Source organism: Parabacteroides massiliensis (genome assembly GCF_900155425.1).
Lineage (GTDB): Bacteria > Bacteroidota > Bacteroidia > Bacteroidales > Tannerellaceae > Parabacteroides > Parabacteroides massiliensis.
The window spans coordinates 115,343-346,028 of sequence record NZ_LT700190.1 but is presented as its reverse complement, the minus strand read 5'-3'; the positions used below and the strand labels follow the sequence as shown (position 1 = coordinate 346,028).

The following is a 230,686-nucleotide window of genomic DNA, read 5'->3' as shown; positions in this document are numbered from 1 at the left end:
TCGCAATCAAAATCTATTAACTTTTTAAACTATGAAATTATGAACAAGTGGTATTTAATTTTTAAAGCCAAAGACACAAACGGTAAGTTTTCCCGTTTCGGAGTCGAATGCGAGTCCAAAGATAAGGCACTATCCTTAGTAGATGTTGTTCAGTCCAAATATAACGTCATGTATAGCCGGGTATGCTGTCATCCGGTTATGTCCAATCTGAATATGGTTGATTTGAACTCTAAGTGTTTGTTACCGTTAAGATAATATTTATGTTCTCTGAGGAGCTGGTGTGTGAACATAGGCTTCTTTTTAATATGAATGATTATGGATAATGTTTTAGTATGCTTTTTGGTCGTTCTGGGTGCAACCTACCTGCTTCGTTTGGGGTTTACCTTATTCAGGAACATTCTTTCCTTGCTTGCAAAGATTGTTCTGTTTCTCAATCGGTATTTACTTAGGCGTTGATTGAAAAGCTTTTATTATAGATTATTGGTGTTCTATATGTGCAGAATTATAGGTAATTAAAACTCTACATTTCTATTATTGTATTATTCTGTATTACTACAATTCTCAATGGTATTTTTGGATATACTATAGTTCTAGGTTTACAGTTGATTGTAGTATTGAGGTTTTAGGTAATTGAAACACCTGTCGTTTGTTTACTCTGTAGTTTTAAGGAATCGGAGAACTGGGCAATCAAAACCCAGTTAACCTATAATACCCTCCCCTATCTTTCTTTCTGTTGTTACGTTGTTTTATAATTCTGTAATTGTAGATGCCTAGAGTTATAGGTAACTATAATATACATTATTCTGTGGTTATGGGGTAATGTAGTTTTAGGTAACTGAAAGCCTAGATGTGCAAGATGCTATTAGTTATATAATCTGGGAGTATTGTTGTTTTAGTGTCCTGGACGTCTTGGTTTCTGAGGTTCTATATATATGAAGTAATATAGTTGTAGGTATATTGTGTTCTGGGTAACTATAACTCTATAATATTGAAATTGCTTTTATTTTGTGTTGTAGGGTTCTGAAATCCTAAGGTTTTAGATGACTGTTGTTCTGAGGTTGTGGTTTTCTGTTTTTATATTTATAAAGATTTAGGTATTTGTAGTATTAAGAATTTGGTGTATTGTTTGCATAGCCTATTGGGATTATAGCGTTATAATGCCATGATGTTATAGGTAATCAGTGATATAGGTGAATAGTATTCTGTATGTCTGTATGTTTAAGGTTGTAATCATTCAGTGATTTATACTTCTAAAACTCTATTGATATAAGGCAATAGGTTCTAGGTGACTGGAGTACTATGGTTTTATTAACCCAATATTCTGAATGTTTAATATGCGGTTGTTTTGTTTGTCTAGGTTTCTGATATTATAGGATAATGGGTGAAGGGAACAATGGTAATATAGGGAACTGAAACGCTATATCATCAGCAATCTAGTGATATAGATTTTCGAGTGTTTGTTTTGCTGTTTTGGTGGTGTGGCTTTCTATATGATTGGTGATATGGTGTTGTGGTGGCTCAGGTAAACAGGGTTATAGATAATCAAAACTTAATGGTATTGTTTGTTCATAATTTTGGATCGTTGGATTCTTGTCGGGGTGGGGGCTTTTTTAGTGGATTGGAGTGGTTGTTGAAGTTGTATTTGGATTCTGATGTTGCAAGTGATTAAGAAATTGTGTTGTTTTGGATATGTGTTTAGATATTTAGATACTTCGTTTTATATTTAACATGTGGCGCTTATTGCTAAATGGCAATGATTGATTTGTGGTTTTTGTATTATGGAGTTATGGGTAATCAAAACTCTGGTGGTATAGATATCCAAGGATATAGAGTGTTGATGTTGTAGAAATATAAAGTTTTAGAATATTATAGTATTAAAAATATGGATAATTATTTGTCTGTTTGCCTAAAACTTTGTATCTTTGATACGTTGAATTTCTAACGTTTTTTTATCAATGACAAAAGTAATATCTGTATTAAATTACAAGGGTGGGGTAGGGAAGTCTACCACAGCCTATAATTTGGGGGTGGCACTGTGGATCTTGGGCAAGAAGGTGTTGCTGATTGACACTGACGCACAGTGTAACTTATCTGCCCTCTTAGGGTTTGACCAGACCGAAGGCGACAGTACCTTTTATGAATGGATGGACAAAGATGACGCTCAGATACCCCTATATTGTTTGTATGACGGACTGTCATATATCCCGGCCTCCAAGTCTCTAAGTGCCTTAGAAGGGACTTTGTATAGCAAAAGAAGTCGCGAACGGATTTTGGCCAAGAAACTTGCTCCGTATTTACAAGCGAACGAAAATGGGGAGTGTCTGTTCGATTATGTTTTGATTGATTGCGCTCCCAAGGAAGGAGTCGTTAATGACAACGTGATGACAGTGAGTGATAGCGTGCTAATACCCATCGAATGTAGTGGTTTCTCTTTGCAAGGTATGCAAAATCTGCTGCTTTCCATTAGAGACATTTCTGAGAACACCAACGAAAAGCTGGACATCCTTGGTTTCTTAATGGTAAAATACGACAAGCAGACCCGCATTACCCGACAAGTTTTGCAATATTTCGAATCCAATTACCCGAACAAAGTGCTTAAAACAAAAATCCGCAAAAATATCAAATTTGACGAAAGCCCCTTGGCACATCAAGGTATCTTTGAATATGCTCCAGATTCAAATGGTGCACAGGACTACATGTCTCTGGCTGAAGAGTTGACCGGACAGGAGCGTCCAGCAGATTGGCAGTCTAAGGCAGTTAACGCATGGAATAACAATAATGAGTCATATAACTAAAACCAGGAGGAAAACATATGGCGAAAAAGAATAAACCTTTAAATGTGGGTGGATTCATGCAGGAAGTAAAGAATAATCAGCCCACCAAGAATGAAGAATTTCCTGAAAAGAATAAGGAAGTTACAGTTCCGGAATCTACACAGTCTTCTGTTGTAGATGACGGCGGGCGCAAGCTAGATCCGGTTGTACAGCCCGTAGAAGAGATGTCGGCTCAGGAAACCAAACCCGAAAGCAAGAAAGTATCTCGTGATTCGCAAGCTGATGTTGCCAAAGAACGTAAATCAACGCAAATCAAAAAACAGCTTGGAGGCAGACCTACGAAAGTCACTCAAAGAAATATTAAGCAGGTCTTTAAAGTAGATGCACAATCATCTACTGATTTGATGATGATAAAAGCCATCAACAGGATTGACGTTCAGGATGTAGTTTTCACTGCTGTCCAAGAATTCCTGGCGAAGTATTATACAAGAGGGCTTGGTCTCAGTAATGATGCGATAGAAAGAATTACCGAGATTACAGAAAAGTACGATGTTTAGTCCAAAGGAAAGAAGGGTAGGAGAGAGTCATTTATCTTCTACCTTTTTCTTTTTCTTTTCGCATACTTTGAATCGTTGATGTGTAAATGCCAAGGAAACGGTGTCTGGAGTCATTTATGTCCCGCCTGAGGTGTTTTCTTGCCCTGGGCAATCTTTGCCTCGCTAAAGTCTTTTTTCGTGTCCTGAGGCTTCTATTTGCGTTGATCTTATTTCTGCTCAATCCTATACATACCTGTTCGCGGAATCCGACCCCGAATTCCTGTTGTTTTCCCTTCTGGGTAGATTTGCTTTAAAACCCGGCAAAGCCTTGTATGTGAGATTGGCTACGATGAAATGGTTGCCAAAATTAAAGATGTACAGAAGCCCGCTCTTTGATACTCCATCTAAAATGCTCCGGATGGAGCAGCGAATCAAAAGCCTTCGATAGAAAGTCAAAAAGTCAATCCGGTTTTCAGTGGGCAACATAGCCGTCCCTGGGAATCGGATCTTTCTTTTATCAAAATGTCGTTTCGGAGCCTTACCACCAGGCTTCCGTTATATTTACCTTATAGTTTTGCCATCTGAAACAATTTCGCTGAAATGGACAGTCCTCATGTATAAATGTAGGTTTATAATTTTAGATTTTTGTTTCTGGAATTATTTGATAAACACAACCCATTCTACGATATTCACCTGTATACTTGTTCGGTCGCACGCCTGTGCACTTGTTTGGTCGCACACCTGTGCACTTGTTCAGTTGCACACCTGATCTATTTTTGTACTTTTTTAAGTTGATTCTTATGTTAATATTCAAATAATCAATGAAATAAATTATTGTTTTAGTTTTTGGTAATTAACACGGATTATGGAATGGCGGTCGTATTTAATTCGTGTTAACATAATAGTGATTCTCTTTATTCCTTTTTCATTTGTTGGCGTTTTGCTTAAATAATCAGAGCGAATTAAAAATCGGTCATATGATTTGTAATAATAAAAAGCAGGTTTTTATGGGAGGGAGTCCTAAAGCAAAGAGCACGGATTTTACCCCTGCATTTTTCCTATTGCAAGATGTGTATCTGTATATACCGAAATCAAACCTACCGCTTTGAATTCTGTATATACAGAAACTCTTGGTGCCTTCAGCACTTGAAAAGGCTCCAGAGTCGCCTTTTATTTTGATATTCGTAAATAGTTCGTAACTTTGCATAAACCAATCAATTTGACTATGGATTTTAAAAAAGCGGGCCGTCCTAAGGCTTCAAAAGAAGAAAAGAGAGACAAAAAGATTCTCTTAAAATTAACCGTCGCTGAATACGATGCCTTACAAAATAAAGCGCAAGGCTTTATCTCTGTTAGTGATTTTATTCGGACTAGAATTTTCTACAACTCAACTTTTCAGCAGGTTCAACCAGAGGAATTCATAAAGATTTTGAAGCAGTATCTTGATATTTTAGCCGAAACAAAAGCGGCTATGTCTGAAAGTTTATCGGAAATAAAGAGGCATATAAACGATGGTGATGACTCCTTGAAAGATACTTTTTCTGCTATGATGGAACAGTTTAAATGGCAGGTCAAAGTAGAAAAGGAAATTGCCACTTATATGCAACGGATGCTGAAAGCCGGTCGTAAATCTAAGAATATAAGCTAGGGTAGGGGAGTGCCCTAGCTTATATTCAGCAGCTTTTATCGTTCAACCAACCGGGCATGGAAGTCGTTTATGATCTTCTTCATTTCATCAGATAAATAGCCTAACGCTTCAATTTTCATCCATTCAGGAATGTCCTAAATGGTTTCGGCCATACTGCCTACAATGGTCCCTAATGTATCTGCATCGACTCCTAAACTAACAACTGTCTGATTGCATCTTCAAAATTGTGGCTATGCATGATTATCCAGAGAGCTACAGGTACAGTCCCTTGGCATGTTTCATCAAATAGGTTTCTGTATTCTGATAGATTCAACTGAAACTCTTTGGGGTTTTCGTAATACAGGCTGATAGCTTGATGTAATACATTGTCCCGAAGAATTTCCGGCGTTATGTTTTTTCTGGATTCTGATGTCCAGTATCGAGCATCCCTGGATATGCCGATTGCATTGGTAAAGGGTTGTTATAATCTTCCTCAAAAATGGAAGAACTTTTCTGTTCTTGACAAAAAAGATATTGATGGAGTAATGATAGGAGATTTTAGAAACGGAGTGGTTAAGATATATTTCTTTGATTAATCACCCATAACTCAATAATAAAAGAACTGAGCCTTGGGCGGCTTTGTAAAACCCATATTCATATGAGCGATTTTAAATCATGCCTGATTGAAGAACATGCACAACTTGAAGAAAAGCTGAACAAGCTGAATGATTTCAATCAAAGCGAAAAGGTCAATGCGATTGATCCGGCACAGAAGTATCTTTTGCTTGTACAGGCCGGAGCGATGTACACCTATAACGAGTGCTTGAAAGCCAGATTGGAACGGTTGTAATTGTGCTGCGGGATAGTCTGAGAGCTATCCCGCACTAATAACTAAATATAAATGAGTCGAAATAGCTCATTTCACGAAATAATTGGCTAACACCACTATTAGTAAGGATGTCGTGGATCACGACGCCCTATGGCTTACTATTGCATCCCCAGGATTGACATAACGAAAGAATAAGAAGATCTGAGCCTAAATAGCTCAAATCAATTATATTTTTATGTTTTCTAACATGTGAAATAATTAGATAAACGCTTGCGCATATCACAAATATGTGATATATTTGCAGTGTCAATAATTAATCAAGAGTGGCGGCAACACTATAAATGCGGCAGAGAATTATGAAAGCAATAGCAGTACCAACATTAGAACAAGCCATTGAGCTTGTTCATACAGGCAAAATTCACGATTTCAACTTTGAGATAAACGGCTGGAATGCCAAATTGAATGGGTTTGAATATGTCGTTAACGGGACGACATACAATGTCCCTGAATTAAGAAAGATATCTCCGGATACCAATCGAGAAGCCGATAGGCTGGAAGCACATATTGCCAAACAATATGTGGCTTATATGGAGAGACAAAAGGCAGCTCCTTACGTGAAAGCAGTAGAAAACCTTATAAATAGAAAATACAGAAAATATGGAAAATAAAACAAGCGTACTGTCCAACTTCGGACGGTATATGGCAATTGCCGAATACCTTATTTACAGTCGCGATTGTGAATGTTACTGGTTAGATTTTACAGCTCTGGCACTTACGCAACCAACTATTTTCTTTGTCAAAACGATAAAGAAAATACATGAAAATCGTACCCCAAGAAGGAAGTATTTTAATACTTCGGAAGGTGTTGTGCATAAATATCGAGACGTAAATGATATATTGGCAGAAATAGTAGGCTCCTTCCCAGCGGAAGGATTACCGACTCGGTTTACATTGGATGAGCAATCAACAATCATGATTAACTACCATAAGCAAAAAAGCGAATTGTATGAAACTGTTAACAAATAAAATAGAAGGCGATTACGAGTTGGGCGAACACGTGACATCGCTTTACGCTGCATATCTCGATATAGACGAAGATAAGGTGATTTACATCTTTGATGAGTCCAACAAACCGGAAGAACATTTTGACTTTTTAGCGAAAATGGATATCACCCACCCCTATATTATGTCCGGCAATACAGAGGAGTGGAAAAGTGACTTTATCATCATGTTTAAAAAAGAATTATTAAAAAAAGGGCTTTGTAAAGAGAATGCCTCTGGATCTTTATTTGCCCTGTCCGATTCGGACTCCCAACGCATGCGTATTGGGCAACGTATAGCACAATTGCGAAAAGAAGCAGGGATGTCTCAGGCTGAATTGGCTGAAAAAATAGGGACAAAGCAACATGCTATCACTCGAATAGAGAAGGGGGCTTTTAATATCGGATTTGACACATTGCAGTCTATCGCCGAAGTTTTCGGCTTAAGGATTGATTTTATAAAATAAACTTTATATATTTGCCAAGTATACTACCATATGTAGTATGGTTAACAAATTATAAAATGCCTGGGTAGTGATTATTCGGGCATTTTTTCGGCCTTGTTTTTACTATGTTTTGCCACATATTATACATACAGCATAATATAGCTCTGATTATCAAAGTAAAAGCCCACCTATTACTAATAGTGGGTAACAAAATAGTAACAAAAAAAACGAAGAAATCGCTTTGCGGTGGGCTTCATGTGCAAAGGTAACAAAAGCTCTCTAACCATAAAAGCAAAACTGGCGAAAAGAAGAATACTGTTTTTCTTTTCGCCAGCATATATAATTTGCTGTCAATAGAAATTAGTTTAGTCCGTTTTGGATATATAGACAAAAACACAAACTAAACTTGTGTTTATAATAACTTTTTCAACTTATCTATGACATATCTTCCAATGCAGAGAACTTTGAATGATTTAGGCAACAGATATTTGGATGTTTTAATTAGAATGTCCCTTTTTTACACCTAATATCTATCTAAGAAATCTTACTTTTGTTTGATAATTAAAACAGAATGGAGAAAATTCAAGTAATACAACCTACCAAATTGCTCGCTCCTTATATAAAGCAATATTGGCTTTTAAGGATAGATGATGTAAAGCAAGGCTTTCAACGTTCTATCCCGGCAGGTTGTGTAGCACTTGTTTTTCATAAAGGGAACAAAATTATTTCTTCTTTTCATAAGGGAACGCAGCCACATTACAAATAGGGTAAATTTCAATAATGGATTGTTTTGATGAAAAAAACTCTTCAATATTTAGACTTACTGACATAGAGCTGTCATAGAAGACGCTATCTTTGTATCAAAAAGTATTCAACTTAATATTATAGAATATGAAAAGATTATTTTTATGCTCATCATTTGCTGATGTTGCTAATCTATTTGTCGATTGTGCCAAAGAAGATTTGCAAGGGAAAATTATAGCTTTTATACCAACTGCAAGCCTTACAGAACCAATACGATTCTATGTAAAAAAGGGGAAAAAGGCTTTAGAAGAAGCAGGAATGATTGTTGAAGAAGTCGAGATTACCCAACTGCCCAAAGAGGAAATATCTTCTATATTACATAAATGCGATTATATCTACATAACAGGTGGAAATACATTTTTCCTTTTGCAAGAGTTAAAAAGAAAAGGTGTTGATAAAATTATATCTAAACAAGTGAAATTGGGTAAACTGTATATTGGGGAATCTGCCGGAGCAATAATAGCCTCTCCCGATGCAGAATATATGAGAAGTGTGAATTTTGATCCAATAGAAAAGGCTCCTGAATTGAAAGACTGTACTTCTTTAGATTTGGTCGATTTTTATACGATTCCCCATTATGGAAATTTTCCATTCAAGAAAAAAGGTGAAAAGATAGTTCAACTATATAATGAGAAGTTGCAGCTTATTCCTATAAGTAATAAACAAGCTGTTATTATTGAAGATTCAAATATTCAAATTAAAGATGCAAAATGAATAGAATAGACCGTATTTCTGCTATATTGATTCAGTTACAATCGCACTCGTTAGTGAAAGCACAGCAAATTTCAGAACGTTTTAATATAAGCATTCGCACTGTATATCGAGATATAAGAACATTGGAAGAGGCAGGCATTCCTATCATAGGAAATCCCGGTATTGGTTATTCACTTGCAGAAGGATTCAAATTATCTCCTCTAATGTTTACTCAAAAAGAGGCTTTGTCCTTTTTGATTGCAGAGAAATTAGTACATGAACTAACTGATTCAAATAGCAACGAACATTATAAGTCTGGAATAGAAAAGATTAGGTCTGTCATGCGTTTTGCAGACAAAAATATGTTAGAAACAATGGAAAAGTGCATGTCTGTATTGGATACTTATAAATCATCGACCTATAAACCTGATATTCTTTTACTTATTTTACAAAGTATATACCAAAAAAGAATTATTGAAATATCTTATTTGGGAAGTAATGCGTTAAGTGTTTCAGAACGAAAGATTGAAGCTGTTGGAATTTTCTTTTCGAGAACTAACTGGTATCTAATAGGCTTTTATCTTCCCAAAGAAATCTATCTTACATTTCGGATAGATAGAATTCAAAAAATGCACATTCTTAATGAATTACAATCACGGGAGCATCCTCCTTTGGAAAAATTCATACGCGAGTTTTACGATAAAGAAAAATTACATGAAATCGTTATAAGAATAGAAAAGAATAAAACCTCCATAATGAATGATGATAAATATTATTACGGATTAACATCTGAGAAAGAGATAGGGGATATGTTTGAACTTCATTTTCTAACATTTTCAATCAGTAAGTTTGCACATTGGTATCTGTCTTTTGCAGATAGTGCAACTATAATAAGACCAGATTCTTTAAAATATGAAGTTAAAAATATTATCAATAACATTTCTATTTGATTGCTGTCAAATAGTATTTTTAATCGACTCAATGAAAAAAATATTCGACCAAAGATTTTTCCGCTTATTGTCGGAATGCTCACAACGTAAAGTGTCTGCATCTGAATTTGCAGAAGCTATCGAAGAATTGGCGACCCATGTAGCCAATTTTAGTATCAATGAGCAGGATTACAACGTTTTACTACGTTATTTTTCCTTTGGTTTGCACCGTCTTAAATCGTATCGTGTACGGTTTGAGCAAGAAAAAAATGCCCCATCTGCATCTAATTGATGAAGCGATAGGACTTTTGAACACTGAAATACGCCTTATCGAGTGGCGCATCAAATACCCGGAACAGCTACAGCAACGTATCAACAAACAGCCCCTTTCCCCTCTCTATCTCGCAGACAAGACAACCCTTATCAACATCATGGAAATGGTAAGCGGTCTGTTCCTCTCCAAAAACATCGTGTATCAGAACGGCAAGCCCGCCTACTTGGTGGACTTGGCGAAAGCCTTTGAATGGCTGTTCAACATCAAGATAGGCGACTGTTACCAAAAACATGAGGACGTGATAAAACGAAAGCCGGGCAAACTGACCGGGTTTCTTAATGGATTGGTAGAACTTATCAAAAAGGAACATGACAAGAAAGGATATAGATAATCAGTGACTTATGATTTATTTATAGGGGATTCCATTAGTTCCCCCGTAATTTCTTTGCGCCTATTTTCTGAACTTTGCTTCATCAATTGATTGACAGACAAGAATGTATAATCAGAAAAATGAAGCAATCATGTATATAGACAATGACGATTTCAGCGTATGGATGCAGAAGCTGTACGCCAAGCTGGAAGAACTCTGCAAGGATGTACGGGTACTACGCAATGCGGACAAGGTACTACCCGAAGATGACAACCTATTGGATAATCAAGACTTGTGTTTATTATTCAAAGTAAGTATCAAAACTCTGCAACGCTACCGGGCTATCGGTGCGCTGCCTTACTTCACTATCAGCGGAAAAGTGTATTACAAGGCTTCCGATGTCCGGGAGTTTATTAAAGAACGGTTCAGCGTCACCACGCTACGCCAGTTCGAGAAAGAACACTGTACGAAGAAAAAGAAGTGAATCTGAAAAGCCGGAACGGTGAATGTACTTCATCTGTTCCGACTTTCCCTGCTTATGGCTTACCCAACTTATCGGCTTCTTTCTTTAGCTGTTCGGCTTGCTCATTCAACAGCCTTGCACGTTCCAGTGCTTCTGCCTGCTTTTGGATGCGATATTCAAAATCCATCACTGAATCGGTCAAACTTCGGATAAAACCGTTATCCCGTTGCCACTTGAACTTGTTTTCCAGCATATCAAAAGTTTCCCCGTCTGCCTGTCCTTGCATCAGCAAATAGCGGTATTTCATATCGTTGTCCTGCAACTGCTGCATACGTTCAGCCAAACGGACATTCAAGAATATGGAAACGGAACAGACGACCAGCACTGCCGAAAAAACAAACAATCCCGGACGAATCCAAGAAGCGACCTTGTTGTAAATCCGTTGATAGAACGGTAAGGGCGTAGCTTCCTCTTTATCCGTCTTGCAAGAGCCCAAAGTATCAATCATTACCTTGAAACAACGGTAGGTTTCCAATGTTATTTTCTTGGTGTCCTCTATGTTCTTCTGCTGACCTTGCATCCTGCTCCTTATGTCGTCAAGTTGGCTTTGAATAACCCGCAACTTTTCTTCGGGAACAGCCGAATTACTGTGCAGTTCCGACAACGCTTGTTCGATTGCTCCCAGCCGTTCGAGAGTTTCCTCCCGACTGGCTGGCGTTGCCTGTGCTTCCTGCTTCTCTTTCAGTTCCGTAACCATAGAGAGAAGCCCCTCTAAAATCAAATTATCTTCCATGTCTTTACAGTTTAAGTTGTTTTTTCTTTTTCTTCTTCTTTCTCAAATTAAAATTAGGTTCTTCATCCACTGGGGGAGAAGAAGCGGAAAACAGACCGAGCGAACCAGTTATCAACGGACTGTCAGCCTTGCCCGGTGCAAGTGCTTGCTCCCGAACGGGCGCGAAAGTTGTTTGCCGTTGGCTTCCGGCAACATTCATTCCTGCATACCCGAAACATTTGTCCAGTTTGGAAAAACTGAAACTCCGGTCTATCTCCGAACCCTTGAACGTGTATTCACCTTTGGAAAAGGATATGCCCTGTATCTCGTCGGTCTGTCCCTTTCGTTTGAACCGGACGGTAATACCCTTTTCTGCTAACCGCTCCTGTAACTGCTGCCAGTTACGGGATTTGCCGATTTCGTTCTTCACAGCCGTGTAAATCTCGTATTTCGACTTGTCCGGCTCTTTCAGTCGGTGCTGCTTTACCTGTTCTTTTCCACCAGCGAAATAAAGCCCGTGTTTGGCTTTCAGCTTCTTGCATACCTGTTCGTTACGGTACATATCGTTCCTGTCCGAAATGGTCTTGCCGTTATTGTCTATGCGGTTGAACACGATATGCACGTGCGGATGTTCCCGGTCTTGATGACGCACGATGATATACTGCGTATCGGTGATTTTCATTTCACGCATATACTCCTGCGCAAGTTGTACCATCTTCCCGTCTGTCAATTTGGGCGCATCCACTGTCGAATAACTTAACGCAATATGTCCGACAGGCTTCTTCAAATCGGGATTCATCCCGGTCTGCATACAGAAGCTGCGGATTATATCACCCCGGCTTTCAGTCAGAACCCCGTCCGCATGAAGCAAAACCGCCTGCTCCTTGCCAAGCACATAGTTCACACAGCCCTTAAAACCGCTTCCCTTTTTTATTTTTCCAATCATCCGACAAATGGTTTATGATTCCAATAATCCTGTTTTTGAGCTTCACCAGTTCCACCGCTACCAGTGCGAAACCTCCGGCATTCGCCCGGTGCGCCAACTGGTTGATGTTGTTGGCTTCCCCTGCCAGTTTGCGGATGGTGTCCGCATCCTGCCTGTTCAGCCGGGGTATGACCTCTGCCGAAACAACCGCCTGCCTTACATACTCACTGACACGCAACCCGGCTTCCCCGGCTCGCTTCCTGATGGCGTAATACTGCAACTCGGTCAGTTTCGTACTGACAACCCGTTGCTGCTTCTCTATCCGTTTCTTTGCCGGACGTCCCCCCGGCTTGTCCTTTATACTCGTCATGGTTTTTTACGTTTGAATGGTGTCTTAAAAATTGCGACCAACGGGAGAAATTTTCTTTGCGGTGAGCAAAGCAAGGTAGTTTCGGTTTACCGAAACATAACCTTGCTCTCCAAATAAACCGCCAGCCGTTGATAGTCCTGCCGGATTAAATGCCCCTGCCTCTCTTTTGTCTTGAGGCGGCACGTTGTCCGGTTTCCTGCTTCGTTTCCTGCACTTGGCTGGCTTCGTTTTTCTGTTCCTGCTTCCTGCCGCACAGATAATCGTTCAAGTCCGAATATCCCCTATAATTGTGCGAGAAGTCACGCACACGGTAGGAGTATTCCAATTCGATAGCCCGTGTCGCTTCATATCCAGCCTTGTCATTGTCAAGCATACAGTGGATGCGTTCATACGGGTACAGCACGTCAATGGCTTTCGGCACGTTGACAGTCGAATTAAGAATGACATAGTCCTGTCTGTCAAGGTCGGGCATGGTCGGGCAGTTCTTCATCCGGAGCGTGAGGAAAGAAAGATAGTCCATAAACCCCTCGAATACCAAACACTTCTCTCTCGGCTCTCCCTGCTGCCGTATATGGGTGATGTCTTTCGGGGCAATGCAGCCTTTGAAAAAGGAATTGCGAACCTCGTAACCTCCTGCCATGTTCGGGAAACCGATAGCAAAGAACGGTCTGCCGTTATTGGTAAAATGGAGTTCCTTACATTCTCTTTTTGCCAGTTCGACATTGATACCCCGTCCCTGCAAATAACGGAGCAATGCCGGATGGATAAGGTCACGGACTTCCAAATGCTGGAAGCTCGGTTCTGTCCTACGCTGGGGAAAAGAAAAACTGACCGGACGGACGTGCGGTGTCTGTTCCGCTATCCGGTTTAAAAGGTATGGCAAGCTGTCTGAACAATAGAGTTCCTTTGCCAGTGCGATGATGTTGCCGCCCTTGCCTGCGCCAAAGTCATACCAAAGGTTGCGGTCAGTGTTCACCTTGAAAGACGGTTCGTGTTCCTCCCTTAACGGTGATTTGTACCATAAACCGTTACCCTGCTGCTTGACAGGAGAGTAACCTAAACTGTGCAGATAGTCTGCGATGGGTATTTGTTTCACATCTTCGATGTTCATAACATTTTCTTTTTGGGGATTAAAAAATAGTTGAAAAGTGCACCAGTCCTGTTTAGTCCGTTATATATACACCCGTACCATACTAAACCTGCCTGTTCCGATACTGGGAAATAGTAAGTCCGTTCCTCTTGTATATACACCCGGACTAAACCAAACTGACTTTTAATAATGGAAATCGGGATTATAGCGGTAGCCCTTGCCCTCTTTCACAATCATGCGCTTGTTCACAAGAAACTTGTTAAGCGACACAAGAACATTGCGTCCACGCTCGTAACCGATACTCGCATAACCCTGTTTCAATGCCGCTATGACATTGGAATAGCCTTGTACCACCTGCTTGCCGAAACCGTTCTCCAACGCTTCCCGGTGTTGCTGTTCAGTCAGTTCCGTAAGCGAAAAGTTCCTGTCCTGCTTAGGTTGTTGGAATACATAATCATCCACGATTTCGGGTAAAGCGTTGTCATTGATACGGAATGCGAACGGGTCAAATTCCCGGTCACGTATGTGCATCGCCTTTACCTCGCTTATGTTGCCGTCCTGCTGGCTTTTCGTGATTTGCAGGACGGTTTCAGCCTTGTTGTTCAGTTCCGTACCGATATGCCCCCTTGTGTTGTCATCCCCCTTATTCAAATGCAGAACAGTGTGGATATGCAGGTTATATCCGCTTGACCAGCGCATCAAGAGGTTGATTAGGTCGGTTGATTCGCTGGGGCTGTTGATGTCATACATCAAGTCACGGATTCCGTCAATGATGAGCAACCCCACATCGGGCATATTTTCAAGCATATAGCCGATAATCTGTTTCCGCTTGTCGGGGGTCTGCTCCCTTAGCACGATGAAAACAAAATCGTCCCTGTCCTTGTCGGTAGGCAGTCCGGCAAGTCGCAAAATACGCTCCATGACCTTATGGCAATGGTATTTGCTCTGCTCGGTATCTACATAGAGGATTTTCCGCTTGTTCGGTGGCAGATATGCCGAATACTTCAGTACCTCGTCATTCTTCAACGCCGCCGCAACGATGGCGGAAATGTTGAATGTCTTTTTGCTCTTGGCTTTTCCTGTGGATGCGCTGAAATTACCCAGCGTGCCAATGGTAGAGCCGTTCACCCAGAGTATTTCGGGCGGCACTTCGTAAGTGTCCGTCACCTTTAGATGGATGGTTTTCCAAAGGGCTGCAAAATCCTCTTTCTGCATGGTGACATCCTGCCCGGCTTCTGTCGCTTTTCTATTTTCCATAGCCGCTATATCTTTAAGGGACGGTTAAGGATATATTTCTGCGCTTCCTGCTCTATCTGCGCCTGCGTCTTCACCGGGTTCTGACGCAACCACGCTTCTAATTCCGCTTTCTCAAAATAAAGCATTTTGCCCTGCGGCTTGTAATGGGGTATCAAGTTACCCGAAGTCAGCTTGTACAGGTAACTTTTTGAAAGGTTCAAGAACTTGCTCGCTTCATCAAAACTAAGCACATTCTTTGAAAGGAATACTAAATTTTCGAGTTCTGCAACTCGCTTCTCAATACTTGTTTCCATATAACAAAAGTATTTGCGTTAGACAATATGGAGTGCATGCCCTCCAGTTTCTTGTAATCGATTACGGGGGCAAAAGTATTGAGGAATAGCTTGATAGTGGATTAAGCTATGTTTGAGGTATTAACCTATTCTTAAAGTTTTTTCAGTTGTTTGATATAATTGCTGATGGTTACATAATCTTTTTCATGTTCCACCCCTTTTACATAATTGGCGGCTGTGGCTAAATCACCTTGATTCAGATATTTATCTTTCTTTATATTCTTCGTAACAAACAACTTATTCTTTGCTATAACAGATTGCCAGTTAGGTGTTATCAAACCACGATTGCTTAATTCCGAAAAAAGAAAAGCTACCTGCCTGTTGTTATTAGACCTAAATATAACTTTTGGCTTACAGGAAAGTATTGCTTTCAAATCTTCAAAAGTCATAGGAGCATTGAAAATTTCCACTTCATTGATACAATCCACCAACAATGCTATTTGTCTGTCGTTTAAAATAGACTTAAACGGATTTTCTGTTTCAGCAATATGGGAGATAATTTTAGGCTCTTGGCATTTATCTTGAATTGGTTGCGGCTCTTTCTGTTGTGGCTGCATTTCCGCTTGCACCTTACTTTCTTTCTTTTTTCGCAAGTACGCAGAATATTTTTCCAATACAACAGTTTTAACTATTACGGAAAAATAAGGCAGTTCTTCATCATAAACCGTATTGTCTTGCTCATACCGGGAATAATCAAATGAAAGAGGATTAAACGACATGTATTTTCTTTTCTCATCGGATTTCAAGGATTCATAAAAACCGCTTTCCCAAAAGAAATCAGATACAGAATAAAAATATTGAATATCATTCAACACAGAATAACGAATATATAACTGCACCAACTCATCAGCGGTACGAACATATTCTTGCTGTTCCAGTTTATCTGCCTGTTCTTCGTCGAAATATAAGGACTTAGAGGCAATATTATCTATCATAACTTGGCTGGCATGATTGATACAGCGATTGAATATACCTTGTATATGGTCGAATTTTATTTTCAGTTCTTCTTCTGTCATAATAATCTATGTTTCAGTTAGTAGAAACAAAGATATATTTTTCCGGCTAAACAAAGACAAAAAAAGAAAGAAAGTACGGTAACTGTGATATAACCATACTTTCTTTTTAAATCAGTCCGTCAAATTCGGTATCAAACTTATAGCTTCTTCTTTTTTCTTATCGACAATCTTCGCATAAATTTGAGTTGTGGCAATATTTTTATGTCCTAACAATTTGCTAACTGTGTACAAGTCAGCCCCCAATGTAAGCATCATGGTAGCATGGGTATGCCGGGCAACATGAAACGAGATATGCTTAATAATCCCTGCGTCTTTCGCCCATTTTTGAAGTATTTTATTTATAGTTCCCTCATGCGTCAAAGGAAAAATCAAATCATCGCCTTTTGCTTCATTTTGTTGCGGCAACCACTTTAACGCTTCATCGGATATAGGCAGATAAAGCGGTTCTTTTGTTTTCTGCATCTTTATTTCAATTCTTATTCTTTCACCGCTTTTCTGCAAATCGTTCCACTTCAATTTTCTTATATCGCTTACACGCAGCCCACACAAACAACTGAAAAGAAAGGCTTGTTTCATTATCTCATACTTGCACTCTGTCCCGATAAGCCGCTTCAATTCCTCTATTGTCAAATACTCCCTGCGGCTGACTTCCGCTTTTACCTTACTGGCAAAATCAAACTCTTTCGTTGGATTGACCGTAATAATCCCCTCTTTATAGGCTCTATTTATAGCGGTACGCAGCACCCCATAGTAAGCAATAACGGAATTATTACTTAATACACCCCCAGCCTTTAACAAACCAAACTTGCTTGCTTTCTTCGCTTGTTTCAAGAAATCCACAAAGCTATTCAAGAAGTCCTTATCTATATCACGAAAAGCGATATAATCCCCTCTGAACAATTTTAGTTCACGAATGGTATTACCAACGGTCTTTTCATAGTTCAAGCTGCCACGTTCTTTAGATTGGCTTCTCATGTTCATTAAATAATCAATCACATTCGCTTTTGACTTGTTGGTGTTCTGAAAGCCGTGTGCATCATTTTGCAACTCTACTATCCGCTTGCTTTGAATAGCTTTTGCAAGAGCCAACGTAGCTTCGTTCTTTGCCTTATCCTCTCTTGTCTTTTCGGGTATAAGGTATAATTTCAAAAATTCATATTGCCGTTTACCGCCAACATAATTTTCTTTTCTAATAACATCACCTGTATAGTAGTCCAAATAAATAGACTGGTTGCCATTGGCAAGCTGCTTGAATCTAATCCTTACAGGTTCTTTCAATTTAACTTCTTGTTTTTTCTTCGCCATAATTATGTTCTTATTTTGTTACCGATACAAATATAGCGATTTGTTTTGTTACTTCAATGAATACAGGTAACAAAATAGTAACAAAATAAAGGTATTTATTAGACTAAACAAGAAAATAAGGAAAATAAAGGAAATTACATTCAACAAATATAAAACACTAAATATCAATATCTTATGTTCAATATTTTATCTCATTTTTTCTCTTTTTCCACAACTGACAGCTGTTGATGATGTTCTGCCACATTATGTATGTTTCTGAATATCAACTATAAATTTCAGCGGCGCAGGCTGACTTTTTCGATTATCTTTTTGGCATTCTTGATTCCGTTCTGTCTGGCAAATTGCAGTAGGTCATCTTCCGTGATGTCGCTATTTTTCCCTGCAATGCTCATAGAGTGTACGTTTTCGTATGCCGCACCGTCTAAATTGGTGGTGAACATCATGTCGTATGCTGGGGTGATGTGCCATGTGCCGTTTCTTTCCATCAGGAAAGAGAAATTCTTGATGTGGTCATCCACGTTGCCGCCCATGACATTGAATACCATCCGGCGGTACAGTTCGGACTGTTCGCTGGCCGGGATGCTCAGCTTTCGGCAGACTTCAAACAACTCCTCATAGCTTGTTGCGTCCGGATTCATGGCAGCAAGGGTCTGTGTATGTATCTTTTCTCCGTTTATCCTGTCGTAACGTTCCGTTAGGAAGTGATGTTTTCCCTCAATTAGAATGAGTCGGGAAGGCATCATCGTAATCCCGGCTTCTTTTGCAATCTCATAATATGCCATTTCCGTTTGCGTGAACGGGAAGTCATCACCCTCTGCAAACTTCAATATGTAGTAGGTATATCCCTCTGGCAAAGGAACTTGTCCGGAACGTATATCATGTGTCGTTTTATTGATGGCGATGATCGCTTTCGGGTGCTGTCCTCCGGCTGATGTTCCTACTTCATAGATACTTTGCAGTTGCAGAGCTTCATCATCTTGTACGGAAATTTCTTCCCGTTCTTCAAAAATACGGCGTGCCAGTTGGTATAAACTCTCTATCTGGAGGGTAGAAGAGGATTCCAATCCCGGAGTGGCCGGAATGAACTCAAAGGCTCCCATTCCCCGTTTCCCGATGAAAGACAGTTTATCTACTGGCGTGAGTTTACGCTTGGGGATATGGTTTTGTGACACCCATTGGTCGAATACCATGTTACCCCATCGGTCAGGCAATGAATCTGCCAAAAACGGTGGGAGACCTTGATAAATCTTTTCTTTGTTTCCGAGTATGGGCATACCCTTTGCTGCCGATCCTTTGACAGAAGCGGTTAGTGGGGCGATTTCCAGCCCTTTCTTGATGAAGTCCGGATGATAGTTGAAGACGGCTCTTTGACTCCTTTCGTCCCAATAGAGCTTTCCGACTTCTTCCCCCCCCCATAACATCACACTCACAATATTATTTTCCATGTCTTATCCTTTTCGGCTTTTTATTCATGATTTTTTCCATTGTATAGGCTGAAACAGGTATTTGCGGCAGCAGGTCGTCCATCTGTTCCAGACAGTCCACTACTCGCAGCAGGGCAAGAAAGTTGCCCATATTGATGTTGTAGGCCTTTCCGTTCTCAAACTGGCGCAAGGTGACAAGGCAGACACCGGCTTTCTCGGCAACTTCTTTCTGGGTGAGCCTATAGGTTAGCCTGTATTCCTTAAATCGTCTGCCTAATTCCGCTATGATTTCCGGATTGGCCATGGTTTGGGTGATATGGTCCGTTGTCATATTACAAAGGTAAATATATTAACTGTTATATCAAAATAATATGGATAACAATTAATATATTTACTATTATATTGGATTGTGTGAGTGTCGTTTGTGTGCTAATTTCTCAATTCCATGCTCCGCGTATTCGAGGGTGTGTCAAAACTCAATTATTAAAAAGATGAACTTATAATTTGAAATTTGAGCATCCTAAAAGATCCCCAAAAGGGTCGTATCATTACTCCATACAGAGCTTGATACGACCCTTTTAAGTGTTATACGTTACAATCTGTAACTTTTAGAAGTTGTCATTTCTGTTTTGACACACCCTCATCATAAACCGATCCTGTTTTTAGCCCAAACGCGCCTCCCGCTGTCTTTATTTGCTTGAAAAGAAAGGAATTGACTGACGGCGGATTTTTGTGAAAAGGGGAAACTAGAGAGAAAAGAGGATCAAAGAATTAGTAATAGCTTGTATAGTAATATATTATGGAAAATATTTTTCGAATTTGGAAGCTGGCTGTACTTTGCCCCGAAATAATCGATTTTCCGATGGTTGAGATGTCAAAGTGTTAGAATGACAATTCGTTAAAAGGGGGAGGGAGAGCATGTATTTCCACACGTAAGCCTTTTTGTTATTTCTTGTTTTCTTGTTTCTTGTTTCTTGTTTTTTCTGCTATATTTCCTCTATAAATAAACAAACGTGAGTCTATTTTTATTAGACGCGTTTATAAAATCCCAATATTTCAGTAAGTTTGCGGGATAGAATAAAAAAACGAATATGACGAGTAACCCCTTACATTATCTCATAATGCGCTCTTTTGGGGCGAAGGCGAGCAAACCCGGCGAAAAGTTTGTTAAATTGCGTATTCCGTTTATTCGTATAAATACAGAATTCTTTCATAATCTAATCCTTTTTAGGAACGGATTGGGGCGATGTACTGGAACATCATACCTCTGCAGGGGTACTATGCCTTGCCGTTTCATGAGTGTTACCTTTTAAATTATTAATAATGCGAATCAGCAGTTGAAAACATCTTCAGATTCTTGATTTAAAAGTTTGTAATTCAGTTAATTATCTCATTATTTTATTTTGTAATCTCCTTGAAAATCAGTAAATTAGAAGAATAAAACCACTCATTTTTCTAATTATGATTCCCAAGGAGAAAAAGTTAATACTAATAGGTTTGTATATGTATATCTGTGATGTCCATAAGTCTTCTCTGCGTTTCCACTGCCAGAGATTCAGTAACAATTCCAATCCTGAGTTTACGGATGAGGAGGTTCTTACCATCTATCTGTTCTGCGGGTACTGCCAGAGATACTTCAACATCAAGGAGATACATACCTTCGCTAAGGAGTATCTGTCATCATGGTTTCCAAAATTGCCGTCTTATCAAACGTTTTGCGTACGCCTAAATATGCTTTCAGAAACATTTAAGGTGCTGGTGGAAACCATGATACAATCATTCAAGCCCAAGGATTGCGACTCCATTATATCCATTGTCGATTCTATGCCGATAGTGACCTGTAAAGGGAAAAACCGAGAGGGGAAAGTAGCTACGGAGATAACATCAAAAGGGTATTGCTCCACTAAGAACATGTACTACTATGGCATGAAACTGCATATGGTAGGACAGCGTAGGGAGGGAACCTTACCTTTTCCGGAAATGATAACTCTGACACCGGCTTCGGACAACGACCTGACCGTATTCAAAAGCGAATGCGTGCCATACCTATCCGGAAAGACGGTGCTTGCAGACAAGATTTACAGCGATTTCTCTTTCTTTAATGAGAACAATCCGGTTAAAGTGCTTACTCCGCATAAAGAGATTAAAGGGGAACCGGAAGTTCTCAAACAGAGGGAGAAAGCTGCAAGAGACCTTTTCTCGCAAGCCGTTTCTAAAGTCAGACAACCTATCGAATCCTTTTTCAACTGGCTGAATGAAAAAACAGAAATTCAAAGAGCATCTAAAGTAAGAGCTACCAAAGGGCTGTTGGTACATACCTTTGGAAAGTTGGCTATTGCTCTACTTACATTTGTTAATTTTTAATTTTTGAATCAGAAAGCCAACTGCTGATTCGCATTAATAATAAAAACAAACAGACAAATGAAAAACAAATCGAAAGAAAATCCGACCTGTACAGGTCGTAGCGTCAAGCAGACGCTACGGTTTCTCTTATGTATAGCCCTCTTGCTGGCCGTGCCGAAGGCCGGGGCGCAAGATGTATGGGATGGCAAGCCGGATAAGTCGTGGTATACGGATGATTCTCAGGAAGATGATGGAGTCTACCATATCAAGACTGCCGCCGAATTGGCGGGGATGGCAGAGCTGGTGAATGGAGGGTATGACTTCTGCGATAAGACCGTGATGCTGGATGCGGATATTGTCTTGAATGAGACGGATGGCTGGGAGAACTGGGGATATAAAGCACCGGATGGTTTGAAAGAGTGGACGCCGATAGGTACTTATGACTCTCCTTTTTCCGGCATTTTCGATGGCCAGGGGCATACGGTGAAAGGGGTTTATATTATGAGAAAGAACTATGCTGGCCTATTCGGTTATCTTGATGGAGGAACGATCCAGAACGTCGGTGTTGTGGAGAGCAATATTAGCGGGTCTCGCATTGGCGGTATCGTAGGCCATAATAGGGGTGATATCAATTCTTGTTATTACACAGGAGAAGTTGTGGGGCCTATTAGTGGCGGTATCATAGGTATGAGAGAAGAAGGTGATATCTCGAATTGTTACTATTCAGATAATATCGGCCAAGGGGTTGTAGTGAATCTGATGGTAATCCCCTGAGAGTAGCGAAAAAGGAAAAATCCGCATTCCACAACGGTGAGGTAGCTGCCTTGCTAAATGAATATGATGGAATAGATCCTCCTGTTTGGGGTCAAGACCTCAGCGGCATGAATGGCGCTACCTATCCCACGATAGGTGGGCCGGAGGTAATAGAGGTAGTTTCGGGTATCTACTCGAATGAGTGGAAGCCTAATGACGAAGGTATCTATGAAATCTACACGGTCGGACATCTGTATCAGTTCGCTAAGAAGGTGAATGATGATGGCATGAGCTTTCAGAACATGGAGGTACGACTAAAGAACAATATCGGGCTGAATAATACGGAAAATTGGGAGAGCTGGAATATGAATAATGCGCCCAAGAATAAGTGGACACCGATAGGTAATCCTAGCTCTCCTTTTAAAGGTACTTTCGATGGCCAGGGGCATATCGTGAAAGGGGTTAAGGTTGATAGCGAGGACTATGCTGGCCTTTTCGGTATACTTTATGATGCTGGCACGATCCGGAACGTCGGTGTTGTGGAGAGCGATATCAGCGGGGCGAATGCTGGCGGTATCGTAGGTGGGAGTTCTGGTACGATCCAATCCTGTTATTACACGGGAACGGTTGAGAGAAGTTTGGTTGCTGGTGGTATTGTGGGCAATTATAAAAACGGCACAGTCACTAACTGTTACTATTTGGATGGTTGCGTAAAAGGGAATGAAAATAAAGTCCTCGGAACGACACCTAAGCCCGCCGCTGCCTTCCACAACGGCGAGGTAGCTTACTTGCTGAATGCGTGGCAAGGGCAAGATAGGATGGATTGGGGGCAAAAACTCAGCGACACGGATGCCTACCCCACGAAACAGGACGGCAATAATGCGGTATATGGCATCACTTTTAACTATACGAACAAGGATGGTGATGAGACAGAAACGCTTATCTGCGGTAACGCAGGGCAGCTGATACAGGAACCTGATGATATACCAATGAATGATAACTTCGTTTGGATTCCGAAACTGCCCGATAATTTCCCGAGCAAGAATATGGAGACATATGGTTATATATTACCTGATGAAACGGATATAGACTGGTATAATCCAGATGCCAATCCGAAAGAATTCACTATTACCACCGCCGCCCAGTTGCGTGGGGTATCTTGGTTGACTAACAACGTGAGTAATCTTGATTTCAAAGACTGGACATTGAGGTTGGGGGCAAATATCGAGCTGAATAACACGGAGAAATGGCAGCAGTGGAACGAGACTACAGAAGGACTGAATATGTGGGAGCCGATAGGGAGTTACCCGAATCGTTTTAATGGTACATTCGATGGTAAGGGATATACTGTGGGAGGTATTTATGTGAGGGATGGTAATGGCGCTGTCGGCCTTTTCGGTTATCTTGGTTCTGATGGCACGATCTGGAACGTCGGTGTTGTAAAGAGTTATATTCACGGGGATGAAGAAGCCCATAATGGTGGTATTGCAGGGAGCAATGACGGCAAAATTTACTCTTGTTATAATACAGGAATTGTTGATTATGGAGGTGTTGTTGGAGGAATCGTAGGTTACAATAAAGGTGATATCCATTCTTGTTATAATGGAGGAACAGCTAAGAATGGAGATTATGTAGGTGGTATTGTAGGGATCAATAACGGCAAAATTTACTCCTGTTATAATACGGGAGATGTTATGGATAGAGGGAATACCACTATTGGCGGTATCGTAGGCGAGTTATTCGAGGAAGGTTCGAACACGAACTGTTTCTATTTGAAGAAGGACGATCTCAAAGGAGTAGGTGCCGGTCTTTCTGATGGAACGACCGACAAAACCGAAGCCCAGTTCCACAGCGGCGAGGTAGCGTGGGAACTCAAGCAGAAGCCTGCGCCGGAGGGGGCTTTTCCTTGGGGACAGAAGTTGGGTGCTGATGGTAACTTGTTCCCCGTGTTGGGTGGCGAGGCAGTGTACAAAGTCACCTTCGAGTACCCCTCTGCCGCAAATCAACCCGCAACCAAGTCCATCTTTAAATATGGGAATACCAATCAACTGGTGAACTTGACCGAGAGTGAGTTGAACCAGATTCAGATTCCTGGTTATCAGTTGGTGTGGAGTGAGGAATTGCCATATAACGTCAAAATTAGCGACGTGACCATCACAGCCGATTACAAACAGCTGTATACCATTACGATACCAACTATGACGGGCGGGTCAGTAACGGCAAATATGGACAAAGCCCCCGCTGGCGAAGAGATCACCCTAACGATCTTCCCTGCTGAAGGTTACGAGTATGTGGAAGGGACATTGACCGTAACCAACGCCACTCCGACTGAGGTAACGGACAACCAATACACCTTCAAGATGCCCGCTGAGGACGTAACGGTAACGGCCACCTTTAAACAGATCGAATATGTTATCACGATCCCAACTATGCCGGGCGGTTCAGTAACGGCAAACATGGACAAGGCCCCCGCTGGCGAAGAGATCACCCTAACGATCTTCCCAGCTGAGGGCTACGAGTATGTGGAAGGAACATTGACTGTAACCAACGCTACTCCGACAGAGGTAGTGAACAACGGATGCACCTTCGTAATGCCTGCCTCAGACGTAACGGTAACGGCCACCTTCCAGCAGAAGGAAACCCCGAATCCTGATCCTGAGCCCGAACCGGAGCCTTCCTACGTCACCCTTCACTTCGAGCCGAACGACAGCGTCTGCCTCGAGGCCGAGAGCGACTACATCGAGGCGGGCGGCACTTTCGTCTTCACCGCCACCGTAGCCGAGGGCTACGACCCCGCCACGCTACTGGTAGAGTACCGCAAGAGCCCTTACTTATCCTGGAGCCCGCTCAAACCCGCTGCCGACGGCAGCTATCGTCTATCCTGGGTCTATAGCGATGCTTACGTCCGTGCCTCAGTCCGTCCGATGGCCCCAACCGGCATCGACGTGATCACCGGTACGCAAGTCTATACCGAATCCGGCACGGTGGTTGTCCGCACCGCTGCCCGGGCACGAGTGACGATCGTCAGTCTCTTCGGCACGACGCTCTACACCCGCGAGCAAGAGGGCACGGAGCGCTACACCGATCTGACGAGCGGCGTCTACATCGTTCGTGTTGGTGACCATACATATAAGGTGAGGGTGCGCTAGTCGCGAGATATACCATCGCTTTTGTTCTTGCCGATACTGCCGTGTCCTCACGATGGTATCGGCATTTTTTTATACGCTCCACCTCTGGGGTGATTTGCCGGAATGTTTTCCTGGCTTCTGTTTTTTCTTTTATTTGCCATTCCTAAAATCAGATGGATGAAAGGTGATAAAATATAAGCAGGCATTGGAACAGAACGACAAGCGATTACAAAGCACTAAATAAATATTTTTAGCAGTTAAATATCTTCTGCACCCACAATCGGATATTTCATTTTCCTATAATGGGGCAGGAGAGGCCGGTTGGTTTAAGCTTTGTATAGTCTATCCCTGCTATAGGGTGGCTTCAATCGCTTTTGTGATGTCAATATACTTGTGCTTCGCCTCTATGGGGTCGGTCAGGTAAGGGAATGACCAAATTCCTTTTTCTTGAATGAATCCTTGTTCTTTCAGTATAGTTGTATCCAGCGACTTTTTGGCCGGTTCCCTATCCAAATGGGCTATTATCCTGTATCCGTTCCAATCGATTCTCATATCCAGTGTAAGATTGTACTTGATGCTTTGGGTGTAGAAATAAGTAACATTCCCATCACGATCGGGCCAAACATTTAGTCCAGTCCAATTATCTGAGTTAATTGTATTCTTTCTAAACACTTCGCATTTATGGAAGATAATGTAGTTTCCGCTTCCTGTTTTTTTCTCCATCAGCTCTATAACTTCTTGGGGAAGTATTCTGATATTTTGCTTTTGAGCAAAATTCAGATACGAAATATCATTAATCAAAGGAAAATAAGGGGATGTTGGGTCCTTGTACTTCTCAATAATCGTATCTAGGTTTCCTTCATCGAGCAACTTGACGATGTGCTCTCCTTGCCGCTCGAAAAGTTGGCTCCATTCTTCGTCTGTACACAAGGTACGGTTGGAATTGGTTCTGGCTGCCGGGTAGCCAGACGTTTTATTTGCAAGAAGAGCCTGACGTACTCTGTTTTGGTTGTCACAGTCAATCCACCATTCTTTTATCTTTCCATATAGGTATCGTAACCTGTCAAGAGAATCTTCGCTCCAGCTGACAAGTGTGGCTATTCGCCCCTTATAGATTGGAAAACTTTCGGCTTTGGCAAACAGTTCTTCTATTTCCATACGTAATTCTGGGGTGGGGGAGTTGCGCTGTATGAATATCATTTTTTGCCGTTCTTCTTCCACATTGAAGTCCTGATTTCCCAACAGCGATAGGACATCCCTACACTCTGTTTCCCTTATGAGCCGGTAAGCCCTGAACGCCGGAACTCTTAAAGACTCTTTCTGAGATGAACGGTTGGTATCTCTGTATCTGCTCATATTACTGAACAGATGATATATTCGCTGGATCTCCTGTTCGGTAGCATCGGGATATTTCCTGCAATACTCCATGGATGGGAGTAAGGCATACAGATCTTTTTGAGTATAGTGTTTTCTTGATTCCGGATATCGTATATTAGGAGTGGTAAGCCTTTTGTAGTTGAGTTCATAGAGCCGTTTATAGGAATAGAACCATTCCCAAATTCTTTCCATTGGTATGGTCAACGGGAAATCATCGTTTTCTGTTTCCATATGTTTATGCCACCCTTCTTCAGTATCGTTCTCAAGGATGCGGACGCAATGGAAGAAGGCAAGCATGCCTTCGGTGGATGTGTCAGAGTCGTTTCTGTGACGCTTCTGCCAGAACCAGGTTTCCATCGTTTCCCAATCTTCAGCGGTGGTATGAATGATTGCTTGACCGTTCTCTGTCTGTTCTTCTCTTGTATAGCTCTCATTCTCCTTGATGATCAGCGGTTTTAGATTCTGGTTCGCTGTCAGCGGCTCGCCGGTAGTGTTTATGACCACAAATGTCTCTTCTCCGTTTAGTCTGTTGTTCATGTCGTAGAACAAGAACTTCAAACGCTCAATCAAGAAATCTCCAAAACTGTAGATGTCCGGTTTTTCATTGTCATCATTGGAAGCTAACTTTGCCTCGATGGTCTCAATGGCGCATTTAATGCTTATAATGGTGGGGTCGTTGTTGTATGAGTTCAGGAACCAGGGCTGTTTGTCCAGGTCTGATAAAGACAGGTTGCTGTTTAGGAAATAATATATCGTCAGGTCGCTTAGGAAATAGAGCGAGCTTTCCCGGATGCCGTATAGCAAATGGGGCTCTTTGTCATCTTCCTCCAACTCAAAATTGGAAATAAGGATATCTTTGTACCGGTCATCACCGGCTTTTCTGTTCAAAACACCGAGGATCAAGAACAGGGTGGTGAGTCTTTGCTGTCCATCACATAACTGGAGATGGTTGGGTGTCAGTTCCTTGTCATAATAACCGTATATGAGTCCCATGGTAATGTCCCTGGACCGGTCTAATTTCAACAAACTGTCCATAAATGAACTTACCAGTGTTTCGGTTGAATTGGAAGGAATATGATCACCCCAACAATAGTCGCGCTGCAAATCCGGGACTATAATCTTATCATTTTCGCCACAGAATATTTCCTTTAATGAATGCGGCTTTCCACTCTCTAATTGTGCCATACTACTATCTTAGTTTTTTAATTCCGGATATTCTTTTTTGAACTCTTCTATTTCTTTTTTCTTTCTCATAGGAATCTGCTCTTTGTTCCATGATGAATCACCATCTTTCCATTTGGTGTCGGAGAATGCCATTGTCGTATGGATAAGATGCCTGCTTTTGAATGCGTCATCGTCTTGATCCGTGAAGAAATACTTATTCTTTGTATCAAAATCTGCGTCATTGAACTTGGAGTTGTCCCGCCTGTATAACAATAGAAGGTTCCCGATGCAATGTTCTGATCCGGAGTATTCCTGTCCTTCTGACTTCCATTTCATCTCTTCGCGCCATAATTTGATCTCTTTTTCTTTTTGTGTGTCAAGTCTGTTGTCTCCCCAGTCAAGAGCGATTCCTTCTTCACTCCTATGTCCTATTTTGGATTTTGGATAGACGTGTTCCAGCGAACGGTCACGCTCTATCTCAAAATTGAATTTCCGGCTGTTGTGAAGATTGTCCTGACGGATGTTCTGACGAATAAGCCACCTGTATGCCGTTTCATAAAAATTCCGGAACAACAGATCATCACTCAGCTCATTCAGAAACCGGTCTCTGGCTTCTGTGTACTTGGATATATCATTTGAAACGATGTCCTCATGGTTCACGCCAATGATAGACCAGTCATAGTAGCGTTTCAACTCAGACCGGGTGTGACTGTGGTTCTCCCGGCTGTTTAGATTGAAATACCAGCGTAAGAATGCAAATCGTTCTTCCGAACTGTTTCGAATATACATAATGACACCTATATAATTGTAGGATATCGAGTCGTTATAGGTATCTTCTATGCTTTTCTGCAGCAAGCGCATTTTCTTGAACACGGCTTTAGCCTGTTTCATGGATTGCTCGGTGAGAATCTTTTCCCGGAACTCCCGGAAACCGACTTTGTTGTTCCCGCGTATAAGGGGTAGGAGCCATCCCAACTGTCTGCCTCCGGTCCGGAAGAATGTCTTCACACGATCGTCGTTCCACCAATACAGCCAACTGTCCCATTCACGGGCAAGCCGGCTGCGTAATGCCGAATGCTCTGCCTCATTGATGTACTCATGCTTTAAGGATGCACAGCGGAGCAACTCTGCCTTGATAAGCTCTTCATTCGTCATCTTGGCCTTGTTGCCGTTCATCATGGTGAATACAATCTTGGCCTGTTCTTCGGGTATGACAACATAGAGGAACTTGACATTCTTCAGTATATAATCTAAGAAGGACTTCTTGCCTGTATCTTTCAGCTCGCGCCCAAAGATTCTTAATGTCCTCTTAAAGAAGAATATATCTTGATAGGGTTCGTCATCATCTCTGGCAATATCGTCCAGTGACAGATTCTTCAGGTAGTCATTGGACTGACGCCGGATTTCATACCTGATTTGCAAGTATCCGTCGTATCCCAGATACTTGAGAAGCAGATAGAAGAACGTGGTCCGCTGTTGACCGTCCACGAGTACGATCTCTTTTGTATATTCAACTTCATGGACGGTAATACCTTGGAGAAATATTTCTTTGTTTTCCTGATAGGATTGGGCCAGGGTACTTATAAGGTATGTGACAGAGTCCTCCTTTTCGTTTTTCTTCCGTTGACCCCACACATAGCCTCTCTGATAATCCGGTATAACGAACTGCCCTTTATTGTCTAGGCGGTTAAGATAGTCCTGCAGCGAGATCGTGGTCTTGCTTGAACTATCCTCTGAGTGGGTATTTGGTTCTGTACTTGCCATATTATTGCTTGGTCTCAAACCTTTGGCTTGAAATATGGTGCAAGTTATGAAAATATCGGGCTTAATCCAATCTTATGGCTGGATTTATAGAGGGTTATGGTATTTTTTAGTGCCCTTCCCGTGTTTTACACGTTTGCTATACCTTATATATATAGGAATTGTATGTTTTTCTATGTTAATCAGTTATTTTTTCGTTGACAATTTTTTCTATTAACTGAAATGTTGTATTTTTGCGTCATAATCAAAACATTAACTTATGAATATGAAGTATTACTTGGCATCCGCTTTCTTCGCTTTCTCCCTTTCGGCCTTTGCTCAAAGCGGTGTCTCAGTGAAGACTGTTTCAAAGGCTGGAATATTGCATAACCAATTTCAAGGAGAATCGCTTGAGCGGATAAAGTTCCTCAAATTAAAGGGTGCGTTGAACAAGCAGGACATTAAGTTCATCAATAATGAGCTTCATGTTGCCGAACTTGATTTGTCAGAGGCTGTGTTTGACAACTCAATCGCCAAGGAAGGGCATTTCCCGAGTTATTTGTTTGAAAAGCTTCAAGGCTGCCTGGAACGAATAGTGCTTCCAGGTAATATCTCATATATTGATGACAATGCGTTTACAGACATGTTCAAACTGGAACGAATCGTCATGCGTAATAAAATATATACGGTAGGGAAGTCAGCCTTCAAGGGTTGTGGCCGTCTGGTTATAAACGGAGACGAATTTAACGAAGCTTCGTTGCTTGATGACTATGCTTTCTATGAATGTGCATCTATCCCATCTATCCAGTTAAGTGCTGCACTGAATAAATTGGGATTGAAAGTGTTCTGGGGATGTAAGTCCTTACAGAGAATAGAGATTGATCCCAAAAATGAGGAACTGTTGTTTATCCCTGAAGGGGCTTTCTTCAATTGTGAATCATTGCAGAAGATAGATATCCCGACATTGGTGAAGTCTATCGACAAGTCCGCATTTGTCGGTTGCCGGTCTTTGAATACCATCAATATGCGGACCATTATACCGCCCATGCTGGCAGATAAGGCGTTTGACGATTTCATTCATCCGCTGTCTGTTGTAGTACATGAGCGCTCACTCAAACTTTACACCCGTTCTTCTAACTGGAAGAAATTCCGTGGTTACTTGATGACAGACGCTTCCCAGAAATTGTATGAGAGAGGGAAGGAGGAAGAACGTATCCGACCTACTGTAACGCAAAAGGTGGAAGAAGAAAATCCCGGAACTGAGGCAAAACCGGATTCAACACTGCTCCTTGCACAGGACAACTTTAAAGAGGCGAAAACGGATACTGTTAAGTCCCCGACTGTGAAAGAAACACCTGTAGCAGAGCCAAAGTCAGAAAAGAAGAAAGAAGGAAAGAAAAAGGATAAAGAACCGGTGAAGGAAGCTCCTGCTCAAAAGGCAAAACCGGCGGTGGTCACCAATGAAGGTAGCCGGACTCCGGTATTGTCTGTACCTGAAAAGAAAGAAGAAAAAAAGGAAGTGACAGAGGATGCTTTTGCCAAGTTGGTTCGTGAGAATACCCGCATCGTAGAAACAAAACCGACCACCTATTATGGTTCTCCGATTATAAACTCTGCAGTCTCCGAGTTGAGTCTGTATATGAAGGACGGCATGATCCATATCGAAGCTCCTGTAAAGATAAAGCAGTTGACTATCATAGACCGTACAGGACGTACTATCTATGCGAACAGACTGTCCGAGACTCTTTACAGCACGATCGTGGAACAGTCTTCTATCAAACTGCTTCGTGCGGTTTACGAGAATGGTATTGAAACTAAACGTTATTGATAAATCAAATGGGTAATATTATGAAAGGAATTTTAGCGTGGGGCTTTTTTATAGAACTTCGCATTTGAAAACTCCTAAATCTTCAGTTTATGGGATGAAAAATGCGGGATAGCGCAGCTATCCTTGGTTTTCAATATACTTCTTGATAGTTTCCTGACTGACATTTTGGACTGATGACACAAAGTAACCATCTGCCCAAAATGTGTTTTCCCTGTAAAATATATGTCTAAGGTAATTTTCATGCTTCTTCCAAGTGGCGGTTGTTGACATTTGCTTGAGTCTTCTTACAATTTGCAGCGGAGATAGTTTTGGTTCACTGCATATCATCATGTGTATATGGTCTTTGTCCGTTTCAATGACCTCAATATCAAAATAGGACAAGTTTGATATGTTCTGCATGATTTGCTTCATGTCATATTCCACTGCTCCAATTAGTAACTTCTTTCTGTATTAGCATACCGGTATCATGTGGTACTTGATGAGAAATTTCGAGTGGTTCTTTGAAATGTATTCTTTCTGTATCATTGTTTCGTTTGAAATCGTTAGATTTGCAGTATGTTACGAGCCTACAAATATAGAATCTATCCGACAGATGAGCAAAAGGTTTTGTTTGCAAAGACTTTTGGCTGTTGTCGTTTTGTCTATAATTGGGCGTTGAATCTGAAAATCACGGCATACAAGGAGCGTAAGGAAACGCTTGGCAACGTATATCTGACCAATCTGATGAAGAGTGAGCTGAAAGCGGAGCATGAATGGCTTTCGGAAGTAAACTCACAATCCTTGCAGAGCGCTTTGCGCAATCTCGATACCGCCTACACCAACTTTTTCCGTAATACCAAGGCGGTCGGCTTTCCACGCTTCAAATCCCGCAAGGATAGGCAGAGCTTCCTTTGTCCACAGCATTGCCGTGTGGATTTTGAGAAAGAAACAATCACAATCCCAAAGGCGAAAGATATTCCTGCCGTACTGCATCGTAACTTCAATGGGACGATAAAGACCGTTACCGTCAGTATGACACCTTCAGGCAAATACTTTGCGTCAGTATTGGTTGATACGGCCATTCAGGAACTCCCGGCAATCCCCGTACAGGTTGATACGGCTTTGGGTATTGACCTGGGTATCAAATCGCTCGCCGTATGTTCTGACGGACGCACGTTTGACAACCCGAAGAACCTGCAGAAAAGCCTTGGCCGCCTGAAACTGTTGCAAAAGCGGTTGAGCCGCAAACAGAAAGGTTCTTCAAACCGCAACAAGGCTCGCATTAGAGTGGCCAGATTGCAGGAATACATAGCCAACAGCCGTAAGGATAACCTTCACAAAATTACCCATGCGCTTACGCACGACAGCCAAGTGCGTACCATCTGCATGGAGGATTTGAATGTGAAAGGAATGCAGCGTAACCACCACTTGGCACAAGCCGTAGGTGATGCGTCTTTCGGGATGTTCCTCACGCTGCTTGAATACAAATGCAGCTGGTATGGGGTAAACCTCATTAAGACAGGACGCTTTGCCCCAAGCTCAAAGACCTGTGGCAAATGCGGCCATGTGTATAAAGGATTGAAATTAAACGAGCGCAGTTGGATTTGCCCCAAATGTGGTACGCACCACGACCGGGACTTCAATGCAGCTTGCAACATAAAGGAATTTGGCTTGAAAGCCCTACCCACGGAGCGTGGGAAAGTCAAGCCTGTGGACTGTCCTCTTGTGGATGACCGACCTCGTGTCCTAAAAAGCAATGGCAGGAAGAAGCAGGAAAAGAGAGGAGGTATTGGTATCTCTGAAGCCGCTAAATCTTTAGTTTAGCGGTAGTTCACCTGTTTCTTATTCTTTATATCGAAGCTTTCGGATCATGGCATGCTGAAAGAAAAGGACAACTCGGTCAGAACCGCATGGATCAATATGGACAGGCAGTACCAATACCGTAACGATATGATCTTAAATTTGGTCGATATGGTGGGAAGCGAGATTCCACAAGAAAAGGATGTTTTGCAGACTGCTTTGGCAGTTCATGACAGGGCTTCCAAGGTGCAAGCATCAATGGATAATCCTACGCCCGAAATGTTGGAGGCTTACCTGAATGTTCAGGATTCGGTACGCTACGCTTTAGGATATCTACTGTTCGAAGCAGCGAAAATTCCGGCTTTAAAAGAGGACTATGGTCTTTTCGTTTTTCAGGAGCAACTGAAAGGGTTGGAGAAACGCATTGAAGACAAGCGGAACTATTTTAATTATAGTGTGCGCAAGTATAATGATTACATATGTAGTAAGATGGTGGCATCTTGGCTAGGATGCAAAAAACGTTCGTGTTTTGACGATGATATAGAGACTCTTACCGAAGAGTAACAGAATTTTTCATGTGAATTTCTATATTCAGTTTGTGATACTGGCTATTTAGTTTTTGGTTTGATTGGTACGGATCGGTTTGATAATCGGTCCGTTTTTTTTGCTTTTGTAAAGCGATTGTTTTCATGGTTCTTAAATGATTTTAATAATTTAAGCGAATTTGTGGTTTTCTCGCCATTTTATTTTAAATTTTTGTCAGATTAACTGATTTATATGAAAGATAAACACTTATGGAAGTTTAGAAAAATTTCAGGTAACGATTTGGAGATTGTGCTAAATTCAGTATTTTACAATCTCAGACTCAAGAGACAACTCTTCAATAAACAAAGATACTAATATTCTTATATTAGGAAAAAGTTTCAAAGATATTTGAACTATTGATAGTCGCTACAGGGTTAATTCTTAAACTCGGTAATATCGGCATTTTTGTATGAATTATAAGAACGGGACTTTATCCATCCCGTTCTATATGTTTATACTCTATTTACTGCTTTCTGTATTTATAGGCTCGATACAGGAAGCCATTATATCCATCAGTTTTGACAGACCTTCGGTCTGTGGTTGCTGGCTGGCCGAAACATGTATCTGGTATTTTGCCGTTTGGTTGGTCATGCGGGTGTTCTCACGGGCGGTCGTTACTTTGCCGCTGATTTCTGCGCTTATTAACCAACTCTTCCCGGAAACTTTTGTTTCTACTTTGGCATTAATAGTGCTTTTTACATTTGAGGTATCAGTAACCTCCATCTGGAAATCTACATCCACGCGGTCTATAAGCAGAGAAGGAATAGGCACCAATCCTATAAACGGAGCCTTGACACTTTGTGGCATTGTTGTCATTACTCCATCCTGCTGTATCGGTCTTTTAATATCGAATTCCAATACACGAGCTGTTTTACCGTCGTCATCAAAAGCAATTTGCTTGTAGAAATTCCATGCTGTCGCTGCCAATTCCTGTTGTGCTTCGGCTGCTGCAATAAGTGGAGCTGCAATAAGTTCCCGCATGGGAAGCCCCTTGAATTTGTCAGTCACGTTTGAATCTGCTTTAAGAACTGGAGAAGTTTCTCTGTTTTGAGTCTCTTCCAATGCAGCGGAGATAATTTCTTTCGCCTGTCCGCTTACATTTTCATTCAAGTTTTCCGCATTTTCTTGTTGCCCTTGGTTTAATATTTCTTCTGCTATAACATTTGAATTTTAAAGTTATTAGATGTTTTTTACAAAATCGTCAATGATTCGGGAAATACTCTCCGGAGTCTCCTGAACCTTAAAATTGACGCAAACCTCCATGACATCATCCGCATCCGGTTTTATGTTGCTCATCTGCATCTGGAGATTGGCTCTGTGCGGACTGGATAACAGCAAGTTGTTTTCCGGGATCTGTGATTCCACGCTTCCGACCTTCGCCTTGAACTTTATCTGCACATTATCCATTGCAAGATAATGATGGGATATCAAGGCTATAAGTGGAATATCAATAGTCTTGTCTCCAACCATGATTTTTTTTCGATTGGAACGTATTTGCGTTATTTGCATTTGTTCCTTCAAAAAGTCTGGTCAGATTTTGTATCTGATGATTCTGCAATGTATCTTGTGCACAGTTTACGGCGTATTGCAAACCATTCATAATATCAGAGAATGAATTGGTTTGAACACTGTCCGGCTCATCGTCATTATTTTTCTTGCCTCTGTGAAAAAGTCCCATGTTTTTAATTTAATTACTTGATTTGTTGTCTTTAATGAGCACCAATCTTGACAATGTCCGGCTTACAGCTTCCATATTTACACTGGAGTCTATATTATTATTGACAATGCCTTGATGTCAAAACCTATATGGTGGATTCTCCGTGTGTTCCATCACGTCCTCCTTTCTTTATTGGGGTTATACTTCGGTTCTTTCCGTTGCGGGCGGAACTTTTTCCGCCCGACGTTTACTGCTTCCTCAAGGTGGGCAATGCTCCGGTGAGTTCGTAACGCCACTCTGAACCTGCGTTCTGCAAGGCGGTGTTCATGGCATCGACGGCTTTCTGCCAGGTAACGTCAGTGCCGTCTACCTTCGTGACTTCGGTGTCGGTGCCTACCTTATTGTAGCCGATGCCTTGTTCCTTATTATTCTTCCAGTAGCAGGCGGTCACGGTGGTGGAGTTATATCCACAAAAGCCGCCGATATACACATTGACGGTGCTACTACCTGTACTGGTTACGTTGCCCGTGGCATAGCAGGCAAGGATGCGGCTTCCTCCGTTGAATCCCACCGCACCGCCGACATCGATATTATTTATGGGGGCTATTTCTAAGGTCACGTTGCCCGTGGCATAGCAAGCGGTCATGGTGGCATTCGAATTCGTCTGACCTGCCACGCCGCCGACATCGACCGTTCCCTTCACTGTGGCCGAGGAACTGCATCCGGTGATGGAACCGCCCCATTGAGCCCCCACCACACCGCCGACGTACACCGTGCCGCTGACGCTGCCCGACACCGAGCAGTTTTCAATAGTGCCCCGACTAAATCCTACCACGCCACCGGCCTGGCTCGACCCGTGATTGCTTGTTATCTGTATGCCTTCCATCACCACGTTCTTCACCGTACCAGCTCTATTGAGATAGCCGAACAGATCCACAAATTGGTCATTTGTCGTAACGGCCAGCCCCGTGATGGTATGGCCGCCGCCGTCGAAAGTGCCTTTGTATGAGTTATCGAAGCTTGTGCCTATCGGCGTCCAGCCTTTGCCCGTCAAGTCAATGTTTTTGTCGAGGGTAATGTTAATGTCGGTCTTACCTCCGTTCACTAAATCGGCTACATGCATCAGGCCATCGGCGGATGTCACGGTGTAGCTGCCGTTGCCCTCTATGGTATATCCCGGGTCTTTTGCCGCAGTGAGGGAGACTGTGTAGGTATATTCACCGCCCGCCTGCCAGTCGGTAGCATTCTTCATCTTATAGACGAAGGTCTTGCCGTTAGTGAAGGTGCAGGTAATGAAGGCCGTGCCAGCTACCACACTTTGTGGGGCTACGAGGGCGGTGTAGGTGTTGCTACCCTTGTCATACGGGGTGATTTCGGCCGGGTTGCCGCCTTCGGTGGAGAGACCCGTCAGCCGCACAGATGCCAGCCCCTCGGTGTAGTCCGTCAGAACGATGGTTACCCGCGCCGTGCGGTGGGTGAAGCGGAGCGTGGGGCTACCATAGGTCACCGTCTGTCCGTCGGCTACGATGAGGTCGCTGCCCTCGAAGTCTTTCCGGGCACTTTGGTTGGCTTTTACCTTCACAGCAGAAGGGGTTGTCTCGCCAGCGGTGTAGGGCCACCACGCTGTGACGGTGATGTCTTTGCGGTTGGTCCAGTAGTGCGGGTCGGTGGAGGTCAGCGTGGCGCTGGCGGGGTCGGCGGTGGTGAGCGTCACGTCGTATGCCTTCACCGTGCCGTCCATCAGGACTGCCACGCTCTGCACACCCTCCCAGTCGCCGTCCACGGTGGAACGGGTATTGGCGATGGCTGTCGCAGCGGGGTTCAGCCCCGTGGCGGTAAAGACGATGGGTGTGCCTTCCGCCCCTTCCTGCAGGAAGCCCGCTTCGTCCTGCGTGCAGGCGGCAATGCCGAGCAGCAGGGCTATGGCTGCAGATGTATGGATGATTGTTCGTTTCATGATGCGTGTTGTTTAGGGTTCGTTATTGTTTCTTTTGCAATACGGGCAGACCGTCGGTGCCGAGTACCCACTGGTAGTCGCCAGCGGTGAGGGCGGTGTTCATGCCGTCGACGGCTGTCTGCCATTTCACTGTCGCGCCGTCCACCTTCGTGGCATCTACCTTTTCTCCATGATCACGGAATACTCCTTGCCCGACATTGCCTCCCCAATAACAGGAAGTTATAATTTTGTAGTTATAACGCACTATAGCTCCGGATTCATACTCTTTCAATGTGCCGTCGAACCAGCAAGCGGTGATTCTGCCATAATTTAAATCGGCTATACCACAAGTTCTACCATATGCAGAAATTTTTCCCGTCACAGAGCAGGCAATGATTTGGCCATTATTTTGCTCCACTATTCCAGCTGCTGATCCACTATTGCCATACAGATTCACATCTATGAGTTGTAAGTTCTTTATCACTCCACGTTCATTTAATAACCCAAAAAGTTCAGTAGTCGCTGCTGAAAAGTTTAATCCCGTAATGCGGTGTCCCTGCCCATTAAAGATGCCGGAGTAACCTGGCCATGTGCCTATCCGTGTCCATTCCCTACCCGTCAGGTCGATGTCGGCGGTGAGGGTGCAATTTATTGATTCATCTTTTTGTACGGCTTTGTTCCATGCCAGCAAGCCGTCGGCGTTATAGACCGTGTAACTGCCGTCGTTCTGTATAGAATAACCCAAATCCTCAGCCTCACCGCTCTCGCTGCCACCGTCAGCCCAGTCACCGATAGTGCAGCCATCTAATGTCAGGCCAGTGGCGTTCACCTTAACGGTATATTTATAGCGACTGCCTGCTGCCAACACGACGTTGTTCTGCGGCCGGAAGTAGAAAGTGCCGCTGCCGAGTTCCACCCTGATGAACGGCTTGCCTGCCACAACGGTCTGCGGAGCGGTCAGTGCCTCGTAGGTGTTGCCGCTTGCGTTGTAGGTCTTGATGGCGGTCGGGTTGCCGTTATCGGCAGACAGGCTTACGAGGCTCACCGTGGCACCGGCGACGCTCGTGAATCCCGTGCCGGGCTTCAGATCGATTGCCACGCGTGCCGTGCGGTGGGTAAATTCAAGTGTCGGGTCGTCAAATTTCACCGTCTGGTTTTCGGCAGAGATGAAGTCGCTGTTCTGAAAGTCAGCCAATTTGCTCTGGTCTTCGGCCACCTTCACGGCAGGCATCTGTGTGATGTCGGCATTATCGAAGGGCCACCATGCCGATACGGTAATCGGGTCGCGGCTGGTCCAGTAGTGCGGGTCGTTCTCGCGTGAGAGTGTGGCACTCTTGAAATCGGTAGAAGCCGTTACGGTGTATTCCTTTACCGCATCGCCCGTCTTGAGTGCCACGGAAGTGACGCCCTGCCAGTCGCCGTCCACGGTGGCACGGGTTGATGGGGCTGCCTGCGGCGTTGCCTCTACGGACAGTCCGGTGGCACGGATGACTACGGGGTATTCTCCTTCGGGCAGACGGTTATCGTCGGCAAGTTCGTCCTGCGTGCAGGCGGCAAGGCCGAGCAGCAGGGCGATGGCTGCGGATGTATGGATGGTTGCTCGTTTCATGATGCGTGTCGTTTAGGGTTCGTTATTGTCTCTTTTGTAATACGGGCAGACCGTCGGTGCCGAGTATCCACTGGTAGTCGCCAGCGGTGAGGGCGGTGTTCATGCCGTCGACGGCTGTCTGCCATTTCACGGTCGCGCCGTCCACCTTCGTGGCATCTACCGTTCCTCCTTCAATACGGAATACTCCTTGCCCGGCATTGCCTCCCCAATAACAGGAAGTTATATCAGCGTAGTTATAACGCACTATAGCTCCATTGTTAGACTCTTTCAATGTGCCGTCGAACCAGCAAGCGATGATATCGCCATAATTTGATTCGGCTATACCACAAGTTCCACCATATGATGCAGAAATTTTTCCCGTCACAGAGCAGGCAATGATTTGGCCATGATTTCGGCCCACTATTCCAGCAGTATTTCCACTACTGCCATACAGATTCACATCTATGAGTTGTAGGTTCTTTATCACTCCACGTTCACTTAAGAGTGAACCCAAAAATCCAGTATTATTCATTGCTGAAGAGTTAAATCCTGTAATGCGGTGTCCCTGCCCATTAAAGACGCCGGAGTAGAATGCAAATATGCCTGACCGTGTCCATTCCTTACCCGTCAGGTCGATGTCAGCGGCGAGGGTGCAATTTATCGATTCATCTTTTTGTGAGGCTTCGTTCCATGCCAGCAGGCCGTCGGCGTTATAGACCGTGTAGGTCTTGGTGTTGCTGTCGTAGATGTAGCCCAAATCCTCGGCTGTGCCGCTCTCGCCGCCGCCGTCAGCCCAGCTGCCGATGGTGCAACCCTCCAGCGTCAGGCCAGTGGCGTTCACCTTAACGGTATATTTATAGCGGTTGCCCGCTTCTAATACGACGTTGTTCTGTGGACGGAAGTAGAAGGTGCCGCCGCCGAGTTCCACCTTGACGAACTGCTTGCCTGCCGCAACGGTCTGCGGGGCGGTCAGTGCCTCGTAGGTGTTGCCGCTTGCGTTGTAAGTCTTGATGGCGGTCGGGTTGCCGTTATCGGCAGACAGGCTCACGAGGCTCACCGTGGCACCAGCGACGCTCGTGAATCCCGTGCCGGGCTTCAGTTCGATTGTCACGCGTGCCGTGCGGTGGGTAAATTCAAGAGTCGGGTTGTTAAATTCCACCTTCCGGTTCTCAGCAGAGATGAAATCGCTGTTTTGGAAGTCAGCCAGTTTGCTTTGGTCTTCTGCCACCTTCACGGCAGGCATCTGTGTGATGTCAGCCTTGTCGAAGGGGCACCATGCCGATACGGTAATCGGGTCGCGGCTGGTCCAGTAGTACGGGTCGTTCTCGCGTGAAAGCGTGGCACTCTTGAAATCGGTAGAAGCCGTTACGGTGTATTCCTTTACCGCATCGCCCATCTTGAGTGCCACGGAAGTGACGCCCTGCCAGTCGCCGTCCACAGAGGCACGGGTGGAAGGGGCTGCCAGCGGCGTTGCTTCTACGGACAATCCGGTGGCACGGATGACGACGGGGTATTCACCTTCGGGCAGACGGTTATCGCCAGCAAGTTCGTCCTGCGTGCAGGCGGTGAGGGCGAACAGCAGTGCGGTGGCTGCGGGGATAAATAATCTATGTCTCATAATTCTTCATTCTAATCGATTAATTATTAACATACTACAGGTCAGCACCCACATCTCCACCGTCTATATCGTTCCACTTTGCAATGGTGGCTTCGCTGACTTCAAGGACTTTGTTGCGTACCTTGACGGTATAGGTATAGTTGTTGCCCGCCAGCAGTGCGCCATCGGGCATGGTGAGTGTGGCATGATATTCCTGACCTTTGTAATTCACAACCAACGGCAGGGATGCAACTGTCTGCGGGAAGAGGATGATCGATGACGTGAGATTGCCGTCTGCCAGATTCATGGTCAGTTCTCCGGTCTGTACTCCGTTGTCTGCGGTGGCAATACCGTCGGCCGTGTTGAACGTACCGGTGAGTAACAATCCGTCCAGCGTGTAACGTTCAGGCTTGACCACGCTGAAATTCACGCCGTCGCCCGCCTCGAAGGTAAGGGTTATCTGGCTCATGCGGTGGTGGAAGGAGTTGTCTTCACCGCCTTTGGCGGTTTTGTCGGTGAAGCTTACTACCGGGTTGTTTTTGTCTCCCGTGGCTCCTGAAGCAAAGAGGAAGTCGATGGCAGGCTGGTTTTGCTGCGCCGTGGCATCGGTCGTGGCTGTGAGGATGCCTCCCGCCGCGTTGTACGGATAGTAGGCGCGGAAAGTATGGGTCTTTGCATCTTCGATATAGATAACCTTTCCTTCTGCCTCAAATTTCCCGTTTTTCAGGATGAAAGGCACGTTGCCGTACTGGGAATCGTTGCCGATGTCGGTGATGCCGATACGGTCGCCGCCAGTCCAGGTGGTTCCGCTGGCGCGGGTGGCGAGGGCGATGTCGGCGGTAAACTGGGCGGCCACTGGGTCACCGTTCAGGTTCTCGTTGTCGTTGTTGCAGGCTGCCAGTGCGAGGACGAGCGTCGCAAGTGCAAAAAATCTTGTCTTCATTATATCTGTCATTATATTAGTTACAAATCGGCATTTACATCATCACCTTTCACTTCTTCCCAGCCGTTGATTTCGGCTCCGTCCACTTCCATGCCTTCGGGAGTCTCAACCAGCGTTCCGCCGAGGGTCAGCGATGCGCCCTTTCTGGTATTGAACTCCTTGAGGACTTCCGTGAGGTCGCTTTTCAGCATCGTGGGGGTCGGGTTGCCGTCCGCATAGCGGATTTCACCCGTCAGCAGTTGTTCCGTGCCTGTCACACCCAGTAGCCGCACCGTGGCTTTCCACTTGCCAGCATCGTCACCTTCGGTTATCTTGGTGAAGGGCAGCACGACGTTCGAAGCGGCTCCGTAGGTATCAGTAGCGAAATTGAGTGTTCGGGCTGCACCCGTCAGATGGGCAACAATCTCCGTGATGCGTCCAGCGGCATCACCCGTCGGTTCGACGACAAGCGTCAGCTCGCGCACCTGCTGCTTCATTGTAGCGGTCAGCGGATAGTTCTTGTCTTTCTCGATGGTCACCTGTTCCGTATAGGTGAAGAACCATCCCGGGGCATTGTTCACAAAGGCATCCGTGCCTGCCCGGGTTCCCGTGGCTGCGGCAATGGTGGCTGTGGTGCCGTTCACCGTGATTCCTTCAGCCGGGTTCCACACCGCAAGGGTGTAGCTGCCCGGAGCAAACAGATGGTCGGGGGCATGGGTGGCGGAAGTCTCCGTACCCGTATAGTCGCCCATGGTGACCGTCCATGTGGCAGGTATGTCGATACCCTCACCGCGGGCCGACCAGTCGGCTGTTACCGCAATCTTCCCGTAGTCGGGGTGCGGCGTGTCATAAAGCGTGTCCTTCACGCAGGAAGAGAGCAGCACGGCGGCTGCCATTCCCATCATATTTATATATTGTTTTGCTTTCATATTCTATTCCTCCGTGTTAGAATAACTTCCATACCAATGTCACACCGGCATTGATGGGGCCCCACCAATCTTTTGTCTCGTTGCCGTGGCGTACACGCACGCCGTCGATGACCTCATATTTCTCATAGTCGGCATTCAGGTAGCCCAGACCGAGGTTGAAATCAAGAGCCAGTGCCTTGTTCAGCCGCAGCTGGTGGCCGGCGGTGATGCCGCCACCCATCAGGTCGCCCTGTTTGCCTGTTTCGGAGAGCTTGTAGTTGAACTGTCCGGCCTTGAACAGCGCGCCCAGATACCAGGCTTTCTTCTCACCCATATAGTAACGCACTTCCGGAGCCACTTCCCAGAGTGCATAGCGGCGGTCCTTGTCATTCCAACTCCAAGAAGTCCACGAGCCGTTTACGGCAATGCCCCACGATGGGCAGATGCGCCATTCCACGCCAAGGTCGGGTGTCAGGGTAGCCCAGCGCAGCAGGTTGGCACGCAGGGAGAGATGATAATCAGTTGTGATTTTGGTTTCCGACGGCGTGTCGGCAAGTGTATTTTGTTGAGCGGCTTTCTCGGCTTCTGCCTTTTCAGCGGCAAGTCGGGCTTCTTCCGCCTTGCGCTGCTCTTCGGTAAGTCGTTCCTGTTCGGCACGCTTCTCGGCTTCCAGTCGTTCGGCTTCCGCCTTGCGTCGTGCTTCCGCTTCCGCATCCGTCACGGCTGTTTCCTTGACCGGTACCGTCAGGCGCACAGTGACAAAGTCTCCCTCTGTCGCATGGTTGCGGGTGATAAAGTTTTCTTCCTTGATTTCCGCACGGATAATCAGTTCGGATTTCACACGGTTGGCACGGATCTTCGCCGTGGCAAGGTTCTCGGTTTCACTGCCCAGCGAGTTGCAGTAGCCGTCAACCAGCAGCGGCAGCCTGCCGTCAAGAATGTCCGTTCTGTTGCGCTCGATGCATTCCAGCAGACGGGCAAGTTCCGTGTCATTGCCATTCCAAGGCACGTAGAACATGTCCTTCTGCGGAACGAACCGGAAGGTGTAGGTCGTGTCTGCTTTCTGCTGCGCAATGACAGGAAAAGTTACCGTCATCAGCCACAGAAACAGGGTGAGAAAAGTGATTTTTCTGCTCATATAAACTTGAATTTATTATCTTTGTCGATGCAGCATATTTACATCACTGATTATCAGTGACCATTCATTTTAATCGGTACAACCTCTGTTTTGACAAATACACAGAATGTAGGGACAAATGCAAACCGTTGTATTTCATTGCTTTGCATATACGTGTTGTACCGCTTCTTTTCAGCTCTTTTATGGAATGTCCACTATCAGATACAAGGTGTTGAATGATAGGGCATTTCCGCAGGTATGTTACAGAACGCTTGTTGAATACAAAGGTAGTGGTTTTCTTGGAATTTCTGTGGTTTGCGGTGGAATTTTTATTAGTCTGGTGCAATGAAATATTTGATTCGTTGGAAAAAGTGTAGCGAAACTGAATTATTCGCTTGAAAAAGTGTAGAGTAGTGCTTGTGTACTTTAATTTGTAGTTTTGAATCTTACTATATTATACCTTATCTGATATAATAATGCTGACAATGAAATAAATTATACCCCTTGTGGTATAATGTGAGATATTTATATTAACTTTGTACCCGAAAAGGTATAAAATTAAATGCTTATGAATAATCTCTCTACTACGGTCAAGCTGTTGCGAAAGCAGTATAACCTGACGCAAGAAGAACTTTCGTTGAAGTCGGGGGTAGGATTGCGCTTTGTGCGAGACCTCGAACAGGGAAAGGAAACGCTGCGTCTTGATAAAGTGAATCAGCTCCTTGACTTTTTCAATTATGAAATGGTAGCAACTTCTAAAATTGATAATCAATGAGACAAGCCCATATATTTTACAAAGACCAATTGGCGGGGATTCTGACAGAAAACGATGCAGGATATGAGTTCTGCTATTTGCCGGAATATCTTTCTCTTGAAAAGGCAAAGGCGGTTAGCATGACATTGCCTTTGCAGGAGGAAGCATATACAAGTCCTGTGCTATTCCCATTTTTCGACGGTCTGATTCCTGAAGGATGGTTGTTGGATGTTGCATTGCGGAATACAGACATCAGTATTCTTGACCGGATGGCGTTGTTGCTGACATGCTGCAAAGATTGTATCGGAGCAGTAAGTGTTATTCCTTTGGAAGAAAAGGAGGGAAGCCATGTGTAATTGCTTATATTGTTATCGTCCGCTCTTAAAAGGGGAAAAGGATATGCATACGGCTTGCATAAAGAAGTTCTTCGGAACAACAACATTACCAGTTCTTGATTATACGACAGAGCAACTTGATCAGCTTGCTCTGCAAATCATCCAAGACCAAACATCTTTGACTGGTGTTCAGCCGAAATTATCCTTGCATTTGAATGAGCATGAGGGAAGCAAACGATTGACTATTGTCGGGCTATGGGGCGGTTATATCTGTAAGCCTCAGACCTCGCAATATGAAATGATGCCTGAGGTCGAGGACTTAACCATGCACCTTGCAGAGGTGGCTCGTATTGAGGTAGTTCCTCATACGCTGATGCGGATGGCAGATGATACGCTATGCTATCTTACCCGTCGAATTGACAGGACTTCTGCCGGAGAGAAGATTGCGATGGAAGATATGTGTCAACTGACCGAAAGGCAAACAGAGCATAAATACAAGAGTAGCTATGAACGTATCGGCAAGGCTGTTTTAAAATACTCGTCTTTACCTAAAATGGATGTTACCAATTTCTTTGAGTTGGTGCTTTTCTCTTGGTTGACAGGAAATAACGACATGCACTTGAAAAACTTCTCTTTGTATGAGGTGGCAGATATGATACGTTTGACCCCTGCTTACGATTTGTTAAATGCGGCTATCATCAATCCTAAAGATGACGAAGAGTTGGCATTAACCTTGAATGGTCGGAAGAAAAAGCTTCAAAGAGAAGATTTTATCAGGTCAGCAGCTACGTTGGGTATAGAGAATGTGATTGTAGAACGGCTGATAAATAAGTATATCAAACTATTGCCCAAGTTTGAGACTGTCATTCAAAGCTCTTTCCTAAGTGATGAATTAAAAGAAAAGTATGGCGAATTGTTGAAGGAACGGCTTGCGAGGCTTTCACAAAAGCTATAAAATGGTAAAAATACACAATGCTATGGATATATTAAATCTCACCCCAATAACATCATTGTTCATCCTAATTTTAATAGAAAAAGACGATGGACAAAAGAAACAAATTGTGGAGATGCCAACAAATGGCTCGTGTGTTTAAGGCTCGTATGATTCTATATGCCGCTTATGGGCATTGTGTTATCCGTGAGGATGGAAACTATTATGAACATCCTCATTGGTTTGAGTTGGCAAAAGACAAATGAAAACTACAGGTACTCCCTGTAGTTGTTGGATGTGTAGAGGATTTGAATATGACCGCAAGGAGTATAAGAAAGAAACTTTGCGTATTATTCGGGAATCAATGGAGTAGACTAAAAATTAGATAACGGAATCTATTATACATAGGTTCAGTTATCTAATTCTATAATGAGTAGAAGTTTTTGTTTGTATCTCCAAAAGTTAAATCGTGTTATTGAACAGTTGATATTAGTATATAAATCGAATATGTAATTAAAAGATTTTTTAAGCTCTATTTATTATTATTTTGAGTTTGAAAAACTCGTCTTGAATTGTTTGTAAATTCTCTTGAATTTCAACGATTCTTTCTGGACTATATGTGATTTTACCTCTTTTAACTTCAATGTCAGGAGGTGATTTAGACATAACAGATGTGTCAGTAAGTAAAGGTTTTAATCGTTTGTAGTTTGTATCTAAAACTTCTTTAATGTCATCCACTTTAAATTCAGATTTTTTGAAAGAATCTATTTTCTTAAATAACTTATGGCGTGTTATATTGGATTTTGAATATAAGCTTATCACCTCTGTATAGGTTGTACTATTCAATTTATTTCCAAGTTCGACTAGTGGAGATTCGGTGTTTTCTACCTGAGAAATAAACATCTCTTTTTCTATTCGAACATCTTGTACTTCTTTCTCTAGAACTTTTGATATATAAATTGCACAACCTATGGTTAAAAATAGCGATATTGCATCTATTATAGATATTTCCTTGTTTAAAACAAAATATCCCCAATCAATCAGTTTACCACAACAACATCCAATACTGAATATTATAATATAGATAATTATGTTAATGATTTTGTTCTTTTTCATAGGCATCTTCAATATAATTATCTACTTCTTCTTTATAATCAGGATCTTCGTCTGAAATTATAATAAGTGTTTGTTTGAGAATATTGTAATTTATATGGTCTCTCCTAATTAGACCTCCGAAAGATTCTTCCAAAAAAGATGTACCTAAACCAGCAGTGCCGTCTAAGTCAACAATTAGCTTTACATTCATTTCTATTGCTTTTTTCAGTGCAGGATGTAGAACATTTTGTCTAAATTCTTGACCGGAATAATCTCCTTCTTCAGGATAACGAGCACCCGGAATACGACTGAAATCTGTCGCGATTTTTATTATAATATCTTTATTCATAATTTATGTTTACATTGTTAAAATTCAATTCCCAATGGATAAATGTTCCAGCAAACGAATTGTTTAATTTGACATTTGTACCTGCTGTGTATTCAACTTTAGCATCGTTTGCTATAACAACAACGTTTGCAATCTTGTTGTCTTCACACGCTTTAAATAAGCATGGAAGACCCTTACCTCTATAATACTTACCTGTTGATGTCTTATGAATTTCTCCCTTAAGTAGCAGAGAGAGCATTTCTGCATTATTTTGCGGATTGAATAATTCACGGATCTTTGGTATAATATTATAAAACTTACCATGTTCATCATTACGTAAGCTATTAATTATGCCAACGCCATAATCTATAAATGAAAAGTATGCTTTCTTTAACTTTTCATCATATTGTACAGTTGTCCACCAATGATGTAAGCCCTTTGAATCAAAAGAAGCATGATTATTTGTGTTTTGCATGAGTTCAAGAAAAACTCTTTGAACCCCCAAACATCTTCTTTGCTTACCCCATATTAAATTGGATATTTCTGAAATAATTTGATCTGCTAGACTAGAGTCTACTACTTTTCCTGCATGAGTTAGGACTTTGTTCCTGCAAAACGCATAATTAGGTTCATTGCTTATATTTCTTTTATACAACTGATCAAAAAAACCAGAATCAACCAATGCTTTATTTGCATTCTTATTTTTAGGGAAATTTCCATTAAAATCAATATGATTGTATTTGAATTTAGTCATTATTGATAAGAGGACGACAATAGCCCCATGAGCTATTGTTTCTACATCTGTTAAATTGACAAATACCTTACTTCGATTCTTTAAGCATTTTTCGATTTTTGCTATGAATTTTAGTGATTCTTCTGTGTTTTCGATTAGTGAAAAGTTCGAAGGAGCCTTTATTTTAGAATAATCTTTAAATCGATTTTCTAAAATATATTTCTGACGTTCTTCTTTTGATTTCCCTTGAAGGTAACGCCTTTTGTTTTTCTTTTTTTTCTTTGATATAATCCGTCTTAATTCTTGCTTTTTGGCATGATTAATAAGGATTTTCTTTTCTCTTTCTGTTAATATTTTCATATATCAGTTATACACATTTTTATGTGTGTTGTCTATTGGGATGACAAAAGTACAAAAATAATCCCAGTTGTCGAATATAATTCACTATATTTGCACTATAAAATCGTATCAAAGAATGAAACTGAATAGAATAAAAGCAGTCCTTTCGGAAAAAGGCATTTCTCAAACGTGGTTAGCCAAACAGTTGGATAAGAGTTTTAGCATGGTCAATGCCTATGCGTGCAATAGGATTCAACCTAATTTGGAAACGCTTCAGCGGATTGCCGAGATTCTACAGGTTGATTTAAAGGATTTGATAACCGATAAAAAGGAAAGACTACAATAGAATTTAAAGCGATTTCGGTGGTCTTAGATGTATTTAATCTATATAAGATTGAAAATACACTGAATGTTAGAATACTAAATAGTAAGATAAAAATGTTGTAACTACTCATAATAAGGCAAGGATATGTCAACACAAAGTGAAGCGGCATTGGAAGCCGGACTGATAGCCACTCTTCTACAAATGGACTATGAATATGTCCAAATCGTAGAAGAGGATAATATGTATGCCAATTTTAAACGACAGTTGGAGGTTCATAACCGCAAACGACTGGAGGAACATGGGCGTAGCGAGTTTACAACAGAAGAATTTGAAAAGATTCTTATATACCTTGAAGGTGGTACTCGCTTTGAAAAGGCAAAGAAACTCCGTGACTTATATCCGCTTGATACGGCTGATGGACAGCGTATATGGGTGGAATTTCTAAATAGGCAGCAGTGGTGTCAGAATGAATTTCAGGTTTCCAACCAAATCACGGTGGAAGGACGTAAAAAATGCCGTTATGATGTGACGATTCTAATTAATGGTTTGCCACTTGTGCAGATTGAATTGAAACGTCGTGGCGTGGAACTTAAACAGGCATACAATCAAATACAGCGTTATCACAAGACTTCGTTTCACGGATTGTTTGATTATATCCAGTTGTTTGTTATATCCAATGGTGTTAACACTCGCTATTTTGCCAATAATCCAAATAGTGGGTATAAGTTCACATTCAACTGGACAGATGCCGCCAATCATCCATTCAATGAATTGGATAAGTTTGCTGTATTCTTTTTGGAAAAATGTACACTTGGCAAAATCATAGGAAAGTATATCGTGCTGCATGAGGGTGACAAGTGTTTGATGGTACTTCGTCCTTACCAATTCTATGCGGTAGAGAAGATTTTGGATCGTGTACAAAACTCCAATGATAATGGTTATATCTGGCATACAACAGGTGCTGGAAAAACATTGACCTCATTCAAGGCCGCACAACTTGTATCAGAATTGGATGATGTGGATAAGGTGATGTTTGTTGTTGACCGTCATGACCTCGATACTCAGACGCAATCGGAATACGAGGCGTTTGAACCGGGTGCAGTGGATAGTACCGACAATACGGATGAACTCGTGAAGCGACTTCAAAGCAATTCCAAAATCATCATAACCACCATTCAAAAACTTAATGCGGCAGTTAGTAAGACTTGGTATAGCAGTAAGATTGATGCTATCCGTCATTCACGCATCGTGATGATTTTTGATGAGTGTCACCGTAGTCATTTCGGGGATAGCCATAAAAAGATTATGAAGTTCTTTGATAATGCCCAGATTTTTGGCTTTACGGGAACACCTATCTTTACTGAAAATGCAGTGGATGGACATACGACAAAAGAAATTTTCGGCAATTGTCTTCATAAATATCTCATCAAAGATGCTATTGCTGATGAAAATGTGCTCGGCTTCCTCGTGGAGTATTATCACGGTAACGAGATTGTAGATAACGATAACCAAGCTCGTATGGAGGAGATAGCAAGATTTATCCTTAACAACTTTAATAAATCTACATTTGATGGAGAGTTTGACGCATTGTTTGCTGTGCAGTCTGTTCCTATGCTTATCCGCTATTACAAGATTTTCAAATCATTGAATCCTAAAATCCGTATAGGTGCAGTATTTACATACGCAGCCAATAATAGTCAAGATGATGAACAGACCGGTATGGGAACGGGAAAATATGTCAGCGAAAATGTGGGCGAAGCAGATGAACTGCAATCCATTATGGATGATTATAATGAAAACTTTGGTACATCTTTTACCACAGAGAATTTCCGTGCTTATTATGATGATATCAACCTGCGCATGAAAAAGAAGAAAGCGGAAATGAAACCGCTTGACCTTTGTCTTGTCGTGGGAATGTTCCTTACAGGCTTTGACAGTAAAAAGCTGAACACGCTTTATGTGGATAAGAACATGGAATATCACGGGTTGTTGCAAGCGTTCAGTCGTACCAACCGAGTGTTGAACGAGAAGAAACGATTCGGTAAAATCGTATGCTTCCGTGACCTGAAAAACAATGTTGATACGTCTATAAAACTGTTTAGCAATTCCGACAATCCTGAAGATATAGTACGTCCTCCGTTTGAAAAAGTAAAGCAGGAGTACAAGAGTTTGGCAACAGATTTTCTGCAAAAATATCCAACGCCAAGTAGTATAGACCTTCTGCAAAGTGAAAATGACAAGAAGAATTTTGTACTTGCGTTCCGTGACATTATTCGTAAACATGCAGAAGTTCAGATATACGAAGATTACAGCGAGGATGCTGAAGACCTCGGTATGACCGAACAGCAGTTTAACGATTATAAGAGTAAATACCTTGATATTACAGTTGGGTTTATTGATCCACCTGCTACACCGTCAACTGTTGCGGAAGATCCTGCCCCATACGGGAATAATCAAGGGCTGGAAGACATTGATTTCTGTCTTGAACTTCTGCATAGTGACATTATCAATGTGGCGTATATTCTTGAACTCATTGCGGAACTTGACCCATATAGCGATGATTATTCAGAAAAGCGCAAGCATATCCTTGATACAATGATTAAGGATGCTGGAATGCGAGGCAAAGCAAAACTCATCGACGGCTTTATTCAAAAGAATGTAGATGAAGACAAGGAAAACTTCATGAATGGGCGCAATAGAGCAGATGGAACAAATGAATTAGAGGAACGTTTGAACCAATATATTGTGTCAGAACGCAATAAGGCTGTAAGTGATTTGGCTAATGATGAACAAATTTCTGCCGAAGTGCTTAATCTTTACATAAAAGAGTATGACTATTTGCAAAAAGAACAGCCTGAGATTATACAAAAGGCATTGAAAGAAAAGCATCTCGGTCTTATCAAAACTCGCAAGGCTTTGACGAGAATTATGGAAAGATTGCGTAGTATTATAAAAACGTTTAATTGGGAATAATTAAAAGTTATTCAATCATGAAATTAGGTAAACTGGAGCAGATAACAGACCTTCGTTCTGTCTGGAAACATGAAGCCAAAGATTTTACTCCTTGGCTTGCAAAAGAAGAGAATTTGGAAATTCTCAGCGAGGCTGTAGGTATTGATATAGTCGTTGAAGAACAGGAATCCAATGTAGGCGATTTCAGTGTTGATTTATTTGCGACAGAGGAGGGGACGGGACGACGGATAATCATTGAGAATCAGCTAGAGGAAACAAATCATGACCATCTTGGCAAAATCATAACGTATGCTTCAGGTAAAGAAGCTGAAGTAATAATTTGGATTGTCAGAAAAGCACGTGACGAGCATAAACAAGCAATAGAATGGTTAAATCAGCATACGGATGACAAGTTCGAGTTTTTCTTAATAGAAATAGAATTGTGGAAAATCAATGATTCAGAACCTGCACCTAAGTTCAATATTGTAGAACGACCTAATACTTGGGCAAAGGCAATGAAAAAGACAGCAGCACTTTCAGAAACAGAAAACTTGAAATTAGCATTTTGGGAAAAGTTCAACAACGAAGCTCCAAAACACTCTGCCTTTATAAGGGAATTTAAGCTGCGTAAACCACAAGCTCAGCATTGGTATGACCTAGGTTTAGGATCATCAGCATATCATCTTTGTATGACATTAAATACTAAAAATAATTGTTTGTCAGCTGGATTGTATGTTAATGAGGACAAGGATATCATTACCCGATTTAAGTCAAATGAAGAATTGGTATCTAAAATATTAGGGATTATAAATCCTAATGAAATAGAATGGCGACTAGATGAAAATAAAAAGGCAAGTCGTTTCCTTATTCTTCATCCTATGGGGGATATGAATGATAAAGATAATTGGGATAATGGATGTGCATGGCTTTGTGATATGTGTGTAAAAATCAAACAAGTAGTAAAAGAAATACTAAAATAATATGAGCGAAGAATTACAGCAGAAACTCCGTGACCAACTTTGGGAGGTTGCAAATCGTTTGCGTGGTAATATGTCGGCAAGCGACTTTATGTATTTTACATTAGGTTTCATCTTCTATAAGTACTTGTCGGAGAAAATAGAGAAGTATGCCAACAATGCCTTGGTGGATGATGAAATAACCTTTAAGGAATTGTGGGAAATGGATGATACAGATGCGGTTGAACTACAAGAAGAAGCGAAAAATCAATGCTTGGAGAATATTGGTTATTTCATAGAACCAAAATTTTTGTTTTCGTCAGTAATTGAGGCTATCAAGCGTAAAGAAAATATCTTGCCTATGCTCGAACGTTCATTGAAGCGTATTGAAGACAGTACGTTGGGACAGGATAGTGAAGAGGATTTTGGCGGATTGTTTTCGGATATAGACTTGGCATCGCCTAAATTGGGCAAGACAGCTGACGATAAAAACACGCTCGTTAGTAACGTTCTTCTTGCATTAGATGATATAGACTTCGGAGTAGAGGCATCGCAGGAGATTGATATTTTGGGTGATGCTTACGAATATATGATTTCGCAATTTGCCGCAGGAGCCGGGAAAAAGGCTGGAGAGTTCTATACTCCGCAGGAGGTCAGCCGTATCTTAGCAGAAATTGTTTCCATCGGACACCAGCGTTTGCGCAATGTATATGACCCTACTTGCGGTAGTGGCTCGTTGCTTCTTCGTGCTGCCAATATCGGAAATGCAGTTGATATTTATGGACAGGAAAAGAATCCTACAACTTATAACCTTGCCCGAATGAATATGTTGCTTCATGGCATCAGATTCAGCAACTTCAAGATTGAGAATGGTGATACACTTGAATGGGATGCGTTTGGTGATACTCAGTTTGATGCTGTAGTTGCAAATCCTCCGTTCTCTGCAGAATGGAGTGCTGCCGACAAATTCAATACTGATGATCGTTTCAGCAAAGCAGGAAGGCTTGCACCACGTAAGACTGCCGATTATGCTTTTATCCTGCACATGATTTATCACTTGAACGAGGGCGGTACAATGGCTTGTGTTGCTCCGCATGGTGTACTATTCCGAGGAAATGCGGAGGGCGTTATCCGGCGTTTCCTTATAGAAAAGAAAAACTATGTGGATGCTATTATAGGATTACCTGCAAATATTTTCTATGGCACAAGTATTCCGACTTGTATTCTTGTTTTTAAGAAGTGCCGTAAAGAAGATGACAATATTCTGTTTATTGATGCAAGCAAGGAATTTGAAAAGGTAAAGACTCAGAACAAGCTCCGCGAGCAGCATATCCAAAAGATTGTCGAGACTTATCGTGACCGCAAGGAAATAGAAAAGTATAGTCACCTTGCCTCTCTTCAAGAAATAGCCGAGAATGATTACAATCTGAATATTCCCCGTTACGTTGATACCTTTGAAGAGGAAGAACCTATCGACATAAAGGCTGTAATGGCAGAGATAAAGGAGTTGGAAGCCAAACGTGCTGAACTCGACAAAGAGATTGAAGTGTATCTGAAAGAATTGGGACTGGTAGAATAGTTCAGAAAAGTAATAGCAATGGGTGAAAATGACAACATACCTCAGATGACACCTTCATTTGAGAATATATGCCGCAAGGATGAAAACGGGAATGAATACTGGAGTTCTCGTGACCTTTGTGGTGCGATGGGTTATTCTGCTTATTGGAAATTTCAACGAGTCATAGATAAAGCCATTAAAGTAGCCGGAGAAAAAGGAATGAATGTGGACGAGCATTTCAACCAAGCGGTTGATATGGTCAAGATAGGAAACGGCTCATTTCGCAAGGTAAATATATTCCGACTCTCTCGTATGGCATGTATGATTATTGCGGAAAATGCAGATGGCAAAAAGTTGCTCGTCCAACAGGCACGAGGCTTTTTCTCACAATCTGTCTCAATGGCTGAACTTATGCATAATTCGCTAAGTTCTAATATATTGTTGTATAAAACAGCACAAGGAGAGGCACGTGTAGAAGTCATTTTCAATAGCGAAACATTCTGGATGTCACAAAAAAGGATGGCGGACTTGTTTGGGGTTGATGTCAGAACCATAAATTATCATCTCGGACAAATTTACGAAACAGGAGAACTTTCCAAAGAGGCAACTATCCGAAAAATTGGGATAGTTCAAACAGAAGGAGACCGGGAAGTGGAACGTATGCCGCTATTTTACAACCTCGATGCTATTGTTGCAGTGGGGTATAGGGTAAACAGCTATCAAGCTACTCAATTCCGCATTTGGGCTACTTCAGTGTTGAAAGAGTTTATCATTAAAGGATATGCCCTTGATGATGAGAGACTAAAACAGGGCAAACATTTCGGGAAAGACTATTTTGACGATTTGCTTGAGCGTATTCGTGAAATACGCACCTCAGAGCGCAGATATTACCAAAAGATAACTGACATTTATGCAGAATGTAGTGCGGATTACGACCCGAAATCAGAAGACACAAAGTTGTTCTTCAAGATGGTACAAAATATGATGCACCTTGCCGTTACTCATCATACGGCTGCGGAAATTATCTATCAACGGGCTGATTCCGAGCAACCTTACATGGGACTTACCACGTGGAAGAAAGCTCCTGACGGAAGAGTGCAAAAGTCTGATACCATCGTCGCAAAAAATTACCTGTCAGATTCTGAATTGTCCCAGTTGAATCTTATCACAACTGCTTTTCTTGATATGGCAGAATCACGTGCTGCACGTCATATTGTTTCAACTATGGATGATTGGAAGAAGTTTCTTCAACAATATCTTGCAACGATGGATTACGAGCCGTGCGATACAGCCGGAAAAGTGACACAAGAGGAAGCAAGAGATAAGGCTTATAGCGAATATGAAAAATATAAACTGATTCAAGACAAATCATACATATCGGATTTTGACCGTTTTAATGATGGAAATGATGAAACTCCGTTACTTCCATTTGACTTGAATCCTACAAAATAATAACAACTATGGCAATAGATAATAAAGATAAAAAAATCCTCAATGTTCCCCCTTTGAGATTTCCAGAGTTTACGGAGGAGTGGAAAGCAGAGCAATTAGATAATATTGCTACTTTGTCAAAAGGAATTGGAATATCCAAAGAACAACTTTCTGAGGATGGCGAGCCATGTATCCTATATGGTGAATTATATACTAAGTACAAATCCGAAATCATCAAGCAAGTTGAAAGTAAGACTGATATTAACGGTTCTAAACTTAAAAGGAGTAAAGCTAATGATGTAATCATTCCTTGCTCTGGTGAAACTGCCGTTGATATTGCCACTGCACGATGTGTCCCATTTGATAATATTCTATTTGGAGGTGATTTGAATGTCATTAGCTTGCATCAATACGATGGTGCATTTATGAGTTATCAGTTGAATGGTAAGCGTAAATATGATATTGCAAGAGTAGCGCAGGGTGTATCTATTGTTCATCTATACGGAGAACATTTAAAAGCAATTAAAACCTACAATCCAACTTTACCCGAACAACAAAAAATAGCCAAATTATTATCACTTCTTGATGATCGTATTGACACCCAAAACAAAATCATTGAGAAACTGCAGTCCTTAATCAAAGGAATTGCACAGCATTGCATTAAAGAATCAACAAGTGGAAACACATATGTAAAACTTGGTGATATTTGTCAAATTACAACAGGGAAACTTGATGCAAATGCACAGGTAGATAATGGGATTTATCCATTTTTTACTTGTGCAGAACAACCATTCAAAATTGATAGCTTCGCTTTTGATACAGAAGCTTTACTAATCTCTGGAAATGGTGCTAATTTGGGATATATCAATTATTATAAGGGAAAGTTTAATGCTTATCAAAGGACTTATGTATTAGACTTGTTCTCCGAAAATATCCAATACATTAAATGGGCGTTAAAAGTACTGCTACCCAAAAGAATTGCAATAGAAAAGAGTTCAAGCAACACTCCTTATATAGTGCTATCAACTCTCACGGATTTAAGGTTGCCTATACCTTGTAAAAGTAAGCAAAGTTTCATCGCAAACCTAATGCAATCTTTGGAAAGAAAACTATCAAATCAAATCGCACAGTATGATTCCTATAATTATTTGAAGCAATACTTGCTCCGCCAGATGTTTATATGAACATTTGACGGAGTAGATACTGCTTTTGACCTATATAAAGATTTAATACTTTATGATTAATATCTATTTTGTCTTGAATTTTATCAAAAATAATTGCCTTCTGTTTTTGTTCAGAAATAGTGGGCAATGTTATTTTTAACTTTTCCAATGGAGTACGTACTATTTGCGGCTGTCCAGAGCCAGAAATAATACTATTGAAGTTATACGCAGAAAGATAATGATATAAATATCTCTTACACACCTTATCTTGATACTTATCTGTATTTATCACCATTGCATTTCCAGTTATCCAAGACATTGGTTTTGTATAATTTACCATACCACAAGTATTTCCACGGCAAGTTATACAAATTTGTTCCGTTTCATGATTGTAATCCTTATATTTGCCAATAATCCCATTTGCCCCATATACAAGAAAACCATCTTCTGTTAATTCTGTTGAAGATATTGTTTGCGGCTGATATATTTGTGCAATTTCGCTTAAATACACGTTATTGCCATAAACTCTTTGCATACAACATACTCTTAGTCCTTTGATTAAGGATTGTAAAGTTTGTAGGTCTGCGATTTCAGAAAGACTTTTCAAAAGCGTAAAAGGTTTTACTGTTCTACTGTCTGATCTATGTGACATTGTTAAGGGTAAACAAATCAATGGGGAAAATCTCTCTGATAGTGGTAATTATTATGTAATGAATGGTGGTACAGAGCCATCTGGCTATTATGACAATTACAATGTAGAAGCCAGTACTATTTCAATAAGTGAGGGCGGAAACTCTTGTGGGTATGTACAATTCAACACCTCACCATTTTGGAGCGGTGGTCATTGTTATTCCATTCAAAACATTGCAGACAAGGTGGATAATATGTACTTGTACCATTATCTTAAATCGAATGAGGATGCCATAATGAAACTGCGTATAGGTTCTGGCTTACCCAATATTCAGAAGAAAGACTTGGCAATGTTCAAAATAATAGTACCAAAAATTGAGTGGCAAATAAAAATCTCAACTTTTCTGTCATCGCTTGAAAGAAAAGCCGAGATTGAAGAAAGAATACAGAATGTCATGCAGAAACAAAAGCTATATCTATTGCAACAGATGTTCATATAAACATCTGGGCAAGGAAATATTGCTTCTGCATGGTTAGCAATGTTAGTTTCCGCTGCTCATTAATGATGTACTCATCGTATGAGTGTAATATTTTTGCGACCAAAAGAATGTTATTGACATTCGAGGAATATGGTAATACATAGCTTTCTACATCCCCTTTGCCAATATTCATTTGGGCAGCACCTTGACCACAAGCAATCATACTATTTTCAAATCTTTGAGAAGATAAAATTTGATATAGAAACTCTTGATTTACATTTTTCGCAAGTTGTAACAAACCAACTCGTTGGTTGAGCAAATAGTCTCCATCCTTACAAAGAGAAACACGCCCAACATTACCCGTAAGAGAGATTAAAATATCTCCTTCTTTTAAAACTTGGTGGTCTTGTATATCGTTCGGCAAGTTGATTATGCAATTGTAATCTTCATCGTTTATATATCGCTCGCCAGACACATTTGTTATTGTGAGGATTTTCCATTTGCCCAGTGCATTATACTTGCCACTCTGGAATGCGTAACCATTTTTCAATGTCGCAATATTCGACAAGCATATAGTAGTTTCTAACAAATCTTTGCGTGCGAACAAATGTTTACTAATCGCAGACTTTAGTTTCTTCAAGTCCTCAATGATTTTGTTTTGAGTTATTATGCGTTCATCTAGTAGTCTGAGGAAATGGGCAACTTTCTTTTGTTCAAAAAGATCCTTTGGAAGTTGTATTGTTGTCGATGAAAGTATCGGTGTATTTATTGAGGGCATAGTTTGCCCCACAGCACGGTTACGAATATCTCGCTTGACAGCTTCAGTAGATAACGCATAATGTAGAAACAGAGAATCAATATCATACTTCGGGCGGACTCTCAAAACTCTACCCGAGAATAACCATCCATTTTGCTCAATACCAACATGGGCATTTATATCAACTGACCCGACACGAGAAAACACAATGTCGTTAGTTTCAAGTCTGTATCCTTTTAAGCGTATATAATCCTCGTTAGACACTTGTGGTATTCCGAATTTGTCAGAGGGCATTAAACCCGTTTTGAAATGCTCGGTTGTTACTATTGGTATTCCATTTTCGACATAATCTTCAGCATGTAGTACGCTTCCAAAAGGTCCATTTTTTATATCTCCGATATTTCCGATAGTCGTACATTTCCACTCCCCACTAAACTCTGGAAATCTCAAAGGGGGAACATCTGGGATTTATTATTCTCTAATTATATGTACAACATATTAATATACGATTATGGGACAGAAAACAATTAGAGAAATCTCGGTTGCATGGAAAGAGTACAAGCAACCTTATGTGAAGCAGTCCACAATGGCTGCTTATGTGCTTATCTTGGAAAATCATATTCTTCCAAATTTTGGAGAAAGCGATACACTCCATGAACAGGCTGTGCAAGAATTTGTTTTGCAGAAAATAGAGAATGGACTGAATGTGAAATCCGTAAAAGACATTTTGATTGTACTGAAAATGGTTATGAAATTCGGCGTAAAAAATGAATGGATGGATTATCAAGAGTGGGACATCAAATATCCGTCTTCTTCAACAACCAAAGAATTGGAAGTACTATCGGTTGCTAATCACAAGAAAATACTCAATCATATTCAAAGTCATTTTTCCTTTGCTGGACTGGGTATCTACATCAGTCTTTGTACCGGACTTCGTATAGGGGAAGTCTGCGCTTTGAAGTGGAGTGACATCAATGTTTCAGAGGGAACGATAACAGTCAATCGTACAATTGAACGGATTTACATTATTAATGGGACGGAGAAATATACCGAGCTGGTTATCAACACTCCCAAGACACAAAACTCATGTCGGAAAATTCCTATGACAAAGGACCTTCTTGCAATGGTAAAACCACTGAAGAAGGTCGTTAATGAAGATTTCTATGTTTTGACTAATGATGAATATCCAACCGAGCCTCGTACTTACCGTAATTATTACGGCAAATTAATGGCGAAATTAGGTATTCCCAAATTGAAATATCATGGCCTGCGCCATAGCTTTGCCACTCGTTGTATAGAAGCTGGCTGTGATTACAAGACCGTTAGTGTATTGTTAGGACATTCCAATATTTCGACCACTTTAGACTTATATGTTCATCCCAATATGGAACAGAAAAAGCGTTGTATTGCGAAGGTCTTTAAGTCGTTGGGGAAATGATGTAATATGTAGAGCGAAATAACCTGATACAGTAATTTCTTCGCTCTCAATCATTGCATATATTATGAGAAATGTAGTAATAACACTTTTATTGCCAACATTCATAATAGAGGAATCAGCTCATTAGGGCACATCGAAAAAGAAAAGGAGAGGAAAAATCCCCTCCTTAACTCTAAAACCATGTCTCAGACATTCAAATCCTTTAGTGCTAATGCATAATTGGGACAAAAACCGTCCATGATACACTTTAAGCCAAGTGTCTGATAATACTTGTAGTCATCATCTTCGGTGCAGAGGTATTTGTAACCGTAGCGTGGCATGTACTCCTTGAAGAACCGAGCCAAGTCTTTCAGGTTTTCTTCTTGGTTCTCCTTGAAGTTACTACGCACAATGATGATAGACCAGTCGGGGAAGTTGCCTCTTCCACAGCTATACTCCCAGAAGCGGATATAGCAGTCTAAGTCACGTTCCCGAATGTCCATACAAAAGCCGTTGGCATGTGGCATCACGCTACAGCTTTCTCTGTAGCCAAATTTCTCACACAAGTAGAGATTGAAATCAAGAATTAAATCTTTTTGTACCATAAATAATTGAATTTAAGATGTTAATAATAATGGATTATAAATGAAAGCCTCGCTTGCGCTTAGTCTTTTTCTTTTTCATCAGGCGATTGAACTCTGCTTCTTCTGCGGCAGTGGCATCGTAGGACGAGTTCCCGTTTAGCAAACCGAGACTGATGCCAAAGCCATCATCGGAATGGGAAACGCTTGGCTGTACCTCTTCTTTCTGTTCTCTGAGTTTCTGTTTGGCTGACTCCAACAAGGATGCACAAGCATTCTCTTCCAGTCGGTTGTCGATATTCAAGTAGCTGAACTCTCGACCTACTTTTGAACCGGAAAAAGAAAAGCCGTTATGTTCAAATTTGACACCTTGTATTTCTCGTGTAGTCCGGCTGACCTTGAATTTCATATCAATGTCACGGTCGGCAAGCGCATCTTTCAAGTCTTCCCAACTATAAGCTTTGGGCAGTTCTTCTTTCAATGCCTTGTATATCTCGTGCTTTGCCTTGTCGTAGGGGCGCAAGCGTTCCTCTTTGATATGGTCTTTACCATTGGCAAAGTGCAAGCGATATTTGGCGGTCAGCATTTTGCAGACTTTCTCATTCCTACGGAAATCGTTCTTGTCGCTAATCGTCTTGCCGTTATTATCCACTCGGTTGAAAACGATATGACAATGCGGATGCTCACGGTCGATATGCCGGGCAATGATGTATTGCGTGTTTTCAATACCCATCAGTTTCATATAGTCGTGTGCTATGCTCAGCATCAAAGCATCATCGGACTTTAATCTTGCACTGTCTTCCGGTGAGAAGTTGAGCGAAGTGTGTCCGACAATATTCTTTACCTTGTCGTTGAGTAAGGCTTGTAGCTCAAATTGCTCTGCCATCTGTTCGGGTGTCCCTTCTATTCCGACCGCTTCCAATAGTTTGGATTTTTCCTCTTTGAGGACATAGCGGACGCATCCACCGAACGATGTCCCTTTAGTCTGTTTACCTATCATCTTTCAGCTGTTTTATAAGTTGATTAATGTGCTGAGCCATTTCTTCGCATCTGTCCGCAACAGCAAAGAAACCGTAGGTGTTCGCTTGTCTTGCCAACTGATTGAGATTGGTACTTTCACCAATCAGTTGCCGGATGATGTGAATATGCTCTTGCGTGATTCGTTCACGAACTGAACCGTTCTCGATGAGCGAACGGATGACTTCGCTTTGGGTTTGCTTACTCCGTCTGCAAAGCGCACCAAGCCATGCGTGTTGCTGATATGACAGCCGGAGTGTTATTGTATATTTCTTTTCCATGTGAATTGTTTTTAGTGAATAATTTGTGACCATCGGGAGCTGCCTCCTCTGACTTTTTGAGGAGCAAGTGGTCGGGAAATGTAATACACCGACATTAACTTGCTACAGTAAAAAAGTCTCGATTTCTCTCCCTAAGTCCAAAGTCTGAATCCTCGTTTCTTAGGTGGTGAAACCTTCGGTCGTGGAGTGCCTTGTTGTACGCTGACGAGCTTCAAACCGAATGTCTCTATCAGTGTTTTTAAGACAGGATTTCTCTTAATCATCTGCTGAAGGATGGCTTCGTCGGGCTTCACTTTGAGCAGATAATCGGCTATGTCGTATCCCTCTTTTCGCTCTTTTTCGTTGGCATGGGCTTCCAGATAATCGAACATCTGCACTTCAATTCCATATCTTTTCATCAAACCGATTTTGCTCTGCCAATAGTCTGTCGCTCCCAAATCGGGAAATAATACAACGGTTCTTCCAGCCAGAACGGATAGGCTGTTGGCATTGAAGCAACCGTTCTTTCCACCGGATGCTATCCATAGGAATTGCGGTAGATAGTAGGAGGCAACGAGTGCCGTTTTCTCGCTTTCGACCAGTGCAACAGGACGGCTTTTGTCTTCAGAAAGCAGATGCTCTCCGAAGAAACATTGCTTCAGATTATAATCGCCTTTGTGCAGTACGGAGTGTACCCATGTGACATGATTGTATGGCTCTTTTATCCGCTTGCCAGTTTCGGAATTGTAAAGCATTATCTTACCCGTGCGGACTTTATTCTGATTGTCCGTCTGCCAGAATACGGTTGCACCGTCCCAATATTTGGATGTACCAACCTTGTATTTCTTCATGAGTTTTAATGTTTCTGTTTCTCCGAACTGAGCCGATAGAAATTGAAACAACTTGTTCGTAGGATAGCCACGCAATGATTGGTTGACTATATCCAAATCTATGTAGGATGTGGCTATTGGTTGTATCTCTTTTATAGGTGCATAGTTTCTGAAACTATTCTCTGCGAGCTTATCTTTTTCTGACGGATTCTGCTCAAAGTAATCACGAGGCGTGAAGTGATAACCGCATTTCTGCTCATGGTCACAACGTCCTACATACTTTGGGAATTGGATTTGCTTCTCTGTATCAATGTACTTGGAAAAGCATCTTTGACGGTGACAGTTCGGGCAAGTATGCCGAGTGCTGATACCTTTGTAGGGTTCTAATATGAATCTATGTGTACTCATTGTATGTTTCTTTTTAGGTGTGTCACTTTTGTCGTTATTGTCATTTCTCGTTAGGAAAGTGTCAAAACCGACAAAAATGTCACGGGTTAATCTTTGAATATTCTCCATGTTTCTTCTATGGAACACATGCATTGCCAATTTCTATATGTGTGCCTGTAATTCGTTCTAATTCACGTTTGTATCTTGTAATCCGTTTTTCGAGTAATACTTTCTCGTCTATACCTACTCTTTCCGGATTATAAGTTGTTTGGTTTGCAACCATGGCAAAGAATATCTCGGCTACCTTGTGGGCAGTGGCAATGACTGCGGCTTTACCTCCGGCCCGTGAACGTATTCTGCGGTAGAAGTTCCCCAATTGGTTCTTCGCATTGGCGAGCGAAGAAGCGATACTTCTAAAAATCAACCCGACATTGTTCCGACGGTGTGGCACGTGGCTTGATATTCTTTTTCCTCCTGATATCTTGGTGTTCGGTGAGATGTTGCACCAACAGCAGAACTGTTTGGAAGACGGGAACTTCCGGGTAAAGTCGTGCCCCAGTTCACTCATCAGTTCAAGTGCGGTCAGGTGGCTTATGCCCGGTATCTCAAAAACGTTCACTCCCCACATTTCGTATGCTTTCCTTTCCACGTCGAAGCTCACGGTATGCCTGGTCTTTTTATAATCGCGGCGTTTTTTTGCCGGGCTATATGAAGTATCTTCCACTTTGGCAACCTCCGCACGGTAGTTTTCCATGAGTTTCTCCAGTTCTGCATCGCACTCGCCAAGTTGGGTACAATAATGTTTGAAAGTATCATAGTTTTGTCTGAGGACAAACATGAGGTCTTCTTCCCAGTTGCCCTCAAGTGCCTTGGCTATTTCCTCTTTCGGGGTTTTGCACTGGATGTCAGCCAATTCCGCAAGTTTCTTGGGGTCACGTTCACCTGCAAGAATGGCCTCGATGATACGTATGCCGGATTTTCCCGTGATGTCAGACAGGACAAGCGTAAGTTTTATATTCATCTGCTGCATGGCTTTCTGCATACGCAGGACCATGCTTGAGGCTTCACGGGAGAGGGTGTCACGATGACGGGTAAGTGTCCTCATCCGTTTGGCGTCGTTGTGCGGTTGGAAACTTGCCTTGAGCAACCCGTACTGGTGCAGCAACATCAGCCATTCGGCATCCGACTCGTCGGTTTTCCTCTCCGTTATGTTCTTCACATCCCTTGCGTTGGTCAATACGACATCCAGCCCGTCCTCCTGAAGACGACAGAACAGCGGTATCCAGTACACCCCGGTGGATTCCATTGCGACTGTCTTTATGCCACATTCCCTAAGCCATGCCGAGATGGCATGCAGGTCGGATGTATATGCTCCGAACGCACGGTTGTTGTCCTTGGAGCGGTCAGCAGGGATGCAGACCTGCATGATACCGTCCGCGATGTCTATCCCAGCCGCATCGGGATTGACTATCCGAAGTTCCGCACCTTTGGCGCTCTTGACTTTTTTTGCTTTCTTTGCCATGGTAATATCGTTACTCTTGTTGATGGATAAATGGCATAAGCCATGTCCTGTCGATGAGCATTCTTCTATACGGCCTCTGACGACCAATCTTCGATTCGCAGGACAAGGAGCCATACTCTTTTGTGGGATTGAAAACCCAAGAAAAAAACGGCTTGCTTCTTATGCCTACAGCAAAGGTAACTAAAAACGTTTCTGCCGCCATAGGCGGCGGAAACGTTCTGTGTTCCACTCTGATTTCAATCAAGACAAAGGCTTGGCTTTACTCTTTTCGGAACAATATCCCGATATTGTCATTGAGAAAGCGTTGAAACGTGCGCTCCTTCATTCCGTTCTGCTCGGCTATCTGTATAGCTTGGGCAGTTGTAAAGGCTGGAGGAAGCAGATTGACTATCGCCTGTTGTTGGCTGTTGAGTGCATTTTCATTGAGTATGTTTTGAACGCTCAATGCGGATTCCTTGAAATACTCCGTCAGTTTAATGGCTCGTTCCACCGTCAACAGGTCGATATAGGTTTTATCACACTCTCCGCAAGTCCATCGGGCTAATTGGATAATCAAGCAGAAGCGGATGATGTATATTTCCAACTTACAATAGATACTCACAATGGTGTCGTTTGTCTCTCGGTCACACAACTCTGAGAAGTGGTGCTGCCATTCATAAAGCCGTTTTTTGGCTTCCTCCGTGAAAAAAAGAATATGCGGTTCTATCTCTCCAAATTCATTGAGAGCGTACTCTTGTTGTATCAGCTTATCAATAATGGCATTCCATTCTTGTTCGATATTCTCCGGCAGTTCCTTGTCATTCCAACGTGCTTTCTGTTGCAGATTGGGCATTACAAACAGAATGCGGTCGATGAATCCATTACTGGAGCGTTCGCCTTTAGCCAGTTCACTGAGAATCTTTTTTTGGATAGTACCGATGACAGAGATATACGGTCGCTTGATGAAGATGGAACTCTTGGCATTCTTGCGGTCGGATATAGTGGTCTTGGCACTGAACACCGACAACCAGAACTGTTCTTCTGAACCGTTGTTGTAACGGTTGAAGTTCTTGAACCAAGCGGACAATTCATCAGCCCATAAGCACAAACCACGTTTATTTTGTGCATGAATCAGACTTAATCCCTCAGGTGTTACATCCGAAATCAAGAAGCGTTTACGGACAGGTTCCTGTGGAAATTGCTCTTCACCGCTTTCTGTGCGTTCTTTGCGGCTCATACTCATCAGTTCATCATACTTTGCAAGTGCTTTTTCAAAGACTTGATTCTGTTGATAGTCGTAATCAAGAAACGGTTTCATTGCAAAACTGAGCGGATGGCTTTTATTCGCTCCCGGTCTTCCAATCAATGCCATATACAGGATAGGACTCTCTATCCAGCCTTGCTTGATTTGAGCAAGATGAGTGTTGCCAATGCCGACTGCTATTGCCGTAAGGATAGCTGCGGCAATGTAGTCAGTCGGGTAGTTATGGCATTCGTGAACCTCATTGATGATGCGTTGGATTTTTGACGGGAATATGCTGACAGGAAAATCAGTACCCGTCAGTCGCATACTTAAATCAACCGCTTCATCAATGATGGATGCCGGATTAATAGAAGATGTATCCATAGTCACAATCATTAAAGTTTCACGGATGATTTGGGCTTATGACGGACACCGCTTTGCATATTTGCCAGCATCTCCTCGTATGTTTGCTCGGAAGTCTTTCTACGCCCGTTCTCAATCCAAGCCAGAAGTTCGTCCTCGTAGAAGTAGAGCTTCTTACCTTTCTTATAGGCAGGAAGTAGCCCTTTGCGTACCAAGGTATAAATGGTAGGCTTGGCTTTTCTGATGATACGGCAAGCATCCTCAATTTCAATCAACACATGTTTGTCTGATGCTGGTGGTTGAAGTTCCGACACCATCCTTTTTAACTCAATGACCTGTTCGGTTAGATAACCTACCGCTTCGGGCAGCTTATCAAATGTTACTGTTTCTTTTTGCATACGTCGCTCGTTTTTAATTGTTCGACGGCAAAGGAAACAGGTGTTTCAATGGTGGAATCATTCACCAAAATATAACTGATGAATAACTTTTTGATGGTGATTGGTAGTGATAATTTATTGATAATAAACAGATAATCAGTGATTACTGGTGTCAATTATGATAGTTGTAGCTTAGAAAGAAGAGTTTTTAGATGAAAAATGTGGAATACAATGATAAATATTAGGATGTAACATTCTAATTGGTAGTTTTTCTGTATTTTTGCAAATAAACAAAGTTTGCCATTATGGATAATATCATTTATAAAATAGGGAATATTAAATATTTATTGGTATTTTCACTCTTACTCTTTTTAACATCGTGTAGTGCAGAAATAGAATCGGCTTCTGCAAATTCGACATCAGCTATTTTAGCAGTATGTGGTGAATATATACTAGCGATATTCTCTTTAATAGTCCTTTTGCTTATTCATTGCATAAGGATTACTGGAGTTGCTATATCTACGTTGGCAATATATATGATTTATAATAATATAAGGATATGGCAATTTGATTCTACCTTGTTCCTATTTATAGGCATTCTATTGATTGTTTTTTCTCTTTGGACTCCTGTTAGATTCTATATTCCGAAAGTCGTGATAGCTAAAAATATAGCAAAAATTGCAAAGCAAGAATCTTCCTCTGATGATTCTCGAAAATGCTTGATATCAGAGATTGTAGTAGGAATTTTAATAGGCATTATTCTGATGATAATAGAACAAAATATAGACTTTACTTTTATCAAATAGTATTTATATAGGGTTATATTCATGCAATCTTTCTATCCAGTTTAATCTTGCACTCAGATTCCGTGTGCGACATTTTGCGCTCAATGGTGGATATTTCCGAATCACGGAGGATATGAGCAAATACTCTTTTTATAAATGTGGCAGTCTGTAGGCGTGGTTTACCGAATGCCTTGCCGATGTTCCAGCCAAAGTGCATGATGTCAATGGTTTTTAATTGAGCATCAACCTTTATCTGTTCAACTTTGGGTAGAGAATCAGAGAAATAGTATTCCGTAATATATCCACATAGGCGATTGAGGTCAGTTTCGCTAAGATAGAGAACCAAGTTCTGTTTCGTATATGTGAGAACCTTATCTAACTTTTCTTGTGATGCTCGCTCTTTCTCTGCCATAGCGTTGGCTCGGAACACCTCATATTCTGTTGGCTGATTGGATTCGATAGATATATTATTGATGCTAGAAGGTGTGGCGTCTTCTTTTGGAAGTTCAGCCACGTCTTCGTTAAGTTCAGGACATGAAAGAATAGAAACTTCTTCTGTGTCAGATGTAGTTTCGATTTCAATTTCGGGATCCGGTTTAGAAATGACGGGGTCTGAATTTATAGTACTTTCGGCAAGTTCCGAGTGTACTATTGAAGTTTCAACCACCACAGCCTTATTGCGGTAACACTCAAATCTCATAAAGCACTTCTCTATTGTTGGTGAAAGGAGTTGTCTGAATACCATTTGCAGATTGAGATAGATTGCACCCATGACAATGGAGCATACCACAAAAATGAGGTAGCTGCTGAACTCATCCCAACCATAGTGTAGTACGGTCTGACGGGCTAAAACACCAATGATAGCGATTGTCCCGAAAACAATCAGATTCAAAGTAATATGTTCTATTTTTTTCTGCTTCATAATAATATATGCTAATCGTTTGTGTGCAAATATATCTCATTAGCAAGATGTATAAATACATTTCCCTGAAAGTGGCAGCATTTGTCACCAAAAGGTAGCATTATTCTAGGTCAACTGTGCCAAAATAGAAAAGAAAAGTCCAACGTAGAATAAAACCAAGTTGGACTTTTAGCAAAGGTATTAGCAATTATATATGTTAGCTGCGCTTATAGGAATAAAGAGAGATATGCCCTTTTGTTTGGAAGCAACTTTACTGATAAGCCATTTTCTGAATGAAGCAGAATGTCCAGTGTCTATTTGATAGGATAGGGCTATAATCATGTTGAGATTATACACATCGGCACTATTCCCATTTTCCAACTTTATACATTGGCAGATGTCATACTTTTTTAAGACATTGGCTTTCAATATTGCTTTTAAACGGGAATTGATTGATCCAACTGTTGTATAGAACAAGTCGGCAATCTCCCAAACGGTCATCCATACTTCTCCATCAGAAATATGGATGCCATGTCCGTTGTTTGTTATGATTCCTCGTTTCATAGCCGTAATTTATTTCAGTGAAATCTTATTGGCTGTCTCTCGTTTCTTTACATTGACCAAATCTGCGTAGATTTGAGTAGTGGAAACGTTCTTGTGGGTTAGCATCTTTGAGACAGTGTAAATATCTGTGCCTAAGGATATTTGGATAACTGCGTAGGAGTGACGAAATCCGTGGAAGGTTATCGGCTTCGTTATTCCTGCCTTTTTGAGCCAGTTCTTCAGCGGATAGTTAATCATGCTCCGTTTCAAGCCCTTGAATACTTTGCCTGTGCCGGGCGTACCACATAGTTCGTAGGCTTCGTAACTGATGGGGAGTGTCGCTTCCGTTTGGGTTTTCTGAGTTCTGATACGCAAGCAATAGCCTTGGTCGGGAGCAATGGCAAAATCTTCCCATTGAAGATTGAGAATATCGCTGATGCGTAAACCTGTCATACAAGCGAATAGAGAAGCTGCTTTCAGAACGGGGATGTCGCAAGGAGTGGCGGCAAGTTTCTTCACTTCGTCCAGTGTCAGGTATTCTTTCTTCACATCTTGTGGTTCAATCTTGTCAAGGTAGTCATTGATGTTTTCTCGAAGCCATTTGTCCCGATAGGCAATCTTCAACAATCCTCTGAAAGTGGAGTAGTAGCCGGATGCCGAATTGAGGGATATAGGGCGGTTGCTGTGTTTAAGTTGCTTGGCGTTCAACAGGTACTCTCTGAACTTCTTACACAAGTCCACATTTACCTCGCCAAAGGTACATTGCCCTTTGACGAAGTTGTAGAAATGCTGATAGACAAACAACCATTTCTGGTCTTTACTTCGGCACATCTTTTTGAAGTAGGCGAGGAAGTCGGCTTTCTGCTTGGTCTTATCCAAGAAACCGAACTCTTCATTGATGAGCGATTGCACTCTGATACAACGGATAGCTTCTGCCTTGTTCAGCATATCATTGTTGAACTCCCGTTCCATTTCGTTTTTGGGGTGGGCATAGATGTAGATGCCGAGATATTCCCGACGGCTCATCTGCATGGTCTCAGGGTTACGGACTGCCGGATAATAATCCAGATACAAGGAGATGCGATTGTTCCGAATCGCTCTCTGACGAACTGTTACTTTTGTACACGTGTGTGTCATACTGTTTAATATTTAGAGTTTTACATTTGTTTGGTGCAAAGGAATGAGGTGATTCAATGGTGGCAACATTCACCGATAAATAACTTATTCTATCTTTGGAGCTTCAAGCAATTTATCCAGTTCGGGTTTAGAGATAAGTGTGTATTTGCCCTTCTTGACCTTTGGGATATTATGATATTTCGCATAATGATAGAGTTGGTCACGGGTAAGATTGAATTTCTCCATTGCTTCGGCTACCGTATAATATTGCGGTTCTTCGGGTGCTGCCACACCTTTGGCTATATCGACATGCTTCTTGGAATAGTACACCATGATACCCTCTTTCTTCTTTGGGATGGCGTTCTTGGAAACAAATGTGTAGATAGCGGATAAGGTCATGCCGAATTTTTTCTGTATTTCTTGTGTGCTATACCATTCTGTAATGTCGGGATCCGGGGCTTTCTTAGCGAAGTAAGCATCCACGTGCTTCTTGCTCCAGTAGGTCTTGCCACGATTGAAAGTCCGGGGAATGTTGTTTTTCTTGGCTACCAAGAATATCCATGATTCGTTTACATGATACTTTTCCTTGACTTCGGCTGTGGTGTAGAAGTCGGTGATAGGGGTTTTCTCTTTTGTTGGAGTATGGAACTCTGTTGGATTATTGAATAACTCATCAATATCCTCTTTCTTCAAAAGGTATTTGAAGCCCAATCGAGTAACCTTTAATTCACCTCGTTTAATGTATCCGTAAACGGTAGGTCGGGTTACTCCGAGATAGATTGCAGTCTCGGTAATTGTGAGAAATGGCTTGTCTTTGATTCTTTCAATAGGCTTTTCATCAATCTTCTTCTCCACGAATTGATTGTTAGCTTTGATTGCTTCGTCACGCTTCTTCTTTTTATAAAGAGCGTTGGCGCATTGTTTGGAACAACATGCTGTTGTTGTTTTTTGGGCGATAAACTCTTTACCGCACCAAGCGCAAATTCGCTTAATTTTCAGGTTACTGCTCATTTCAATTCATCTTTATTTCTCCGTTATTACTGTAAATTCCCGTAAAACCGTGTAAAATGGCGTATAGTTTCTCTACTACCTTTCCACTGAATTTTTGGTCTTTGACAAGCGAGCAACAAATACGGTACAAAAATGAGCTGAAAAAGCCCTATAAACGATAACCATCGCTTATAAGGCTAAAAAGAAAGGCGCTCAAAATGAACGCCTTAATAATCATTGGTGATATATGCTAATCGTTGGTAATCACTACCTACTTGCCTTCTCCAAAGGTAATGGCGCAATGTAAAGAGCTCCACTTCACCCATAACGGCAAGCCCTATTTCGCCATCGGTTTTCCGAATGTGGCGGGAGGATTTGAAGTGCGTAACCGTTTTTTCAAAGGCTGTGTCGCACCCAAAGACATCAGCCATATTCGGCAACAGGGAGAAGCGAGAGAGAAATGCCTTGTATTCGAGGGCATGATGGACTATCTTTCATTCCTCACGTTGCGGAAGAGGAACTGCTCGAACTTGCCCGACCTTGACAGGCAGGATTACGTCATCCTCAATTCGACCGCCAATGTTTCCAAAGCTATAGATGTGCTGCACGGGTATGGACGTATCCACTGCATGCTCGACAATGACGAGGCGGGAAGAAAGGCGTATCGGGAATTGGAAAGGAAGTTCGCCGGACGCATCCGCGACTTCTCCGACAACTACAAAGGGCATAAAGACCTGAACGATTACCTGCGTGGAATCCGGCAGAAATTAGCCGTTAGTCCACCGCCAAGAACTATCGTAAAACCCAAGAAGAAAGGGTTGGGATTATGACATCCCGAATGAGAAAAACGGGAGATGCCCGAAACTCATTCCTTAAGGATTGGGAGGTAGCAAGTTTGTGTTTCGGGTGTACCGAAACCGCTTGCCACCCACCATCCAAATTGCAGGAGGTGGCATCCCGTCGGTCTATACAGTTGAATCAGTAACCGAATTAAAAGGAATAAAATATGGAACAGACAAAGGAACACAAGGAACGCAACAAGGGAGGTCGCCCCAAGAAGGAAGCAACCGAGAAACTGAAATACCGTATCGCAGTGAAAATGACGGCAGCCGACTACTTCCGCCTGCTGACACGATCGCATGAGGCGGGCGTATCACCAAGCGAGTACATGAGGGAATGTTTCCGTAACGGTCATGTGAAAGAACGGCTGTCGGAGGAACATGCCGGATACATCCGCCAACTCTGCGGCATGGCTAACAATCTCAACCAGCTTGCGCGTAAGGCAAACGCCGGAGGCTTCCACGATGAACGGTGGGACTGCAAGGTGGCAGTGGCAAGGATTCATGAACTTATAACCAAGATAGGGATATGATGGCGAAAATCGTAAAAGGAAGCGACTTCAAGGGTGCGGTGGATTACATCATCGACAAGAAGAAGGATACGCAGATAGTAGCAAGCGAAGGCTTGTTTATGGAAAATCTGGAAACTATCGCCATGAGTTTCAATGCCCAGTCACGGATGAACGATAAGGTGACAAAACCTGTCGGACATATCGCGTTGAGTTTTTCCAAAGAGGATGAGTTACGGCTGACGAACCGTATCATGGCAGGCATCGCGCTTGAATATATGGAATGGATGGGAATCAAGAATACGCAGTTCTTCATCGCCCAGCATTTCGACAAGGAGCATCCACACGTGCATATTGCTTTCAACCGCATAGACAACAACGGCAATACCATATCGGACAGGCACGAGCGTCTGCGCAGTACCCGCATCTGCAAGGAATTGACCTTGAAATACGGCTTGCATATGGCTGGCGGAAAGGACAATGTCAAACGCAACCGCCTGAAAGAGCCAGACAGGACGAAATATGCGCTTTACGACATCATCAAAATGGAAGTCGGCAGATGCGGCAACTGGAACGTGCTTATCGCCAACCTGAAACGGCAGGGAGTGGAAGTACATTTCAAGCATAAGGGGCAGACCAGCGAGGTGCAGGGTGTTGTATTCTCCATGAATGGCTACCATTTCAACGGCTCCAAAGTGGACAGGCGTTTCAGTTATTCCAAGATTGACGCGGCTTTGCAGCACAACAGATGCAGGGAACGTATGGGAATAACAGCCGGAATATATGAAACGGCTACACCAAGCGCACCGTCCGGCACGGCACAAAGCGAGTTGTTCAACGGCTCTTGGGGATTGCTAAAAAGCAGTGGCTCATCTTATAACGCTGCTGATGCGGAAGCCAATCAGGAAATGGTGGATATACTTCGCAGAAGGAAGAAAGTTAAGCGCAAGAGAGGTGTTGGGTTCTAATATTCTGTACTAATCCAATTCTCACGACACTTGCGCTCTATATTCATTCGGAGTGTAACCTACCTCTTTCTTGAACAGTCGGGTAAAATGTTGCGGGTACTGAAAACCGAGATTATAGGCGATTTCATTAACGGTGTCGTCTGTAGATGCAAGTTCCGTCTTGGCTATTTCAATAGACTTGTCATGAATGAAATGCAGGGCGGTTGAACCTGTTTCTTTTTTCAATAAATCACTGAAATAGTTGGGCGAGAGGCAGAGCTTGTCTGCACAATACTGTACAGTGGGCAAGCCTATCCGTTTAGCAGCCCCATCATGGAAGTATTCGTCAAGCAACCGCTCAAATCTTGCGAGGATGTCTCGGTTTTGGTTGTCGCGTGTGATGAACTGGCGGTCATAGAAACGTGTGCAGTAATCAAGGAACGTCTTGATGCTGTCTGTGATGAGGTTCTTGCTGTGACGGTGTATCGGATGGTTCAATTCATATTGAATCTTGTGGAAGCAATCCATGATGATTTGCCGTTCTTCCACACTAAGGTGCAATGCCTCGTTTGTCTCGTAGGAAAAGAACGAATATTCACGCATTATCCGCCCGAGAGGTGTATTCCGCAGCAGGTCGGGATGGAACATAAGCAGGTAGCCATCTGGTTGGAACTGCATGCCGTCATCTTCCGCACCGAACACCTGTCCGGGCGCGATAAATATCAGTGTGCATAATTATTCCTAAGTCTGTGAAACCGGAACGCATGAAGCAGAATCTCGACATATTAGACTTCACCCTGTCGGCCGACGACATGGCACGGATAAAGACGCTGGATACCGACAAGCCTTTCTTACTCGGCTCGCACGAAGATCCAGAAATCGTAAAATGGTTCATGCAGTACAAAAACGCCTGAACATCAACAACCATATTTCGATAGCCGCTATCGACTATATTAAGAAGTTATTCGTATATGCCTTTATTGTAATCCGTCATGTACTGAGTAAATGTTTTGCCTGTTTGCTGTTTGAAGAAGCGCATGAGATGGCTCGGATCAGAGAAATTGAAATCATCCGCCATTTCACTGACAGTGCGGTTGGAGAATAGCAATTCGTTCTTCAGTTCCTCAAGCAGACGTTGTTTTATCAAATGGGTAGCTGATACTCCGAATTGGGCTTTTACTGAGTTATTGAGTGTGATGCGACTGACATGAAGCATGTCTGCATATTCCTGCACCCGCTGGTGGGTGCGGATATTCTGTTCCAACAAGTCCTTGAACCGAAAAGCGAAATTGTTTTTAGCAATTTCAGCGGGCAAGCAATAGGCGGCAGCGTATGTACGATTGATAATCAGCAAAAGATAATATAGTAAGGAAACAATGATATTGTACGTATCGGACACTGGATTCATCAGCTCATACTTAATCTTTCCGAGCAGCCGCATATATTCCTTCATTTCGTCATGTGTGGCATTGATGTAAGGCGGCGTATCTGTCTGGTAACAATACAAAAGGCGAAAAACGAAGAACTTGTCGGCGATAAAAGTACGCATGAAATCTTCGCGGAATATAAGGAACGTGTAATCCAACGCCGTCTCATCTACATGCCACTCTTGTTGCTGATGGGGTGAAAGCAGGAGAACCATGCCGTCGCGCAGTTCAATCTTGCGGAAGTTCAGTAGCAAATATCCGTTTGCCTTACGGAAAAAGTAGAAGCTGAAGAAGTCTGTCTTAAACCGCTTGTTTTCTGTCAGCACAAGTCCGATGTCCTTGTTTATGGCAGTATTGATGTAAAAATCCACGCCGCAGCGTGTCTTGTTGAACGGTACGCTGACCAGTCGATCAGGGTTGATTATCTCGTCCATATCCTTGTCGTTTTTGCAAAGATAATAATTTCATTTATCAAAATGGCATAATTACCGTTTTTTCAGGCATAGATGTTTCGCCGGATTCTTCCGAACTTTGCACCCGTAATCAATAACAAGACATATAGTCATGAAAAAGACATCCACAGTACAATTGGTGCGCAATGCCACCTTGAAAATCAGGTATGCGGGACACACCATGCTAATTGACCCCGTTTTAGCCGACAAAGGCACTTTGATATCGGCCCTCGGTGTGAATAAAACACCGAGGGTACACCTCACCATTCCTATTCAGGATATTATCGGAGGCGTGGACATGGTGCTCCTGACCCACAATCACATCGACCATTACGAGCCGAGTGTCCCCACACATTTGCCCAAAGAAATTCCTTTCTACGTTCAGCCCCAGGACGCGGACGCCATCAGAAACGACGGATTTACAAATGTGATACCCATCGAAGAAATAAAAACAATAGACGGCATATCCATTTACCGCACGACCGGACATCATGGTTTCGGGCAGATCGGGCAGATGATGGGACCTGTATCAGGTTATGTGCTAAAAGCCGAGGGCTTCCCGACCGTTTATATAATGGGTGACTGCCGATGGGAAGCATGTATCCGAGACACCGTGGAACGGTTCAATCCTGACTATATCGTGGTAAACTCCGGAGGTGCAATCTTTCCCGAATTTTCCAAAACGGACGGTCCTATCATCCCCGACGAGAACGAAGTGATGCAGATACTTGACGAATTGCCTTCGCATATCAAGCTGATAGCCGTACACATGGATGCCATCGACCATTGCCAGACCACCCGTGCAATTCTGCGCAATGAGGCAACGCATCACGAAGCCGACATGAGCCGGCTGATTATCCCGGAGGACGGAGAAACAGTTGTGTTATGAGTGTCTGCATTAAATCCCTGATAAAAAACATGAACATAGTGGTAGGGTGCACTATAGGATGCCCTTACTGCTATGCCCGTAACAACTGCCGCCGTTTCCACATTACCGACGACTTTTCCGTGCCTGAATACATGGAACGAAAATTGCGCATCATCGATACGTCCCGTCCTCATGTGTGGCTCATGACAGGAATGAGCGATTTCTCCGATTGGAAGCCTGAATGGAACGCAGAAATTTTCGAGCGGATCAGCAGCAATCCCCAGCACGCCTATATCTTTCTGACGAAGCGCCCTGACAAAATCAGTTTCTCCTCTGACGACGAGAACGTATGGATGGGCGTGACCGTCACGCGCAGTTCCGAGAAAAGGAGGATTGATGATTTGAAAAAGAATATCAAAGCACGACACTACCATGTCACGTTTGAACCTCTCTTCGATGATATCGGCGAGATTGATTTCGAGGGAATTGACTGGATTGTCATAGGCACAGAGACCGGAAACCGAAAAGGAAAGTCATATTCGCGCCCCGAATGGGTGCTTAGCATTGCAGAACAGGCAAAGGCTCATGGCATACCGGTGTTCATGAAAGAGGATTTGCTGCCGATTATGGGCGACGAAAGAATGATTCAGGAATTGCCGGAACAATTTACCAGACGAATACAATGAATATGGATACAATAAAGGAAATAGATGTAAAGAGTGTAATGACCAAATCCTCTCTGCCGGTGGGAGGATATTCGGTCAACCCTTATGTAGGGTGTCCCCACGCCTGCAGGTATTGCTACGCATCGTTCATGAAACGGTTCACCGGGCACACCGAGCCGTGGGGTACGTTTTTAGATGTAAAAAACTGGAAGCCGATAACGAATCCTCATAAATACGACGGTGAACGTGTTGTAATAGGGTCTGTGACGGACGGTTACAATCCGTATGAAGAAGAATTCCACCGTACCCGAAGGCTGCTCGAAGAGCTGCGAGGAAGCGATGCCGAGATTATGATATGCACAAAGTCCGATCTTGTCCTTCGCGATCTCGACCTGTTGAAGAGTTTTCCCAAAGTGACTGTGTCATGGTCTGTCAATACGCTCGACGAGCAGTTCTGCGCAGATATGGACAACGCCGTAAGCATTGAACGCCGTCTGAAAGCGATGCGTCAGACATACGAGGCAGGTATCCGCACCGTATGCTTCGTCTCGCCCATATTCCCCAGAATAACAGACGTGAAGGCAATAATAGAGGAGGTAAAAGATTATGCTGATTTAATCTGGCTTGAAAACCTGAATTTACGCGGGCAGTTCAAAGGCGGGATAATGACGTATATCCGTGAGAAGTATCCTGACCTCATACCGCTTTACGAGGAAATTTACAATAAAAAAAGGCTTGAATACTGGCGGGCATTGGAGCAGGACATTTCAAATTACGCCAAGGAGCAGGGCTTCCCGTATCGTATAAACGATCTGCCATACGGACGCTCGGAAAAAGGCAAACCTGTCATCGTAAACTACTTCTACCACGAAAAAATACGATTGACAAAATGAGGCTATGCCGGACTGATGCAGAAAAGTTGTAGCGCGGATAAAAGCACCATGTATGTGGATAATATCCGGCAATCTTCCGAGCGTATGCGGGAGATGCTCAACACGCTGCTGGATTTCTTCCGTCTGGACAACGGCAAGGAGCAACCCAACCTTTCCCCTTGCAGGATTTCCGCAATCACGCATATTCTTGAAACGGAGTTCATGCCCATTGCCATGAACAAGGGGCTGACTTTGATAGTGGAGAGCCACACCGATGCGGTGGTTTTGACCGACAAGGAACGTATCCTGCAAATCGGCAACAACTTGTTGTCAAACGCCATCAAGTTCACGGATAACGGTAGTGTATCATTGGCAGCGGATTATGATAACGGTTTGCTGAAACTTATCGTTGAAGATACCGATACGGGCATGACCGAAGATGAGCAACAACGAGTATTCGGTGCATTTGAACGTCTTTCAAATGCCGCCGCAAAAGACGGCTTCGGATTAGGATTGTCCATCGTGCAGCGTATTGTGGCGATGCTCGGTGGAACTATACACTTGGAAAGCGAGAAAGGCAAAGGGAGCCGCTTCACGGTGGAAATTCCCATGCAGACAGCCGAGGAACTGCCGGAACAGACAATTCAAGCGCAAATGCGCCATAATCATATCTGCCATGATGTGATTGCCATCGACAATGACGAGGTACTTCTCCTTATGTTGAAAGAAATGTATGCCCATGAAGGGATGCACTGCGATACCTGTACCAATGTTTCGGTACTGATGGAGCTGATACGAAAAAAGGAATACAGCCTGCTTCTGACGGATCTGAATATGCCTGAGATAAGCGGTTTTGAACTGCTGGAACTGTTGCGCTCATCCAATGTAGGCAACTCGAAGAGTATTCCCATAGTCGTGACAACCGCTTCGGGCAGTTGCAGCAAGGAGGAACTTATAGGGCGTGGATTTGCCGGATGCCTGTTCAAGCCGTTCTCCATATCCGAACTGATGGAGATTACGGATAAATGCGCATTAAGCAGCATATTGGATGAAAAGCCGGATTTTCCCACTCTGCTATCTTATGGCAATGAATCCGTCATGCTGGACAAACTGATAGCGGAAACCGAAAAGGAAATGCAGGCGGTCAAGGATGCAGAACAGCGTAAAGACCTCCAAGAACTGGACACACTTACACACCATCTGCGAAGTTCATGGCAGATTCTCCGTGCCGACCAGCCATTGAGGGAACTTTACGCCCAACTTCATGGAAGTGCCACTCCAGATGACGAAGCGATATGCAAAGCGGTGACCGGCTGTGCTGGATAAAGGTGCTGAAATTATCCGGCAGGCAAAAGAAGAAAGGAAAAATACGAAAATGGATAAAACAAGAATCATCGTGGTGGAGGACAATATCGTGTATTGCGAGTTTGTCTGCAACCTGCTGGCACGGGAAGGATTCCGTACCGTGCAGGCTTACCACCTCTCGACCGCGAAGAAACTTCTGCAACAAGCCTCAGACGGGGACATCGTGGTTTCTGACCTACGACTACCCGACGGTGACGGCATCGACCTATTACGATGGATGCGCAAGGAAGGCATGACACAACCGTTAATCATCATGACCAACTATGCCGAAGTGCATACGGCAGTCGAAAGTATGAAACTCGGCTCGCTGGACTATATCCCCAAGCAGCTTGTGGAGGATAAACTTATGCCTCTGCTTCATACCATCCTGAAAGAACGGAGTATCGGACGAAATCGTATGCCCGTTTTTGCTCATATAAACTTGCATTTATTATCTTTGTCCTCTCCAAAGATAATAAATGTCATTCTATGCCCAAAAGATTAGAAAAACTTTTGCTGTAAAATTTTAGAAATAATGTCGTTTGAGCATCTTTTTGTCGAATTAGCACTTTTTGAATTGTCGAATTAGCACTTTTTTGTCGTTTGAGCACTTTTTGGAAATGGGTTTCTGTGACCTTTTCCGATGTTGTTTTACTACACAATTTATTCCCGATTTGATTTTTTCCATTTGGCAGGCGTACATCCTTCTTTCTCGGAAAATAATTTGATAAAGTTACTTTGGGAAAGAAAACCGGAAGACTCAGCCAGCTTCTGTATATTGATTTCTGGATGCTCCTTCAGTATGTTTTTCGCATACTCCAACCTGAGACTGGTTATCCATTCGCGGAATGTCATTTTATACGTAGTCTTGATATAAGCGGAAAGATAGGTACGGTTCGTATAAAGTATTTTGGACAGTTCTTTTATGGTAAGTCCCTGCTGGACATAGCCGTCTGTCTTTATCCAGTTGTCAACCTTCTCTATAAATTCTGTATAGGACTCAGGAACTTCTTCTGAAACCATTTCGGGTTCAATTCCCGAATTTGTCAGAAGTTCTTCTTCAGATTGAATATCCTGCTCAAACGCATTTTCTACCTGTTCATAGAACAGGAGGTAGTTCTGATAACAGTGAAAAAGATAACAGTAGAACGGGATTGATGAAAGCACCCAGATATACACATATCTGTCAGGTAGGAATGTCAGTAATCCGCATCCAACACCGAAGATAACAGCCCAATAAGTGAATATAGAAAGCCATTCGATATATGCGCCTATATCATCCGCTTGAGTTTCATTGAAAATCCGAATGGCTCTACGATATGCAACTATGACTCTTCGAGCTAAAACGACTCCAAAAGCGATTAACCAGACAGCTAAAGCAAATAAAGAGATTTTTTGCATGATTCCGCTTGGCAACAGAAACAATACAACTCCGGAAAAAGTTGAAAATATAATCCATAAAATGATATGTGTCCACACACGCCGTTTGGTAATGTAAAAACGATCAAGCAACATTATCAATGCCGAACTGAACAGAGAGTAGCACAGAAAGTATGTGGACATGTTCATCAATATGGAAGAATTCACATTTTTGAATCGGATGCCAAAGAAGAAATGTACCGAATAGTTTGCTGAAAGCAGCAACATAGCTATACCCATCATCTGTCGGGAGCGGAGATAATTCGTGAAAATTTTCTTTTCAGGAGTCTTTGCAAACAAAAAATAAAAGCCGAAGAATAACATTAATGGCAGTGCGGTACAAAGTGAAAAACTGTATATAGATGGTTCCATTGTTATGCTTATTTAATTTTGATACAAATTTTGATAAATTTCCGAATTATAAGCCAGTTGGGATAAAAAACAGAAATATCTCCGAGTGCTCGCTGCTTGAGTTAAAAGGTCAAGACCGACTCACCTAAGATCTTGCATCAACGTGCTCTAAGTCACACGTTTCTTATTGAAATCAAATAATGAGAATGAAGTATTTATTTTTTTCATTACAATTCTTTATAAGGATTATGTTCAGGAACCCTAATGAGTTCTTTTATATCAACTTCCAGACATTGAGATATCTGTATTAATGCTTCTAAAGGAGGTTGACAAGCATTAGTACACCATTTGGAAATGGTTGCTTGGTCTCTGCCAAGTTTCTCTGCAAGCCATTTGTTCGTTTTCCCCTTTTCTGCAAGCATAACTTTTATACGATTAAGATTTTTCTCAGCCATTGCGTATATTATTATTGTTTTCGGTTGCAAAGAGACTCATTTTCCTCCAAATATCGTTTGTTTATCCGAAAATCATTATAAAAATCGGCAAATAATTTGCCTAATTAGAAATTTTGTTAATTTTTGCATGATTTACAGTGACTCGTCCCATCTTCATCTTGCATACCACTATATTCTATTAAAATGAAAACAGATGTGCCTACTTATAATTTTCTTCTTTTGGAGTTGATTTATGAATATCAAAATCGGAAAAATTCCGCGTTATCCGTGTTAATTTTTGTTTTCTCATAATTTCATTTTGGGGTTACGGGATTTTGTTGTTCCTAATTTGTTTCTTTTGCCATTTTGTCATTCGGATTAGCATTGATTATCAGAATATTACAAACAATCAGTAAGATTGCGAAACAAAAATAGCGTACAGTGTACAACGACAAAAATCGTTCTCTCTGTACGCTATTAAATCTTATTAAAAAGATGAAAGATTCTAACTAGCATCTCTTGGCATCGTTCCGTTCATTACAATAATCATCGGATACTCGTTTTTTACTTGCTCTGCTTGGCACACCTTGCGGTTCACAACCTTACTGATAAGCCATTGTCTGAACAACAAGGCTTGATATGTATCCATTTGAAGTGCTATGGCGATAATCACTTCCATATCATAGACATTCGCAGAATATCCATTTTCAAGTTTGATGTATTGCGAATGCTGGAAGTCTTTCAGCCCACTTTGTTTCCAAATGCGCTTGATGGTATTCTTCACTGCTGTCCCTGTTACATTCAACAGTTCGGCAATCTCCCAAACAGTCATCCACACCTCACCATGATGTGGGGCGTAGATGACCATATCTTCTTGTATTGTTATCACTTGTCGTTTCATACTATGCCTTTTTTGTGTTCGTATTATCGCTGCAAATATTCCCGAATGTGAATTCCTCAATGTGATTGAGTTGTTGGGACAACTTTTCTACATCCTTGCTCAACTTTTCCTTGGTAATCTTGGCGTACACTTGCGTGGTCTTGATGTCCTTGTGACCAAGCATGGAACTTACTGTTTCTATTGGTACACCATTGGAGAGGCAAACCGAGGTTGCGAACGAGTGCCTTGAGACATGCCAGGAAAGTGGCTTGGTGATACCGCATTTCTTTCCCAATCTTTTGAGCGAACGCAGACAACTTCTATAAGGTGGTACAGGAAAGACTCTGCCATCCTTGCACAATCCACGATATTTCTCCATTATCTGCTTGGGATAGTCAAGCAACTTGATGTCGGCTTCCGTTCCTGTCTTCTGTCGGTGGATAACAATCCATTCACCTTCATCGAAAAATTCCTTGATGTTCTCTTCCTTCAAGTTGTACAGATCAATGAAAGCGAGACCTGTGAAACAGCAGAATAGATACAAATCACGCACCAACCCCATATGCTTTCTGGTGATAGGAGTTTCCATCAACAGGTGAATTTCTTCTTTTGTCAGAATCTCCCTTGTTGTTTCCTCGTTCTTGTACTCGTATCGTCTGAAAGGGTCTTTGATGAGCCACTCGTTATCAATCGCCCGAAAAATCATGGCACGGAGATTACGGACAAACACCATTGCGGAATTTATCTTCAGTTGCTTGTCTATTCTAAGGAATGTCTCATAGTTCGTAATAAACGGCAGGGACAATTCTTTCAAGGCAATGTCCTTTACACGGTAATGCGACTGCAAAAACTCGCCCACGTAAGCACAACCGATTCTATATTTTGTGAATGTGCTCAAAGATTTCATGCCAGCCTTGTATTGTTTTTCCATTTCATCCCTGCTTTGCTCATAGACTTTCATCAAGGTATGGCAGCGATACTCCAATCCAAGAAAAGCGTTCTTAACCTTGTCGGCAGAGACAAAGTTGTCTCGATCTATTATCTCCTGATAATGCTTGCTGATACTCACACGCATTTTGTCCAATTTGCGGTTCACCTCCAAGGCTTGCATACTTTTTCCAGTCATGCGTCCGCCCTTGGTGTCCCACAAATTGGGATTCACAGTCATCTTGCAACTGAACTGTGCCTGTGTTCCGTCCACTGTGATACGTCCCATAACTGGAACAGTACCGTCTTTCTTTACTACCTGTCTTTTGAGGTAGAAGATAATTGAAAATGTACTCTTCATAACGTCATTCTTTTTTGCGTTCAAAATTAATACATGAAGAGTCTTTTCTTGCTACGCATTTCACGGCAGAACACGGCAAATTTGGTTCGTAACCAAAAATCTTACGTTGCTCATTAGTAACTCACTATAAATCAGAGCATTCAAATTCAATTCGTAACCTTCCTCATTCTTCCGAACCTCAACATTCCCCATTTGGGGTATAGGTTACGAATAGGTAACGTTCCTCTGTCTCATCTTGTCGTATTCCCGTCTTCGTCTGTCCTCGCCACTTTTAACCAAAATGAGGAAAGTAACTGATAACCAGTAAACTTTCCTCATTCTTCTCTCAAACACTTTTTATATGTACTTTCTGCCCGTGACAGTTCCGCCTTTCAGAAAATCATGCAACAGATAAGATTAGTTGCCCCTACTGATATGAGCGTGCTGATATTCGGAGAGAACGGCACGGGCAAGGAGCATATCGCCCACCATCTGCATGATAAGAGCAAAAGGGCAGGGAAACCGTTTGTGCCTGTGGACTGCGGTTCACTCTCCAAAGACCTTGCGCCCTCGGCATTCTTCGGACATGTCAAAGGCGCGTTTACGGGTGCGGACAGCACAAAGAAAGGATACTTCAATGAGGCAGAGGGTGGCACATTGTTCTTGGATGAGGTAGGCAATCTCGCATTGGAAACCCAGCAGATGTTACTCCGTGCCATACAGGAACGGAGATACCGCCCTATAGGTGACAAGACGGACAAGAGCTTCAATGTCCGCATCATCGCCGCCACCAACGAGGATCTGGAGAAAGCGGTCATTGAAAAACGTTTCCGACAGGATTTGCTGTACCGTTTGCACGACTTCGAGATAACTGTTCCGCCCTTGCGTGACTGTCAGGAGGACATCATGCCGTTGGCGGAGTTCTTCCGTGAGATTGCCAACAATGAATTGGAATGTAGCGTGACTGGGTTCGATGCGGAAGCCCGTAAGACATTGCTGACCCATCCGTGGCCGGGTAATGTCCGTGAGCTTCGGCAGAAGATAATGGGCGCGGTGTTGCAGGCACAGACGGGAGTTGTCATGAAAGAGCATCTGGAACTTGCCGTAACGAAACCGACCTCACCTGTCAGCTTCGCCTTGCGAAACGATGCGGAGGACAAGGAACGCATCTTACGCGCGTTGAAGCAGGCAAACGGAAACCGCAAGGTTGCCGCCGAATTGCTCGGAATCGGACGTACAACGCTGTATAGCAAGTTGGAAGAGTATGGATTAAAGTATAAATTTCAGCAATCATAGCCCGCAACTTGCCGAAAATAGAAGTAACGGTTAAACCGGATTATTCAGCGAAGATAAAAAACGTCCTGTGATAAAAATCATGGGACATTTTGATGTGTATCCGATTTTTATTGCTACTTTTGTACCAAGACGAGAGACATTGACAGCAACTCACAGCAGAACGTAGAAATAGACAGGGTTGCCAAATCATTACCTCATTTTTACCTTATCCTCAGAACTGCTTGCTAATAAAGTGGTTATAAAAATCTTCCAGAATTAGAATAAATATTGGTTTTCAGGATTATTTTCCTGAGTTCTTTTTTATATTTTAATCATACGGAAACGCTTTGATATTATACAGTTATCGGATTCACTTTCATGGTGGAGAGATTCAGGTACAGCCCGTGATGCTCGATCATACCGTTGCGGAACATTTTCCACAGGATGTTGCAGCCGAGCTGTGCCAGTGTGGAGTTGATGAACAGGTCCTGTTTCTCCAGAGCCTCCGCCAGCGAACAGCTCGGTCCGGAATCCTTTTCCTTCACTCTTGCGTATTTGACATATCGTGTGATCACCTTCAGCGATTCCACCGTTTCGTACAGCTTGGATGCCGGCTGTCTGATTTTCTTAGGTACGGTTCCGAGGATGACCTGTCCCGTATTCTGCATGTTGCCGAAGTCCATCCAGTACAGTGGTGTTTCGTGGCTTCTGTATTCCGAAACCGGCACGGCTTTCAGTATGTTCCAGAGGTCGAGACGGGACTTTATGTTGTCCGTGCAGGTAATCATTATGTTGGCCAGATTATCCCGTCTGGCGTCCTTCAGGGCTGCCGGATAGATGTCCGGTACCGCCTTCCAGTCGTTGCCGAAGAAGTTGTTCATGCGTGTGACGAGGCACTGCGCCTTGTTCAGTCCGATGTCCGAAGGGCTGAAGAGCTGCCGCCCGATGTTGGCTTCCGTCACGATGTCGGAATCATACAGTGTCACGAACAGTCCGGGATGTCCGAGTCCCCTCAGTGCCGTGTCAAGCCTGGCCAGGCAGGTAAGCACCTGTGAGCCTGTTCCTCCCGCTCCGATAAGGTTTACCGTTACCGGATGCTGCGGGTTTATGAGATAGTTGTCGATGTAGTGTACTCTTTTCATTTCAGTATGTCTTTAAGTTTCATGTTGTTCAGTTGTTTCAGTTCGTCGAGGTTGAAGTCCCTGTCCCGTGCCGCCTTTGCCACCAGCACGAGGTTTGACCTTGTCGGGTTCCCGTTCCCTCCCAGGTGGGTGAATTCCGTCAGCCAGAATTTCCGTTCCCAGTACTGCAGCAGCTTTTCATAGGTCAGGTCCTTCGGCAGCTCTATCCTGGCGTTTCCCAGACATACGCTGGAACCTGTCACGTTGAAGAACGGTGCGGCATACAGTACGGTATCCGGTCTGGGAACGTTCCCCTTGTAGGCATAGATTCTCATTCCGTGCTCTCCGGCCTCGTAGATTACTCCCGGCAGGTAATATTCCGCGTTTTCTATTTTGAGTGCGGTGCTGAAGAACATCATCCGCTTGTGCGGTGGATTGTACCACACGTATCTTTCGCTGCCCTTGCGCGAGTCGCAATACAGCAGGTTGTCGGGTATCTTCCCGTATGGAGTGGTACCGTGTCTTTCCGAGTATTCCTTCACGAGGGTGTTCATGAATTCCAGTGTCACCGGTCTTCCTTCCGTCATGTTTCCCCGGTCGTCAATACCCCGGATTTCAAGGAAGAAGTTCTTGTCCCCTTCCGAGGCATAGGCTATCAGTGCCGCCCTGGGGTTGAGCGGTGTCTTGATCTTTCTGGTCAGTTCGTTGCTGTCTATCATATGCTTTCAGATTGGTTTATATTGTGATGTTGATAAATTTTTCCGCCCATTTGAAGAAGCGTTCCGGGTAGTCGTCCATGCGGAACAGTTCCTCCGTTTCCGGAGACAGGTCACAGGTGGTGACCGGAATGATGTCGTATGTCTCCCGGCTGTAGGAGTTGTAGTAGTCCACGAGGTTGTCCGTCACGGGATCATTGCAGTCATAGACGACCCTTATCTGCCTGTTGAGATACATGGGCAGGTAGTCCGGTTCCTCTTCATAAAACGGGTCGTAGCCGTATTCCATGATGCCGCGTTCAGGCGAGAGGAATTCCAGACCTTCCTTCATGGCGGAGAGCAGGGACTGTTCGTATCCGTTCGCCGGCTTATACCGTCCGATTGCCTTCGGCAGGTCCTTGTAGTAGGATTTCCGTTCCACTCTCCTGAGCAGACTGTGTATCCTGCCTTTCTCGTATGAATGCAGCAGTTTCAGCCGTTTTTTCCTGTCGTCCTGTTCGTCGTCATTCTCTTCAGCCAGCCAGGTAAGCGCATATTCCGTGTCATCCTCGTCCAGTATGGTGTCAATTCCGTTTGCCTGCATCAGGTTGTGGATGAAGGTGACAGATATGCGTCTCAGTTCCGGCCCGAGATTTTCCACAAATTTCACAGGGAAGTAATACAGCGTAAGTTCTCCCCATCTGTGGCATTTCCAGAGACGGAAAATGAGTCTTTCCCCATCCTGCTCGATGTTTACATTCATGTCATTGCCGACAAGGTCGCTCATTTCATCATGCAGTCTCGTTATTCCTTCCGCCATTGTGAGTCCCGGTGCATGTACCGCTTCCTTTTTCATAAGACTCGCATATCTGAAAAAGGAATCACGCAGGTACTCGTAGTTTTCCCGCGTGATCAGGTTGCACGGCTTTCCGTCAGGACTTTCCGAGAACAGTTCCGGCGGAGGCATCGGCGTGAATGTGGTGTTCAGAAAAGAATTACGGCACCGCTGGGTGCCGCAATCCGTTTCTTCCTTTCCGTGCCGTAATGCACCTTCCTTTCGGTTTCCGCAATGATAAGTCTCGCGAGCTGTTCCGCCTGATATCCGTCCAATGGTACACATGATTTCTTCTTTTTTCTGTAGTCCTTTGCCATATCCTTTATCCTTTTGTTCCGATAGTTGTCTTGAACTCATATTCTGTCATGTCCTCCCTGATGACCGGTCCGTGAACGGTAGCCGTCGTCAGTTCCGGGTACATGTTCGAATAGTAGTTCATGACCATGTCCGGCGAGATGTTCGGATCCGGGTCCTGAAGAGTAATATACTCTGTTCCTTTCTTGAATCTGAATGAGCGTGTCATTCCTTTAATTTCGAGTGCCATGTCTTAAACTGTCTGATAAGGTGAATACTTGGGTTCCAGCATGGACTGCGGGAAATCGATGTATTCCTCGTAGTCCTTCTCACTGTATGCGGGGTGTTCCTGATCGGAGAGGTACGGTTGCTGTTCGTCCTCCTGCATGAACCGTTCTTCCTGCCAGTCCTGAATTTCAGGCTGCGGCGGATATTGAGGTTGGGAAGGCTGCTGTCCGCCTGTCAGCTGTACGTATTGCGCGTGCGGCTGTATCTGCGGTCTTGCTTGCGGCTGTGGCGGCTGTTGTTGCGGTGGCCATATTCCTGGCTGTTGCGGATGCTGCGTGTATGCCTGTTGTGGTCTCTGCGGTACCGGCTGTTGCGGACGTTGCGGTTGCGGATTTCTCTGTACCGGTGTCTGTGTGTATACCGGCTGTTGGGAGTGTGGCTGTTGCTGCTGTACCGAAGGTTCCGGCTGTGCCTCCTGTTCCATCAGGTCGAAGAGGCTTCCCCGGTTCATTTCCGTGTCGGCTGCCTTTATCTTCTCCTCGATTTCCTTCAACTGGGCGGCATTCGCGTGTGCTTTCGCCTGTGTAAGCACGCTGACGGCTTCCCGATGGTTCCTGGCGGCTGTCAGTTCTTCCGCCTTCTTCATCAGTTTCTCGTACTTCTCCCGTTTCTCGCGTTCTTCCTTCGTCTCCTTGGATTTCGCTTCCTTGGCGGCCTTGCTGCTGGCGGCGGCCTTGTCCGCCTGTGCCTCAAACTGTGCCATGTTGGAGATCAGCCCGCACGCTTTCTGTATCGGTCTTGTGACTGCCTGCAGGAATCCTGTGTCAAGTTCCTGCGGTGTGCCCGTGACAGTCAGCGGCACGATGTGGTTCTGGGCCTCGTCCTTGAGTCCGTTCGATTTGGGCAATGTGGAAACGGTCAGTTGTCCGTTTGTCTTGCGGATGACGATCGTGAGGTCCACGCTTTCCGTCATCATCTGGTGGATTGCTGTAAAAAACATAATTTCAGATATTAAATGATTAGACGATGTGTTTCAATATTCGCTGAATAATTCAGCCAGCAGCCTGTTCCTATCCGGATGTCTGCATATTTCCAGAACGGGGTTCAGCAGCTTTGAGATGTGAACGGGACCTGTGGTTCCCCTTGGCGGCAGCTTGATTGCCGGTTGCGGGACGTGTACTTTCGGTCTTCTTGTCACGGGCATCCCTATCGGAGCTGGTGACTGTCTTGTGATGATCGCTTGTTGCATATTCTTTAATTTTTAACTGTGAATACCCGGGCTTTGGCAGCCCGTTGAACTACAAGGGCCCAACGGCAAATGCTTCCGGAAAGGCAGGGTTTTCGGGAAAAATACCGGAGCGCAGCGAGGATGATTTTTTCCGAAACCGCTTGCGGCCTGACCTTGCCGTCCGACAAGAAGCGTTTGCCAACTTTGCCCTGTAGTTCTCGGTTTGCCAATGTCTGTGTTTTCCGTCCATTCCCTTTTCTTTCCGTGTCATTTCCGGCTGTGACGGATACAAAAAGAGCCGCCCGCTCCCGGACAGCTCCCTTATGCTGCAATGATAAATTCCGTGCATGTTCCATATCGTCAGATTTCAGAAGACCAGAAAACTCAGTATGCACAGAATGATTGCCAATGCCACGAGAAAACAGGCTATACGGTAGAGGAACCTGAAGAGTCCCCTGAAACAGATGATGGCCACGGCAGTCCATACAGGCGATATACCGTGGGAATAGAGCCAGCTGAATATGATGGCTGCTGTTACGGCCAGCGCGAGTGTCCTTGCCCATCTGCTGTCCGCTATCTTTCTGATACGTTCTTTTGCTTTCATAATCTTCATTTGTTTGGCGGGAATGCCATTCCCGGTTTCAGGGGCTTTCTTGCAGTCCGCCTCCACAGGCAAGATTTTCGGGAAAAATACCGGAGCCTCTGGCGAGGATGATTTTTCCCAGAAACCGTAAGGCCTGACCTTGCCGGTGGAAACGGGCGGGCTGCGACCTTTGCCCCGCGAATCGGGATGGCTTCATCATTTCCTTTTCCTGCCGTTCCCGTTTTTGGGGGACGAGAGTGTCAGGGTGAACCCGGCGTCAAAGGTGACCGAAGCGTCGAAAGCCACGCCCTTCTTTCCCTTGAATCCCTTGATAAGGCGTGTGGAACCGGAGGAGAAAAGCTGTTCCAGATGCTGGTCCGTCAGTTCCTTGTTCAGGAATCTGCGGTACACGGTCAGTCCGCACCCTTTATTGTCGCAACGGGCACTCTTTTCCCTGACGATAATGTGTCCGGTCTTGCATTTGGGACAGGTGAATGTGCGGGCGGCTGCCGCCGGAAGGCTGAGGTTCAGGATTTCACGGGTAGCCTTGCAGGTGTAGTCCGTGATGGATGCCATGAACGTGTCCGGTCCGAGCGTGTGCCGCTCTATCTGGAGCAGGGTCTTCTCCCAGCTTCCTGTCAGGGAAACATCCGCCACGAGCATGTCCTTCACCGCATCGTAGATATGGAGTCCCTTTTCCGTGGGGACGATGCTCTTGCCGGAGCGGGCGATATAGTCACGTTTGAACAGTGTGGTGATGATGGCGGCTCTTGTGGCGGGCGTGCCGATGCCCAGCTCCTTCACGGCCTCGCGTGCCTGTTCGTCGGCTATCTCCCTGCCGCAGGTCTCCATTGCTGCCAGCAGCGTGGCCTCGGTATAGGGCGGTCTGGGCACGGTCTTCTTCTGGGACAGTCCGAATCCTGAAACAGGAACCGTGTCCCCTTCGGCAAATACGGCCGTACCCTCGTCGGTTTCCGGCTCGTCGTCCTGCCTGTCCTCTTTCCTGCAGAAGATGCCGCGCCATCCCGGACTGACGACAAGGGAACTTTTCGAGCGGAAATCCATGTTGTCCAGGCGACATTCCATAAGAATCAGTTCCTTCTCGCAGCAGGGCGAGAACGCCTCCAGCATACGTCCGGCTATCAGCGTATAGACGGCCTCCTCCGCTTCGGAAAGCCCTTCGGGTGCGATGCCGGTCGTGATGAGAGCATGGTGGTCCGTCACTTTACGGTCGTCCACGCTACGGGTGTTGAGACGCGCAAAGTCAAGGATTCCGGCACTTGTGGCGAATTCGGGCATGGCCATTATCCTTTCCAACAGACCGGGCACGCAGGCCATCACATCGTGCGGGATATACCGGCTTCCCGTTCTCGGGTAGGAAATGAGCTTCTTCTCGTAGAGCGACTGGGCGATGTCCAGCGTCTTTGCTGCGGGCAGGTCGAGGTGCACGTTGCAGTCCTTCTGGAGTGCCGTTAGGTCGTAGAGCAACGGCGGCTGTTGCAGGCTTTTCCTGCGCTCCACCTTCGTGACCGTCGCCGAAGAATCGGGAGAGAGACTGCGGTAGGCGGCTTCCGCCTTCTGCCTGTCGTCAAAGGTCGCGGGATGGAAGAAGCGGCGGTGTGACGTGCCGCCATTGAGGGTGACATGCAGCTGCCAGTATGGTGTGGATACGAAACTGCGGTTCTCCCTGTAGCGGCTGCATATCATGGCGAGCGTCGGAGTCTGCACCCGTCCGATCGAGTTGTTGGACGAGCCGGAAACGATGGCCAGGGCACGGCTGGCGTTCATGCCCACCTTATCCGAGAACTCGGATAAGATAGGTTATCCCAGATAATATGTTATCTAAGAAAATAAATATAAACATCATATTATTAGCTGTTTATCACAGTGTTTTCTCGGATAACATTTCTATGTATTCCATAATTTAGGATATATTTATTCCCGCAATTAATAGTATGATAAATGTAAAAATCAGAATTTATGGAATCATTTAAAGTAACAAGAACAAGATTTGAAGAGTTTATGCAGTCCCAAGGACATAGCAAGAAAACTCTTGAACATTATCAATGGATACTTTCTTGTCTGGAAGGTTTCATGCAAGAAAAAAGGATTCATTCCTATTCATTCGAAACGGGAATAATATTTGAGAAAGAAAGGTTGGCATCAGTTGGATCCGCAAGGCAACTACAACAGACAAGGCTTGTAATCCGACGTTTGAATGACTTTCTCAAGGGAGAGTTTCATATCCTACCTCCAAGCCGTATATCAGTACCGGATTGCCACGCCCCGCTCTTCCGTGCTTTTCTTGACAACCTTAAGTTGCAAGGACTGCGTTCATCTTCGATACAAGGATATTATTATAGTGGCGCCAAGACGTTGCGTTCATTTTATCAGAACGGAATAGTTGACCTGTTAGAACTTACACCTGCGCATATTTATACCGTATTTGCAGCCAGTAATGATAAAATGAACGAGGGGAGTTTCCTTAGAAAATTCTTACGCTTTCTCTTTAAAGTAAATATCCTGCCCCTTGATTATTCTATAATTGTTCCAACTGTCCGAAGCCATAAACCGGTCCCTTCTGTTTATACCAAAGCCGAAACAGTTCAACTATTAGACAGCATTGATACAAATCGGGTTCCCGGCAAACGAAACCACGCTATCATACTTCTGGCTTTAAGACTTGGTATTCGTTGCGGAGACATTGTAAATTTAGAATTGTCGGACACATCCATTTCGACTCGAACACAATCGAGTTTGTTCAAAGGAAAACGAATGTGCCACAGCGTTTCGAGTTACTTCCGGAACTGAAATCCTCCATAACTGAATATGTATCGTGTGAAAGACCTGCAACGTTTTGCACCAAGCTGTTCATTTCCACACGTCCTCCATTCAGACCGATAACAGTCATGGCAGTTACGAGTCTTATAACTCGTCACATGAACCAATCCGGCATTACAACCAAAGGGCGAAAGAAGGGAGGTCATGCTTTAAGAATGACTCTGGCAAGTGAACTAATATCAGAAAAGGTGCCTTATGGAGTTGTCCGAAAAATATTGGGACATGAAGATACAAAGTCCATGAAGCACTATGTGAAATTTGATGTGGAAATGTTACGTCCCTATGCATTGGAATCTCTGCCTTTCACGGGGTTGTATGCCCGCTACATAAACGAGAATACGGGAGGAAGCGAAGATGGCATATAAGTTCAGAAGCATTTTTGCCACAGAAATGAACGGGTATTTAGAGTTGCTCCATGCATCGGGCAAATATACAGCCAAGATTAAAAGCTCACTGAAAAGTTTGGACAGTCATTTGGTAGCCCATAATTTGACTGACAGGAATTTATCTTCCGATTTAATATCCGGATGGTTATTAGAAAAATCCGTGAAAAACATAACGAAAGCGGGGATTTTGTCTGACATAAAAGGCTTTGCCCGTTATCTATTATCTTTGGGGACAGAGTGGAAACTTCCGGAATTCCCGAATGAACAGTGGCTTTCTCTTGCCGGGGAATATATCGAGAGGATGGGGTACGGAAAGTCCTGTTATGCCGTTGTCCTGAATACCGACAAGGCACACAGCCATGTGCATGTGCTGCTGACCACGATTGATGAAGAAGGCAAAAGCATTCCTTCCGGGAATAATTACAGCCGTTCCGAAAAGATCTCAAGGGAACTGGAGCAGAAGTACGGTCTGTTGCCTTTGGAAAGGGAAGGAGGCAAGAGAACCACGTTGGGAGAGGCGCAATACCGTAACTATTATTTCGATGCGGCCTTGAAGAAAGCCATGCGTAGTTATAATTACAAGGATAAGGTATCGGCTGTCCTAGAACAATCCGATACATACTGGTCTTTGGATAAACCCTTGCAAGAAATAAAACTGGCCAATGAAGAATGGCGTGTCCTGTTGGGGGATGAAAGCTATGACAACCTTTTCGCATTGCTGGAAAAAGGAGGTTTTTTCAACCCCTTGTTCAAGGATGAACTGTTACAACAGCTTGACCGCATCTACTCTTTTTCCGAAAGTACATCCGATTTCCGAAGGAACCTGGAACAAGAAGGATTGTATATGCGTCTGGTCACCAAGAAGGACAAATCCTATTATGTCTATGGCATCAAGGATTCAGGCTTTTACCTGAAGGACGTTTCGCTTCCTCAGAAATATCGCTTCGGTAATATCCGTTTTGATGGGCATGGCATGAGTGCCGATGAACAGAAGCATTATCTCTATGACCACGTGTTTAAGGCTTTGAACGCTTCTTCCGGATATGAGGATTTCAAGAAGAACTTGGCGGAAGAATCGATTCGGGTGACGGAGCATGTAAACGGCAAAGGCGCATATGGGATTTCTCTCTATATGGAAAACGTGGAAAATGCTCATCTCTTTAAAGGTGCGGATCTTTCCCGTAAGCTCACTTATCAGAATATACAGAAGCTTTTCGATGGCGTGGCAGTCGGTCTCTCGTCACATATTAATAGGGTAGGGGAGTTCCGTGAGCGGGTGGATCGTGAGGCTTTCTATATGCAGGGTAGGGGAGTTACGGCCATTCCGGATCTTGACATTACCGGCAGCGGGAAGAAGTCGCAAGAGGATGATCTCATACCGTCCAAAAAGAAACGGAAACGCAAGAGTGGCCCCGATTTCTCTTTATGAATACTAACTTAATATAATATATTTCTTTATGAATTATCAGACCGTTTTACAGAATTATCTTCCCGTCGAACAAGGGGATTTCATGTTGAAATATGAGATTGATGACCGAGGGTATGCCATTTATTCACCGGAGAAAGGTTCGTTCTCTTGTATCGAATTACATGGCTTTTCCGAGCTTACTCCTTGGCAATTGGCTTTTCTCCTTTCATTGGATATGCAGCAGATGAAAGAACAGGATGAGTTTTCTCTTTCCGTATGTTGCAAGCGGGAAAAGCTCTTGTCTTATCTCTTTGATGTGGAGGAAAGCGAAACAACTTTAAAGACAAAACATGTGTCCGGGTGGCAAGGCTATCTGATGATGGATATCCATAAGCCGGACAGGGTACGGAACGTGTTCCAGTTCCATCCGGAAACGAAAAAAGCCCGTTTGGTCTTTGACAACCGGTTATGTGTCGCTTCCCTTCGTGAGAAAGAGAAAGGAAAGATCATCCATCTCTGTTGGAGTCCTTCTCTCTTTGCTGCCATCGATAGGGGAGGAGAGCGTACCGCACCGGCTTATCTGTTGGCTTCTAATGCTGCCTTGTTGCATGGGTATGCCATGAAGCAGATTGCGGAATGCTTTGCTGGTACACCGGCTGAAGAACGGGTTATCGGTATTCATGTAGGGGATAATGTCTATGAGGCCTTGTCTTTTGTGTGCTATTACGCCCGTAACGTGCAGGATGAATATTTGGTTATTCCTGAGCGGAAAGATGGGATGATGATTCTTGAAACCCCGAAATGGAATCCGATACGCCAGGCCAACTTCGTGGCTTCACTTAACAAGATGGCGGTTGACCAGGCGAAGAAACGCTATCCGGAAATGGAGGTTCCAAATGAACGGCCATTCACATGTCTCTCTTTTTCCCGGAAGTCTTTCGTCTATTTCCCGGATCTGAAGGTGTATCAGGAGGTGTTCTTGAAGATGTATTTGGGATTGGTGAGGTTACAGGAGGTGCATTTGCTGGGGTAAGGAACAATTGCAGTGCTGCTTATAATATAGTGGCACTACTATTGTTAGAGTACTTCTATCATTCCTTTGGTTACGGCATCGGCCAGTAGTCTTTTTACAATCCTGCCACTGGGAGGATTGGTTATCCCAAGCGTTATCTCAACCCTGTTTGATAGAGGATGATAGTGCAGGTATTGGAGGATTTCATCTTCAATAGTCATGTTATAATTCTTTTATCGGGACAATTTTGCCTAATATTTATGCTTTTGTTTATTGTTCTGTCTGTTGGATTTTACTTTTTTTTATTTCCGTTCTTCCCTTTTCCTTGTTTTCTGCCTCCCCTTGTGTGCTTTTTCATAGCTCCATCTGAGACCCTTTGTTTTTGAACGGCAAATTTATTTCGGTGGATGGATATGAAAGAGTTCCGGTCTTCGCCCTTTGTACCGAAAAAAATAACGCCGGACGGCTTCACTGTCCCCAACATTTTTTGTCGTCCAAAACTTTTCTCAATCCCTCCTTCCTTCTTGTTGTGTGCCGTAAAAAAAGGCTCATAAACTCAGATGGGGCAATAGCTGCAAATAGCTATAGAACTATTAGTTAAGGGAAGTGTTAATGATTTTTAGTGGACACGTGTGAACCTATAGGTTAGCCTGTATTCCTTAAATCTCCTGCCCAGTTCCGCTATGATTTCCGGATTGGCCATGGCTTGGGTGATGTGATTCGTTGTCATATCGCAAAGGTAAATATATTAACTGTTAAATCAAAATATGATAGATAACAATTAATATATTTACTATTATATTGAATGGTACAGGATGCCGTTTGTGTGTTAATCCCCCAATTCCATGCTACGCTTATTGCCGCCTATAATCGGGCTTTGCACAGGCTTTATGTCCTGAAGGCTTTTTAGCATCCCTTCCATTTGGAAGATTTTGGCGGCAGCGATGAAGTTGGTGGCGGATATATCCGGCTGGAGGCTTTTCAGTACGTTCTCCGATGGCTGATATCCTCTCATCTTCAGTTCCAGGATGGCGTTGAAGTCATCATTTCGCATAGCCTTCATGAAAGCCTGCTCTTGTTCGTTGGCAATGTCCGGCATTTGGATGGTATGCAGTTGCTTGCCGAACAAGAGCAGGTTTTTCCGATAAAATCGGCGTGTTCCGGCTTGACCCCGCAATCCTTGGCAGTCTCATGCCAATACGATACGGTTTCCTGTACCTTTTCGATAATCTGTTTGTGTTCCCGGATGCCCATGTTCTCACCTACCTTTTGCAGATCTTCCATCGTGAAATTGTCTTGTTTGCCGTTGAGTGACAGTTGGTGGCGGTTCGTCCATTTGCCGCCCGGTGTGTATGAGTAGCAGAGGTCGTATGCCGGGGCCAGTTTCCATTTCCCTTGTCTATCCATCAGGAAAGAGAAGTTCTTGCTATGGTCATCATGGTTACGGCTCATGACGTTGAACACCATTCTTCGGTATAGTTCCTCCTGATCTGGATAAGGGAGGTTCATCTGCCGCATGATACGGAATATCTCTTCGTATGAATGGCGTTGGTCACGGTCATAGTGGGCAAGCCCGGCCAATGTCTGTACATGGATTTTCTCTCCGTCTTTCATACGGTCAAAACGGCGTGTCATAAAGTGATATGACTCTTTTTCCTGAAGTAACCGGCATTCCATCATATCGATACCGCAGGCTTTTGCCATCCGGTGATAGGCATATTCGATATTTCCTATTCCTTGTGGATTGTCCGTTATCTGCGTGTGTTCGCTGTATTTGCCGCCATCAAATTTCAACAGCCAATATCCGAATCCTTCAGGAGCTTTTACCTGTCCGGAGCGTACCTCTCCGGTAATATCGTTGTAGGCGATGATGGCCTTGGGCTTGGCACCTCCGGCAGATGTTCCCACTTTCAGTATATCCAGAATGTTTCTTCCTTCCTGGCGCAGTTGGACCTGAAAAGCCATTCTGTCCGTGAATACGGATTTGGCAAGCTCCGTCAGTTCCTCGATATGGAGCACTGATGATTCGTTCATGCCGTTGATTGGCGAGGACGGCTCAAACTCCAGTGCGCCCATGCCACGTTTGCCTACATAGCAAAGCCTGTCTAAAGGGGTAATCTCTTCTCCGGACAATCCCTTGCTGGCAAACCATTCATTGATGATCTGGTTTCCGAAAGTGTCCGGCAGTGAATCGGCAAACAGGCCGGGCAACCCCTTGAAACAGTCGGTACGGTTTTCAAGGAACCGGTAGGGGGTGTTCCTGTACTGGCTGATGGGCATGATGATGGGAGAAATGTCAAGACCGGAGCGGATGAACTTCCGTTCATAGTCGAACAAGGCGGCATTGCTTTCCTTTTCCCAATAGAGAGAGCCTACGCTTTCTCCCCATAGCTTTACATCTACTATCAAATCATTCATGGTTATCTTGTTTTAAATGGCGTACACGGTAGCGTTTCTTTCCTTGCAGTTTTTTGAGCTCTATCGGGCTGACCCGGATTTCCGGTACCAGTTGCTCCAGGTTCTCCAGCAGGCCGAGCGAGCGGAGTACGCTGATGAACAACAGCAGCGATACCGATTTGCCCTTCTCGATGTTCGCAACGGTCAAGGGGCTTACACCGGAAGCCGTTGCCAGTTCTTCCTGCGTGATATGCTGCCTGATACGTGTCTCTTTGATGCGCTGGCCGATTCTCATCAGCACAGCTGGATTGCTCATTTCATTCCACATGGTTGTTCCTTTTTTGCAAATATACAAATAATCCATGTAAATATATAGATTAACTTGAATATATGATGTTAATCTATATGAATACAATGATTATAGTTGCTTTATCGGCTGTTTTTTTCTTTGAACTAGGATGAAAACTGACTAAAATCACAATGTGTTGTGAATATGAAAGAGCTAGGAAAGATGATTAAAGAGTGCAGGAAGAGTTTGAAGGTCAATCAGCTGGAACTTCTCCGAACTGGCGGGCGTGGGCATCAATACGCTGGTGGCCATCGAGCGTGGAGAAGGCAATCCTAAATTGGCTACTGCTTTCCATTGGAGTTGATTAAAGTGCGGAAAAATGTATAAGATTGCTTCTATTATCTGCTTATTTTAGTATATTTGTGCTTTAAATAAGTGCGGATAAATGTATTATACGCTGTTTTTACATGTATAAAAATGCTGTTTGTAGATGAAAAGATTTGTTTTGCAACAACTTATAGAATGGAAAAACCGTGAGGATAGAAAACCTCTGATTTTAAATGGTGCCCGACAAGTTGGGAAAACATGGCTGCTCCATGAGTTTGCCAAACTTGAATACAAAAAAGAGGCTTATGTGGTATGCCGTAAGAATAACCTTGCACGCCAGCTTTTTTCTCAGGATTTCAATGTTGACAGAATTTTACGGGGGCTGCGTGCGATGACTTCCGTTGACATTACTCCGGGTGATACGCTTATTATCCTTGATGAGATACAAGATATCCCGGAAGCACTGGAATCTTTGAAGTATTTTAAAGAGGAGGTTCCGGAGTATCATATAGCTGTGGCAGGTTCACTTTTGGGGATATCCCTTCATCAGGATGTGTCTTATCCCGTAGGGAAGGTAAATGTCATCAATATATTTCCTATGAACTTTGAAGAGTTTCTTGTCGCCAAGGGAGAAGAAGAAGCTTGTAAATTGCTTATGAGTGGGGATTTTGAAACGATAAGCCTCCTGCATGACAAATATACGGATCTCCTTCGGCAATATTATTATGTAGGTGGTATGCCGGAAGTTGTACTCAAATATGTAGAAACGGATTCCTTGCTGGAAGTCAGAAGAATACAGTCGGAGATTTTGCAAGGCTATGATCTTGACTTCTCAAAACATGCGCCCAAAGAACAGGTTCCGCGTGTCCGAATGGTATGGAACAGCATTCCTTCCCAATTATTTAAAGAAAACAAGAAATTCATTTACGGAGCTTTGCGAAAAGGTGCCAGAGCCAATGATTTTGAGATGGCCATTCAATGGCTTGTAAATGCCGGGTTGTTGTATAAAGTGCCTCGATGTACCAAACCGGAGCTTCCGCTTGATATTTATGAAGACCTGTCGGCTTTCAAACTCTATATGGTTGATTTGGGGCTTATGGGTGCTATGGTCAAGACAGATCCGGCCCAAGTCTTGATTAAAAACGACATATTTAAGGAATACAAGGGAGGAATGACTGAACAGTATGTATTGCAGCAGATGAAAAGTAAGGGCGTGTCACCGATTTATTACCATAACACAGACAATTCGCGTCTTGAGTTGGATTTTGTTATTCAACGTAATGCCCAAATGGTGCCGATAGAAGTGAAGGCCGAAGGGAATGTCCGGGCCAATTCGTTGACAGCATTACTGGGAAAAAGACCGGAATTGCATGCGGAGAGATTTTCTATGTTGCCTTATAAAGTACAGGGTAATCTTACAAATTTTCCGCTATATGCAATATAGGTGTATCCTTTTCCCATGCCGGTCATACCGTTAGAACTGATTGATAAGTATGATGCGTATGTTGGCCGGTATGTCTATCTTTGTGGCAATGAAAACAGAGAGAGGATTGATTTACGCCTTGTTTTCCGGGACGGAAAGGAGATTGGCACGGATGATCTGAATCTGTATTATAATTGATGTGACGGCTTGGATGTTGTACGGAATAAGTATTAATAGTTAACACCTTTGGTGAAATGTCTTGTTGAATTTAGTTCAGATACTTCAGAATCTCATATGATTCATTGGACTTGAATTATGGAAAACGATTCCTAAAAGAGTTCGTGAAAGCGAGTCAATAAATTTATAAACTGAGTTCCCAAACACGCAAACAAACAATGGGCAATTTGTTTAAACTCATTGGAGTACTGTCCAGTCTTACATTTTACGCAGTGGACTGCATATTTTTACGCACAGCAATGATGATAGTTTGTTATCTGTTTCATGATGCCATTCTGAGGTTGGCAAAATATTCATAGAGATATGGCAGATTCGTTTCGGTTAATTGGCAAGGATTTGGACAGCAATACCTGCATCTGGTTAAATGTCGTATTTCTGAATTTACCTCAGATGCTTTATATTTTCCATCTGTTCCTATTTTAATGAGAGATGTGATTCATTGTCTTCGGGGGATAGATTTTTGTCCCTCGCATCCTTTTCGGGGGACAATTTGGGAATAAAATTACGAAAAAAATATAAAAACAGACAGAAAGTATGGAGAAAAAGAGAAAATACAAATTCTCATAAAATCATTGATTTTTCGCATTTTACGGATTTGTATTTTCTCTTTTTATGCTTTTCTTTAGGTCACTTGCCGATGCAGAATGTTTATTTCCCTACGCAGAATGTAAAATCTGCAAATATAAGTGGCTGATAATCAGTACAAACACCTTTGTTTTAGGGTGTCTAAAGTGACTCCGAGGGACGGTGGGGGGACGCAAAATAGGCAAAAATCTGCAAATATGACTGCCGTCAAAAAAAGAAAATGCAAACATCTGCAAAATCGATTTTCCAGTTCTTTGCACGTTTACACTTTTTAACGCAGATTTTTGCACATTCTTGCAATCGCTGAGAAGCGAGCAAGGAATGAATCTGTTGTGCTCTTTAGTGATGCTCATTGTTATTTCTATTGCTTTTTTGAGAACCGTATTTGATGACAAGGTTTCATTGTCGGAAGATAAAAGGTTTAGTTTAGGTTATGGATATTTAATATGGGTATAAACTAAACTATTCTTTGTTCAAGTAAACCGAGTTTCCCTTCTCTCTTTTTTGACGGCAAAAGACTATTCGATTTACAGGCTTTTGGTGCAAACCTAATAACCTTTTCCTTATATCCAGCCTTATTTTCCTTTTTATGAGGTCATTTTGAAAACATAAATTCGGCAACAAATCAACATTATTGCCGAACTTATATAAAGCTGAAGATATGTCTTATCCTATCTTCATGATGGCTTCAAGTACCTTCTTGGGAGTTATCTTCGCATAGTTCTGTGTGCTTGAAACCTGCCTATGGCCAAGAAGCGCGGTAATCGTGTATATGTCAACTCCTTTATCCAGAAGTTGCATGGCGAATGTGTGGCGAAAACAATGAAAGGTGACATTAATAAAAAGGCTATCTACGAGCCTATTTGCAAGTCCCGAAGACTGCCAAAGGTTTTAATAAGTTGGTTCTATCATGCTGAATATAGTTAAAATCCATATAAATGGGGATTGTGCAGTATCGATAAAAGCTATACCTTTGCAGCGTAAAAACAAACCAAGACAAAAAGAAATGAAATTGAAGTTTACATTATTAATGATGTTATTTTGCCCGTTTAGTGTCTTTGCTGACGAGATAGAAGAGGAGACAGATACGACGGTGGCCCGCTATGTAGATATGGAAGGTGTGGAAGTGATAGGCTTCAAACAAGATGCTCCCAGACGCGAAGCGATCTCGGAAACCGTTCTTTCCAGTTTTTTTGTGCGTCAGACGGAGATGACTAGTATAAAGGATCTAGGATACACGGTGCCAAATTTCTATATACCGGAATACGGTAGCCGACAGACATCGCCCGTATTTGTGCGTGGCGTAGGATCGAAGACCAATGGTCCCACCGTGGGATTTTATGTGGATGGCGTGCCTCACATGGAGCGCTCTGCTTTCGATGACGACCTGTTTGACTTGTCGTCTCTGGAGGTGTTGCGTGGACCGCAGGGCACACTTTACGGACGTAATTGTATCGGTGGTATCATCAATGCCTATACCCACTCGCCATTCGATTATCAGGGTACACGGGTGAAGCTTGGCTATGGTCGTTACAACGATGCCGTTGTGAATGCCTATCATTATAATAAGGTAAGCGACAAGTTTGGATTTGCCGTGAACGGCAGCTATCATCATAACGATGGTTTCTTCCGCAATGCGTTCGATGGTAGTAAGGTTGACAAGTTCAACGAGGGCTATCTGCGTGGCAGAGTGTTTTGGAGACCTGCCCAGCGTTGGCAGATTACTGCTGACATCAGCTATCGTAACAGCGATCAGGGTGGTTATCCTTATGCCATTTATGATGCAGAGACTGGTGAGACTGGTGAGATCAACTACAACCGCTACAGCTCCTATTTGCGCCAGATTACCACCGCGGGTCTGAATGCCTGCTATACGGGCAACGGATTTAGCCTGAACAGTCAGACTGCCTATCAGTATATAGATGATCAGATGGGTATCGACCAGGATTTCTCGCCGAAGGATCTCTATTGGGTGAAACAGGGTGTGCGTCAGAATATCTTTAGTGAAGAACTGACCCTGAAATCGACAAGCGATAGTCGTTATCAGTGGATGGTGGGTGCCTTCTTCTTCAGCGACAGCTATAAAAAGAATCTCAGTACGACCTACATTGCTCAGGATTACTGCACCCCGAAGTTCTACGACTCGCCTACCACGGGTGTGTCAGTCTATCACCAGTCGTCATTAAGAATCGTAGGCGGATTGAAAGCTCGTGTGGGTCTGCGTTTCGACTACGAACATGCCAAGGAGGACTATCAGGCCTATCGCACTGCTGCCTGGGCTACGACATTGGGTAATCTTGAGGATACTTATAATAGCAAGCTTAACTTTACGCAGCTGACACCGAAGTTCTCGATAGAATACCTGACCACCGAAGAACAACTCTTCTACGTCTCGGTGACAAGAAGTTATAAGACGGGTGGCTTTAATTCCACTTTCCTTCAGGATGATGAGCGCACCTATGACCCGGAGTACAACTGGAATTACGAGGTGGGTACCAAGACATCGTTCTTCGACCATGCCCTGCAGATGGAACTGACACTCTTCTACGTAGATTGGCGCCATCAACAGATCACTCAGACCGTACCAGGCGTAGGCAATATCACCCGCAATGCAGGTCACTCCGACAGTAAGGGCGTGGAATTGTCGTTGATAGCCCGTCCGGTACAACCGTTGACGCTGAGACTGAGCTATGGCTATACTTATGCCCGCTTCTTGGATTATCAGAAGAGCGAGACCGTGAGTTACACAGGTAACATGCTGCCGCTTGTGCCGCGACACACGTTGTCGTTGAACGGCAGTTATACCATCACGCCGCGTCAGGGCATCATGGACCGTTTGGTATTGAGTGTCGGTCTGAACGGTATGGGAAAGATCTACTGGAATGAGGACAATCTGGTAAGCCAGCGCTTCTATGCCTTGTTGAACGCCAAGGCGAGTGCCACCTTCGGCCCTGTGACATGGGAGTTGTGGGGCAAGAACCTGACAGATACCGACTACCTGACCTATTACTTCAAGGCTAGTGCTGCCTATGGTCAGAAAGGACGTCCTGTCTCTTTCGGAACTTCTCTGATATTTGATATATAAATAAGGTATGCAACAAGGAAACCAAGAAAACAACCATATCAGTCGTGACGGCAGAGGCATTGGATTACCGATGTTCTTCTGTCTTTATATTGCCCAAAGTCTCCCTTCCAGCTTCTTCGCTACCGCCTTACAGGTGATGATGCGTGAGGCTCATTATTCGCTGGCCACCATCGGACTGTTGCAGCTGGTGAAGTTGCCTTGGGTCCTGAAATTCCTCTGGTCACCCATCGTCGATCGTCGTTGTCTGACGGGACGTGACTTCCGCCGCTGTATCATCGGCAGCGAGTGTGTCTATGCCCTGTTTATCATCTTGGCAGGCCTATTGGATATCGGCGACAACCTGTATCTGATCATTGCCTTAGTGTGCCTGTCGCTGGTGGCATCTGCTACTCAGGATATCGCTACTGATGCCTTGGCCATCCTGATGCATGGCGGAAGGGATAAGAGTATGGTGAACAGTATGCAGTCGATGGGTAGTTTCGGGGGTGTCTTGGTGGGTAGCGGTCTATTGCTGGTGGTACTCCATGAGTATGGCTGGCAGACGGTGACGATGTGCTTGGGTGTATTTGTGTTACTGATGTTGGTGCCGCTTATCATGAGGCGTGATACCGGGATGATAGTCAAGAACCCTCAAGAACGGGCGCGGCTGACGGACTTTGCCTCGTTTTTCACGCAGCGCAGTATCTGGAGACAGATCGGCTTCCTGTTGCTCTATTATGCCAGTATCGTGGGTATCTTGTCGATGATGCGCCCCTGGCTGGTTGACCTGGGCTATTCCATGAAGGAGATTGGTGTGATGAGTGGCATCGTGGGTACTTCTGCGGCATTCTGCGCCTCCTTTGGTGCCGGATTCATTGTGCGCCGTATCGGCATCTACACAGCCCGACTGCTCTTCGCCTGCTTTGTCCTGTTGACAACCGTCTATTTCCTCACCATGTCCTATCTCGAGCAGCCTTCAACACTGTTGCTCTACTTGGGCATCGTGCTGATGTGGGCCAGCTACGGTATGGCCACCATCGTGGTCTATACCTCAGCGATGGAGTGCGTGCGTAAGGGGCGCGAAGGTACCGACTTCACCATCCAGACCGTACTGACCCACCTGAGTGGTATCATCATGGCAGCTGTCAGCGGCAGCATGGCCGACCACTTCGGCTATCATGGCCTTTTCCTCACAGAATGCTTTATCGCAGCCCTGTCGCTGCTTTATATATTAACCGTTTTCAGAAAGAAAAATGCAGCCTGAGATTATTCAAAAATACAACCGTCCAGTACCGCGATACACGAGTTATCCGCCAGCCAACTATTTTGGCGAGTTTTCCGAAACCGATTATCTGTGTGCCGTCAACGCATCGGATTCGGCCCGTCAGAATCAGATATCGTTTTATCTGCATATTCCCTTCTGTCGTCACCTGTGTCATTACTGTGGCTGTAACTCCTATCCTGCTGCTAAGCCAGAGACGGTGGAGGCCTATGTGGGGGCGCTGCATCGGGAGATCGACCTGGTGGCCCGTCATATTGACAACAGTCGGCAGATCTCACAGATACACTATGGTGGTGGCAGTCCGACGTCGATTCCCATTCCGATGCTCAAGGAACTCAACGATCATCTGCTCAGTATTGCACCCACGATAGCAAGTCCTGAGATTGCGATTGAGTGCCATCCTGGCTATCTGTCCGAGCACGACTGGCAACAGCTCACCGCATGCGGATTTACCCGCTATAGCATTGGTATTCAGGATATGAAAGAAGAGGTGCTGAAAGCAGTCAACCGTCGTCCGTCACTGTTGCCCTTACAAGAGATCCTCCAGATTCTGAGGGCCTCGGGAGCGACTGTCAACTTTGACTTTATCTATGGATTGCCATTACAGAGCGTGGACTCCTTCCGAAAGACCATCGAACAGGCTTCAGCGTTGCGCCCTGACCGTCTGGTCACATTCTCCTATGCCCATCTACCCAAACTCTTCCCCCGTCAGCAGATACTCGATCGTATGGGCTTGCCTGCGACGGAAGAGAAAAACCGGATGTATGAGACAGCCTCGGAGATATTAAGGCAGGCAGGCTATCAGAGCATCGGACTGGATCACTTCGTGCTGCCGGATGATGAACTCTACACAGCCCTGCAGACGGGAAGGCTGCATCGTAACTTCCAGGGCTACTGCACCCGTCGCACCACAGCGCAGGTCTATGCCTTCGGCGTGACCGCCATTAGTCAGCTCGACGATGCCTATGCCCAGAACGGACGCGAAATCAAAGCCTATATCGAAACGATTGGCAAGGACCGTCTCTACACTAGTCGTGGCTACCAGCTCTCAGCAGAGCAGAAGCTGATCCGTGAAGTGGTGGAGACGCTGATGTGTAACTACACTCTCGACTGGAACGATGTGGCAGAGCGGACGGGCACATCCGTCGCCCAGCTGCGCCAGACCTGTCATTACGACGAGGAACGTCTGAGGGAAATGGCATCCGACGGTATTCTGGTGTTTGACGACCATCACATCACCGTCAATACCGACGGCCGTCCGTTTGTGCGCTGTGTGGCTGCCGCCCTCGACCCGTTGATGCAGCATACAGACAAACATTTTTCTAATCCCATTTAAAAAAGCTATTGATCATGCAGAATCGAGGAATTGTCATTATAGGAGCCGGTCTGACAGGACTCAGCACGGCCCACAACCTGAAGAAAAAAGGCCACGATGTCGTGATTGTCGAAAAAGAAAGTAGGATCGGAGGCCAGATCCGAACTTATCAGGAGGATGGCTTTGTGTATGAGAGCGGCCCCAATACGGGTGTGGTATCCTTCCCTGAGGTCGTGGAACTGTTCAATGATCTGGCTGGTGACTGTGAACTGGAGATTGCCAGGGAATCCTCGAAACGGCGTCTTATCTGGAAGGGCAACCAGTTTCATGCGCTGCCGTCGGGTCCGTTGAGTGCCATCACCACACCGCTGTTCCGTCTATCCGACAAATTCCGAATCCTTGGAGAGCCTTGGCGCAAACGAGGCACTGATCCTGATGAACCGGTAGGTGCCTTGGCGCAACGTCGTCTGGGTAAGTCGTTCTACGAATATGCCGTCGATCCGTTTGTGTCAGGTGTCTATGCTGGCGATCCGATGAAGCTCACCACCCGTTATGCCCTGCCGAAACTCTATAATCTCGAAGCCAACTACGGCAGTTTCATCCGTGGTGCGATGGCGAAGGCCAAAGAGCCCAAGACGGATCGCGACAGACTGGCCACCAAGAAGGTGTTCTCGGCTGTGGGCGGCTTGAGTCAGATGGTAGATGCGATGGCCAAAGGACTTGATATCATCCTCGATGCCAATAATGTAAAAATACGGCCTGCAGATGGGGGAGAGTGGTCTGTCACCTTCAACGGCTCGGAGGAAATCAGATGCCAGCGCGTGGTCACCACCGTGGGCTCCTATGCCCTGCCGGCATTGCTGCCATTTATCCCTGCTGAGCGACTCAAACCATTCACCCAGTTGTTCTATGCGCCCATTATTCAGGTCTGTGTCGGCATCCGTGATGCCAGGGGTTTGGACTTCCCCGCTTTCGGTGGTCTGGTACCCAGCAAGGAACAGAAACGTGTGCTTGGAATCCTCTTCCCGTCATCATGCTTCGAAGGCCGTGCGCCAGAGGGCGGAGCACTTTACTCATACTTCATCGGAGGTGCCCGTCATACCGACTATTTGCAGAAGAGCGACGACGAGATTCGTCAGATCGTATTGGAAGCCTTCCACTCGATGCTGAAATATCCGTCAGATGTACAACCCGACTTCATCCGGATCTTCCGTCACCAACATGCCATTCCCCAGTACTGGAGCGACAGTGGAGAACGGTTCAGACTGATCGAGGAACTACAAAACCAATACAAGGGACTGGTGTTGGCTGGTAACATGCGCGACGGTATTGGTATGGGTAACCGCATCCATCAAGGCGCTGCGATTGCTGAAACATGGAAATAAGATCTAACCAAAAGAATAAAATATGTATTTCACAGGTATTATCATAGCCGCGATGACCTTTCTAACGATAGGTCTCTGGCATCCTATCGTCATCAAGACAGAATATTATTTTGGCACTCGTCCCTGGGTGATCTATCTGCTCGTTGGCATCAGCTGTTGCGTGGCAGCACTCTTCATCAGCAATGTCTATATCTCCTCATTCCTTGGTGTGTTCGGTGCTTCCGCCCTATGGGGCATCGGCGAACTCTTCTCTCAGAAAAAACGCGTAGAGAAGGGCTGGTTCCCCATGAATCCCAAGCGAAGAAAGAAATAATAAAATGAGTCCACAAGGGCTAAATTGAGTAGGAACTGGGTCGATGAATATTGTGAAAACGTGTGTTTTAAGGCCGTTTTCTTATACTTTTGGCTTCGATTTTGGGTTGTTTTATGAAAATAAAAACTTTCTAGAAGGTAGAAATAGGGTAGAAAAAATGTCCAAAATTAATTGTTTTTAATAAGCTTAAATTACGTAAATCATTGATAATGAGGTGGTTACGTTTTTGTTAATAATTAAAAAATTGTTTTTCGAGAAGTTTGTAACTAATTGATTTTCAGTACGTTAGATGAGGTTACTTGCCCACGCAGAATCTACTTTCCTATCATTGAAGATGATTATATTCCATATATATTTTCCTATGAGGAGATTTCCAGAATAATTTCAGCGGCTGACAATCTTGGTTACGGCACCTTTAAACGTCCGCAACGAGCTACGATGGTCTTTCCCGTACTATTACGCATTCTTTATTCTTGCGGGTTACGGCTCGGAGAAGGACTTGGCTTAAAATGGGAGGACATAGATCTTGTAAACGGCATCATTTATATTCGTGAGGCTAAGAACATGAAGCAAAGGATAATACCGATACACAGGACATTGATTGAGCAGCTTAAACAATACAAAAGAAAAATAGAGCGTGAAGGCGTATGTGTCCATTATCTTTTTGAAAGTAACTATGCCCCTCATAAACCATTTAAAAACAATTCGTTTTACGACTGGTTTATTAAAATACTGAAAGCTGCCGGAATTTGCTACTATAAGCGTGACCGGTTGGAGAGAGGACCTTGTCCGCACTGCTTACGGCACACGTTTGTTCTGCATTCATTTTTGAAATCGGAAAAGGAGGGTATTAAATATGAAAACGCATCCGCATTCCTTGCCGCTTATTTAGGGCATGACAGTCCTAAAGAAACCGACAAATATCTAAAGGCAAGCCACACCCTGTATACTGCTTCCCATGAGAGAATGAACAATTATATCGGAAACATATTCCCTAAAATAGATTTTGATGAAGAATAAAGAATTTATCCCGTTGTTATCGGACTTCCTGATTACATACCTGCCTGAAATCAAAGGCGTCAGTAAGAATACAATCGCCTCATACCAATACGCTTTCAGATTATTGTTTGAGTTCATGGACGAGGTAAAGGGGATTCCCCCGGAAAAAGTATCATTTACAAATCTAATAAATGGAACCATCGCTGAATACCTTGTCTGGCTTGAATCTGCAAGGGGATGTTCCCCTGTAACCCGCAACCATCGCAGGGCGGCAATTGCCTCTTTTGCGAAATATGCGGTCAAGAAAGCTTTCAAAGAAGCCTTGGAATTTTATTCGCAAGTGAATGATATCCCACGAAAAAGGGTTCCTAAAACAACAGACATGAAATACTTCTCAAAAGAGGAAATATCCTGTCTATTGAATTTACCGGATACGACAAGGAAACTTGGCAGGCGTGATGCCGTTTTATTGAGTACATTGTACTCAAGCGGTGCAAGGGCTCAAGAAATATGCGACTTGACCGTGAATGACATAAATTTTGGAACAACAACAGTTCTTAGGCTGGTTGGAAAAGGAAACAAGGCAAGAATGGTTGCGATTCCTCAAAATTGTGCTGTCTTACTGAAAAATTACCTGAAAAGCAATGGATTAAACCCGAATAGTGTAGGCGATAGAAAAAGACATGTATTTTCTAGTCAGATGCATGAGAAAATGACTATCTCCTGTGTCGAAGAAATCGTGAAAAAATACGTTTCAATGGCTAAAAGGACTTATCCAAATCTTTTTAAGAGACGGGGGTATTCACCTCATAGTTTCCGTCATTCCATTGCCGTCCATATGCTGGAATGTGGAGAATCTCTTGTTGTGATTAAAGCCTTTTTGGGACATACCTCCATAGAAACAACTACCATTTATGCAGAAGTCACTCCTGAATTGGCCAATAAATATTTAAGTGAAAGAGGAAATGCGGTGGAGGCAGTAAAAATAGCAGAGGAGACAGCAACTTCTTTATTACCATTTTTGAAAACAATGTCCAAGTTCCGATAGACCAATGTTATCCGAGAAAATATTTTGATAAATAACTAATAATATGGTATTTATATTTATCTTCTCGGATAACATATTATCTGGGATAACCCACCAGCCAGTCTGCCTTCGCGCGGCTGTCGGCGGCGGTATACAGGCTGTCGTATTCCGAGCCGTCCTTCAGTTCCTCCAGACCTTTTCGTATGGCCTCGTCAGTAAGCGAGGAGATCCACAGGCGTCTGAACGGTTTCGTGCAGCCCAGAAAGTCGTATATCCAGCGGAAGATAAGTTCCCCTTCACGACCGGCATCGGTAGCCACGACGATGCTGTCACAGCGGTTGAACACGCTTTCTATGACTTTCAGCTGTTTCGAGGCGGCGATGTCCGTAACCATTCCCCTGTCCGTGCGCATCTGTCGGGAGACCAGGCGGAACGGGTCCGGCAGCATCGGCAAGTCCTCCTCCGCCGTTTTCGTATAACCATAAGTGTCCGGTATGGCCAGTGACACGAGGTGTCCCAGTGCCCAGGTCACCATATATCCGTTACCGGAACAGTAGCCGTCATTTCTTGTATCAGCCCCGACTACACGGGCAATGTCCATGCCTACATTCGGCTTTTCTGCGATGATTGCTATCATATTGTAAGATAAAAATTAAGCCGTTTCCCGTTTTCCATGCGGAAGACAGGAAACGGCGGTAAGACATCGGTTTACTTGATAATTGCTCCCAGATTATTTGCCCAGCGGTGTCACTCCCTGGATTTCCAGTAGCGGGGACTCGCCCTTACGGACCAGTTGGAGCGTGGCGTCCATCACCACGTCCACGCCGAGGAGCACGAGGCTCAGGGACATCACTTTCGTTTTCTCTCCCCTGAGGAGGGTGTCCATTTCGCCGGAGAGTTCCAGCTCGTCCTTCATGATACCGATACCGGAGAGTTCGTCCCAGTTCACTTCATCAGCCTTGAAAGGCATGTCGTTTCCGTTTTCCTTTTTCATATTTCTTTCTTTTTTTGATTCAACATTCATTTTTCAGTAACCTGTTGTCAGGCAATGCTCGCACCTTTTGACTTGCGGTTTCCCTGTTCCTGTCGCTGGCTGTTGGCCACCACATTGCGCTGCGAGGCATCACGCTTGCGGTCAGGATTCTCGTTGTAGAAGTCCAGACGCCCCTGGTTGAAGTTCGCCTTGACGTACTGCGAGATGGTCTTCCCGTCATATCCCTTGATGCCTTCCACCAGCACGGCCTTTCCGCTCTGCAGGTCCGCACGCTGCTGTCTGGTCAGTTCCACGTCCCATACCTTGGGTGGAATCTTGAAATCCTCGCGCTGCTCGAAGCCGTCCGGCGTACGGGAGTAGCTCAGGCGTCCCGTTTCCAGGTCGGCCTTGATGAAGGAGGAGAATTCCTCTCCCTTGCGGTTCACCATGTCATTGAGGAAAATCACCTTGCCGTCACGGAGCTGCTGCTGTTCCTCCGCCGTAATCTTCACCCCGTTGATTTCGTTGGGAATATAGATTTCGCGTGCGCCTTCCGGAGAGTCCGGATTATAGCGGGTGTAGGACGGGCGGCCTGTCGCCTCGTCCAACTTCACGTAGGAGGAGAACACCTCGCCGTCCTTGCGCTGCATTCCCTCCACGAAGATGGCTTTTCCAGCGTTCAGGTCCTCAATCTGTTTCTGTGTCAGTTCCACGCCCCCGAGTGTCTGGCGGTTGAAGAGCTTGTCGTTCTCGAAAATGAACTCGACACCCCTGCGTTCGGCATTCACCTGAATGAAGGCGTTGAACTCGTTGCCGGATTTGGCGATCATGCCCTCTACATAGACCTTCTTGCCTTCACGCAGGTCATTCTGCTCCTGCTCTGTCAGTTCCACTCCCTTGATTTCCCTCGGGATGAAAGCATTCTCCGCTTTCATGGCGACCACCTCGTTGGTCAGCTTGTCGATGCTGATGAAGGATGGGATATATTCCCCGTTGCGTCCTTTCAGTTCCACGACACGCCCCATGTTGCCCGTTTCGAGCAGGTTCTTCTTGTCCTCGTCGGAGAAGATGTGTCCGAAGTACGGTCGGTCAAGGTCGGGTTTCTGCCGGATACCGTGGATGCCGAGCACCACTTCGCCCGCCATGGACTGCTGGAAGGACAGACGTGCGTCCGTTCTCAGTACGGCCGAGCCGAAGTTCATGCTTATGGGCACGACCTGGTTGGTCTTGTAGCCCTTGAGCATCTGTTCGAGCAGTCCGCGTTCCTGGAGGTATTCACGGGAGATTCCGAAATTCTTGAGCTGTTCCCAGTTGATCATGGACTCGTTGTAACGGTACTGGGGGGACTGGTTCTGCGGCTGGCTGTCAGCTGCGGCAGCCTGCTGCTGGGTTTCATTTTTCTTTGCCATTTCTTCTTGGTTTTTGGGGTTGATACTTTGGTTTTCCTTGTTGCGCGGAACAATCTCGTACTGCTTGAGAAATTCCTCCACGGCTTTTGTCTTTTTTCCTGCGGCGATGTCCTCGATGGCCTGCTGTACGGCAGGGTCGTCCAGCCTGTCTTCCTTGACGGAGAGGATTCCGAAGCGTGTCGGGTCTTTCAGCTGGCTCCAGAAGTTCTTGATGAAGTTCTCGAAGGCGTCTGCATAGCGGTCAATCTTCAGGAAGGAGTTCCGGTTCTGCCTGTCGGCGGCTACCGTGTTGAATTTTCCGTCCTGTCCGATTTGCGACACCGCTTCCAGAATCAGTTCCATCTTGTCAAGGATGAACACGATGTCACTCATCTGCTCGTTTTCGGAGACCTGCGGTTTCGGGGGTTCTTCCCTTGCATTTTTCTTTGCCATAATTTTTGATTTTTAGTGTTGATAACTCATGTTGTCACCGCAAATATATAGGAGAAAAATTGATAAATAATTGATTTGCAATATGTTAGTACACACATTACACCATGTGTCATCACATTACACCGCAGGCCGGAGAAAACGGAGCGAAAAAGCGTGGGAAAACGGCAGGAAAAGGAGAAAAAACAAGGGACGAGAAAGAAAAGGGAAAAGACGGGAACAGGCTGGAAAGACAAGGGCATGGCGGTACGCACTGCCGAACGGAAGAAAAGGAAAAACTGTAATTATGCGATCAGGCTAAGCCTGACGGCGAAAAGTGTTGCCGAGGAAATGGGGATCAGCCGCCAGCAGCTTTGCAACATCGAGCAGTCGGAAACCGCCCCCGTGGTGGTGAAATACATCGCTTTTCTAAGGAGCAAAGGGGTGGATCTGAACGCTCTGTTTGATCGTATTATCGTGAACAAATAAAATAAATCGTATGAGAAAATTAGTTACCGCCTTGTGCGCTTTGGTCTTTTTGTCGTCTTGCGACGACGAACTGAAACTTGTCAGCCGGGATTTTTCCGTGACGCTGAAAAGTATAGACGTGGGTACGGCCGTAGTGGGGAAGCCCGTTAATTGCACCCTTACGATCTCGGATCTCGATCCGGACAACGGGGATCAGATATTGACACGCTTTGAGGTCAGGGACGGGGACGGCGTTATCCTGGTGGATAACAACGAATACAGCCCCGGAGAAACGTTTGAATATGATTTCAAGGCAAACAATCGGCTGGATTTCGATTTTATCCCGGCAACCGAGGGAGAGGCGTATATCGTCATGGGGGTAGCCAGCGAACTGGTGACACGATCCGACAGCATCAAGCTGAAAGTTTCCAGCCCGGAGATAAACATACGCTTCCGGAACGTGCCGGATCTTATGCTGGTATCGGAGGAAGCGGAATTTTATTTGCAGCTTGATACGGAACTTTACGGGGTGAAAGCGTCGGCCAGGTTCGTAAAGGGAAGCGGCCGGGTATATATTTCCGGGTATGATGCGACAAGGGGCGAGGGCGTGGCACTGGAAAAAACAACCTGGTGACGTTCCGGCCGGATGCGACCGGACAGGCGGTGATCGAGTTTACCGTTTCAAGCCGTTACGGTCTGCCATTGAAAGAGAATGTAACGATACAAGTAAATCAATGAGGTTATGAGAAAAATTGCCGTATTATCGCTCTTTTTGTGCCTGGTGGCCGTGTGCAGGGCACAATATATCGGAAGCCAGTATATGAACGTGAAGCTGGGCTATATCGTGGATGAAAGTCAGGTGCAGGGGACGTTCGGTTTTGGAAAGGTGTACAAGGCTTTCAAGGTGGGGGCAAACCTTAATTACCGGAATCTAAACCGAGATCTGGTAAAGGCAAACACCGTGACGGTCGGTCCGGAGCTGGCCTATTACGCCCTGAAAGGACGGAAATTCTCGCTCCTGGGGATCGCAGCCGGGACGATCGGCTACCAAAAAGCCAAGGCGAAAAGCGATCTTGTGTACCTGGCGAAAAGCAAGGCTTTCGTGTATGGATACGAGGTCGGGATAAGGCCGGAAATGTTGCTAAGCCCGAAAGTGGCTCTTTTTGCCGAATACAGGTTTGAAATGTTGTTTAACTCCATTCTCCGGAATAACAACCATGTCGGCCTGGGGTGCGTGATCTATTTATAAACTTAAATAATTGAAGGTATGAGAAAGTATTTGTATTTGTCGGCCGTATGCGTGTGCATGGCATTGTGTTTCGTCGGTTGCAGCAAGGACGACGACGAACCGGGAGGAAAAGGGGCGATGTATGAGGTAACGATCGAGCAGTCGGGAGATTTCCGCAGCTTCATTAAGTCGGTCGTGGTAGTCGCCAACGGTACGCGGTTGAAAGACGGGGCGATGGGGGAAAGCCTCGCAAGCCCGTTGATTCTAAGCGATGAAGAACTGGCCGTCGAAAAGGTGACGTTAACCACGACGGGAAAGGCGATCGAGTTCGCCGTTTCCGGTAGTGTCGTGGACGGGGAGGACGGTGTCGTGAACGAGCCGATGCAGTGGGTTGTGACCGTTTACAAGAACGGAAAGGAGATCGAGAAAAAGAGCCTTTCTTTCCGGGACGGGAAGGAGATCGGTATGGATGATCTTAATCTGTATTATAATTGACGTGACGGCCTGAATGTCCCCCGGATGAATGTTCGGGGGATTTTTTTTCTTTTGGGCGTTCCCGTGGGACGTAGCAAATATATTCTCAATCAAATTCCTCCCAATTAATCAGAGCTCTATTATTAAAAATTCAATATTTAGTCTCCGATTTTATACGCCAACGATATATCATCAGAAAAAGTTTCAAAATAAACTACACCGATATACTCTTATCAGTACATAACCGATTCATAACGATATCACATATTTGTTTTTTCAAACATTTCAAGTATTTTCCACTGCTGAAACACAATTTCTTTGCAAAAACATTCGCCATACAATAAAATCTCCGTAACTTTAACCTCTGAAAACACGGGATGTAATTTTCCCAAAAGCCTGATATACTTGAGAGAGTTTTATAAAATCAACCTGTTGGCGGAATTAATTTAGTGCATACTTAATTCTGCCAATTGGCTTGTTGTTAATGAAGTTTACGTATTGCAGAATGGTAAGTGCACTAATTTTGCCAATGATTCTAAAAATCAAACCATTCGTTATTTTCGCGTAGTTCCTGATGACCAGGAACTGGTCTGTAAGTTGTGAGAATATTGTCTCAATCCTCTTTCTTGCCTTTGCAAACGGAATGAATGTCGGTTTCCAATCCTTTTGGTTGAGCCGATACGGACACTCCAGTCTTATGTGTGCGGTTTCGAACAAGTCAAGCTGTACGTCAGCTCCAATATACCCTTTGTCACCATAGATGCTACAGTCGTGATAAGTATGTTTTACATCCTTCATATAATGGAGGTCAGCCACACTTGCCTTTGACAGATCATAGGAATGGATAACTCAACTTAACCCACAGAGAGCGTGTAACTTATAACCAAAATAATACGTGTTCTGCGAAGCACAGAAGCCGAAGTCGGGAGCTTGCGAGAAATTGCCGGCACGCCCCATCTTGCAACGTTTTCCTCTTGCAACCCTACAAACCTCTATCGGCTTGGAATCAACAAAGAATTGTTCCTCTCCGCCATCCATTTCCATGGCAATCCGCTTGCGCAGTTCCTCACACAGGCCTGACGTTTTCTTCCTGCGGTCATTGAACTGTCTCCTTGATATGAGATTGGGAATGCTGTCCTTGTATTCTTGCAATTTATAGTCGAACAACCACTTCTCACTATCAATGCTCTCGGTCTCTGCCGTCAGGGATAGCGCCACCACTTCCAAATCCGAAAACTTGGGAACAGGACCACGACGTGGAACATTACCCGAATCATTGACGAGATTTTCAGAGAATTGCTTGCATATCTCAAGTATTTTGACGAATTTTGTATAAAGGTTGTACATACGATGGTTTGAACTTAATGTTTTAATCACCACTAAGTTACTAAAAATCAGCGACATGTACAACTTTTTACTCATATTTATCAACTTAAATTAATTCCGCCAACGAGTATGTACAGGTATATTTTTATATCATTCTACCTATTCATAAGTTCTATCTGTGTAGGACAAGACTTCACGCACCCCGAAAGAACGATTCCACTGGACACATCTTACATAAACCGTTACAAGGCTGTTCTGACTGCATCACCCGCCCAAGTTCCTTCCACCAAAACGCCGGACGGAGCTTTGGCAGGAAACGGTGACTTAGGTATTACATTAGGAGGCGAAACGGACGATTTATGTTTTTATATCAGTAAGAATGACTTCTGGAATGCCTATCCGGTCTACCCTGGAGGTATTGCCTCACCAGGAGGCCTCAATTTGCGGATTCCCTCTTTGAAAGATGCCACCTATCTTGTAGAGCAATTGCCAGGAAGCGCAGAGCTCCAAGGCTTGTTCACCAAAGGAGACACTTGTATAAAAATGACAGCCTGGGTGGCCGCTTTGCGCAATTGGATCATCATCGAAGTAGAAGCTAACAAGCAAACGAAACTATACCCGCACCTTTGGGCTACCGAAGGGAATTCGTCCTCCAATTCTCAAGGGGAGACACCTGTAACATGGGTAACCCGTTCTTTTGTCAGTTCACCATCACTTCAATGGCCCTCACATATCGCCATGGCAATGGGAACTCCCGACGCACAGCTTTCCGACTCTCAATGCATAATGCTCCAACCCGACAGAAAACAATGGATTGTCGTCACCGCATATACCAACCATGATACAGAACAATGGAAAGAAAGAGCAACAAAGGAAGCGCATAGCCTTACAATCGAAGCATTGCAACAAGCCAAGAAAGAACATCGGGACTGGTGGAACAAATTTTGGTCGGAATCTTCCATCTCTATCAGCGATGAAGAACTGGAACGATCTTACTATATGTCCCAATATCTGTTTGCCTGTTCTTCCCGTGCCGGGAAATTTGCTCCGGGCATCTGGGGACCTTTTGTCACTTGTGACAATGCAGCTTGGGGAGGAGACTATCATCTGAATTACAACTACCAAGCACCTTATTGGGCTTCTTTTTCTTCCAACCATATACACTTGACTGAGAACTTTGACCATCCTTTGTTGGATTATATGGAAAAGGGGAAGCAGCATGCCCAGGAACTGCTGGGATGCCGCGGCATTTATTATCCGGTAGGCATTGGTCCGAAAGGTCTCTGTACCTCAATGTGGCCGAAAACGCCGGAAGAAATGATGGAAAAATATGCCACAACAGAAAACACCATCGACGGAGGATATAAGTTTCTGGGACAGAAAATCAACGCCGTATTCAGTGTAGGAAACATGCTGATGCGCCATTACAGCACTTACGATGAAGATTATGCCCGCCGTGTTTATCCCTACCTGTTGGCTTGTGCAGACTTTTGGGAAGACTACTTGTGTCTGGAAGACGGGCGATATGTCATCAAGATGGATCATTTCAATGAGGTGATGCCCAATCTTCGTAACCATGGGCAATGGCGACACCGATTGGGAGACTTCAATTCCACCCTTTCATTAGGTTTGGTCCGTATGTTGTTCAAAGGTATCATAGACATGAGTACGTTCCTGCAAACGAATAAAGAAAGACACGCCAAGTGGACGGACATCCTGACCCATTTGAGCGATTATCCAACTGCCCCCAATGCAGAGGGAAGACTCAGTTTGAAGAATATGGAAAGTGGGCCTGCCGGAGTGGAAGAAAGCCCTTCGGGACTCAACCGAGTTTCCATTCATGGGCTGATTCTGCCTGGAGGAGTAACCGGCCCCATGACCGATTCCACATTCAACGCCATATTACTGGATGACATCAATCACTGGCAGGAAAAAACAAGACGTCCCGAAGATTGGGGAAACACTTATAACAACGGTATCGAAACCTGTTTTCCTGGTGCCGTACGAGTGGGATATGACGCCCGACATCTTTTGGAGCACCTGAAGAAACGTATTGCAATGACCGTTTATCCCAATGGGTGGATTACACAAGGCGGAGGAGGCATTGAAACATTAGCAGCCGTACCACTCACTATCAACGAAATGTTACTACAAAGTTATGAAGGTATCTTGCGCATTTTCCCCAACTGGATACAGAATAAAAACGCATCTTTCCATAACCTGCGAGCATATGGTGCTTTCTTAGTCAGCAGCAGTTTGAAGAATGGAAGAGTTGAAGTTGTTGAGCTAACAAGTGAAAAGGGAAAAACTTGTACAATGGAAAATCCTTGGCCTACAGAAGATGTAACACTTTGGCGAAATGGCAAAAAAGCAGAAACACTTACAGGTAAATACATTACGTTTTCCACTTCTAAAGAAGAATTCATTAAACTAAAAGCCAAAGTCAAATAAACCCCATACAACAATCAATCCACAATTTATGAATATTTTGTCATCATGAAATGCGTTACCCTCTTTACCACCCTCACCTTCACAATCGTGACTAATGAACAAACTAAAGTAGAGTTACCGTCTATATGGTACTGCGAGAACCCTGAAAGTCCAATTGTGGAGATACAGCAACCGAAAAGGCGAACTGGAGATCACAATATATTGGAACGGTTAAATATAGTAAGCCCAAATATCGTCCATAGGAAATACTGATGAAAATAGAAAGTCCATATCGGATAACTTTCAATAACGATAATCACATCTAATTAGAAAATATCCATCTGAGAAAGTGTAATTGTGTTCTAGCCAGCTAAACATAGAGAAGTTATTAACAAAAGTGTTATTCTCATATAATAACTCAATAGGACGGTCGGGCTTTACGTTTCAAGTCCTTGCCTAAAGGCTGTGGGCTTTACTCTGCAATCCCTAACGCATGGCTGAAAACTCCTCTTGCCGGTGGTGTTCTTCTTCATACAGCCTCATGCGTTCTTGTAATGCTTCTTTTAAATTGTCGCTTTTTTTCAGTCCGAGTTTGGCACGTATGTTCGCTCGTTGGCTGGTTATGTTTCCGCTACTCCGATGTAATAATTCGCATATTTGGCTGACGGTCTTGTCTTGCAGTATTAAACGGCAGATGTTTAATTCGGACGGGGATAAATTGGGATATATTCTCCTGATTGTATCAAGTTTACTTTTTTCCTTTTTCTGGTATGCGGCAAGGGCTGTAAAAAGATTTTCTTTGGATTGTTTCCCTATTATGTTTAACAGGGAGCTTGTCTTTTCTTCCGGGTTATTCTCGCTTAACAACTCGGCGAACGCGAATAGTTCTTCCTTTTTCATTTGGAGACGTTTCAAAAGCATTTCCTCTTCCTCTTTTAGCAAGTTGCTACTTTTTAGCAAGCTGCTGATATTACTGTGTAAGGATCTTCCTAATAAGGGGATCATGGTGTATATGATGATGATCAAAGGCAGATAACTGTATAGGAACGGTTCGTCGGTGATAAGTGTGCAGATTGTATAGGAAGCTATGGTAAGGGAGGACAATAGGATGGAGATATTACTCATATAGGCACAGATGGAAAGCATGGTAAATAAGAGAGAGATAGTAATGTTACTCATTATCAATGCTCTTTGATAACTATATTCATATCCGCTACATATTGAGCAATAAATTATTTCGATAAAAATCTCGATATGTATGGCTATCAGTATAATGGAAAAGGTCGTGGTCAGATTTACTCTCTTTTTAAAATAAGCGAGAGTGCACATAATGATAAACAGGAATAATACGCTGTTAATATAATAAAACTGTTCATTGGGAAATGGAACTGAATATATGTATATGGGTGCGCATAAGACCAGCATGAGCAGGGATAGATGAAAGACTCGTTTTTGTTGATACGTTATTATCATTTCTCTTTCTTTTTTGTCGTAAGTTTGAGTTTTTATTGAACTTAGAAAAGAGGCGGCTTTTGTGCTGAATATCATGTATTTTATTGTTTTAAGTGTTATTAAGTATAATGTTTCCTGCAAAAATAACTGTTTTTTTTTTTTGTATGTTTAAGTACTTTTCTTTATGATGTTAAGTGTTTTTAATTGTTGTGTAAGCGTGATTGGCTGCTGTGGTAAGTGTTGTAGCTGTTGTGTGGTTGTCTTTTTAAGTATTTATAAGTTTAAAATGTTTGTTTTTTTGCTTTGGAAGCTGGTTTATAAGTGTGTATTTTGCGGTCGAAATTCAAGGGGGTGTAAAAGCCTGGGTTTGGATTGTCATATTAACAAATGATTAAATGACGAAAAGAGGTTTTTATATTAAATGTGTATTGTTCGTGCTCGTGTTGAGTATAAGCGGAGAAATATCCGCCCAGGAGAAGCGTGATTCGGTAAGGATCGATTTTCATCAAGAAAAGGTAAATCCCGTCAGAGATACAGCATATATACATACACGTGATAGGTTGTGCATCCGTGATACCGTCATAGCTCCGGTAAAGAAACGGCCTTTTTACATGGCGGTGAAAACGAACATGCTTTATGATGCGTTGCTTGTGCCGAATATAGGGGTTGAGTTCTGTTTGGGGAAGAACTGGTCTGTGGCCGGGAATTGGATGTATGCCTGGTGGAAAAGTGACCGGAAGCATAACTACTGGCGTATCTATGGCGGGGATCTGGAAGTGCGCCGCTGGTTTGGCAGGAAAGCGTCGGAAAAACCGCTTACAGGGCATCATGTCGGATTGTACGGGCAGATCGTTACCTATGATTTCGAATTGGGTGGGAAAGGTTACCTGGGGGATAAATGGAGTTACGGGGGAGGCGTGGCTTACGGCTACTCGTTACCTGTGGGACATCGGTTCAATGTGGATTTCACGTTGGGAATCGGCTACCTTGGAGGATCGTACAAGGAGTACATCCCTTTGGACGGTCACTATGTATGGCAGACCACTAAAAACCGCCGCTGGTTCGGCCCGACCAAGGCGGGTATCTCTTTGGTGTGGTTGATCGGCCGTGGCAACTACAACGGGAAGAAAGGAGGCAGGCAGTGATACGGATACGCTTTTGTCTGGTGTCCCTATTTTTATGGATAGGACTGACGGCTTGTGAGCATAAGGATTTATGTTACGATCATCCGCACTTTGTCACGGTGCGGGTAGTATTCGACTGGACCAAGATTTCCAATCATGACAAGCCTGAAGGCATGAGGGTCGTATTTTATCCGACCGACGATGAAAGCAACACGTGGACATTTGATTTCCCCGGAGGAGAGGATGGGGAAGTGGAGCTACCCGAGAATGATTACCGGGTAATTTGCTTCAACTACGATACCGACGGGATGGTTTGGAAAGAAAACGGCAGTTACACGCTTTTTACTGCCGATACGCGTGATGTTCAGTCGCCGGATAACCGGACAATGGCTGTCACCCCACCCTGGCTGTGTGGCGACCATATAGACAGAGTTATCCTCAAGGACATTCCGGGAGGAAGCGCGGAGATAGTACGGCTAACTCCCGTAAACATGGTATGTCACTACACGTATGAGGTGAACGGTCTTCGGGGACTGGATAGGGTGGCGGATTTGCGGGCCGCTCTTTCCGGCATGTCCGGCTCGCTTAACATGTCCGGCGACAGTTTGCCCGCCGATCTTTCGGAGAGCCTGCTCTTTGATGGAATGGTTTCGCGGAATCAGATTATAGGCGGATTCTATACGTTTGGACATTCCGCACTTGAAGGAGAGCCCAATGTTTTCCGGCTGTATCTCAAGAACCGTTCCGGCAGCATGTCTGTATTGGAACAGGACGTGAGCGACCAAGTGCATGATGTCCCGGTAGCGGGGCATGTCGGTGATGTGCATCTGGTGTTGAATTTTGATTATGAGGTACCATCCGAGCCGGGAAGTGACGGTGCGGGATTTGATGTGGACGTTGATGATTGGGATGATGTGAATATGGATATAGTGTTGTAATACGAGTTTGTTAATTATGCGAATCAGCAGTTGGCTTTCTGATTCAAAAATTAAAAATTAACAAATGTAAGTAGAGCAATAGCCAACTTTCCAAAGGTATGTACCAACAGCCCTTTGGTAGCTCTTACTTTAGATGCTCTTTGAATTTCTGTTTTTTCATTCAGCCAGTTGAAAAAGGATTCGATAGGTTGTCTGACTTTAGAAACGGCTTGCGAGAAAAGGTCTCTTGCAGCTTTCTCCCTCTGTTTGAGAACTTCCGGTTCCCCTTTAATCTCTTTATGCGGAGTAAGCACTTTAACCGGATTGTTCTCATTAAAGAAAGAGAAATCGCTGTAAATCTTGTCTGCAAGCACCGTCTTTCCGGATAGGTATGGCACGCATTCGCTTTTGAATACGGTCAGGTCGTTGTCCGAAGCCGGTGTCAGAGTTATCATTTCCGGAAAAGGTAAGGTTCCCTCCCTACGCTGTCCTACCATATGCAGTTTCATGCCATAGTAGTACATGTTCTTAGTGGAGCAATACCCTTTTGATGTTATCTCCGTAGCTACTTTCCCCTCTCGGTTTTTCCCTTTACAGGTCACTATCGGCATAGAATCGACAATGGATATAATGGAGTCGCAATCCTTGGGCTTGAATGATTGTATCATGGTTTCCACCAGCACCTTAAATGTTTCTGAAAGCATATTTAGGCGTACGCAAAACGTTTGATAAGACGGCAATTTTGGAAACCATGATGACAGATACTCCTTAGCGAAGGTATGTATCTCCTTGATGTTGAAGTATCTCTGGCAGTACCCGCAGAACAGATAGATGGTAAGAACCTCCTCATCCGTAAACTCAGGATTGGAATTGTTACTGAATCTCTGGCAGTGGAAACGCAGAGAAGACTTATGGACATCACAGATATACATATACAAACCTATTAGTATTAACTTTTTCTCCTTGGGAATCATAATTAGAAAAATGAGTGGTTTTATTCTTCTAATTTACTGATTTTCAAGGAGATTACAAAATAAAATAATGAGATAATTAACTGAATTACAAACTTTTAAATCAAGAATCTGAAGATGTTTTCAACTGCTGATTCGCATTAATTATATGTATCAATTTAAATTGTTTTTATTTATGAAAAAAAGTACAGTAATGCTTGGGGCAATCTTTGGAGCGCTACTCATGGGTTGCTCAGACGAGGAGATTGCGAATGTGGAAACCTCCTCACGGAATGCGATTGGTTTTAACGTGTTAAGTAATGCGGCGGAAACGAGGGCTACCCCTACTACCCCCGACAACTTGAAGAACACCGATTTCGACGTGTTCGCTTTTACGGCGGATGGTACTGCCTTCATGGGAAAGGTCGACACGAATTTTGGACATGACGGAGTGAAGATCGTGTACAAAAATGGTAAGTGGGATTATGACGATGCGAACGACCTTCGTTATTGGCCTACCGAGGCTTTGGACTTTTACGCGTTCAATCCCGGAACGATTAGTGAAGACATGATGATGAATTATATGTGGGAAGTCTCCGGGACTGTCCAAAAGATAAGTTATACCTGCATCGATGAGTATGGAGCCAACACGGGTCATGCAAACTACGACGTGATGTATGCCATATCCAAAGGCCAGGAAAAAGACAAGAACAACGGAATAGTGAAATTTAATTTCAAACATATTCTGTCACAGGTCGTATTCAAAGCAAAGACCGAATACGATAACATGCAGGTGGACATCAACATGATCAAGATTCATAATGTCAAAATGGGCGGCTTCTTCACATTGCCTGAGACAGCCGATGGAACGGGAAGTTGGAGTGATCCTGCTGATTTACCAAGTGAAGTATCAGGTCTGGGCAAATTTACCGTAGTGAAAGACGCAAACATCACGGTCAAAAGTAATACTACAGCTACCGATATTTCCACAACTACTCCTATGCTGAATAGACCACAGGAGCTGACAGCTTGGAAAGTTTCCGATACAGCCACCAAAAGCAAGTTGCAGGCCGACAATGCGAAGCAATGTTATCTGGAGATCGCCTGCAAAATCCGGCAGAACGGAGTTTATCTGTTGGGTTCAGCAGATAATTACGGAACAATTTATGTTCCGTTCGGAGATATATGGGTAGCGGGCAAGCGTCATATCTACACGTTGATTTTCGGTGGTGGTTATAATGATCAGGGAGAGGCTGTGTTGAATCCGATCCGGTTTGATGCAAAGACAACAGGCTGGGTTGATGCAGATGATAAAGACGTAAACGTCCAACCTTAATCCAAACGTTTATTAATATCGTACCCGTTGGCAGGTTAAACATACGCAAGATTAACCCTGCCAACGGGTTTTTTATAGGGAATCGCATTTTCAATATACTTTTTGATGTGTAGGGGTGCTTTTTGCGTACCTTTTTCCTGGAGAATTTCTTTTGTGGAGTGTTTGCCCTGTATATTCCCGATACGCTGTTATAGCAGGGAACTGTTTTTATCCAAGTAGTCAGATATAGCCTCTTGCAATACCGATTTTAGCGAATCGCCTTTGCGGATCGCGATCAGCTTTAAGTTCTGGTGATAGGTTTCGTCCATGACAAAATTACAATGCACGGTTTTCGCTTTCTTCGGCTTTTGAGCCTCTTTTTGCCCGGCCGTGGATTGGATCAGGCTGTCTAATCCCCCGGTCAGCCCGGCCGACATACTGTTTTTTAAATCGTTCTTCTTTGCCATATGGTTACTTTATTTCTGTTAGCAGTTCGTTACATACCTTCTCGTAGTCCTCTGCCCCGGCAGATTTTGGGGCATAGTGAAAAATATCCTGCCCTTGTGTCGGGGCTTCGGCCAGCGTAATGGCGTTGCGTATATGGGTGCTGAACACTTTGCCCTGGAATGTTTCCTGTACCAGTTCCGAAACGCTCTTGTTCAGGTTCTTTCTTCCGTCGTACTGGGTTATCAGAACCCCGGCTATCGAAAGATCCGAGTTCAAACGTTGCTGCACCTTGTGGACTACCTGCATAAGTTTAGCCATTCCACGCATTGCCAGGAATTGAGCCTGAACCGGGATAATCAACCGATCCGAGGCCGTCAGTGCGTTAAGCGTGAGCAGCGACAGCGAGGGGGGACAGTCGATCAGGATATAATCGAATTTCTCCTTTTGGCCTTTGATAAGGTGGGCTAAGATAAGCTCCCGTCCGGCCTCGTTGATTAACTCCGTTTCAACGGCCGAGAGATCCAGGCAGGAGGGAACGACGCTAAGGCCGTCCTTATGCTCGTAGATCGGCAGGTCGTATTCGCCTTTCATCGCACCGTAGATCGTTTGGGGAAGCTCCGCAGAGAAGCCCAGCGATTCGGTCAGGTTGGCCTGCCCGTCAAGGTCGATCAAAAGAACCTTGTACCCTTTTTGACGTAACGCACCGCCCAGGTTGATCGTGGTTGTGGTCTTTCCTACTCCCCCCTTGTGATTCAATACGGAGATTACTTTTGCTTTGCTCATAAATTCAGTTTTTTAAATGGTTGTCATGTCCGCAAATATAGTTAAAATACTAATATACTAAAATACTAAAAGTAGTATTTTTCGTTTTTTGCGTGTTTTTTGTGCCGATCGGGGAAGCGTACCGAAATAAATCCTGTTTCCGTCTTTCGGTACGTTTTGTTTCTGTACCGGAATTAATCAAAGATTAGAATAACCATAAATGTTTTTATACGTTAATCATACGTATGTATATATGTATATATTTGTTTTTGAGTATCTTTGTGTGCTATAAATAAAAAATAAAAGACATGAGCACTTATTCGTATAAAAATCCGAAGTTTATAAATTCCCCTAAAGGGGTGGTTGAAGTTGTAGAAGTGATTTATGACGGCAAAGATGATCCGGCCTATTCACTGGCTATTATTAAATGGGAAAATACCTATAAATTAGGTATTCGTTGGAACATCGCTTATAGTGAATGGGACGATTACCGCAAACAGAACGGGCAAGATGAATGTATAGGTAATCCACAGTCGAGAGGTATTCCCACCTGGTTTGTTTTGCCCGATGATATGATGTTTGGTGAGAAGTTCAGCGGTGCGATGCAGAGGCTTGATGAATTAAGAAAAGGTAAGTAAGCAATGGAACAGGGAGAAATCATATTATACCAGCCGGATGAAGCGGTCAAGTTGGAAGTGAGGTTGGAAGATGAAACCGTTTGGCTGACACAAGAACAAATAGCCGACTTGTTCGGGACTAAAAGGCCAGCTATTACCAAACATTTGAACAACATTTACAAAAGCGGCGAACTTGATATAGATAGCACATGTTCCATTTTGGAACATATGGGTAATGACGGCAAACAGAGATATACTACTAAATATTATAATCTTGATGCGATTCTGTCAATAGGATATCGGGTTAATAGCAAGAACGCAACCCTTTTTAGGAAATGGGCGAATAGTGTATTAAAGGATTATCTTTTAAAGGGGTATTCCATTAATAAACGTTTGTCAGAACTTGAAAGGACTGTCGCTCAACATACCGAGAAGATAGACCATGATCCGCTTCAGCTTTCCCAGCAGCCCGTCTATCAGCAGCCTTGTCCTGTAAAAGCCTGTCTGGTGCGAGAGCTTTGTCAGTTGGTTCAGATTGTTCGCCATTCCCGCCAGGCTGCGCAGCAGCGCATTCTCTTCAGGCGTATGCCTTGCCGTAACGGTGGCCGCCAGTGCCACCTCCCTGATATAGACCGCCAGACTCCGGCCGGACTTCTTTGCCCTGAATCTGAGAGCCTCGTAGCTGACGGGGGAGAACTTCACTGTCACTCCCTTGGTCAGCTTCCGCGTCCTGCCCAGTGCCGGACGGCCGCGTTTTTTCTTCATCTCATTCATATCCTTTGTCATATGTTTTTTCTTTTTCGTCCGTACTTCTTTCATTCCAAAATCTGCGACCGGCGGGAGTGGATTTACCCTCCCTGCAACCGCCGGGCGCTGGGGAGCAAGGGTTTTCGGGAATCCGGAAACATAACCTTGCTATTACTATTACAGAATCTACCCTTCAAAACAACAGGAAATATTAATATCAATGGTTTCAGATAACCGTTTCCATTCCTGGTCCGGAAGGTGACAATGAAAGTATATCCGCCGGAGGTGTACCTATATTTTCTACAGTCATCCGTTCCGGCTGATATACGACCGGCAGTCATTCACACGGTCTGACAGTCACCGGTACTCTAAAGTTTCCTCCAGCGTTCGATGTCTTGCCGGTAGGTTTCAAGATGCCGTCTTGCCAGATTCTCCAGCAGCCCGGATACGCTCATTCCCCGGCAGCCCAGTCTCAGGACGATCATGTCCAGGGCACTACGAGTTTCCTCACTGATGAACACGGCTTTAGGTCCCTTGATTTTAGGGGGAATGAGATAAGTTTCCCGATACTTTTCCAAAGCCGGGCGCTTCGGTGCCTTCTCCGGCTTTGCCGGCTGTGGGCAGGTTCCGTCAAGTATCTCCCTGAGGGTACTTCCCAACTTCTCACACAGGACGGCCATACGGTGCGTATGTCCTTCCGCCATCGTTTTTCCCACAAGGGGCATGTCTTCTTTTCCTTCTTTCATAGAAACTTGGATTTACGTTGATACGATGGTTTCCCATATACCGGGAAACCGATTGTCGCCGGCAAATAAAACGATAAAAAACAGACGGATCGACACTTAGGGTTCTGTTGGCGTATTCTTCTGTATCATTCTCTGCTTCAGGGTGTACGGACGGTGAGAACTTCATTATTATACGCATCGGAAGCAGGGCATGAACTTTACGGATGCAGTTGCAATCACTAAAGACCGATTGCAACCATTAATGATTATAACCGGTCATTAATGGTTGGTTATAATTATTAATGGCCGGTTACAAACACTGATGCCCGCATCAGTGTTTGTCCGGCAGGCATCTTTCAGTCCGGATATGGAAGAACATCCTGATAACCGGCCTCTTTACCGGGATGGGACAAAACTGATGGACATCCGTCATGTTCATAAGCGTCTCCACGATAACATTTGGCGCATCTTTCTATTGTATAAATCAATAAAAGTACATCTTATGAAAAAGAAAGATCGCTTCGATTCCAATTGAATATCTATTCCGGACATCTGATGACATATAATGACATCTGATGAAGGGCCGGAACCATATCCGGGAACAATCATTTACTTTGCGGATGAAACAGGCACGCATATGGTGTCAAAGGTAGTCATCCTGTCTTGAAATTCAGGATGTTCCGCTGGGATTCACTAAATTGCGGCACGGAATCCGGATCCGAAGAGAGAATGAAACAGATGTCAAACCTGAAATTACAGTGATTATGGAAATAGTGAACATTGAGGCAAGGACCTTCGAGGCGATGCTCTCGGCCTTCCGGACGTTCGCGGACCGGCTGGACACCCTCTGCCAGCTGTACGGCGACATAGAGGAGAAGAAATGGCTGGACAACCAGGAGGTGTGCCTGCTGCTGAAGGTCAGCCCGAGAACCCTGCAGACCCTCCGTGACAACGGCACGCTGGCATACACACAGATCTGTCACAAGACTTATTACAAGCCCGGGGACGTGGAAAGTATCATCCGGATAGTGGAGGAGCGCCGCAAGCGGGCTGAAAGTATGGGAAGGTCGATCTGAAAGGCCATGAAAAACGAATGTCGAACAAAAAAAGATCAAGTCATGATGAATACCGATAACCGTCTGCTCACCCGTGAGAGCAGCGAGCATATAAGAGAGTTCTTCTCTACCGTCGAGCGTCTCTCCGTTTCCATGGAGCGTCTCTTTGCCGGCAGGTCACCGGCGATGGCGGGCGAGAACTTCTATACGGACCGCGAACTGGCTGAAAAGCTGAAAGTGAGCCGCCGCAGCCTGCAACAGTACCGGGACAGCGGTCTGCTTGCCTTCACCCGGCTAGGCGGCAAGATACTGTACCGTTCTTCCGACATCGAGAAGCTGCTTGACGGCTGCTACAGGGAGGCGTTTTCTTTCCACCGGATGAACGACTTTAATTTGCTCATAAAGTATTTATACACAGAGTGTTTTCTTTATAAATTATGATCCGGTGACGACATTGGCATAACATGGCGGGACATGGAAACATTTTTCCGGTATGGCAATAAGATACGGGGATTCCATTATAAAAAAAGACCCTTATTTTATTATGTCATTATGTTATTCTGAAATTGGGGCGGGCTGCCCGTGTATCGGTGGAACGGTCCGTTCCTGTAATGGCGGCACATCCCGTACTGATATCATTATCCGCCGGCAATGTTGTTTCCCGGTCTTGCCGGAGTGACCTTATGCCGGCCGGTGACAACCGCATGTCCGTGTGTAAACATGGCGGCGCATAAAAACAGGCACACCCTCCGGGCTCCTGTCCCGTCGGATGCGCCTGTCTCCATCATGTCATATACAGCCAGACTACTCCGGCCCATGCCTCTATCTGAGTATCGGATTCGAGAGCAGTATCTTGTAATAGGCCACCCCGCCAATCTCTACCGGCATCCTCGCCATCATGAACTGCACGCTCTTCCTCTCCACCTTCGCCTGCCGCATGAGCCTCTGCACGATAAACCCGGCCGAGAACCTTGCGCATCTTTTATCCTTCCAGACGATGAACCCCTCGCTGTCGTCGGCCCGGCAGATATACCAGTCACCCGTCTCGTCATCGTGGGCGAAGTTCACCCGTCCACCGCCGAGGATTCCCAATTCGATTGACATCGTCTTTGACAGATAGACGGTTCCCCTGCTGTCAAGGTTGATGGTCCGCTTTCCCTTGTATGTGACTTCCTGCGGACGGGAGTTTTCCCTGTTGTATACTATCAGTGCCATAATTGTCTTTCTTTTATCGGTTGAACTGTTTTCGTTTTTCAATACATGAAGCTTTCCACCGCCAGCATCCGGCTTCTCCATGCGAAACCGCTGTGGGTACGTACCGCGTCCACTATCCTGCATACTTTCTGCGATATGGCCGATGCCGAGATACCCATGCATTCCGCCAGTGCCTTGAACGAGAACTGCGCCTCATAGAACCGAAGCATGAACATCCGGTATTCCTCGTAGGAGAACTTCTGCCTTACGAAACGCAGTATGTCCTTAACCAGCCTCTCGCACCCGTTCAGGTCGTCCTCGGAAAGGAATTTTGCCTCCTCGCCACATCGGAGGAAGAAATCATCTTCAGGGTGTGCATACCGGTTCTCCCTTTTAATCTTTACCAGGGCCGCCTTTTTGTAGCATCCGATGAAATACGCGTCATAGTCCGTTATGTCCTTTCCGGGAACCAGCACCTGCCTTCTTACGAAAAGGTAGGTGTCATGGAAATTGTCCTCGTCCAGCATTCCGTACCGGCGTAACGTCCCTCTCAACCTGTCATAGGATTTTGTGAACCACTCGTTGAACAGTCTTTCCTTTTCTGCGCTCTTGTCTGCCATAGCCTTATGTTTTTTTTGAGTCGTACATTTGTACGTTATACATGGCCTACACGGGTAGGCATTCTTATTTCTTGTGCTTCATCCAGTTTGTTTTTCGGCGGTCTCCGGCAAGGCTTGCCGTGAAAAAATACGCTCACGCGAAGCGTGAGGAAGATTTTTTCACGAGCAACCAGCCCGCAGGGCCGCCTTGCGGGACCGGCCTGAAAAACAACTATTTTTGCCGCAAGAAATGAGGATGACAGATTACTTCCTTCTATCTATTGTCTGTCCGGTGAGAATTTAGATTCCATGCAGCTTTTCTGTCTTCGGTATGTTTGGAGAAATATTCAAGGATATGAAATGAGAACGGCAATACGTGATGTTGCGGAAGGAATGGATATGGGATTGGAAACAGGAAGCGTGCCCGGGTTTTCATGCAGTTTATACGGCGGTGTTGATTTTGAGGAGGATTACAGGGAAGTGACAGGATGGTCGGCTGTCGGAAAAGAAGCAATACCGGCGGACGTGGATATGGGCAAAACCACCCGTACATGCAATGCAGAGGGAGCAGGAGAGCCTTCACCACAGCCGGAGCCCCTTTTCATGCCGTATCCCGACATGAAAAGGGGCTCCTGGACAATTCTTTTCCTTTTTCCTTGTCGCACATGCACTACGTCGGTCGCAGTTTTCGCCTTCTGAATCAATTTTCCCGTCCGTCACCCGCGCATTCGGAGCGTTTTTCCGGCAGAAAATTTCACCGTACGGAAATTTTCTGCCGGAAACCGGAGGGAAAACGCGCAGATCCGCGGGGACGGCGGAACTTTGATGAAGAAGGGGAAAAATCACTCGTCCCGTAAATGCCTTCCCTCAGATGGCATCGCATATCTCCTTCTCCATCTTTTCCAGCTTATGGGACAGGACTTCCATGTCGCTGCTGATCTTCTGGTTGGTTATCCGGGCATATATCTGGGTGGTTTTCAAATCCGTATGACCCAAAAGACGGCTTACGGTCTCGATGGGCACACCGTGCGAGAGCAGCACGGTGGTGGCGTTCGTATGCCGGGCAACATGGTAGGTCAGCCGTATCTTGAAACCGCACTGCCTACCAAGTTCCTTCAATATGACGTTGCATCTGCTGCTGCTCGGTACCGGAAATACATGATCGTCCTTGGACAGCCCCTTGTACTTCTCTATGATGCGCCTGGGAACGTCCAGCAGGCGGATGTTGGACTCGGTGTTCGTCTTCCGCCGGCGGGTGATGATCCAGAGGTTGCCGTCGAAGAAGGTCTGGAGCCGGTCAGTCGTCAGCGCCTTCACGTCTGCGTATGCCAGTCCGGTAAACACCGAGAAGATGAAGAGGTCACGTACCAGTTCGCAGGTCCCGCTTTTCACCGGGACCTCCATCAGCGTCTGTATCTCACGCTCCGTCAGGTAGCCCCGGTCAACGCTCTCGAAGGAGTTGATGTACCCGGCGAAGGGATTGAAGGGAAGTGCACCGCTGTTGCGGGCGATGGAGATGATGTGCTTGAGCCCGATCATGTAACCCCATACGGTATTGGTGCGGCATTTCTTCTCCGTACGCAGAAAATACTCGAAGTTGTTGATGAAGGTCAGGTTGAGTTCCTTCAGGGGGATGTCGTCACGTCGGTACACTTTCGGGACGAACTCGCACAGGTGCTTGTATATGGTACGGTAGCGGTTGTATGTCCCCTGTACGCGGCTGTGTCCCACTTTCTTGATGAACTCCTCGTTGTGCTGTTCGAAGAGTTTCAGCAAAGTCTCCCGTTTCACGCCCAGTCCGAGGTAGACATCCCTCAGCCTGGCAGCAGTGACATAGCCGTCGGACTGCATCAGTTCCTGGTAACGACGGTTCACGTCCACACGTATCCGGTCAACCGCCGCATTGATTTTCTGTGCCTCGACGCTCTTGCCGGTGGCACGTGCCGTTTTCACGTCCCAAAGTTTCGGGGGTACGTCCAGCTTGCAGCTGAACTGCTTGATTTCGCCGTCCACCGTAAGACGGCACATCAGGGGGAGATAGCCGTTGGCTCTCTCGCTGCCCTTCTTCACGTAGAAGAGGATTTTGAAAGTCGATCTGCTCATACTCGTTTTCATACTTTTTTGATTGTTACAAAGTTAATATCAAGCGAGTTGTCTCCAAGTATGAAAAATTGTGCAAATTACTGAAATATAACCTGTTGTACCGTTTCTTGTTCCTATTATATCAGTAACGATATGGGAACTGAAGTCTTTCGCAACTTTTATCGAACCTCCTTTTTCAGCTTATGCAGTATTATGAGCTAAACACCTAACTGATTAGTGGACTGCATTTTTGCTGTATTATCATTAACCTTGCCTTTTTCTTTTACGTTTATTTTAAAATCAATAACTTTGTAATTGGACAACTTTATAGTAAGAATTGCCGATAGCTTGTCCGGTTACGGCATAACATTTATCTTATTATGAATAAACAAAACCTTACTGATTATTTATGTGGGTTATTGACTGCAAATAATCCGGATTGTTTGAACTCATTTGTGCATGTAGGTGCTGATGAAATACCGGATGCTTATCTTGTCGCTATCAATGACGACTTGACTAATGATGGTGAATCAGAAGTTTGGACCGAACATTCCGAAGTTGATTTGAATAACTCTTCAAACAGAGCGAATGAACCCGAAGACTTTGACGAAGACAATTCGTATGGCGATGATGGAGTGGGGGAGAATGATATTAATGTAATTCGTCCGGCTATGGATGTGATTCTACAGGAAAGGCAGGCTGTTATTTTGGGGAATCCCGGTAGTGGCAAAACTACCCTGTTGCAATATGTCCTTCATTCAATGGCTCGTTGCTGTATGGATAATGGCATGCGAACGGATGTTCCGGTTTATATACCACTTAAGGAACTTTCTCCATCGGTCTCTTTGGAGAATTGGTTAGAAAGTTTCATTAGTCGGTCTGATTTCGGAGATGCCTTTTCCAGAGGTGCGGTATTTCTGTTCCTGGATGGGCTGAATGAAGTGCTTCCCTCGGTATATGATTCAACCATCCGTACGATTTCCCAGTTCATGAAGGTTTATCCGGATTGTGGCGTGGTCATTACTTCCCGTTTGTATGGTTATTCAGGTCAACTTGATATACCGTCTTTCCTTTTGCAAGGGCTTACCGACGATAATATTTGTTCATATATCCAGAAGCGTATCGGTGACAGTGGGTTATTCCAATACATTAAGGGCCATAAGAAACTACATGAACAGTCAAGAAACCCTTTGTTGCTGAATATGTTTGTCAGTCTTTGGCTATCTTGCGGCTATCTCCCAAAAGCGAGACTGCACCTTTATGACGAGTTTATTAGCTATCAGCTTCAGAAGGGTGGAGTTGTGTCAAATGATGACCGGCAGATTGTAGTCGATTCCCTCTCACGGCTGGCATATTCCATGCGTAGTTATGGCTATTTGTCTGACAGTATCACCGGACTTGACTCTATAGTGTCGGACTGGATGGACCCTGATAGGGTGGGGGAGGTGACCCGGATGTTGATGGACAGCGGGTTGCTTTCCGTAACTTCTAAGGGCATTGATTTTTGGTGCATCTCTTTTATCCATGAGACTTTCCAAGAGTATTTCTCTACCTTGTATATATATAGGGATTATGTTGCGACGGGCCATTTGTGTGTGGATTTCTCGCTTCCTGAATGGGGAGAGTCTTTGAAAATGCTTACTGAGAGTCTTTCTTTAAGAGCGGATACAGATAAACTGTCTGGCTTTTTGGGGATAGTTTGTTCTCAGTTTGAAATGGGGAGTAAGACGGATTGTTTCAATGACCGCCTGGATCGGTTATTCAGTACCCTATCTGAATGCTTCCCGCATAGCCCTTCGTTATCCGCTTTAATGGAACAGTACTTGTTCTTGAATATGAAGAACTTTTTGAAACTGCCCTCGTATTATCGTACTGTCGCCCGTTTTGATCAAATCTGTAGTAGTTTGGCGGTATTGGGTTCTTCTAAGCTTACTGGGATTTTGTTCAGGAGTTACAAGTGGCTGCAGTATTGGCTGTATGATGTGGACAGCCTTGAATACTTAGGTGCAAAATGCTTGATACCACCGACAAAGGTCATTCTTCAATATCTTGATGCATTTCCCAATAAGATGGAAATCTATATGTATATGCAGGATATAAGAACACAGTATGGCTGTTTCGAATCTATAAACTTACGGCTTAAATACCTCATGGTTTATCTGGCGAACCACATGAATCGGGAGGAATGTCGGGAGATGTATCTGGCGATAGGGGATATGGATGCACTTCTTCGTACGTCTGATATGGATTTTGTAGAAAGGGAGACTGAGGGGAAAGCCAATATATTGTTTCCACATTTGTCCAGTTCATTGAAGGTAATCAGCCCCGAAGCTGTTATCCGGTTTTATCAGATGATGTTCGGAAGGATGTGTAGGGAAAACCAAATGTGTTTGTTGGATTCAGAGGTATTGGCTGACTTTATCCTGAGATGTCCGGGGCTGGACGAGGTGTTACTCCGGGAAAGCCAGTTCCAAAAGTATCAGGACCAAATACTTGCTGCCTGTTTTATGGTGCCCTGTCAATACCTCAGTGACTATTATTTTAAACTGTTGCCGGTATTGCGTGACTCAATCCAGTTGCGGAGTATACATTCTGTAACCAGTATCATTTGGTACAAGGCGGCTGACGGCTTGTTTTATCTTCAGTTGGATATACCTAATTTGTCTGACGGAACCGACAACGAATTCCAGCAACTAAAGAAACAGTATCCGGATGTCCGACTGCGTAAGATCCAGTTGAATTATTTTGCAATTGATGCAGAACTGACAGAGGGAACACCGCAAGGTGTTATTAAGATTGAGCCAAACTATACGGTAGATCATGAGATTATTCCCATCAAACGTGAAAACCGTATCATTATATTGTGTGCCCAAAAAACCAGCTATAAGCCAAAAAACAAGTATAGTGTTTGCATGGATGGTACAACCTATCTTTTGAAGTGTTGCCAAAAGATATCAGTGAGGATGGTCAACTCATATCAGATGAATAATCAGGTTGTCGAATACAGTATCAAGAAAGGCTTTAATAAGGAACTCTTTCGGGACTACTATTATTACTTCCGTGCGGATGAAGTGGAACCATGGCAGCTGGATTGTTCTGCGAACTTGTCTTATAGGCTGAAAGCAAAATTGGGTTTGCTGGGCAGGCTGTTGGATACAGTTCCGGCAATAGACAAGTTGGCAGTCGTCCTAGAGGTTGTAGATACACGGGTTATCGTACAGTTCCGGAATAAGGCGACACTCAGCAGATTTCCGCAAAGGTATACTGTACTTAAGCCTGGGGACATTGTGTTCAAGTATGAATCCAAGCTGTATAAAATCGAAAACCAGATGTTATTGGATAATGTTGCTATGGTTCATGGAGAAGTGGTGTCCAAAAATGGGGATAACCTGTTTATCGCATTTCCTGATAATGAATACAATAAGGATTATTATTATTTTGATGTCAATCAGGAGTTCAAGATAGGTGACAAAGTCCGTTTCTTCCCTGTACTTAATAGAGCAAATCGCTTTTACGGAAGTCCGTTGGCGTGTTTGGTTAGAAAAGATGAAGCATAGGTTCCACTTATGCCTAAAGTGTCCCTCCCTGTGAAATGCTCGGCTTTGGTTGGCATTCGACAGGGAGTATTTTGTATAGTTTGAAGTAATCTCTGTCAAAAAAGTAGTCAAATTTGCAACTCAGAGTCCTTGTCTCATGGATAATGTTTACCTTCGTTCTTTCTAAATATCAGTAATAGTATAGCGTTATGTTTAGGTCGGTTATCAGCTGTTTGCTCCTTTTGACAGTTCTATGTGTCAATGTACACAATAGTACGTTGTCTGCCCAATCGGATCAAAGTTCTCAGGAAATGAAACGTTCTTTTTCTATTATTCGTTCTTATGAATCTGATGGACAATTTGAAAGAGCTATAGAAGAAGGAGAGAAATTATTGGTCGAGTGCGAAAAGAATTACCCTGAATTATCCCCACGATTGTACGATATCTTGTCTCATGCATATTCTAGTATGACTGATTTTGATTCTGCTATTGAATATGCTGATAAAGCTATTGAGAAGGCTAAACTGTATAGTGATTATTCTTTCGAGGATATTTTATTATTAAAACAGAACAAACTGTCTTCATTGACGAATAACTATGATTTTGAAGCAGCAATGCCTCTTGTTGCTGAAATTGAATTGGCAATTAAAAACAATGAATTGCCAAGAGACAGTTACTTCTATGCTTATGCTCAGTTATCTTCCACTTATGGGCAGTTTGGTATGCTTGAACAATCCTATAATTTTTTTCAGTTGGCCGAATCCTATTCAGATCAAATACCTGTCAATACAAAGATTTACTTTTTACTTGATATGTCTTCTGATGCGCCTAATAATTTTGTCCGTAAGAGCTGTATTGATAAGGCGTGGAATCTCTATCAAACTTTGCAAACAAAGGATGATAACCTGTTGGTGCATTTATATCGTTTTCATGGCGATTACTATTCTGGCGTTCGGGATTACCAGAAAGCCATGGAATCCTATGTAAAAGCGTTAAACATATATGAAGAAACCGGTAATTTTGATATGTTTTCCCTTACGTTGATGGAGAATGCAGCTGAAGTGTTGCGAACTATCGGCAATTATGATGAAAGTATAGTCCTCAATGAGAAAGTTGTTGAGATTAGGAGGAATATCTATGGTAATGTGAATCATCCTTTGTATTGGAATTCTCTGCATCAATTATTCTATGATTATATCTATGCTAGGCAATTCCCTAAGGCTGATACTGTCTATAAAGAATTAGGACGAATTACAAAGAATCGTAACGATAAAGAAAGCCGCATGTTGTTTTTATATAATGGAGCGGATTTGGCATCTGCGAAGGGTGAATACAAGAAGGCTGACAATCTCTATCAAAAATGCTGGGAGTATTTTAAGGATAGTGGAAAGTTGGATTATTATCAGCGATCGCTACTATACAAAATGGTAGACATGTATGCAAGATCGAATTCTGATAAATATAGAATATGGTCAGCTAAGAAATACGATGTGTATAAAGAAGAGATATTGAATGATTTCATCGGATTGAATGATGCAGAACGGAGTAATTGGATATATTATATTGAGGAACTGTCCTCTCACATGATTCGATATTGCAATCTAGGGGACAAAGCTTTGGCCGCTGAGTCATCTCTGTTTTTCAAGGGGCTTTTGTATAAAACAGGTTCTGTAATTAGATCTATGGTAGAAAGTAATCCAGAGGCGCAGGAACTGTATGTAAAATTGAAAGAACAAAAGAACTGGCTGAATGCGTTGATGAATACGGGTGATTCCGTCAGAATTGCTGCATTGAGAAATGAGATAGGTGAATTGGAACGTAAGCTGAATAACGATTTTGTGGAGTTCAAACAGTTCCGGAAGGAAATGGATGTTAGTTGGACTGAGGTAAAGAATGGTTTATCGGATAAGCAGCTGCTGATTGATTTCGTCTCTTATGAGGATTCAACTGGCGTTTGGTATAGGGCATTCGTGTATTCAAAAAAGACTAATGAACCGATCTATGTCGAACTGTTTAATGAGAAGGAGTTGAGTGCTTTTATTCAACATAGACCTGAAGAAGTATATCAATCTGCAGATTTCTATCAGCTTGTATGGTCTAAATTGTTACCTTTCACTGATGGTTATACTGATGTGTATTTTTCTCCGGTAGGATTGCTGCACAAGGTGGCCATCGAAAACCATTCCATGATGATGGAATACCAACGGACTAATCAGGTTCGCTTCCATCGCGTACCTGTTCTGACGGATCTTAATTGCAGTTCAGGACTTAAACTAAACCATGTGGTTGCGTTCGGTGATATTGATTATTCCCAGCAGTTGCAGGATAATCTGTACTCGGCCACTAATCTGAGAGGCAACCACTGGGGGGCCCTGCCCGGTACAGCACGGGAGATGGAGATTGTAGGAAATTGCCTTTCTGGGAAACCTGATTCGGATGTGGCTATTTATACCAAAGATAAGGCAACGGAACGGCAGTTCATGGATTATGACGGGAAAGAGGTTAATCTGTTCCATTTTGCGACACATGGGTTTTATTATGATGATTTGGACAGGAAGTCCAATCACGAATATATGAGACGGATGTCAAGATTGTATGACTCGTTTTCCGGTCTCCTTATGAGCGGTGCCAATAGAGGCTGGGAGAACTCCGAAATCGGAGTGAATCTGGATGACGGCATCTTGACCTACGACGAGATTGCCAACTGTAAATTCAAAGATTTGGAAGTGGTGGTGCTGTCTGCCTGTGATACCGGTTTGGGAGATGTGAACTATGATGGTGTATGGGGGTTGCAACGGGCTTTTAAACTGGCAGGGGCCACAAATCTCATAGTGAGTCTTTGCAAAATCGATGATAGCGCCGCCGAACAGTTCATGACGCATTTCTATGAGGGGGTGGCTGCCGGAAACAGCGTTTATCAGGCATTTGATTCGGCTCGGGATCAGATGAAACAAGCATACCCGGATGAACCGCTGTTCTGGTCATCATTCATTTTGGTAGAGTAGGAGTGGCTTCACTCTTCTTATAGGGGGAGAGTGAAGTATTCTACAACACATAGGTAGTTACCAATTGCTCATAAAGATGGTTCAGGTGTGAACTACCGCAAAACTAACGATTTAGCGGCTTCGAAGAAACCAATACCTCCTCTCTTTTCCTGCTTCTTCCTGCCATTGCTTTTTAGGATACGAGGTCGGTCATCTACAAGAGGACAGTCCACAGGCTTGACTTTCCCACGCTCCGTGGGTAGGGCTTTCAAGCCAAATTCCTTTATGTTGCAAGCTGCATTGAAGTCCCGGTCGTGGTGCGTACCACATTTGGGGCAAAGCGTCCTGTCTTAATGAGATTTACGCCATACCAGCTGCGATAGATTCTATATTTGTAGACTCGTAACATACTGCAAATCTAACGATTTTAAACAAAACAATGATACAGAAAGAATACATTTCAAAGAACCACTCTAAGTTTCTCATCAAGTACCACATGATACCGGTATGCAAATACAGAAAAAAGTTACTAATTGGATCAGTGGAATATGACATGAAGCAAATCATGCAGAAGATATCAAACTTTTCCGATTTTGATATTGAGGTCATGGAAACAGACAAAGACCATATACACATGATGATATGCAGTGAACCAAAACTATCTCCGCTGCAAATTGTAAGAAGACTCAAGCAAATGTCAACAACCGCCATTTAGAAGAAGTATGAAAATTACCTTAGACATATATTTTACAGGGAAAACACATTTTGGACAGATGGTTACTTTGTGTCATCAGTCCAAAATGTCAGTCAGGAAACTATAAAGATACATAATAGCAAGCTATTATATATGCCCGGAGTTTCCCGTCCGCAAAAAGGAAAAGGTAAATGTGAAGGAATCGCCACGTATTGGGGGATGGGCAGATTTGTGTGAATCTCCCGATTTGTGTAATTTTGTACCTTTAATCGTTCTATATGTACATATTTAATTCAATACCTCATATCGTCAACACCCTTAATTTGGGGAAGGATTTGTTGGAGGTTTTGTTTGAAAAAAGAAAGTCTCAGCCGTTGCGTTACGATTATGCGTTGGATATCATAGACGAGAATAAATTGAATATCCTTATCGAGCGTGAGGTCATCCGCAGAAATGGTCCATACATAGAGTTGGACGAGCATTATCTGTCTTTTTGCGAGTTGCTTCTGGAGGCTAACGAGGAAATATCCACTTCCGTGATAGATGAAAACATCCAGTTGATATACCAATTGATTGACTATTATAATAAGGAAGACAACGCTTCACGCAAGTTGGCTTATCTTCGTTCGGTCAAGTCGCACCTTCGTAAGGTGGGCAAGATTCTGGTACGAAACGTGGTGTCCTTGCAGCGGGTTATCGACAATACATTCAAAAACGAGCCTAATTATAAGGTAAAAATCGCCAAATTGGAGAATCTGGATAAGAAGCGGATTGATATCAACAGGCTTATCGTCGAATTGGGCAGTCTGTTGGACTATGATCAGACCAGCTTTTTTGTGGATTCTTTGGATGAAGAGCTTCTTGCCATATCCCGTGAACTAAAGACGGAGCTGTCCAGTGCCGGGCATAGCCTGATTCATTCTCAACAGGATATTATTGATTACTTGAACCAGATTCGTACCCAGGTAGGGTTTACACGCAAGTTACGGCGCATCAAGTATCTAAGGGAACAGTTCGAGCTTCAGGAGAAAACAAACGTGCGCGAGGTGGTTGACGGAGAGCATTCCGTGGTGCTTGAAGGGGTACAGCTGCCGCTGTTCAAAGTATCAGTACCTTACCTGCAGACGGACGAGGCGCTGGAGGTAATCCTGAAGGTGGCCGATGCCATGCGCTCGGACAAGGTGATAACCCGTCGGGAATTGGGCGGTATTTCTGTCGAACAGATGGAGAACACCGAAGTGGATATGACCGCAGTCAATACCCGGAAGATGATGGATGCCTTCTGTCAGGACAATGCTGATCTGTTTTCTTTTGTTATGGGATACCCGTATAATCGTGAAATGGATTTTGACGCAAAAGTGACCTTGTTTTGCCGGCTGCTTTCCCTTTATGAGAATGAACTGGAGATAACAGACCGTTTTGGACAAATGGAGCATATAGAGTACGCTCTTATTTTTAAAAGGAAATAAAGAATATGTTAGATAATTTGCCTGTACAGACCGCTCAGGTCTATGATTACCTGTCGAAGGGTAATTTCCTGTGCTCAAACACCAGTGTCAAGGAACTGAAGACATTATTCCTGATAGTCGAGGAGAATTTTGAACTCTTGCGCGATTATTTCATGTACATAAACTTTGTGCTGGAACAGGGGAACAATTATTTCTACTTTTCCCGTAAGGAGCCGCGTGCTACCCTGGAACAAAAGTTGCAGCGTTTCTATGCCTGGATCGACATCATGGATTTCTTTTGTACTTATGATACGGCATTCGGACCGGGATTTTCTTTCTCTCCGGCAGAGATCCTCGTCCGTTCACGCATTGACATGGATCTTGAAATGAAACTGGACGGCCTGAAGAAGCATGCCGGCGGTAAGGAAAAGCGCAAGGATATTCTGGATGTCATTCTGGACCGAATGGGCAAGGAGGGTTTTATCGAGTGTGTGAGTGACATGAACGGGACATGGAAAGTGCTGTCTTCATGGGATTACCTCACTCAAATGATTAACAGCATCAATATTGCAAACGAAAATGAGATATCTCAATAGAATAATATTCATAAACAGTGCAGCTATCCGCTATTCTGAAATACAGCTGGACGGCAACATACATTTTATCGGAACACAGGGGGTGGGGAAGAGTACTATCCTGCGGGCGATTCTTTTCTTTTATAATGCCGACGCACAACGATTGGGCATTCCGGTGGAAAAGAAATCCTATCAGGAGTATTATTTCCCTTATGCTGACTCCTATATTATATATGAGGTAATGAGGGAGGATGGCTGTTTCACAGTATTCAGCTATAAAACGATGAACCGTATATGTTACCGCTTTATCGCTTCCCCGTATCGGCCGGACTTGTTCATCGACGAGGAAGGTGTACCTTATTCGTCGGACAGCGTGCGTTCTGTGTTGGACAAGAATGGAATCAAGTATAGCAAGGCGATATCAACCTATGAGGAATATCGGAATATCCTATATGGGAATACTGACAATAAGGTGGATTATTCTTGTTTCTCTCTGATGGAGAGTGTTTCTTATCAGAACATTGTCCGGACCATCCAGAATGTATTGCTTAATTCACGGCTGGAGGCTGATTACATAAAGCAGACCATCATCACTTCATTGAACGAGGAAGACAGCGTGATTGACCTGACCCGTTACCGGAGCCATTTGTCGGGGTTCGAGAGCCAGTTGAGTGACATTGGTACGTTCCGTGATCCGGGCATGATGCGTAAGGCGAACGGCATTGTTTCCTTATTCGACGATATCCGTAAGCGGAACTTGCGGATCAATGACTTGTGCCGGCAGTTGCGGAGCGCTTATCTGCAAACAGAGAGCGTGCTGCCTGAACTGGCACGGAAGATACATGAGAAAGAGGAAATCAAGTCCGACTTTTATAAGAAGCGGGAACGGCTGGATACGGAGTCCAAGAAACGGACGGCGGCCATGGAAGCGGAGTTGGCCGTACTGAAGGACTCTCTCTCCAAAGCGGAAGCCAAACAACGGTATTATTCCGGAAAGGATATCCGGTCGGCAATGGACCGCTGCAGTAAGTTCGAGGTTTTGCAACAAGAGCAGGAATCATTGGTAACGGAACAGGATTTGTTGTCTTCAAAGAATAAGGAGGCTTCTGTTCTCCATGCCGGCCTGATTGCCAATCTAAAGAATGAGCTGGCCGGATTTGAGAATGAGAAGCAAAAGCAACTGTTGGCAATCGAGGCGGGAATCAATTGCCGTCGGGATGAGCGTCGTGACTATTACCGCTCTTTGACGGATGATTTACGACAAAAGGCTTCGGTCGAAAAGGAGCGTCTTTTCGCTGACAGGGAGAAATATAAGTCGGAGATTGCGGCCAAGAAGATGCAGATTAATGCTGTCCGTGGACAAAAAGGCTCTTCCGAGGAACTGGATGCTGTAAAGGAACGTCTGGGAAGCTACCTGTCAAACCGGAAGGACTTGGAGCTGAAGATGCGTGAACTCAAGTATGAACTTACCTGCCAGTCAAATGAATTGGAGACCTCAGAAAAGCGGTTGGAGGAAGATTTCCAAAAGCTGAGAGAAACGAATGAGGGTGAAATCGGGATGTTGGATGCCAAGATAACGGAGCTGACCGAGTTCCTGGACAACCAGAAAGACAGTTTCTTCAGCTGGCTGTCGGAGAACAAGCCGGGTTGGGAGCAGACCATCGGCCAGGTATGTGATGAGCGCTTGTTGTATTCTAAAGAATTTGCTGCAGAGGTGGCCGATGGGGATACTTTCTATGGGATTCGTTTTACTGCCGGTTCGCATCGACAGGTGAAGACCAAGGAAGATTACCTGTCAGAGAGAAAGGACGCCATGGATAAATGTGCGTCTATCCGGCAGTTTATGGCTGATGCCGGTCTGGATTTGGAAAAGGCAAAGGAACGGTTACGCAAACAGTACCAGTCTTCGGTAAAACCGATAAAGGATGATCTTTATCAGGTTGATTACGAGTTGGAACAGTTGGAAATCCGCAAGAAGGAGGATGAGTCCCGCCTGGCAGCCTTGCAGGATCAGGCGGTACGTTCGCAGAATGAGAGTGTCCGCCGCCTGGAAGAAGATTTACATGCGCTGGAAGCGGCTTTGTCTTCTGTCTGTGGAACCATGGATGCGCTTCAGGCGAAGTTGGATAAGGAGATGTCAGCTTTGCAGAAGCAGGAAGAAGGCGAATTGAAGGTGTTGGACAAGGAACTGTCTCGTGAGAGGGAGAGCATTCAAGAGGAAATCCGGCTTAAGAGGGCGAACTTGGAAGAGCGTAAAGCGGAATATGACAGACGGCAGCTTGAGAACTTGCAGGCGAGTGGGGGAGACCCGAAACGGCTGGAGGAGATTAATGCGCGGCTGGTATATATCAATAAAGAGATTGCTTATATTAATGAGACTAAGCCGCTGGTTATCGAGTACCTGAAGGATAAGCGCGAAGTACTGGATAAGGTTCCGCACTGGACCGCAGAGAGTACCCGCTTGCAAATGATAGTGGGACAGGAGAGGGATGAACTGAAGAAACGTCTTTCTGAAGTAAACCATGACATTGGTAAGGTGGACGCAGAACTGAAAGGATTGAAGGAAGCCAACAGGAAGGCAATGGAGAACCGTGAGGAATATCACCGGTCAACTTTGTCTGATTGGTTCGTCTCCCGTGATTCCATATTTTCTTCCATGGATAGGGGGGAGACGGACGGGGATTGCCGTGCCTTGGTACGGGAGATTACCATTTCTGTCAACGAGCAGGCACAGCGGTTATCAAGCTTGAGGAAAGACATTGTTGCCTATACAGGCAACTTCTCTGAGGGTAATGTCTTTGCATTCAAGACGGTTTTCTCCGATGACCATGAGTATATGGACTTTGCCGGTGATCTGAAGGATTTTATCGCGGAGGACAAGATTTCGGAATACCAGTCACGAATCAATACACGCAATTCGGATATTTTCCGTCAGATTACGGCTGACACCAAGAGCATGGTTTCCCAAGAGGGGAATATCCGTGCCGTGGTGGAAATGATAAACACGGATTTCAAGGAGAAGAATTTCGTCGGGATTATCCAATGCATTGAAATGAGAATCGATCCTAGCCAGAACAAGATAGTGAACCTGTTGAAGGAGATTAGGCGGTTCAATGAAGAGTTCGGGTGGGATTTGGGACAAAACCTGTTCTCTACTGCAGGAGACGACTCCGCGACGCGCGAAAAGGCAACGACATTGCTGCGTGAGTTAATCAAGGCTATGGATGCGCATTCGGGAAACCTGATCCGGCTGGCAGACTTCTTCGATCTGAAATTCCGCGTCATCGAGAACCGGAATGATACGGGGTTCGTTGAGCGGCTGACTAATGTAGGCTCTGAGGGTACGGATATCCTGGTCAAGTCTATGGTGAATATCATGCTGCTGAATGTTTTCAAACGTAATGCTTCCACCGAATTTTCCGAATTCAAGTTGCACTGTATGATGGATGAGATCGGCAAGCTGCATCCCAATAATATGGCAGGTATCCTGAAGTTCGCAAACGACCGGGATATCCTGTTGATTAATGGATCTCCTACAGAGCAGGATGCTTTGTCCTACAAGCATATCTATAAACTGGAGAAGGATAACGACAGCTTTACCCGAATCAGACGGGTGATTACACAGTTTGATTAGTTGTCTATAGGTTCTATAGGTAGCTCTTTACTGATAGACTTCAAAAAGAGAACCAACCGGAGTACAGCTAATTTTGGAACAGAAAAATAAGATATTGTTTATTATCTGTTCCAAAATTAGCTGTTGTTTTTTAGGTAAAGGTGCGTATATAAGAAAACTCTCTGGCAGATAGGGAGGTGGCTGTTTTGTCAAAGTGTCTTAATCCTTGTTTTAATGGATTCTTTGACAAAATGAGGTACGTTACGGCAATAAGCCACGTAAATATCTTAATCCTTGTTCTAATGGAATACCCTCTTTTTCAAGAAGATATAGAAATCCTCAAATTTAGCCATTATCCCTATCTGCCAGAGAGCCGTGTGAATTATATTTTCTGCTTGAATGGGGCAGTTTAATTATCCCTTCAATCTGACAACAGAGTGAAAATCAAAGAACATTGTTGTTGTCTGAATCAACATATGCAAATATAATAAGTTATTGTTGGTAAAACAAGCGAACTCGATTAATTTTCATAATTTTCTTATATTTCTAAGCTGGACCAGTATATTGGATAGATTATTTTCCGGAATTCTGTATTGCTCGTGCTTGGATTAATTGCGTAAAAATTTCATAAAAGCTAATGAGCGTTAATAATTTAGCTGTTTTTTTGTGTATTTTTTGTAGTCTTGATAATTATAGGTATATTTGTATAACGAATTAGTAATGATGCGTTTAGTTAATGTTTAACCCAATAATATTTTTCAACTATGGAATTTAAACTTTTTCAGTATGTGTTGCCTTTGGCAATGTTTGTCTCCTGTTCTGACTCTTCGGAAGTCATACCGGATGTTCCCGAAAAATTGACTTTCGATAAGTATGAAATTGCGTGTTTTGAGCCTTCAACCAAGAAGGATCCGGTGGATACGCTCTTTGTTTCTCCCATGGCCGCTGTGTCTGATTTCGATGTGACCATCCGCAGGCAGGTGTTGTCGGATGGTGTGTTCAAAGGTACTTATGAATATGTACCGTGTTCAGAAGTAGGGGTTACTGTCTCTAACAAAGATTATTCTGTCGAGCTAAAAGAAGGTTCAAACATGCAGACCTCAAGCCTTTCTTTGACAGCACCGGCCAATATGGATTATGAGAACGCTGTTTTGTCATCTGTTTCCTTCAATGTGGGTGGCAATTCTCTGACCATGCCTGTCAAGCAGGAGAAGGGTGAACTGGTAATCGGTGATGATTATTTTGTCATGTATCCCGGATATAAGGAAAACGAAGTGCTTTTGGACAACAAGGGCGAGGTGATCGATTTTCAGTGCTCATTGGCTTCTTCCATGTATGTCAATGGCGTGAAGATGCCCGAGGTGTGGTGCGACGAGGAATGTTCGTTCTCCTATGAATTGGAAGATAATGAATGGATCAAGGTCGTTGACAGCTTCGTGGCTCCTGACAATAAGGGAATGTTTGTTCTCCGTATCGAAACCGTTCAAGATGAAGATAATGGGGAGCATCCCGCTAATCTATACCTCCGTTTTGAAAAAGATGGCAAGGCTTTTTCCAAGACTGTAAGACTGGTTTCAACCGAGGTATATCACATCTCTTATAATTGACCGGACGACATCAGGCTATATTCATAATATAATTGTCTATCGATAAACTAATAAAATTCTACATTTTTTTGTATTTCAGAATTTTATAAGTAGTTTTGCAGTTGATAAACTGTGAAATGGCGAAAGTTATAACCAAAACATTTTCAACTTATGAAGAAATTAGCACTTTTCTTGCCATTGTTGGCATGGCTGCTCGCAGGTTGTACACCCGCAGTCAAACCCCAATTAGGGTTCTTCTATAATGAGGACGGAACTTTTTCCCCTGGGTTTGATTCAATCAGGCAGCCGCAAGGTATAGTTTTTGACATGAAAGCCGGGGCTGACAGCAGTTGGTGCTATGTTCTTTCCCTTCAGGAGTTCAACCTGCCGTTGACGGACGTTAGTTCCGTGCTGGATGGCGTGGCTTCACCGGACAGTCTTTGTGGAGAGGAAAATACCAAAGTATGGGTCAAATCACTCGGTAAGGATTCTCCCATCGTCAACCGGATGCGCTCGATGGGGAAGGAGTGGTTCGTTCCCTCTGTCGGTGAATGGAGACTCTTGCGTAAATCATACGATCGGCTTTTTGCCATGCTGGACACTGTACCTCAGGCACGGCAGATCGGCATGAACAATTACTGGTCTTCCACTCCGGAACCCGACCCGGCGTATCCGCATTACGGAATTACTTATGACCTCTACGGCGATCGTTATGCCGATTCCAACAAATCTGATTCTTGCCTGGTACGGTTCATGCTGCGGGTGAAGTTGGACAAATAGCCTTCCAAAGAGACAGACAATTATTTTTGAATTATAGTTTAATTAAAATCTTTAATGTATGAAGAAGTTTGTTGTTTGCTTCAGAACGGTCATGTACCTTTTGGCGTTGACACTGGGCTTTCAGTCGTGTGACAAGGACGATGACCCGGTTACCAATGACAAGGGACAGGTTCTGGCAGTTATTTATGACAATGCGGAGCAAAACGAGAACTGGGGGGAGGATACCAAAACGGCCCCGAAAACTGTTTGGCTCCAGGATGACGCCATCGGCGTATTCTGTGTGGAACCGGGCAAATCGCTCGGAAAGGTGAATTTCGCTTCTAACAAGAAGTATGTGTACAACAACGGGAAATTTGAAGCAGCATCCGAAGCCGACAAGATTTGGATCAGCCGCGAGGGAACTTTCAAGTTCTACGCTTATTATCCGTATAGCACCTCCAAGACAGGTGTGGATGTTGATGGACGGGCCCTTGAGTTCACCGTGGCATCTGACCAGACTTCAGACGCGAACCGTACTAACTCGGACATCCTTGCTGGTAAATCTACTATTGTAGATAATGCTACCGGTGAAGTGGATATGGATTTCTATCACATGATGTCTGATGTGCGCTTTAGCTGGACCCGTTCGGATGCCAATGCCAATGAGTATGTAAACGCTTTGTTCGGTACAACGGCGGTCATTAATCTTGACGCCCTTACATCTGTACAGAAGTCCGGACAAAATCCGGGTACCGGTATCAGAATGAACATCAAGAATGCGTACAACGCTACTACCGGTTCTACCGAGTTCCAGGCTTTCGTGCCTCCTGTTGCCATTTCTGACGGACAGGACTTGTTTGTGCCTTATGATGCCGGCAACAAACCGTTGGCGGCTATTAAGGCTAAATTGAGCGGTACAACCCAGACTTTGGAAAGAGGAAAGACTTATGACTTGGCCGGTGATATGTACACGATTACAGCCGATGTACGCCGTAACGGTGATTTGGCCAACGCTAATTGCGACTCTTACGACGGATGTGTTATCACTACCGGCGGTGGTGATGCGGGCACGCTGAAGAAATTTGTCGGTCGTTATTTGAGTGGTCGCGAATGCCAGGTAGGAGCTGAGATGGGTAAAGGTCTGCCGTTGGGTACTCAGTTTATCGGATGGTTTGAATATGACGCAAAGGCTAATACATGGACTAAAATTGAAGGTGCAGGTGAGACATATAAGTTTACCGTAAACAAGAACCGCCGCATTCAGGCACGTTATGAAAACTATGTATATACTCCGTGGCAGATCACATGGAGCAGTCCTGTTGCTAATGGAGGTACTACACCGACTGTCAATATTGGCGCAACTGACGCTTCCAGCCGCAATATCTCTTTACGTGCCACACGTATCGTAACTTTGGATGGTGAGAACGTAACGGATCCTGCGCTGACAACTCGCGAGAATGATCGGATTACCCTGAAAGTTCAGGAAAGTGAATATGTTCCCACAGGCAACAAGGACCGTTTTAATGAACCTGCATGGGTATATACCGAAAGCAGCAAGACTATCAAGTCAACTCCTAACAGTGATGAAGTAAGTGGCGCTACCGTTGCCCGTAAGTTGGTTGCCCACGTGGTTATCGACGGACAGGATATGTATACTACTGAGAACGGTAAGGGTGCATTGGATAACCCGATTGATCACTCCAAGGTGGCCCAGGCAACTTATCTCTTGACTGTCAACCAGGCGAAGGGTACAGTTTCTTATGGTGACAAGGATGACAGCAAATGGTCTGTACTTATTGAAAACGCTGCAGCCATCAATTCGAAGATGGATGCCAAAGGTACTGTAAACGGTGCGGAAAAGGGTACATTCGATGCATATATCTATCGCCCGCGTAAGGTATCCGGTGTTGTAGTGGATATCGAAACGATTGCACAGGCTGATATCAAGTCTGCATTCAGCAGCAATGCGGATTCTCATTGGGGTATTTCCTCGGTGGCCAAGACACGTACGTTCCCGGCTGCCCAGTTCGGTCATGACTTTGCCAACAAGCAGGGTGCTGCATTCTCTGTAACGACCAAGAACAACAAGACTGAGAGCGAACGTTCACAGACAATCACTATCAGCAGTACGACATCCGGCACTGTCACCGGTAAGACTCCGGTCAAGCAGAATGCGGGTGTGAAGACAAACAAGACGTGGACCGATTATGTGATTACGCTTACCGGTAATCCGACAACTTTGCAAGTTATTGCATCTAGCGGGGCGGCTAATACATCTCAGATTACCACATCCGCGACTCGTGACATGAATTATGATTGGAATAACATTACCGCTGATAAGGGTACAGATAAGCAGACAGGTTCGCCTACATTGTCTATCACTCAGGGTAGCAACTTCGCTACAATCAATGGTTCTACTTCCGGTAGTCGCGTGTCTGTGCAGAAGAACTATGATGCATCAACTTTGGGTACACCGACTTCTGATCGTAATGTAGTTGTGACTGCGACCATGCCTAATACAGAGAATGGCCATTCGGCATCTACGAAGACTGTGACGATTACCCAGAAAGGTGGTACTGTTACTGAAGAGCGTGGAAACGGTTCCGGACAGGCAATCTCAACCAAGAACACAATCGGGGCAGACGGTGGTTCTACCGGATATAATATAACTAACCCGAAACGTACAGTTACGGTGAAATTGGATGGATCAACTGTTCTGGATACTTATACGGAGACTGGTGTACTGACAAGCGTGATGTCTTCTAGCGGTATGTTCACTTCCAATACTTCATCTGTAAGTGCCGGTGCCAACAAGGGTAAAGAGACAGACGATTATACAAACTGGACACCCGGTTCTGTAACTATCAGTGGTGGTACTATCCCTGTAGGTGGAGGTAGCAGTTCTGTATCCATCACGGTTCCGTCACGTACCAAGACGCATAGATATGACACTTCTACACGTACCGCTACCCTGACGGGTACATGGACATTCTCTAACTCTACAGGTGGCTCGGATGGTGATGGTGTAACCGTAACTGCTACTTGTACAGTAAGTCAAAATGGTTCAACTGCAACCATTAATACTGAGAAACAGTATTATAGCATAAAGAGTGTTACAGCGAGTGGTGCAGCTTCATACTCTGGAGGCACAAGCTCAAGTGGTACTGTCTCATTTGGAGATAACCATAGAACTCCTGTAGATAGGTCTGCTAGCTGGTCTGGCGGTTCTGTTTCTTTGAGTAATAGTTCTTTTGGACGTACTGGTGGTACAGCGTCTATCTCATATGACAGCCCTTCACGTTCAACATGGAAGGAATATAATTCTTCTTCACGTTCAACGACTGTTACAGCTACGTTCTCTTATTCCGGAGAATCGGACAAGACTGCATCGGATAACATTTCACAGTCAGGTTCAACAGCTGAAGTATCCGGTTCAAGAGACACTGAATATGCAGGGGCTCCGACTCTTTCAACGACAGCTAGTTGGGCAAGTGTGAGTGGATCTACTTTGACTGTTAGGGACGGTACAAGTACATATAAAGACTATTGGATTGGAAACGGCTCGCTGAGTATTTCGGGAAGCCCGATTGCAGCTAAGGGAGGTACTGCTACAGCTTCTCCTACCAAGCCGAATTGCGGTTGGACTGAATATTATAATTCAGTTAACAGAAACAGTTCTGTAAGTGCATCTTGGACAGAAGGTAATATTACCAGATCTGCATCGTATTCACAAACAGCAAATAGCAGTTCGACAGGTATAACAGGTTCGGGAACAGCTACAACCGGTAATGTTTCATGGCCTAGCTGGTGTCCGGGTGGTAGAGCCGGTGAGAATACTGGTAGCTCACGTTCAGGTCCTGTTTCTGTTACGTTTACTTATGAAGGAGAGTCTTCTTCAGCAACAGCTACAGTAAGTCAAAGTGGAGCATCTATCACTTATGGTAACTATAGGATTACTGTTAGTCCGACGTCGATGACTTGGAATGGAGATAAAGTAAATAAGCAATCATATACTGTAACTGGTTATCGTACTAAGTATGTTAATGGTGTAAGTAAGGGAGAAGAGATATGTACTGTGTCTGATATAAGTGTTTCTTGTACAGGTGATTTCTCTGGTAATTCCAGCTCTATATGGCCAGATGGTACCAATGAGGATTCTTCTGATAAGACTGGTACGGCAACAGTTACTGCAACTCCTTCTGGAGGTACATCCTGTACTGCAACTATCAGTTTGAAACAACTGGTTCGAGACTGGACTGTAACGGATTGATATTATTTTCTATCGGAGAGGAATTTCCTCTCCGATAATTACTAACTATTGTAAAATAGAACAGAAAAACTTAAGTAATTATGAATACACGGGTAAAATCAATTGTATTATTTATCGTATGTATGGTATTTAGTTTTAATACCAAATTATTTGCATGGGAGGATATTAGTAAAGTTGTAATTGACTATGAAAATTGGGTTGATATTTCAGTTACAATTCGGGATCAGCATTATGGACCAGTTGTGGTGAGTGGTCAGACTAAAGTTTTTGGGGCTTCATTTACTAATGGTACTGGTGCAAGCAAAATCTGTGATTTTCGTTATGCCGCTTTTAAAGAAGGAAAAATTGTTCAAATATACGATGGTACAGGTGAAGTGATGCTAGAGAATGGAGCTATGCATGACATTAAAGTTTCTTGCTACATTAATCTGCCTGAAGGAGATTATATATTTTTCCCTATTGTACGATTTAAAGGAGAGACAAATTGGAATATGATGCGACATATGTCATCAATTGAAAAGAACGGCTATTGGAAACTCCATGTTTATGAGAACTATCCTGCACCATCTTCTGAGTATATGAATTTCCCGGATGCTAATGGAAAGGGAGATAGTGAGTATAGTGTGTATAATTACTATAAGAATGAGAAGTTCAGTGTACAAATGAAATTAGTAAACAAGTCTTCTTCTCCAATGAATGGGAAAATCAAGATTATGTGGGAACGTAACTTGGCTAAGTTTTGGCGTGGAATGAAATATAGTGCTGGTGATGTTACCACGGAATGGAGCATTTGCGCTAGTAACTTGGCTCACATAGGATTGACAAAAGCTGAAAATGGTGGTATCCCTATTACTATTTCTGCAAATAGTAAGTTGGATGTTATGATAGAGGATTGTTTTCTGAGTGATTATTTTGATATTCAACAGCGTTGGACTCCTTATATGGTCGCATACTTTTTACCGGATGGTAAGGAGGATATCGAATCCAATTGGCTTATTGTGAATGATAATGCAGATTTCTGCTTTGACTCAAATAAGGTTTTGGTTACTGAAGGTTGGGACCATGCGTTGAATTATCTTCCTGTTATGACTTTTAATGAAGATGTTACAGGACTGGAAACTATTGAAGTCGATAAGATTGGATTGAAATTTGATAAATCCAGTGGTTTGGTTTCTTTAAGCAATGTTGCTGAATCATCTTTTGTGAGAGTGGTTGATATTAATGGGCGATTGGTTCAAACAAATTCCATAGAAGGAAGTAAGTCATTTAGTTTTAACTTGAAACCTGGTAGTGGACTGAATATTGTTAGTTTGTACAATTATGATGGGAAACTGGTTAAGTCCTTTAAGATCATCAGATAATTAGTATGATATGTTGATTTTCATAAAGTTAGGATTGTTTTTGTTTTTCTAAAAGCTAAAGAAGGTGTGCTTTTTGACACACCTTCTTGAAAAATTGGTTTATCTTGCATACCGCAATATACGGAAGAAATGGACTATGCCACTGGCCAATTGGGCTACAATCTCGCAACAACTGGCTATAAAGTTTGGAGAGCGATTTAAATTATTGTAATTTTACACTCGTCGGGACGGGTGGTCCTGACCCTTGGCGCTGGCCGATCCCCGACCGATGAGTTTTTAATAAAAACAATGCGTGACACAGTTTATTTTACGCCCACACATTTGATGGTTGGACTCTTACTTTCGGTTCTGGTACCTTTGGAAACTCTTCTTCTGCTAGTACAACTTTCATCCCACTTCCGACTGAAACGATTTAAAAATTAGTTTGTTTATAATAATATTGTTTTTGATTACACCACAAAATTAGTAATCCAAACTAATCATTATCAGGGTACCCAATAACGTATATATATCACTGATAATACGCAAAGTATGTATAAAATTGCACATGATAGATCAGGACATATCAATAGAAATAAAATTAACCAACAAAATTAATTGGCTAATACTGCTGATATTGAATGGGGAATCCCGATAAAGAGGACGGTCCGCTTAATTGGATAGTATACTCAACATCTCCATATAAGTTAGGTATGTCCTTATCATGCGTAACGTTGCAATAATACCCACCTTCTCTAATATAAGCATTGCCAGACGCATATAACTCTTGATGATGTTGACCATCGAATGTATTATATTCAGCGGTAATTGAATATGTCATATACAAGGTAGAAGGAAGACCCTCGTCCATACTCGGGTCAGAACGGGTAGCATAAATAGTGAATTCAAGACCACCAGCGGTCCATATTGTACCAACGGAGTAGGAAACAATATAATAGCCATCATCTTTTTTCTTAAAATTTGCCGTCACCGTACAATTGGACTTTGGGAAAAAAGTAGTAGATGAAGATGTTGAATTGGCAAAGCTTCCAGATCCTGTACTTAAGGTCCACTTGTCAAAAGTATAACCAGATGATGGTTGAGCCGAGATATTTACTGAACTTCCTTTTTCTACAGTCCCTCCACCACTAGCAGTTCCACCAGTACCAGCTTTTACAGTCACTGAATAATCCGGTAAAGTCGCACTTACCTTCCAGTCTCCATGAATATCATCAATATTAGCCCAGGCGTAGCCATTTTTCTCATATGTACTACTAATAGTTCCAGAACCTCTAAGCCTAGTTCCTGAAATCGTAGCACCTGATTTCGCCTTTACTTTAACATATTCACCTGTTTTATAAGTATTACATCCTTCAAGAATGTCAGTTGATCCTTTAGTAGTAACATCTTCCAAAACTGTGAACGTTTGTTCATTATCATCTGTTGCAGAAGGATCCGCAACATCATCATTTTGGCAGGAATAAAGCCCAACAGAGAAGGCCGCCAAAATTCCAAAAATAAAATACTTTAATTCTTTCATGTTGTTTTGGTTTTAATAATTAAACAATTCATTATCTTGCTGTAACAAATATAAATATTATAAGCTAACAACAATAAACCGAACAATTTGAAATAACTATATATAACATAAAACGCATATTGTTTAATAATTGTTTACACATATAAAATGCTCAAAACAATAGGGCCAAATACTAGCAAATCACCATCAGCAAACAACCGGATAGTCATATCCGTGTGTTTAGGGAATGTAGATACCAGTACTTGCTTTTCAGCATAGCCGGCTGTTACAGATTGTTTTTCTGCAACAGCAGAACAGTCAATTTCCTCCCAATTACCTCTAAGAAAAATATCTTCCCAATTTTCCTCTGCCTTGAAAGAATTTAAAGTGATAAACATGATAATCAATGTGATTCGACTGTACTGTGACAGCTAAATTTAAGGCTGTTGCACCGGCAAAGAAGAAGGTTTACTTAAGATGTTAACTGAGACCGGGTTCTGATGTTAACCCAGCATCAGGAAATGGAACATACCATGGTAGAGTCTGGTTGAGCTATGACGGTTCATTGGAAGGAGAAGCTAATATCCTTACCAGTCTAGCAACTATAGTTGTGCAAATTGGTAATATTTCACACAATGGTTTGGTAACCTTGAACTAATTATTACACAAATACAGAACTCACTTTCTCTATAACTAAAGGTGATAGCAGCTATTATGGTTTAACTACAAGCAATTGTAGTGGTATGATTAGTGTATATTCTGTTTCTTTGGGAATGTCAGATCGATATAAATTTGACATTGTTTACTAATTAAGTTATTGTAGTTAGATAATAAGGCCGTATCAAGATCTATGTGAATATTGATACGGCTTAATATTTTAAACACAATATATTAACAAATTACAATCTGCCATCACCACCTGATGAAACATTTATCACTTTAGGATCGTTCCAGTTACCGTTCTTTTTATAAGAAGCATGCGCTGTTACCGTATAAGACCCCAGTTACAAATCACTTTCAACTGTTCCCATACCTCCAATACTTTCACCGCTTCTCATACTTGGCCCTATAATTTGATAATTATCAATTCGAACATCTTCAGTACCAGCGACTGTACACATTATACTTATAAATATAGAACACTTTGTCTTTGGCATCGCAGCAAAGTTTGCAGTCACAGTACAGTCGGCAGAATTGTTGTTGATTGGTAGCATATAATCAGATGGAACTAGATATTTGCATTTTTTAAGTGCAAATATTTGCTCATATTGCATTTTTAAAGTGCAGATTTGCTATATTTGTAGAAACAAATGGATGTAATATGGAACAACTTACCAAAATACACAAAAAATTAGTCAAAGAAACTGAACTTAGTTTTTTTAGATACCTTTATCACGAAATAGATTGGGGCAATAGGATTGTAGGGATTCGTGGCCCTAGAGGGGTTGGGAAAACTACACTAATGTTACAGCACATCAAAAATGACCTGAACATCAATGATGTCCTATATATCAATGCCGATGATATTTATTTCAGTGAACACAGGATTTTAGATTTGGCAGAAAGACTGGTTCAAAGAGGAATTCAATATTTATTTATTGATGAAATTCATAAATACAAGGATTGGTCTAAAGAACTTAAATTAATATATGACTATTATAGTGAATTAAAGATCGTATTTTCAGGTTCTTCTATTTTAGATATAAATAAAGGTATTTCCGACTTAAGCCGTCGCGTTGTTCTGTACGATTTGTATGGTTTGTCTTTTCGGGAATACTTGGCATTGTTTCATCAGATCACTAGTCCCATTTATAGTTTGGATGAAATAATTCAAGGATTACCAGAAGAGTTTGAAATAAAGACTCCTTTATTATACTTTGAAGATTATTTAAAGCATGGTTATTATCCATTTTCCAAGGAAAGCGGATTCGATGAAAAATTACGCCAAATCATCAATCTAACATTGGAGAATGATATACCTTCTTTTGCCAACCTGCCTGCTTCTACTGGTAGAAGGCTGAAAAAGTTACTAATGGTTATTTCAAAAAGCGTTCCTTTCAAGCCCAATATGAGTAAACTGGCTGAATTGATAGATGCGAATAGAAATATGATGCCTGATTACTTTCAATACATTGAAGACGCAGGAATGATTACTCAATTAAGAGATAACACAGGAGGTGTAAGAGGATTAGGAAAAATTGAAAAAGTGTATCTTGATAATGCAAACTTGATATACTCACTTGCAGAAGGAGAACCTAATATAGGAAATATACGCGAAACATTCTTCATAAACCAAACAAGAGTAAGAAATGTGGTGACATCATCCGATATTTCTGACTTTCAAATCGATGGAAGAACTTTTGAAATTGGAGGCAAATCTAAAGGCATGAAGCAGATAAAGGAGGCCAATGAAGGATACATTGTTAAGGACCAAATTGAGTATTCTTCTGGCAATATTTTGCCATTATGGTGGTTTGGTTTGAATTATTGATGTTTCGTTCGTCCCTCGACTGGTACTGTGACGGCCAAGTTTAAGACCGCTGCACCGGCGAAGAAGAAGGTTTACCTGAGATATGAATTGTAACCCGACTCTAATGTTAATGGAACAACTGGAAATGGAACATATTACGGTAGAGTCTGGCTGAGTTATGATGGCTCATTGGGAGGAGGTTTACTAATTGAGTAATTGCTGTTAGATAATAAGGCCGTATCAAGCTCTATTGTGAGTATCGATACGGCCCAATATTTTTTAATACAACAGATTAATAAATTATAATCTACCATCACCGCCTGATGAACTATCACCTATCGTAACATTACAAACTGCGATGTGTTAGTGTCTATGCAAAATCATATATAATCCACTACAATAGGTCTTTCATAGGGTTTAGTGTTATTTCTAATCACCAATTTTCTACATATACATTAGTAGGTTTAGATTTAATATTTACAGTTATATATAGTATGTAATAATACTGATTATAAATGAGTTATACATTTATCTTTATTGATGGAGTTTTGGACTTTAGGAACTTACCAGCCGTGAAAAGTTGGGGGGAGCGTGGTTACTTTCTACTTTCTCTTAAAATTCAACCCCATACCCCTTTAATATAAATTAGTCCAGCTACCACTAGGATAACTGGACTTAATGTATCAATGAAGTTCTATTGCTTCATCAAATTGTTTTATGTAATTATCTGCATTACATTCTTCCATCAATTTCTTTGCTTTATCTGGTGTTATTGACTCCTTTGTACATTCTAGTATCTTCTCTACTGAATATTCCTGTAGAACCCAGTTAATGATCCAATCAATAAAGAATCTGCTAGATAAGAATATATGTGTAAAACCTACTTCTATTCCAGTCTGTATTATCTTCTCTGCTCTATTTATTTTTATAGAATCAGGCAGTTGTCTATTAGGGTTATTAGCCATCTTATAAAGATATTGTTTGTTTATATCTGTCTTTAATGTAAGATACTTAGATAATACAGACAAACCATAACCGTTATTAGGCAGGTTATCAGATGGTTCACCTTTCTTAGCCCTCTTATGTCTTAACTTCATATACTTATCAATAAAAGCCAGTCCCTTATCTTCTGGTCTTAGTTTGGCTAATACATCAATATAATTATCATTCTCCCAATTAACAGCCGTAGTGTTAATCTCCATCAGCATAGTAGTAATAGCTACATCTTTATTAAGCGGGTACATTAACCAAATATCAAAATACTTGTCTTTCTTGTTTAACTCTCTGATAGCTGCATATCTATGCTGTCCATCCAGTATTACCAGATAATTATCTGCATTATCAGAATCTACTATATCTTTAGGGTTACTGGCATCATAAACAGTAATTCCTTTATCTATCACGTCTTTTGCATCTACTACTGTAATTGGAGTTAGTAAGCCAAATTCTTCAATAGATTTCTTTTTGGAATTGACTATACTTTTATTGATTTCCCTATTTACATTCGTAAATGCCAACATTTTTTCACTGCCTTCCAATGTGAAGATCTTTTCTTCTTTCTTTTCTAATTTCTTATCTGCCATAATGTATTAATTTTTGTGATTAATTGATCGCAATATAGTGATAATACGCGATTTTAAATTACTGATTATCAATATTTAATAAATTGTATTATTAATATTATTATATTTTATTAACCATATTGCATTTTGACACATAAAACAATATTAAAAACCAGATTAAATATCTGAATATTAATTAACTAATGATGTTTTAATTATTTATAATTGGACATTCTTTCTTTAAATGGTCTAGTCCCCAATACATACAAAAAAAGCCTGTCCACCATATAAAGGTAAACAGGCTCTAATTATTTATCTTCTATTTTATCTGCTCCAACTTCTGCCTTTATCTTATTAAATTCCAGTCTATAATGTAAATCTATTCCAAATAGGCTACCAGCAAATACTGCTATCTCACCAAATGCAACCAGTACAGACGGGTGAATTATGCCTATAGGCGAAATATATATTGCTGCTATCAGTAGAAAGCATCCAACTATTACCAATATTATAGCAGCAGCCAGTTCTGTTTTAATTCTTGTCTTAGTCATATTATGCTTGTGGGTCAACTTCCATAAACGGTACTCCTGTCCATTGTATCGCGTTATCATAATACACAAGTACATACATACTTGTTTCTCCATTAAGATTCCTAAGAGTACCTGTATAAGTTAATGACTCTGTTTCATCTTGTATAGTCAGGCTATCCGCAATTTTCTTAGTGTCTATCATATTTATACCCTTTAAGTCTTTCGCTATACGAATATGGATATTTGATATTGTACCACCTCTATAGACTTCTCCAACGGCACTAAATTGTAATGTATAAGAAACAGATCTGCGATCAGTTGATAATTCAGGGTGGCATATTACTAAAACCTTTCTACTTCCTGCTGGTACTTTCTTGTCAACAGAAATTGTATGATAAGGTTCTGGAAGTGCATAAAACCTGTCTTTTGCATCTGCTACCCACAAATCATTAGGTGTTCTTGTCGCGTTGGTATAAAATTCATAGGCTTCAACCTGTTTACCACTAAATCTTTGAAATTCCGTTGTCCAGTAGTATGCTTTTCCACTATACCAACAATCATTTGTCCCATCTGTAAAATACACTCCTTTCTTTAATGGTATTTTATTTCCTGAATAATCGAGATAATCGTATAGCATTCCTTGTGATATGTAATCACTTTCTTCTGGTTCTAAATCGGGTAATTTCATTCCTTCTATAATTGCCTCATAACTGCCGTGATTGGATGATGTTATACCTCCAATATGTATTTCGTCTCCATCTTTATAAAAGGCTGATACAGGTAATAATGCGTTATGGTAATAATTACGGAAGTCTCCCAATCTATAAGGACTGAAAGAGCCGCCTCTAGGCTTATCATACTTATACCCTGAATTATTATTTTGCTTAATCAAATTTACAAGTGCCCCAGGGTTATTTGCCTCTAAGATTTCAATACCATACTTATTCCTTTTTAATAATTCATTATTGAGTGTAAGCGTATTGGCACAATGAATAGGTTTCCATTTTGACCACGGGTTTATATTATTGCAAGTGCATAATGTACCTAAGTCTGTTGATGGATAGCCCAATATATTACGGACATCCATTATTGATATATTTGTAGCTCCTAGCTTTGCCATAATTAATTGGTTTTACTCTTATAACATACTATATCTTTTGTCGCTTCTATACTTCCATCTACAGACAAGTCACCATCTAAAGAGATACTGCCAGATAATTTATCTTCCAATGGCTTATAGACTTCTTTATAAATAATCCTTTCTACTGTAATATCAGCCTTAAATACTTTGGCTAACCATCTAATTAGCTTCTTCATCCTTTAAATGGTTTTTAGTTTCTAAACTTGCTAATCTGGATTCCAATTCATTTATCTTTACTTGTTGCTCCTTAATAATGTTGTGCAGTTCCTTACAGCCTTCAATTGCAACGGTTGTTGCCAATCCCGCATAATCAACGCCTAATATTTCATCCGTTTCTTCTCCTATATTAGATACAAATTCTGGATAAACTTCCTGCACTTCTTGGGCTGATACTCCTATTCTTGGTAATTTCAATTCATCGTCTTTCATTGTAAAATGAAAAACATTAAGTCTGTTTAATGTGTCTAGTACACCAGTTATGTTACCACCTCTATTTTTTAGTCTGATATCAGACGCATTAGAATAAGCCCCCGCACCAGCACAGGCATTTGTTGCTGTACCGTGTTTGAAGATCTTGAATCTAAAATAAGGCGAAGAAGTACTTGATCCTGTACTACCATTGTCTGACTGAAATTGTAAATCTCCATTTCCTAAGCCAGATCCCCCCAATTGTATCTTCCATCGCTTGCCATAATTAGACAGTGAATTATTAATCATCATTATTTGTGCAGCTTCCCATTGTGTTGCAGCTCCTTCAATTACAACATTTCCTAACATTGCTCCAGATGTGTTGTAATGAAAGCCTGAAAATACAGCTCCACGTTTATGATTTGTCGATTGCTCGAATGTTGTTGTGTTTTGTACTGTTCCCCCTGTGAATGAAGAACCTGCTGGACCTTGTGGTCCTTGTGGACCTGTTGCGCCTCTGTCCCCCTTTGGACCTTGTGCACCAGTATCCCCTTTATCTCCCTTATCCCCTTTTGTACCTTTTATATTGACAGAAGAAGGAACAACCTCACTTGTTGAATTAGTCCAGCTTAGTACACCAGAAGAAGATACAGAAGGCTTCCAATACTTAAATGGTGATTGTGTCCCTGCTCCAGTAGAATATGCAACAATATCTCCAGCTGCACTTATGTTTCCACCTTGAAAAATCACATTGTTAGGATAGCTTGCGCCAACTTGAATGATAAATTTGTTACCAGTATTCCCTCCTTCATCTTGAATCACACCACCACCATTAGGCTGACTGGAGAATTGGATATATTTGTTCGAATTGTTAACACATCTAAGATAACTGTAATCTGAATTAGTATCAATATTCAGATTTCCAGTCATTGTATCACCAGACTTATTTACATATTGGCTGTGTGTATGTGATGAAGGTGCAGCACCAATAGTACTTGTTGTTACTGATATAGTTCCATTACTTGTCACATTTATACCACTACCAATTCTTACACCTCCAATCTGGCTACCATTGGCAGGAGCTAACATTAGTAAGTCATCATATAAACCCAATCCACCACTAGATGCCAACTTTACAACTCCATATTGATTAAAATTGCCTTTAGGAACATTGTTTATATCTCCCCAATTATGCGTATGTGAGGATGGTGTAAATATAGATGGTTTATTACTTATATTTGCCCAATCGGTAGGAAATACAGATGGCTTATCCTGCACATCACTCCAAGTAACAGAAGTAATACCGCCTCCAGCCTGTGCATTCAGTGTACCATCCTCTGTAATGGTTAAGTTCTCTCCAACTTTAATACAACCTAAAGCCGTTTTACTGGCAATAGGAAATGTTATATCGTGTTTTCCTGTAGCATAAGCCACTACATCTGCCTGTCCTAATATTGCCTTACTGAAAGTCTTTTGTCCTGTAATTGTTTGGTCTGTATCTGTTGTAACTCCATTAAAATCCATAATGTCGTTCATTACGTGTGTATGTGCAGACGGTATAAATTCAGTTGGCTTTCCTGTTACCTGTTCCCAAGTAGAAGGAAATGTAGTTGGCTTATCTGTAAGATCGTCCCAACTGCTTACACCTCCACCCCCAATTTCACCATCTACAGACAAAGTACCATCTTCATTTATTTTAAGTCCGTTACCTACTTTGATTGTACCTAAAGCATCAGTGGAAGCAATAGGGAATTGAAAGTCTCCTGCTTCTGGATTTGTCTGATAAGCTATAATCTCTCCAGTAGCTGCTACTGCACCTTCTATAGATTGGCTGGTTTGCCCTCTTAACCTGACAAAGTTGGAAGTATCTATATTAGCACCTCCACTGCTGCCACTTATAGATACATTATTGTTACCGTATCTGGCATATTTGCTTCTAGGTGTGGCAGGTATCCTGTTACTTGTTATATCCATATTAGTTTAGTTCTATAAGGTTACATTCTATACTATTATCTTCATAATTGATTCTTCCACCAGTAAATACAAACTGTTTGCCAGACAAATAACTGTCTGTTACTTTGGAATAAGGCAGAATGTCAGGTTTTATAACTTGTACCAGCTTTATTTTAGGCTGCTTGTATTGGTTAATGATCCTTTGGATCAGTAGCTTTTCTGGCTTCTCGCTGTTATTGTCAATATTATTTGTGAGTACGTCCAATATACTGTTACCATCCATAGCCTTACTATAGGATAATTCGCTTTCATTCTTTGATGTTATCTTAAATTCAATATCATCCAAAGCATTAATGAATCCTTCATTTACAACATTCTCATATTTTGTATCTTGTTTAGTTGAATCGGATTTACTTGCATTTACCCTTTGAGTTGATATTTCAATATTCCGTATAAAAAAGGATTCGATTGGATTTTCAAATACTGGAGTACTATAAGGATTTATAGCAGGATTGTATATTGTCAATTCAATATCACCAGTTGTAATACTCTTAAATGAAACAATATAGCCATTTAAATCTGGGACATTCAGTTCTGGATCATTGTAATTATAAACCTGTAACCAAGTATTTACATAATTGTTTGGTGTTGCAGTTGTTGATACTTTGAAGATGGTATTGCTATCCGTTACCCAATTGCTGCCATTATAGTAATGATCACCTATCCTTAATTGCATTGGAATAAACAATTTTGGAACAGAAGTAAGTCCTGTTGGCTTAAAGTCCCCTTCAAATCCATCCTTATCGGTAGTCAGATAGATGTCAAAGTTGATACACAGTTTTATATCTGGATCAAATACCAGATAAGACAATTCATTACCCTTGCATTTGATTGCAGGATAATTAAGAATGAAAGGATCGTTTTTGATCTCTTCCCCGTTGTGGTATATGTCTTTATACAAATAATAGGGAGCACTATTGTCCAGTATAATAGCAGATTTCTGTTTTATCTCAATCATTTCCTGCCAGCTATATTTTGATAATGCTTCTGTTTTACCATAACTTGTTTTTCGCATTGCTACTGCTCCAGCAGATTGTTTGTCCGTATTAAACGACTTATCATACGTTGTATAAGAATTATTGGACAGTACATAATTGAATAATTCCAAATTGGAATTATAATACTCCTTCTTATATATGGTATCATCTTTTGTCTTTTCAAATTTAAACAACTCTCCACCTGACAGATTCAATTCCAGTTCTGGATATAATATGTCAGAATCTACTTCATAGTCACTATCAATTACTATAGCCTTATTGTATCCTCCTAATATGGATAATAGGTTACTGTTTCCTTTAGATGGTATATCCCTTAGATTTATAGTAGAAGATAGGGTAGTAGTAGTACTGGTAAGTATATTGGTATAACTGGTTTTACCAGCCTTTATATAGTCCATATCAATAAAATAAATACAACCATCATATTCCGTTACAGTCCAGTTGAGGAACTTGCAAACTTCTTCCAAGCATTCTTTCAAAGTCATAGCCTTGCCATCTTCATCTATGAAATTGGCAGTACTGACAGTTATACCATCTAAAGAAGAAGTATAGACGTTTGGTATGTAGACTGCCCTAAAATCCCCTTTACTTTCTGTAATGCACTTTTTAATAATACCTAGTAAGGAAACAGTAGCTCCTTCTTGCTTAAAGTCTATGTACTCTAAAGTAGATAGGGCTGATATACATTCTATTTCCAATTCAAACAAGCTGTTATCATAATCCTGTGAATATAATTCTGGAGTTATAAAGCCAGTCCAGATAACAGAACCAGCCTTTACCAAATTAACTTTGAACTTCTGGTATTGGGTACTAAACAATTTCTGTAAGTAGTCACTTCCAACTAACTTTAATGTAGCTCCGCTGAATCTGGTTGGAGTATATAAAAAATCTTCATCATTCACATCTACTATAAATGGTGGTGTGCCACCTGTTAGTTCTACAGGTGAACCAGTTCCACCATCTTCTAGTATTTGTACAGTTAAGGCTTCACCATCTACATTAGTAAATGGCATTGTATATATAAGGTTGTACATATTACTTGTATTTACTTGTCTTACTTGTTTGAGAATTAATAACCCCTACTAAATCTCTACCCTCAATCCTTAGTTTAACCTCTCCTCCAGCATTAACAGAAGTTCCACCTTTACCATCTAAAAGGTTAAACAGATTCCTTTGCTGTCTGTTGTTCAGAATCATTTCACCGCTGTTTACTCTGGCTATCATATTATCGCCAATGAAGGAATTACCGCCAATGATACCGCCATCAGCAAATTTTGGTACAGCAGCCATAGCAGACATTATAGCCGTAATAGCAGCAACGGCATTAATCCAACCTACTACAGGCACAGCAGCAGCACTACCAGCAGCTTCAGCAGCAGCCTTAGCCGTTAAAGCAGTAGTTAAACTGGTTATCATTGGTATAGCAGCACTGATACTACTAAGGATATTAGCACCATAAGCCAGCCAACCAGCAGCACCGGTTGTGTAAATTAAACTGTGTCATGCTCTATTCTCATTCAATCTCATCGGTCGGGGAGCGGCCAGCGCCAAGGGGCGGGACCACCCGTCCCGACGAGCGTAAAATTACAATAATTTAAACCTATCTCCAAATTTTATCGCCAGTTGTTGTGCAATGGCTCCCCAGTTAGCCAGTGGCATGGTCCATTTCTTACGTATATTGCGGTAAGCGAGGTAAACCAGTTTTTCAAGGGCGGTGTCGTTAGGGAATACGCCCTTGTTTTTTGTCACTTTCCGTATCTGGCGATGATAGCCCTCAACTGTATTTGTGGTATAAATCATACGGCGTATATCCGATGTGAACTGGAAGTATTCAGTAAGTTTTTCCCAGTTATCCTCCCATGACTTGATGACGATAGGATATTTTTCTCCCCATTTCTCATTCAGATTAAAAAGTTCCGTTTCAGCGGCTTCTTTACTTACCGCGCCATAAACCCGTTTCAAGTCTTTGAGGAATTCCTTCTGATGCTTGCTACCGACATATTTAATGGAGTTACGTATCTGGTGGACGATGCAAAGTTGTACCGTTGTGTTCGGGAAAACACTTTGGATGGCATCCGGAAAGCCTTTCAGACCATCAACGCAAGCAATAAGGATATCATGAACTCCACGGTTCTGCAAGTCCGTCAATACGTTTAACCAGAAATTGGCTCCCTCATTTTTAGAGATATACATGCCAAGCAAATCCTTGTGCCCTTCCTTGTCGACACCTAAGACGTTATAGATTGCACGGGTAACGGCACACCCTCTCTCGTCAGTGACTTTATAATGGATTGCGTCCATCCAGACTATCGGATAGACAGCATCAAGGGTACGGGAACGCCAAGCCTTTATTTCTGGAAGAACACGGTCGGTTATGGAACTAATCGTTTCGGCGATATATTTTGATTCTCCATGGATTATCGAATAACAGTTTTCTTATTTCGATGTTTTATGAATTTAAGATACTTGTAATTACGTGGAAGAATTTCTTCGTTTGACTCCCAGAATTTTTCACTCACATCGGGCTGGATCGGAACAAGGTGCTCGACAGACTTGAATTTTTGCATCGGAGTCTTGCCGTTCAGTGAAGAATGTGGTCGTTTCTTATTGTAGAACTCCTGCCATTCCATAGCCATCATATTCAAATCAAGTGTCTTGTCCGACAAATCTATAAGATTCCAAAACTCTGTCTTATCGGTCTGCTGAGACCTTTCGACTTTGCCATTCAGATGCGGAGTCCTTGGTTTGATTGGTCTGAATTTGATAAAATGGTCATGCAGTTCATATTGGAAGTCATAATTGAAAAATTCTGTTCCCCAATCAGTTTGTATCCGCTGAACGGGAAAAGGAAAGGTGTTCAGTATCTCTCCTAAAAAATGAATTGTACTTTCCGCTTTTTTATTGGGATATATACGAATGGTTCTCAAACGGGTACAATCATCTATGGCCGTGAACTGGTATGCTCCGTTTCGTACTTTCATTACATCCAGCTGAACCCTTTCCCCAGGAATTTCTTTACTATATCGGATATAGTCTGACTTTTTACGCTGTTTCACAACAGCTTTGACCTGATGCTTTTTCAACACACGCCACACCGTCATGGCTGAGAGCTTTATTCTCTTTCTAAGCAGATAGTTGGCAATCCGTTGCGCTCCCCATCTTCTCGTCTTACGCAGATTAAGGATAATGGTTTCAATTTCAGGTGTTATCTTCATATTGGCAAGTCTTGATGGACGTTTAGACTTATCGGACAATTCCGACTTGCCTTGTTCTTTCTCGCGATTTATCCAACGGTATAACGTGGAACGAGCAATCCCGCACCGAAGGGCAGTTTTTGTCACAGAACCCGTTTCGGCGTATAGTTCAAGCCATTTTTGGCGCATCCGTATTTTCCGTATATCTTCTTTCATGCTACGAAGATACAGATTAAGATTTGCCTACGAAAAGAAAAAATGTAGCGTATCTATTGATACTTTACATATAATAAAGTATTCGTACAGCAATGCTTGTCCGTGCGGAGGAACATCTCGAAGTCGGAGATAAATGCCGGGGTAAGCTCCTTCATGGTGATGTCCTTCACATGGTAGCGGATATTGAGGAACTCTTGCAGGTGCTTGTAAACGGTCTTGTACTTGGCAAGCGTGCCCTTGGCTTTCATGCCTGCCGCCACCTGTTTCTCGTAGTCCTCGTTGTGCTTATTGAACACCTGCATCAGTGTGTGGCAGCGGTGTTCCAGTCCGAGAAAGGCGTTCTTGACCTTTTCCGCCGTGACATAGTTGTCACGCTCCATGATTTCCTGATAGTGCTTGTTGATGCGTGTGCGCATCAACAAGCAGGCGGTTCGCTTCGAGTGCCGCCGTGCTTTTGCCAGTGACACGCCCACCTTTGGTGTCCCACAACTTCGGATCGACGGTCAGCTTGCAACTGAATTGTGTCTGGCTTCCGTCCACCGTGATACGACCCATGACGGAAACTGTCCCGTCTTTCTTCACTACCTGCCGTTTGAGGTAGAAAATAACTGAAAATGTACTCTTCATCTTTCTGAACTTTTTTGGTTTCAAATTTACTCGGTGAAGAGTCTTTCGTCGATACGCAAATCGCAGAGGTACAGCGCAATTATCATCCGTTACCGAAATAGTTGCGTGAATTGTTAGTAACTCACTGTTTATAGTGTATTTCGGTATTATTCCTAAACTCCGATACCACCAATTATGCAGGGTAACGAATCGGTAACGTAGCGAAGTCTTAACTTGGTTCAGACCTGACTTATCCCGTCATCTGATTACAGAAGCAACTTTCTCAAAATGCCTATTTCTCAATAACTTTGATCTACCTTTCCATATCTCGCCGATTATTGCTACCTTTGTCCTATCAAAATAAATAGCTATTTTTGTAATGTCGGTTACTGTAACCGGCATTACGATAAATGAATATGCGATGAAATTTTACGATAGGACTGAAGAAATAGCTGAATTGCAAAGGATTAAAAATCTTTCTGATGTAAATCATTCGAGATTAACGGTAGTCACGGGAAGAAGACGAATAGGTAAAACAAGCCTAATTCGCCAAGCTTTTATGAGACAAACGACTATATATTTGTTTGTATCAAGAGATAATGAATCAATTCTTGTAAAACGTTTCTCTGATGAAATCAGAAGGGTACTAGATATTTTCATACCTGATGAAGTTTCCTCATTTAGGAACTTATTTACGATACTGATGGAAGTAGCCAAGAAGCAGCGGTTTAACCTTGTAATTGATGAATTTCAAGATTTCTATTATGTAAATAGTGCCATATTTAGTCATATTCAGGATGTATGGGATCGGTATAGACAGGAGACCAATGTGAATTTTGTTGTCTGCGGTTCTGCGTATCGCATGATGAACAAGATTTTCGAGGACCGAAAAGAACCATTGTTTGGACGTCGTGACGCTCTTATAAAATTGAATCCGTTTAGGACTGATACAATTAAGGAAATCATTAAAGATTACAAACCAGACTATTCTAATGAAGATTTACTTGCTTTATATACATATACAGGTGGAGTACCTAAATATATAGAACTATTTATGGACAATTTAGTCACAGATAAAGATTCAATGATTTCTTATATGATAAGAGATAATTCTTTGTTTGTCAGTGAAGGAAAGAATATCTTGATAGAGGAATTTGGTAAAGATTATGGAACGTATTTCTCGATACTTGGTTGCATTTCTACAGGTATAAACACGCAGGCAAATATTGAGGGAGCATTAGGAGGAATAAGCATTGGGGGATTTCTTAAACGTCTTGTAGAAGATTATTCATTGATTGCAAAGATCAGGCCTTACGGAGCATCTGAAGGAGGGAAAAATATTAAGTACGAGATATCAGATAATTTTCTCCGGTTTTGGTTCAAATATATTCATAAGAACAGGTCTATCGTAGAAATGGGGAACTGGAAACTGTTGAAAAAAATCATCTCTGATGATTATACTACCTATACAGGTGATATTCTTGAAAGATACTTTCGCCAAAAGATGATTGAAAGTATGGAGTATCGCTATATTGGAAATTGGTGGAATCCAAAAAACACAGAGAATCAGTGTGAAATTGATATTATAGCAGTATCCGCTGACAATACAAGAGTAGATATATTTGAAGTCAAAAGAAATCCTGAACGATATAAAGAAGGAGTTCTAAAAGAAAAGGTAGATCATTTATTGACAAAGCAAAAAGAACTAAAGAAATGTACCCTAACATTGGGTAATCTTTCTATGCTTGATATGTAATTAATATTTCCTTCGTCCCGTCTGTACTGTGACAGCCAAATTTAAAGAAAATGCACCAATAGAACCTGTAATAACTGTTACGGCAGGTGTAGATGAAATAATATATATCTTTCGGCAAGTTCTAATATCACTTTAACTACTGCTAAAGAAATAAGAAGAGAGGTGTACTATACAGTATCTGGTTCAGAAAGGCACATTGAAGGTAGTGTTACTATTCCTGCTGGACAATCATCAGCGAAATCTACTGTATATCAACTACCTACTAGATAAAATATTTGCAGATATATCTAGTATAATTATCTTTGCCTCAAAGAAAAATGACAAAGTTATGAAAGGTGCAATTTATAGTAGAGTATCTACAGAACAACAAGATTATAGTAAACAAACGAATGAACTGAAAGACTATGCCAAAAGAAACGGTATAGAAGTAGTCTATGTATTTGAAGAAAAAGAATCAGGATTCAATAATAATAGACCAGAGTTTGAAAAACTAAGAAAGCTAACGAAGCAGGATATTGATATTATTCTGGTCTGGGAAATATCACGTATAAGTAGAAGGGCAATTTATTTACAACAGCAGGTACAGGAATTTACTGATAAAGGAATCTGTATATATGCAAAGAAAGATGGCTTTTCTACCTTAAATGATGATGGTTCTGTTAATGCTTCAACTAAAATGTTGATAGGCTTTGCTTCCATTATTGCAGAACAAGAAGCAGCAACACTCAAAGAAAGAACTATATCCAGTAAAAGAAATAAGATTTTAAGAGAAGGTAAAAGTTATACATATTATGCTCCCTATGGATATGATTACAGTAAAGAGACTAAAATGTTATCCATCAATGAAAAACAGGCACAAGTTGTTAAAAGGATCTTTCAATTGTCTATAGATGGATATTCAACAGAAAGAATTGCTATTCTTCTGAATGCAGAGAAAATACCAACTAAAGGCAAAAAGGAGAATTGGACAGCAGGAACAGTTTGCAATATGCTTACGAATCCAGTGTATAAAGGTGAAGCAAATTATACTCTTAAAAAAGAAAAGAAAGCAGGTAGTACTTATTGTAAACCTATGGAAGTGGTTACTATTTCTACACCTGCTATTATTGAAAAAGAACAATTTGAACTCTCACTACAAAAACTAGCAGAACGGACAAAAAGAAGTAACAGTTTTGGAACTAAGTATAATCCATTACTTAGAGGACTGATCCACTGTCCCCACTGTGATGTAAAGTATGTATATAATTTTGGAACAAACCAATATCTCTGCGTTAATAAGTACAAGAAGGCAAGTAACAAAAATGTACATTGTACAGCCAAATGTATTTCCAATAAGCTGGATTCTATTGTTTGGAATGTAGTAAAAACATTTTTCTATAAGGAACTGGCAGCAGGGAAAGCACAGGAACAGATAGAACCATTACAGGCAGAAATTGAATCATATAAACGGCAGATTCTTCTTTTAGATGGTAAACAGTCTGAACTTACTGCTAGAGCAAACATAATAGTAGATGCAGCCATTGAAATAAAAATCCAGTTTCCTAATATGCCAGATCTTTATGCTAATAAGATGAAAGAAGTAGAAGAGATCAATAAAGAAGCCAGCAAATACCAGAAAGAAAAGGAAAGACTGGAAAAACTAATACACTCTAATGAATCCAGAATAAAGAATATCAACAGAGCCAGTAAAGAATCTGCTTTAGTGGAAAGTATTACAGATGAAACAGAAAAGTATGATCTGGTACATAAGGCAATAGATAAGATAATGATTTTTGGAGAAGGTAAAACATCTATTATTATTGTTACTTTTTCTACTGGACAAACTATTTATCTGGGTTATTCTTCAAAATCTAATAGCAAATACTACACAATCTTTTACCCTAGTTCTGATATTTACTTTGATATTCAAACAAATAAAGGATATATCAACCATTTAAAAGAGAAGGCAACCATTAATTCAGATGGTTCCATTTACTTAGGTGATCTCACTGGAGAAGTTAAGGAATACAGTATTATAGATTTTGTAAATTATCTAGATATTGAGGAAAACAGAAGATACTACTAACAAAGAAAGTCCTGTTGGCATAATAAACTGGCAGGACTTTTTTTGTCTTGTAAACTTTACCTACCTTTGCACCAACTTCTAAAGTTCAAGGAGTTGAGCCTCTTAGAAGGGACATAGTTAATAAGAGCGTTTGAAATATTATCCTTAATCTGGAATCTGGACAATTCTAAAACACAGGGATAATAGACAGTAATCGCTCACGCTGTGCTATATATCTACCTAGTGTAGCTTATATAACTGTATGGCGTGGGCTATTGTTTATTACTTGTGTTTGGGCAGTCCAGAGCCTCAGATTAAGTAATATTCAATAGTTCCCACGCTTTTTTATTTGTTAATCTTTCCAGAGGGAACAGGAAAAAACAACAAGAATCAAGATGAATAGAATTTTTAATGTATGTATGTTTGTTATTTGTTCTTTATTACTGTTATCCAGTTGTGATAAGGAATCCAACAGTATTGATATTTTTTATGATTACAAAGTGAAAAATCAAGAAGGCTTTGATATATATAGTATTATTCTGTGTCCTTATAACGAAGATACAACATTCTTGACAGGTATTAAAAATGAAAAAATGTGGGTCGGAATGTTTGATGAGCATACAAAGGAACAATTGAAAGAATGGAATGGGACGGAGACAATCGAGCGTACAATAAAAATCGATTTGGGATATGGTAAAACAGAACTTCTTAATATTGTTTCATTTGGTTTTAAACTAGGTATTTACAAAACGAATTGGGGATATATTCCAACACTGACATATGGTGTTATTTTACCTACACTGGGTGGAGGAACAGCATTAGAAAAAGACATCCTTCTTTTAAATGATGATAAAATGATTGTTTATTCCGCAGTAAATCCCAGTATTATTCAGTCCCACTGGTATCAGGAAAGTATTGTTGTTTCTTCCTACATTCGTGATAGCTATAGTTATAAAGTTGTATCTCCAGAAGGAAAAGAAATTGTGGAATTGAAAAGTAAGCCTTACAACCGTTTAATAGAGTTAGAAAATCTTTTTCCTGTTTCTTATACAGATGGTATAGGCTTCTACGAAAGAGGAAGAGGATATGATAATAAAAAATGTGACATTTACATTCATAGAGTCAATTATGCTATTTCTAAAGATCTTTGGGATATACCTATTTCATCTTTGACAAACATCGAAAAAGATGCTCTTTTTAATATAACAATTTTGGAACAAAGTAATCCTATCTGGAAATTTCAAATTGATATTACCAATTATGATGGAAGTAAGAAACAAGTTATTTTTACTGTTGATGTGGAGACAGGAAAAGTAACAGAAATATAAATGAATAGGATGTAAAATAAACTGTGTCAGATTATTTTACGTTTTTAAACTCATCGGTCGGGGAACGGCCAGCGCCAAGGGGCGAGACCACCCGTCCCGACGAGCGTAAAAATCCAGTAAGCTAATGTAGCGAATCTGTTGTTATAGCACAACTTAGGATATTAGCGGGATTCTTCTATGCTGTTGATTTCCTTCTGTAGTTCGTACACTTTCTTCTTCAGTTCTGTATTATCCATCATGTACGTGGCTAAATTTTCGCTCATATCGAAAAGCTTTGCCTTTAATTTGGTGTTCTCGTTTTCTGAATTTTCTAGTTCTGTTTTTAAAGCTATATTTTCCTTTACTAGACTTTCGTTTTTTTCGGTTAGCTCTTTGTCAGTCCCGAGTCCGTCAATGAAACGGACCAAATTTCCTATGACTGGAGCAGTTTCTATTCCTCTTGAAATTGGTTCAAGAATTGCGTAAAGCTTTTGGCATAATTCCGATTGCTGAATTTTGTCCATTATGCTGTCATAGTCCCTCGATGTTCCAAATATTAGATCATAAGCTTCTTTATTTACTTTCTCTAATTTCTTTGCAAATATTGCAGAAACTTTAAATTGTCCGTTTCTTAAATTTAAAATATATTGCTTTGATACTTCTATTTCCTCTGCAAGTTGTGAAGCGTTTACTCCAGCAAACAGCATGTATTGTTTTAATAATTCTTTATCTTCCATTGCTATTGGTGTTTTGGTTTATGCAAAGATGCTGATTATTATACATATACCAAAGAATTTGATGGTTGAATACTCAAAAATGTAGCTGAATATGTTTACTTTTTCTTTTATGTGGTATATAGAGTAAAACTAGGCAGCAAGCATATTTCTGGCGCGTACCGGCCATACCCAAGAAGATATTCGGCAATATGTTGAGACGGCTTTCGGACATAATCTACATCGGACCTGTGATTGAATACCCCCTACCTATTCTTTTAAGGGCAGTTGCCAAGAGACTGTACCGGAGTCGATAATAGCCTTTATGACAGTAATAGCTTTGAGGAAACCATTCGGCTGGTGGTTTCTTTGGGTGGGGATGTGGATACGATGGGTGTTATCGCAGGCGCTATTACTGAAGCATTTTATAGGGATGCTCCGGAATATATCGTTGAACAGGTTCTTCGATGGTTACCGGATGAATTTGCGGATGTATTAGGAAGATTCTATGATAGATTTGTCCGACAATGAAGTGTAGTATACTTTCAGCTTAATGATTCTGATTGTTAAAGTTTGATTTGATTTCTTATCCTACTATCTCAATATTTTATTCATATTATTGGATTTTGTACCTTTGACATAAGATAGATGATGGATTAATGAGAGATAATATATTTACATACGAAGGACCAAGGGGTGAACTGGTGGAGATTTTCTCATTGTTGTCCCATTAAAATCTAAAAGAGTTCTTTGAAATATTTGAAATTTAGTTAGTTACAGCGATTTTCCGAGCGAACGGACTTGAATTTGTAGCTTTGCATCAGATTAATCCGATGGCATATGTTCCAAGACAAATACGTTTTCGCTCAATTGGCTTCATTTCTGAATCGAAGTAAGTTTAACCGCATAGTCACCAAGTATGATGGTGATAAATATGTGAAGCACTTCACCTGCTGGAATCAACTACTTGCTTTGATGTTTGGTCAACTTTCTAATCGTGAAAGTCTGCGAGATTTGATAGTTGCTCTTGAAGCTCATCATTCCAAATGTTATCATTTAGGAATGGGTAAAAATGTATCAAAGTCATCGCTGGCAAGAGCAAATCAAGATAGAGACTATCACATCTTTGAAGAATATGCTTACTACCTGGTTAGCGAAGCACGACAAAAGTGTGCTAATCATATTTTCAAACTTGGCGGTAACGTTTATGCTTTCGATTCGACTACTATTGACCTGTGCCTTTCAGTCTTTTGGTGGGCAAAATTCCGCAAAAAGAAAGGTGGTATCAAAGTGCATACATTATATGATGTGGAAACACAGATTCCTGCATTCTTTCATATCACGGAAGCATCCGTACACGATTCTAAAGTTATGATTGAAATTCCTTATGAACCAAGCTCTTATTACATCTTTGACCGCGGTTATAACAACTTCAAAATACTGTATAAAATTCATCAAATTGAAGCCTACTTTGTTGTCAGAGCAAAAAAGAATCTCGGGTACAAATCCATCCAATGGAAACGTAGGCTGCCTAAGAATGTGCTTTCAGACGCAAGTGTATTTCTGACAGGATTCTATCCTAAACAATATTATCCAGAGCCACTTAGATTGGTTAAATATTGGGATGAAGAACAAGAACGAGAATTTACATTCATAACCAATGCGATGCATATATCTGCGCTTCAAGTTGCTGAACTTTATAAAAATCGCTGGCAGGTAGAGCTGTTTTTCAAATGGCTCAAGCAGCACCTTAAAATCAAAAGATTTTGGGGAACTACAGAGAATGCTGTTCGAATACAGATATATGCTGCTATATGCGCTTACTGTTTGGTGGCAATCATTCAACACGATATGCAACTGAACAGAAGTACATATGAAGTGTTACAAATACTGAGCATCTCATTGACTGATAAGACTCATCTGAGAGACCTCTTTGATAAAACTAAATTTCAAAATGACAAAGAACGATTCGGACCAAATGGGCCAAGTTTATTTAATTTTTAATTCGTCCCAATTTTAATGGGACACTAATGTTAATGCATTAAATATCATATTGCCGACCTTTCGGCAATATGATGGATTGGACAAGCCAATCCGTTTATTGATAAAAGTATTAAGGGGAAATCTGTTTTTTTCGGAACAGATTGCTGTTCCCTTAAAGGATGAAATACAATTGGTAAAGGAATACTTACAACTGCGTTTGTTGGGTAATCCTGACCGGATCCGAATTATTTGGGAATTACCACCGGAGATACCTGATACTTGGAAGATTCCTTCAATGTCTGTCCAAATACCGGTAGAAAATGCTGTGAAATATGCTTTTGACCCGGAAAACGAAGAGGCTTGCATACATATTCGTATCATCGAAAAGCAAGGCAGCCTTTTTATCGCAATCGAAGATAATGGTGTCGGTCTTGCTGCAGACATGCAGAACCGCCAAGAGAAACAAGGTACAGGTTACGGACTGAAAATTCTACGCCAGACCATCGATATTCTGAATAGCCGGAATAAGAATAAAATGAACTTTATTATACAAGACCGTAGCCTGCTTGAACCGGGAGGGCACGGGACTTTAGTTTCTCTTGTTGTACCGTTAGATTATACATTTGATTTATGAGTGAAGAAATTACAGTCGTGATTGTAGATGACGAAGCGGCTTCTGTCCGCAATTTGAGTAATGATTTGTGTGTCTATTCGGATGTACGGATTTTGGAAACAACCACTTCGGTAGAAAAGGCAAGAAAGATCGTGATTCGCCAACAGCCGGATTTGCTCTTTTTAGATGTGGAGATGCCCAAGATGTCCGGTTTGGATCTATGGCAAAATATCCGTGCGGATGTCCATGCCGATATGCGTGTTGTTTTTTATACAGCATACGATAAATATGTATTGGAGGCTTTGCGGGCTTCTGCTTTCGACTATCTGCTGAAGCCTTACCTTCCGGAAGAATTGGATGCCGTCATCGAACGTTTCCGCTGTGTTTTTTATCGCAGCAGGGTGAATATGGAGCAGTCCATGCGCCGTCTTTTAGCCGATGACTGCAAATTTGCCATCCAGACGGTGACCGGCCTGTTGTTTTTGAAGCGTAGTGACGTGTTGTTATTTCGTTTTTCAGACGTGAGCCGTTGCTGGCAACTCTATCTGTCCGACCGCACAGATTACAAACTCCGCATGAGTGTTTCTGCCCGCGATTTGATGAACATGAGCGTCTCATTTGTCCAAATCAGCCAAAACTGCATTGTCAATCTGGACTATTTATGTTCAATTGAGAATAAAACTCTCGAATGCCACCTTTATCCCCCTTTTGACGACATTGAATTGATCGCCTCTCGCCGATATTTCGGAAAGGTGAAGGAGTGGTTAGAGATTTTGTAAGGTGTATCGTCTTATCAATGTAAGGTGTATTATTTTCCCGGCAACGATGTTTTTCATGTTGTCCGGAAATTTAATTTTTGTGTTTGTCTGCTATTTTGTACCGCTTAACGATGAAATGCCACTTTTGTACGCTCTTTGAGTTTTAACTGATTGTGAAGGTTATGGATGGTTTATATATTTGAAAATTATTTAAAAGGGGATGATCTCCTAGTTATTGGGGAATAATTTAAAATATATAAAGGATGAAACGAGTTTTATTTATTTATTATTTGTTGGGAGGATTACTCTTTTTGTTACCCGATTGGCTAAATGCACAAGGTAACGGCAACATGGTAGGGATTGAATTGACCGGAAAACAGGAGTTTGGCTCTAATGTGGTTTTTGATTACCGTAGGTCGGAAATACGTAATCAACTCTGTATTCCTCCAGAAGTACTTTGCTTGTCGGTCGGGACTCAGATTCATGCTATATCCATACCTTATAAAATAAATATCTATGATGGATCCACTCTCACGCAATCTTTGGGTAACATGCGTATTGCGTTGGGAGAATGTCAATCTATACCCAGCTATAGTTACCCTTATTCTTATATCGAAGAGGGGATGGCTACACTCTATGAAGGAGGAGATCAATTAGAGGTGACTCTTACAAACAAAATGCAATTTGTTACATACAATTTATCAGCTCCTTTTACCTACAACGGGGGATATTTGTTGGTGGATTTAAAAACAACAACTGCTGTCCCTATCACGCAAAACATAAATATCTCTACTAACTTTCATGAATACAAAAGCATCCTAAACCTACGTGGACAAGACGGGAAACAACCTTATAAAAATGATATGAAACCGGATCTTGTGTTAGGAGTAATCACATCTCCAGGCAATGCGGTTCCGTATATTCCTCTCCAATTCAGAGAGTCTATCTTAGGGTATGCACCAGTAGGAGGCTCTTCTCCTAAAGTGGATATCCAAATCGCTAACATCGGGGATCAGCCTTTAGAAGTGAAAGGGATAACTGGTTCTGAAAACTTTGCATTGGTAAATTCTAAAATGGTAGCTGTTGGTTCAGAGGAAATAATTCAATTCCAATTTACCCCAAAGAATGCTGGTACACGGGAAGAAACTGTATTTTTGCAGACCTCTGCCGGAAAAATCGAAATGAACCTGTCAGGTACGACCTATCGTCAGACTCCTTATAACAGGGTGATTAAGGTAAGCCCTGAAAATCCTTTATGGGAGCAATTGATGAATGAAGAAGATAGGTTACAAATAACAGAGTTAAGTATAGAGGGACAGGTAACAGAAAAAGATATGAGCTTTGCATCTTATGAAATACCCAACCTGATTCGATTGGATATGTCGGCAGCTGTTTCATCTGATGCGAATGTGTGGTTCAATGAAGAATGTTGGCCGCAATTTGAACAATTGGCATTGCCTGCTGGGGTTAAAAGCATAAGGATACCTCAAACCGCAACCAACTTGTCTAAACTGATTCAACCTTTAGGATTTGAAGGGCTCTCAGGTGACTATAATCAGGAAACCCAAAAAGAATCGCTTCCCGCCAATTTGACCACGTTGATCGCTTTTGGACTTAATTCGATATCAGTGAACTCTGATGCGATACAAACTATTGAAACTGTTTACGTCCCAGAGAATGCTTTGGATAATTGGAAAAATGATTATCGGTGGCACGATAAAAATATCCTTCCAATTACCGATGCCGTTCTCCATCCCGATTTTGGAGGGAATATGCTGGTTCGCGATGAATGGGTCATTACGATGGACAATTATCCGAAAGGTGAAATCGGAATCAATATTAAGCCGGATGAAGGACAGGTGACCGCCTCTGCTTCCTTGATAAATAAGGCTCCGGTGCAGATAAAGGAACTGAATATGTCATATAAGTTGAATGGGAGAGGAACAGAATATAATGAACCTCTGCCGGATGGGTTGTTTGTAGAAAAAGGAATCTATTCTGTTTTTATAAATGAAAACGAGGAGGCTGCACTCCAAAGTGTCTCTTGTGATTTGAAGTTGCAACCCCAAAAATGGCACTTTCTCTCTTTTCCTTTCGATGTGGAAAGGACTGCTTTCGTCTCTGCTCCTGAAAACGGTTCGCGACAGTATGTGGTTCGCACATACGATGGGCAATCCCGAGCTGATAATGGTATGCATAATGATAGGAACTGGAAAGATGAAACGATGAAACTGAAAGCTGGATGCGGATATATTTTACAAACGGATGATCCAGAACAGTATCAAAATGATGATAGGTATTATAAATTGTCACTTCGCATAGAGGGTGCGGATTTGGTACGAGATTTGATGAAAACAGAGGCCGTTTCCATTCCACTAGAGTATTATGGATCATCATATGATGATAACAAAAGTTGGAACCTGATTGGTAATCCTTACTTGTCTTTCTATGATATCCGGGATATTGTTTTTGGTTCTGCTTCCATTATCGTCATTTGGGACGGGCAGGGATATATTCCCCTTTCCATCAAGGATGACTCATACTCGTTACGTCCGTTGGAGGCGTTCTTTGTGCAGAAACCGGATGGCGAAGAAGTTATCACGTTTAAACCGGAAGGCAGGAGAATTAATGCGGAATCGACCGTTTTTTATGCCTTGCGATCTATTTCAGATACGGACAGGAAAGTCTTGAATTTGCGTTTAAGTGGTGAAACCTATACTGACCGGGCACGTATTGTAATCAATCCATCGGCTCAACCGGGGTATGACATGAATAATGATGCAGTCAAATGGATGAGTTCCAATAAGGAGATCCCACAGTTCTATACCCTTGGTGGGGAAGGCAAGCGGTATGCCATCAACGAGCGTCCTTTAGGAACGGGCTCCGTACCGGTTGGCCTTTATGTCGGGCAGACAGGAATCTATACATTCGAAAAAGTGGAGGATGAGATTTGGGAGCAGGTCTGTCTGCTTGACAAATATGAAAACAAACAGGTTGATTTGTGCTGTGATTCCTATTCGTTCCATGCAGATAAAGGGACTGTGGACGATCGATTTGAAATCCGTTTTGGCATCCCGACCTCTAATCTTCCGGTAACCTCCACGACCAGTCGTGTCCGGACGGAAGGTCATACGCTTCATATCGAGGTTGGCGAAAAGACAGAAGTTACGATCTATACCGCTTCGGGTATTGAGAAATATCGTAACCGCATTGAGGTTGGTTCGACCGCTATCCATTTGGAATCCGGTTTCTATCTGGTGCGGATCAACGAGACAACTCACAAAGTAATCATCCATTAAAAGACAATGATCATGAGATATTACATTTTTTTATTTATAACGTTCTTATTCCCTATTTGTGTGTGGGGACAGTTTAATCCTCATAATCCGGATGAACCCAGTATGGATAGATTAACTCCTAACTATGATTATGCGGTGTATAAAAATGGTGTGACTTTCACGAATAAATCGAAAGGAGCCAGTCGATATTTGTGGAATTTTGGAGATGGGAATACAAGTACCTTGAAACATCCGGAACATATCTATTCGCAACCGGGTTCTTATAAAGTTGAGCTGACAGTGAAAAATGGTAAAGAAGAAAGGACTGTCATCAATTATATTATGATTGCTCCAGAATCAGAATATTCCATATCTGGTTCATTCACATTGAATCCATCCCAAAAAGGTATTCGAAATTTCCAGTTGTTGGATGATATGTTCAGAGACTTAATGGAGCTACCTTTAAGTGGTGATGTGACTATTACCGTAGCGCAAGATCTGGATTTGTCGTTATCGAATTTGAATATGACGGAAGTTGCAAATAAGTTGATTCCTAAATTGAAAGATTCTCCTTACAAGGTGAAGTTGGAACAGGAAAATGGTAATTCAAGTTTTCTTAGTCTTTGGAATGAGTTGAACAAAGAAAACTATGGACTATTGGAGCAATTAGTTCAATATATGGATTGGGGGGTCTCAGTTCGTTTCGGAAACGAATCCTTTCATATAGGAAACTGGGATTGGGTGTTTAAACCCGGTCCGATCTGTTATGGGAAGCAAAGTGATGAGATTAGGTTTGATATGTATTCGGAAGCATTTACTTATGAATGGAAGTTAGTTGAAACCCAGGAAGGTTTAACAGGATATAAAGAGTCTGGTTCAGGTAAAATCCCTGCGATGGAAGTGATTAATACTACCAATAAATATCAACCGTTGGCTTATGAAGTTTCTTGTCTTTATCAAGGAGAGATTTATGCGACTCATCTTGTTACTTTATGGGTTTATCCCCAAACTATGTATCTGAATTTGTTGGAACCATCAGACAATGGGCTGATTGCGACACCTGATGATGTTAATTTTTCTTGGGAACCGATTCCGGGGAAAAATTATCATTATGAAGTTTATATACGTAAACAAGGGGCAAGTGAGTTTGATTATATAAAAGGTGTTTCTGATAGCAGATGTCATATTGAGAATTATAATGGATTTTTTCAGTTTGAACAGACCTATGAATGGTATGTTCGGACTTATCATCGTTGTAGTGGAGAATATGTTCAGAGTGATCCCCGACCTTTACCATCGGTAAAGCAGCCGATTTGGAAATAACAGAAGTGAAGGTTGAACCGCAAACGGTCGTATCCGGCAAAGAGTTTACGATTACGGCAATCGTGACCAATAAAGGGGCAAAAGAACTTGGAACGATGTCATGGAGAGATCAAATTCGTTGCACGAACGCTTCAATTTCTACCCAATATAAAGATCATGCGAATCAGGGTTTGGAAATCGGAGAAAGCTATGAACTCAACTTTACGTTTAAAGCACCCTATGAAGAGAAATTGAAGACTTTGACGTTTGAGATCTATCTTGATGTGGATGATGCTCTTCTGGAAATGAGCAAAAGCAACAACCGCAAAGAGATTGAAATCCCTTTGGCTTTGCTTACTATTCCGGAAGATGAATTCAAGGTATTATGCGACTTGTACACGCAGGCTGGTGGTGACCAATGGTATTTGAACCGTCATTGGGACGTTACGACCAATGCTGTAGACAAGGATGGTTGGGAAGGGGTTACATTAGACGAGGATGGACATGTGCTTGAAATAAATCTTTCTGGTCGGAACTTGGCTGGGCCGCTGCCAGCAGGATTGTTCTCGCTGCCTTATTTGCAAACATTGGATTTGAGCCGGAACGCCTTGACTGGCAATTTAGAAGAGATTGTTCCGGAAAGTTCGACCGCTCCCGAATTGGTTGCTGTCAATCTGGAACAAAATCAATTGTCAGGAATGATACCGACAAGCATCAATTCTTTGCCAAAATTGGAGAATCTGAATTTGAAAGGTAACCGGTTGGAGACCGTTGCAGGCTTGATTTCGCAAAAAATAAACCTTGTCATTATCGGTCAGACGTTGCCCAACCGGCAAATCGAGTTGCGCCACAAGTTTGTACTAGACTTGCCAGAAATCTGTTTGTATAACCATGATAAACAGGCGAAAGAGGAATGGCCCGGGTTGTCATTGCAAGTCCCAGGCTATGCGACTCCTATGGATTTGAAATATCAAGACGATGCGTATGGTTTTGTTTGGAACAGCTATTACCATACGATCAATCTACCTCCGAATCAAGACTTGGTGCTTACTCAAACTTCTAATTCGGCTAAAGACAGTAAAGTTACAGTCCAGTTGTTTTTTGATCAAGGCGATGCCAACATGGATGGATGCGTAAGCATGAATGATATCCGGCATACATTGAACTTTATCAATGATGACAATAATAGTAGTGGCAATGGTGGTTATATCAACTTCAATTATTATGCTGCCAATACCTATCAGGAGAAACAAGCGGAATCGACCATCAACGTGCAAGATTTGGTTGCTACGGTCAATATCCTGTTGGAGACTCCGCAAACAAGAAGTGGCTCCACCTTGCGTTCTGCGGATGCGGTAAGTTCAGAGCCTGTCGCCTTCCTTTCCGTTAAGAGTGGAAAACTGGTTATCGACAATCCGGCAGAATCGGTTATGGATTTGGACATAACCCTGAAAGGAGTTACTTCGAAGCAAATTGAGTTATTGCTCCCAGCTAACAATTATCTGTATAGGACCCGCGATGTCGAAGGCGGTGTGCGGTTTGTTTTAGTGTGCATGAATGGTTCAGGCATCCCTTTGGGCAAAACAGACATCATGAAGGTTAAAGGAAGCGATGCTTTTGTAGCTCATGCCCATTTGACAAATAAGGCGGCTAATGAGGTTAGATCCGACTTTGATGGGAAACAGGTGGCAACCGGAAATAATGCTGTATCAATGCCGGACGGATTGTCTGATGGTAATATCCGTATCGATCATGATGTCAAAGCACTGGTTGTCTCGGTGTACGATATGGGCGGACATATTCTTTCTTACAACCGGGTTCATGAAGTCGTTCCTGGTGATTATAAGGTAGTCCAATGGTTGCCTAAAGGACTTTCTTCCGGTATTTACCTCGTGCAGATTGAGCTTCATACAACAGATGAAATCAAACATCAAACAATAAAAGTTTCACTTACAAAATAAGCAAATTATGAGAACCAGACATTTAATAATACTGATATTGGCATGTCTATTCCGAATGCAATTTGTTTTTTCCCAAACAAACAAATTGTATATTTCCCCAACGGATTGCCCGTTGGGAAAGACTACGCAGGTGAAAATGCAGATGGACAACCGTTCCGAGGTGGTCGCTATCCAGTTCAATCTACATATACCGGATGTGGTAACATTAGAATCAGCTAATGGTATCCAATTGACAGAAGAGCGTAAAGATGATCATAGTATATCGGTAACACCGAAAGGCAATAACAACTATTTGGTGGTTGTCATGTCCGGTAACAATAAACCGTTCAAGCTTGTTTCCGGAGCAGTGATTCAAATTCCATTGGTTGTGCCCGATAATTTGGAAGTGGATAAAGAATATCCGTTCGAACTTACGAATGTCATACTGGCTGACCGCAATGGTAAGAATGTGATGACTTCATTTGATGCTGGAAAGATCAAGATCGTGGATGACAACGGACCGGATATCACCCCGAAAAACATCCAATTGCAGTCTGACAACTTTAAGCCAGGAGGCAATGTGACCCTGACATGGAATGTCGAGAATATCGGAGGAAAAACGACGGATGACGGATGGAACGAATATCTTTATTTGGTGGATGAGCTTGGCAATGAGTATGCTATTGGAAATACACGGTATACGGAGACCTTACCAGCCAAAGGTTCTATCTCGCGTAAAGCCGAGTATAAGATAGGCGATTATCCCGGCATAGAAGGGAAGGTAAAAGCGAAAGTTGTCCTCAAAGCGTTTTCCGACTGGGAACTGCCTGTTTATGGGGAGAATAATGAAGGTGAATCGCAAAATGAGTTGAATATGCCAAAGGTTCTGGCTTGGAGTCTGAATGCAACGGTCGTTCAGGAAAAAGGGAGTCCGGAAGTTTCATGTATGTTGGCCAGGAGTGGTTCACGACGGAAGGAGGAGACATTTACGTTTACAAACGAAAGTAAGTCGCGTTTGCAAGTGCCGGAGCAGATAACGATCCCTAAAGGAGAATCCGGTACTTATTTTAAGATAAAAGTAATAGACAATGAGATTGCCAATCCGGATTCTTTTGTAGTTGTGACTGTTACGGGAAACTCCTATCTGGAGTTGAAAAAAGAGATATGGATCGAAGATGATGAACATCCATATCTGAAGATGTCGGTGAAGGAATCCGAAATAAAGGAGGGAGGAATGGTGACGATGACGCTTGAACGGGAATGGAATATCTCGTGGCCGTTGGAAGTACGGTTGCGTTCTGACCATTCTAATCGGTTTATCGATTTTCCGTCTGTCGTAATCATTCCTGCCAACCAAAAAACGGTAGAAGTGAAATTGAATGTTGCCAATGACGACCTTCCCGGATTGGACGATGAAGTAGTATTCACGGCTTCTGCTCCCGGACATATATTTGATTTGGAGAGCCAGCGTTTTGTGAAAATTTTGGATGATGATATACCGGATATCGATCTGATTCTTTCCACTACAACGGTTAGTGAGGCGACTCAGTCGGTTGTGGCAACATTGAAGCGTACTGGAGTGACGACCAACAAGGTGACAGTACATCTGACAGACAATGGGAACGGACGGATCAGTATACCCGCTTCGATTGTGCTCGAACCGGGTATGACAGAAAAACAGTTTGTCATAAAGACAGTTGATAATGCCATGAAAGATGGTGATAAGGAGGTGACGATCAAAGGTGCGATTTATGTTTCTTCCTGCAATTGTTCGACTGCAGGAACTGAAACCGGTGTGTTTGAAAAGAAAATCACGGTTTTGGATGACGATGATGCCAGAGTAACGAGTGTCGCCTCAAAGACGACTTTATTGGAAGGGGAAAAAGGAAAGATCACAGTATCTGTCAATGAAGTGCTTTCGACTCCTTTGACCGTCAAGTTGTCTTGTGACAATAAAGAGGTTCAATTGCCGTCTACCGTCATAATTCCTGCCGACAGCCGTAGGGTGGATGTCGAAATCACAGTCCCCAGAAATGAAGAGTCGGAAGGGAACCGAATTATAACAGTTGTCATCGATGCTGGTTCGTATGGTAAAAACACTTGTTGGCTGAACATTACCGATCAGACGTTGTCTGATGCGGTGGTGACAACCTTACAGACAGAAAAAGAAATTCCGGTAAATGGAAGTGCGAAAGTAAGTCTGACTATAAAGAACGAGGGAGCAGCCGCTTTGTCTGCACAAGCGAAGGTGTCTGTTTATTTGAGTACAGGAAAAGAGTTGAATAGTAGTTCGATTGCTTTGGGCAGTCTTTATACGCAGAAGGAATTGGCGGTAGGTGAAAGTGTTACATTAGATAAGAATTTTACATTTCTGGAAAAGACCGGTGACTACCATCTGATAGCCATCGTAAACGAAGAACAGACGAAAAAAGAATTGTCGTATATCAACAATACGTCAGCTCCATTTGCTTTGACATTAGCCCCTTTATATACAGTACAGGTTTCTTTGGATAAAAGCGTGCTTAAAACCGGAGAATCTGTCATGATCACCGGAAAAGCAACCGGCAGTAAAATTGCAGGTGTGCCGGTTGATCTATACATTATTAATAATGGCTATCGGAAAGTCATTTCCGTGACGACCGATAATGCTGGTGTTTTCCAAACGAGCTTCACGCCTGAAAGTTGGCAAATGGGGCATTTCAGCGTGGGTGCCTGCTATCCGGACGAAGGACTCGAAAAGGAGATAGCCGGGTTTGATATGTATGGGTTGAAGAGAGTTGACGTATCTCCTATACAATGTGAAGTATTGGTAGGTCAGACACAGACTATTCCTGTTAAAATCAAAAATATATATTCTACAGCAAGTAATATTAAAGTAAAAGTCATTTCAGGAGCGTTGGGATGTGAAATTGCATCAAATGGTATGTTGAGTTTGGCTGAAGGCGGAACAGGTGAAATCTTATTGCAAATAAAAGGGAAGACTGTTTCTCCAAGAATGAGTTGGGAAAAAGTAAAACTACAATTGATTTCGGATGAAGGAGCTGTTTTGGAACTACTTGTATATTGTTATTGTAGAACTGAAAGGGCAACATTGGTGGCTAATGTAGAGCGTATCCAAACGACAATGGTTAGAGGCAATATACGTGAGTATCGCTTTATGATTGCTAATTCTGGTGGTGGAGAAACGGGTGAAATACGAGTAACTCCCCCTAAAGCGGAATGGTTATCGTTGGCTACATCTGAGATTATTCCTTCATTAAAACAGGGGGAAAGCACTTCGGTTGTCCTTCGACTATCTCCAGCGGAAGATATGCTGCTGAGACCAGTTATGGGAACGATTGCAATCAATTGCGAGAATGGGGATGGGCTGGCGATGAACTTTGTCGTTACACCTGTTTCTGAGAACGTGGGAACTTTGGTGGTTGACGTGTGTGATGAAAATACCTATACAGCCAAGGGAGCTCCTCATGTGTCGGGAGCATCTGTTCGTATCACAGAGTATAATACAGGTAGATTACTCTTGGATGCGAAAACGGATGTGAATGGTTTATGTACTCTTCCAGCCTTGGCAGAAGGTTATTACAAAATCGTTGCTACAGCGGAAGGACATGATGTAGTCGAGCAGGTCATATTGGTAGAGCCAGGAAAGGATAATAAGGTAGTGATGAATCTGAGTATCCAGGCGATAGCAATAGACTTTAAGGTTGAAGAAACAACTTTGGAAGACCGGTATACGTTTTCTACAAAAGTAGACTTTGAAACACATGTACCGGTTCCTGCTGTCGTTATAACAGTCCCGGATCGGATTGAAGCGGAGGCGTTACAACCTGGTGAATCATTGGTTTATACAGTTATTTTAAAGAATGAAGGATTGATTACGGCTCAGGATTGTGAATTTTTGGCTCCAGAGGATAATTCAAATTTTGATTTCGAACCATTGGTTACAGGTTTTTTTGATTTGAAAGCTAAACAGTCAGTTTCTATTCCGGTTGTGATGACTCGAAAAGGAAATGTAAAGACTCGTAGCAGTGAGAGGGAAGTGACACCTCTTCCACTTAGTGATTGTTATCTATATGACGGAACCAGTTATTTTTGGGATTGTGGAAATGACCGTAAATGGCATAAATATTATGTTCCGACAAAAATAATGGAATGTGTGGATGATGGGAGTGGTTTTAAAGGATTCCCGTTTATGGGAGGAGGAACTATATTTGGTGGAAAGGGAAAGGATAATAACCCGGTTACTGGCCCAACTCAAATTTTGGATAAAAAAGAAGAATTGGTAGTTGGTCCCGTTCCACCATCGAAACCAAGTAAAGGATGTATTCCGTGCCAGATGAGTTTGGTCGGAAATGGAATCAAATGTGCTAGTCGTTTTATTCCTGTTTTGGAAGAAACCAAAGATGCAATAGAAGAAGCAATCCAAGAGGTTTTAGATGAACGGCTTGAAGAAGAGCTTTTGAATGATGGAATTCTAGAAGAAGATATAGAAAAATTATTTGAGAGGAGGGATTTTTTATCATTCTTATCAGATTTAATGAAGGCTGCGACTGAATGTGTACAACAGTTTTTTGATCCTAATCATCCAGAGTTATATAAAAAAGTGGCAGAGTGCTATAAAGGTTTTGAAGATTCTTTCAATACGTTTATCGATGACTATATGGATAAATATTTGAAAGGAAAAACGGACGAGCAGAAAGATATATTTAAACGAAGAGCGCGGAAGTTAGTAAAAGGTTTAGGAATAGCAGCCGATGTTTTGAATTGTCTACATGATTTTGCTCATGCTTGTGATCATCTGTATCAGACTAAAAGCGGAACGAATGGTCACATTCCGGCTTATATAACCGATTTTTCTAATGTCGCTATAAAAGCAGAGGAAGGATTGCAAAGTTATATGGACATTATGCATGAAATTCTAGGTGATTCAAAAGAATGGTATGATTGTTCTATGGATGAGTTAATAACTTGTTTAGATCAGTTTGATATGGATCATCAAGCTGTGTACGAGAATGTAGTGGTTTACAAACCTTCTTGTGTGGGTGAACAAACTTTTAGAGATTTTGTCGAGCGCTGGAATAATACGCAAGCAAATAAAGCTGTTGAAAATCGGATGGATCTACAAAAAATATTGAACTGTTCAAACAAAATACAGGAACATAAACAGTATGCGCAAGAAAAAGGCTATGCTGGTATAGAAGAGTATTTCGCTGACCAATATGTATTGTTAGCATCTAAGTTGGACGAATCCAGTCAATCGGTATGCTCTTCTGTTGCTTTGAAGTTTGAACAGACAATGGTGTTGACTCGTCAAGCATTTAAAGGTACTCTAATGGTTAAGAATGGACATGAGTCAGAGTCGATGAAAAATGTCAAGTTGAACTTGGAGGTTATTAGTGAAGATGGAAGTGTCGCTACTGTGAGAGAAATCCAAATATCTCCTAAAGAAATCCAGGGATTTACTGGCCAGCTTGATGGAGTTTGGGCATTGGCTCATGGAGAGACAGGAGTTGCAACGATTGAGTTTATCCCGACCAAGTATGCCGCCCCGACCGGCCCAAAAGAATACACGTTCGGTGGAACGCTCTCTTATCTCGATCCGTTTACCGGCTTGGAGGTGACTCGCGACTTGTTCCCGGTAACCATGACCGTCAGCCCTTCTCCGAATCTGTCTATGGATTACTTCGTGCAACGTGATATTTTAGGGGACGATCCTTTTACAAAAGATGTGGTTGAACCGATGATCCCGTCTGAATTCTCGTTGCTGATTCATAACGTGGGTGCGGGGGATGCTAAAAATGTAAGTATGGTCACTCGACAACCTAAAATAGAATATAATGAAAAAGGGCTGTTGGTAGATTTCAAAATCAAGAGTTCGCAATTGAATGGTGAAGCCGAATCTGTTATAATGGGCGAAAGCGTGCAAAACGATTTTGGAACAATTAAAGCAGGAAAGACCGCTTATGCCCAATGGTGGATGACCAGTACGTTACAGGGACATTTTACGGACTATAAAGTGGAGGCGACCCATGAAACTAGCTATGGTAATTCTGATTTGTCCCTGTTGGACACAGTGCGTGTCCATGAGTTGATTCGGGGTATTCGGGTGAATGAGTCGGTTAATCCAAAAGTTACCGGTTTTATGGTGAATGATCTGGAAGATGATTTGGATTTCCCGGATAGGATGTACCTGACGGATGGTACGACTGCCCCAGTTGTCAAAGCTACTTCCGCTGAATTGCAGAAAATATCGGATACCGAATATAAGTTGGATATTACTCCTTCGGCTAACGGATGGAATTATATCAATATTCCGGATGAGACCGGTGGACGGTTGAAGTTGCTCAGTGTGAACGAAGATACAGATCTGGATACCCGTAAAGTATGGCAAACCGATCGTACATTGCGGGATGGAAAAGACCCGAAGTATGAATATCTGATTCATGTGGTAGATTATTTCGAAGACGGTCCGGTGACAAAAGCCACTTCTTCCGGCTCTTTCCGGTTAGTCTTTGAAGAGCGTCCGAAAACTACACTGGCGATAGAATCCATTACAGGTTTGCCTGAAGAGGATCAGGTGGCAACCTCTCCAGTCGGAACAATTACGATCAAGTTCAACAAAGCCGTTTTATCGGATGCTTTAATCCCAAGTATGGTAGAATTATATTATCAAGGCGAAAAAGTGGATACGAAAGGGCTCCAGTTTAAACAACAACAACAAAACACATATACATTGGATTTGTCAACTCTTACCAAGCAAAACGGAGTCTATACATTGACGATCTTAACATCTAAGATTAAGGATTCCGAAGGTTTTACCGGTGAAGGGGACTTTTCGGTTGTTTGGAACCAGGTAGCGAGTGGAAAAGTCTCTTTAACAGCTTTGGCCGATCCGGAAAAGGCGGGAACTGTTACTCCCAGTTCCATACAAGTCAATTATGGAAAGAATGCAGAATTTGTAGCAAAGGCAAACAAAGGCTATCAGTTTAAGACTTGGACGATCAATGACCGGACCGTGTCGACTGAAGAGACCTATTTGCATACCGCAATCGTGGACCAGACGCTTGTCGCCAATTTCGATCCAATCTCTTATAAGATCGAAATCTCTTATGATGCTTCCCAAGGTTTTGTCACTTTCGGAACCGGTTATTACGAGTTTGACAGTTCTTTGGAACTGATCGCAACGCCGAATGATGGATATCGGTTTGCCGGATGGTTTATTGAAGGAAACAGAGTCTCGATGGAGGAACGATTTATATATAAGGTTACCGGGGATGCCAAACTGGAAGCGCATTTTGAAGCTACTGGCAGTGATCCGGACAATCCTGACACCCCCGGAGGCGAAGATCCTGATAACCCCGATGGTGGTGATCCCGATGATCCGACTGCTAATGAGAATGTGGAAACGATTATCGTACAAGTCTATCCTACGCAAGTAGCCGATTATGTCCATGTGGGCGTTTTGCCGGCGAAGAGCCGTCTTATCCTGTTTGACTTTACGGGTAAGCAGGTGAAACAGGTTTCCTCTTGTGAGGGTAATGTAGATCTGTTCATGGGCGACCAGCCGAGTGGTTTCTATCTGTTGCATATCCTGGCGGGAGATGAGCAGAAGAAAACGGTGAAGCTGATTAAGAAATAACATGTGCGTGAGATAGATAAAGAAAGATCGGAAATTTCCGGCCTTTCTTTATCTATCATGTTATGTCTTCAAACTGGAATTGATCAGGCAAAATGTAATGAAAGTCGTCCGTGAAGCGGTTCTCCGTAACGAAGGGTCTATCCTTGAGGGACTATCCCCAATTTTGTGTAAACTCAAAACTACAGGAGGGGGTGCATCGTGCATTACGACACACCCCCTTTTTTTGTGTTTCTATTCTTTGTTATCCCGTTCAGTGCCCTTTTTCATCGGTTGATTGTCATTTCTTCTCCAAGTCCTTTCAATAGGGCGTTTGCGAGCCTTTTGTACTTATATATTAGGATTTATTTACTATAAATTAAGTATTATTATATGTTGATTGTAAAAATTAATTGCCTGATTTTCAATTGAATTTCGGCAATTTGTTTTATATTCGCATGAAAATCAACCAAAACGCTTTCAACTATGAGTGATGAAGAAAAGATAATTGCTATCTGTTGGCTGGATTCCGGATGCTATCAGGCGACATCTGTTGCTGAGCATTTCGGTATGTCCGTTGTTGATCTGGAAGCGGATCTGGCCGCTTTCAAGAATCATGAGAGCTACGCGAAACAGTATGCTGCATACATACAAAAACATACTGCCCCCAAGCTGGCTGACTGCTCGTTTACAGACTGGGATCAGAACTGTACGCTTCGGGTACTGAAGAACAAACGTATCGAATGTGTCATGTGCATTCCCGAAGAAGATAAGTATTACCATTTCTATATCCCGAACAAGTCTTATCTGGACAATATATGCGAGAACTCCCCCTGGATACCTTCAGACCGTTTCCGGCAGGAATTGGTCACCAGCCATATCAACGACTGGAAGGAACTGACGGCAGAAGAGCAGTTCAAGTTCCTGGTCAAACGGTATGACAGTGACATTTTCATCCCCTTCAGCAACCGTGCGGAAAAGACATTCATCAATCAGGTACTGGGTATACGTATTCCCGGTTCTTCGGACTGGACCTTGACGGACCAGCAACGGATGTACCAGGCTTCGGGAGGTTCCGGCGAAGAAAATCCCGCGCGTAGAAATATGAATATGCAGAACGCTGATTTGAACGCTCAGGACAGGTCCATAAGACGGGACCAGATACACCAGTTTGCCAAACTGACCATGACAGGCAGTTTCTCTTTCTCATGGGATGGAGTCGAAGAGGAATGTGAGCTTGACGACTCTGATATGGAGGCTGTACAGAGTTTGGTTCAGGAGAATGATTCCAAACGCTTGCAGGTGTTGGCATCCAAGGGGCCTAAATCCATCGAAAAGGGTCTTCTGTACAAAATAGACCCGTTCTACGAATTCTATCATCTTCAGGTTCCTATGAAGGAAGGTGTGGATTCCAACGACTTCACTGCGCTCAAACACACTGCGCAAAAGGCGTTCGATGCAATCTCGGAAGCTTACCATGCCCGATCTGCCAATAAGCAGACCGCTGCGGTTGCCACCGGTCAGAAGGTTCAGACTGCTGTACTTGACATGAAGCTGCAGGAGTCTATCTGGCAACTTTTCCACGAATTGCGTGATACGGAGGACGAAGAGGAATGTGACGGTATTATCGCTGACATACAGATAGCCCTTCAGGATGCTGGCACAGAACAATACGGGCTTGTATATGATATGTATGTGCACGAGTTTCAGGAGACTATGAACAGTGATTTGCAGGAAAAATTGAAGTCCGTTTTTGTGATGCCGGAACAATCGAAACCCGACAAGGCTGAACCGGTGTGTACGGTTCCAGCGGTTGCTGCCTCTGGTGGAACTGTGCTCCCTAATGGCGCCGGTAAGTATGATGCGCTGCAACGGAACCGTATGGAGCTGCTGACAGAAATCCGGAAGGACGGAATGACACCTGAGCTGATAGAAAAGCTGAGCTGGACCGAGCAACAGATTTTGCAGATACCTGCTGGACATAGACCGGCTTTCTATCCGGAAAATGATTTGACCTTGTATAAGTTGTACTTGAGTGGGAAGATGCTGACAGAACTGGCCGTTGTCAAAACGGTGACAAGCCGGCTTTCCCCCTCTGAGGTAAAAGAAATATATAACCTTTAACTGAATCGTTATGAATTTGTTCAAAGCTGTAGGAACTGTGTTGAAGTGGCTGGTAGTCGTACCCTTGCGGTATACGGCAAAGCTGCTCATGTGGGGTGGCCGGCATCTGGGACGGTTGTCGGTTAAGGGGGGGAAGTATGCCTGGAAACGGCTGAGAGGAGAGAAGGGTACAGCTGTAGTTGTAAGGAATAAGGACGGTGAATATATCGGATTCGAACTTTATGACAGCAATGGGAAACATGTCAAGACAGGAACGCTTTTGGACCTGACTTACTATTATCGTAAGAACTTCCTTAACGGAGTTCCAGAACATATCATCTCTACGTATCGGATAGACAATATCTATCCCTACATGAAATGGCTGAACAAACCCATACAACGTGCATCAGAAGCTTTGTATAGATTGACCACTGATAATTTGCCGGATACGTCATTTTCCCTTCGGGAAGGTTATTGGAGGTACAAAAATGACTTGACACAGGGCGAGATGACTCCGGATCAGCAAATGTTGTTCGGTTTCTTTAATGATCAACAGGACAAGCTGATGGAGAGAGCCGAACTGAACCGGGCTATAGCGAAGGAGGATGGCGATTGTGTACTTCAGATATTGGAGGAAAGCAAGCTCAGTAATGACCCGGAAGAACTGAAGGATAGGTTGGTTCAGTGCTCGGAACATGCCAAGCAACTGTTCGATTTTATGGACAGCAAGCAGTTGTACGAGATGCTGAAATACATAAATCATGTTGAACCGTCGGTGAGTTGTTGGGACCATGAATGCTATGTGAAACTTCTGAATATGCCGTATGAGCAGATTAACACACTGCAGTTGTTCCATTGCAGGATTCAAGATCACTGCTTGGTAGGACGAGATGGTACGGCAGAAGTTACCAAGGTGGTCAATAGGTATGATTTTAATGAGGGATGGAAAAAAGACGGTCCGGAACGCTTCAGAAACGGTAATGACAAGGAAAAGGCCGAGATGATATCGCTCGCACAACAGGCCGGCAACAACGAGGCGGTGCAGGAAATGGCCAAGCAGTTTTATATGGGCATGTTTAACCAGAACAATATCCGCAGCAGGCAGATGTACATGCAGTCCGTGCAGGAACTGGCAAGAGTGGCGGTAAACACGAATGACGGTGTGGGTATGTCCCCTTTGATGGAGTATTTTTACCTGGTGCACCGGAAGAATGTCGCTTGCCTCGAACTGGCTGAAGGGATGTATACGGACAGAAATTTCATGGTATCTGAAAATTATTCTCTGCTCAAAGCTGACTTGGAGTCATTAAACAGACAGATAGACGAGATATACGCTACCCCGGCAATCATCAGCTTGGAATATCAGAAGGTGGACAAGCTGGTGGAGATGTACCGGAAAGGTTCAATAAAGGGACCGGACGGAAAGATCCAACCGGATGCGGCTGAAGCTTTGGCAGGCTTGATCTATAGTTTGCACAAAGTTGGGGTGGCTGAAGGTGTCATCGAAAGACTGGCGAATACGGATATTCTGAAATCGGCAGTCTTGAAGGACGCGCTGTTGAGACATAACCTTTCCCAAGAGGATGTGCAACACTACACATCCGGACAGGTGCGCGAGCGGACCGATGCGCGGCAACAGCCGGGACAATACAACCTGACATCTGCTAACGGACCGGTCATCTTACAGGGGACCGAGTCAAACCTGCTGGACAGGCTGGAACTGATTCATGAGAAATACGGACCGATGATTCGGGTGGACATGGAGGACCGCAGGGTATTGCCGTTCCCGGCAGAGTATGTCGATGACATGATGATGCGCGAACCGGAAACCCTGAAAGATATTATTCGTCAGGTGGGAGCGGAAGCACTGGCTTACCGGAATGGTGACCTTACGGCAGAAGAACTGTTTCAGTGCCCATGCTATGAGCCGTACAATCCCAGGACAGGAAATGATGTGACGTCCTTGGCTGACCGGATGACGGAATTCTGGGCAGAGAGATCTATGTCTCCGCAAGAGATGGCTGCGTCAGTGTCAGGGGGTATCTCAATCCCGGTATCCGGCAGCGAGGAATTGCAGTTCTCCGCTGACACGCCGCTGGACAAGTCATTCTCCCAAACGGACGAATATATCGAGAAGGTGGATTCCATGCTACAGAAGTATGACCCTAAATCAACCTTTGACCAGTACTGTACTTTGGTCTGTCCCAGCGAAAAGGCAGTTGACATGTGGCAAAGTAAGGAAAACCAGGCCGTTTTTGTCCGGCTGATGGATGAATGTGTGGCCATGTCCATGGCATACCGGAAAGGTGAGATTACCCCGAAGGAACTGATTAATGCCATTCCCAACGCACAGCGCGATAATGGATATTCCAAGGAATATGCCGATAAGTTGTCCAATAGGGTCATGGGTATTTACGAGGGACGTATCCGCAGTTCAGTCCAACAGTTACAGGATGACGCTTCAGGGGAAAAACGACGTGTGGGTTATCACAGATGAAAAAGGACTATTATGGAGAAACTGATGACTTATGATGAAATAGAAAAGGTGTATGGCCTGCAACCTGAAAAAATCGGACTTTGGTTGTCCAAAGGATATATACAGGGGGCTGACGGTTACGTGTCCGTTTCCTCTCTGAAGTCATTCATGAATGACATCGGTATGGATAATGCCGGCATGAAAGTTAAGGGATCACTGACTACCGCTTATCGGCAGTTTGTCCGTACATGGCCGGATATATTGGGCACAGAACTGAGTGATATGCTCCGCGAATGTGCAGAGGATGATGACATGGCGACGGTAGCTGCCAGACATGACATAAGTCTCTCTACCCTGCAGTATTATATCCGTACGGCTTCCATCCGGTTGAAAATGTATTATGCGGATGTACCTGCTTTGCGTCTGCGGCTGGCTGAGACCATCCGGGAGAACCGAAACCTGCAGCTTTTATTGAAAAGACAAGGTTCCAATGCGGACAACAGCAAGGATGTGATAAAGGAGATGGTGTGCTCTGCACTGAAGGATAATATGATATGCAGCGAGCGGGACCAAGAGACGGCCTACCGGGATTTCATGCGGATGTTGCTTACTTCCGTGACAGAATTGGGCTTGTCGGTACGCTGCACGAACGCGGCCATCAAGAGCGGAGTGAATACCCTGTATGACTTTATCGTGGTGAACAAGGCTTGCGGAAAGAGCGGGATGCTCACCAAACTGCCGCACTTCGGAATGAGGTCCTATCAGGAAATAGAGGACTTGCTGACACGGCTGAATCTTATCAAGGTAGACAATAACGGCTGCTGGACATCGGTAGCGGATTTTTTGATTGACACGAATTCGGAACTGTTTATACGATACAGTGGAAGTTCCGTGCAATCGACTCATAAGCCCCGGCTGAGAGGGAACGAGATGGTGGCCGAGTGGATCGGCAATTATATGGAGTTTACCCACGCCAAACGTCGGTAAACGGTTGAATGGAAAAACGATTAACTAAATATGACTATGGATACGAATAGAGAGTACTTGCAGACTAAGTATGCACCGGACCGGAACATCGAGACACTGGCGGTGGCATTCGCTATGCATTATATGCAGCAGCATCCTGGTACGAAATCCTTGTGTGACATGGCAGATGTTTTGCGTGTGTCTCCCGAAGGGTTGAATGATCTTATCGTGCAGGCGGGGAACTCCCCACTGCTTAGCGGGCAACGGCCGGACAGGTTGGAGCAGCTGGCCTCCATCAACGAGGTCCGATACAATAATTTTCTAAAGGCTGTCGAACAGAACAACCGGGTGGCGGTTCTGTCCAATCCTTCCCTTTCGGCTGATGCAGCGGATTTGGCGTTGGCACGGTACTATTTGAACTCACATAACAACTCCCGGTTCCGTTCTATGGCGTCCCAGGCGTTGGGCATGGACGTGCGGACCATGGAGAACTTGTTCTATGCGGCGGCCGCCAAGTCGCTCTTCCGGAACGAGAACGCTCCCTTGCTGGAGAAATTTGCCAGCGAGAATATCGAGAAGTACAACAAATTCCAGGAAAAGATGGATAATGTGCTGTATGTGAAAAGCGACATCGAGCCGGGTAAGAAACTGGAGGATCTGATTGTCGGGTTTGCGGTGAACTATATCAACAAGCATCCGGACGAAGAGACAAAGGAGAGGGTGTTCAGTGCACTGAAGGTGAGACCCGCTATCCTGGCCGAACTGTACCGCAAGGCGCAGAAAAGGCCGGTGCTGAAGGGTTATACGGTTCCCACATTGGGCAAGCTGGCTCAGCTGAACTGGAAACGCTACCAGAATTTCGTGAAGCGTGTGCTGGACACGGACATCAAGGTGCAGGCAAACGCCGGTGACCTGATTGAGCGGATGATCCCTTCCCGTGAGTTGGGAGCCGCCGTATACCTGATGGGGCAGGACGAGTTCTCCAAGAACCAAATCTGCCAGGTATGGGGGCTGTCTGAGGAAGCATTTCAGGATGCCATTGACAAGTACTCAAACAGCAAGGAGTTTGAACAGAACTGGCTGGCCGGAGAGGAGCAGAAGAAAAGCTATATACAGCGGATTATACCAGAGATCGAGCGGCTTCGTAACGATGCAGCCGAAATACTGGATCCGACCTACAAGGTTTCCGGTGAGCAGGGCATCGAGAATATCAATACGGTAAGCGATGAAGCGCGGACGAAATATCTGCAATACCACCCGGACGTGTTTGCCGGACTGGATAAGGACCATACGACTTACGAGAATGCGATGATCGCTTGCAAGGCTTGCGGTCTGGCGCTGGAGCATGTGGTGAATAAGGAGCCCAGACTGGTGGACTATAACCTGTGTATGGAAGCGGTCAAGTCCAACGGATATGCCCTGAAATGGGTGAAGCGTGCCTGGAAGGACCGACCGATGTGCTATGCTGCGGTCGCCAACAACTATAATGCGTACAAGTTCGTCCCGCGCAACATGAAGAGCGAGCGCAAGCTGATGCACCTGGCAATTACACCTATGGGGGGCGGCCAGAATCTCCAGTATGCGTTCCAGAAGGACAAGTCCAAATATCTTTGCCGTATGGCTGATCGCACGTTCGCCGAGGCACGCGAGTTCTTCCCGCAGAGGTTCGCACCGTCGGACAACGAGCTGAAACGTCAGGCACGGATGGCAAGGGCTCAGGCCAAGATGCAGGGACAGCAGCTGGAGAACGGGGTCAAGGTGACTCCGCAGGACTACTTTGACCTGTATCCCACACTGGTGAAAGAGGCGCGTGAGGCTATTGAGAAGAATTTCATGTCGGTACGTGCCGAGACGGAATCGTTCGTCCGTAACATGGCGGCGTTCTATAACGGTTCCATTTCTGCCAGCCAGCTGTTGGCCGAACCGCCAATGGCGGGCCGCTATCCGGAAGACATGGATCCGGCAATCAAATACCGGACGGTCGTGCTGGACACGTTCGCTTGTGCGACAAGACATCCCGAACTGGTGCCGGCGGGCAGCCTGAACGTGAACTTCAAACCGTCAGTGCAGCGCGATTTCTCCGCTGTGACGATTGATGACTATTACAAACGGCCTGCAGGACAGGACAAGGGCCCGGCTGACCAGGTGAAGCCTTTCTGGGAATCGGCTAATATGGACAGCTCCATGTCGGAGGGCGTCAAAAAGGGATTGGTGCATCTGCTCAAGCAGGAGGCTGAACTGGCCATGGCTTACCGGAACGGCGAGATATCCGCTGAGAAATTCTTCTCCACACTTCCTATGGGAACGAATGTCCCGCAAATGGAAAAGGCGCAACTGGCAGGATACGCCAACGAACTGACACAGTACTGGGCTGACCGGTTCCCGGAAATGGTTCAGCAGCAGAAACAGAATCATTCCCAAGACCAAGGGCTGAACAGATCCCGCAACGGGGGCATGCATCACTAACCTATTATCCGGATTACTATGGGACTATTGGATTATTTCAAGGAACTGGCAGGCGAGGTTGATGAAAGAGACGGCCAGATTAACATCAGGACGGATTTCGCTAACCGTCCCGGGGCCTTGTACCTCTGTATTAATAAGGAGAGCCACAGGGTGACCAGTGTGCGTCTATGCGACATCGCTTCCCGGCTGAAGGAGGATACCTTCGAATCATTTATCTGCGAACAGGTGAAGCAGGTGAAGAAATTGGACTTCATTCCCAACGAGATCGCTCTCTTCTACTTTGTGCCGGACCTCGCTACCGTTCCACGTGTCCACAAAGAGGAAAATGACCACTTTATCCCGTACATCCAGGATAAGCAGCCACAGATGAAAATTGACTTGACCGATGCTGCGTTCGCTGTCAAGTATGGCTTCGACTTGATAGAGAATGACAAGTGCTTTTCGGCGGTTACTAGTGGGGTGGGGAATACCGAACGGTACCGGGAGTTCATGGAAAGCAACGAGAAGGAACGCTACCGGGGTATCGTAAATTACTATCTGGATGGCATACAGGAGGATTACCGTAGACAAAAGGGCATCTCTGCCCGAAACCCGATCTATAATTTGTTACAGCGGATGGGCGACAACGAGAATGTGGTAGGACTGATCGTGCACCAGATAAACAGGCGCAAGGACATTGCTCCCCTGATGATGCGGATGCTCAAGCCGGTCATCTTCAACACGAAATGGGGGAGGAAGAATATATCCGACGCCGAGATGCTGAATTACGTGGCAAAAAATGACATGAAATATCTGAGCGTAGAGTTCAGGAATCAAACAATGCTTGACTTCTTCAAACGAAACGGATTGTTAGACGCTGTGTTGGAATGGTGCGGTTCGGTGAGCTATATGGATGACTATGTACTCCACAGGGGGCCTGGAATCTCAGACAAGGTGAGCCCCATACCGGGCTTGACGGTCAGCGAGACATTATACCAGAATATACTCGACAAGGGGGCTGCGGTCGGACAGATGTGCTACCGTAGACTATGCCGGGACTTACGGAAGGAGAAGGAACTGAACCCTATAATCGACTTGACGGCTAAGTATCCGGATTTTATACGCAAAGATTGTCCCGGCGAAAGGCCGCTGCCGCCGGGAATGACAGAGGACTCGTTCGAAAAGGGACGGGAAGCGACCAAGAACAGGAGCACTTCGTGGTTTCATTTATAAATTCCTAAAAACAATGTTATGGAAAACGAACAGGAACAGATCAAGATTAACAATTACGACATCAACATGCTGATTGGCATATACTTCTATGACCAGGGTACCATTCAGCTGAGTAAACTGGCCGAGAGACTGTGTGCACCGGAAAACGAGGTGGAGCTGATCTTGGCAGAATACCGGGAGTCTCCGGTGTACAAGGATTTCTATGCTGAAATGAGTGCCTTCTCTAATGCAAGACTGGGTAAGTAGGATACGGAGGTGCTGGCTAAATGCATGGGCGAGGCTGCCGAGCTGATGAAGGCTTTTTATGTATTGGATCAGCGGAAAGTGAGCCCGGCTACCATACTGAACGAGGGCAATGTGGATAAACTGCTCCAGTCTGCCTATTTTGAGGAATGTATCGGAAAGGACCTTTCGGTGCTTCTGACTTCCGAGAGCTCGGAGAACCAGGGTTGGAAACGGCTGATGGCTGAGACGGCACTGGCAGATGGCTATCAGAAGTCCATGGAGGCGATGCAGTCCTACAGGGATTTCAGACGCTCACAGGTGGACGGTGATTTGGGTGAGAAAGAAGCGGAGTACCGGGTGTTTGCGACGGAGGCTTACGAGAAGGCGCAGCGGGCTTCAGAAAATTATACAAAGGTTTTCAACCAGACTTTTGTATTGCCCGAAGTGATGGCGATGCGTGACTTGTATCAGAAAGGGGATGAACAGAAGCTGTTGGTTATGGTGCAGCAGAAGCGTGCAGATGCGTTGGTGATAGGGCAGTTCGTGGATATGCTTTGCGGACAGCCCCAGGGGCTCTCCGCTGACTTCACAGGGACTCCGGAAGCTATATCGGACGAGTTGCATAAGGCACTGACCGAAACGGCGTGGTTCGAGAATATGGTGGGGCATGACTTGTCGGGCATTTACCCTGAGATGATGACACAGGCGCAGTTCGAGATGGCACAGGGCTATGTCAACCGTATATGCGAGCAGGCTGGGGACGGAGCAACAGTGAAGGTGAAGGCGTTCACGAGCAAAGCGAACCTGATAGAGATGAAGGTGAACCCGCAGGAGATTGCCAGACGGATGGATGTCCTGACCGGAAGGGTGGAAGAACGTAAGGAACTGAACGGGTTGACCGAGAGCTTTGTGAAAGGGGAGTCTCAAGGTGTCAGTCAGGAATTCTTTGAATCGGACCAGTTCAAGAGACACTACGGCGAGGATCTTTCTTTGGTAGGGGCCAGGCCGGGTGTGGCTGATGTCATGGTGATGGAGCAGTACCGCAAGATGCTGGAGGGACGTATCTCCGAAATGGCGGCTGATCTGTCACAGAACCCGTCGGCTGACAGAGTACAGGATTACAAGGAGTACGAATCATTGGTGAACCAGGCAGAGGTGGCTTCTCTCCGTATGGACAGTTTGTATGCGGACAGGCCGGTACAACTGATAGATTTGTCTGCCGATGACCTGGCCGGACTGAAGATGGACCGGACGGTGTCATTGCTCTATAATGAGCATACGGGCAAGATGATACTTGCTGAAGCGGGCACAAGCCTCGAAGGGACTGAGGGGTATTCGGTGATTGACCGGTTCACGACAGCCAAGCATGCAATGGACTTCATACGTCTGGCTGATCAGAAAATGGAACAGACGCACCGTTCCGGACTTTCCACGGACAATATGCGAAATGAGTATAAAGTGTTCAAGGCTCTTCCTGCTAACGACAAGTCCTTGTATCTGTCCATGAGCATCCTGTCCAACGAGATGGCGCAGAAATCCGAGCATCCGGATCTGGCTGCCATGAGACAGTTCGCATTTGAATATGAGCAGAAAGTGCAGTTCGACCTGGCGAACCCGGGTGTGACCGATGTGGTCAAGACGGATGCCAACCGTGCGAAGCTGCAGGCAAAGATTGATCATGACAGCGGTGCCGACCGTACAGAAAAGGTGGGTGGCCGGTCAATGTGATAACAGAGAATGAATGAGGGCCTGCCCTTCATGGGCGGGTCCGGTACTAATTTAAAATAGGACGGTAATGAAGAATTCTTACCAAAACGACATACAGACGGTACAGCTGGGTAATATCATCTCTTCGGTGGGATCATTGCTTGACCGCTCTGAAAGTATGCAAGAGACGCTAAGCATGTTTCATCTGGAGCAGTCTGCTGAGATTTTGCTTCAGCTGCTCGAAGCGGGGGACGAGCCGGTCAAGACGGAAATACTGACGGCCTCGTTTCTGGGTGATGTTGCCGAGGTGCTGTACAAACGGCTTGCCGGCCTGGACTTCCCGGAGGATACCCCGAAGAATGTGTTGGCCGCTCTCGCGAACGGACTGATGGTGAAAATCGGACTGGTCGGTGACGAACTGGACGAACTGGAGACTTATGCAAGCCGGATGGACGGCTATCTGTACGAGGGCAGGGACGAACGGCTGAAAAGAATTGCCGAACTGCATATTTTGAGTGACTGGCTGATGCAGGCGTATGAGCGGATCGGCAAACTGTTGCCGGAACGACTGGAAACAGAGGAACAACGGCTCATTAAACGGTTCTCCTTCTGGCAGGCATCGGGCTATACGGCAGACTATCTTTATCTGGAGGGATTGTCGGATGACCTGATGGCATCGGACTTCCTGCATTCGACCTTGCAGGATGATCTGTCTAATCTGCAGGCGGCGCCTGAGTCGTGCCGGGCGCTGATAGCCCGTACAGTGAGACTGTGTAACGTGGTAGACCAGGACGGCTCCCTCGAAAAAGAGGAACGGTTACAACGGATAGATAATGTGATATTGGACTATAATTTCCACATCCCGATGAGCGAATGGGACTTTGTCTCCCTTCCTGACGGTTATCTGACGGCCTACATGAAGCTAAGGGCCGGGGAAATAAGGTTGAACGAGGTGGAGCAGTCGCTGACAGACGAACGGATGTGTCGGTGTGCCGTATATGTACATCCGGATGATATAGCCTATGTACCGCAGTCGTTCTGCAGACTGGATATGGCTGATTATGCATTGTCATACGGCTCGCCGGAGAACCTGAGGTATATTTCCCAGGATATGCAGACCCCGCAACAGGTGGCGCTGGCCCTTTCCAGGGACCCGATGACGGCCAATTATGCGAACCCGGATTTGGTGTCTTACGAGATAGCTTCTGCCATCGTCCTGAAGGACGGACGGGCCATCCAGTTCCTCCGTCCGGAGAATTACACGAACCAACAATTTACGGCATTGGCACAACTGGCACTGATACAGTCGCCTGATGTACTCAAGTATATCCGTCCGAAGTTCCAGACGAAAGAGGTGATTGCTGTCGCCGTGCGGAAGGATTACCGCTGTTTCAAGCAGATCCCGGTACAGCAGCGCACAGCGGAAATGATGATCTATTTTCTGTTTGTTGACCCGCGTATCGGTGAGTTCGTCCCGGTCATGCTGCTGAAGGACGAGGTGTTTCGGAAAAAGGCATCCCTGATTACAAACAGTTGGGAACGCTATGCGGCGCTGCCGGAGATTTCTGCAACCAACTGATCGAAGGGTTATGATAGCCAAGATACTGAAACATTCCAAGTCTTTCGCAGGGATAGAATACAACCGGCTGAAAACGGAGAACGGAAAAGCGGAGATGCTTGAAGCGAAGAACTTTGAACTGGAAGCTATGGTCGGACTGACGGGGCAGCCGAGTGCGGCGACATATCTCGATTTCCTGAACTATGTGTCTGACCGGCGACCGGACGTCAACTACCGGCAGTTCCATGCGGTCATTTCTTGTGCCGGACGTGAATTGTCCAAAGAGCAGCTGTTGGACGCCGCCCGGATCTACATCGACAAAATGGGATATGGTGACCAGCCTTACCTGGTGTTCTTTCATAAGGATACGGACAACAACCATGTACACATCGTCTCCACACGGGTACGCTATGACGGCTCGCTGGTATCCGACAAGTCGGAACGGTACCGCTCGCTGGCGGCTATCCGGGAGATAAACAGACAGTTCAATATTTCCGAATCCGAGAACTTGCAGGTGCGGGCCAAGAAGGATATCGCCGCTGCCTTGGAGTGGCGGTTCGCATTCGACTCCAACCTGGTGGGTATCTTCAAGGAGAAGGGCTACAAACTGGAGAAGTCCCAGACGGTTGCCGGACGGTGGATCCTTTCTTCGGACGGCGAGATGTGCGGAACGATTACACAGGACCAAATCGATGCCTGCAAGAAGGCTTACAAGGAAGGGGTGTCCGTGCGTGTCAATGGCAAGCTGCCTGTGGACAAGCAACCGAAAATCTTCAAGCGAAAGCAGCTGTTGTTCAAGAAACTGACCGAATATGCGTCCAAGGGCTATACGTTCGAGGAAATCAAGTCCCTGCATGAACTGAGGACACAACTGGGATTCCATATCGAAAGCACTACGGTCAAAGACAAGGAAGGGAAAGAGCATATTCGCTGGTCGGTGACCGACTATCCGGGCAAGACTGTCTACCGGAGTTCTGACGTGTTCCCGATTGAGACGCTGGTACGCTCCACGGACTTCAGCGAGAAAGCGGATCATTTCTATTCCTTGGTCAATCAGGTGCTGGCAGAGGAAGGAAAGAAATGCGGCTGGAGGAGATTCGCCGAACGGATGTCGGCGCTGGGATATACTATGCATACCGGCAAGGGAAATGTCGCTTATGCAACCAGGCCGGGTGAGAACGGTCAGTACCATCTGCCGGCTGACACGGTGGCCGCGCTGAATTATAACCAGCGTGTGATCAATGTATCGGCAATGGATATTCACTCCGAAGAGGAAGCACGATGCCTGGCGGCCATCAACAGGGTCAAGGTGGACGATATTCGTCCGGTACAGTTAACGCCGGAAGATAAGTCTGTACGCAAGGTGGTAAGGGAAACGCTTTCTTCCCTTCTGCACAACCTTTCGGGCGAGGATTTGAGCGCGGCGCTCAAAAAAGAAGGGGTGTCCGTGGTGCTCATGGGCAAGGAACTCTTCTTTTATCACCCGCAAGGCGGCTTGTACAATGTGTCCAAATTGGGTGGCGGTTTCACGGTAGAACAGGCGAAGGGCCTGGACTTGAATGTGCTTGACGTGGATCGCATGAACCGCTACTACAGCAGGTGGGAGGATTACTTGAACGAGAAGACCGTCACGTATCCCGAACCGCCGGGCGAAGAACAGCAAACTAGTGGCAATACCCGTGGCACCGGACAGAATCATAGCCGGTCAGCAGTAAGCGGTGGTGCTTCCGGAAGGAGAACCCGCGCAAGGGATTATGATGACAGCCGGACTAGGTCCGCTTCCCCATCCATGGATGCTGTGCTCAAACCGATATCACTGGCAGGATTCCTGGCACAGATGGCACAGATTGCCAACCAGATGAAAGCCGGAGGCGGTGGTGGAGGTGGCGGGCGCTCCCGCAAACGCAAACGTAGGGATGATGATGAAAATGAAGATTGATACTAAGTGCTGGTTGATACGTTCTCATGGAATAGTGGAAGGTGTCAACCAGAACTGTAATGGATGCAAATCAGAGAGAATTCCCAACGGAATTCCGGTGTATCAAATGAAAAAACTAATAAAATTTGCTCTGTCGTACTGATTTGCTTATCTTTGTCTGACAATGATTTAGTAGTAACCAAAACCGAAATAAATATGTTAATAGTTTTTGCCAATCAGAAGGGCGGTGTGGGGAAAAGCACACTGGCTTTGTTGTTCAGTGACTACCTCGGTATGGCCGGTTACAGATGCCGTGTATTGGATTGCGACAAGCAACAGAGCATCTTTGAAAAGTACCTGCTGGACCTGACTTTTGAGGGTATCCATTATGATACCGAAAAAATCCAGAATGATGATTGCCCGGTTCCTGTCAATCCAAACTCTTTGTTCCGGATCGAACGCCTTCCGTTTGACGTGCTCTCCGGTGCTATACGCGGATGGCTCGACAATGGGGAGGACTCTTTTACCGATTCTGAAAATGACTTCAATATATTCGACATGCCCGGACAGTTGGACATTGAGCAAATGGAACCTATTTTCCGGCTGGCAGATGCCATCATCACACCGACAAGCTTCAGTGATTTTGACAACAGCTCCACACTTACGTTCACTAACGCATTACGCGGGATGAATCTTCGAGCCAAACGCTTCGTTGTGCCAAATGCCATTATGACATCAGCAAATTATTCGAGCCGTAGTGATATTGAGCAGCAATTGTTGGGTATGGGGTGCCATATCACACCGGATGTGGCGCGTACCGTAAACCTTTCCCGGAATTTAAGTACGATGTTCATTAATCCCTATGTGCTGGCTGTCGTTGAGAATGCTTTTGCTTATATAATAAAGAAATTGAAATAGCGTTAACTTGCTTTAAATTACAAAAAGTGTTTATCCATAACTTTATGAGAATCAAATTAAAATGATAATTTTGCAATGGCAAACCTAAACGATTTAATCAAAACGGCGAAGGAGCAGACTGCCAAAAGAACAGCTCAAAACACTGAGGATAAACGTTCCTCTGTTGCTTCACCGACTGCGTTTACTGGTACGGGAGACTCAGACACTCCCAAGGCGGTCAATTCGATTGCCCAATCACCTACTGACACGGTATCGGCCGTGCCGAATGAGAACCCATTAAAGAATCCGGCTGATAGTGCTGGAGAATTCATGAACGAGCCCACACCTAAAAGAAAAAGGGCCGATTCGTTGAAGAATATTTCCGAGGAAGAGTTGAACGAACTGTTGACGATGTATGAGAATCGCAAAAAGCTTCGAAAGAAAGTATCTCGACAAAAGCGGAAATTTACACCGGAAATCATGGAACTCAAGGAAAAGTGTAGGATATTTTTGGATAATAATCAAATTGATGAAAAGGCCGTGATTCGAGTAACAGGTGAAGCACGTGATTTAATCTTTTTGTTTGGGAAAGTCTTCAATATTCCTACCCAGGTATTAGCCTCCTACATTATTCAAAGTTATTTGGAAGACAATTTTGCTGAGTTCGTCAAGAAAGTTCGCCGATTGGGTAACTGACAACCTGCCATAAAACAATAAGATCATGAAGTGGATTGTTATGCTTTTGGGGGGATATACCCTCTATTATCTTGTATTGATTGTTTTTGATGCGCTCAAAAACAGTGCACCGATGGCTGATGACGAGGATACGCAGATTATCCCTGTGGATGATATGCTGAGTTCATCAAGTTTTCGGGCAAAGAAAATGGAGCTGCCTGCCGATGTACGCAAGGAGTACATGAGTGAGGATAAGGAGGAGCTTGAATCCTATCGTCCGCGACGGGTGACCGGTGCCATCTATGCACAGGGCTTTGAGGTGAACGGTTACAATCAACAGCTTATGAAGTCCGGTAGGGCGGTATTCGACGGATGTGTCTATACATTCTGAGAACGGAGCATCTGAAGATTTGAAGAAGTAGTTTTTATACAGTGCGCCGTAAATGGTGTTGATATAGGCGCAAGCGGATTTGATTTGAAGAATTGAAATATTATATTTTTACAATTAACTAAATACCAAACACTATGATTTTGATTAGTAATTTTAGAAATCTGGCGTGTGTCAAATTTCATCAGGTTAATGCCAGAGCATTGTCGTTGGCAATCGTAATGTTGACATTCGTGACAAACGCTTTCGCTCAGAAAGATGCGTCAGCTTTTGCAGGTGCAATTGATGAAGCAAGTTCACAACTTGAAGGCACTTTCGAATCCGTAGCCAATCTGTGTTTGATTGTCGGCTCACTGGTCGGTCTGGTCGGTGGCGCACAGATCTACATCAAGTGGAATAACGGCGACCAGGACGTTACCAAGCGTATCGTCGGCTGGGGCGGTGCCTGTCTGTTCCTCGTTGCAACAGGTTCAATACTTAAAGTCCTTTTCTTGTAATAATGGAAGGCATAGGTGGTTTCAAGGTGTACAAGGGGTTGCAAAGACCCCTTGTATTCAAGAACTTGAAAGGCAAGTTTATCGGTTGGGGAGCGGCTGCTTTGATTACCTCTTTCTTACTGTGTGTGCTTGTAGGGAATCTAGTCGGTGTCCTGTTTGGTATGGTGACGCTGATAGTCAGTTTCGTACTGTCTATGTCATTCATACTGTACAAACAGAGTCAGGGACTCCACAGCCGGGATTCGGGTGCGGGCTACTACATCGTACGACGTATAGTCCGGGGTAAACTGGACCTATAACATCGACAATTAAATCAAAACTGTTTTTATGAAAGTATCGGAATTCAAATCTCCTTATATCTGTATCGAACAACAGCCGGAGGGCTATGGAGTGGTATATAACGCAATGGGTGATTATTCGGTCATCTTCCGTGTCGAAAACCCTGTGCAGCAATGGTCCGGCGACAAATCGTTGTATGAGGACTTTCATTCCTTCTATACGAACTTGCTGAAGCTGTTCGGAAACGGTTATATCCTCCAGAAACAGGATTTGTTCTTCCGCAAGAAATATCATCATGTCTGCGACAATACGGATTTCTTGGACAACGAATATTTTAAGTTATTCGAGGGACGTGAATATACCGAGACCGAAACGTATCTTATCCTGACCTGTGAGGTTAAAAAATCGTTCTTTTCATACGATAAGGAGGCATGGGATACATTTCGTTCAAATGTTTCACGGTTGCTGCAGATGTTTGACGCTAACGGTTACGCTATCACCGCATTGGACGAAAGCCAGTGCAATGACTATCTGCATAACTATTGTACCATTAATTTCAATAAGGGAGAGGTGGCCTTCGACAATATCAAGGCTACCCGCAAGAAATTCTGGGTGGGGGACCGCGAGGTGCGGGTGATGTCACTGGTGGATGTGGACAGCGTGGATGTCCCAAGCGAAATAGAATGCTCCCGTACCGAAGAGATCGGGGATTTTATCATGCCAGTGGATTTGTTCTCGTTCCTCCCTTCCGTTCCGGAGGTGGATACACTGATTTATAACCAGATATTGTTCATACCGGACCAGCAGGCTGTGCAGACCAAATTGTTGACCAAGTGCAAACGGCATAGTTCCATACCAGACGCCGGAAACGATATGGCCGTGGAGGATATCACCAACATGCTGGGTGATATGGCACGGGTCGGAAAAATGGTGGTGTATTCCCATTTCAATTTTACCCTGATCGGAAGGGGGAATCTGGATAAGGCGACCAATATGCTTGTGGGACAACTGAACAGCCGGTGCGGTATCTATCCGAGCAAGCAATGCTATAACCAGTTCCCGCTGTTCCTGGGATGTATGCCGGGAAATGCGCGGAACATCAAGGATTATGACAGGTTCCTCGTTCCGGCTGACGCGGCTTTGTGTTTCTTCTACAAGGAGGCAAGACAGCAGGACGAACATTCTTCGTTCAAGACTTACTTTTGCGACAGACAGGGCATCCCCTTGGCCATAGATCCGTTCTTCAATATCATCGCCACCCAACGTTGCCGTAACTCCAACAAGTTTGTACTGGGTCCGACAGGTACGGGTAAGTCATTCTTCGTCAACGAGTATGTACGTCAGATTTACCGGAATGGTATAGAAGTCGTGCTGGTGGATACCGGACACTCTTATCTGGGTTTGTGCGAATATCTGAAGGGCAAGTACATTACCTATACGGACGAGAACCCGATTACCATGAATCCGTTCCGTATCAACAAGGAGGAATTCAACGAGGAAAAACGTGACTTCCTGAAGTCCTTGATTACGCTACTGTGGAAAGGTAGCAAGGGTGAACTATCGCAAGTGGAGGACACCTTGATCTCCAATACGGTGAATGAGTATTACAGGGATTACTTTGACAGCGGGCGGGACGCTTCTTATCTGTCGTTCAATTCGTTTTATGAGTTCTCCGTGCCTTTCATGAACAAGCAGATCAGTGAGGCTAATATCCGCAGCTATGCGGAAATGGAGTCATACGAGTATGTGTTGAAAAAGTTCTATAAAGGTGGAGATTATGAGCGCACGCTGAATGATGACATGGACAAGTCACTGTTTGATGAGAAATTTATTGTATTTGAAGTGGATGCCATCAAGGATCATAAAATCCTGTTCCCTATTGTGACACTGATTATCATGGACCTGTTCATACAGAAAATGAGAATCAAGAAGGGGGGTAAGTCGTTGATAATTGAAGAAGCATGGAAGGCCATCGAATCTCCTTCCATGGCAGGATATTTGCAGTATCTGTACAAGACAGTGCGTAAGTTCAATGGAGAAGCCATTGTCGTGACACAGGATGTGGCTGACTTGACCGGCAATAAAATCTTGAAAAACGCCATTGTTACGAATGCGGATACGATGATCTTGCTTGACCAGGAGAAGAATAAGAAGAACTTCGATGAAATACAGAAAGTGTTGGGTATCACAAATTCTGAACTGGCAAAGATATTTTCCATAAATAAGGTCGGGACACTGGCCGGTCGGAACAAGTATTCCGAAGTGTATATCCGTCGTGGGGCAATCGGCGAGGTGTATGCTACAGAGGTGTCATTGGCACAGTATTATACCTATACGACCACACGTATCGAGAAGGATGCAGTCAGACTGTATCATGATGCTTACCAGGAGTATGAGAAAGGGGTGATGGAAGATTGGATGCGTATCCGTTCAGGAGGAAAATCGGACACCGATCCCCGTTTATATAAGGAGCTGCTCGCTGAATGGCGCAAGCATATCGACTTGTACCGGATAGCACTGACTGCCTATATCGAAGAACAAAAACGGACAGGGCTGAGTATCCAGCTGTTTGCCGAGAAGGTGAACAGCCCGGGTTACAGGGTCCCCATTAAAACAAAGGTATATGAGAACATTGACTTCTAAAGTATGGATATGTGTCCTGATTGGATGGCTTTCCGTTGTGTCGGCCTACGGGCAGATTACGGATTCGGCAACGCTGCCTGTCTTGCAGAAGGATGTGGCTGACCAGACGGCACGCCTGGTGGCTATCTCCGGAGTGCAGATAGTGGAAGCGGAGCAGATGGAGGATTTGGCACGCTTTACGGAAGAGTGGGGCGAAATGAACGAGGCGGTGCAGAACGGCTTGCGTACCTTCGGACAGAATGGCTGGGAGGACGGACCGCAGTCCACAGTGGATGTGGCGTTCGAGGACTTCTGGCTGGTGAAGGGACTGTGGAAACAGATCCGTCAGATGGTCAGCCTTTACGGCGATTACTTGTCCGGCTTCGAGCATATGGATTTTGCCGTCAACGCTTTGCGGACGGAGACAATGGACGTGTTTATCACGCAAGGTTATAATACCATTGGTGTTTTCAACAATATGATGGGAATTATCAAGGATCGGACTTCGGCGCATCCGCAGATGACCATTCGCCAGTGTTTTACTAAAGGCGAGGACATGAAGCGGCAGGTGACGTCCATAAACAACGCACTCAAGTGGCAGTTGCGCCGCGTCCATGATTATTCGCTGATGAACAATACACTGGATCCCTTTAAATGTCAGGATATTCCGGCAAAAGGGGACAATGATTTTGACCCGGCTAAAGCAAACCGGATGTAATCAATACTTATATGGAAATGACAGGTGGACATAACAGGTTTTCGTCACTCTCTCTGACCGGTGTCAGAAGGGGACTGGCAATGGCGGCGCTGCTGCTGTCTGGCATGGCTGTGTCGGCACAGGGCGTGATGTTTGTGTACGACCCTTACCGACATGCGATAGTGTCGGCAAACAACAACTCTTCCCTGAAACGGTTCGAGCGTATCGGGAACCTGAAGATGGATGTCATTGCCAACAAGGAGAAGACAGCGGCCAATTATATGGTTTTGAACATTCTGGAAGAGCACTTGTATGCCAAGGAGAAGTCCTTGAGCAACGGGAACCTGGCTTCCATGATGAAATTGTATGAACAGACGGTAAAGGATGTGGCCGAGTTCTGGGAACAGTACCATGAAACGTATGTACTGTCCAGTGATTCCTTGCGGATGAAGTGTGAGGACTATTACGAACGGGCCAAGGCTAATTCTGACTACGAGATGGATCAGATTGAACGCCGGGTGGCCAAGTACGTCCGCGAGTCGGGATTCATCGCGAACAATACGGAACGTATCACCATGATGGAGAATTGTTACGAGCGGGCAAGGGCCGAGAAGATGCGGGTCATCTACCATGGCCGGGTGCTGTTTTCCCTGGCCGTTTACCGAGAGGGATTTCGGGAGCAACAGATTGATGTGCTGAAGAATGTAATCAGATAAATACGGATACTATGACAGGAAGTAGATTAATAGTAGTGTTTGTTTCGGTGTTGACTGGGTTGGTACTGGCAGTGATGCCGGTATCAGCCCAAACAACGAACATCGACATGAGCAATGACACCAAGCTGCTCATGAGACAGATGGAGATGGAGGCCAGCATGAAGTCTATCGAGGAATCTTCCCGTAAGGAGAGTGCGTCTTCCAAGGACGAATACTTGCAGTCGGTGGAGATCCTGCAGCAAACGCTTGACCGTTTTTTTGATTGTGCACCGGGACTGACTACCCGTATGAAGGAGTGGATGACTATCCGGGCATCGATTGAGGTGGCCGGAAAGACCATCTTCAAGAACGGGAATGACTCAATTTACAAGAACCTGACGAAAATGATGAACCGCCGGATGTTCACCTTGCCGGATGCGGCGACTATGCCAGGTGATATGGTATGGCGCAGATACAAGGATGCGTTTATACGCACGGAGAAGGCTTTTTTAGGAACAAGCCGGATCGAAGGAATTGAGGATTTGCTGGACACGGCGGCGGGCATGACTGAGGGGGAGGCAGCTTCCATTAAATCGGCCATCGACATGATGGGCAGCGGCAAGAACGGTAACGGTATTCTGGACGAAGGGTTCCTGAAAAGCGACAAGCTGACGGAAGGCTACAAGAAGGAAGTGGGACGCATCATCGACGATGTGATGCAGATACACAGCTCATGGGTGCCTTCGGCAGACAAGGAATCGTTCTACCAGAAGAAGCTGAATGAACTGAACCGGCTGTATGCGCACGTGAGGGGATCGGACTGGATAGACTTTATCCTGGAGTCCGAACAGACGGATCGGATGAACATCAATGAGGAGTACCGGAAGATATTGGACAAGTCTTTTTCCGGACGTAAAAATAGATAGGAATAAACAAGACATAATACACGAGACTATGAATGAACTGTTTTTTGATAGTACATGGCAACCTTTGCTGGACACTCTTTTGTCAGGAGTGCGCGGGTTGCTGGATTTGAGCCAAAACGGGTTCTTCCATCTGCAGGCGCAAGGTGGGGACACCACCGGTGGGTTTGACATCTTCAGCAACGGTCTGCTGGACAAGGACACCTTTGACTACATGCTGGAACTGAAACGGATGATTACCGCCGGGGACCGCACGGGCCTGGTGGGTGCCATGGCGTACTATGCGAAGGTGATTGCCGGCTTTTTGTGCCTGGCTCATTTTGCGGGAAAGGCTTACAACTATATGTTGGGTGAAGAGACTTGGAAGATTATGCCGCTCCTGAGACCGTTCGCCCTGCTGCTGGTTATCATGTTCTGGGGTGGGTATTGCGATTTGGTACGCTGGCCGGCAGCCCAGTTGGAAGGAACGGCGTATGCGCAGATTTACGCCAAGAACCAGGAAATCGGACAGCTGGCTTCCGAACGGTGGGAACAGATTGATATCCTGACGGGACGTATCTACACCAAGGCGGCCATGGTCGATAATGCCATGGATTCTTGGCAGAACGAGGATTTCCTGCAGGCGTTGATTTCCAGCATGTCGGTGACGGACTATAACGAACTGTCCCAAAAGCTGATTGCGGGAGGTTCTTGGGTGTTCAAGGCTTTCCTGTGGGGATTCACGTTGATCATCGAGAAGCTGGGACTGATATTTCTTCAGTTCTCAATCGTGCTGATCATCATGATGCAGACGCTCTTTATGAGTATACTGTATATCATCGGACCGCTCTCGTTCGGATTTTCCGTGCTCGGGGTATGGCGTAGCAGCTGGTCGGCATGGACGGCACGTTACCTCAGTGTGACATTCTACTCTGTCATCCTGTTTGTGGCACTGTCTGTGATTTATACCATTTTGGGATACACGCTGGAGCGTGAGATACAATACCTGACGGATTTGGTGGCCAAGACGGAGGATCCGCTGAAGGACTGGGATGAGTTCTATGAGTATGCGGGCGCCATGACGGGCCAGGCTTGTATGTTTGTCGTGTGTATCATGGCAGCGTGCGGTGCGACCATGTATGTGCCGGTTTGTTCGTCTTGGATTATCGAGACATCAGGAACGGCTCCGGCAGCTACAGGTGTCACTGCCGGTGTAGGTATCGTGACAATGGGCGCTTCCAGCGTGGTCCGTGCAGGCGGCTCTGTTATCAAGGGTATGGGCAGTACTATAGGAGGGGGGCAATCCTGATAATGCCCCGCAATAATAATGTTAGTCGAATAATCTAAATAGCATAGTTATGTTTGTAAGAAATATAGAGCAAAAACAGAAGTTGGTACTGGTGGTTTGTATCATCATGGGAATCGTGACGGTTGTCACTTCCATAGGTTCAATGATATATGCGGATGTCCGCATCTCCAAATCGGAGTCGCGCATCTATGTGCTGGACGCGAATTATAATGCTTTCTCGGCTGTGCGGTCCAATGGTGGGCTGACCATGGAAATGGAGGTGAAAGGGCTGGTCGAGGATTTTCACTCCCTGTTTTACACCCTGGGCCCGGACAACGAGTTCATCAAGAAGAACATGGAGCGAGCCAACTACCTCTGTGACCAGTCGGCATACCGACAGTACATGAATATGCGCGAGCGTGGCTATTATAACGAGCTGGTGAAGAATAACATGCACTCCTGGCTGATGACGGACAGCATCCAGTTTGACAAGAACCAGATGACTTTCCGATATTGGGGAACCATCCGCTTTGACCGCCGTAATGGGGGAACCTACTACAAGCTGATTACCAGTGGTAAGATTCAGGTGCAGCCTCGTACGGAGAATAACATCCATGGACTGATGATCCGTAACTGGATGGTGGAGGATTACAGTTCTTTTCGTTCTGAAAACGGTAATAATTGATCTATGGGTTTGCTTGGGCTGAAACGGAAAAGATCTCCGGAGGAACAGAAGGAGTACGAGAAGAAGGTGTTTGAGACAACCCGGGACATGACGGTTGCCATAACCGAAAAGGTGTTCCGGTTTACCCATATAGATAAGGGTATACAACGCCTTCAGTTGATTACCGAACGCTATTCCCGGGTGACGGTGGCTCTCATGGGCGGTACCATGACGGCGATACTGCTGTACTTTATCGCTTTAGGGAACCGGCCTTCCCCGGACAGCACTGACCCGTTGGCTTTGGATTCCGTGGCGGGCAGGGTGATGGGCTTTTCCTCCGGGTATGGGGAGGTGTTCAAGACCAATACCCCGAAGGATTTCGTGGAACAGGTTGTGCGTGAGATGAAAATCGATACGGTGCGCTACCGGACAGACAGCCTGTACAGGATAGAAACGAACCGGGAGTTCATTATCCGCTACGGAAAGTTTGACGAATCGGTAATCAGACCGCCGGAGAAGGTGGACAGTGTAATGTTGACTACAAAGTAATATTTAACCAGATAAACAGAACTGATTATGGGAAGAATAGATTTTTCAAAGTTGGCAAGGCAGCCCAAATATGCGCTACCGATAATTGTCCTGCCTTTTGTGCTGCTCCTTGGCGGTGTTTTGGTGGGGACCGCAGAGGAAGATGAAAAGGTAGAGCCGTCGGCGGCAGAAGTGGTGGTGGACCTGCCCGATGCTGTCGAGCAGAACGAGCTGTCCAAAAGTGAGCTGATGGAACAGCGTATCCGCGAGGAAGAAGCGGACAGACGCGCATACAATGACTCCATAGCGGCAGTCGAACAGGCACGCAAACTGGATTCGATAATGAAGGCTTCACAGATGTCAACCAGACGGCAGAGGGAATCCGTGCGACGGGTGAATGATCGATCAAACCGCTCTTCATCGCAGTCTTCACGAAGCACCAGCCGTTCAAACAACAAACCGCAGGAAGAGGAACTGTCTGAGTTCGAAAAGTTCAAGGCTGAAATGGAGATGTTGGACAGACTGGCAAATCCGGAAAAGGCTGTGGAAGAGAAACCGAAGATAACAAACCCTAATAAGTCTAAGGACCCGGAACCGAAAACGGTGACAAAGGCTTCCGTCGAAGAGAGCGAGTACTTCAACACGCTACGCGACAAACGCCAGCCCAGCCATATTCATGCTATGGTGGATGAAGTGGTAAAGGGCAAACAGGGCTCCCGTGTCCGTATCCGGTTGAGTGATGACATCGAGGTGGACGGATACAAGCTTACAAAAGGGACGTACCTATACTCCTTCATCAGCGGATTCGGTAACATGAGAGTATACCTGACCATCAACAATATTATGGTGGAGGACAAGATTATCCCGGTCAAGCTGGAAATCTATGACCTGGACGCCAACCCCGGACTGTATGTGCCGAAATCCAACTTCGCAACCATCGTGCAGGAATCCGGATCACAACTCACAGGCTCCATGCGGGTGAACGTGGACCAGTCCGAGTCTTCCCGTCTGGCAGAACTGGGTTACGATATGTTTGACCAACTGATCAGCATCGGCACACGCACCGCCGGACGTAACCTTTCCAAGAACAAGGCCCGTATCAAGTATAACACACAGGTTATCCTGGTGAACGGCAACGAGAAATAAAACAAGCTATGTCTAATATAAAAAGGTAAGATATATGAAAGCATCTAAGTTAATTGTATTGCTGGGCCTGATGGTCTTGCCGGTGTTTGCCTTCGGACAGACTAAGAGCATTGATGTGATGGAAACGGTTAAGGTAAACCGTGAGGTCTCCACCCATTTTGTGACGGGTGATCCGATTAAGTATGTGGATATTTCCATGAATGAGGTGGTGGGTAACCTGCCATTGAAGAATATTCTTCGTATCAAGCCGATTGAAGAGAAAATCAAGGTGAAGAACAACCGTGGCGGTTGGGGCGAGGAAGACCGTACCTTTATTGACGGACAATCCATGGGTATCGTCACTATCGTGACCGAACGCAGCGTGTCCCAGTATCAGCTGGTCTATACCGAGATTCCCCAGGATGCCTGCAGCCAGTACGTGATTCCCTTGTCCGAGAAAAGCAGCTACCTGAACCCGGATGTGTCCATGTCCGAGACGGAGATGGTGAAGTTCTGCTGGACTGTCTGGAACTCCAAGGCGAACTATCACGACGTGCGCACCAAGAAGGACAAGATGTTGTTCAAACTGAACAACATCTATACCATTGACGATTATTTCTTCATGGACATCGAACTGGTCAACCAGACCAAGATTAAATATGACATCGACCAGGTACGCTTCAAGATTGAGGACAAGAAACAGAACAAGCGAACTACCACTCAGTCAGTGGAGGTCGAGCCGGTCATGAGTCTCTTTGACATCAAGGAGTTCAAGAAAAACTACCGCAATGTCTATGTGTTCAAGAAATTCTCATTCTCTGACGAGAAGGTCTTCACCATTGAACTTGCCGAACAGCAGTACTCTGGAAGAACCATTCTCCTGACTATCGACTACGAGGATATTCTGAATGCGGATACCTTTAATAAAAAGATTTATTAAAATGTGGATCATAGCCGTCTGAGACCGCTTGGGCGGCTGTGAACTTAAAATTCTAATAATTTGAGCGTTAAATGAATAAAAACGCTCGTATATTTGTTCTTTTCAAAAATTAAGCATAATTTTGCGATTAGTTAAGTAACCAAAACGATATGAAAAAATATATTTACTCCTTAGCTCTGTGCCTGTGCGTGTCCGGTTCTCTCTATGCCGGCAACGGGGAAAAATACATCGGTATCTCCGGCGGTTATTCTCTTCTACGTGCAATTGATGTCCGTCTTTCCTACGAAATGGAATCACGTTACCATGGCAGCCACGAACTGTTCGCGGAATTTTATGACAGCTACGAAAAAGGGGACTGGAAGTACTTGCAGGAATACCGTGGCGGTTATGCCTACAAATTTCCCCTTCACCGAGGCAAAAACTCCACTTTCAAGATGCGTATGGGTGCGGCTTTAGGTGCCGATGCGGAAGGATTCACTTGCGGATTCCAGATGGGATTCGAGCTTAACCGGACTTTTGGAAACGGTGTTCAGGGTTTCATTGCCCAAAACAATGAATATGCGCTTTGGACACGACGCCCTTGGCGTAACGGCCTCTCTATGGGCTTGCGTATCCCTTTCTGATGTAATTATACAATAAACAATAAATATGTATGGTACTCATGAAAAAATTTAAGTTTCTATTAGTGGCAGCCTTCCTTATGTTGGGACTGTCTGCCAATGCTCAGTTCTACTCAGTAAAGACAAACGTGCTCGGGCTGGCTACCGGGAACCTGAATCTTGAACTTTCTGCAACTGCAAGCCGCAAAGTATCTATTCACTTGCCGGTTAATTACAATCCATTCACGTACAACTTTATCGCAGACAATTGTAAGATGAAGAACCTTACTGTTCAGCCTGGTGTACGTTATTGGTTTACGGAATCGTATATGCGTTGGTTTATGGGATTCCATGCAATCTATTCACGTTACCATGTTGGATGGAAGGAATTGTCTGACTATCGTTATGATGGTTGGGGGGTAGGTGGCGGTTTCTCCGTCGGTTATTCTAAGATGCTTTCAAAACGCTGGAACTTCGAGGCTGAATTAGGTGGCAGTTTGATGTGGCATGACTTTGACAAGTACCTTTGCAAAGAGTGTGGTTCTCTGCCTGACCCGGGTCACAAAATCAATTTCGTCCCGACCAAACTTTCATTAGCATTCGTATACCTGTTCTAAAAAGGAGGTTGCTATGAGAATCAAATATTACATAGTGCCTTTGTTTGTGGCAAGTTGCCTGCTGATGTGCGCATGTAGCGGGAAGCGAGCATTTGTACGCAAGATGGAAGGGCAGAACCTGACAGCCGGATTAAGCCAGCCGGGAAAGACCGTGGACACCACTGTAGTGGATGTGCCGCGCGAGGTCAAGTTCAAGGAAAACGGTAAAGAGGCGTATATTTCCGTTGCCACCAAAGATAAGGACGGCAGTGACATCGCCAGTTATACATTGTCTGAAGTCCGCGTGTTCGCAAAGAACAAGACCGTACCCGAACGTAACGGTAAAGTAAATGTGGACTTTATCGTAAGTGTGCCGAAGGGCCTGGTGGATAAGAACTGGCAGGTGCACCTGATTCCGAAGGTAACAAAGGATGTGACCAAGGATTCGCTGTTTTTGGATGACATCTTCATTACCGGAGCCCGTTTTGATGACAAACGTCGTAAGGGTTATGAGAAGTATGAGAATTACATGGAAACAATCATCCCGGATTCTGCAGACTTCGTGAAGAATTTCGTGGATTACCGTCTGTATTACCTTACACTGGACCGCAAGAACTTGTTTGCTAACAAACACCGCAAGAAAGTACTTAGGGATCGGGACCGTTTCAACAACTGGGAATATAAGGTAAACCGCAGATTCCTGCACTATAACCAGTATCCCGAATACATGATCAGCCAGAAGGCAGGGGAGACTCCGACAACGACCATTAACCAGCTGAATGGACTGTCACAGCAGGAATTGGCCTATTTGGGCTTGCAACAGCAAGGTATGCTGGATGGTGTTCCCGTGAACTGGATGTTACGCGACATCAATCTCCGCTATTCGCCGGCCAAGTACAAGAAGTATATTCAGGAGTTGGGCGATGACCCTGACAAGCTGATGCTTTCTCGTGTGGACTCGCTCTTATGGATGGACTTCTATACTCGTTACGGTGACGTGGAAAACAACAACGCACGTAAGCGCAAATCGGAAGAAATGTATGAGAAGTATGTCAAGTTCCCCTTCGCACGTAATGCCCGTCTGGATTCTATCGTGGATAAGGGAAAGGATATCGAATACTACTATTCTCAGGACGTGCATGTGGACGAAGCGAACAAGAAATTGTTCCTGACCTTGAACGGAGACGTTACCACATTGGATGATGCGGTTTACAACATGCCGAACTCGGATACGATTGTATATACTATATCCAACATGCTTACATTCCTGGACCGCGCCCCGCGTTATGTGAAGAAGGTAGTGGAACGCCGTGCATTCGAAAACTATTCGGCACACATTGTATTCCCTGTCGGAAAATCCGAGTTTAAGCTGGATATGGGTAATAACAAAGATGAGATTGACAAGGTGGAAAAAATAGTTCGTCAGGTTGATGAAACAGGTATTTTCGTAGTTGACTCTATCGTGATGACCGCCACCTGTTCTCCGGAAGGTTCCCGGGCAGCGAACGAGAACTTGGCACGTCGCCGTTCTCAGTCAATGGGACAGTTCTTCCGTGGCCGTCAGAATGAAGACATCGAGCTGAGCAAGCTGATTGTCCCGCACTATCTGGCAGAGGACTGGGCGAAACTGGAGGAAATTCTGAATGCAACGGACACGCTGAAAAACAAGAATGAAATCCTTGCTTTGATTCGTGACGAAAAGAACGCTGATATCCGTGAAAGCAAAATCCGTTCTCAATTCCCGGCTGACTACAAACTGATGAAAGACGCATTCTATCCTGAATTGCGTGCCGTAAACTTTGAGTTCAATATGCACCGCAAGGGCATGGTTAAGGATACGGTTCATACAGATGTGATTGACGAGAAATATGCAGAAGGACTCCAACTGCTTGAGAACCGTCGCTACAAAGACGCTTTGGAGATTTTGCTTGACTATGATGATGTCAACACTGCTATCTGCTATATATCCATGGGTTACGACACTCCGGCTTTGAATATTCTGCAAAAGGAAAAGGAAACGGCTAATACCGTATATCTGATGGCTGTCATCTATGCACGCCAGAAAGACTATCCCAAAGCAATCGAATATTACAAAAAGGCTGTGGCTATGGATAAGACTAAGGCGTGGCGTGGAGCGCTTGACCCTGAAATCAACCAGCTGATCCAGGCTTATGACTTGAATAAATCAATGTTTGACGAATAAAAACAAAACCTATATGAAAGCAAAGAAATTTATACCTCTTTTGTTTGTGGCCGCAGCTCTCTCTTCCTGCGACTTTACAGAGGATTGTGACTATTTCGGCTGGTTGCGTGTAGAGAACAACTGGCAGGGTTATAATGATATCCCTTCTTCTCCGGACAGAAACTATGCATTGATGTATAGCGACGATAAGGGTTATCAGGGTGAATACAGCATTGTTCCGAATCTGGAGGGTATTCCCGACACCGTAACCACCCGTATGCCGATGGGCGGTGCCCGTGTAATCACTTTCACAAGACCCAATGATGTCAACAATGACGGAGTGAACGATGAAGATCCGGCATTACCGGTATCCAATATGTCACAGAATATCAAGTTCAAGAACTTGGAAAATTATGACAAGGCAACCGCTTTCGTCGACTATTACGCTGACGAGACAGGCAGTCATATAGCTGAACCGGGACTGTTCTATTTGGGACAGTCATCAACCAATGTAAAGTTTGAAGATACTGAACTGGTGATGGGGCCGGATACAAGAAACCAGATTCCGGTGCTGCAGCGACAGATAACAAAGTTTCTTGAGTTCCGCTTCCGGGTGGGAAAGGATAACCCGAGCCTGCCGAATGTGACTGGCATCCGCACCTCTTTGTCCGGTATCGCTACTGAACTGAACTTGTCAACCGGTGAAGGTGTACCCGAAAGCGCCGTTACTTGTAACTATATGGCATCCAAGGTTCCAGGTCCGGGTGATCCGGGTTATGATCCGGAAAATCCTTCTTCAGACAATCTGGCTGACATCCAATACAAATACCAATTCACTGTACTTGACTTCCTGGGACGTTTTGAGCAGGTGGACAACACCCGTAATATCCTGACTGTATGGGCTCAGTTGGACAATGGTGAAGAACGTGTTCGTAGTATTGATATAAGTTCGTATTTGGCAAACTTCGCTCACCTGTGCATGGTCGCCCGTATTGATATTGACGTTTCAAGCGACAACTTGAACTTGGGGGTTGTTTTTTCTGAATTTGAAACAGGGCTTTGGGAATATTATAACATTGGCAAGAAATAAACACTATTATGAAACAAATCAGATATCTACTTATATCCGCTGCGGTAATGGCATTCGCCGCTTGTTCTTCCGATGTGGAAGAACAGGGTCCGAGGGATTTTTCCGGTACAAAGGTTGTGCCTGAAATAACCATCGTTGACCAGGGAGAGGCGCAGTTTACCAAAGCCTATGATGGTACTGGGTCAACTTACTTCAAGAGTGGTGACCACGTGGGATTCCTTCTGTTGGACAAGAATACACGTAACTTGTACAGCGACACTAAGGAGATTGGTGTGTTGCGCTATACTTTTGATGGTAAATACTGGGGTACCTATGATTCTTATAGTATGACTGAGGATTATTGCGATGTGTATTGTTTTTATCCATATGACGAAGGTGAGGACCATTCTTATGACGGATTGTGGCCTAATTCTTATCGTACGCTTGATACATCCACCAACATTGACTATCTGTGGGGCGAGGCAAAGCTGCCCGCCGGTTCTTCGGGTGTGAATGGTATGACACCTCAGGTACATATGCGTATGAACCATGCTTTGGCACGTGTATCATTCCGATTGAAACGCAAAATGGCTTATGACCCGAACAGTAATATCGGTAAGGGTAGTGTCACTGCATTTAGTGCAATATGCAAAGACAAGGCAACTAAAGCGGTTCAACAGGGTAAAACAAAGTATTGTTTTATAACAGGTGCCGTTAATGGCGGTATTACCCCCATTAGTAATCCTGTTCCTTTTAATACGTTGATAGGTAATTCAATACCACAGGCTGTCGGAAGCACTTTGGGTGGACGGGATGAGTTCATGTCTGTTGTTCCATGTAAAGGAAGTATTGACGTGAATATGACAATAGATGGTCAGACATATGCAGTGACAGTTGACCAGGATAAGACCGGTGGTGAATTCAAGGCAGGTTATCACTACCTGATTACTCTTGAATATACAGGCTCGGAAGTGACATTTACACCAGGTAACGGTGATGGCAATGGTTCAACTGGTTCTGGAAGTGGCATGGAAATTATTCCTTGGGCTCCGGGTGGTAATATTGGCGTGAAAAGTATATCAAACAATTGAATTTAAAAACTATAAGTTATGAAGAAGTTATTATTTGCGGCCATTCTTGGTTCAATGGCCATGGCTTCATGCTCCAATGAGGATACGGTTGCTCCCGGAGCTCCGTCAACGGACGGTTCAAAGTCAAACCTGCGCATTGAGATGATTGTGGATGGCATCTCCACAAAAGGCAATACGGAAGGTATGATGACCGGCGGGCATCCTTGGGTGGACGGTGACCAAATCCGTCTGTTCACATTGGATCATGACAAGTTTGAAGCGGACGGCACCGTAGAGAAGTATTCGGGTGCTGATTTCCTGAACAAAGGTTATAAGTATGTGGCAGCACAGGAAACTTGGAAAAACGTGGATAATGATCCTGTGACCCTGTCTAACCAGAAGGCCCGATTGTATGCGTTTTCACCTTCAATTCCGGTAGCAGGACCGTTTGTCTATAACGGTGACGCTACATTGGACCCGACACGTGTGCCCATCAATTTCAATACACCCAACAAAGTGGATTATTTGTACGGTACACACCGTAATACCAAAGACGGTGTAACGGATCCGGATGGAGACAACACAACTGACAATGGAGGAAGTATACACGAAAACGGAACAAATCTGCAGTATGTGGATAATAAGAACCCGCTGGTTCGTCTGTATATGAAACATGCACAGACTTCTGTCCAACTGCGATTGCTGAAAAATGCAACTGATCCTGAAAAGAAATATACGGGTAAAGGAATTGTTACTGCTGTGGAAGTAATGCAGCTCAAGCAGACTGTCAGCAGCTATGGCAATGTAATATTTGTTCCGGCTGACGGTGAACATGGATCTGCACTGCCTGCTGACGGATATATTGACATCACCAAGACAGAAGACAATATTACACCGAGAGAGTGGAAGGTCGCTCAGATGACAGACTTGATTAACGGTGCGGATAAGACGTCATTCACTTTGAATCCTACTGTTGTGGGAGTCCCTAACTGGAGTACTGCCCAAGTACTGTTGGCTCCTTGTAAGGATGATATGGTTCGCGGTTTTCATGTGGTTGTGGATGATGTTGATTTCTACATCCCTTGCTGTACCGCTGACAAACCAGTAGAATGGAAGGCTGGTTTCATGTATACATATGACATGGTATTGACAGGCAAGGGCCTTGAAATGACCAACGGCGCCGACGGTGAAGTTATCACTGTCAAGCCTTGGGAAGACGGTGGCACAACTCCGGGTGAATTTTAATTGATAAATTATTAATCAGATAAAACGTATGAAGAAACAATTGTTACTTTCACTATTGGGTGTGGGCTTGGTTCTCGGCGCTTGTTCTGATGACAAAGATCCCGTCGTATATCCAAATGACGGGAACCTTTCCATTACGACAAATATCTTTTCCAACGTGAACAACTATGCGTTCGCCAACAATGAAAAGATCGGTCTGTTCGTAACTGAGAATGAAACGGGTGAATGGTATAAAACAAATCCGTATAGCAATGTAATGGCAACCTCGGTCGGTATCGGCAAGCTACGCTGGGATTTTTCCCAGGTTGTTCCGTTGAACGATAATCCGGCATTGGTGTTCGCTTATTACCCCTATGATGCGGATGTGGTGAATCCTTACAGCATACCTATCCAGATTGACCGCGAAGACAAGATGGTGGACTATATGTACGGGTCCAACAGGCAGACCCAAAAGGTAACCCGTGATAACCCCAATGCGGATTTGATCATGAACCACGCTTTGTCCATGATCCAGTTTGACATCTCTATCGACAAGAACCAGCCATATCATGGTACGGGTATTATTGAAGATGCACGTATCGTTGCGTTGGATAATGACGGTAAGTTGATTCAAAACAAGGATTTGGTACAGAGTGGTTATCTGAACTGTATTACAGGCTATATCGAGCCTCTCCATTGGGGCTCGATTAAGATCATTGATTTGATAGGCAAGTCTTTCCATGGAAATTTCAGCGGACGTTACCCCGTATGTATGGTGGCGCCGACCTATCGAATGAGCCATACGGCTTTTATGATTAATGTAGATGGCCGTGAATTCTACTTACCTTTGCCGGAGGGTACCACCTGGGCAAAGAATACCAAGAACCGTTATGTGATTACACTTTCCGGTATGGAACTCAAGTTCGACGGCAATTCTGTAATTGTAGAAGATTGGACCGATGGTGGAACTTCCGGAGGTGAATTCGGTGGCGGTGGTGATTTTTAAGTGAAACGATTTCAGTTTTTCAATAATAAATTATTAAACAAAACAGAGATGAAAAAATTTAAGTTCTTTACAATGGCCCTTGCAGCTATGAGTATGGTTGCTTGCTCTAATGAAGACGAGATGGGTCGTAATAACCCCGGTGTAGGTACTAAAGGTACTGGAATCGAAGTTCAATTTGATGTGGATGGCACTGCTGCCGGTACCAAGAGTAATTTTGAAGGCCTGGTAGGTGGCGATGATAAAGATGCCAACGGTACTGCTTATAATCCATGGGAAACCGGAGATAAGCTGCGTTTCTTTATCACTGACTATGCCGAAGCTGTTAATGGTGACTTCACCAAGTATGAAGGTGCTATCAACTTGAACCGCGAATTGGCATATGACAAAACTCAGAAAGGTTGGTTGTATTCTGATGGTGCTGACCCTGCCACACTGTCTAACGTGAAGGCTCGTCTGTATGCATATTCACCTTCTCAGACAACTTCCGGTAGCGCTTATTACAATGGTGATGTTGCATTGAAACCAAACGCATGTCCGATCGTATTCAACACACCGAACAAGGTTGACTTCATGTACGGTACTCACCGTAATACCTTGAACGGTAGCTCCACTATTCCGGGTGATAATGTGAATGACAACGGTGGTTCTACTGAATCAATCGGTACTGATAAGGATTATGTTGACAACAAGAACAACAAGACCCGCCTGTATATGAAGCATGCCCAGGCTTATGTGGAAATACGTCTGTTGAAGAATGCTACTGATCCTAAAAAGAAATACTCAGGTGAAGGTATCGTTACTGCTGTTGAAATCATGCAGTTGGAACGTATCACTAATGAACAGGGTAAGGATGACTGGAAACCGAGAGCAGACAATACCTTGCCGACTGCAGGTACTTGTGACGCTACTGCCGAAGGTAAGATTAATGTAACTGATAGAGGTGTTTTGAAGATGACAGACTTTTATACCGGAGCTGGAAATACTTGTAATTTCACATTGAATCCTACTGTCGCTTCGGGTACACCTGACTATGGTCAAGGTAAAGGTTTTGCTTTGGTATGTCCTGAAGAGGCTACTACTTCAAACACGACTAAGATGACTCGTGGTTTCCACGTGGTTGTTGACGGTAAGGACTTCTATATCGACGCAGCAGACGTTAAATTCAATGACCAACGTCATGTTACCAACATCACTGAAGTTGAATGGAAGCCGGGTTACAAGTATGTATACAACTTCGTATTGACCGGTAAAGGTCTTGAACTTGTCCCGGATCCTGAAAATCCGAGCACTGACGGTGACGTTGATGGTGATGGTATTTCTGACTTTATCGTTGTTAAGCCGTGGAATACAACTCCGGAATTCAACCAGGAGTTCTAATAGGACGCACTTTTGAACTTATAATCGTTAATATGAAGGCGGCACGGCTTATGTCAGTAGCCGCCTTTATTTTTTTAATGAATCATTCAACCTACTTACTATGGACGAAACTAGAGAACAACAGAAACTATACTCCTTTATGCAGGGGCTCGTGTACTTTTTCCTGATACTTGAGATCATAATGTATTGCGACCTGCCGCCATTGGGCTTCTTCGATGATATTTTGGCACGTATTCGTGCAATACCTATCTATAACAATATCTTCTTCAGCAAACTGCTTATCCTGTTTCTGGAAATCCTTGTAAGTATCGGTTCACGTCCGCAAAAACAACTGGATTTTAATCCTTATACCCAAGTGGCCCTTCCATTGGCTACGGGTATTATCTTCTTTTTCTCTTCGGCACTGGTGATTGTCTTCCGGCCGAAGGATGCTACGGCTTGGTACAACTGGATTTCCATCCTATACATCATCATGTCCTTTATCGGCACGATTCTGCTGAATGTGGGGTTGGACAATATCTCCAAACAGATTCGCTCGAATATGCTGCGAGACCGGTGGAATAACGACAACGAATCGTTTGAGCAGACGTCATTTATTAACGAGAATCCGTACTCTGTAAATATTCCCATGAGGTACTACTACAAGAAAAAATGGCATGATGGTATGATAAATATCGTTAATAGCTTTAGAGGCACACTACTTATTGGGACGCCTGGATCAGGAAAGTCATTTTCGGTGGTTAACAGCTATATACGTCAACATTCGGCCAAAGGATTTGCCTTGATGGTGTATGATTTTAAGTTCCCGGATTTAGCAAATATTGCCTTCTACAATTTTTTGATGAACAAGAAAAAAGGAATCATCCCTGAGTCATTTGAATTCAACGTCATCAACTTTAACGATATCGAATATTCCCGACGGGTGAACCCGCTTCGCCCTGAATATTTACAGACACTGGCCGATGCCATCGAAACGGCAACCGCCGTGGTAGAATCCCTGAAAAAGGGGGGTAATGACAGTGGGGGTGGTTCTGACCAGTTTTTCTCCCAGTCGGCTATCAACTTCTTGGCGTCCTGCCTGTTCTATTTCTCCAAATACACACGTAAGGATGATGACGGCAATATGATACATGGTATATGGTCGGACCTGCCACATGTGCTTGCCTTTATGAATAGATCCTATCAAGAAATTTTCGATGTGCTCTTTAAAGAGAGAGAATTGGAATCCCTGCTCTCTCCCTTCCGGTCTGCATACAACAACAGTGCGTTTGACCAGTTGGAAGGGCAGATCGGTACACTGAAGATTTCTATCTCGCGTCTGGCTACCAAAGAGTCTTACTGGATATTTTCAGGGAATGACATTTCCTTGTATATCAGTAACCCTGCTTCTCCGTCATATTTGATTATAGCCAACTCTCCGGCCACACAGGATATTAACTCGGCATTGAATGCCTTGGTACTGAACCGTCTGGTGCGTCTGGTAAATACCAAACATAACCTGCCATGTTCGATTATCATCGACGAGATGCCGACTATCTATTTTCACAAGATCGACAACCTGATTGCAACGGCACGTTCAAATAAGGTGTCCGTGCTTATGGGTATTCAGGAGAAGGCACAGCTGGTTCAGCAGTATGGCAAGACTGGTGCGGACGTAATTTTTTCTGTTGTCGGCAACGTCATCAGCGGTTCCGCTCGAAGCAAGGATACGCTGGATTGGCTGCAGAACTTTTTCGGCAAGGTTAAGCAGGTTAAGGAAGGTGTCTCTATTGCGGACAGCAAAACGACGATTTCTATCAATGAGAATATGGACTATGTGATTCCAGGCAGTAAGATTGCGAATTTGCGTACCGGTGAGCTGGTTGCTCAGGTGGCCATGGACTTTTCAGAAGGGGACGATTTTCCCCGATATATGTATAACTGCAGGACAAAAATGGATATGAAAAAAATCAAGGCTGAAGAAAAGCAGTATGTAAAAATCCCCAAAGTATATACATTTGGCAGTATTGCCGAGCGTGAGGCGTTCTTGGCAGCCAACTACAACAAGATTATCCAGGATATTGACTTGCTGATTCAGGAGGAAGCCCCCGAGGCTTATGCCAAGTCAAAAGAGAACCCTAATGGTAAGTAATTCGTCTGCGATATATCCTGTAAATCTGATATTTGGTCTTTTTGATTAGTTATTATTAACCTTAAATTAGTAATTGTTTGCATTGCAATTTCTATCTTTGAAATTAATATTAATGCGGACAATCGCAAACCAAAACTGAGCAACTATGAACCAAAATTTGGAGGAACTTAAAGAATTGTTGATGTACAGTTACCGTAAGCTGGGATACACGGTAACAACGGATAAGGATATGCTTTATCTGCGCTTCTCTCCGGACAGTCAATCGCCGGCTGTTATGGTTCGTTGTGCCAATGAATCCCGACCGCTTGATCGGGCGGCCGTTCAGCAGATGTTTATGGAATTTGAGCGCATGGGTGCTCAAAACGGATGTCATCAGTACCGGTTGGTCAACCTCTCCGGCTTTGAGGATGGCTGTAAGGTTTTCGAAGATTATAATATGGCCCTGTCTGACGCTTCTTACCTTCGTAGAATGAACAAACCAGGATTCCTGGATCTCTATGCGCACAACGAGAAAATGTACAGGGAAATATGCTCTTCCTTCGAGACGGTCAACAAAGTTGCGGCGGTCCAGGCTACAGGTAGCGGTAAATCCTTGCTGATTGCGGCATCTGTGCGGGATAATGCGGGACAGCAACAACTGGTAATTGCTCCGCGTACTAATATCCATGCAGAGATTGCCAGACATATTCCCGAAGGGGTAAAGGTGGATTATATGACATTCCAGATGTTGGGACTGATGCAGGCAGAGAACAGGCTGGATTCCTTGAAATATGACCGGATTTACATAGACGAGTTCCATCACGGCGGGGCTACCCGCTGGGGAGCAGCCATAGAGGAACTGCTTGCGGGCAACCCGACGGCGAAAGTGTTGGGCACAACGGCAACCAGCGAGCACTCTCATGCCGTAAAAGGGAAACGGGACATGGCTATGGAGATGTTTGACAAGGTGGCCGGACGGATGGATATCTCTGATGCACTTGTACGCCATATCCTGCGGACTCCGGATTATGTGTGTATGCCTTCTTCTTACGAGGCGATGCGGAAGGATTTGCTTGAGAGCAGCGAGGTGAAGGGGGATTATGTCAAAGAAGCAAAGATCAACCAGATGATTGACTCATGGGAGAAGGATATGCCGCTCCATGAGATTATCCGCGAGAAGCTGCCTTCCACAAATTGCAAAATGGTGGTGTTCAGTTCGGACATCACACAGCTCAAAAAGAACAAGCGGCTGATTGCCAACCTTATGGAAAAGGCGGGAATCAGCTATAAAGGATACGATTACTACCACTCCGGCAACAGGAAGACCATGGAGGGGCTGGAGAAGTTCAAGAGCAAGAAGACACGCTCGCGGGCACAGATTATTTTCTGCATTGACATGCTGAACGAGGGTGTCCACGTTCCGGGTGTACAGGCGGCTTTCTTCCTTCGTCCGACGGACAGCAAGACAGTGTTCTACCAGCAGCTGGGACGTATCATGTCTGCCGGTTCCAATGACTGTACCGTGGTGTTCGATATGGTGGATAACATGTATTC

The 230,686-nt window shown here is 43.7% G+C and carries 189 protein-coding genes and 19 pseudogenes (1 of these 208 only partly in view); 124 read left to right on the top strand and 84 right to left on the bottom strand.

Annotation, left to right across the window (positions count from 1 at the left end):
• Nucleotides 1-1,955 precede the first annotated feature (1,955 nt).
• The 13 genes from BQ9893_RS08650 to BQ9893_RS08585 all read left to right on the top strand — a co-directional run bounded on the left by BQ9893_RS08650 (nt 1,956) and on the right by BQ9893_RS08585 (nt 10,806).
• Nucleotides 1,956-2,795: a ParA family protein gene (locus BQ9893_RS08650; RefSeq protein ID WP_075965666.1), complete on the top strand. Its 840-nt coding sequence runs from the start codon at nt 1,956-1,958 to the stop codon at nt 2,793-2,795.
• Nucleotides 2,796-2,812: 17 nt separating this feature from the next.
• Nucleotides 2,813-3,331: a hypothetical protein gene (locus tag BQ9893_RS08645; protein ID WP_075965665.1), complete on the top strand. Its 519-nt coding sequence runs from the start codon at nt 2,813-2,815 to the stop codon at nt 3,329-3,331.
• A 1,204-nt stretch (nt 3,332-4,535) separates the two neighbouring features.
• Nucleotides 4,536-4,958, top strand: a complete 423-nt coding sequence (locus BQ9893_RS08640; RefSeq protein ID WP_075965664.1) for a hypothetical protein — start codon at nt 4,536-4,538, stop codon at nt 4,956-4,958.
• A 637-nt stretch (nt 4,959-5,595) separates the two neighbouring features.
• On the top strand, nt 5,596-5,787 hold the full coding sequence (locus BQ9893_RS08630) for a crAss001_48 related protein (RefSeq protein WP_075965662.1): 192 nt from the start codon (nt 5,596-5,598) through the stop codon (nt 5,785-5,787).
• A gap of 335 nt (nt 5,788-6,122) precedes the next feature.
• Complete coding sequence (locus tag BQ9893_RS08625) at nt 6,123-6,434, top strand: hypothetical protein (protein WP_139322583.1); 312 nt, start codon at nt 6,123-6,125, stop codon at nt 6,432-6,434.
• Nucleotides 6,424-6,792, top strand: a complete 369-nt coding sequence (locus tag BQ9893_RS08620) for a hypothetical protein (RefSeq protein ID WP_075965660.1) — start codon at nt 6,424-6,426, stop codon at nt 6,790-6,792. Before BQ9893_RS08625 ends, BQ9893_RS08620 begins: the two co-directional genes overlap by 11 nt.
• Nucleotides 6,773-7,273 carry a helix-turn-helix domain-containing protein gene (locus BQ9893_RS22080; protein ID WP_227226048.1) on the top strand — a complete coding sequence of 167 codons (501 nt, stop codon included), beginning with the start codon at nt 6,773-6,775 and terminating at the stop codon, nt 7,271-7,273. Before BQ9893_RS08620 ends, BQ9893_RS22080 begins: the two co-directional genes overlap by 20 nt.
• Nucleotides 7,274-7,823: 550 nt before the next feature.
• Nucleotides 7,824-8,018 (top strand): DUF6597 domain-containing transcriptional factor, encoded by a 195-nt coding sequence (locus tag BQ9893_RS22435; protein WP_049129949.1) that lies wholly within the window; start codon nt 7,824-7,826, stop codon nt 8,016-8,018.
• A 125-nt stretch (nt 8,019-8,143) separates the two neighbouring features.
• A complete protein-coding gene (locus BQ9893_RS08605; protein ID WP_004315354.1) occupies nt 8,144-8,770 on the top strand; it encodes a Type 1 glutamine amidotransferase-like domain-containing protein in 627 nt (208 codons plus the stop codon).
• Nucleotides 8,767-9,699: a helix-turn-helix transcriptional regulator gene (locus BQ9893_RS08600; RefSeq protein ID WP_004315355.1), complete on the top strand. Its 933-nt coding sequence runs from the start codon at nt 8,767-8,769 to the stop codon at nt 9,697-9,699. The genes BQ9893_RS08605 and BQ9893_RS08600 overlap by 4 nt, the downstream gene beginning before the upstream one ends.
• A 31-nt stretch (nt 9,700-9,730) precedes the next feature.
• Nucleotides 9,731-9,970: a hypothetical protein gene (locus BQ9893_RS22075; protein WP_004315356.1), complete on the top strand. Its 240-nt coding sequence runs from the start codon at nt 9,731-9,733 to the stop codon at nt 9,968-9,970.
• Nucleotides 9,924-10,343, top strand: a complete 420-nt coding sequence (locus tag BQ9893_RS08590) for an RteC domain-containing protein (RefSeq protein WP_008770715.1) — start codon at nt 9,924-9,926, stop codon at nt 10,341-10,343. The genes BQ9893_RS22075 and BQ9893_RS08590 overlap by 47 nt, the downstream gene beginning before the upstream one ends.
• Nucleotides 10,344-10,473: 130 nt before the next feature.
• A complete protein-coding gene (locus BQ9893_RS08585; protein ID WP_008997282.1) occupies nt 10,474-10,806 on the top strand; it encodes a helix-turn-helix domain-containing protein in 333 nt (110 codons plus the stop codon).
• A gap of 52 nt (nt 10,807-10,858) precedes the next feature.
• Here BQ9893_RS08585 and BQ9893_RS08580 read toward each other — a convergent pair whose 3' ends face one another.
• The 10 genes and pseudogenes from BQ9893_RS08580 to BQ9893_RS08535 all read right to left on the bottom strand — a co-directional run bounded on the left by BQ9893_RS08580 (nt 10,859) and on the right by BQ9893_RS08535 (nt 19,607).
• A complete protein-coding gene (locus BQ9893_RS08580; protein WP_004315359.1) occupies nt 10,859-11,578 on the bottom strand; it encodes a hypothetical protein in 720 nt (239 codons plus the stop codon).
• A gap of 4 nt (nt 11,579-11,582) precedes the next feature.
• A complete protein-coding gene (locus BQ9893_RS08575) occupies nt 11,583-12,503 on the bottom strand; it encodes a relaxase/mobilization nuclease domain-containing protein (protein WP_004315360.1) in 921 nt (306 codons plus the stop codon).
• Complete coding sequence (locus BQ9893_RS08570) at nt 12,469-12,852, bottom strand: MobC family plasmid mobilization relaxosome protein (RefSeq protein WP_004315361.1); 384 nt, start codon at nt 12,850-12,852, stop codon at nt 12,469-12,471. The genes BQ9893_RS08575 and BQ9893_RS08570 overlap by 35 nt, the downstream gene beginning before the upstream one ends.
• A 145-nt stretch (nt 12,853-12,997) precedes the next feature.
• Nucleotides 12,998-13,963, bottom strand: coding sequence for a toprim domain-containing protein (locus BQ9893_RS08565; protein WP_004315363.1), 966 nt, complete (start codon nt 13,961-13,963; stop codon nt 12,998-13,000).
• 162 nt (nt 13,964-14,125) lie between these two features.
• Entirely contained in the window at nt 14,126-15,199 is a 1,074-nt protein-coding gene (locus BQ9893_RS08560) for an AAA family ATPase (protein ID WP_004315364.1), read from the bottom strand.
• A 5-nt stretch (nt 15,200-15,204) separates the two neighbouring features.
• Entirely contained in the window at nt 15,205-15,492 is a 288-nt protein-coding gene (locus BQ9893_RS08555; protein ID WP_004315365.1) for a helix-turn-helix domain-containing protein, read from the bottom strand.
• 131 nt (nt 15,493-15,623) lie between these two features.
• A complete protein-coding gene (locus BQ9893_RS08550; RefSeq protein ID WP_004315366.1) occupies nt 15,624-16,547 on the bottom strand; it encodes a hypothetical protein in 924 nt (307 codons plus the stop codon).
• A 111-nt stretch (nt 16,548-16,658) separates the two neighbouring features.
• On the bottom strand, nt 16,659-17,852 hold the full coding sequence (locus BQ9893_RS08545) for a site-specific integrase (RefSeq protein ID WP_004315367.1): 1,194 nt from the start codon (nt 17,850-17,852) through the stop codon (nt 16,659-16,661).
• Nucleotides 17,853-18,136: 284 nt separating this feature from the next.
• Nucleotides 18,137-19,297 (bottom strand): annotated as a pseudogene (locus BQ9893_RS08540) (type II toxin-antitoxin system HipA family toxin); the annotation flags it as partial.
• On the bottom strand, nt 19,287-19,607 hold the full coding sequence (locus BQ9893_RS08535) for a helix-turn-helix domain-containing protein (protein WP_075965659.1): 321 nt from the start codon (nt 19,605-19,607) through the stop codon (nt 19,287-19,289). The gene BQ9893_RS08535 and the pseudogene BQ9893_RS08540, both read right to left, overlap by 11 nt.
• A gap of 1,400 nt (nt 19,608-21,007) precedes the next feature.
• Between BQ9893_RS08535 and BQ9893_RS08530 the strand changes: the two genes are divergently transcribed.
• The 3 genes from BQ9893_RS08530 (at nt 21,008) to BQ9893_RS08520 (ending at nt 25,521) form a co-directional block, all read left to right on the top strand.
• Nucleotides 21,008-21,640: a transposase gene (locus BQ9893_RS08530; protein ID WP_244155011.1), complete on the top strand. Its 633-nt coding sequence runs from the start codon at nt 21,008-21,010 to the stop codon at nt 21,638-21,640.
• A 57-nt stretch (nt 21,641-21,697) separates the two neighbouring features.
• A complete protein-coding gene (locus BQ9893_RS08525; RefSeq protein ID WP_075965658.1) occupies nt 21,698-22,393 on the top strand; it encodes a hypothetical protein in 696 nt (231 codons plus the stop codon).
• A 107-nt stretch (nt 22,394-22,500) separates the two neighbouring features.
• A complete protein-coding gene (locus BQ9893_RS08520; protein ID WP_122298819.1) occupies nt 22,501-25,521 on the top strand; it encodes an InlB B-repeat-containing protein in 3,021 nt (1,006 codons plus the stop codon).
• A 330-nt stretch (nt 25,522-25,851) separates the two neighbouring features.
• Here the strand turns inward: BQ9893_RS08520 and BQ9893_RS08515 are convergent, their stop codons facing one another.
• Nucleotides 25,852-28,062, bottom strand: a complete 2,211-nt coding sequence (locus BQ9893_RS08515; RefSeq protein ID WP_075965656.1) for a DUF262 domain-containing protein — start codon at nt 28,060-28,062, stop codon at nt 25,852-25,854.
• Between the two features lie 9 nt (nt 28,063-28,071).
• Entirely contained in the window at nt 28,072-29,805 is a 1,734-nt protein-coding gene (locus tag BQ9893_RS08510; RefSeq protein WP_075965655.1) for a DUF262 domain-containing protein, read from the bottom strand.
• A gap of 256 nt (nt 29,806-30,061) precedes the next feature.
• Between BQ9893_RS08510 and BQ9893_RS08505 the strand changes: the two genes are divergently transcribed.
• The gene (locus BQ9893_RS08505) at nt 30,062-31,609 is read left to right on the top strand and encodes a leucine-rich repeat domain-containing protein (RefSeq protein WP_075965654.1); all 1,548 of its coding nucleotides are present in this window, start codon (nt 30,062-30,064) and stop codon (nt 31,607-31,609) included.
• Between the two features lie 117 nt (nt 31,610-31,726).
• On the opposite strand, the pseudogene tnpA (BQ9893_RS08500) reads toward BQ9893_RS08505, so the two are convergent.
• A pseudogene (gene tnpA, locus BQ9893_RS08500) lies at nt 31,727-32,134 on the bottom strand (IS200/IS605 family transposase).
• A gap of 30 nt (nt 32,135-32,164) precedes the next feature.
• Here tnpA (BQ9893_RS08500) and BQ9893_RS08490 point away from each other — a divergent pair.
• Both BQ9893_RS08490 and BQ9893_RS08485 read left to right on the top strand, forming a co-directional pair.
• Nucleotides 32,165-33,412, top strand: a complete 1,248-nt coding sequence (locus BQ9893_RS08490; protein WP_081415413.1) for an RNA-guided endonuclease TnpB family protein — start codon at nt 32,165-32,167, stop codon at nt 33,410-33,412.
• Nucleotides 33,413-33,463: 51 nt separating this feature from the next.
• Complete coding sequence (locus BQ9893_RS08485) at nt 33,464-33,952, top strand: LemA family protein (RefSeq protein WP_075965653.1); 489 nt, start codon at nt 33,464-33,466, stop codon at nt 33,950-33,952.
• A gap of 480 nt (nt 33,953-34,432) precedes the next feature.
• Here the strand turns inward: BQ9893_RS08485 and BQ9893_RS08480 are convergent, their stop codons facing one another.
• The 8 genes from BQ9893_RS08480 to BQ9893_RS08445 form a co-directional block, all read right to left on the bottom strand.
• Complete coding sequence (locus tag BQ9893_RS08480; protein ID WP_075965652.1) at nt 34,433-35,131, bottom strand: DUF2589 domain-containing protein; 699 nt, start codon at nt 35,129-35,131, stop codon at nt 34,433-34,435.
• Nucleotides 35,132-35,152: 21 nt separating this feature from the next.
• Nucleotides 35,153-35,443 (bottom strand): DUF2589 domain-containing protein, encoded by a 291-nt coding sequence (locus BQ9893_RS22070; RefSeq protein WP_229075489.1) that lies wholly within the window; start codon nt 35,441-35,443, stop codon nt 35,153-35,155.
• 434 nt (nt 35,444-35,877) lie between these two features.
• The gene (locus BQ9893_RS08470; RefSeq protein WP_075965651.1) at nt 35,878-37,587 is read right to left on the bottom strand and encodes a fimbrillin family protein; all 1,710 of its coding nucleotides are present in this window, start codon (nt 37,585-37,587) and stop codon (nt 35,878-35,880) included.
• 22 nt (nt 37,588-37,609) lie between these two features.
• The gene (locus BQ9893_RS08465; RefSeq protein WP_075965650.1) at nt 37,610-39,175 is read right to left on the bottom strand and encodes a fimbrillin family protein; all 1,566 of its coding nucleotides are present in this window, start codon (nt 39,173-39,175) and stop codon (nt 37,610-37,612) included.
• Nucleotides 39,176-39,197: 22 nt separating this feature from the next.
• Nucleotides 39,198-40,772, bottom strand: coding sequence for a fimbrillin family protein (locus BQ9893_RS08460; protein WP_075965649.1), 1,575 nt, complete (start codon nt 40,770-40,772; stop codon nt 39,198-39,200).
• A 34-nt stretch (nt 40,773-40,806) separates the two neighbouring features.
• The gene (locus BQ9893_RS08455; RefSeq protein WP_075966086.1) at nt 40,807-41,694 is read right to left on the bottom strand and encodes a fimbrillin family protein; all 888 of its coding nucleotides are present in this window, start codon (nt 41,692-41,694) and stop codon (nt 40,807-40,809) included.
• Between the two features lie 20 nt (nt 41,695-41,714).
• Nucleotides 41,715-42,602: a FimB/Mfa2 family fimbrial subunit gene (locus BQ9893_RS08450; RefSeq protein ID WP_075965648.1), complete on the bottom strand. Its 888-nt coding sequence runs from the start codon at nt 42,600-42,602 to the stop codon at nt 41,715-41,717.
• A gap of 16 nt (nt 42,603-42,618) precedes the next feature.
• Nucleotides 42,619-43,719 (bottom strand): DUF3575 domain-containing protein, encoded by a 1,101-nt coding sequence (locus BQ9893_RS08445; protein ID WP_075965647.1) that lies wholly within the window; start codon nt 43,717-43,719, stop codon nt 42,619-42,621.
• Nucleotides 43,720-44,266: 547 nt separating this feature from the next.
• Here BQ9893_RS08445 and BQ9893_RS08435 point away from each other — a divergent pair.
• The 4 genes and pseudogenes from BQ9893_RS08435 to BQ9893_RS22430 all read left to right on the top strand — a co-directional run bounded on the left by BQ9893_RS08435 (nt 44,267) and on the right by BQ9893_RS22430 (nt 46,091).
• Nucleotides 44,267-44,473 carry a helix-turn-helix transcriptional regulator gene (locus BQ9893_RS08435; RefSeq protein WP_005785650.1) on the top strand — a complete coding sequence of 69 codons (207 nt, stop codon included), beginning with the start codon at nt 44,267-44,269 and terminating at the stop codon, nt 44,471-44,473.
• Nucleotides 44,470-44,808 carry a HipA N-terminal domain-containing protein gene (locus tag BQ9893_RS08430; RefSeq protein WP_005785652.1) on the top strand — a complete coding sequence of 113 codons (339 nt, stop codon included), beginning with the start codon at nt 44,470-44,472 and terminating at the stop codon, nt 44,806-44,808. Before BQ9893_RS08435 ends, BQ9893_RS08430 begins: the two co-directional genes overlap by 4 nt.
• Nucleotides 44,801-45,742: a HipA domain-containing protein gene (locus BQ9893_RS08425; protein WP_172681601.1), complete on the top strand. Its 942-nt coding sequence runs from the start codon at nt 44,801-44,803 to the stop codon at nt 45,740-45,742. The genes BQ9893_RS08430 and BQ9893_RS08425 overlap by 8 nt, the downstream gene beginning before the upstream one ends.
• Nucleotides 45,743-45,828: 86 nt before the next feature.
• Nucleotides 45,829-46,091 (top strand): annotated as a pseudogene (locus tag BQ9893_RS22430) (hypothetical protein).
• Between the two features lie 152 nt (nt 46,092-46,243).
• On the opposite strand, the gene BQ9893_RS08420 reads toward BQ9893_RS22430, so the two are convergent.
• The 3 genes from BQ9893_RS08420 to BQ9893_RS08410 are packed head-to-tail and all read right to left on the bottom strand — an operon-like array spanning nt 46,244 to nt 48,234.
• A complete protein-coding gene (locus BQ9893_RS08420; protein WP_022061992.1) occupies nt 46,244-46,834 on the bottom strand; it encodes a hypothetical protein in 591 nt (196 codons plus the stop codon).
• Nucleotides 46,812-47,162, bottom strand: a complete 351-nt coding sequence (locus tag BQ9893_RS08415; protein ID WP_005785662.1) for an STAS-like domain-containing protein — start codon at nt 47,160-47,162, stop codon at nt 46,812-46,814. The genes BQ9893_RS08420 and BQ9893_RS08415 overlap by 23 nt, the downstream gene beginning before the upstream one ends.
• The gene (locus BQ9893_RS08410) at nt 47,155-48,234 is read right to left on the bottom strand and encodes a hypothetical protein (protein WP_005785664.1); all 1,080 of its coding nucleotides are present in this window, start codon (nt 48,232-48,234) and stop codon (nt 47,155-47,157) included. Before BQ9893_RS08410 ends, BQ9893_RS08415 begins: the two co-directional genes overlap by 8 nt.
• A 115-nt stretch (nt 48,235-48,349) precedes the next feature.
• Between BQ9893_RS08410 and BQ9893_RS08405 the strand changes: the two genes are divergently transcribed.
• The 6 genes from BQ9893_RS08405 to BQ9893_RS08380 all read left to right on the top strand — a co-directional run bounded on the left by BQ9893_RS08405 (nt 48,350) and on the right by BQ9893_RS08380 (nt 56,619).
• Entirely contained in the window at nt 48,350-48,559 is a 210-nt protein-coding gene (locus tag BQ9893_RS08405; protein WP_005785666.1) for a helix-turn-helix domain-containing protein, read from the top strand.
• Between the two features lie 123 nt (nt 48,560-48,682).
• Nucleotides 48,683-51,511 carry a type I restriction endonuclease subunit R gene (locus tag BQ9893_RS08400; RefSeq protein WP_005785668.1) on the top strand — a complete coding sequence of 943 codons (2,829 nt, stop codon included), beginning with the start codon at nt 48,683-48,685 and terminating at the stop codon, nt 51,509-51,511.
• A gap of 17 nt (nt 51,512-51,528) precedes the next feature.
• Nucleotides 51,529-52,470, top strand: a complete 942-nt coding sequence (locus BQ9893_RS08395) for a DUF4268 domain-containing protein (RefSeq protein WP_005785670.1) — start codon at nt 51,529-51,531, stop codon at nt 52,468-52,470.
• A 1-nt stretch (nt 52,471) separates the two neighbouring features.
• Entirely contained in the window at nt 52,472-54,025 is a 1,554-nt protein-coding gene (locus tag BQ9893_RS08390) for a type I restriction-modification system subunit M (RefSeq protein WP_005785673.1), read from the top strand.
• Nucleotides 54,026-54,043: 18 nt separating this feature from the next.
• The gene (rhuM, locus tag BQ9893_RS08385; protein ID WP_005785675.1) at nt 54,044-55,456 is read left to right on the top strand and encodes a virulence RhuM family protein; all 1,413 of its coding nucleotides are present in this window, start codon (nt 54,044-54,046) and stop codon (nt 55,454-55,456) included.
• An 8-nt stretch (nt 55,457-55,464) separates the two neighbouring features.
• On the top strand, nt 55,465-56,619 hold the full coding sequence (locus tag BQ9893_RS08380; RefSeq protein ID WP_075965645.1) for a restriction endonuclease subunit S: 1,155 nt from the start codon (nt 55,465-55,467) through the stop codon (nt 56,617-56,619).
• Here BQ9893_RS08380 and BQ9893_RS08375 read toward each other — a convergent pair.
• Nucleotides 56,612-57,133, bottom strand: coding sequence for a restriction endonuclease subunit S (locus tag BQ9893_RS08375; RefSeq protein ID WP_005785678.1), 522 nt, complete (start codon nt 57,131-57,133; stop codon nt 56,612-56,614). The genes BQ9893_RS08380 and BQ9893_RS08375 overlap by 8 nt on opposite strands.
• Nucleotides 57,134-57,152: 19 nt before the next feature.
• Between BQ9893_RS08375 and BQ9893_RS08370 the strand changes: the two genes are divergently transcribed.
• Nucleotides 57,153-57,728 (top strand): restriction endonuclease subunit S, encoded by a 576-nt coding sequence (locus BQ9893_RS08370; RefSeq protein ID WP_080598087.1) that lies wholly within the window; start codon nt 57,153-57,155, stop codon nt 57,726-57,728.
• Here BQ9893_RS08370 and BQ9893_RS08365 read toward each other — a convergent pair.
• Nucleotides 57,721-58,914, bottom strand: coding sequence for a restriction endonuclease subunit S (locus tag BQ9893_RS08365; RefSeq protein WP_234151046.1), 1,194 nt, complete (start codon nt 58,912-58,914; stop codon nt 57,721-57,723). The genes BQ9893_RS08370 and BQ9893_RS08365 overlap by 8 nt on opposite strands.
• Before the next feature lie 61 nt (nt 58,915-58,975).
• Here BQ9893_RS08365 and BQ9893_RS08360 point away from each other — a divergent pair, with 61 nt between their 5' ends.
• Nucleotides 58,976-59,902: a tyrosine-type recombinase/integrase gene (locus tag BQ9893_RS08360; RefSeq protein ID WP_005785684.1), complete on the top strand. Its 927-nt coding sequence runs from the start codon at nt 58,976-58,978 to the stop codon at nt 59,900-59,902.
• Nucleotides 59,903-60,087: 185 nt separating this feature from the next.
• On the opposite strand, the gene BQ9893_RS08355 is transcribed toward BQ9893_RS08360, so the two are convergent.
• From BQ9893_RS08355 to BQ9893_RS08325, 7 genes are all read right to left on the bottom strand, one after another.
• The gene (locus BQ9893_RS08355) at nt 60,088-60,486 is read right to left on the bottom strand and encodes a hypothetical protein (protein ID WP_005785685.1); all 399 of its coding nucleotides are present in this window, start codon (nt 60,484-60,486) and stop codon (nt 60,088-60,090) included.
• A 34-nt stretch (nt 60,487-60,520) separates the two neighbouring features.
• A complete protein-coding gene (locus BQ9893_RS08350; protein WP_032528828.1) occupies nt 60,521-61,462 on the bottom strand; it encodes a relaxase/mobilization nuclease domain-containing protein in 942 nt (313 codons plus the stop codon).
• Nucleotides 61,452-61,760, bottom strand: a complete 309-nt coding sequence (locus BQ9893_RS08345; RefSeq protein ID WP_005785689.1) for a MobC family plasmid mobilization relaxosome protein — start codon at nt 61,758-61,760, stop codon at nt 61,452-61,454. Before BQ9893_RS08345 ends, BQ9893_RS08350 begins: the two co-directional genes overlap by 11 nt.
• Nucleotides 61,761-61,891: 131 nt before the next feature.
• Nucleotides 61,892-62,977, bottom strand: a complete 1,086-nt coding sequence (locus tag BQ9893_RS08340) for a DUF6371 domain-containing protein (RefSeq protein WP_005785691.1) — start codon at nt 62,975-62,977, stop codon at nt 61,892-61,894.
• Nucleotides 62,978-63,092: 115 nt separating this feature from the next.
• Nucleotides 63,093-64,478: an IS110 family RNA-guided transposase gene (locus BQ9893_RS08335; protein ID WP_075964355.1), complete on the bottom strand. Its 1,386-nt coding sequence runs from the start codon at nt 64,476-64,478 to the stop codon at nt 63,093-63,095.
• 259 nt (nt 64,479-64,737) lie between these two features.
• Nucleotides 64,738-66,084, bottom strand: a complete 1,347-nt coding sequence (locus BQ9893_RS08330; protein ID WP_075966084.1) for a DUF3987 domain-containing protein — start codon at nt 66,082-66,084, stop codon at nt 64,738-64,740.
• 11 nt (nt 66,085-66,095) lie between these two features.
• Nucleotides 66,096-66,461 carry a helix-turn-helix domain-containing protein gene (locus BQ9893_RS08325; protein WP_005785694.1) on the bottom strand — a complete coding sequence of 122 codons (366 nt, stop codon included), beginning with the start codon at nt 66,459-66,461 and terminating at the stop codon, nt 66,096-66,098.
• Between the two features lie 284 nt (nt 66,462-66,745).
• Here BQ9893_RS08325 and BQ9893_RS08320 point away from each other — a divergent pair, with 284 nt between their 5' ends.
• Nucleotides 66,746-67,246, top strand: a complete 501-nt coding sequence (locus tag BQ9893_RS08320) for a hypothetical protein (protein WP_032528829.1) — start codon at nt 66,746-66,748, stop codon at nt 67,244-67,246.
• 19 nt (nt 67,247-67,265) lie between these two features.
• On the opposite strand, the gene BQ9893_RS08315 is transcribed toward BQ9893_RS08320, so the two are convergent.
• The 4 genes from BQ9893_RS08315 to BQ9893_RS08300 all read right to left on the bottom strand — a co-directional run bounded on the left by BQ9893_RS08315 (nt 67,266) and on the right by BQ9893_RS08300 (nt 70,796).
• Nucleotides 67,266-68,147, bottom strand: a complete 882-nt coding sequence (locus BQ9893_RS08315; RefSeq protein ID WP_005785699.1) for a hypothetical protein — start codon at nt 68,145-68,147, stop codon at nt 67,266-67,268.
• Between the two features lie 180 nt (nt 68,148-68,327).
• Nucleotides 68,328-68,690 (bottom strand): virulence RhuM family protein, encoded by a 363-nt coding sequence (locus BQ9893_RS08310; protein ID WP_005785701.1) that lies wholly within the window; start codon nt 68,688-68,690, stop codon nt 68,328-68,330.
• A 9-nt stretch (nt 68,691-68,699) separates the two neighbouring features.
• Complete coding sequence (locus tag BQ9893_RS08305; protein ID WP_005785703.1) at nt 68,700-69,806, bottom strand: tyrosine-type recombinase/integrase; 1,107 nt, start codon at nt 69,804-69,806, stop codon at nt 68,700-68,702.
• Nucleotides 69,807-69,890: 84 nt separating this feature from the next.
• Nucleotides 69,891-70,796: a helix-turn-helix domain-containing protein gene (locus BQ9893_RS08300; RefSeq protein WP_032528830.1), complete on the bottom strand. Its 906-nt coding sequence runs from the start codon at nt 70,794-70,796 to the stop codon at nt 69,891-69,893.
• Nucleotides 70,797-71,071: 275 nt separating this feature from the next.
• Between BQ9893_RS08300 and BQ9893_RS08295 the strand changes: the two are divergent.
• The 3 genes and pseudogenes from BQ9893_RS08295 to BQ9893_RS08285 form a co-directional block, all read left to right on the top strand.
• Nucleotides 71,072-71,605 (top strand): annotated as a pseudogene (locus BQ9893_RS08295) (toprim domain-containing protein); the annotation flags it as partial.
• Nucleotides 71,606-71,781: 176 nt separating this feature from the next.
• Entirely contained in the window at nt 71,782-72,147 is a 366-nt protein-coding gene (locus BQ9893_RS08290; RefSeq protein ID WP_004329306.1) for a MobC family plasmid mobilization relaxosome protein, read from the top strand.
• Nucleotides 72,144-73,091, top strand: a complete 948-nt coding sequence (locus BQ9893_RS08285) for a relaxase/mobilization nuclease domain-containing protein (RefSeq protein WP_075965643.1) — start codon at nt 72,144-72,146, stop codon at nt 73,089-73,091. The genes BQ9893_RS08290 and BQ9893_RS08285 overlap by 4 nt, the downstream gene beginning before the upstream one ends.
• 21 nt (nt 73,092-73,112) lie before the next feature.
• Here the strand turns inward: BQ9893_RS08285 and BQ9893_RS08280 are convergent, their stop codons facing one another.
• Nucleotides 73,113-73,772, bottom strand: coding sequence for a helix-turn-helix domain-containing protein (locus BQ9893_RS08280; protein WP_004329304.1), 660 nt, complete (start codon nt 73,770-73,772; stop codon nt 73,113-73,115).
• 62 nt (nt 73,773-73,834) lie between these two features.
• On the opposite strand from BQ9893_RS08280, the gene BQ9893_RS21655 reads away from it, so the two are divergent.
• The gene (locus tag BQ9893_RS21655) at nt 73,835-73,984 is read left to right on the top strand and encodes a hypothetical protein (RefSeq protein ID WP_004329303.1); all 150 of its coding nucleotides are present in this window, start codon (nt 73,835-73,837) and stop codon (nt 73,982-73,984) included.
• 47 nt (nt 73,985-74,031) lie between these two features.
• On the opposite strand, the gene BQ9893_RS08275 is transcribed toward BQ9893_RS21655, so the two are convergent.
• Nucleotides 74,032-74,931: a helix-turn-helix domain-containing protein gene (locus BQ9893_RS08275; RefSeq protein WP_004329302.1), complete on the bottom strand. Its 900-nt coding sequence runs from the start codon at nt 74,929-74,931 to the stop codon at nt 74,032-74,034.
• Between the two features lie 130 nt (nt 74,932-75,061).
• On the opposite strand from BQ9893_RS08275, the gene BQ9893_RS08270 reads away from it, so the two are divergent.
• The 5 genes and pseudogenes from BQ9893_RS08270 to BQ9893_RS08250 all read left to right on the top strand — a co-directional run.
• Nucleotides 75,062-75,838: an MBL fold metallo-hydrolase gene (locus BQ9893_RS08270; RefSeq protein ID WP_004329300.1), complete on the top strand. Its 777-nt coding sequence runs from the start codon at nt 75,062-75,064 to the stop codon at nt 75,836-75,838.
• Entirely contained in the window at nt 75,835-76,503 is a 669-nt protein-coding gene (locus BQ9893_RS08265) for a radical SAM mobile pair protein A (RefSeq protein ID WP_004329299.1), read from the top strand. Before BQ9893_RS08270 ends, BQ9893_RS08265 begins: the two co-directional genes overlap by 4 nt.
• Nucleotides 76,500-77,375, top strand: a complete 876-nt coding sequence (locus tag BQ9893_RS08260) for a radical SAM mobile pair protein B (RefSeq protein ID WP_075965642.1) — start codon at nt 76,500-76,502, stop codon at nt 77,373-77,375. Before BQ9893_RS08265 ends, BQ9893_RS08260 begins: the two co-directional genes overlap by 4 nt.
• Nucleotides 77,376-78,737: pseudogene (locus tag BQ9893_RS08255) on the top strand (hybrid sensor histidine kinase/response regulator); the annotation flags it as partial.
• Nucleotides 78,730-79,131, top strand: a pseudogene (locus tag BQ9893_RS08250) (response regulator); the annotation flags it as partial. The pseudogenes BQ9893_RS08255 and BQ9893_RS08250, both read left to right, overlap by 8 nt.
• Before the next feature lie 230 nt (nt 79,132-79,361).
• Here BQ9893_RS08250 and BQ9893_RS08245 read toward each other — a convergent pair.
• From BQ9893_RS08245 to BQ9893_RS08230, 4 genes are all read right to left on the bottom strand, one after another.
• The gene (locus BQ9893_RS08245; protein ID WP_075965639.1) at nt 79,362-80,441 is read right to left on the bottom strand and encodes a helix-turn-helix domain-containing protein; all 1,080 of its coding nucleotides are present in this window, start codon (nt 80,439-80,441) and stop codon (nt 79,362-79,364) included.
• Nucleotides 80,442-80,695: 254 nt separating this feature from the next.
• A complete protein-coding gene (locus tag BQ9893_RS08240) occupies nt 80,696-80,923 on the bottom strand; it encodes a helix-turn-helix transcriptional regulator (protein ID WP_004302144.1) in 228 nt (75 codons plus the stop codon).
• 484 nt (nt 80,924-81,407) lie between these two features.
• A complete protein-coding gene (locus tag BQ9893_RS08235; RefSeq protein ID WP_068855616.1) occupies nt 81,408-81,803 on the bottom strand; it encodes a virulence RhuM family protein in 396 nt (131 codons plus the stop codon).
• A 1-nt stretch (nt 81,804) separates the two neighbouring features.
• A complete protein-coding gene (locus tag BQ9893_RS08230) occupies nt 81,805-83,070 on the bottom strand; it encodes a site-specific integrase (RefSeq protein ID WP_075965638.1) in 1,266 nt (421 codons plus the stop codon).
• A gap of 351 nt (nt 83,071-83,421) precedes the next feature.
• Between BQ9893_RS08230 and BQ9893_RS08225 the strand changes: the two are divergent.
• A pseudogene (locus BQ9893_RS08225) lies at nt 83,422-84,345 on the top strand (sigma-54 interaction domain-containing protein); the annotation flags it as partial.
• Between the two features lie 332 nt (nt 84,346-84,677).
• On the opposite strand, the gene BQ9893_RS08220 reads toward BQ9893_RS08225, so the two are convergent.
• From BQ9893_RS08220 to BQ9893_RS08180, 9 genes and pseudogenes are all read right to left on the bottom strand, one after another.
• The gene (locus BQ9893_RS08220) at nt 84,678-85,466 is read right to left on the bottom strand and encodes a PRTRC system ThiF family protein (RefSeq protein WP_075965637.1); all 789 of its coding nucleotides are present in this window, start codon (nt 85,464-85,466) and stop codon (nt 84,678-84,680) included.
• Nucleotides 85,463-86,164 (bottom strand): prokaryotic E2 ligase family D protein, encoded by a 702-nt coding sequence (locus BQ9893_RS08215; protein WP_075965636.1) that lies wholly within the window; start codon nt 86,162-86,164, stop codon nt 85,463-85,465. Before BQ9893_RS08215 ends, BQ9893_RS08220 begins: the two co-directional genes overlap by 4 nt.
• Before the next feature lie 16 nt (nt 86,165-86,180).
• Entirely contained in the window at nt 86,181-87,260 is a 1,080-nt protein-coding gene (locus BQ9893_RS08210) for a hypothetical protein (protein WP_075965635.1), read from the bottom strand.
• A gap of 37 nt (nt 87,261-87,297) precedes the next feature.
• The gene (locus BQ9893_RS08205; RefSeq protein ID WP_075965634.1) at nt 87,298-87,519 is read right to left on the bottom strand and encodes a PRTRC system protein C; all 222 of its coding nucleotides are present in this window, start codon (nt 87,517-87,519) and stop codon (nt 87,298-87,300) included.
• Between the two features lie 3 nt (nt 87,520-87,522).
• The gene (locus BQ9893_RS08200; RefSeq protein ID WP_075965633.1) at nt 87,523-88,497 is read right to left on the bottom strand and encodes a PRTRC system protein E; all 975 of its coding nucleotides are present in this window, start codon (nt 88,495-88,497) and stop codon (nt 87,523-87,525) included.
• 33 nt (nt 88,498-88,530) lie between these two features.
• Nucleotides 88,531-88,746, bottom strand: a complete 216-nt coding sequence (locus BQ9893_RS08195) for a hypothetical protein (protein WP_075965632.1) — start codon at nt 88,744-88,746, stop codon at nt 88,531-88,533.
• Between the two features lie 5 nt (nt 88,747-88,751).
• Nucleotides 88,752-89,081, bottom strand: a complete 330-nt coding sequence (locus tag BQ9893_RS22065; protein ID WP_229101631.1) for a hypothetical protein — start codon at nt 89,079-89,081, stop codon at nt 88,752-88,754.
• Nucleotides 89,082-89,092: 11 nt separating this feature from the next.
• A complete protein-coding gene (locus BQ9893_RS08185; RefSeq protein ID WP_055300465.1) occupies nt 89,093-89,329 on the bottom strand; it encodes a hypothetical protein in 237 nt (78 codons plus the stop codon).
• Between the two features lie 195 nt (nt 89,330-89,524).
• Nucleotides 89,525-91,102: pseudogene (locus BQ9893_RS08180) on the bottom strand (DNA topoisomerase); the annotation flags it as partial.
• Between the two features lie 186 nt (nt 91,103-91,288).
• Here BQ9893_RS08180 and BQ9893_RS21365 point away from each other — a divergent pair.
• Genes BQ9893_RS21365 through BQ9893_RS08165 form a run of 4 tightly spaced genes read left to right on the top strand, consistent with a single transcriptional unit; the run spans nt 91,289 to nt 94,976 of the window.
• Nucleotides 91,289-92,119 carry a tyrosine-type recombinase/integrase gene (locus BQ9893_RS21365; RefSeq protein WP_139322582.1) on the top strand — a complete coding sequence of 277 codons (831 nt, stop codon included), beginning with the start codon at nt 91,289-91,291 and terminating at the stop codon, nt 92,117-92,119.
• Nucleotides 92,086-92,514, top strand: a complete 429-nt coding sequence (locus BQ9893_RS08175) for a tyrosine-type recombinase/integrase (protein WP_244155093.1) — start codon at nt 92,086-92,088, stop codon at nt 92,512-92,514. Before BQ9893_RS21365 ends, BQ9893_RS08175 begins: the two co-directional genes overlap by 34 nt.
• A 25-nt stretch (nt 92,515-92,539) precedes the next feature.
• Complete coding sequence (locus tag BQ9893_RS08170) at nt 92,540-93,964, top strand: relaxase/mobilization nuclease domain-containing protein (RefSeq protein ID WP_244155092.1); 1,425 nt, start codon at nt 92,540-92,542, stop codon at nt 93,962-93,964.
• Between the two features lie 28 nt (nt 93,965-93,992).
• Entirely contained in the window at nt 93,993-94,976 is a 984-nt protein-coding gene (locus tag BQ9893_RS08165; protein WP_008771414.1) for a hypothetical protein, read from the top strand.
• 44 nt (nt 94,977-95,020) lie between these two features.
• Here the strand turns inward: BQ9893_RS08165 and BQ9893_RS21650 are convergent, their stop codons facing one another.
• The 3 genes and pseudogenes from BQ9893_RS21650 to BQ9893_RS08150 all read right to left on the bottom strand — a co-directional run bounded on the left by BQ9893_RS21650 (nt 95,021) and on the right by BQ9893_RS08150 (nt 97,716).
• Nucleotides 95,021-95,176: a hypothetical protein gene (locus tag BQ9893_RS21650; RefSeq protein WP_005868867.1), complete on the bottom strand. Its 156-nt coding sequence runs from the start codon at nt 95,174-95,176 to the stop codon at nt 95,021-95,023.
• A gap of 608 nt (nt 95,177-95,784) precedes the next feature.
• Nucleotides 95,785-97,373, bottom strand: a pseudogene (locus tag BQ9893_RS08155) (type II toxin-antitoxin system HipA family toxin).
• On the bottom strand, nt 97,366-97,716 hold the full coding sequence (locus BQ9893_RS08150) for a helix-turn-helix transcriptional regulator (protein ID WP_005868812.1): 351 nt from the start codon (nt 97,714-97,716) through the stop codon (nt 97,366-97,368). Before BQ9893_RS08150 ends, BQ9893_RS08155 begins: the two are co-directional and overlap by 8 nt.
• A 129-nt stretch (nt 97,717-97,845) precedes the next feature.
• Between BQ9893_RS08150 and BQ9893_RS22055 the strand changes: the two are divergent.
• Together BQ9893_RS22055 and BQ9893_RS08140 are read left to right on the top strand one after the other, a co-directional pair.
• Nucleotides 97,846-98,005: pseudogene (locus BQ9893_RS22055) on the top strand (helix-turn-helix domain-containing protein).
• 126 nt (nt 98,006-98,131) lie between these two features.
• On the top strand, nt 98,132-99,412 hold the full coding sequence (locus BQ9893_RS08140; RefSeq protein ID WP_005868811.1) for an ATP-binding protein: 1,281 nt from the start codon (nt 98,132-98,134) through the stop codon (nt 99,410-99,412).
• Nucleotides 99,413-100,879: 1,467 nt separating this feature from the next.
• Here the strand turns inward: BQ9893_RS08140 and BQ9893_RS08135 are convergent.
• Complete coding sequence (locus BQ9893_RS08135) at nt 100,880-101,053, bottom strand: tyrosine-type recombinase/integrase (RefSeq protein ID WP_316211079.1); 174 nt, start codon at nt 101,051-101,053, stop codon at nt 100,880-100,882.
• A gap of 166 nt (nt 101,054-101,219) precedes the next feature.
• Between BQ9893_RS08135 and BQ9893_RS08130 the strand changes: the two genes are divergently transcribed.
• The 7 genes from BQ9893_RS08130 to BQ9893_RS08100 all read left to right on the top strand — a co-directional run bounded on the left by BQ9893_RS08130 (nt 101,220) and on the right by BQ9893_RS08100 (nt 109,619).
• Nucleotides 101,220-103,298, top strand: coding sequence for a TonB-dependent receptor (locus tag BQ9893_RS08130; protein WP_237472075.1), 2,079 nt, complete (start codon nt 101,220-101,222; stop codon nt 103,296-103,298).
• Nucleotides 103,299-103,305: 7 nt separating this feature from the next.
• The gene (locus BQ9893_RS08125; protein WP_004311709.1) at nt 103,306-104,541 is read left to right on the top strand and encodes an MFS transporter; all 1,236 of its coding nucleotides are present in this window, start codon (nt 103,306-103,308) and stop codon (nt 104,539-104,541) included.
• On the top strand, nt 104,531-105,895 hold the full coding sequence (hemN, locus tag BQ9893_RS08120; RefSeq protein ID WP_075965630.1) for an oxygen-independent coproporphyrinogen III oxidase: 1,365 nt from the start codon (nt 104,531-104,533) through the stop codon (nt 105,893-105,895). The genes BQ9893_RS08125 and hemN overlap by 11 nt, the downstream gene beginning before the upstream one ends.
• 14 nt (nt 105,896-105,909) lie before the next feature.
• Entirely contained in the window at nt 105,910-107,259 is a 1,350-nt protein-coding gene (hemG, locus tag BQ9893_RS08115) for a protoporphyrinogen oxidase (RefSeq protein WP_075965629.1), read from the top strand.
• A 22-nt stretch (nt 107,260-107,281) separates the two neighbouring features.
• A complete protein-coding gene (locus tag BQ9893_RS08110) occupies nt 107,282-107,572 on the top strand; it encodes a DUF4491 family protein (protein WP_075965628.1) in 291 nt (96 codons plus the stop codon).
• 270 nt (nt 107,573-107,842) lie between these two features.
• The gene (locus tag BQ9893_RS08105) at nt 107,843-108,592 is read left to right on the top strand and encodes a tyrosine-type recombinase/integrase (RefSeq protein ID WP_075965627.1); all 750 of its coding nucleotides are present in this window, start codon (nt 107,843-107,845) and stop codon (nt 108,590-108,592) included.
• Nucleotides 108,582-109,619, top strand: coding sequence for a tyrosine-type recombinase/integrase (locus BQ9893_RS08100; protein ID WP_075965626.1), 1,038 nt, complete (start codon nt 108,582-108,584; stop codon nt 109,617-109,619). Before BQ9893_RS08105 ends, BQ9893_RS08100 begins: the two co-directional genes overlap by 11 nt.
• Before the next feature lie 88 nt (nt 109,620-109,707).
• Here BQ9893_RS08100 and BQ9893_RS08095 read toward each other — a convergent pair.
• The 3 genes and pseudogenes from BQ9893_RS08095 to BQ9893_RS08085 form a co-directional block, all read right to left on the bottom strand.
• Nucleotides 109,708-110,235, bottom strand: a pseudogene (locus BQ9893_RS08095) (toprim domain-containing protein); the annotation flags it as partial.
• Nucleotides 110,236-110,328: 93 nt separating this feature from the next.
• Nucleotides 110,329-110,592: a DUF4099 domain-containing protein gene (locus BQ9893_RS08090; RefSeq protein ID WP_075966082.1), complete on the bottom strand. Its 264-nt coding sequence runs from the start codon at nt 110,590-110,592 to the stop codon at nt 110,329-110,331.
• 47 nt (nt 110,593-110,639) lie between these two features.
• A complete protein-coding gene (locus BQ9893_RS08085; RefSeq protein WP_075965624.1) occupies nt 110,640-112,412 on the bottom strand; it encodes a DUF3945 domain-containing protein in 1,773 nt (590 codons plus the stop codon).
• A gap of 153 nt (nt 112,413-112,565) precedes the next feature.
• Here BQ9893_RS08085 and BQ9893_RS08080 point away from each other — a divergent pair, with 153 nt between their 5' ends.
• The 4 genes from BQ9893_RS08080 to BQ9893_RS08065 all read left to right on the top strand — a co-directional run bounded on the left by BQ9893_RS08080 (nt 112,566) and on the right by BQ9893_RS08065 (nt 114,579).
• Complete coding sequence (locus BQ9893_RS08080; RefSeq protein ID WP_227045008.1) at nt 112,566-112,877, top strand: hypothetical protein; 312 nt, start codon at nt 112,566-112,568, stop codon at nt 112,875-112,877.
• 10 nt (nt 112,878-112,887) lie between these two features.
• Nucleotides 112,888-113,490 carry a hypothetical protein gene (locus BQ9893_RS08075; RefSeq protein WP_244063949.1) on the top strand — a complete coding sequence of 201 codons (603 nt, stop codon included), beginning with the start codon at nt 112,888-112,890 and terminating at the stop codon, nt 113,488-113,490.
• Between the two features lie 108 nt (nt 113,491-113,598).
• Nucleotides 113,599-114,105 (top strand): conjugal transfer protein TraO, encoded by a 507-nt coding sequence (locus BQ9893_RS08070; protein WP_007756692.1) that lies wholly within the window; start codon nt 113,599-113,601, stop codon nt 114,103-114,105.
• Between the two features lie 18 nt (nt 114,106-114,123).
• Nucleotides 114,124-114,579 carry a DUF4425 family protein gene (locus BQ9893_RS08065; protein WP_075965623.1) on the top strand — a complete coding sequence of 152 codons (456 nt, stop codon included), beginning with the start codon at nt 114,124-114,126 and terminating at the stop codon, nt 114,577-114,579.
• Nucleotides 114,580-114,999: 420 nt separating this feature from the next.
• Here the strand turns inward: BQ9893_RS08065 and BQ9893_RS08060 are convergent.
• Nucleotides 115,000-115,980: pseudogene (locus tag BQ9893_RS08060) on the bottom strand (IS982-like element IS1187 family transposase).
• A gap of 33 nt (nt 115,981-116,013) precedes the next feature.
• On the opposite strand from BQ9893_RS08060, the gene BQ9893_RS08055 reads away from it, so the two are divergent.
• Nucleotides 116,014-118,335, top strand: a complete 2,322-nt coding sequence (locus BQ9893_RS08055; protein ID WP_075965622.1) for a glycosyl hydrolase family 95 catalytic domain-containing protein — start codon at nt 116,014-116,016, stop codon at nt 118,333-118,335.
• Nucleotides 118,336-118,800: 465 nt separating this feature from the next.
• On the opposite strand, the gene BQ9893_RS08050 is transcribed toward BQ9893_RS08055, so the two are convergent.
• Nucleotides 118,801-119,862, bottom strand: coding sequence for a helix-turn-helix domain-containing protein (locus BQ9893_RS08050; protein ID WP_075965621.1), 1,062 nt, complete (start codon nt 119,860-119,862; stop codon nt 118,801-118,803).
• A 419-nt stretch (nt 119,863-120,281) separates the two neighbouring features.
• On the opposite strand from BQ9893_RS08050, the pseudogene BQ9893_RS08045 reads away from it, so the two are divergent.
• Nucleotides 120,282-120,911, top strand: a pseudogene (locus BQ9893_RS08045) (DUF3575 domain-containing protein); the annotation flags it as partial.
• Nucleotides 120,908-121,828 carry a DUF5119 domain-containing protein gene (locus BQ9893_RS08040; RefSeq protein WP_075965619.1) on the top strand — a complete coding sequence of 307 codons (921 nt, stop codon included), beginning with the start codon at nt 120,908-120,910 and terminating at the stop codon, nt 121,826-121,828. The pseudogene BQ9893_RS08045 and the gene BQ9893_RS08040, both read left to right, overlap by 4 nt.
• A gap of 50 nt (nt 121,829-121,878) precedes the next feature.
• Here BQ9893_RS08040 and BQ9893_RS08035 read toward each other — a convergent pair whose 3' ends face one another.
• Nucleotides 121,879-122,511: a transposase gene (locus BQ9893_RS08035; RefSeq protein WP_244155011.1), complete on the bottom strand. Its 633-nt coding sequence runs from the start codon at nt 122,509-122,511 to the stop codon at nt 121,879-121,881.
• 442 nt (nt 122,512-122,953) lie between these two features.
• On the opposite strand from BQ9893_RS08035, the gene BQ9893_RS08030 reads away from it, so the two are divergent.
• Complete coding sequence (locus tag BQ9893_RS08030) at nt 122,954-124,093, top strand: fimbrillin family protein (protein ID WP_087880676.1); 1,140 nt, start codon at nt 122,954-122,956, stop codon at nt 124,091-124,093.
• A 188-nt stretch (nt 124,094-124,281) separates the two neighbouring features.
• Here BQ9893_RS08030 and BQ9893_RS08025 read toward each other — a convergent pair whose 3' ends face one another.
• Together BQ9893_RS08025 and BQ9893_RS08020 are read right to left on the bottom strand one after the other, a co-directional pair.
• Complete coding sequence (locus tag BQ9893_RS08025; RefSeq protein ID WP_005648607.1) at nt 124,282-124,539, bottom strand: hypothetical protein; 258 nt, start codon at nt 124,537-124,539, stop codon at nt 124,282-124,284.
• A gap of 4 nt (nt 124,540-124,543) precedes the next feature.
• Nucleotides 124,544-125,302 (bottom strand): ParA family protein, encoded by a 759-nt coding sequence (locus tag BQ9893_RS08020; RefSeq protein ID WP_005868802.1) that lies wholly within the window; start codon nt 125,300-125,302, stop codon nt 124,544-124,546.
• Between the two features lie 287 nt (nt 125,303-125,589).
• Here BQ9893_RS08020 and BQ9893_RS08015 point away from each other — a divergent pair, with 287 nt between their 5' ends.
• On the top strand, nt 125,590-125,919 hold the full coding sequence (locus BQ9893_RS08015; RefSeq protein WP_004327465.1) for a hypothetical protein: 330 nt from the start codon (nt 125,590-125,592) through the stop codon (nt 125,917-125,919).
• A 3-nt stretch (nt 125,920-125,922) separates the two neighbouring features.
• Nucleotides 125,923-126,339: pseudogene (locus BQ9893_RS22050) on the top strand (virulence RhuM family protein); the annotation flags it as partial.
• On the opposite strand, the gene BQ9893_RS22045 reads toward BQ9893_RS22050, so the two are convergent.
• Together BQ9893_RS22045 and BQ9893_RS22515 are read right to left on the bottom strand one after the other, a co-directional pair.
• Nucleotides 126,295-126,684 carry a plasmid mobilization protein gene (locus tag BQ9893_RS22045; protein ID WP_244155089.1) on the bottom strand — a complete coding sequence of 130 codons (390 nt, stop codon included), beginning with the start codon at nt 126,682-126,684 and terminating at the stop codon, nt 126,295-126,297. The pseudogene BQ9893_RS22050 and the gene BQ9893_RS22045 overlap by 45 nt on opposite strands.
• A gap of 329 nt (nt 126,685-127,013) precedes the next feature.
• A complete protein-coding gene (locus tag BQ9893_RS22515; RefSeq protein WP_004330044.1) occupies nt 127,014-127,391 on the bottom strand; it encodes a DUF3408 domain-containing protein in 378 nt (125 codons plus the stop codon).
• Nucleotides 127,392-128,134: 743 nt separating this feature from the next.
• Here BQ9893_RS22515 and BQ9893_RS07995 point away from each other — a divergent pair.
• Both BQ9893_RS07995 and BQ9893_RS07990 read left to right on the top strand, forming a co-directional pair.
• Nucleotides 128,135-128,446 (top strand): helix-turn-helix domain-containing protein, encoded by a 312-nt coding sequence (locus tag BQ9893_RS07995; protein WP_075965616.1) that lies wholly within the window; start codon nt 128,135-128,137, stop codon nt 128,444-128,446.
• Nucleotides 128,447-128,488: 42 nt separating this feature from the next.
• On the top strand, nt 128,489-128,866 hold the full coding sequence (locus BQ9893_RS07990; RefSeq protein ID WP_167369857.1) for a helix-turn-helix domain-containing protein: 378 nt from the start codon (nt 128,489-128,491) through the stop codon (nt 128,864-128,866).
• A gap of 197 nt (nt 128,867-129,063) precedes the next feature.
• Here the strand turns inward: BQ9893_RS07990 and BQ9893_RS21645 are convergent, their stop codons facing one another.
• The 3 genes from BQ9893_RS21645 to BQ9893_RS07970 are packed head-to-tail and all read right to left on the bottom strand — an operon-like array spanning nt 129,064 to nt 130,239.
• A complete protein-coding gene (locus BQ9893_RS21645) occupies nt 129,064-129,243 on the bottom strand; it encodes a hypothetical protein (protein ID WP_075965614.1) in 180 nt (59 codons plus the stop codon).
• Nucleotides 129,244-129,247: 4 nt separating this feature from the next.
• Nucleotides 129,248-129,640 carry a hypothetical protein gene (locus BQ9893_RS21640; protein ID WP_004320820.1) on the bottom strand — a complete coding sequence of 131 codons (393 nt, stop codon included), beginning with the start codon at nt 129,638-129,640 and terminating at the stop codon, nt 129,248-129,250.
• Nucleotides 129,641-129,678: 38 nt separating this feature from the next.
• Complete coding sequence (locus BQ9893_RS07970; protein WP_004330050.1) at nt 129,679-130,239, bottom strand: sigma-70 RNA polymerase sigma factor region 4 domain-containing protein; 561 nt, start codon at nt 130,237-130,239, stop codon at nt 129,679-129,681.
• A gap of 339 nt (nt 130,240-130,578) precedes the next feature.
• On the opposite strand from BQ9893_RS07970, the gene BQ9893_RS22510 reads away from it, so the two are divergent.
• On the top strand, nt 130,579-130,917 hold the full coding sequence (locus BQ9893_RS22510; protein ID WP_237474126.1) for a hypothetical protein: 339 nt from the start codon (nt 130,579-130,581) through the stop codon (nt 130,915-130,917).
• A 168-nt stretch (nt 130,918-131,085) separates the two neighbouring features.
• Here the strand turns inward: BQ9893_RS22510 and BQ9893_RS07950 are convergent, their stop codons facing one another.
• On the bottom strand, nt 131,086-132,333 hold the full coding sequence (locus tag BQ9893_RS07950; RefSeq protein ID WP_004330052.1) for a site-specific integrase: 1,248 nt from the start codon (nt 132,331-132,333) through the stop codon (nt 131,086-131,088).
• A 347-nt stretch (nt 132,334-132,680) separates the two neighbouring features.
• Between BQ9893_RS07950 and BQ9893_RS07945 the strand changes: the two genes are divergently transcribed.
• Together BQ9893_RS07945 and BQ9893_RS07940 are read left to right on the top strand one after the other, a co-directional pair.
• Complete coding sequence (locus tag BQ9893_RS07945) at nt 132,681-135,857, top strand: NACHT domain-containing protein (RefSeq protein WP_122298786.1); 3,177 nt, start codon at nt 132,681-132,683, stop codon at nt 135,855-135,857.
• A gap of 290 nt (nt 135,858-136,147) precedes the next feature.
• Entirely contained in the window at nt 136,148-138,841 is a 2,694-nt protein-coding gene (locus BQ9893_RS07940; RefSeq protein ID WP_075965612.1) for a CHAT domain-containing tetratricopeptide repeat protein, read from the top strand.
• A gap of 92 nt (nt 138,842-138,933) precedes the next feature.
• Here the strand turns inward: BQ9893_RS07940 and BQ9893_RS22605 are convergent.
• Nucleotides 138,934-139,161, bottom strand: a pseudogene (locus tag BQ9893_RS22605) (zinc ribbon domain-containing protein); the annotation flags it as partial.
• Nucleotides 139,162-139,259: 98 nt separating this feature from the next.
• Between BQ9893_RS22605 and tnpA (BQ9893_RS07930) the strand changes: the two are divergent.
• The 9 genes and pseudogenes from tnpA (BQ9893_RS07930) to BQ9893_RS21230 all read left to right on the top strand — a co-directional run.
• Nucleotides 139,260-139,649, top strand: a pseudogene (gene tnpA, locus BQ9893_RS07930) (IS200/IS605 family transposase); the annotation flags it as partial.
• A gap of 143 nt (nt 139,650-139,792) precedes the next feature.
• Nucleotides 139,793-140,983, top strand: a complete 1,191-nt coding sequence (locus tag BQ9893_RS07925; RefSeq protein ID WP_075965610.1) for a hypothetical protein — start codon at nt 139,793-139,795, stop codon at nt 140,981-140,983.
• A gap of 5 nt (nt 140,984-140,988) precedes the next feature.
• Nucleotides 140,989-141,558, top strand: a complete 570-nt coding sequence (locus BQ9893_RS07920; RefSeq protein WP_075965609.1) for a condensin complex protein MksE — start codon at nt 140,989-140,991, stop codon at nt 141,556-141,558.
• Nucleotides 141,542-145,171 carry an ATP-binding protein gene (locus tag BQ9893_RS07915; RefSeq protein ID WP_075965608.1) on the top strand — a complete coding sequence of 1,210 codons (3,630 nt, stop codon included), beginning with the start codon at nt 141,542-141,544 and terminating at the stop codon, nt 145,169-145,171. Before BQ9893_RS07920 ends, BQ9893_RS07915 begins: the two co-directional genes overlap by 17 nt.
• 743 nt (nt 145,172-145,914) lie before the next feature.
• Nucleotides 145,915-146,757, top strand: a complete 843-nt coding sequence (locus BQ9893_RS07910; RefSeq protein ID WP_075965607.1) for a hypothetical protein — start codon at nt 145,915-145,917, stop codon at nt 146,755-146,757.
• Between the two features lie 150 nt (nt 146,758-146,907).
• Nucleotides 146,908-147,516: a hypothetical protein gene (locus BQ9893_RS07905; RefSeq protein ID WP_075965606.1), complete on the top strand. Its 609-nt coding sequence runs from the start codon at nt 146,908-146,910 to the stop codon at nt 147,514-147,516.
• A 58-nt stretch (nt 147,517-147,574) separates the two neighbouring features.
• Nucleotides 147,575-151,765: a fimbrillin family protein gene (locus BQ9893_RS07900; protein WP_081415410.1), complete on the top strand. Its 4,191-nt coding sequence runs from the start codon at nt 147,575-147,577 to the stop codon at nt 151,763-151,765.
• 80 nt (nt 151,766-151,845) lie between these two features.
• Nucleotides 151,846-153,126: a hypothetical protein gene (locus tag BQ9893_RS07895; RefSeq protein ID WP_075965604.1), complete on the top strand. Its 1,281-nt coding sequence runs from the start codon at nt 151,846-151,848 to the stop codon at nt 153,124-153,126.
• A gap of 85 nt (nt 153,127-153,211) precedes the next feature.
• A pseudogene (locus tag BQ9893_RS21230) lies at nt 153,212-153,337 on the top strand (IS256 family transposase); the annotation flags it as partial.
• Nucleotides 153,338-153,727: 390 nt separating this feature from the next.
• On the opposite strand, the gene BQ9893_RS07890 reads toward BQ9893_RS21230, so the two are convergent.
• Both BQ9893_RS07890 and BQ9893_RS07885 read right to left on the bottom strand, forming a co-directional pair.
• Nucleotides 153,728-154,645 (bottom strand): InlB B-repeat-containing protein, encoded by a 918-nt coding sequence (locus tag BQ9893_RS07890; RefSeq protein WP_075965603.1) that lies wholly within the window; start codon nt 154,643-154,645, stop codon nt 153,728-153,730.
• Between the two features lie 134 nt (nt 154,646-154,779).
• Nucleotides 154,780-155,022 carry a hypothetical protein gene (locus tag BQ9893_RS07885; protein WP_075965602.1) on the bottom strand — a complete coding sequence of 81 codons (243 nt, stop codon included), beginning with the start codon at nt 155,020-155,022 and terminating at the stop codon, nt 154,780-154,782.
• Between the two features lie 923 nt (nt 155,023-155,945).
• Between BQ9893_RS07885 and BQ9893_RS07875 the strand changes: the two genes are divergently transcribed.
• Nucleotides 155,946-157,115, top strand: a complete 1,170-nt coding sequence (locus tag BQ9893_RS07875) for an ATP-binding protein (RefSeq protein ID WP_075965600.1) — start codon at nt 155,946-155,948, stop codon at nt 157,113-157,115.
• A 662-nt stretch (nt 157,116-157,777) separates the two neighbouring features.
• On the opposite strand, the gene BQ9893_RS07870 is transcribed toward BQ9893_RS07875, so the two are convergent.
• The 10 genes and pseudogenes from BQ9893_RS07870 to BQ9893_RS07820 all read right to left on the bottom strand — a co-directional run.
• The gene (locus BQ9893_RS07870; protein WP_005644723.1) at nt 157,778-158,677 is read right to left on the bottom strand and encodes a ParB N-terminal domain-containing protein; all 900 of its coding nucleotides are present in this window, start codon (nt 158,675-158,677) and stop codon (nt 157,778-157,780) included.
• A gap of 287 nt (nt 158,678-158,964) precedes the next feature.
• Entirely contained in the window at nt 158,965-159,207 is a 243-nt protein-coding gene (locus BQ9893_RS07865; protein ID WP_075965599.1) for a hypothetical protein, read from the bottom strand.
• Between the two features lies 1 nt (nt 159,208).
• Entirely contained in the window at nt 159,209-160,306 is a 1,098-nt protein-coding gene (locus BQ9893_RS07860) for a hypothetical protein (protein ID WP_005644726.1), read from the bottom strand.
• Between the two features lie 2 nt (nt 160,307-160,308).
• Complete coding sequence (locus BQ9893_RS07855) at nt 160,309-160,503, bottom strand: hypothetical protein (protein ID WP_005644728.1); 195 nt, start codon at nt 160,501-160,503, stop codon at nt 160,309-160,311.
• Complete coding sequence (locus BQ9893_RS22335) at nt 160,487-162,709, bottom strand: tail fiber domain-containing protein (protein ID WP_081415409.1); 2,223 nt, start codon at nt 162,707-162,709, stop codon at nt 160,487-160,489. The genes BQ9893_RS07855 and BQ9893_RS22335 overlap by 17 nt, the downstream gene beginning before the upstream one ends.
• A 1-nt stretch (nt 162,710) precedes the next feature.
• Nucleotides 162,711-164,780: a hypothetical protein gene (locus tag BQ9893_RS07840; protein ID WP_075965598.1), complete on the bottom strand. Its 2,070-nt coding sequence runs from the start codon at nt 164,778-164,780 to the stop codon at nt 162,711-162,713.
• A gap of 1 nt (nt 164,781) precedes the next feature.
• Nucleotides 164,782-165,162, bottom strand: coding sequence for a hypothetical protein (locus BQ9893_RS07835; RefSeq protein WP_075965597.1), 381 nt, complete (start codon nt 165,160-165,162; stop codon nt 164,782-164,784).
• 168 nt (nt 165,163-165,330) lie between these two features.
• A pseudogene (locus BQ9893_RS07830) lies at nt 165,331-166,140 on the bottom strand (IS256 family transposase); the annotation flags it as partial.
• A gap of 23 nt (nt 166,141-166,163) precedes the next feature.
• Nucleotides 166,164-167,156, bottom strand: a complete 993-nt coding sequence (locus BQ9893_RS07825) for an IS481 family transposase (protein ID WP_075965595.1) — start codon at nt 167,154-167,156, stop codon at nt 166,164-166,166.
• Between the two features lie 65 nt (nt 167,157-167,221).
• Nucleotides 167,222-167,783 (bottom strand): annotated as a pseudogene (locus BQ9893_RS07820) (phage integrase SAM-like domain and Arm DNA-binding domain-containing protein); the annotation flags it as partial.
• A 400-nt stretch (nt 167,784-168,183) separates the two neighbouring features.
• On the opposite strand from BQ9893_RS07820, the gene BQ9893_RS07815 reads away from it, so the two are divergent.
• From BQ9893_RS07815 to BQ9893_RS07805, 3 genes are all read left to right on the top strand, one after another.
• Nucleotides 168,184-169,518, top strand: coding sequence for an ATP-binding protein (locus BQ9893_RS07815; RefSeq protein WP_075966080.1), 1,335 nt, complete (start codon nt 168,184-168,186; stop codon nt 169,516-169,518).
• Between the two features lie 328 nt (nt 169,519-169,846).
• A complete protein-coding gene (locus tag BQ9893_RS07810; RefSeq protein ID WP_075966079.1) occupies nt 169,847-171,583 on the top strand; it encodes a recombinase family protein in 1,737 nt (578 codons plus the stop codon).
• 374 nt (nt 171,584-171,957) lie between these two features.
• Nucleotides 171,958-172,890 (top strand): hypothetical protein, encoded by a 933-nt coding sequence (locus BQ9893_RS07805; RefSeq protein WP_075965594.1) that lies wholly within the window; start codon nt 171,958-171,960, stop codon nt 172,888-172,890.
• A 161-nt stretch (nt 172,891-173,051) separates the two neighbouring features.
• On the opposite strand, the gene BQ9893_RS07800 is transcribed toward BQ9893_RS07805, so the two are convergent.
• Complete coding sequence (locus BQ9893_RS07800; protein WP_075965593.1) at nt 173,052-173,606, bottom strand: helix-turn-helix domain-containing protein; 555 nt, start codon at nt 173,604-173,606, stop codon at nt 173,052-173,054.
• A 336-nt stretch (nt 173,607-173,942) separates the two neighbouring features.
• Here BQ9893_RS07800 and BQ9893_RS22505 point away from each other — a divergent pair, with 336 nt between their 5' ends.
• The 41 genes from BQ9893_RS22505 to BQ9893_RS07595 form a co-directional block, all read left to right on the top strand.
• A complete protein-coding gene (locus BQ9893_RS22505; RefSeq protein WP_167369856.1) occupies nt 173,943-174,113 on the top strand; it encodes a hypothetical protein in 171 nt (56 codons plus the stop codon).
• Nucleotides 174,114-174,422: 309 nt separating this feature from the next.
• A complete protein-coding gene (locus BQ9893_RS07790; protein WP_005868407.1) occupies nt 174,423-175,586 on the top strand; it encodes an IS4 family transposase in 1,164 nt (387 codons plus the stop codon).
• 169 nt (nt 175,587-175,755) lie between these two features.
• On the top strand, nt 175,756-176,199 hold the full coding sequence (locus BQ9893_RS07785; protein WP_139322581.1) for an ATP-binding protein: 444 nt from the start codon (nt 175,756-175,758) through the stop codon (nt 176,197-176,199).
• Nucleotides 176,196-176,957, top strand: a complete 762-nt coding sequence (locus tag BQ9893_RS07780; RefSeq protein WP_075965590.1) for a LytR/AlgR family response regulator transcription factor — start codon at nt 176,196-176,198, stop codon at nt 176,955-176,957. The genes BQ9893_RS07785 and BQ9893_RS07780 overlap by 4 nt, the downstream gene beginning before the upstream one ends.
• Nucleotides 176,958-177,199: 242 nt before the next feature.
• The gene (locus BQ9893_RS07775) at nt 177,200-180,235 is read left to right on the top strand and encodes a T9SS type A sorting domain-containing protein (protein WP_075965589.1); all 3,036 of its coding nucleotides are present in this window, start codon (nt 177,200-177,202) and stop codon (nt 180,233-180,235) included.
• A 12-nt stretch (nt 180,236-180,247) separates the two neighbouring features.
• Nucleotides 180,248-181,537, top strand: coding sequence for a PKD domain-containing protein (locus tag BQ9893_RS07770; protein ID WP_208610807.1), 1,290 nt, complete (start codon nt 180,248-180,250; stop codon nt 181,535-181,537).
• A complete protein-coding gene (locus BQ9893_RS07765) occupies nt 181,528-183,477 on the top strand; it encodes a CARDB domain-containing protein (protein WP_075965587.1) in 1,950 nt (649 codons plus the stop codon). Before BQ9893_RS07770 ends, BQ9893_RS07765 begins: the two co-directional genes overlap by 10 nt.
• 112 nt (nt 183,478-183,589) lie before the next feature.
• Complete coding sequence (locus tag BQ9893_RS07760; RefSeq protein WP_167369855.1) at nt 183,590-191,095, top strand: InlB B-repeat-containing protein; 7,506 nt, start codon at nt 183,590-183,592, stop codon at nt 191,093-191,095.
• A 462-nt stretch (nt 191,096-191,557) separates the two neighbouring features.
• On the top strand, nt 191,558-193,195 hold the full coding sequence (locus BQ9893_RS07755) for a hypothetical protein (protein ID WP_075965585.1): 1,638 nt from the start codon (nt 191,558-191,560) through the stop codon (nt 193,193-193,195).
• 10 nt (nt 193,196-193,205) lie between these two features.
• Complete coding sequence (locus BQ9893_RS07750) at nt 193,206-195,671, top strand: hypothetical protein (protein WP_075965584.1); 2,466 nt, start codon at nt 193,206-193,208, stop codon at nt 195,669-195,671.
• Between the two features lie 12 nt (nt 195,672-195,683).
• A complete protein-coding gene (locus tag BQ9893_RS07745) occupies nt 195,684-196,637 on the top strand; it encodes a DNA-directed RNA polymerase subunit alpha C-terminal domain-containing protein (protein ID WP_075965583.1) in 954 nt (317 codons plus the stop codon).
• A gap of 36 nt (nt 196,638-196,673) precedes the next feature.
• A complete protein-coding gene (locus tag BQ9893_RS07740; protein ID WP_075965582.1) occupies nt 196,674-199,082 on the top strand; it encodes a DUF4116 domain-containing protein in 2,409 nt (802 codons plus the stop codon).
• Between the two features lie 18 nt (nt 199,083-199,100).
• A complete protein-coding gene (locus tag BQ9893_RS07735; protein ID WP_075965581.1) occupies nt 199,101-200,294 on the top strand; it encodes a hypothetical protein in 1,194 nt (397 codons plus the stop codon).
• A gap of 18 nt (nt 200,295-200,312) precedes the next feature.
• Nucleotides 200,313-200,540: a hypothetical protein gene (locus BQ9893_RS07730; RefSeq protein WP_075965580.1), complete on the top strand. Its 228-nt coding sequence runs from the start codon at nt 200,313-200,315 to the stop codon at nt 200,538-200,540.
• Between the two features lie 9 nt (nt 200,541-200,549).
• Nucleotides 200,550-202,247, top strand: a complete 1,698-nt coding sequence (locus BQ9893_RS07725) for a hypothetical protein (protein WP_139322580.1) — start codon at nt 200,550-200,552, stop codon at nt 202,245-202,247.
• Nucleotides 202,248-202,314: 67 nt separating this feature from the next.
• Nucleotides 202,315-203,805, top strand: coding sequence for a hypothetical protein (locus BQ9893_RS07720; RefSeq protein WP_075965578.1), 1,491 nt, complete (start codon nt 202,315-202,317; stop codon nt 203,803-203,805).
• A gap of 10 nt (nt 203,806-203,815) precedes the next feature.
• The gene (locus BQ9893_RS07715; protein WP_075965577.1) at nt 203,816-205,723 is read left to right on the top strand and encodes a relaxase/mobilization nuclease domain-containing protein; all 1,908 of its coding nucleotides are present in this window, start codon (nt 203,816-203,818) and stop codon (nt 205,721-205,723) included.
• Nucleotides 205,724-205,918: 195 nt separating this feature from the next.
• Nucleotides 205,919-206,620, top strand: coding sequence for a ParA family protein (locus tag BQ9893_RS07710; RefSeq protein WP_075965576.1), 702 nt, complete (start codon nt 205,919-205,921; stop codon nt 206,618-206,620).
• Nucleotides 206,621-206,695: 75 nt separating this feature from the next.
• Nucleotides 206,696-207,295, top strand: a complete 600-nt coding sequence (locus tag BQ9893_RS07705) for a hypothetical protein (protein WP_075965575.1) — start codon at nt 206,696-206,698, stop codon at nt 207,293-207,295.
• Between the two features lie 25 nt (nt 207,296-207,320).
• Nucleotides 207,321-207,665, top strand: coding sequence for a hypothetical protein (locus tag BQ9893_RS07700; protein WP_075965574.1), 345 nt, complete (start codon nt 207,321-207,323; stop codon nt 207,663-207,665).
• A 134-nt stretch (nt 207,666-207,799) separates the two neighbouring features.
• Nucleotides 207,800-208,159 (top strand): DUF4134 domain-containing protein, encoded by a 360-nt coding sequence (locus BQ9893_RS07695; RefSeq protein WP_075965573.1) that lies wholly within the window; start codon nt 207,800-207,802, stop codon nt 208,157-208,159.
• Nucleotides 208,160-208,161: 2 nt separating this feature from the next.
• Nucleotides 208,162-208,458: a hypothetical protein gene (locus BQ9893_RS07690; RefSeq protein ID WP_075965572.1), complete on the top strand. Its 297-nt coding sequence runs from the start codon at nt 208,162-208,164 to the stop codon at nt 208,456-208,458.
• A 28-nt stretch (nt 208,459-208,486) separates the two neighbouring features.
• Nucleotides 208,487-211,081, top strand: a complete 2,595-nt coding sequence (locus BQ9893_RS07685) for a TraG family conjugative transposon ATPase (protein ID WP_075965571.1) — start codon at nt 208,487-208,489, stop codon at nt 211,079-211,081.
• Nucleotides 211,062-211,778, top strand: coding sequence for a hypothetical protein (locus BQ9893_RS07680; RefSeq protein WP_075965570.1), 717 nt, complete (start codon nt 211,062-211,064; stop codon nt 211,776-211,778). Before BQ9893_RS07685 ends, BQ9893_RS07680 begins: the two co-directional genes overlap by 20 nt.
• 11 nt (nt 211,779-211,789) lie before the next feature.
• Entirely contained in the window at nt 211,790-212,473 is a 684-nt protein-coding gene (locus BQ9893_RS07675; RefSeq protein ID WP_075965569.1) for a hypothetical protein, read from the top strand.
• Nucleotides 212,474-212,484: 11 nt separating this feature from the next.
• The gene (locus BQ9893_RS07670) at nt 212,485-213,378 is read left to right on the top strand and encodes a hypothetical protein (protein ID WP_139322579.1); all 894 of its coding nucleotides are present in this window, start codon (nt 212,485-212,487) and stop codon (nt 213,376-213,378) included.
• A 28-nt stretch (nt 213,379-213,406) separates the two neighbouring features.
• Nucleotides 213,407-214,663 carry a TraJ family protein gene (locus BQ9893_RS07665; RefSeq protein ID WP_075965567.1) on the top strand — a complete coding sequence of 419 codons (1,257 nt, stop codon included), beginning with the start codon at nt 213,407-213,409 and terminating at the stop codon, nt 214,661-214,663.
• A gap of 49 nt (nt 214,664-214,712) precedes the next feature.
• The gene (gene traK / locus BQ9893_RS07660) at nt 214,713-215,327 is read left to right on the top strand and encodes a conjugative transposon protein TraK (protein WP_075965566.1); all 615 of its coding nucleotides are present in this window, start codon (nt 214,713-214,715) and stop codon (nt 215,325-215,327) included.
• A 3-nt stretch (nt 215,328-215,330) separates the two neighbouring features.
• Nucleotides 215,331-215,855 (top strand): hypothetical protein, encoded by a 525-nt coding sequence (locus BQ9893_RS07655; protein ID WP_075965565.1) that lies wholly within the window; start codon nt 215,331-215,333, stop codon nt 215,853-215,855.
• 27 nt (nt 215,856-215,882) lie between these two features.
• Nucleotides 215,883-216,980 carry a conjugative transposon protein TraM gene (gene traM / locus BQ9893_RS07650; RefSeq protein WP_075965564.1) on the top strand — a complete coding sequence of 366 codons (1,098 nt, stop codon included), beginning with the start codon at nt 215,883-215,885 and terminating at the stop codon, nt 216,978-216,980.
• A gap of 34 nt (nt 216,981-217,014) precedes the next feature.
• Nucleotides 217,015-217,899, top strand: a complete 885-nt coding sequence (gene traN / locus BQ9893_RS07645; protein WP_075965563.1) for a conjugative transposon protein TraN — start codon at nt 217,015-217,017, stop codon at nt 217,897-217,899.
• Nucleotides 217,900-218,048: 149 nt separating this feature from the next.
• Entirely contained in the window at nt 218,049-218,522 is a 474-nt protein-coding gene (locus BQ9893_RS07640) for a hypothetical protein (protein ID WP_075965562.1), read from the top strand.
• Nucleotides 218,523-218,560: 38 nt separating this feature from the next.
• Nucleotides 218,561-219,115, top strand: coding sequence for a DUF3575 domain-containing protein (locus tag BQ9893_RS07635; RefSeq protein ID WP_075966078.1), 555 nt, complete (start codon nt 218,561-218,563; stop codon nt 219,113-219,115).
• Nucleotides 219,116-219,128: 13 nt separating this feature from the next.
• On the top strand, nt 219,129-221,297 hold the full coding sequence (locus BQ9893_RS07630; protein WP_075965561.1) for a tetratricopeptide repeat protein: 2,169 nt from the start codon (nt 219,129-219,131) through the stop codon (nt 221,295-221,297).
• Nucleotides 221,298-221,310: 13 nt separating this feature from the next.
• Entirely contained in the window at nt 221,311-222,366 is a 1,056-nt protein-coding gene (locus tag BQ9893_RS07625; protein ID WP_122298305.1) for a hypothetical protein, read from the top strand.
• Between the two features lie 8 nt (nt 222,367-222,374).
• The gene (locus BQ9893_RS07620; protein WP_081415404.1) at nt 222,375-223,436 is read left to right on the top strand and encodes a fimbrillin family protein; all 1,062 of its coding nucleotides are present in this window, start codon (nt 222,375-222,377) and stop codon (nt 223,434-223,436) included.
• An 18-nt stretch (nt 223,437-223,454) separates the two neighbouring features.
• Entirely contained in the window at nt 223,455-224,660 is a 1,206-nt protein-coding gene (locus BQ9893_RS07615; protein ID WP_075965558.1) for a fimbrillin family protein, read from the top strand.
• Between the two features lie 28 nt (nt 224,661-224,688).
• Nucleotides 224,689-225,645: a fimbrillin family protein gene (locus BQ9893_RS07610; RefSeq protein WP_081415403.1), complete on the top strand. Its 957-nt coding sequence runs from the start codon at nt 224,689-224,691 to the stop codon at nt 225,643-225,645.
• Nucleotides 225,646-225,693: 48 nt separating this feature from the next.
• Nucleotides 225,694-227,022, top strand: a complete 1,329-nt coding sequence (locus BQ9893_RS07605) for a fimbrillin family protein (RefSeq protein WP_075965556.1) — start codon at nt 225,694-225,696, stop codon at nt 227,020-227,022.
• Nucleotides 227,023-227,122: 100 nt separating this feature from the next.
• Nucleotides 227,123-229,153 carry a type IV secretion system DNA-binding domain-containing protein gene (locus BQ9893_RS07600; protein WP_075965555.1) on the top strand — a complete coding sequence of 677 codons (2,031 nt, stop codon included), beginning with the start codon at nt 227,123-227,125 and terminating at the stop codon, nt 229,151-229,153.
• A gap of 145 nt (nt 229,154-229,298) precedes the next feature.
• On the top strand, nt 229,299-230,686 hold the 5' portion of the coding sequence (locus BQ9893_RS07595; protein WP_075965554.1) for a DEAD/DEAH box helicase. Its footprint extends 892 nt past the window's final position; only the first 1,388 of its 2,280 coding nucleotides appear in the window; it begins with the start codon at nt 229,299-229,301; its stop codon lies beyond the right edge, outside the window.

Bases quoted from the DNA above. Each gene is read 5' to 3' on its own strand.
- BQ9893_RS08445 (WP_075965647.1), bottom strand. From the start codon at position 43,719: ATGAGCAGAAAAATCACTTTTCTCACCCTGTTTCTGTGGCTGATGACG.
- BQ9893_RS07805 (WP_075965594.1), top strand. From the start codon at position 171,958: ATGAATAGAATTTTTAATGTATGTATGTTTGTTATTTGTTCTTTATTA.
- hemN (WP_075965630.1), top strand. From the start codon at position 104,531: ATGCAGCCTGAGATTATTCAAAAATACAACCGTCCAGTACCGCGATAC.
- BQ9893_RS07950 (WP_004330052.1), bottom strand. From the start codon at position 132,333: ATGAAAACGAGTATGAGCAGATCGACTTTCAAAATCCTCTTCTACGTG.
- hemG (WP_075965629.1), top strand. From the start codon at position 105,910: ATGCAGAATCGAGGAATTGTCATTATAGGAGCCGGTCTGACAGGACTC.
- BQ9893_RS08415 (WP_005785662.1), bottom strand. From the start codon at position 47,162: ATGAATAAAGATATTATAATAAAAATCGCGACAGATTTCAGTCGTATT.
- BQ9893_RS07790 (WP_005868407.1), top strand. From the start codon at position 174,423: ATGTTCCAAGACAAATACGTTTTCGCTCAATTGGCTTCATTTCTGAAT.
- BQ9893_RS08050 (WP_075965621.1), bottom strand. From the start codon at position 119,862: ATGATATTCAGCACAAAAGCCGCCTCTTTTCTAAGTTCAATAAAAACT.
- BQ9893_RS07865 (WP_075965599.1), bottom strand. From the start codon at position 159,207: ATGACTAAGACAAGAATTAAAACAGAACTGGCTGCTGCTATAATATTG.
- BQ9893_RS07900 (WP_081415410.1), top strand. From the start codon at position 147,575: ATGAAGAAGTTTGTTGTTTGCTTCAGAACGGTCATGTACCTTTTGGCG.
- rhuM (WP_005785675.1), top strand. From the start codon at position 54,044: ATGGGTGAAAATGACAACATACCTCAGATGACACCTTCATTTGAGAAT.
- BQ9893_RS07640 (WP_075965562.1), top strand. From the start codon at position 218,049: ATGAAAAAATATATTTACTCCTTAGCTCTGTGCCTGTGCGTGTCCGGT.
- BQ9893_RS07920 (WP_075965609.1), top strand. From the start codon at position 140,989: ATGTTAGATAATTTGCCTGTACAGACCGCTCAGGTCTATGATTACCTG.
- BQ9893_RS08355 (WP_005785685.1), bottom strand. From the start codon at position 60,486: ATGGTACAAAAAGATTTAATTCTTGATTTCAATCTCTACTTGTGTGAG.
- traK (WP_075965566.1), top strand. From the start codon at position 214,713: ATGTTTGTAAGAAATATAGAGCAAAAACAGAAGTTGGTACTGGTGGTT.
- BQ9893_RS07695 (WP_075965573.1), top strand. From the start codon at position 207,800: ATGATTTTGATTAGTAATTTTAGAAATCTGGCGTGTGTCAAATTTCAT.
- BQ9893_RS08565 (WP_004315363.1), bottom strand. From the start codon at position 13,963: ATGAACATCGAAGATGTGAAACAAATACCCATCGCAGACTATCTGCAC.
- BQ9893_RS08545 (WP_004315367.1), bottom strand. From the start codon at position 17,852: ATGGCGAAGAAAAAACAAGAAGTTAAATTGAAAGAACCTGTAAGGATT.
- BQ9893_RS21365 (WP_139322582.1), top strand. From the start codon at position 91,289: ATGGAATCATTTAAAGTAACAAGAACAAGATTTGAAGAGTTTATGCAG.
- BQ9893_RS08110 (WP_075965628.1), top strand. From the start codon at position 107,282: ATGTATTTCACAGGTATTATCATAGCCGCGATGACCTTTCTAACGATA.
- BQ9893_RS08630 (WP_075965662.1), top strand. From the start codon at position 5,596: ATGAGCGATTTTAAATCATGCCTGATTGAAGAACATGCACAACTTGAA.
- BQ9893_RS08205 (WP_075965634.1), bottom strand. From the start codon at position 87,519: ATGGCACTCGAAATTAAAGGAATGACACGCTCATTCAGATTCAAGAAA.
- BQ9893_RS08215 (WP_075965636.1), bottom strand. From the start codon at position 86,164: ATGATAGACAGCAACGAACTGACCAGAAAGATCAAGACACCGCTCAAC.
- BQ9893_RS07940 (WP_075965612.1), top strand. From the start codon at position 136,148: ATGAAACGTTCTTTTTCTATTATTCGTTCTTATGAATCTGATGGACAA.
- BQ9893_RS07635 (WP_075966078.1), top strand. From the start codon at position 218,561: ATGAAAAAATTTAAGTTTCTATTAGTGGCAGCCTTCCTTATGTTGGGA.
- BQ9893_RS08605 (WP_004315354.1), top strand. From the start codon at position 8,144: ATGAAAAGATTATTTTTATGCTCATCATTTGCTGATGTTGCTAATCTA.
- BQ9893_RS07600 (WP_075965555.1), top strand. From the start codon at position 227,123: ATGGACGAAACTAGAGAACAACAGAAACTATACTCCTTTATGCAGGGG.
- BQ9893_RS08300 (WP_032528830.1), bottom strand. From the start codon at position 70,796: ATGAGCAGTAACCTGAAAATTAAGCGAATTTGCGCTTGGTGCGGTAAA.
- BQ9893_RS08625 (WP_139322583.1), top strand. From the start codon at position 6,123: ATGAAAGCAATAGCAGTACCAACATTAGAACAAGCCATTGAGCTTGTT.
- BQ9893_RS07690 (WP_075965572.1), top strand. From the start codon at position 208,162: ATGGAAGGCATAGGTGGTTTCAAGGTGTACAAGGGGTTGCAAAGACCC.
- BQ9893_RS22515 (WP_004330044.1), bottom strand. From the start codon at position 127,391: ATGAAAGAAGGAAAAGAAGACATGCCCCTTGTGGGAAAAACGATGGCG.
- BQ9893_RS07895 (WP_075965604.1), top strand. From the start codon at position 151,846: ATGAATACACGGGTAAAATCAATTGTATTATTTATCGTATGTATGGTA.
- BQ9893_RS07665 (WP_075965567.1), top strand. From the start codon at position 213,407: ATGAATGAACTGTTTTTTGATAGTACATGGCAACCTTTGCTGGACACT.
- BQ9893_RS07700 (WP_075965574.1), top strand. From the start codon at position 207,321: ATGAAGTGGATTGTTATGCTTTTGGGGGGATATACCCTCTATTATCTT.
- BQ9893_RS22045 (WP_244155089.1), bottom strand. From the start codon at position 126,684: ATGACAAAGGATATGAATGAGATGAAGAAAAAACGCGGCCGTCCGGCA.
- BQ9893_RS08550 (WP_004315366.1), bottom strand. From the start codon at position 16,547: ATGACAGAAGAAGAACTGAAAATAAAATTCGACCATATACAAGGTATA.
- BQ9893_RS08325 (WP_005785694.1), bottom strand. From the start codon at position 66,461: ATGCAAAAAGAAACAGTAACATTTGATAAGCTGCCCGAAGCGGTAGGT.
- BQ9893_RS07750 (WP_075965584.1), top strand. From the start codon at position 193,206: ATGAATTTGTTCAAAGCTGTAGGAACTGTGTTGAAGTGGCTGGTAGTC.
- BQ9893_RS08580 (WP_004315359.1), bottom strand. From the start codon at position 11,578: ATGGAAGATAATTTGATTTTAGAGGGGCTTCTCTCTATGGTTACGGAA.
- BQ9893_RS08285 (WP_075965643.1), top strand. From the start codon at position 72,144: ATGATGGCGAAAATCGTAAAAGGAAGCGACTTCAAGGGTGCGGTGGAT.
- BQ9893_RS08150 (WP_005868812.1), bottom strand. From the start codon at position 97,716: ATGGATTATTTGTATATTTGCAAAAAAGGAACAACCATGTGGAATGAA.
- BQ9893_RS08345 (WP_005785689.1), bottom strand. From the start codon at position 61,760: ATGGAAAAGAAATATACAATAACACTCCGGCTGTCATATCAGCAACAC.
- BQ9893_RS08310 (WP_005785701.1), bottom strand. From the start codon at position 68,690: ATGAAACGAGGAATCATAACAAACAACGGACATGGCATCCATATTTCT.
- BQ9893_RS07945 (WP_122298786.1), top strand. From the start codon at position 132,681: ATGAATAAACAAAACCTTACTGATTATTTATGTGGGTTATTGACTGCA.
- BQ9893_RS21650 (WP_005868867.1), bottom strand. From the start codon at position 95,176: ATGACTATTGAAGATGAAATCCTCCAATACCTGCACTATCATCCTCTA.
- BQ9893_RS08265 (WP_004329299.1), top strand. From the start codon at position 75,835: ATGAGTGTCTGCATTAAATCCCTGATAAAAAACATGAACATAGTGGTA.
- BQ9893_RS08375 (WP_005785678.1), bottom strand. From the start codon at position 57,133: ATGCAAAGAGTTTATGGCAATAACGTGTATTTAAGCGAAATTGCACAA.
- BQ9893_RS07970 (WP_004330050.1), bottom strand. From the start codon at position 130,239: ATGGCAGACAAGAGCGCAGAAAAGGAAAGACTGTTCAACGAGTGGTTC.
- BQ9893_RS08390 (WP_005785673.1), top strand. From the start codon at position 52,472: ATGAGCGAAGAATTACAGCAGAAACTCCGTGACCAACTTTGGGAGGTT.
- BQ9893_RS08645 (WP_075965665.1), top strand. From the start codon at position 2,813: ATGGCGAAAAAGAATAAACCTTTAAATGTGGGTGGATTCATGCAGGAA.
- BQ9893_RS08535 (WP_075965659.1), bottom strand. From the start codon at position 19,607: ATGACAACGGACCATATCACCCAAACCATGGCCAATCCGGAAATCATA.
- BQ9893_RS08335 (WP_075964355.1), bottom strand. From the start codon at position 64,478: ATGGCAAAGAAAGCAAAAAAAGTCAAGAGCGCCAAAGGTGCGGAACTT.
- BQ9893_RS08420 (WP_022061992.1), bottom strand. From the start codon at position 46,834: ATGAAAAAGAACAAAATCATTAACATAATTATCTATATTATAATATTC.
- BQ9893_RS08320 (WP_032528829.1), top strand. From the start codon at position 66,746: ATGGATAATATCATTTATAAAATAGGGAATATTAAATATTTATTGGTA.
- BQ9893_RS08575 (WP_004315360.1), bottom strand. From the start codon at position 12,503: ATGATTGGAAAAATAAAAAAGGGAAGCGGTTTTAAGGGCTGTGTGAAC.
- BQ9893_RS08350 (WP_032528828.1), bottom strand. From the start codon at position 61,462: ATGATAGGTAAACAGACTAAAGGGACATCGTTCGGTGGATGCGTCCGC.
- BQ9893_RS07625 (WP_122298305.1), top strand. From the start codon at position 221,311: ATGAAAGCAAAGAAATTTATACCTCTTTTGTTTGTGGCCGCAGCTCTC.
- BQ9893_RS08270 (WP_004329300.1), top strand. From the start codon at position 75,062: ATGAAAAAGACATCCACAGTACAATTGGTGCGCAATGCCACCTTGAAA.
- BQ9893_RS08075 (WP_244063949.1), top strand. From the start codon at position 112,888: ATGAGAAAATTAGTTACCGCCTTGTGCGCTTTGGTCTTTTTGTCGTCT.
- BQ9893_RS08020 (WP_005868802.1), bottom strand. From the start codon at position 125,302: ATGAGCAAAGCAAAAGTAATCTCCGTATTGAATCACAAGGGGGGAGTA.
- BQ9893_RS08600 (WP_004315355.1), top strand. From the start codon at position 8,767: ATGAATAGAATAGACCGTATTTCTGCTATATTGATTCAGTTACAATCG.
- BQ9893_RS07925 (WP_075965610.1), top strand. From the start codon at position 139,793: ATGTACATATTTAATTCAATACCTCATATCGTCAACACCCTTAATTTG.
- BQ9893_RS08140 (WP_005868811.1), top strand. From the start codon at position 98,132: ATGAAAAGATTTGTTTTGCAACAACTTATAGAATGGAAAAACCGTGAG.
- BQ9893_RS08425 (WP_172681601.1), top strand. From the start codon at position 44,801: ATGTGTAATTGCTTATATTGTTATCGTCCGCTCTTAAAAGGGGAAAAG.
- BQ9893_RS07825 (WP_075965595.1), bottom strand. From the start codon at position 167,156: ATGAAAGAAGATATACGGAAAATACGGATGCGCCAAAAATGGCTTGAA.
- BQ9893_RS08035 (WP_244155011.1), bottom strand. From the start codon at position 122,511: ATGCTTTCAGAAACATTTAAGGTGCTGGTGGAAACCATGATACAATCA.
- BQ9893_RS07885 (WP_075965602.1), bottom strand. From the start codon at position 155,022: ATGTTTATCACTTTAAATTCTTTCAAGGCAGAGGAAAATTGGGAAGAT.
- BQ9893_RS07770 (WP_208610807.1), top strand. From the start codon at position 180,248: ATGAGATATTACATTTTTTTATTTATAACGTTCTTATTCCCTATTTGT.
- BQ9893_RS08515 (WP_075965656.1), bottom strand. From the start codon at position 28,062: ATGGCACAATTAGAGAGTGGAAAGCCGCATTCATTAAAGGAAATATTC.
- BQ9893_RS08490 (WP_081415413.1), top strand. From the start codon at position 32,165: ATGTTACGAGCCTACAAATATAGAATCTATCCGACAGATGAGCAAAAG.
- traN (WP_075965563.1), top strand. From the start codon at position 217,015: ATGAAAGCATCTAAGTTAATTGTATTGCTGGGCCTGATGGTCTTGCCG.
- BQ9893_RS08400 (WP_005785668.1), top strand. From the start codon at position 48,683: ATGTCAACACAAAGTGAAGCGGCATTGGAAGCCGGACTGATAGCCACT.
- BQ9893_RS08240 (WP_004302144.1), bottom strand. From the start codon at position 80,923: ATGGCTGAGAAAAATCTTAATCGTATAAAAGTTATGCTTGCAGAAAAG.
- BQ9893_RS07780 (WP_075965590.1), top strand. From the start codon at position 176,196: ATGAGTGAAGAAATTACAGTCGTGATTGTAGATGACGAAGCGGCTTCT.
- BQ9893_RS08210 (WP_075965635.1), bottom strand. From the start codon at position 87,260: ATGTGTACCATTGGACGGATATCAGGCGGAACAGCTCGCGAGACTTAT.
- BQ9893_RS08065 (WP_075965623.1), top strand. From the start codon at position 114,124: ATGAGAAAGTATTTGTATTTGTCGGCCGTATGCGTGTGCATGGCATTG.
- BQ9893_RS21655 (WP_004329303.1), top strand. From the start codon at position 73,835: ATGAAGCAGAATCTCGACATATTAGACTTCACCCTGTCGGCCGACGAC.
- BQ9893_RS08405 (WP_005785666.1), top strand. From the start codon at position 48,350: ATGAAACTGAATAGAATAAAAGCAGTCCTTTCGGAAAAAGGCATTTCT.
- BQ9893_RS07705 (WP_075965575.1), top strand. From the start codon at position 206,696: ATGGCAAACCTAAACGATTTAATCAAAACGGCGAAGGAGCAGACTGCC.
- BQ9893_RS07800 (WP_075965593.1), bottom strand. From the start codon at position 173,606: ATGGAAGATAAAGAATTATTAAAACAATACATGCTGTTTGCTGGAGTA.
- BQ9893_RS08505 (WP_075965654.1), top strand. From the start codon at position 30,062: ATGAATATGAAGTATTACTTGGCATCCGCTTTCTTCGCTTTCTCCCTT.
- BQ9893_RS07915 (WP_075965608.1), top strand. From the start codon at position 141,542: ATGAGATATCTCAATAGAATAATATTCATAAACAGTGCAGCTATCCGC.
- BQ9893_RS07735 (WP_075965581.1), top strand. From the start codon at position 199,101: ATGGGACTATTGGATTATTTCAAGGAACTGGCAGGCGAGGTTGATGAA.
- BQ9893_RS08305 (WP_005785703.1), bottom strand. From the start codon at position 69,806: ATGACACACACGTGTACAAAAGTAACAGTTCGTCAGAGAGCGATTCGG.
- BQ9893_RS22435 (WP_049129949.1), top strand. From the start codon at position 7,824: ATGGAGAAAATTCAAGTAATACAACCTACCAAATTGCTCGCTCCTTAT.
- BQ9893_RS08290 (WP_004329306.1), top strand. From the start codon at position 71,782: ATGGAACAGACAAAGGAACACAAGGAACGCAACAAGGGAGGTCGCCCC.
- BQ9893_RS22065 (WP_229101631.1), bottom strand. From the start codon at position 89,081: ATGGAACATGCACGGAATTTATCATTGCAGCATAAGGGAGCTGTCCGG.
- BQ9893_RS07905 (WP_075965606.1), top strand. From the start codon at position 146,908: ATGAAGAAATTAGCACTTTTCTTGCCATTGTTGGCATGGCTGCTCGCA.
- BQ9893_RS08410 (WP_005785664.1), bottom strand. From the start codon at position 48,234: ATGAAAATATTAACAGAAAGAGAAAAGAAAATCCTTATTAATCATGCC.
- BQ9893_RS08090 (WP_075966082.1), bottom strand. From the start codon at position 110,592: ATGAAAAAGGAAAACGGAAACGACATGCCTTTCAAGGCTGATGAAGTG.
- BQ9893_RS08015 (WP_004327465.1), top strand. From the start codon at position 125,590: ATGAGCACTTATTCGTATAAAAATCCGAAGTTTATAAATTCCCCTAAA.
- BQ9893_RS07680 (WP_075965570.1), top strand. From the start codon at position 211,062: ATGAGAACATTGACTTCTAAAGTATGGATATGTGTCCTGATTGGATGG.
- BQ9893_RS08460 (WP_075965649.1), bottom strand. From the start codon at position 40,772: ATGAGACATAGATTATTTATCCCCGCAGCCACCGCACTGCTGTTCGCC.
- BQ9893_RS07610 (WP_081415403.1), top strand. From the start codon at position 224,689: ATGAAGAAACAATTGTTACTTTCACTATTGGGTGTGGGCTTGGTTCTC.
- BQ9893_RS08130 (WP_237472075.1), top strand. From the start codon at position 101,220: ATGAAATTGAAGTTTACATTATTAATGATGTTATTTTGCCCGTTTAGT.
- BQ9893_RS08055 (WP_075965622.1), top strand. From the start codon at position 116,014: ATGTACAGGTATATTTTTATATCATTCTACCTATTCATAAGTTCTATC.
- BQ9893_RS07655 (WP_075965565.1), top strand. From the start codon at position 215,331: ATGGGTTTGCTTGGGCTGAAACGGAAAAGATCTCCGGAGGAACAGAAG.
- BQ9893_RS07755 (WP_075965585.1), top strand. From the start codon at position 191,558: ATGAGTGATGAAGAAAAGATAATTGCTATCTGTTGGCTGGATTCCGGA.
- BQ9893_RS08170 (WP_244155092.1), top strand. From the start codon at position 92,540: ATGAACGGGTATTTAGAGTTGCTCCATGCATCGGGCAAATATACAGCC.
- BQ9893_RS08525 (WP_075965658.1), top strand. From the start codon at position 21,698: ATGAAAAACAAATCGAAAGAAAATCCGACCTGTACAGGTCGTAGCGTC.
- BQ9893_RS07860 (WP_005644726.1), bottom strand. From the start codon at position 160,306: ATGGCAAAGCTAGGAGCTACAAATATATCAATAATGGATGTCCGTAAT.
- BQ9893_RS08360 (WP_005785684.1), top strand. From the start codon at position 58,976: ATGGGACAGAAAACAATTAGAGAAATCTCGGTTGCATGGAAAGAGTAC.
- BQ9893_RS08330 (WP_075966084.1), bottom strand. From the start codon at position 66,084: ATGGATACATCTTCTATTAATCCGGCATCCATCATTGATGAAGCGGTT.
- BQ9893_RS08070 (WP_007756692.1), top strand. From the start codon at position 113,599: ATGAGAAAAATTGCCGTATTATCGCTCTTTTTGTGCCTGGTGGCCGTG.
- BQ9893_RS08520 (WP_122298819.1), top strand. From the start codon at position 22,501: ATGAATGGCGCTACCTATCCCACGATAGGTGGGCCGGAGGTAATAGAG.
- BQ9893_RS22080 (WP_227226048.1), top strand. From the start codon at position 6,773: ATGAAACTGTTAACAAATAAAATAGAAGGCGATTACGAGTTGGGCGAA.
- BQ9893_RS08195 (WP_075965632.1), bottom strand. From the start codon at position 88,746: ATGCAACAAGCGATCATCACAAGACAGTCACCAGCTCCGATAGGGATG.
- BQ9893_RS08585 (WP_008997282.1), top strand. From the start codon at position 10,474: ATGTATATAGACAATGACGATTTCAGCGTATGGATGCAGAAGCTGTAC.
- BQ9893_RS07620 (WP_081415404.1), top strand. From the start codon at position 222,375: ATGAAACAAATCAGATATCTACTTATATCCGCTGCGGTAATGGCATTC.
- BQ9893_RS07990 (WP_167369857.1), top strand. From the start codon at position 128,489: ATGATGAATACCGATAACCGTCTGCTCACCCGTGAGAGCAGCGAGCAT.
- BQ9893_RS08260 (WP_075965642.1), top strand. From the start codon at position 76,500: ATGAATATGGATACAATAAAGGAAATAGATGTAAAGAGTGTAATGACC.
- BQ9893_RS07775 (WP_075965589.1), top strand. From the start codon at position 177,200: ATGAAACGAGTTTTATTTATTTATTATTTGTTGGGAGGATTACTCTTT.
- BQ9893_RS07815 (WP_075966080.1), top strand. From the start codon at position 168,184: ATGAAATTTTACGATAGGACTGAAGAAATAGCTGAATTGCAAAGGATT.
- BQ9893_RS08025 (WP_005648607.1), bottom strand. From the start codon at position 124,539: ATGGCAAAGAAGAACGATTTAAAAAACAGTATGTCGGCCGGGCTGACC.
- BQ9893_RS07685 (WP_075965571.1), top strand. From the start codon at position 208,487: ATGAAAGTATCGGAATTCAAATCTCCTTATATCTGTATCGAACAACAG.
- BQ9893_RS08465 (WP_075965650.1), bottom strand. From the start codon at position 39,175: ATGAAACGAGCAACCATCCATACATCCGCAGCCATCGCCCTGCTGCTC.
- BQ9893_RS07995 (WP_075965616.1), top strand. From the start codon at position 128,135: ATGGAAATAGTGAACATTGAGGCAAGGACCTTCGAGGCGATGCTCTCG.
- BQ9893_RS08450 (WP_075965648.1), bottom strand. From the start codon at position 42,602: ATGAAAGCAAAACAATATATAAATATGATGGGAATGGCAGCCGCCGTG.
- BQ9893_RS08555 (WP_004315365.1), bottom strand. From the start codon at position 15,492: ATGGAAACAAGTATTGAGAAGCGAGTTGCAGAACTCGAAAATTTAGTA.
- BQ9893_RS08220 (WP_075965637.1), bottom strand. From the start codon at position 85,466: ATGAAAAGAGTACACTACATCGACAACTATCTCATAAACCCGCAGCAT.
- BQ9893_RS08165 (WP_008771414.1), top strand. From the start codon at position 93,993: ATGAATTATCAGACCGTTTTACAGAATTATCTTCCCGTCGAACAAGGG.
- BQ9893_RS22335 (WP_081415409.1), bottom strand. From the start codon at position 162,709: ATGGATATAACAAGTAACAGGATACCTGCCACACCTAGAAGCAAATAT.
- BQ9893_RS22075 (WP_004315356.1), top strand. From the start codon at position 9,731: ATGAAAAAAATATTCGACCAAAGATTTTTCCGCTTATTGTCGGAATGC.
- BQ9893_RS08485 (WP_075965653.1), top strand. From the start codon at position 33,464: ATGCTGAAAGAAAAGGACAACTCGGTCAGAACCGCATGGATCAATATG.
- BQ9893_RS07855 (WP_005644728.1), bottom strand. From the start codon at position 160,503: ATGAAGAAGCTAATTAGATGGTTAGCCAAAGTATTTAAGGCTGATATT.
- BQ9893_RS08395 (WP_005785670.1), top strand. From the start codon at position 51,529: ATGAAATTAGGTAAACTGGAGCAGATAACAGACCTTCGTTCTGTCTGG.
- BQ9893_RS07890 (WP_075965603.1), bottom strand. From the start codon at position 154,645: ATGAAAGAATTAAAGTATTTTATTTTTGGAATTTTGGCGGCCTTCTCT.
- BQ9893_RS08235 (WP_068855616.1), bottom strand. From the start codon at position 81,803: ATGAAACGACAAGTGATAACAATACAAGAAGATATGGTCATCTACGCC.
- BQ9893_RS08085 (WP_075965624.1), bottom strand. From the start codon at position 112,412: ATGGCAAAGAAAAATGCAAGGGAAGAACCCCCGAAACCGCAGGTCTCC.
- BQ9893_RS08100 (WP_075965626.1), top strand. From the start codon at position 108,582: ATGAAGAATAAAGAATTTATCCCGTTGTTATCGGACTTCCTGATTACA.
- BQ9893_RS08455 (WP_075966086.1), bottom strand. From the start codon at position 41,694: ATGAAGACAAGATTTTTTGCACTTGCGACGCTCGTCCTCGCACTGGCA.
- BQ9893_RS07870 (WP_005644723.1), bottom strand. From the start codon at position 158,677: ATGGCAGATAAGAAATTAGAAAAGAAAGAAGAAAAGATCTTCACATTG.
- BQ9893_RS07670 (WP_139322579.1), top strand. From the start codon at position 212,485: ATGACAGGAAGTAGATTAATAGTAGTGTTTGTTTCGGTGTTGACTGGG.
- BQ9893_RS08125 (WP_004311709.1), top strand. From the start codon at position 103,306: ATGCAACAAGGAAACCAAGAAAACAACCATATCAGTCGTGACGGCAGA.
- BQ9893_RS07630 (WP_075965561.1), top strand. From the start codon at position 219,129: ATGAGAATCAAATATTACATAGTGCCTTTGTTTGTGGCAAGTTGCCTG.
- BQ9893_RS08230 (WP_075965638.1), bottom strand. From the start codon at position 83,070: ATGAAGAGTACATTTTCAATTATCTTCTACCTCAAAAGACAGGTAGTA.
- BQ9893_RS07675 (WP_075965569.1), top strand. From the start codon at position 211,790: ATGGAAATGACAGGTGGACATAACAGGTTTTCGTCACTCTCTCTGACC.
- BQ9893_RS07720 (WP_075965578.1), top strand. From the start codon at position 202,315: ATGAAGAATTCTTACCAAAACGACATACAGACGGTACAGCTGGGTAAT.
- BQ9893_RS08430 (WP_005785652.1), top strand. From the start codon at position 44,470: ATGAGACAAGCCCATATATTTTACAAAGACCAATTGGCGGGGATTCTG.
- BQ9893_RS08315 (WP_005785699.1), bottom strand. From the start codon at position 68,147: ATGAAGCAGAAAAAAATAGAACATATTACTTTGAATCTGATTGTTTTC.
- BQ9893_RS21640 (WP_004320820.1), bottom strand. From the start codon at position 129,640: ATGGCACTGATAGTATACAACAGGGAAAACTCCCGTCCGCAGGAAGTC.
- traM (WP_075965564.1), top strand. From the start codon at position 215,883: ATGGGAAGAATAGATTTTTCAAAGTTGGCAAGGCAGCCCAAATATGCG.
- BQ9893_RS07715 (WP_075965577.1), top strand. From the start codon at position 203,816: ATGATAGCCAAGATACTGAAACATTCCAAGTCTTTCGCAGGGATAGAA.
- BQ9893_RS07605 (WP_075965556.1), top strand. From the start codon at position 225,694: ATGAAAAAATTTAAGTTCTTTACAATGGCCCTTGCAGCTATGAGTATG.
- BQ9893_RS08650 (WP_075965666.1), top strand. From the start codon at position 1,956: ATGACAAAAGTAATATCTGTATTAAATTACAAGGGTGGGGTAGGGAAG.
- BQ9893_RS08530 (WP_244155011.1), top strand. From the start codon at position 21,008: ATGCTTTCAGAAACATTTAAGGTGCTGGTGGAAACCATGATACAATCA.
- BQ9893_RS08245 (WP_075965639.1), bottom strand. From the start codon at position 80,441: ATGTTATTCTTCGGCTTTTATTTTTTGTTTGCAAAGACTCCTGAAAAG.
- BQ9893_RS22070 (WP_229075489.1), bottom strand. From the start codon at position 35,443: ATGGTTGGAGACAAGACTATTGATATTCCACTTATAGCCTTGATATCC.
- BQ9893_RS07730 (WP_075965580.1), top strand. From the start codon at position 200,313: ATGGAAAACGAACAGGAACAGATCAAGATTAACAATTACGACATCAAC.
- BQ9893_RS07615 (WP_075965558.1), top strand. From the start codon at position 223,455: ATGAAGAAGTTATTATTTGCGGCCATTCTTGGTTCAATGGCCATGGCT.
- BQ9893_RS08620 (WP_075965660.1), top strand. From the start codon at position 6,424: ATGGAAAATAAAACAAGCGTACTGTCCAACTTCGGACGGTATATGGCA.
- BQ9893_RS08185 (WP_055300465.1), bottom strand. From the start codon at position 89,329: ATGAAAGCAAAAGAACGTATCAGAAAGATAGCGGACAGCAGATGGGCA.
- BQ9893_RS08470 (WP_075965651.1), bottom strand. From the start codon at position 37,587: ATGAAACGAACAATCATCCATACATCTGCAGCCATAGCCCTGCTGCTC.
- BQ9893_RS08200 (WP_075965633.1), bottom strand. From the start codon at position 88,497: ATGTTTTTTACAGCAATCCACCAGATGATGACGGAAAGCGTGGACCTC.
- BQ9893_RS07840 (WP_075965598.1), bottom strand. From the start codon at position 164,780: ATGTACAACCTTATATATACAATGCCATTTACTAATGTAGATGGTGAA.
- BQ9893_RS07835 (WP_075965597.1), bottom strand. From the start codon at position 165,162: ATGATAACCAGTTTAACTACTGCTTTAACGGCTAAGGCTGCTGCTGAA.
- BQ9893_RS08380 (WP_075965645.1), top strand. From the start codon at position 55,465: ATGGCAATAGATAATAAAGATAAAAAAATCCTCAATGTTCCCCCTTTG.
- BQ9893_RS08030 (WP_087880676.1), top strand. From the start codon at position 122,954: ATGAAAAAAAGTACAGTAATGCTTGGGGCAATCTTTGGAGCGCTACTC.
- BQ9893_RS08435 (WP_005785650.1), top strand. From the start codon at position 44,267: ATGAATAATCTCTCTACTACGGTCAAGCTGTTGCGAAAGCAGTATAAC.
- BQ9893_RS08640 (WP_075965664.1), top strand. From the start codon at position 4,536: ATGGATTTTAAAAAAGCGGGCCGTCCTAAGGCTTCAAAAGAAGAAAAG.
- BQ9893_RS07710 (WP_075965576.1), top strand. From the start codon at position 205,919: ATGTTAATAGTTTTTGCCAATCAGAAGGGCGGTGTGGGGAAAAGCACA.
- BQ9893_RS21645 (WP_075965614.1), bottom strand. From the start codon at position 129,243: ATGGGCCGGAGTAGTCTGGCTGTATATGACATGATGGAGACAGGCGCA.
- BQ9893_RS08570 (WP_004315361.1), bottom strand. From the start codon at position 12,852: ATGACGAGTATAAAGGACAAGCCGGGGGGACGTCCGGCAAAGAAACGG.
- BQ9893_RS22510 (WP_237474126.1), top strand. From the start codon at position 130,579: ATGAGAACGGCAATACGTGATGTTGCGGAAGGAATGGATATGGGATTG.
- BQ9893_RS08560 (WP_004315364.1), bottom strand. From the start codon at position 15,199: ATGGAAAATAGAAAAGCGACAGAAGCCGGGCAGGATGTCACCATGCAG.
- BQ9893_RS07810 (WP_075966079.1), top strand. From the start codon at position 169,847: ATGAAAGGTGCAATTTATAGTAGAGTATCTACAGAACAACAAGATTAT.
- BQ9893_RS08510 (WP_075965655.1), bottom strand. From the start codon at position 29,805: ATGGCAAGTACAGAACCAAATACCCACTCAGAGGATAGTTCAAGCAAG.
- BQ9893_RS08275 (WP_004329302.1), bottom strand. From the start codon at position 74,931: ATGGACGAGATAATCAACCCTGATCGACTGGTCAGCGTACCGTTCAAC.
- BQ9893_RS07875 (WP_075965600.1), top strand. From the start codon at position 155,946: ATGGAACAACTTACCAAAATACACAAAAAATTAGTCAAAGAAACTGAA.
- BQ9893_RS07745 (WP_075965583.1), top strand. From the start codon at position 195,684: ATGGAGAAACTGATGACTTATGATGAAATAGAAAAGGTGTATGGCCTG.
- BQ9893_RS08340 (WP_005785691.1), bottom strand. From the start codon at position 62,977: ATGAGTACACATAGATTCATATTAGAACCCTACAAAGGTATCAGCACT.
- BQ9893_RS07910 (WP_075965607.1), top strand. From the start codon at position 145,915: ATGGAATTTAAACTTTTTCAGTATGTGTTGCCTTTGGCAATGTTTGTC.
- BQ9893_RS07740 (WP_075965582.1), top strand. From the start codon at position 196,674: ATGGATACGAATAGAGAGTACTTGCAGACTAAGTATGCACCGGACCGG.